The following is a 230,686-nucleotide window of genomic DNA, read 5'->3' as shown; positions in this document are numbered from 1 at the left end:
CACATAGGAATGCGCAGGTCGGCCCGGAGCCGGAGACCAGCCCGGCAAGCGCGCCCGCACCGACGCCCGCGCGCAACGTCCGCCGCAACTCCGGCTTCAGCGACAGCGCGGCTGCCTGCAAATCGTTACCCAGCAGGGGCGCGAGCTGTTTCGGGTCACCGGAGGCCAGCGCCTGCATCAACGCCTGCGGCTCACCGAGCCGGGGCGGGCTGCCGACCTCACGTAGTCGGTCCAGTTCGGTGAAGACCGCGGGCGTGGACAATCCACCCTTGGCCAGCGCCAGTACCCAGTGAAAGGTATTGCGGGACAACACCGGAAGCAGTCGCTCGCCCCGACCCGTACCGAGCGCCGTTCCGCCGTGCAGCGCGAACGGCACATCGCTGCCGAGTTCGGTTGCGACCGCGAACAATTCGTCGCGGGTCAGCCCGACATCCCAGAGTTCGTTCAGGCCCACCAGCGCCGCGGCCGCATCCGCACTGCCGCCCGCCATACCACCGGCCACCGGAATGCCCTTGTTGATGGCGATTTCCACCAGCGGGGCGCGGCCGGCCAGATGTGCGACGCGCACGGCGGCCTTCCACACCAGATTGGTGCGGTCGGTCGGCACATCGTCGGCGCCCTCGCCGCTGACCCGCACAGTCAACGAGGCGGCGGGTGCGAGTTCCAGATCATCGCCGAGCGAGAGGGCTTGGAACACCGTGGTCAGATCGTGATAGCCGTCCGCGCGCACATCACCGACGCCTAGGTGCAGATTCACCTTGGACGGCGCGCGCACGATGACGGGACTTGGCACAACTGACAACACGGTGCTCAAGCCTATCCCGTGGGTACGACAGGTGCTCAGCTCGAGATGAGACATTCACCGCCCACGCGTCGGACGGTTACCACAGCGCTGCGCCGATGGCATCGATCCGCTGTCCGGTGATCCACCGACCAGGGGACGTCCTCGCTCGTTCGATCGCGACGCCGCGCTGAAACGGCGCTGCGGCTGTTCTGGGAGCGTGGTTACGAGGCGACCTCGATCGGCGATCCGACTGCGGCGATGGGCATCCGCGCACCGAGTCCGTATGCCGCCTTCGGCGATAGGGCGACGCTGTTCAACGAGGTGATACAGGTCTTCGGCGCTACGGCAGCTTCATTCCACGCGCGCTCGGCGAGGAGCCGACCGCCGAGGGGGTAGTGCGCCGTATCCTGCGCGCGGCGGCAGCGGGGTGCCGAAATGGCCATGCAGGGTTGGCCTTCCGCCGTTCACGGCTGATACAACCGGGCCGGGAACTATCCGGACATTCGTAGCGACCAGTCAACGGAATCCCGGAACGGCAAAGGCAACTCACACTTGCGCCCAATACCCGCCGGGGGTATGTTCATTTGCGTCGGGGATACCCCCGCACCGTATGATCGAATGCGAGCGAAGGAGTCGGAAATGGCCACCAGCACTTACACCGTCACGGGGATGACCTGCGGACATTGCGTCAACTCGGTCAAGACGGAGATCGGCAAGATCGATGGCGTGACCAGCGTGGACGTCGACCTCGCCAGCGGTGCGGTCCGGGTGGACAGCACCGCACCGCTCGCCGACGCCGATATCGTCGCCGCCGTTGACGAGGCGGGATACGAGGTCGCCGTCTGATGCATGCCCGGCTGAGATTCGCCGCGGTCGGCGGCGGTCTCATCGCACTGTTCGGTGTCGCGCTCGGTATCGGCGCCCTGGCGGGCGATCCGACCGGGTCGACACTGGACCCCGGCGGGCACACCGAACGGGACACCGGGCTGTCGGATTCGCGATCGGGCTACACCCTGACCGACCTGAGCGCACCCGCGGACCCGAATCGATCCGGGGCCCTGCGTTTTCGGATCACCGGACCGGATGGCGCTCCGGTCACGCAATTCACCACCCAGCACGACAAGAAGCTGCACCTGATCGTGGCCCGCTCCGATACCACCGGATATCGGCACGTGCATCCGACCATGGACGACACGGGCATCTGGTCGATCGATTGGAATTGGACAGCGCCGGGCACCTACCGCGTCTTCGCCGATTTCGTCCCCGAGCAGGGGCACGGCAATCTGGTTCTGAGTCGCACCGTCGCGGTCGCGGGACCGGCCGAGTCGCAACCACTCCCGCCCGAATCCCGAATGGCGGCGGTGGACGGATACCAAGTGCACATGGCGGGCGATCTGAGCACCGCGGGCGGCGAACTTCGTTTCACCATTACCCGCGACGGCGCGCCGGTGACAGATCTCGAGCCGTATCTCGGCGCGTACGCACATCTAGTGGTCTTGCGCGCCAACGACCTTGCCTACCTGCACGTCCATCCGCAGGGCGAAATCGGTCGCACCCCAGCGGGTCCGGAGGTCGGCTTCCATGCCCAGACCCCGAGTGCGGGCACATTTCGGCTGTATCTAGACTTCTCCCACGGCGGCGTCGTGCATACCGCCGAGTTCACCGCGCGCGTCGAATCATCCACAGCGCCATCCACATCCGATGGTGGACACCATTCGGGTGGCGGTCACCCCTGACCGTATGCGCCGACCAGCGCGTGGCCGAGCTGGGCATTCAGCGCGATGACCTGCGCTTTCTGTTCGACACACAGAGTGTGACGACACGCATGAATTGATTGCCGCAGCACATGAATCCGGTTTCACAACCAACAAGGCAAAAGTTGGTTATCCACAATCTGTTTCGCCTCGGCGATGCCGCAGCAAGCGAACCGTATGGATAACGCGGTGCATGATCTCGCCTCATCCGCAACAGAAACCGACCAGTCCGCCCTACCAGCAGATTATTCACCGCGGCGGGGAAGGCCGAGATCCGATGACAGCCAGGCGACACCGCCCGGGACGAAGTTACGACCGCCGGCAAGATGGACCCCCGAGCCGCAAAGTAGAGATCACTGCGGCGGGTCGATATCCGATAGCAACCAGGCGAAACCACGCGGCGCCGCCCGGAGGAAGTTACGGCTGGGAAGTTACGGCTGGGAAGTTACGGCTGGAAAGTTACGGCTGGGCGGCGAGGCGGACGAAGGCCGCGGTGTCCAGAGTTTCGCCGCGGGCGGTCGGGTCGATTCCGGCGGCGACCAGGCGGCGTTCGGCCTCGGCGGGGGAACCGGCCCAATTGCCGAGGGCGGCGCGGAGGGTTTTGCGGCGCTGAGCGAAGGCGGCGTCGACGACCTCGAAGACCCGGCGGCGGTGTACGTCGTCCATCGGCCAGGGCGGTTCGGCGTAGCGCTCGATGCGGACCAGGCCGGATTCGACGCGTGGCACCGGCCAGAACACCTGGGTGCCCACCGCGCCCGCGCGACGCACGGTGCCGAAGAAGCCCGCCTTGACGCTCGGTACGCCATAGATGCGGCCGCCGGGTTCGGCGGCAAGGCGGTCCGCGACCTCAGCCTGCACCATCACCAATGAGGTTGTGATGCTGGGCAATTCGGCAAGCAGGTGCAGCAGCACCGGCACGGCGACGTTGTACGGCAGATTCGCCACCAGTGCCGACGGTGCCGCGGGCAGGTTGGCCGCACGAACCCGCAGCGCATCGGCTTGCACGACGGTCAACTGCCCGGCCAGTTCCGGTGCGCGATCCGCGACGGTCACCGGAAGATGTTTCGCCAGCACGGGATCGATCTCGACGGCGACGACCGAATCAACCACATCGAGCAGCGCCAATGTCAAGGAACCGAGCCCCGGCCCGACCTCGAGTACCGTATCCGCGCGCCCCACCCCGGCTGCCGCGACAATCCGGCGCACCGTATTGGCATCGTGCACGAAGTTTTGTCCGAGTTGCTTGGTCGGCCGCACGCCGAGCCGCTCGGCCAGCGCCCGCACCTCAGCGGGCCCGAGCAGAGCAGCACTCCCACGAGCGGAAATATCGGGTTCGGACACGCCCGACAACGTATCAACTCAACTTTCCACCCCCGCACCTCGGAGGGTGCTGTGATCAGCCGATGCCCAAGCGGCTGGTGCAGGCGGGCCAGGCACCCCAACCCTGGCGGGCGCGGGTGACTTCTGCGATGGCGATCTGTTCCTCGCGGGTGGCCAGGTCCGGACGCGGGGCGTACTTGAGACCGCCCTGGCGTTCCCAGGTGTTTTGGTCGAACTGGATGCCGCCGTAGTAACCGTTGCCGGTATTGATGGCCCAGTTCCCGGTGGATTCGCAGTGGGCCAGCGCATCCCAGATATCGCCGTCACGCACCGGCGGCACCTCGGTGCCGGGCTTGGCACCCTTGCGGACGGTCTTCGGCTGAGCCGTCACCTTCACATTGGAGGCGATCGGCCGCCGACTGACCTCCTGGCCGTTGACCATGGTGACCGCGAACGTCACGTCCTGCACGCCGGGCGCACCCTGGCTCTCCACCACGGTCCGGCTCATATTCAGGGTCGGATCCTCGATCACATTCTCCGGCGGATCCAGCGGCACCGTCTCGACCTTGTTCTCGACGCGCTGACGGGTCACCACGATCCGCATTCCATCGGTGAGCGGCGTGATCGCTGCGGGCTCGACGGTGTCCTGTTCGATCAGCGGAATGCCGGCAACGGCAAGGAAGTCACCGACGGTCGGCGCGGCCAGTCGAACATCGACCGGACTGCCGATGCCGTCGAGCAGCGATACCGAACGCGGGCTTGCTATCTGCAGCGCGGCGCCTTCGAGCGGCAACTTCTCGTTGCGCGCCGGGGAAACGAATACTTCGCGGGGCAGATGCAGTTGGTCGACCACATCGCCCGCGGTCAGACCGGTCGACCACACCTTCTCGGCCTTGCCGTCCAGCGATACCGCGACCTCGCGCGCCCGGTTGTAGGTGATGGTCGCGCCATCGGTAATCGCCGCGGCCAGCGCGGGCCGGACCAGGTCGCGGTCGTTCACATCGAACCCCGCGGCCTTCAACACTCCGCTGACGTTGCGCGACATGGTGGTCTGCGTTATCTGCTGACCATCCACGACGACCGTGACCGTCTTGCGGTTCACGATTGCCATCGCGGCACCGACGATCAGCGTCACCAGCAGCGCCGCGACCGCCGCATACAGCAGCGGCGAGCGGGACTGGTTGATCCTCGTGAATGGAGACATGGTCACAGTACGATAACGAAGGGGTCAGCGGTCGACAACCGTAGTGTTACGAGCGGCGGGTATCAATATCACAAACGAATATCGACGCCGCAGGTAAATCGCGAAACGTACCGACCGAAGTGACCTAGGACACATTTACCCGTCCAAATGTGAAACAAGATCAGGTGAAATTGCGAGCCACTCGCGATTCCACCCGATCTCGAATTCAGAGGCCGTAGACGCGGCGGGCGTTGGCTGTGGTGATTTCGGCGAGGGCCACCGGATCTTGTTCCCGCAATTCCGCTAAGGCGCGGACGGTGTAGGGAAGGCAATACGATTCGTTGGGAGCGCCACGGAATGGATGCGGCGTGAGATACGGCGCATCGGTTTCGACCAGGATCTGGTCATCGGGCACCACCTTGGCGGCCTCCCGCAATTCATGCGCGTTCTTGAAACTCACCGTGCCCGAGAAGCTGAGGACGTATCCCTGCGCCACACACGACATCGCCATATTGGTGTCGGAGGAGAAGCAATGGAAGATCACGGTTTCCGGAGCGCCCTCGTCCAGCAATACCGTCAGCAGATCGTGGTCGGCCTCGCGGTTGTGGATCATCAGCGGTTTGCGCAGCCGTTTGGCCAGGTCGATGTGCCAGCGGAAGCCTTCGACCTGATCTTCGATATCGGCGCAGCCCGCCAACTTGCCCGGCCAGTAGTAATCCAGACCGGTTTCGCCGATGGCGACCACACGCGGGTCGGCGGCCAAACGCTCGAGTTCGGCCTTGGCCGCGTCGTCGAGCGCATTTGCCCGCGTCGGATGCAGCGCCACGGCGGCGAACACCCGGCGATCCCAGTTCGCGGCCTGTACGGCCCACTGCGCCGCGGCCAAATCGTCGGCGACGGTCACCACCTGGCCGACCCCGACCGAGGCCGCGCGGTCCACGATCACCGCCGTCGACTCCGCATCGGTGGCCCCGCAGGCGTCCAGATGGGTATGCGCGTCCACCAGCGGTGCGAGCGGTTCCGGCAGCTCCGGCGCGCGACGGCGGCCATCACCTCGGGGGATATTCACGTGAGCGTCGGAATCCACGCGCATTACAGTAGATGCACCATGAGCGAAGCTGACCGCCCCGCCTTCTACATCACAACGGCCATCGCATACCCGAATGGTGCGCCACACATCGGGCATGCGTACGAGTACATCTCGGCCGACGCCCTCGCCCGCTTCAAGCGGCTCGACGGTTATGACGTCTTCTTCATGACCGGCACCGATGAGCACGGGCAGAAGATGCAGCAGACCGCGGTCGCCGAGGGTGTGCCGGTGGAGGAGCTCGCCGCGCGCAACTCGGATGTGTTCGAGGCGATGGACAAGACGCTCGACATCTCCTACGACCGCTTCATCCGCACCACCGATGACGACCATCAGGTGGCCAGCGCCGCGATCTGGGAGCAAATGCTCGCCAACGGCGATATCTACCTGGACAACTACTCGGGTTGGTACTCGGTGCGCGACGAGGCGTTCTACGCCGAGGAAGAGACGTCGCTGCTCGAGGACGGCACCCGGATATCGACCGAATCGAAGACGCCGGTCACCTGGACCGAGGAGTCGAACTACTTCTTCCGGCTGTCGAACTACCAGGATAAGCTGCTTGCGCTCTACGACGAACATCCCGAATTCATCGCGCCCGCAACGGCTCGCAACGAGATGGTGAGTTATGTGAAGGCGGGTCTGAAGGACCTGTCCATTTCGCGCACCACCTTCGACTGGGGCGTGCCGGTGCCCGGACATCCCGATCACGTGATGTACGTATGGGTGGACGCGCTCACCAACTACATCACCGGCGTCGGCTTCCCGGATACGGAATCGGTTGCGTTCCAGCGCTTCTGGCCCGCCGATGTGCACATCATCGGTAAGGACATCACCCGGTTCCACACCGTGTACTGGCCCGCTTTCCTGATGTCGGCCGGGATCGAATTGCCGAAACGCGTTTTCGTGCACGGGTTCCTGTACAACAAGGGCGAGAAGATGTCCAAGTCGGTCGGCAATGTGGTCGACCCGCTCGCGCTGGTCGACGAATACGGCGTGGACGCGGTGCGCTTCTTCCTGCTGCGCGAGATCTCCTATGGTCAGGACGGCAGCTACAGCCACGAGGCGATCGTCGGACGGATCAATACCGATCTGGCCAATGAATTCGGAAATCTGGTGCAGCGCAGCCTGAAGCTGGTCGCGCGTGACTGCGGCGGTGTGGTGCCGACGCCGGGCGAATTCACCGAGGCCGATCGCGCCCTGCTCGACCGCGCGAACGGTCTTTTGGAGCGGTGCCGCACCGAATTCGATGCCCAGCAAATGCATTTGGCGCTGGAGGCGATCTGGCTGACGCTCGGCGAGGCCAACCGCTACTTCTCCGCGGAGGCGCCGTGGGCGCTGGCCAAGACCGGCACCGAGGAGTCGCTGGCCCGTGAGGCGACCGTGCTGTACGTGACCATCGAACTGCTGCGCATCGTCGCCATCCTGGTCCAGCCGGTGATGCCCGAATCCGCTGGCAAGATCCTCGATCTGCTGGCCAGCCAGAACCGTACCTTCGCCGATATCGCGACCCCGCTGGTCTCGGGCACCTCATTGCCGGAGCCCGAAGCGGTCTACCCGCGCTACGTGGAGCCGAAGAAGTAAATCAGCGGAAGGCGATACGTAGCACGAGGCGTTCCAGGCGGCTACCGCATCTGGGACCACAAGACGCGCCGCTACTGGGGTGACTATTACGAGCTGTGCCCGGACGAGTTGCTGATAGAGCTCAATGGCGCGGCCGACTACGCGAAGATCACCGCATTACTGAAGCGCTACCGCTCGATAAAGCGGTAGCGCTTCGCTCGAGCCGGACCCTCGGGGAGGGCTACTTCCAGCGGTCGAGCAGCCGATTGATCTCCGCGGTCAGCGCCCATTGCAGCATGGGGCCGAAGGTGATGCGGCCGACGCCCTGTTCGGCGAAGACGGCCTTATCCGACTTATCGGGCAGCCCGACAGCGCTGATCGGCAGCGGCAATTCGCTGGTCAGTCGGCGCATATCGGTATCGGAGTGCCGACCCGCCGGGAACAACGAATCCGCACCCGCCGCGGCAGCAAGCCGCAGGCGCGCGATGGCGCGATCGACGCGGTCGCTCGCGTCACCGTCCTCGCGCATGAACAGGTCGGTGCGCGCATTGATCACCACGTGCACGCCCGCCGCGTCGGCGAATTGCCGCAGCCCCCGCACGAAATCGGCATGCTCCTCGGGCGTGCGCAACCGGCCACCCTCGCTGTGCACCGTGTCCTCGATATTGAGGCCGATCGCGCCCGCATCCAGCAGCCCCTCGATCAACTGGGCGGGTTCGAGCCCGTAGCCGGATTCGATATCGACGGAGACCGGAACGTCGACCGCACCGGTGATCTGCCGGACGCGAGTCAACAGTTCCGCGAATGTCATCCCTTCCTTATCGCTGCGCCCGACCGAATCGGCGACCGGATGACTGCCCAGGGTCAGCGCCGAAAACCCTGCCGCGACAGCGACATTCGCTGACCACGCATCCCACACCGTCGGAAAGACACCGGGATCGCCCGGCACGTGCAATTCGAGAAACGCCTTCGCCTTGCTTTCCAAAGAGGTCATGACCCGATCATCGTCGCACCCGTGATCGATAGCACTATGACACTCCCCATCCGGCCGCCCGAGAGTGTCGACGATGGCGAGTCGCGCTAGGAACTGTCACCGCCGTCGCGGCGTGCGGTCAGTACCGCGTCGTACAGTTCGCGGCGGGAAACGCCGGTCTCGGCGGCCACCTGAGCGCACGCGTCCTTGAGGCGAATACCTTCGGCGGTCAGTGATTCGACCTCGTCGACCAGATCGGCGGGATCGGCCGCCACGGGTTGGGCGCCTTCGAGGACGACGGTGATTTCCCCGCGCGCCCCATCGACCGCCCAGGCCGCGAGTTCTCCGAGAGTGCCGCGCACGACCTCCTCGTAGGTCTTGGTCAGTTCCCGGCAGACCGCGGCCCGCCGGTCCGGACCGAGCACCTGCACCGCATCGGCCAGGCAGTCGGCGAGCCGGTGCGGCGCCTCGAAGAACACACAGGCGCGCGACTCGGTGAGCAAGGTGCGCAACCACTCTCGACGCTGGCCAGATTTGCGCGGCGCGAATCCGTCGAAGCAGAAGCGTTCCACCGGGAGCGCGGACAGTGCCAGGGCGGTGGTCACCGCCGACGGTCCCGGCAGGCAGGTGACCGGGAGCTGACGCTGCACACAGGCCACCACCATGCGGTAGCCCGGATCGCTCACCGACGGCATGCCCGCATCGGTCACCAGCAGCACTGTGCGGCCGCTTTCGATCTCGTCGAGCAGCGCCGGAATCTTCGCGGACTCCACGTGGTCATCGAAGCGCAGGACCCGCCCGGTGATCGCCACGTCCAGGGCCTTTGCGAGGGCGCGGGTGCGCCGGGTGTCCTCGGCCGCGAGGATATCGGCGGAGCCGAGTGCCTCGCGTAGCCGCTGTGAGGCATCGCCGATCTCGCCCATCGGCGTCGCCGCGAGCACCAATCGACCCACCTGGTCCGCCACAATGCTCCCGTTCCCTCGACCGCGTAGTTCCAAGGCAGCGTATCGGGCCACTGCGGCCGACCACGCCGCAGTCTGCCACCGCCATACCATCCCCATCTCCGGCCGCACCCCGTGGATCTCGGCATCGAATGGCGGCGCCCATGGAAAAATCCGTGAATGCAGCTCAGGGTGTGATTCGCGCGGCGGCGCGCTCACCGGTGCGGGTCACGGCGGCGCGCACAGCATACGATCGGGGCGTGACCCAGGTGACCGACCAGCGCGCGACCGTAGCCGGGGCGGTGCCTTCTTGGTCGAGCCCCGCGCCCCTGCGTCCGTCGCCCGACTTCGGGCCGCTCGACAAGCTGCAGGGGTGGGTGGTCACCGCGGTACTCACCGCGATCGCGGCGTTGACGCGGTTCATCATGTTGGACTATCCGACCGACGCCTACACCCCGGTTTTCGACGAGAAGCATTACGCACCACAGGCCTGGCAGATCCTCACCGGCGGCGGTGTCGAGGACAATCCCGCCTACGGGCTGGTGGTGCATCCTCCGATCGGCAAGCAGCTGATCGCGGTGGGCGAGTGGATGTTCGGCTACAACGGCTGGGGTTGGCGATTCAGTGCGGCGCTGGCGGGCACGATCCTGGTACTGCTGGTCATCCGGATCGTGCGCCGGATGGCGCGCTCCACCATGGTCGGCGCGATCGCGGGCATTCTGCTGATCGCCGACGGACTCACCTTCGTCTCCTCGCGCATCGGCATGCTCGACATTTTCATGGGGGTGCTGGTCACCGCTGCCTTCGGCTGTCTGATCGTGGACCGCGACGAGGTCAGGGCACGAATCGCCAAGGTGGACTACGAGGGTCGGATCGATGCGAACGAATGGGGGCCGCGACTAGGAGTGCGCTGGTGGCGTTTCGGCGCGGGGGTACTGCTCGGACTCTCCTGCGGCACAAAGTGGTCCGGGATGTATTTCATCCTCGCTTTCGGGCTCATGAGCGTCTATTTCGACGTCTCCGCGCGGCGCGCCTATGGTGTGCGGCGGCCCTGGGTCGGTGCGGCGGTGCGCGATGTCGGGGCCGCGCTGTACTCGTTGGTGCTGATTCCGCTCGGCGTATATCTGGCCAGTTACTGGGCCTGGTTCGGCAGTGAGGACGGTGTCTTCCGTTATGCGGTCGGCAATCAGGTCGGTCGCGACGGTCGGTGGTCGTGGCTGCCGAATGCGCTGCGCTCGCTGTGGTACTACAGCGGCGAAACGCTGCGCTTCCACGAAGGGCTGACCAATTCGGCCGGTAACCATCACCCCTGGGAATCCAAGCCGTGGACCTGGCCGATGGGGCTGCGGCCGATGCTCTACTACTACGCCGACACCGGTGTCACCGGCTGCGGTCAGACCCAGTGTGTGAAGGCCGTGATGCTGATCGGCACCCCGGCGATCTGGTGGATCGCCTTCCCGGTGCTGGGCTGGATGCTGTGGCGCAGTGTGGTCCGTCGCGACTGGCGCTACGCGGCGGTACTCACCGGATACGGCGCCGGACTCATTCCCTGGTTCTTCACCCTCGATCGGCAGATGTACTACTTCTACGCAGTACCGCTGGCGCCGTTCCTGGTGATGGGGATCGCGCTGGTGTGCGGCGATATTCTCGGCCCGGCCCGATCGGTACGAATACCGCGAAGCCCGGCGGGCACCTACCGGCCCGCCGTGCCCAGTGAACGACGCAGCCTCGGACTACTCGCGGTCTGTATCTATCTCGGCCTGGTGATCGCCAATTTCATCTGGCTCTGGCCGATTCTGACCGCGTTGCCGATCACCCCCGGCAACTGGCACGACCACCTGTGGCTGCCCAGTTGGCGCTGATGACTAACCCTCCAGAGCCGACCTGACGTACTGCAGGGCCGCCTCATCATCGAGACCGAGCCGTCGAATGGTGGCGACGTAATCGGTCGCGGCGCGGCCCGCCAGATCCTTGGTCGGGTCCCCGGAGGATGCGATGAAAGACCCTTGCCTGCCCCGGGTTTCGACCACCCCATCGGCCTCGAGTTCTCGATACGCCCGAGCGACCGTATTCGGCGCGAGTCCGAGTTGCGCGGCCAGTGCTCGCACCGTCGGGATCTTCGTCCCGGCCGTCAACTCGCCCGATCGCACCTGCGCGATGACACCGAGCCGCAACTGCTCGTAGGGCGGAATCGACGAATCGTGGGTCACGGAAATGGTGAACATCGCACGCTCACACGTCATCTCGGGACAGCGGGCAGGACATGCATCGCGGTCCACCACGGCCGGAACCCAATTCGGAGCCCGGTATGCGCAGCACCTCGATGCCAGCATCCTCGAGCCGCGTATTGGTCATATCGTTGCGCTCGTAGGCCACGACCACGCCGGGCGCGAGCGCCAGAGTGTTGTTGCCGTCGTCCCACTGCTCGCGTTCGGCCGTGACGCCATCGAGTCCGGTATCGATGACCCGTAGTTTGCCGATGCCCATCGCGTCCGCGGCCGCGGGCAGGAACGGGTCGGGACCGCGCACACTCACCCGGGCCTGGTCGTTGCGTCCGCCGTAATCGTCCTCGCGATGAATCGTGAACGCGCACAGCGAATCCCGCACCGCCGGATACATCACGATGGCATCGGTGTCGACCATGGTGCAGACGGTGTCCAGATGCATGGTCGCGCGATTCTGGGCGATCGGGACGACCAGCACGGTGTGCGCGAGATCGTCGTCGAACAGACTGCGCGCCAACGCTTCCGCGCCCGCCGGCGAGGTGCGCTCACCAACGCCCACCGCGACCACGCCCGGCGCGAGCAACAGCACATCACCGCCCTCGATCGGCGCGGTATGCGATTCGTAGGCCCGCCGCACGCCGAGGAAGCGCGGGTGGAATGCGTAGATGAGATCGGTCAGCGATGTCTCGCGCATCCGGGCGGGCAGGGCGAGTGAGGTGATCGCCACCCTCGGGCCGACCCAGAATGACGAATCCCTGGTGAACAGCAGATTCGGCAGCGGATCGATGACGAAATCCGCACCGTGGTGCATCCGCCGCACGAGCGAGGTGTTGTCACCTTCGAAGGGCAGTTCGTCGAAGGTCATCCCGGCCATGAGGATATTGGCCAAATCCCGGGCCCGGACGCCGCGTAGGAAGGCCGCGAGTTCGTCGGCCAGCATATGTCCGAGTTTGCGCGCGTCGACCGCGCCGGAGATGCCCTGGATGCGGGCCGCGCCGCTGACCGAGAGGGTTTCGGCGAGCAGATCGGCCAGCAGTAGCACCTCGACGCCGCGTTCGCGCAGCACACCGGAGAAGATGTCGTGCTCCTGCTGGGCCCGCTCGACCCACGGAATGCCGTCGAATAGCAATTGATCGTTATTGCGCGGGGTCAGCCGCCGCAATTCGTCGCCGGGCCGGTGCAGCAGCACCGTGCGCAGGGTCCCCACCTCCGAGGTGACCGCAAGTCGACCACCCGGCTCGCCGACACCATCGAACCTATCGTCCGCACCGCCATCGTGCCCCGCCCGCACCGCGTCTGCTCCCATGATCCGACCGTAGTTCGCCGAGGGCGTAAGAGCACGCAATTGGGTGTCTTGCGATTCCGACCCCAGCACATCCTAACCTGAAGTATTGTTGAGGTGAATGGAGGAGCGTAATGTCGACAACCGATTGGCGAGCGAAGGAGCTGACCCCCGGGCAGCTGTCCGAGCGTAGCGGAGTAGCAGTCTCCGCGTTGCACTTCTACGAACGCGAGGGTCTCATTTCGAGTCGCCGCACCAGTGGAAATCAACGCAGATACGCCCGCGAAACGCTGCGCCGCGTCGCCTTCATCCGCATCTCCCAACGGGTCGGCATCCCATTGAGCGAAATCCGTGCGGCACTGGACAAACTCCCCGAGGGCCGCACCCCCACCCGGCGCGACTGGGAGACCCTGTCCACCGCGTGGCAGGCCGACCTCGACGACCGCATCACCCAGCTGACTCGCCTGCGCGACAACCTGACCGGCTGCATCGGCTGCGGCTGCCTGTCACTGGGCAGCTGCCGATTGGTCAACGAACACGACCGTCTCGGTGAACAGGGACCGGGTGCCCGCGTACTCGATGTGACGCTCAACTGCCCATCGAAGCCAGCAGCCTGCTGAATCGATCGCTGGTGCGGCGAATTACGAATTCGTAGGGGTAGGCGAATTTGCGGGCCCACCAATAGCCGAAGCGGATATCGAAGGAAGTGTAGACGAGGAACCGATTGCGCTCGATACCGCGAAGGATCTCCGCCGCAACATGTTCCGGCGATACGGCATGCTTGGTGAACGCCGCGATGAGTCGCTTTATCCTCGGGTCTTCCTTGTCGACCCCGACCAGCTCGACGCTGTGCACCAGCGGGGTGTTCACCGCACCTGGCACCACCACGTGCACCGAAATATCGTGGCTCCGCAGGTCGAATCGCAAGACCTCGGAGACGCCACGGATACCGAATTTGCCCGCGCTGTAGGCGGCATGCCATGGCAGCGCGAGGATTCCGGCGGCCGAGGAGACATTCACCAGTGCCCCACCGCGTTTCGCCCGGACCATCGGCGGCACGAAATTCTCGATCACATGAATGGGGCCCATCAAGTTGACATCCACCATCTTGCGCCAATGGCGATGCTCGAGATTCTCGACGGTGCCCCAAGTGGAGGCGCCCGCGATATTCATGACGATATCGAGGCTGCCGAATTGGGCATGCACATCGGTGGCGAAGGCGGTGACCGCACCGTAGTCGGTGATATCGAGGGCACGCGCGGCGAGTACGGTGCCGCCCGCGTCCTTGATGGCGCGAACCGTATCCTCGAGGCCCTCGGCATTGATATCGGTCAGCACCAGTTCGGCACCCCCAGCCGCAGATGCCAGGGCAGTCGCCCGGCCTATTCCGCTCGCCGCCCCGGTGACGAGCACCTTCGCATCCCGCACTGTCTTCCTGCGCCCAAAACCAAGCACACCGGATCCCATCTCGAATAGGCCGAATCGGTTGCACGCAGGGTACGCGGCAACAGGTTCATACGGTGCAAGCGAGTCGGGGAGTTCGAATCAGGAGTGCGAGTGCGCCGCAAGTGTCCCGGCCACCGCCCTGGGCCACGTGAACTACACAGCCCGGCTATGGCCTTCGACCACCGGCGATCGGAATCGCGACCACATCGGCGACCGCTGGATGAAGGCGGACCGGCGATCGGCGGCGCTGCAACGGATTCGGCGAGCAAGTGCAGGCTGAGATCCTGTGGCGCGAATTATCGCCCGAGCACCGCCAGCATCCCCGCGACTGCCCGAGGCCAAGTGAACTGCTCCGCTCGGCTGCGCGCCGCCCTGCGACGACCGGCGGTCGGCATCGCGAGCACATCGGTGACGGCCTGGGCGAAGGCGGACGGGCGATCGGCGGCGACCGCGCCGCATTCGGTCGTGACGATATCGGCGAGTGCCGAGGATCGGCTGGCGACGACCGGCGTACCTGCGGCCAAGGCCTCGAGCGCGGCGAGACCGAAGGTTTCGTGCGGACCGGGTGCCAGCGAAACATCTGCGGTGGCAAGCAGTTTGGCTACCATGGCCCGGTCGGTGATGAATCCGGTGAAGTGCACCGCAGGCAGACCACCGGTCAGTGGCGGCAGCGCACGGGCCCGACGCTCCAGGGCTTCGCGCCGCGGCCCCTCCCCTGCGACGACCAGTCTGGCCTCGATGCCCGCCTTGCGCAGCGCGCCGATGGCCTCGACACTGCGATCGACCCGCTTCTCCACCGACAATCTGCCGCAGTGCACCAGCAGCGGATGTCCGGGCACGCCGAGATCGGCACGCAAGCGATTGTCGCGGCGACGCGGGCTGAACAGCTCCAGATCCACTCCGAGCGGCACCAGTTCGACATTGGGCGCGTCGATGCGCAGGAACTCCGCGCGCGCGAATTCCGTTGTGCAGACCACGATGTCGTAGTCGTCGGCAGTGCGCCGGTTGGCGATATCGGCACATCGGCGGGCCACCGGTGCCGGCATGACCTGGCCCAGTAGTCGGTCCAGGCGCTCGTGCGAGATCATTACGCTCGCCACGTCGCGGGTGCGCGCCCAGCGTCCAAAGCCCCGCAGCGTCAGCCGATCCGAAACCTCGAGCACGTCCGGGCGCAACCCGGCCAGTACATCGGCCACCCGGCGCGGATCCGCCGCCCGATAACCGCCAGTCCACGGAATCGCCAAGGCGGGCAGGGTGATCCGTACCGCACCGGTCGGCAGGATCTCCTCGGTCCGGCGCGGTCCGGGCACGATCAGCACCACCTCGTGCCCGGCAGCCACATAGCCCTCGCCCAGATGATGCAATGCGGTGCGCAGCCCACCCGACCGCGGACCGTAGAAGTTCGCCAGTTGCACGATGCGCACATCGCCGATCGTGCAGCGAATCGGGTTCCTCCCGGAACCGATGCGCCCAACACCGCATGAACACCCGTGAAAGACCCTGCTAACGGGTACGACGGCCCAGCAGCCCAACACCCGGGAGGTCGCAAGCGACCCTCCTCGACGTCGAGACCACTCCTCGCCGAGCATTTCGATCAGCAGCTCACAGATCACGCCCACACACGCAACAACCCGTGCTCACTCTCCGGCGCTCGCACCGGCGTCAGCTCGGCTGGCACCGGAATCCAGTCGGTGTCGGCGAAACGCAACGGCCCTATCCTTGATCCGCGGCCCCATCGGCGACCAATGTCGACGTATCGCCCAACGTCTCGATCAGCGGCCACGGACCGGACCTGCCGGTCACGCGCGCGTGGTACCCCGGCCCGCCCGAGGCAGATCGAGATCCAGTGGAATGCGCCCGACCGCCAGATGCGCCTCCACCTCATCGGCGGGCATCGGCCGCGCGATCAGAAAACCTTGCGCCCGATAGCAACCCAGCCCGACCAGGGTCCGCGCGGCGACCGGCGTCTCGACGCCTTCCCCCACCACACCGAGCCCGAACGACCCGGCCAATCCGATAATAGATTTCACGATCGCGAGGTCGTCCGTGCTCGCACCGAGCCGCTGCACGAAGCCGCGGTCGATCTTCACCGCATCGACCGGAAGCGCCTTCAGATGCGAGAGCGAGCTGTATCCGGTGCCGAAATCGTCGATGGCAATCTGTACGCCCATTCGCTTGAGTCCGCGCAGCGTGACCTGCGTGCGCGCCAAATCCTGTACGACCACATGTTCGGTGATCTCCAGGCAGACCGAACTGCCATCGATCCCGAACAGCCGCAGAATATCCTCGATCCGCTCCACGAAATCCAGGCTGACCAGCTGAACCGGCGAAACATTGATCCGCATCACCACATTCGCCGCCAGCCCCCGCCTGCGCCATTCGGCGAATTGCGCGCAGGCCGACCGAATCACCCAGCGCCCCAGCTCACCCGCGAGATTGGTGGCCTCGGCAACGGTGACGAACGCACCGGGCGGCAGCAGCCCCCTGGTCGGATGCAACCAGCGCACCAGCGCCTCCAGCGCCACCACCCGGCCGGTGCGCAGATCGACCTCGGGCTGATAGTGCAGCAGCAGCGAGCCGTCGGAGACCGCGCCGCGCAGATTCAGCTCCACATCGTCCTGCAGTTCGAACTGCGCGCGCATGGCGTCGGTGAAGACCGCGACCCCATTGCCGCCGCCCGATTTCGCCGACAGCAGCGCGTGATCGGCCCGGCGCAGCACATCCGCGACCGTGGTCTCCCCCGGAATACCCACCGCGACACCGACGCTGGCGCCGCGGCTGACCGATTCCCCGCCGACGGTGACCCGCCGTCCGATGAGCTGCTGGATCCGCGTCGCTTCCAACTCGGCCGCCACCGCGTCCATGGGTTTGGCAGGCACGATGACGAATTCGTCGCCACCGAGTCGGGCGATCATGTCATTGGGATCGAGATTCTCCCGCAATCGCGAGGAGAGCGTGCGAATGAAGTTGTCCCCCGCGGTATGTCCGAGAAAATCGTTGAGCGCTTTGAGCCGGTCGAGATCGAGGAAGAAGGCGGCCACCGGTCCCGGACTGCCCTGCCTGAGCCGCTCCTCCATATGTTCGAGTAGTGCCCGCCGGTTCGCCAATCCGGTCAGATCGTCGTGCAGGGCGATATAGCGCAATCGCTCCTCGGCCACCACGCGCGCCTGCAACTGGGCGAAGAGTGCGGCGATCGCCTTGAGCACATTCAGTTCCCGAGTGCTCCAGTCGCGATCGCCCTGTTTGATGAATCCCAACACGCCGGTCGACTCGCCGCGCGACAACAACGGCACCGCGGCCATGGCGACCTGCGGTATACCCGACGAGCGCCGGATCGTCTCCTGATAATCGGCGGATTGCTGGGACGGCCGCACGATGATCGGCTCGGTGGCGTGTTCCAATTCCCGGAATACCGAGTCGGCGTGCTCGAAATGCACGATCTTCAGCGGGTCCGGATCCGGTATGTCGCCACGGTGCGGCCATTCCGCGATGAGCACGGTCGCCCGCTGCTTTCGATCGGTGTGGCGTAGGTAGCTGAAATCGACATCGAAATGCTCCACCAACCTGGCCAGCACACGTTCACTCGCCGCCACCATCGTTGTGGCGTCGACGCCCATCAACTCGGAGGCGACCTGAGTCACCAATGAGTCGAGCGTTCGCCGAGGCACCCTATCTCCGATCGCGCTAGCTGCGGTTGCCCGCGCCCGGCACTGGAAGCCGCCTACTGCGGACCGTGGCTGCTGTCGCAAAGCTCAGGCGAAGCACCAATGCCATGATCTCATGTTTAGGCACTCCCAGCAGGTCCAGGAAACGGCCCTGAAGTGAGGTAAGTGTATCCGCGAAATCCGGGGAAATCCCTTTCAGCTCGTCGGGGTGCCGCGCATATAGGAACAAAGGCGAGACCGGTTGCACCGCAAGACCGAGCCGCTGCGCCGCGATCCAGACCCGCTGCACGGCCGCGCCACCGCGCGCGTAATCGGCAAGTGATACCGACTCTGCGCCGGATCGACGCGGAAAAGTTATCGCGAGCACCGCCGAACTCGACAGCACGCGGTCGCGCGTGTACTCGCCGAGCGCGGCACCGCCGGACCATTCGCGCAACCGATCCATCACATCCGAGCGCTCGCCGATGCGGATCTTGGCCTGCTCGTCGGGGGCCAATTCCATACTCCGGATATCGATCCCGGTGCGCGAATCCTCACCGGGCCAGCGCAGTTCGCCGAACATCTCCTGATGCAGGCGCGGGGTCAGGTAGCGGATGCGATCGGATTCACCGAGCAGTGCGGCCGCGGCGGCGAGCTCATCGGGTTCGGTGATGGCGTGGACCGACGCATCGATGGCGGCCGCGGCCAGGTCGGGCAGGACGTGATCGGCCAGTGGCGCGCCCGCGCCGAGGTGTCGGTTCGTCTCGCGGGTCAGTGTGTACGGATAGTCCGCGGCCAGTGCGGAATCGGTGCCGTCGCCCAGATGCAGCACCGCGGAAAATGGGGTGGAGTTGTTCTCGATGAACTCGTGCGCGCCGAGTAGACCGTGCGCGGCGGCCGCGGTGCGCGCGTTGTACAGCGCCGCGCCGATCGATACCGCGCTGGCGCGATAGCCGATATCCAGTGCCGACGAGCGGGTTCGGACGAGATCGATGCGTAGTTCATCGCCATCGACGCGCAGGTACCACGGTTGGGTATTGCCGCCCGAGGGCGCTCGCCGCGCGGATTCGAGCATCTTCTCGACGGCGGACCCGTCCGGATCCGGCACACTGCCTTCGGCCACCGGAAATTCGTCGGACACCTTCTCGCACCCGGGCTCCGGTTCGGCCAGCTCGTCCAGACCACGTTCCAGATCGAACCGGGTCCGGCCCGAGGACAACTTCTGGCCGAGCCCGATCCGGCGCACCGCCGCCGCCACGATGGCCGCACCCAATTGGACGTCACCGCCGAGTTGCGGCCAGGTCGTCACGGTTTCGTCGATCTCGACCAGACTCGCGGCCATCCGGGCCGATAGCTCCTTCGGGTCGAGAATCCGCATGACGTGCGGCGCCTTGTCTTTCGTGGACAATCCGCGCAGATCCGCGCCCATGGTCGCGCCGAGCAGACCGTGGAACGGCGGACGGTCCGGTTCCAGGTCATAGCGCTCGACATCGAGCAGGCCGCGATCGCTGGTATCCATCACCAGCGGAATGCGCTGTCGGCGTGCGCCTTCCCGGACGGCGAATTTGATATCGAGCGAATCGCATTCCTCGACGACCAGCGACAATCCATGCAGGAATGTGTCTACGGTGTCCTCGTCGATGCCCGCGGTGGCGACCTCGACCGGTAGATACGGATCGAGTTCGGCGATCCGGCGCGCGGTCACGATGGACTTGTTCACGCCGATATCGAAGATCCCACCGGGCACCCGATTCAGATTCGACAACTCGATATCGTCGAAGTCGGCCAGGCGCAATAGGCCGCAGGTGCCCTCGAGGGCCAGTGTGTAAGCGACCGCGTGGCCGACGCTCTGCCCGACGACCCCGATCGCGAGACCGGCACAGCGTTCCTGTTCGGCGCGGGTGAGCTTGTTCTGGTTGCGGTCCAAGCGAATTGCCCGAAATGTCTTTTCACCGGGCAACCCGACGAGCGCGCGCCGCCACGGGTAATAAACCCATCGGTCCGTCTCCGGCCCCCCGAGGTCCGGCGGCGGCCGACGCACCTTGGCGAGTTCGGCGCGCAGCACATCACGCAGATCGAGAATGCGGACCTGCGGTGATTTCCGTAATTGCACGAGGATCGGGGCATCGACTGAGGCATTTTCGTCGAGAATCAGCGGGCGGTGGTCCGCGGTGAGGTCACCGTTCATACCTGCGCCAATCCTCCGATCCCTGGTCCACTCGAGGGCGCTCGACCATGCGGCGACAGCCAGGCATCGAGCGCCGCACGCTCCAGCGCTGTCAACGAACTCTGCAATTTGGTGGCTAATGACCGATATGTCCGGGTATCCCACCACATCGGGATAGTCTGATAGCGATCGTCAGGATAGGGCACAGCCGGTACCCGATCGGCGACATACCCACCACTCGAGCGGTACAGTCCGACATTTCGCGTGGCAGTGGTGATGAAACCGAACCTGGCATCGAGCAGTCGGGCGGCGTGGACGACACAGCGGGAGACCGCCGCGGCGAGCGCGGCACGGTGCTCGGCCGCTCGGGAGACCCAAACCGCCTTCACCTCGACCACACCTTCCGGTATCCGGTCGGCAACCATCGCGCGCAACTCGGCGGCACCCGGTCGGCCGGCCCAGGCGCGCAGTGCGTGCACTTCGTCGGCCACACCGTAGGGACCCTGTGCCCGCAATCCCGCGACGACGGCGCCGGACGGATCTACGGCGGTGAAGAACAACGAAGTCGAACGGCCGTCGACAACGCTGTCGTATTCCAAAGCGTGATCCACACCGTAGTGCCGGTAAACCTGCAGCGCACCGCGCAGATAACGACGCCACAGATCGGGATGAGCCTGCGGAGTAGCGACATGAAAGACATATCCGGAATGCATGTCGCGGAACCGCAAAACCTCGGCATCGCGTGTGCCCCCCGGGCCGACTGCGATTGTTTCGACAGTCATGGTGTTCCTATTCCGTTTGCTACCGCACATCTGCACGGTCATCGAGCCGGCCTGACCGACCCGCCAGACGACTCGCCGATCAGGTGAGTTTGCCTAAGGCAGTATCCGTCATCCTTGAAGAATTGACCAGATATCTGGTTAATCTTCCGAAAACTAATTGCCCGCGCCGAAATTACTGCAGGTCAGAACACTCGAACATGCCATCGAATAGATCGTGGAGACCAGTTGGTACTGACGTAGCTAACAGACGGCTAACTTAGACCAGGATGGAGATGAACAGTTCGACCGACTCCGGCCCACGCCAGATCTCGATCTCCTCCCGGTACGCACGGGTGATCTCGGCGGACGCCGTCGCATCGTCGACCTGGGCCCACACATCCTCGACCGGATCGTGGTAGTCCCCGTTCGGCTCGAACCGAGCGTAGACACCCTTGGGCACCTTGACCAGTACGTCACCGACCGGAACCGCGCCCGGAGCGGAGTACTCGAAACATACGACGGCGTTGTAGTTTCCGGCCGGATCCGGCACGTACACCGTGTACATCGGCTGGTCGGCGCCCGCGCGGTCGCGTAGCCGATCCTTGAGGAATTCGATCAGGTCGCTATTGCTGACCTTGAAACTCGGACGTACCCGCGGCACCACCAGACCGCCGTAGATGGCCTCGCGGCGCACCACGATCGCGTATGTCATCGCGCCTCGACCGCCAGGTAGAGATCGATCTTGTACGCGTGCGGATAACACTCGAAATCGCCGGTATAGGTGCGTTTGATCTGGTTGTGTTCCTCGGCGTAGGCGATCTGCGTCCACAGGTCGGTCATCACCTGCGGGAAGTTACCGACCGAGGAGAATCTGGCATAGGTGCCGCGCGGCAGCCGCGCCACCAGGTGACCGCGGGTGACCTCGCCGAAGGACACGCACTCATAGCCGACGATCTGGGTGTTGTAGGTACCGAGTTCACCGGAGTAATCGGTGTACGCGCTGGCCAGCTGGCCGCCGAGTTCCTGATGCAGCACTGCCGCCCACGCGGCCTCGAGGTCGTGGTCACGCAGTTCCCCGAGCGCACGTTTCGGGCTGCGCACCGGGAGCCCGGCAACCCACGTTTCGTCTCGCTCGACGATTTCAAACTGCATGGAAAGACTCTTTCGAGGTGAACCCGGGGGCGTTGCCCGCATCCGGACGGCCAGGAAGGCCATGCTATCAACTCGACCGCGTGGTCCGGCTCACATGTCCGGTCCGTTATGCACACCTCCCCACGGCGTTGAACTGGTCGTGCGACCTGTACGCAAACGGATGGCTATCGATACATACCTGCGGCAGCATGTGATCGTGTGCGAGACCATCGCCGAACTGGATGCCGCGGTCGCGGATTGCTTCGCCTGCCCGCGGCTGGTCGCCTGGCGGGAACGAGCGGCCAGGGAGAAGCGCGCCGCGTACCGTGACGAAACCTATTGGGGCAGGCCGGTTCCCGGCTACGGTCCGGATGACGCACGACTGCTGGTCGTCGGGCTCGCCCCAGCCGCCCACGGCGGCAATAGGACCGGGCGAATGTTCACCGGCGACCGCAGTGGGGATTTCCTCTATGCCGCCATGTACAACGTCGGGCTGACCAATCAACCGACGGCGGTGCACCGCGACGACGGGCTGCGGCTGATCGGCGCTCGAGTCACCGCGCCGGTGCACTGCGCGCCGCCCGACAATAAGCCGACACCCGACGAGCGGGATCGCTGCAGTCACTGGCTGAAGACCGAACTGGGTCTGCTCACACCGACAGTGCGAGCGGTGGTTGTACTCGGCGCGTTCGGCTGGCAGGCGCTGCTTCCGGTGCTTGCCGCATCGGGCTGGACTATGCCGCGTCCGCGTCCCAAATTCGGGCACGGCGCTCACGTCGTGCTGCCGCCGACCGTCGATGACCGAGCGCCGCTGCACCTATTCGGCTGCTACCACGTCAGCCAGCAGAACACCTTCACCGGTCGGCTCACCCCCGACATGCTGGAGGCGGTGCTGGCCGCCGCGGCGACCGCCGCGGGTCTTCCCGGCCGCCGGAGCTGAGCAGCGAGTCAGGACGGCGCGGTGATCTTGGTAATGACGGTGATGCCTTCGTGGGACGTGACGCTGACGAACTGTCGATAGGTGCGCACTGTCGCATCTAGTCGGAATTCGGTGATGACGACGTCGAAGCGGCCGTCGAGCATCGGGGTGATCATTACGCAGTGCTGGGTGCCGGGCGGAATCGATTTGATGCCCGCATCGATCAATGCGACCGAGGACACCGCCGCATCCGGTGTGGTCAGTGCGCGGGCATCCGAGGCCGAGCGAGTCATGTAATAGGCGTATTGGAAGGCCAGGATCACATCCGGTCCGGAATCGGTCGAGCCGGTTCCGTTGCCGCGCACCAACTGTTCGGTGCGCGTCGGCTCGCAGTTCGGTCCGCCACCGAGCACCGGATCGGTGATCGTGGCCGTCGACTGCCGGGTATTGCTCGCCTCGGCCGTGTACACGAGCACCAACGCCACCGCCGCCAACGTGCCGAATATTGCGGCACTGCCGACCAGCCAGGGCCGACGCGCCGGACGCCGCTTCCGGCGATGTGGGCGCGCCGGTGGGAGGACATGCGGTGCCGGTCCAGGCGGGAGCATGCCCGGCCACAGCGGATCGGTCGCGCGACTACCGCGCGTGCCGACGTGCCGGGGGATGGCAGCAGGCGGGGTGGGTGAACTCTGCGCGGCGGTATTGCCGCCGGACTCGGCCGTGTTCGACGACACCATGATCTCGCCACACCCCTTCACCGTGCCGCTGGGGCGACCCTTTCAATGCCGTTGTGCAATAACAAGATTGCATAGATGCGCCGGTAAGGCGACCGAATGGGCCGGACAGAACCGGTCAGTGGACCAGCACACTACGCTGCAACCGCCTGCGGATGCGCGCGCTTCCTGCGACTTTAGAGGTTTCCCACAACCGCCGGGCCTAAGGTTCGTAATGACGGGCATACCGTGATCAATCCGCGCCGGTATGCTCTTCCGGAAACGATGTCCAGCGGAAATACCAGCTCAGCAATGCATTTCAACGCATTCGGGGGCATAGTAGAACGCCTGCGACGATGCCGTACGACAACGATGTCCGGCCGCCGTAGTCCGTCGAACGCCTGTCCAATTCGGATAAGGCACTCGCCAGGACACCGAAAACTGCGTTATCGGAAGAGAAACCAGGAGTGACTCTCGTGCGAAACCTCTTTGCCGCCGACGGGCGATTCCCGAATATCGTCGTGACAAGTCTCGCGGCGACCACGTCGATCGCGGGTGATGTCGACGCGACGTGGAAGGGACTGCTCAACGGCGAGAGCGGAATCGACGTGTTGGAGGATCCCTTCGTCGAGGAGTACGACCTCCCCGTCCGCATCGGCGGTCAGTTGAAGGTTCGCCCCGAGACCCTGCTGACGCGGGTCGAACAGCGTCGGATGTCCTATGTCGAACAGCTCGCGACGGTCCTCGGACGCGAGGTGTGGCGCAATGCGGGCAGTCCGGAGGTGGATCCCGAACGGCTCGGTGTGGCGATCGGCACCGGACTCGGTGGCGCCGATGCGATCACCGATGCGAACACTAAGCTGAAAAATGGTGGCTATCGCAAGATTTCGCCGCTGGCCGTGCAGATGATCATGCCCAATGGTCCGTCGGCGGTCGTCGGTCTCGAATTGAAGGCGAAGGCCGGCGTGATCACGCCGGTCTCTGCGTGCTCGTCCGGGTCCGAGGCAATTGTCAACGCATGGCGGATGATTGCGATGGGCGACGCCGATATGGTCGTCACCGGCGGCGTCGAGGGATATATCGATGTCCTCCCGATCGCGGCCTTCACCATGATGCGCGCGATGAGCACCCGCAACGACGACCCGAAGGGCGCCTCGCGTCCGTTCGACTCCGACCGCGACGGTTTCGTCTTCGGCGAGGCCGGTGCGCTGATGGTCCTCGAGACCGAGGAGCACGCCAAGGCCCGCGGCGCGACTATCCACGCGCGCGTGCTCGGAGCCGGAATCACTTCCGACGGTTACCATTTGGTTGCTCCGGCGCCCGATGGTGGTGGCGCGGCACGCGCGATGACCCGGGCCATGCAGATCGCAGGTCTGACCCCGAAGGACATCACCCACATCAACGCGCACGCGACCGCGACCCCGATCGGCGACACCGCCGAGGCCAATGCGATCAACAAAGCCGTCGGTAACCACGCCTCGGTTTACGCGCCGAAATCCGCACTCGGCCATTCGATCGGCGCGGTGGGCGCGTTGGAATCGATTCTGACCGTACTCAGCATCCGCGACGGCGTCGTGCCGCCGACGCTGAACCTGGACAACCAGGATCCGGAGATCGATCTGGATGTGGTGCACGGCGAGGCGCGCAACCAGGAGATCGAGTACGCGATCAACAACTCGTTCGGTTTCGGCGGGCACAATGTCGCGCTCGCCTTCGGCCGGTACTAGCGGACGAGAATGGCGCGCGGGTAGAGCAGTTGGAAGCCGAGCTTCTGGACGTTCTGCTGTGACTTCGAACCCGGCAGGGTCGTAACCACCGCGAGGTCACAGCCCGCGGCCGCCGCGGCGGCGAGGCGCATCGAAAGCAGTGCGCCCTGCACGCCGCGGCGGCGGTATTCGGGAAGGGTTGCCGCACCGCATAATTGGGCAATGCCATCGCTGAGGCGCAAGCTCGCGCCACCGACGGGCTTACCGTCGATCATGGCGAGCGAGCCGACGAAACCATTCGTCGCGGTGAGGTCCCGCTCGGCGCGTTCGATGGCCTCGCGCGGGAATTCCTCATGGGAGGCGACGCCCTGAGTGTCCGGGGTGGCGAAGCCGTCGACGACGACATTCACCCAGGTGTCGAATTCGTCGTGCCCGACATCGCGGATCTCGACGCCCTCGGCCGGTCGCGCCTGCCGCCCCGGCTCGAGCCGCAAGCCCAGCACATTCTCGAAGCCGAACAGCACATAGCCGCGCCGCGTCAGGCGTTCGACAACGGTCGGATCGGCCAGCGTGGAGACCTCGACCTGGACCGGCGCTTCCCGCTCGGCGAAGGCTTGTTCGACCGCGTCCAGCTCGGCGTCATCGAAGGCAGCGCCGTTCATTCCGACGCCGACCACCTTGTCCAGCGGTGAACCCGGGCCCGCCCACACCGCGAGGCCGCCGCCGATGGGCCGCACCAGCACTCGCTGCTGCGGGTCCCGGCGGGCGGCCGCGCGAGCACCCTCCTCGATCAGCGTGCGTTCGGCGTGCTCGACCCGCGCGGCGAGGTCCTGTCCGGCGAATAAACCGGGGGCGGTTTCAGTTGGCATGAGGAATTACTACCTTGTCGGTAGCGCCGGATTCACCTGGTTTTAGCGCCGAGCGGGTTCGGCGCGTTCAAAGGTGGCCACTGCTCACCAGCGGCTTTCGATTCACTTGTGCTGGTTGCCGTCCTGAGCGAGGACCGAGCGGCGTGACGCGCGGCCTTCTCTACGGTCGCGCCGATGAACCGACCCTCAGATCGCCGAAATGGCCACTGCGGCCGCACGACTAGCAGACCCGCCTCATGGTGGTCCGACGAAGCGCTATCCGACCACGGGCGGTGGTGCGAATCCGACTGCAGAAGGTGGTTCCGCAGACGCTCGGCGAACTATCGTGGGCGTTATGCCTGTTACCGACGGTACCGAACCGCCAGTCATCCCCGGGGTGCGCCGGACGTTCGTGACAGCCCGCGATGTCCGGTTCCACGTCACTGAATCCGGACCGGAGGACGGTCGCCCGGTCGTGCTGCTGCACGGCTGGCCACAGCACCACTACGCCTACCGGAATCTGCTTGCCGACCCGCCCGAAGGACTGCGGATCATCGCCCCCGACCTGCCCGGATACGGCTGGTCGGGTGCACCGCCGCATCGGTGGTCGAAGGAGGAAGTGGCCTCCGATGTGTTAGCCCTCCTCGATGCGATGGGCCTGCGACGGGTGCTGCTCGTCGGCCATGACTGGGGCGGTTACATCGGCTACCGCATGGTGCTGCGTGAACCCGACCGCTTCGGCGGCTACCTGGTGCTGAATATGGCCCATCCGTGGGTACCGCCGACGACAGTCATGCGACAGATCTGGCGCCTGCTCACTTACCAGCCGCTGGTCGCCACCGTGGGCGTACCGCTGCAGCAGCGCACCCGCTTCCTCGAATGGCTGATCAGAGGGGCGATCACCGACCGCAGCACGGTCAGCCCCGAGGTGATCCGCATCTTCGCCGACCGCTTCCGCGATCCGGTCTGTGCCCGCGCCGCCACCGACACCTATCGCACCTTCTGGCTGCGCGAAATTCCGAATGCCGCACGTCATCCCGAACGCCGCCGCGCCACCATCCCGATCCGCGCCCTGTTCGGCGTAGACGACCCCGCCGTCCACCGCTCCCTGGCGGCCGCCGAAACGGCCCGCGCCGACGACTACACCTTCGAACCGGTCACCGGCTGTGGACATTTCGTCGCCGACGAACGCCCCGGACTTGTCCGCGCCCGCTTGATCGAACTTGCGGCAGACACGAAGTAGCCCTTGTCACTCCGGCTTTCGCACCCATACCGTTGGCCGCCGAGGCATTCAATGCTGAGGTATTCAATGCTGAGGTACTCAAAGCTGAGGTACTCAAAGCTGAGGTACTCAAAGCTGGGCGCGAAAGACTGAGGAGAACCTATGACCCGATTGGCAGTCGTGACCGGTGCGTCCTCCGGCATCGGAAAGGCAACCGCTGCGGCCCTGGTCGCGCGCGGCTTCCAAGTGATCGGGACGAGCCGGAATCCGGAGTCGATCGCGGCCGCCGACCGAGTGGCCGATGTCGACTATCGCGCGCTCGATCTGACCGATGCCGAGTCGATCGCCGAATTCGTCGACGGCCTCGACGGTGTCGACGTGCTGATCAACAATGCGGGCGAGAGCCAGGCCGGTCCGCTCGCCGAATTACCGACCGCGGCGGTCGAGCGGCTGTTCCAGCTCAATGTGCTCGGGCCGGTCACGCTCACCCAGGCAGTGCTCCCCGAAATGCGGAGCCGAGGTTACGGCCGGGTTGTCATGGTCGGTTCCATGCTCGCCAGCTTTCCGATGCCATACCGGTCCTCTTATGTCGCAACCAAGGCAGCGGTGCGGGGATTCGCCACGGCGGCTCGATTCGAGGAGTCACCGTTCGGCGTGTGGATCACCACCGTCGAACCCGGCCAGATCGATACCGGGCTGCGTGAGCGACGCACCAAGTACATCGACGAGAACTCCCCGCACACAGCGGATTTCACCCATTTCATGACCGCACTCGATCGACAGCAAGCCAAAGGCATTACGCCACAACGGGTTGCCGCCACCATCGTCTCCGCCGTCGAGGCCAGCCGTCCGCGGCCGTTGTACGCGGTCGGCAGCAACGCACCTGCGATGTTCGCGTTGCGCCGCCTATTGCCGCGCACGGTCATCGAGAAGGTCATCGCCAGGGCCTATGGGTTGTCCCGGTGATTTCGGCAATGACATCATTGGATGCATTCGGCCCCGCCGCTCGGACAGGTGAGCATCGGCGGTGTATGCGGCTCCGGCGACGGCGGCGGCTGATAGGCCCCATGGCAGATACGTCCCGTTCGGCTCGAACAACAGTCGATTGATCTCCGCCAATGCCGACATGGGCGGCAGGCCCGCGATCACAGCAACAGCGGCGAGGCAAATGCGTCGTCTTCAGCCAACACCCCGTGCGTGGCTGGCTATACGCCGCCGAATATCGGCCCGGCCTTGATCATTTGTGCCGCGATGCGCCCGGCTCTGCCCTCGGTAGCGCCGAAGTCACCGCGATCACGGCCAGACCGGCATCGCGAATGATGCGGTCGAGATCGTCGATGATGTCGCTTATCGCATCGCGCGTCCGATCCGCCTGCGCGGATGCGGCTGATTCCCTGTCGAATTCGATACCGATCTTGTTGAGCTGCAGCCCGGTATCGAGCAGATTTCGCACCAGATTATCCGCGATCTCAGCGAAAGCGACTGTGCTGCTGTCCAATTCGCCGCCCTCGGATTGCCGATGCGTGGTGTGGTCGAACCGCTTGTCCCACATAATAATCCCTTTTGCCGGACAGGTTCCCTGACTGCCACGGCCGCCGGTTGCCTGGAGTTCGTTCAGCGCCGGAAGTACCCCAGATCCAGCTACCGCAAACTCCGGCAGCGGCAGCGGCGGTCTCCGGTCATGAACAGGTGTTGCAGAGAGTGTGCTGAAGCTATTGCCATGAGCGCCGCGGCGGGGCAGTGTGAACATGTCGGTGGCGCCAGCGGGGCGCTGCCCTGAACACCCGAGGGAGTCGCTCGTGTACGCACGTTCTACGACTATTCAGGCGCAACCCTCCGCTATCGATGCCGGGATTGCGCATGTACGCGACGAGGTAATGCCGGCTGTGGAAGACATACCCGGCTGTGTCGGACTATCGTTGCTGGTCGATCGCCAGTCCGGCCGGTGCATCGTAACTACCTCATGGGAAACCGAAGATGCGATGACCGCCAGCGCCGACCGGGTCCGCCCCATTCGAGATCGTGCGGCCGCGGCATTCGGCGGCGGCGGCACCCAGATCGAGCAGTGGGAAATCGCCGCCCTACATCGTGACCACCGCGCAAAGCAGGGCGCCTGCGCCCGCGTTGTCTGGGTCAAGACGAACCCGGATCGTCAGGACGCGGCGATCGAGACATACAAATCCCAAGCTCTACACGGCATGGAATCCCTCGACGGGTTCTCCAGCGCGAGTCTCTTGGTCGAGCGCGCGTCCGGCCGTGGCGTCTCCTGCGTCACCTTCGACAGCGCCGACGCCATGGAACGCAATCGCGAGGACGCAACCGCCCTGCGCGAGCGAATCACCCGCCAAGCCGGTATGCAGGTCATGGACATGTGCGAGTGTGAGCTGGCCATCGCCCACCTCCGCGTACCCGAATTGGTGTAAATCGCACGGCTGTGGCTCCCGACCGGTTGACCGGTCGGGAGCCGTCGGCGTCGCGCCTGATCCACCACCGTTTCATGCGCGCATTCTGTCCGGTGCTGAAATGCCGAAGAACTCGGCAAGCATCCGGCGTCGACCACTGCGCACCTGCTCATCGGTCATTCGGCGGGCGCGTACTACAGGCATGGGATCGCCGCGAGACCCCAGCGCAGCTCGCCGCGCCAGCGGCCGCGCTCGTCGACCAGCTTCGGGCATGCCAAGCTGGCGGGATGAAGTCGGAGGCGGCGGAGATACTCGACATCCTCGATCAGGTGATGGCGATCGTGCAGGCCGGGCCACAGGATATGAGCTGGCAATCTCGGTACACGGATGCGGCGGAGCTCGTGGACGATCTCACCGACCATTCCGAACTGATTCGGCGAGGTGATATGAGCCGGTTGCCCGATCTGAGATTTCTGTTCATCGCGACCGGCCCGCTGTGTGAGATCGCGGCCAGCAGTGGGTGGTTGGAGACTTACACGGTGCTGGGAAACCAATTCGATCGATTGTATGAGCGGTCGCGGTAGCGTGATGCCGGCCGCAGTCCGGATGAACAGGCCATCCTTGCGACCGCGTCCGACAACACACTCTACTGCCGCGACCCGCGCTTTCGACCGTGCCGATCGCACGCCAGTAACGGCTGCGCCCTGTTTGCTTGTGCCGCGTCAGATAGCTTGTCAGGTATCGAGATCCGTCGGGCACGGTCATACGGCGATGCCGCGGGGTCTGTAGTGCAGCGTTTCGACTGCGCTCGGCAAGCGAGCCGGATCTGATAGCGCGGCAACCTATCTGGACGGGGCACCAGCCCAGCAAGACTTCCCGCGTTTCCGCACTGCGCCGTATTGCAGATTTCCGGTCGATCGAGAGGGCCGATCGTTGAGGGCACAGGGCGTTTTCAGGGGTGGGTCGAACCAGAGCGCTTCGCGCAGCGTGGTCGCGACGGTGTCGGTGATGAAATACTCAGGGGGCCCAACGCTTTTCGAGCCATGAGGCCTGGCTATCGTTGCCGGCGACGATCAGCCTACGGGGAGCGTGAACGTGACCGGAACTGCGCGGCTACCGGCAATCGAGGTCATGATCCCGGTAGCAGCCAAGGATCTGCCCAGCCTCGACGCCTGTATCACCGGGCTGAGGGCACACTGTCGCAATCCGATCCGATCGGTGAATATCGTCGGATCCGCGCGCCTGCATGCACAGGTACGGACCGACCATATGGTGCAGTGGATCGATGAGGAAGCGGTCTCACCGACACCGGCCGCCATCGAGGCGACCCTGCGCACAGCCGGCGGTGATCACCAGAATTCGTCCTGGTATTTCCAGCAGCTGATCAAACTGAGTTGCTTCCGCATCCTGGCGAGTACGGTCCAGCACCTGCTGGTGCTCGACGCGGACTACGCGCTCGTCGAGGATGTCGTGTTCGTCGAAAACGACGGCAGATCCTATCTGGCACTCGGCTATCCGCTGCAATGGCGCCTCGACACCCGCCAGCACGCGATCCCCGACCGCCACTCCGCGATCACCGCGGCGACCCGGCTGCTCGCCGAATGGCGGCCGGTCGACCCGTACAGCGGGATGCAGCATCACATGGTGTTCGACAGACAAATCCTCGCGGACCTGATGCGGCGAGTCGAAGACCAGCACCGGCGACCGTTCTGGGAGGCATTCCTGACGACGATTGAACACGCCAAATGGACCGGTGCTTCGGAGTATGTGCTCTACCGCCACTTCGCGGCGAAGTTCTTCCCGGAACAGATCCGGTCACGGCACCTCGACGCCATCGACATCATCCAGCCCGCCGAAAACGCTTTGTGGACATTGACCGACGCTGTCACCAGCCTCCGCCGGGCGGGAGTCAAGGCGATCGGATGCCACAGTTTTCTCAGCTACCGCAACCGAATCGCCACAATGGACTACATACCCGACCAGTTACGCAGCCAGCTGCAGACAACACCCGGGGCGCTGATGCTCGACCTCAACCAAGGCGCCCTCCACATCACCCCCGCAACCCCACCCCTGGGTCACGCCGAGCGCCTGCGTCGAACCCCAGGTCGTGGGTGAAGTGTCGTTCGCCCAGTGACGGCCGCTCTCGCCTGGCGGTTGAGTCCAGGAAGATGGTGTACGACCTAAACGCCCTTGCAGCGCAGGGTGTGTCGTAACCAGGAATTGGGTGGCCACCGCGTGATCCCCATTGGACGCCAAGCACTTGGTCCTTGGCCGGGAACGGGCACTCGGACAACCTGCCGATGGGCAAGTAGTAGTAGTTCTTAGCAAGAACAATCGGGCAATTCTCGACCAGTATTGTGCCAGCAGCCACGTCGGACGCAGTGGTTGCCCTTGAGGCGCTTGTCGCTGGTGCTACAACGGCTATTGAGGTAGGGCTGGCAGGTTGTGGCGCGTCCGGGGCCGTAGCCCGCCCAACGAACACCCCAGCACTGGTGAGAGCAACGATAAGGCCCGATATCGCCGTGATCCATGCCGGTCCGATGTCGCCGATTTTGCTTCGAGTGGCGCGGTCAGGTCTAGGCGTGTCCTGATCGGATGTAGGTTGCTGGCGGTTCGGCTGGTTCTCACCGGAGCCCCCGCCGGCGGATTCTGCTCGCTCACGCGGCAGAATCTATGGCGCTACCGGCCTCTCTGTCATGAAACATATTGCTAGACACTAGATCTGTTCGTCGAATCCTTCGGGATGACATTGCGGATGACCTGTTGGGCGGGGCCGGCGAGTGCAGGTTTTCTTTCCAGGGCTCCCAAACTTTCCCGCTCTCTACCTGGCTCATCAAGGCTTCCGGCTCCTGCGCTCTTCGCGAATCTGGCCAGTGCATCTCCGATCGGTGAAGCTTCCGTATGGCACTCCCGAAGTGGGGCACCAAATCCGGCACGACGGGGACTCAGCACGCGCAGAGACCGGACACCAGCGCCTTCTCGTTGGCCAGCTGGCCGTTGAAGCCGAATTCGACCTGATCAGGGGTGGCCGTCGATAGGCGGGCTCAGCGTGGTGCTTCGCCTGGGTGCAGCCAAGTCGCGATGTTGTGGACGTAGTTCTTGTAGATGGTCAGCCGGGAGGCGTCGGCTTTGATTTGGGTGCCGGGCGGCTCGCTGACGAATGATGGTGCGCCGCAATCGAGATCCCAGTTGTAGTCGGCGAAGTGGTGGAATGTCGATTCGGCGAGTGCACGGCCGATCGGTCGGCCCGCCGCAGTGAGTTCTCCATCCAATACGACTGCGAGGTTGAATCGGCGGCCGGACACTTTGCTTCGGCCTTGGGCGAGAACGGTGGCGTGGGGCACGCATGCTGTTACCGCGCCCTCGTGTGGGTGGGCCGGGAACCATTCGATGTGGCCGCTGGTGGAGGCGCTCGTGCGCAGGAGGGCGTGCGCCGGGTTGTCAGCGAAGATGGGCTGATAGTCGCCGTTGGCGCCGGAGTGGTAGTTGGGCCAGGAGATGGCCGGTGTGTCCTGGTCGTCGCGAATTCCGCTCGCCTCGGGGTTCTTCATGTGGAAATGGTTGACCTCGCCCAATGAGCCGAGTCCGAGGAGACTGCTGCCCAGGTCCTGATGGTCGCGTGCGGTGAGCACGCCACCGCCCTGCTCGCGGAAACGCACAATCGCCTGCGACTCGGCAACGGTGAGGCCGTCGCCGATATCCACGGCCAGCAACCATAATTGGTCGAAGTCCATGGTGTCGAGGCGGCTCAGAATCGGGTCGTTCTCGCCGCGGCTGACTCGGTTGCGCGTGATGACATCGTGGCCCGCGGCGCGTAGTTCGTCAGCCAACAGTGTGAAGCGACTGATGTCCCAGTCGTCGGTGCGCTGGGTGATCGTGGTTTGCAGCAGGATCTTCGACATCGAAAATGCCCTTCCTTACGGAGCTCACTGTGCGGCCGGGTCCTTACAAAGGACCGAGGACGCCGCCGATCTGTGACATCGGGGCCAGGGGTTGCCGCTCACATCGGATCCGAGCGGAGCGGATCGTGTCACGGTTCGCCCGCATGTCTTGTCCAAGTTGCTGACACACCTGACGACTTGCCGAGAAGAGGTTCGATATGGACAGCACTGGCCGAGCCATACAGACATTGGAGGATCTGCGCCGACATCTGCAGTGGGCGATCGAATTGGAACACGCGACCATACCGCCCTACCTATGCGCGCTGTACTCCTTGGAGCCGGGACGCAATACCGATGCGGCACAGGTGATCGGCAGCGTATTCGTGGAGGAGATGCTGCATCTGGCATTGGCCGCGAATCTGCTGAACGCCGTGGGCGGCGAGCCGAAAATCGATGCACCGGAACTGCTTCCGGCCTATCCGCACCCGCTGCCACACGGCGATCGGTCGTTGCAGATCAACCTCGTGCCGTTCGGATCCATTGCGCTGGAACAGTTTCTGGCCATCGAAAAGCCGGCTTCGGCCGACGCGCAGCCCGAATCCGATGAGTACGAAACGATCGGGCAGTTCTACGCGGCCATCGACGCCGGTATCCGAGTCCTGTGTGACACCCTCGGCGAAGACGTGGTCTTCTGCGGCGACCCGGGACGCCAGCTGAACGAGATGCACTTCAACAGCGGCGGCGGCAAGGTCATCCCCGTGCACGATCTGAAGTCCGCGCTGTCCGCGCTGGCGGAGATCATCGAGCAGGGTGAGGGCGCGGCACGGACCGAAGTGTGGGATGGCGACAAGGACGTCTTCCATCCCGAACGCGACGAAGTCGCGCACTACTACCGCTTCGTCGAACTCGCGCAGGGCCGCCGGTTTCAGCGCGGTGACACCCCACAGTCCGGGCCGACCGGCGAGGCGGTGCAGATCGATCAGGCCGGGATTCTTCCGATGCGCCCGAATCCACGCACGACCGATTACCCGCAAGGCAGTGAAATCCGCCGCGCACAAGAGGAATTCAACAACACCTACTGCCTGCTCCTGTACCTGCTGGAGGACACCTTCAACGGCAGTCCCGCCCAGATGCGAGATGCCGTCGGGGCCATGTACGCGCTGAAGTCGCAAGCCCAGGCGCTGATGAAGATGCCAAGCGGCGTCGGCTCGATGACCGCGGGACCGACCTTCGAGTACGTACCGCCCGAGCAGCGGGCGTAGAGCACCGACCGGTCTGTCACAAATCCGGCCTGCTGTCTTGTCCTAACTAACGATGTGTTCGGCCGAGTCGCGAGATAAGAGCGGGAGCGCCGGGTTTCAGACGGCTCCCCGGAGTACGCGTCAAGCAGAGCGTGACTGGTCCCACCCGCCGCCGCACATACGACGGATCAAGCGGATTCGAAAGGAAATCACCGTGAGTACAGAACCAGCCCACCAGGTCGAGAATCGGGACGCCGAGCTACTCGCCCCCCGAATCGCTGTGATCGGGAACGTCTCCGGCGCGCCGCAGATCCCGGCCGGCGCCGAGGCCATGACAATTCTCGTCACGCTCCCTCCGGGAAGCCCCGGGTCCCCGCCGCACCGGCATCCAGGCCCCGCCTACGGCTATGTCCTCAGAGGCGAGGTCATCTTCGAGCTCGAGGGCGAGCCGCAGCGAATCATCAAGGCGGGGCAGACATTCTGGGAGCCTGGTGGCGACACCATCCACTATCACGACGGCAATAACCTCACTGATGCCGAGTCGGCCTTTCTGGTGACGATGTTCTGCGCCCCGGGCCGGCCGATGCTGATTCCGGTCAGCGAGGACGAACTCGAGCAGCGCCGCGATCGGCGAGCGCCCCGCGCATAGCGCGCCCGGTCGGCCACCGTCACAAAATCGCCGACTGTCCTGTCCTTGCTACAGGGGAACCGCGTCGGCCCCGCACACAGCGTCAACGAAAGGAATGACCATGAAGATCGTCGTTATCGGTGGCACCGGGCTGATCGGCTCGAAGGTTGTCACGCGGCTGGGCGAACACGGCCACCAAGCGGTTGCGGCCGCGCCCAATACGGGAGTGAATACGCTCACCGGTGAAGGAGTCAAAGAAGTCCTGCAGGGCGCGGACGTGGTCATCGACGTCTCCAACTCGCCGTCGTTCGCCGACGACGATGTCATGAAGTTCTTCCGGACCTCCACCACCAATCTGCTCGATGCCGCGGGTGGAGCCGGGGTCGGCCACTACGTCGCCCTCTCGATCGTCGGTACCGATCGGCTGCCGGAGTCGGGGTACTTCCGGGCGAAGGTGATGCAGGAGGAACTGATCAAGGGATCCGGTCTGCCGTACTCGCTGGTGCATGCCACGCAGTTCTTCGAATTCGCCGGTGGCATAGCCGATTCCGCGACCACCGGCAGTGAGGTGCGGTTGTCGGGCGCGAGCGTGCAGCCGATGGCCGCGAACGATGTCGCGGCCGCTGTGGGGCGCGCCGCGGCGGGCGCACCGAGCAATGGGACCGTCGAAGTCGCGGGCCCGGAGGTATTCGGACTGGACCAGTGGATCCGCACGGTCCTGATCGCTCGCTCCGATCCGCGTGAGGTCGTCACCGATCCGCAGTCGCGGTATTTCGGTGCGGTGCTGAAGCTCGACAGCCTGTTGCCCGGCCGGGACGCGCAGATCGCGCAGACCCACCTGTCGGAGTGGCTGGCGCGCCAGTGATCCCGGACGAACGTCAGATCGCGACCTCGGCACTGGTGATCGGTACCGGGGGTGGCGGCCTGCGGGCGGCGATCGAACTCGCCGAGCGCGGCATCGATGTACTGATGGTCGGCAAACGCCCGAAGGCCGATGCCCACACCACACTCGCCGCCGGCGGAATCAATGCCGCGCTCTCGACGATGGACCCCGAGGACAGCTGGCAACAGCATGCGGCGGACACGATCACCGAGAGCTATTTACTGGCCCGCCCCGATACGGTGCGCATCGTCACCGAGAATGCCGCGCGCGGAATCGAGGATCTGGAGCGGTGGGGGATGCCCTTCGCCCGCGAGGCCGACGGGCGTATCTCGCAGCGGTTCTTCGGAGCCCATACCTTCCGGCGCACCGCGTTCGCGGGCGACTACACCGGCCTGGAGATCCAGCGAACGCTGGTGAACCGTGCTGCGCAGCTCGGCATCCGAATCATCGACACCTGTTATGTGACTCGAATCCTGGTGCGGGACAATGTTGTTTTCGGCGCGTACGGTTTCGATCTCGACAATGGCGCACGCTACACGTTCCGGGCCGACGCGGTGATCCTCGCCGCGGGCGGGCATACCCGGATCTGGCGGCGCACGTCCTCGCGTCGCGATGAGAACACCGGCGACTCCTTTCGGCTCGCGGTGCTGGCGGGCGGGCGAATCCGGGATCCGGAGCTGGTGCAATTCCACCCGTCCGGGCTGATCGAGCCCGAGAATGCGGCCGGCACACTGGTTTCGGAGGCCGCGCGCGGCGAGGGCGGTGTGCTCCGCAACGCCGTGGGCGAGCGTTTCATGAAGCGATACGACCCCGAGCGGATGGAGCTATCGACCCGCGACCGCGTCGCACTGGCCGCCTACACCGAGATCAAAGAGGGTCGAGGCACAGCGAACGGAGGTGTGTGGCTTGATGTTTCGCACCTGCCCCGGGAGACGATCATGCGTCGGCTGCCGCGCGTCTATCAGACGATGCTCGAGTTGCAGATGCTCGATATCACCCGGGATCCGATCGAAATCGCGCCCACCGCACACTATTCGATGGGTGGCGTCTGGGTGCGGGCGCAGGACCACGGCACGGGTGTCGAGGGTCTGTACGCGGTAGGCGAGGCGTCCAGCGGTTTGCACGGTGCCAACCGGCTCGGCGGCAATTCGCTGATCGAACTGTTCGTTTACGGCCGGATCGTCGGAGCGGCCGCGGCGGAGTACTCGACCGCGTTGTCCGCGCAGCGGCGATCGGAGGGCGCGCTCGCCGACGCCCGTCGTGAGGTCGACGAACTGCTGGCGGCGGACGGCCGGGAGAACGTGCGGGCCCTACAGCGCACGCTCCGCGACACGATGACCGAGCATGCCGGTGTGGTCCGCGACGACGCCAGGCTGCGAAAGGGTTTAGCCGAACTCGACGGGCTCGAGGAACGAATGACGGATATCGGGGTGCACCCCGATCCCGCCGGCTTCCAGGATCTGGCGCATGCCTTCGATCTGAAATCCTCGGCGCTCGCCGCCCGCGCCACCTTGGACGCGGCCCTGGAACGGCGCGAAACGCGAGGCTGCCACAATCGTTCGGACTACCCGGAACTCGATCCCGAGTTGCGCGTGAACCTCGTGTGGTCGGGGTCCGGGCGCATCGAACGGGAAATGATTCCCGACGTTCCAGCCGAAATAGCCCGCCTGATGCGTGATGTGTCGACTATCGGGAAGCTGGTCGAATGATCCCGGCGCGCAATCGAATTGCCGAAATTTTCAACCAATCAATAATGAATTCAGGGAAAGGTCCGGAGCTATGAAGGTCGCGGTTTTCGGTGGTACGGGATTGATCGGATCCAAGGTCGTGGACCTGCTGAACACGCAGGGCCACGAGGCGGTGCCGCACTCGATATCCACGGGCGTCGATGTGATCACCGGGGAGGGGGTGGACAAGGCGATGGCGGACAATGATGTGGCGATCAACCTGACGAATTCGCCGACCTTCGATGCGGCGTCCGCGGACTTCTTCCGCACGTCGATGGACAACCTGGTGGCGGCCGCGGACAAGGCCGGTGTCCGGCACTTCGTCATCCTCTCGATCGTGGGCGTGGATCAGGTCCCGGATCTGGACTACTACCGGGCGAAGGCGTTGCAGGAGCTCATCCTCGCGAACGGACCGGTCCCGTATTCGATCGTCCGGGCAACGCAATTCATGGAGTTCATCGACTCCGTGCTGACCTGGACCGCCGATGACGAGACCGTCCGCCTGCCGAGTACTCCGATTCAGCCGATCGCCGCGGCGGATGTCGCCGCGACCGTGGCGGAGGTGGCGGTCGGCGCACCGATCAACGGTGTGCTGAATGTCGGTGGACCCGACACCTATCCGCTTACCGAGCTCGGTCGAATCACCCTGTCCGCGAAGGGAGATCAGCGCACCGTGACGATCGACGAGACTGCCGGAATGTTCGCCGCCGCTCCGGGGGACGTGCTCACCACCAAGGGTGACGCGCGGATCGCGCCTACCCATTACCTCGACTGGCTCCGCTGAGTCCTTGGACAACACAACGGGCAAAGCGGTGGAAGACTTCTCCACGATCAGGCCACGGCTGTTCGGCATCGCCTACCGCATGCTGGGCAGCGTCGCCGACGCCGAGGACATCGTCCAGGACGTGTGGGTGAAGTGGCAGTCGTACGAGCAGCGCGATTCGGTCCGCGATTCCACCGCTTTCCTCGTCACCATGGTCACTCGGCTATCGATCAACGCCACGCAGACCGCGCGTGCGCGTCGCGAAACCTATATCGGCCCATGGCTTCCCGAGCCGGTGGACACCAGCACCGATCCGCTGCTCGGCGCCGAAAACGCCGAGGCATTGGAGACCGCGATGCTCATGGTACTGGAGCGGCTCACGCCGACCGAGCGGGCGGCTTTCGTGCTGCCGGAAGCCTTCGACTACCCCTATGGTCGAATCGCCGATGTGCTCGATGTCAAGGAAGCCACCGCTCGCAAACTCTTGAGCAGGGCGCGCCGGAGCATCGAGACCGAGCGCCGGGTGGCGGTCGATGAAATACATCGACGTCGTTTGCTCGCAGCATTTCTTGCCGCCGCACGGGCCGGTGACTTCGACGATCTGGAGGCGTTTTTCGCCACCGATGTCGCCAGTTACGCCGATGGCGGCGGCAAGGTGCGCAACGTCTCGCCGATCCCGGTGCTGGGGCGTACCCCGGGTGGCGAAGTACGTGGCGGCGTTCGCCTCGCGTTTCTGGGCCGGAACCGCTGTCGAGCCGATCCAAGCCAACGGTCGCCCCTCGGCGCTGATCTCCCGGGATGGCATTCCGGTTGCTTGGCTCACGATCAGCGCGTCCGGCAACGAGCGTATCGACGGTATCTACTGGGTTTTCAACCCCGAGAAGATCGCCCGAATCGCCGCGGCAGCCGCGAACCGGCCCGCGGCGGAGTGATGGTGATCGCCACGACTGCCGCGGCGACGAATGCGACCACCGCAACCGTCACCACCGGAATTCCGGCCGTGGCTACCGGTGCGATGAGCACCACCGCCGCCGCACCGAACAGCACTCGTGCGCGAATCGGAGTGCGCGCAGTGATTCCCGCATGCGCCACCCACAACAGCACCAGGAACAGCGCGGTCGGCAGCGCCACCGCGTAACCGGTGACGAGTGAGCTCGATCCGGTATCGCCGCTGCGCACAGCGACTTCCAGCCCGGCGCCGAGCGCGGCCAAGGCCGCGAAGACCGCGTAATGGGTGTAACCCCACAGGAATGACCACGTTCGCCGTTCGGTCAATCCCTCCCCGCTCGGTTCGAGTTCGTACAGCCACCACACCGCGAACAAGAGGATCAGCCCCGAAAGCGCGGTCACCACGAGCGATGGGCGGAACCCGCTGTCCAGGGCGTCGGCGATACCGGTGGATACCGCGAGCACGCTCTCGCCGAGCAGGATGATCGTGAAAAGGGCATAGCGCTCGGCGATATGGTGCGGATGCCATGCGGTGCCGTGCGCGCGCTCGGCCCATATCGGTACCGCGAGCTCCGCGGCCGCGAGCGCGAGGAACGCCAGATGCGTTGTGAATCCGTGGAATACGCCGAGTTCTGCCAGTAGCAAGCGCAGCAGCCACAGCACTTGGAGTACCGCGATGCCGGCCGCGTATCGCAGCGCGGTCCGTCGCCCCGTCGGGTCCTCCCGTGCCGCTCGGAGCCATTGCGCCGCCAAGGCACCGCGCATCACCAGGTAGCCGAGCGAGATCGCCAGGTAGTCCTCGTGCCCGAACGCGGCGGGCACGCCCGCGGCCAGCACCAGCACACCGGCCATCTGTGCCAAGGTCAGCAGGCGATAGGGGACATCGTCGGTGTCGTAGGACGAGGCGAACCAGGTGAAATTCATCCACGCCCACCAGATGGCGAAGAAGACCTGAAGGAACGGCAGCACACTCGGCAGTGGATGACCGGCGCTGACGGTGTGCGCGAGCTGCGCGACGATGGCGGCGACCGCGACCACGAATGTCAGGTCGAACAGCAACTCGAGCTGCGTCGACGCGCGATGGGGTTCGTCGACGGACCTGCCGCGCATCCGGGCATGCAGGAGCACACCGGGTCTCGCGCCGGTGGGGAATGAGGTCGGCGTCGTGGTCATGGATGGCCGCTCCTGACATGGTCCGAGGGTTTGCAAGTAGGACAAGGCAACGGGTGTCATTTGTGACGCGGCGGCGTCACGTCTGCCGCCGCGAAATCGGAGCAGGACTTCCGAATTAAAATGGTTCAAGCCAGGATGATGTCTGCACGGTTGCTGGACCAACCGGCACGGATCTACCGCAGCGGAGGCAGGCGATGATGGCGTTTCGGGGGCAGCTCGAACTGGTAGGCCGGGGAGCCGAGAGCGCGGTCCTCGATCAGATGATCGCGGCGGTCCGCACGGGTGAGAGCCGGGTGCTCGTCGTGCACGGCGCGCCCGGCGTCGGAAAGTCCGCGCTGCTGGCGTATTTGGAGGATGCGGCGACGGACCTGCGGGTACTGCGCGCGGTCGGCGTCGAGTCCGAGATGGAGTTGGCGTTTGCCACCCTGCACCAACTGTGTGTGCCGCTGCTCGATCGGCTCAATGCGCTGCCCGCACCGCAGCGCGACGCACTCGAGACCGTGTTCGGAATGCTGACGGGCACACCGCCGGACGGGTTCCTGGTCGGGCTGGCGGTACTGAGTCTGCTCTCCGACGCCTCGACGAACGCACCGGTGCTGTGTGTCGTCGACGACGCGCAATGGATGGACCGGGCCTCCGCGCAGGTGCTGGGCTTCGTAGCCCGCCGGCTGCTCGCAGAGTCGGTCGCGCTGGTCTTCGCCTCCCGCCGGCGGGGTCAGGATCTGCTCGGTCTTCCCGAGTTGGAGGTCGCCGGGCTCGGCGAGGCCGATGCGCAGGCCCTGCTGGATTCGGCGACCCACACCCGGCTCGACCGCCATATCCGCGATCGAATCGTGGCCGAGGCCAGGGGAAACCCGCTCGCGCTGCTGGAATTGCCCCGCGAGCGGACCGTCACCCAGCTCGCGGGTGGGTTCGGCCTGCTGCACACCGATACACTGCCCAACCGGATCGAACAGAGCTTTCTGGCCAGGATCGAAAGGCTACCCGAGCAGAGCCGACTGCTCCTGCTGATCGCTGCCGCCGAGCCGGTCGGTGATCCCGCCCTGGTGTGGCGGGCCGCCGAGCGTCTCGGCATCACACCGGCGGCGGCCATCGGCGAGGAGACCGAGGAGCTGCTGTCGTTCGATATCCGAGTGACCTTCCGTCACCCGCTCGTACGTTCGGCCGTGTACCGAGCCGCCCAGGACGAGGATCGCCGTGCGGTGCACCTGGCCTTGGCGGAGGTGTCCGATCCGCAACTCGACCCTGACCGTCGGGCCTGGCATCTGGCCTCCGCCGCCGCTGAACCGGATGAGTTCGTCGCCGCCGAGCTCGAGCGTTCCGCCGGCCGTGCCCAGGCGCGCGGTGGACTGGCCGCCGCGGCCGCATTCCTGCAGCGGTCCGTGGCCCTGACCATCGATCCCGCGCGGCGCGCCGAACGGGCGGTGGCCGCCGCGGATGCCAGCGTGCGCGCGGGCGACCTCGATGCCGCCCGTGGTCTCGTCGACATCGCGGAACTCGACGCACCGGATGAATTGCTGCGCGCGCGAGCTCTTCTGGTGCGTGGCCGGATCGCGCACGCGGCCGGGTTCAACAGCGAAGCTCCACCGATGCTGCTGGCGGCGGCGCGGCGGCTCGAACCCTTCGATTCGGATCTGGCGCGTGAGACCTATCTGCTGGCCTGGGGCGCGGCGGCCTGGGGCGCGGCTGATGCCGAAAGCCTCGCCGCGATCTCCGAGGCGATCAAGAAACTGCCTGCGCCGCAGGGTAATCTGCGCCCCATCGATCTGGTGCTCGACGGCTGTGCGCTACTCGTCACCGAAGGTCGCGGCACCGCGATCACCGCTTTGCGTACCGCGATGACCGCACTCGTCGACCTGCCTGTACCGGACGTACTGAAGTGGGGCTGGGCGGCCTGCGGGCTGAGCCCGGCGGTCTGGGACGAACAGGTCATGCTCGAAACCTACAGTCGCGCGGCGGAAGTGGTGCGCGCCGCGGGCATCCTGACCGAGCTCCCGATCTACCTCGCCTCGCTGGGCGCGGCGACCTCGCTGGTCGGGGACTTCGCCGCCGCGGCCGGAATCGTCACCGAGTCCGAAGGCATCGCCGCCGCCACCGGCATCCCCCTCGCCCCGTACACCACGATCATTTTGACCGCGATGCAGGGCAAAGAGGCCGAAGCGTCGGCGTTGATCGCCGCCACCATCGAAGAGGCCGGAGCGAGTGGCCAATTGACAGGGGTGACCACAGCCAACTGGGCTGCGGCCGTCCTCTACAACGGACTCGCCCGCTATGACGAGGCGCTCACCGCGGCGCATGCCAGCACTCACATCGCTCAGCTGGTCGTCTCGGTATGGGTGCTGCCCGAGCTCATCGAGGCGGCCGTGCGCACGGGAGAAGACCAGGTCGCTCACGACGCACTCGCTCGACTCGCCGAGGCGGCGCAGGCGTGCGATACCGATTGGGCGCAAGGGGTTTTGGCGCGCTGCCAAGCCCTACTGGACGACGGGGACACCGCGGACGAGCGCTATCGCGAGGCGGTCGAGCGGTTGGGCCGGACACTGTTGCGCCCCGATCTGGCGCGCGCCCATCTGCTGTACGGCGAATGGCTGCGGCGGCACTCCCGGCGCGTCGACGCGCGGGAGCAACTGCGCACCGCCTACGACATGTTCGTCTCGATCGGTATGGCGGCATTCGCCGAACGCGCCCGCCGCGAACTCCTCGCCAGTGGTGAGAAGGTCCGCAAGCGCACCGTCGAAGCCACCAGCGATGAGCTGACACCGCAGGAGCGGCAGATCGCGGTCCTCGTCGCCGAGGGACTCTCCAATCCGGAGGTGGGTGCGCGGTTGTTCCTGAGCCCGCGAACGGTCGAGTGGCATCTGCGCAAGGTCTTCACGAAGTTGTCGATCACCTCTCGCCGTCAGCTTCGGGGCGCGGTGCCGTTCGCCGAATAAGGTCCCGTACCGCCCACTTTCGGCTGTGCGTCAATCCCTGGTCCGCAGAACCAGGGGGTCTCCCCGGGGCGACCGGGGGCCTGGACGCGCGAGTCTGATCGGGTCGGCGCCACCCGCCGAATACATCCCGACCCGGGGAAATGAGGCAGTCATGTCAGATCGGCAATTGGACGGAGCGGTCGCGCTCGTGACCGGCGCGAGCAGCGGCATCGGCGAGGCGACCGCGCGTCGTCTCGTCCGTGAAGGGGCGGCCGTCGCGCTGGTCGCGCGCCGCGGTGACCGGCTGGACCGGGTCGTCGACGCACTCACGAGCCTGGGCGGTTGCGCCATCGCGGTGGCCGCCGACATCACCGAACCGGAGCTCGCCTATCAGGCGGTGGAGCAGGCGCACGATCGGCTCGGCCGCCTGGACGTGCTGGTCAACAGCGCCAGCATCATGGTGTTCGATACCGCGTTGCATACCCCGATCGAGGAGTGGGACCGGATGATCTCGCTCAACGTGTCCGCGCTGCTGCATGTTACGCACGCCGCCGTCCCCTACTTGATCGACGCGGCCGCGACATCGGCACGGCGGGTAGCGGATCTGGTGAATGTGGGCTCACCGGCGGGTCGGGTGGCCCGCCCGGCCGGCAGCGTCTACAACCTGACAAAGTTCGGCCTCAACGGGTTCACCGAATCGCTACGCCAGGAGCTGCTGCCCGAATGCGTGCGGGTCAGTGTGGTCGCGCCCGGCATTGTGGATCAAACTGGCGGCGATGGGGTCCGCGTGCAGGTGAGCGGCATCGATGCACTGCGAACCGAGGACATCGCGGACACCATCGCCTACATCGTCACACGGGAGCGGCGGGTGGCCATCAACGAGGTGCTGGTCCGGGCGGGCGGGCAGATCTGGTAGCCGGACCGCACGATGGATCAGCTGTCGAGCGCGCCGCGGAGCTCTTTGCGTGAGGTGAGATCGAGCTTGGTGAAGACCTTGCGCAGATGCCACTCCACCGTGCGGGGACTGATGAACAGCTCGGCACCGATTTCGGAGTTCGTGAGCCCTGCGCCGACCAGCCGTGCGATCTGCGCTTCCTGCGCGGTGAGAGCCGCACGGGCCTCGATGGCGGGCTGACGTACCGACTCGCCGGTGGCCAGCAGTTCGCGGCGGGCGCGTTCCGCGAAAGCGTTGGCGCCGAACCGATTCAGCATGCCATAGGCGGTCCGCAGGTGCTCCCGTGCTTCCACGCGCCGGTTCTCCCGGCGCAGCCACTCGCCGTACACCAGATGGGTGCGCGCGAGGTGGACCGCGATCCGGCTGCGTTCGAGGCGTTCGATCGCCTCGCGGTACAGCTGATCGGCGGTGTCGCCGGCGCTGACCAGCGCTCTCGATCGAGCAAGCACGCCGAGCGCCCAATCGGTGCCGCTGGCGTCCACTCGTTCCTCGAGTCTTCGCACCGCGGCCTCAGCAGTCTCGCGCGCGCCGAGGCGGACCGCCGCCTCCACCAACTCGACGACCGCGAAACCGAATCCCCCCAATTCATCGTATTCGCAAGCCTCTTCAGCGCTGGCCAGGGCAGCCTCGTATTGACCGAAACCGTTGTGCAGCACCGCGAGCAAACCGTGCCCCATACCGATCGCTCGCCCCTCGCCCCAGGTGGACGCCCAGCGACACTTCGCCTCGATCATCGTCGCGGCCTGGGCATCCTCGCCGCGCCAGGCGACGAGTAGCAGCGTGGAGAATCCGAGGGGCGAGTTGCCGGCCGCCCTGGTGATCTCGTCGGACTCCTCGATCAACGTCGCGGCCGTGTCGAACTCTCCGGCGTGTACATGCACGGCCGCGCGGTAGGTGAGCGCCAGCGGGAGGAAATTGAGCGCCCCGGTTTCCCGTGCCGTCCGGAGTGCATAGCTGCTCAGTTCGTGCCAGGTCTCGTCCTCCCATAGGTCGGCAGAGGCCGGCCAGGTCAGCCAGAGCCAGCGCATGATGTCATGGGCATTGCCACCGGCATCCTTGCGGAATGCCCGCAGCGCATGCTTCAGCGCGGCGGCACTCTCGACATAGCCTTCGGCGTACCGCGCCGCCAAGCCGTCGAGTAGCGTGTCGACCAGCCGTGGTGGGTGTGGTCCCGGTGGTGCGGCGCGGGCCGCCTCGGCCACGGTGCGAACGCGGTCGGGGCCGTTGCGGAGGCCGCCGAAAACCGCGGATCCCATCGCTTCGAGGTAGGCTTCGCGCGCCTGGTCGGGATCGCTGGATTCCAGTTGGACTGCTGCGTCGAGCAGTAGCGGCAGCGCATCGCCTCCGCGCTTGCGTGCGAACACTATCCGGCCGCGCAACCGTGCCAGGCGTCCGCGCTGGAGTTCGTTCAGCGGTCCCATCTCCGCCGCGGCAAGCAGTTCGAGCGCGGCGTCGGGGACGCCGGCGTCGAATGCGGCCTGCGCGGCCGCCATCGCTCGCACTCCGCGTCGGCTCAGGTCGGGCGTCAGCCCGGTCGCTCGGCGCAGGAATGCGGCGGCGGCCGCGACGCCGCCGCGGGCCTGTGCGCGCTCGGCTGACCGTTCCAGTTCACTGGCGACCGCCTCGTCCGGTTCGACCACCGCGCTGGCGCGATGCCAGGCCCGGCGGTCCGGGTCGGACACCGGATCGGTCGCGTCGGCCAAGGCGCGATGGACATTTCGGCGATCGTGGGGGTCCGCCGCGCGGTAGGCGGCCGAGCGGACCAGTGGATGGCGGAAGCGCACCCGCGCACCGAATTCGATGAGTCCTGCGGCCTCGGCCGCCGCCACGGCGTCCGGTCCGATGTCGAGGCGCTCGGCCACGCGCCGCAATAACGACACGTCACCCACCGGTTCGGCCGCCGCCACCAGCAGCAGTCGTTGCGCCGCCACGGGAAGCGATTCGATCCGGCGCAGGAAACTCTGCTCGATCCGGCTCGGCACCGGTTGTGCGTCCGGGCGACCGAACCCACCGGCCAGCTCCGCGGGAGTCAAGCCGCGTGGTAATTCCAACAGCGCCAACGGGTTACCGCGAGCCTCGGCGACGATCCGGTCCGCAACCCGCTCGTCGAGCCGCCCGGGGATCGCCGATTCCAGCAGTGCGCGTGCGTCACCGTCGCGCAGACCGCGGATCGTCAGCTCGGGCAAACCCGCCAGCGGATCACTGCCCGCATCGGGGGTCGGAGTCCGCACCGCGAACACCAGCGCCACCCGCTCGGCGAACAGTCGGCGCGCGACGAAGGCCAGTGTCTGCGCGGACACCTGATCGAGCCATTGAGCGTCATCGACCACGCAGATCAGCGGCTGCTCCTCGGCCACCTCCGCCAGCAGACTGAGCACCGCCAACCCGACCAGAAACCGGTCCGGCGCGCTCCCGGAACTGAGACCGAACGCGACGGCCAAGGCCTCCCGCTGCGGGGCCGGCAGCCGGTCGAGATGCTCCATCATCGGCGCGCACAGCTGGTGCAAACCGGCGAACGCCAGCTCCATCTGAGATTCGACACCTGAGGCCCGCGCGATCCGGCATTCTTCCGCATTGCCGGCCAGGTACTCCAGCAACGCGGACTTGCCGATTCCGGCCTCGCCGCGCAACACCAGGGTCCGACTCCGGCCGGAACCGGCGTCGCTCAACAACCGGTCCAGCGGCTCACACTCGGCACGCCGGCCCTGCAGCCTACGCAGAGCGTCGCTGCGCGACATCACACCACCGCCGAACTCGAGAAGCCCGACCACTGTCGGCGCGGGCGCATTCATGATGTCACCTCGTGGCCGTGGGCTCGAGATCCGTCCCCGGTGGCCTCTGCCACAGGGCAGGGATGCGAGAGACACGTGTCCCTGGCCAGTGTCCCCCGGGGATTCGCCCGGGATTGCCAAGGGCGCGACCGGGCATCGCGCCGAGAGACGGTGAATGAGCGGCTTACCTGCGCCGTTCATTCGATCGCCGAGTCAGGTGGCGGTCGAGGCAGCCACGAAAGGACGACCCCATGTGCATGCCGAGCACCGCCGATGTCATGTCCGAGCCGGACTCGCGGACCGGTCCACCTTCGCCGGAGGCAGCCCGATACGTATCGGATTTCCAGGGCCTGCGTCCGCGCCTGTTCGGAATCGCATACCGGATGCTGGGTCGTGCGACCGACGCCGAGGACGTCGTCCAGGATGTCTGGCTCCGGTGGCAGGGCACCGATCAGACCCTGGTGCGTGACCGGATCGCGTTCCTGGTAACCATCACCACGCGAGTCACGCTCAATACCGCCGGTTCGGCCCGCGCTCGCCGGGAGATTCCTGTCGACCGCTGGCTACCCGGACAGGTGGTCACTTCTGAGGACCCGGCATCGGTGGCCGAGCTGTCAGCGGACCTCGAGGATGCCGTCCTGGTCCTGCTGCGCCGATTGTCGCCCACCGAACGTGCCGTCTTCGTGCTGCGTGAAGCATTCGACTATTCGTTCCGTGACATCGCCGAGCGGCTCGACATCAGCGAGGCCAACGCACGGCAACTCGGACGGCGCGCCCGCACACACCTCGCCGGGGTACGTCATCAGCCCGTCGATCGAGCAGCCTGCGGTCAGTTGCTGAGGGCTTTCCTCGCCGCCGCTCAGGGTGGCGCTGTAGCGCACCTGGAACGACTGCTCGTCGACGATATCCGCGCGGCCGCGCAAGCCATTCCTGTTGTCCCGTCACGAAATTCGAGAGCTGCGCGGACCTTGGTATGACGACAACACAGAAAGGCATTCAGATGAAGCCCAGCCTCGAAGCGTCGGCGCAGCAGTTCGCCGCCACTGCCGCGCATCCCCCGTTCCTATATGAACTCGGCCCCGACGGTGCCCGCAAAGTACTCGACGACATCCAGGCCGCGCCGATCGAGATGCCGCCGGTTCAAGTGCAATGGGTGACCGTGCCCGCCGAGGTCGGCGATGTGCGGGTGCGCATCGTCAAACCCGCTGACGCCGTGGGGTATTTGTCGTTGTCCGGTAGGTAGGCATCCCAACGCGCCGCCGGCACGCTCACCGTGGCGCTAGCCGTCGGTGGCCTCACCGTCGCATGTACCGGCAGCACTTCCCACGCCGGGCCGGCCGAGGACGCGCCCAAACCGACGATCGTGCTGGTGCACGGCGCGTTCGCCGACGGATCGAGCTGGAACGACGTCATCGACAAGCTCCGCAGGGATCGGTATCCCGTTGTGGCGGCGGCCAATCCGCTGGACGGCCCGGCCTCCGACGCCGCCGCCCTGCGCGGGTTGATCAGCCATATCAACGGTCCTGTGACCGTGGCGTCCGCACCCGCGACACCCACGGGCGGGCTCGGTCTTGACATCAATCCGCGAGGACCAGGTGAGACCCCACTCATGGCGAGCACGGCTCGCGGTCGCGGTATTGACAGTGCGCCTACAGACGTAATCAACACCGACGACCACACACCTTGGGGCGCTTACTAGAACACGAAAACAGGTAGTGACCAGGTGATACACGGTATCCGGCCAGGGGTGGCCTTATGCCCGAAAGGTGGCAAACCCCTGATCAAAATGCTTTTTCTTGTCAATTTGTGGACCTTGGGGGAGCTTACTCGAACACGAAAAAGCAGGTAGATGCGTTGGAGCGGCTGCGCCGGAAGCTTCTCGACCCCACCGTGCCCGCACCATCGCCCGCCGATCGGCCCAAACCCCGCCGGGCCCGCCAACTCGGCACCGATCAGGTCCAGGAACTAATAGCTGGATATCGGGACGGGGAGACGGTTTATCAGTTGGGTGCCCGGTTCGGAATTGAACGGCGAACGGTCAGTGAGATCCTGCACCGTAACAATGTGCCGATGCGTCGCCGGGGATTCTGCCGAGCAGACCGACGATGCCGTCCACTTGTACGGTCTGGGCTGGTCTCTCGCTCGCGTTGGTCAATACCGGGGAGTCGACCCCACTACGGTGCTGACCAAACTCCGCCAACGCGGCATCCCCACCCGCGATGCCCACGGACGATCACGTGCATGAGATGGGCGGCATCGGCACAGCGGAACAGACGTCATTGTCGCAGGGTGGTGCTCTCGGCGGGGCACTATAAGGATGGGACCTCGACTGACCAGCTATTTTGCTGGGGAACGCTGACTGTTGATGCGGGATACATCTATCGGAAGCCAGACTGATGTCCGTTTGATCCTTAATCGCACCGGCCAATGGCTGCCCGTCGAACGATGGGCAGCCTTAAGTGTCGATTGACGTCTCGTCGATCCCGCTGGTGGTCCCCCGCGGCCACCTCACTCCACGCTGTCCACCGCGTAGCCACCATGTCGGTCGCGCGGACACGAGGGTCGGTTCGGCGATCGTCCAGTAGGGCTAGGCAGTGTTGGATCGGATTCGGCGTCGAATGATTCGCGTGTGCGAGACGACCTGCCGCCGATCGCTTCCCCACTCTGCGATAACTCGACGCAAGATTAGGACGTCGAGCGCGTCGACCCTCCTGCCGACCAGCGGATTTCGTGGGGGACGCCCATGGCGCGGGCGTAGGTGGTATGGCCGTTGTGGTCGGTGGTGCTGTTGCCTTGGTTGCCGTTGAGGGGGATGCCGCGGATGGGTGGGGTGACGGTGCCGTCGGTGGTGATGGTGGCCGTGATGGTCACCCGGCGCGAATTGGTGGCGCACACTCTCATATTTTCGGACGACCCTATACTCTCGGAAGTTCGGCAAGGTTGTCTGGGTGGGCGCCAGTTCTGGTGGCTGTTCCGATGTCAGAGCGGGAGGTTCGGCGGGGTGGATCCGGTCACGTTGATCGCGGGGGCCGTCGCTGCGGGTGCGGCTGCAGGTGGAACAGCGACTGCAAAGCAGGTGGTCGTCGATGCGTATGCGGCGTTGAAGGGACTGATCGTTCGCCGGTACGGCGCGGTCGAGGCGGAAGTGGCTGGGGTTGAGTCCGAGCCCGATGAGCCGTTGCGGCGGCAGTTGCTTGCCAAGCGGCTCGACAAGACGGGGGCGGGTGATGACGAGCAGTTGCTTGCAGCTGCACAGGAATTGCTGCGAATCATGGCCGATCAGGTTCCTGACGGAGCAGAGGCTGTGGGTATGCGGTTGACCCGGGCCAAGGTTGGGGGAGACCTTGAGATCGCCGATCTCTTAGTGACCGAGGGCAGCGGGTTCGAGGGCACCGATGTGTCGGTGGACGGCTCGGTTAGGTTTACTGGCGGTCGGGTCGGCAGGTCCGGCGCGGACCCTTCGTCCGCGCACGGGTAACCCCTGATCCGAGCGCGTCATCGACCTCCGGGGACCACTCTGCCGGTGCACCACTGGTCAGCCTCGACGGAGTCAATGCCGGCGGGCATTTGGCAGTGACCACCATCTACAACAACCGCTTCGAGTTCGGTGTCGTCCCGGATAGGGCGTTGATGTCGGGGACGTCGCTGTACCTGTCACAGGTGCGGGAATTCATCGCCCCTGTCGACGGGCTTGAGGACCGGGTCGGCGAACTCGATGTCCTCGCCGGATTCTGCCAGGGTGACAGGTCCTACCTGTGGATACGGGCCGAGCCCTGGGCGGGGAAGTCGGCGCTGCTGTCGTGGTTCGTCCTGTATCCGCCGACGGATGTAACGGTGATCAGTTTCTTCATCACCGACCGGCTCGCCGACCAGAATGACCACACCGCGTTCACCGCCGCAGTCCTCGATCAACTCGCGGTGCTACTGCCGGATCAGCGGACGACGATCGCGGCTGCGACAATCAACCGCGACGGCCTTCGTAACGAACTGCTCACCGAGGCGGCCCGCCGCGAGGCCGGGCACGGGCGGCGGCTGGTGTTGGTGGTCGACGGCTTGGACGAAGACGCAGGCAGACCGCAGATCGTGTCCCTGCTGCCGACTCGTCCGGCACCGAATCTGCGAGTTATCGTCGCCAGCCGTCACGGTCCCCGCCTTCCCATACCGCACGGTCACTTCCTGGCTGCGGCGCGGCCCTACCTGCTCACCTCCTCCCCGTTCGCCGCCGATGTCCGCGAACGGGCCGAAGCCGAACTCGACGCCCTGTTGGAGGGGCCGGCCCGGCACCGTGATCTGCTGGCTCTGATCACCGCTGCCAACGGTCTCACCAGCTCCGAACTCACAGAACTCACCGACATCGCGCCGTACGAGATCGACAGACTGCTGCGCGGGGTAGCCGGACGCAGCTTCCGTGCTTCTGCAGTACCGGGAGGAGCTGGCGGACGGGCAGACCCGGTCTATGCGCTGGCTCACGAAACCCTGCAACGCACTGCTGAGGAACGTCTCGGCCCACGACAACTGACCGCGAGCTTGGATCAGCTACACGCCTGGGCTGACCACTACCGCGAACAAGGCTGGCCGACTCACACCCCAGACTTCCTGTTCCGCCGCTACTTCCCGGTCCTCGACAGGCACAGCGACTTGTCACGGATGATCACCGCGGCTCTCGACACCGCCCGCCACGACCGGATGCGTATCCGGACCGGAGGTGACGCAACCGCGCTGGCCGAGATCCGCACCGCGCAACAACACATCTGCGACCAACAAGACCCCGACCTGCTCAGTGCCGCGCGTCTGGCCCGCCACCGCGACCGTATCCACAACCGCAACGACAACATCCCACTCGACCTGCTGACGGTGCTGGCACGCCTCGGTCAATGCGACCGCGCCGAGATCCTCGCCCGCACCATCACCGACCCGGAGCGACAGGTGAACGCGATCGCCAAAATCGCCGTAGCCGTGGCTGGCACCGACCCCGACCGCGCCGAAGGACTCGCCCATACCATCACCAACTCGGAACAAAAGGTCAACGCGATCGCCAAAATCGCCGTAGCCGTGGCCGGCACCGACCCCGACCGCGCCGAAGGACTCGCCCACACCATCACCGATCTGCAGCGACGGGCCTACGTGCTCGCCAGAATCGCCGAGGTTGTGGCTGGCACCGACCCCGACCACGCCACCCGACTCACCGACACCATCACCGACCCGGGCCAACAGGCCTACGCTCTCACCAAAATCGCCGAGGTCGTGGCGGTTACCGACTCCGACAGCGCCGATCGACTCACCGCCCGCGCCGAGGCCCTCGCCCGCACCGTCACCGACCCGCATCGGCGTGCCTACGCACTCGCCGGAATCGCTGCGGTGGTGGTCGGCACCGACCGCGCCGAAGCCCTCGCCCGTACCATCGCCGACCCGTATCGACGGGCCTATGCCCTCTCCAGAATCGCCGAGGTAGTGGCCAGCACCGACCCCGACCGCGCCGAAGCCCTCGCCTACACCATCACCGACCCGCTGCGTCAGGCCAACGCTGTCTCAAGAATCGCCGAGGTAGTGGCCAGCACCGACCCCGACCGCGCCGAAGCCCTCGCCGACACCATCACCGACCCGAAGCGACAGGCCTACGTGCTCGCCAGAATCGCCGAGGTGATGGCCAGCACCGACCCCGACCGCGCCGCTCGACTCACCGGCCGCGTCGAGGCCCTCACCCACACCATCACCGCCCCAGAGCGACAGGCATACACCCTTGCTGGAATCGCCGTAGTGATGGCCGGCACCGACCTCTCCGCTCGTCTCACCGACCGCGCCGAAGCACTCGCCGACACCATGACCGACCTGAAGCGACAGGCCTACGCTCTAGCCAGAATCGCCGAAGTGGTGGCTGGCACCGATCCTGACCGCGCCGAAGCCCTCGCTGACACCACCACCAGCCCGAGGCGACAGGCCTACGTGCTCGCCAGAATCGCTGCGGTGGTGGTCAGCACCGACCCCGACCGCGCCGCTCGACTCACCGACCGCGCCGAGGCCCTCGCCGACACCATCGCCGACCCGAGGCGACAGGCCTACGTGCTCGCCAGAATCGCCGAAGTCGTGGCTGCCACCGACCCCGACCGCGCCGAAGCCCTCGCCGACACCATCACCGACCCCGACCAACAGGCCTATGTGCTCGCCAGAATCGCTGAGGTCGTGGCTGCCACCAACCCCGACCGCGCCACCCGACTCACCGACCGCGCCGAAGCCCTCACCCACACCATCGCCGACCCAGGGCGACAGGCCAAAGCCCTCACCAGAATCGCCGAGGTCGTGGCTGCCAGCGACCCCGACCGGGCCGAAGCCCTCGCTGAGACCACCACCAGCCCGATGCGGCGGGCCTACGTGCTCGCCAGAATCGCCGAAGTCGTGGCTAGCACCGATCCCGACCGCGCCGAAGCCCTCGCCGACACCATCACCGACCCAGACCACCAGGCCGACACGATCGCCAGAATCGCCGAAGTCGTGGCTGACACCGACCCCGACCGCGCCGAAGCCCTCACCCACACCATCACCGACAAGGGCCAACAGGCCTTCGTGCTCGCCAGAATTGCCGAGGTAGTGGCCAGCACCGACCCCGACCGCGCCACCCGACTCACCGACCGCGCCGAAGCCCTCGCCCGCACCATCACCGACCCGAAGCGACAGGCCTACGCCCTAGCCAGAATCGCCGAGGTAGTGGCCAGCACCGACCCCGACCATGCCGCCCGACTTACCGACCGCGCCGAAGCCCTCGCCGACACCATCACCAACCCAAAGCAAAGGGCCTACGCCCTAGCCAGAATCGCCGAAGTCGTGGCCAGCACCGACCCCGACCGCGTCGGCCGACTCACCGACCACGCCGAAGCCCTCATCCACACCATCACCGACCCGGACCGACAGGCCGACATGATCGCCAGAATCGCGGAAGTGGTGGCCGGCACCGACCACGCCGCCCGACTCACCGACCACGCCGAAGCCCTCGCCCGCACCATTGCCGACCCGAAGCGACAGGCTCACGTGCTCGCCAAAATCGCGGCGGTGGTGGCCGGCACCGACCCCGACCGCGCCGAAGCCCTCGCCGACACCATCAACGACCCGGAGCAACAGGCCAACACCCTCGCCAAAATCGCCGAAGCCGTGGCTGCCAGCGACCCCGACCGCGCCAAGGCCCTCGCCCGCACCATCACCGACCCGAAGCGACAGGCCAACACCCTCGCGGCAATCGCCGAAGTCGTGGGTCGTGACAGCGGGCGTGCTGGAACCCTCGCCTATGAGGTTGTGGATTCCAGGGCGTTACTCGGCAGTATGGGGCGTTCGACCAGCACCATCGACTGCAAAAGTTGGAGCAGACACCTCCTAGCGGTTGCCTGGTCTGTTTCCGGATGGGAGATCCCGATATCGGCGCTGCCGGTTGTCGACATTTCTGCCCTACATTCCCTAGTGTCCGACCTGGTTGCCGAGCAGTAGCGACCGAATCCCACTCACACACTCATGGCACGGTCCTTCCGGACGAAGCAGTCGACAACCTGCTTCGCGGGAGATTCGGTTTCGGGGTCTGCCACGACAACACCCGGTTGGGGTGGCCGGTTCTGTGGGCTTGGGCTCTAGGGCTTGTCAGGGCCCGGCAAACGATGATGTGGTCGATAAGGGACCGCGCAGGTCGTGGCGCGGGCCCGTACAGCGCGTGCTTGTGTTGCGGCGCCGAGTCGGCGAAGGTGCACGGCTACACCGCCGATGCCGCTCCGGAATTTTTCAAGGTGGACGAATCCAGCGGGTGTTAAGCGACCGTCGTTTCGGTCTCCTGGGTGTCGGCTGGCTGGTTGATCCAGGCGGTGTCGGGTAGGTCGAGGATCTTCGGCGCCGCGGTGGAGCCGAAGCGGTGTGGGTGGTGTGTGCGAGCCTGGATCAGGACGGCTCGGCGGTCGGCGGCTTTGTCGGCCCGCGAGCCCGTGAACGTCGTCTGGAGCCTGCCCCAGCGCTTCTGCATACACCTATGAGTGCCGCCGGGGCGACTGCCACGTATACCGACATCTCGGCCGAGAAGGCTGTTGCGCATCGACACACCGAAAACCGCAGGTCAAACTCCGAATTCACGACTTTGACGTCACCCTGGCGTTGTGACCATCAATACTTCGCGGCTACTTGCCCTTACCAGTAGCGGTCGGATTTATCGGCGTGATCGATAAACTACGGATGGAGTTTTAGGGAGAAATCTGGTGAGCATAGTCGAAAATTTGCTGGAGTAGTATGTCGAGGAATCGTTCGGAAGTAGTAATACTTTCGGTTGATAGAAGGAATTCGCCTGCACTCGCGAATGCGCGTGTGGGCTGGTAGTGGCGAAGTGTGCCCTGCATCTCGCGGATTGCGTCATCTGTACCGTGTGCAATTCCGTGTCTAATCGAGAGTATACGCGCTATATCCGTGCCGGCACTGTCGAAGACAGCTTGCATCTTGGTGTTCGAACCGAAATAGCCGCAAATTGCGCTGACGAGGGCGGGATTATGAAGAACTATGAACCGTTTGGGGTTCGGTTGAAGCCGAATCCGTCCGGGACGGCTATTGTCAAAATTGCACTTAAGGAGCTCTTGTTCTGCGTCGACGCGGTTCGAAAAACGACCCACACGGGCTGGTGGTGCGTCCAGCCTATGCATTGTGGGTGCCGCCACCATCAGATCGATAATCGCGTTGTGTACGAACCATTCCCAAGCGCGCAAGGCAGCCAAAAAAGTGGCCTCTGCGGCAAGTTGGCACCCGCTGCAGCTTGACTGAGGGCTTCTGGGTTTGTGGCATTCTCCGAGAGCGGAATAGTATGGATCCAACCTGGGTATTAGGTCGGCAAAAGCCGATGTCGCGAGCGTCATCTCGACAGTTCTGCGGCGTCCCAGAGTCCATGGAACCGGAGTAGCCGCGGCCGGATATTGTCAGTCTGCCCGAGAGTCCCTTCGACGAAGCCCGTTGTACTCAATGGACTGTCGTCGTCCATGGCTTCTTCGTCAAGGTCCTCCGAGTCGCCTGAACCTGACTGCAGAGCATTGGACAACTCCAGAATTGCTCGCTGGACTCGCGCGATCGCGTCTCGGTCAAGAGGGGCCCGCGGAGTAGGTGGCAGCTCGGTCTGACTGACACTGGTCGGATAGGTCTGATGCGCGATGCCAATCATCCGATGGTAGATGACGGCCCAAAGTGAATAGAACAGCGGGGTCCGCTGAAATTTAGTGGTGGGTATCAACTCGCCGAAGCTACTCCGAATTGTATCAAGTACATCCTGAAATTTTGTTTCATTCTCCAGGCGGGACGGGAAATCCTCTTCATATCGCTTGTAGAATACGTCGACCGAACCCTTTTTATCCTGCATCCCTGCAATTTGCAGGATTAAAAGTTCAGAAGCGAACTCGACATCTTGCATCCGGGCAATCGCTTGAGAAGAAAATAGCTTCAGCGCAGTCCACACCGATTTATTAGATGCCGCAAGATGCTGGGCTGACTGTTTGAATTCGCCGAAATAACGCCCGTTCCTCAACTCTTGACTATTGAGAGGCACGCTGTGCATGTTAATTCGCGAAAACACCTCGTAAATCACTTCGTCGGGCGTATTTCCAGTATATTGCTCCGTCCGCAAGGAATATGAAATTATGCGGTCTTGGAACTCGCTATCCAGCTGTGAGTATTTCTGGCCTGCCCAAGGGGGTAGCGGAGTGGATGTATTTCGTGGACGAGGCATCGAAAATTTGTCATCGACGTACTCTAGAATCGCAGTGAGCCTTTGCTGGCCATCTATAATTTCACGCGCAGGTCCTGTCCGGCCCCGGTTGACAACTCTGATGTGTATAGGGGGGATGGGATATCCCATGAGGATCGTGTCAATTAGATGTGCCTTTGCGGCGCGCGACCAGACTGACCCTCGCTGAAAATCCGGACTCAACTCAAGCGAGCCACCGTCATTCCAGCCTATGAAGTCGCTGACAAGGTATGCCCCCTTTTCGATCGTGAATGTTGGCTGCGCCCAATCGTCCATGCAGGGCAGCCTACTTGGCGCCACGGACATTCACCGGACTGCCGCTCGCGCGCTTTCGAGCGCGGAGCAGACTATCTAGCCTCGATCTTTCGGCCGGCCGATGGACCGGCCTGATCGGGTTCGGATTGGTTTCCGGCGGTTGATCATTGGCTGGTGAGCAACACGGGGGCTGCCCGATCAGCGGGTGGCTGCCGGGTTCCACGGGCCCGGATGGAAGTCCTTCTATGGTTGCGGGAATGATTTGTGCTGGTCAGCCGAGTTGCGGCCGGTCCAGTGCGGTCAGGTCCAGCCGGTGCCAGCGCGACGATCGCGACCTAGATCTGATTCGCGTCGAAGCCCCTGAACGGTAGGTTGCGTAGGCCGGTGTCTTTCGCGCAGCGGATTCGGTCCTCGCAGCGGGCCCGGCGGCGATGCCGTAACTCCAGGTCAGCGATCAGGCCAATCCCGAACAGCGGCGGGGAGTGTCGAATTAACGGCTCTGGCTCACTTCCGGTTTGCGCCGTGAGGCGCTGTGATTCGAGTGGAGGTGAGAGACCACCACCTCCGGTCTGTTGTAGCAGGTCGGTGGAGCTGAGGGCAGCCTGATCCGGGTGGTGCCGGGGAGGGTGGGAGCAGCCCTGACAACGCCGGGACGTGGCCAGTACTGCCAGATGGTGCGGGTCCGGCAAGCGGGATGAAGAGGAGTACGTCAGGAACCGGCGTTGTTACGTCCCTCAATGCGACACCTGCTCGAACCTGGCGGATCTGGGCAGGATGCGGTGCGTACCAGTCGATTTCGGTCGGCTGGGAACTTCCGGGCTGGTTTACCGAAGCCGGTCGGGAGGCCACGGGGAAGGTCTACGGCGTACCCGTTGGCGATGCCGCAGGGACACAGTCGGGCTCCTCCTTCATCGAGCGAATCACAGTGAACACGGGAACCATCCGGTCCGGTTCCCCGGTGGCGGGCGATCCAGTTGCGCGGCTCGGGGATAGACGCACCGACCGTCGAACGGGCTGGGTGGGTCGGAGCCGCCGTAGTAGTCCGAGGCCGGGAAAGCCGGTCACATGGCGAAGGGCGGCAGCGGTTTTCGAGAAAGGCGGAGACTGTAATGCCGAAAGATGCGCCACCGAATGGTGACGCCACGTCGGGTGACCCTGCGGGGCCACGCCGGCGGGTATCGGAGATGCAGGCCAAGCTTCACCGTTGGGCGGCAGCCGATCCCGGCCGTCGGTTCGACGACTTGTTCAATTTCGTGCATGACCCGGCGATGCTGATGGTGGCGTTCGACCGGGTCGCGGTCAACCACGGAGCCCGAACTCCCGGCGTCGACGGGATGACCGCCGCCGATGTCGAGGAGCTCATCGGGGTTCCGAGGTTTCTGGATGATCTGCGGACGTCGTTGAAAGACGGGTCTTTTCGGCCGTTGCCGGTGCGGGAACGTAAGATTCCCAAGCCGGGTGGGTAGGGGAAGGTTCGCCGTCTCGGGATTCCGACGGTGACTGACCGGGTCGTCCAGGCCGCGCTCAAGCTGGTTCTGGAACCGATTTTCGAGGCCGATTTCGAACCGGTCTCCTACGGGTTGCGGCCCAACCGCAGGGCGCGGGACGCGATCGCCGAGATCCACTACTACGGCACCCGAGGCTTCCGCTGGGTGCTGGATGCGGATATCGAGGCGTGTTTCGACCGGATCGACCACGTTGCCTTGATGGAGCGGGTTCGATTGCGGGTCAAGGATAAACGCGTTCTGGCGCTGGTCAAGGCGTTCCTCAAGGCCGGGATCCTCACCGAACTCGGCGACCATCAGGACACCACGACCGGCACGCCTCAAGGAGGCATCCTGTCGCCGCTGTTGGCCAATATCGCGTTGAGCGTGCTCGATGAGCAGGTGATGGCGCCCTGGAAGCCGGGCGGGACGATGGCCAGTGAGAGCAAGCGGGCATATCGTCGCCGCAAAGGAGCACCGACGTGGCGGCTGGTCCGCTACGCCGAGGACTTCGTCGTCCTGATCCACGGGACCAGAGACAATGCCGAGGCGATGCGAGAACAAGTCGAGCAGGTGCTTTCACCTCTGGGACTTCGGCTTTCGCCGGAGAAGACCGTGGTGCGGCACTTGTCGGACGGGGTCGATTTCTTGGGATTCCACATCCAGTGGCGTCGCAAGCGGGGCTCGGACAAGTGGTCCGTTTATGCCTTTGTCGGTGACCGGCCGATCCGGTCGTTGAAGACGAAAGTCCGTGCCCTGACCCATCGGGGGTCGCAACAGAGTCTGGACTACGTGATCATGCGGCTCAACCAGATTCTGCGCGGCTGGTCCAACTACTTCAAGCATGCCGTGGCCAAGGCCAGGTTCACCTCGCTACAGCACTTCGTCTGGCAGCGGGTGATCCGGATGCTACAAACCCGGCATCGCTGGGGATGGAAGGACATTCGCCGCCGATTCACCACCGCCAGTGGGCGATGGCTACCTATTTCGGCGGCGGACGGGACTGTGTTGTTCGATATGGGCAACGTGACAGTGAGCCGCTACCGATGGCGCGGCCACACGATTCCCAACCGATGGACGACCCTTCAACCAGCCTGACGACAGAAACCGTGGAGAGCCCGTTGCATCGAGAGGCGCCCGGCGGGTTCGGCGAGAGGTTCGGGGAAACGGACCGGGAGCAATCCCGACACCGCGCCCCGGGCCTACTCAGCGGAAGAGGGTGACCGCGTGAGAGCACGATGCCTCCTGGCGCGTGATGTGAATGTTGCTGTGGGGCTGGTGTTCTGGGGTTCTTCGGCGCTGGTTGTCGGCGATGTTATCGATGAGGGCGTTCAGGTCGTGGTGAAAGCCAGGACAGCGCCCGGGCTGGCGTTGCGGCGCAGTGTCGGAGAAAGTCCACAGCTACCATCGCAGGACCGTCGCCGAGCTGCCCGTCGACGGCCGTATGGTGATCGTGCGGGTGCGGGTCCGGCGGCTGGTTTGTTCGACACCGCAGTGCTGCAGGACCTTCCGTGAGCAGGTTCCCGGGCTTGTCGAACGCGATCAACGGCGAACGAACCGACTGACCGGCCAGGTGCGGACGATCGTGAAAGAACTGGTCGGTCGGGCGGCGGTCTGGGTGCTGGCCGCATTGCCGGTTCGTTGTCCCGGCATACCGCGGTGGCGTGCATATCGGCAGTGCTGAGTAGTGTGCGGTAACCGCGCGCTGGGTTAGCTTCATCCGCAACGTATTGCCCCCCCTGCGAGCCCGAGGCGGTCCAACTGGCTCAACGCGGTTCAGGCGTCGCGCTTATCGACGAGCCTTTTCTGCTTGCATGATGAGCAAGCTTCGAGGCTGGACGCCGCCTGATCGAGTCACGGCCTGCGAGAAGGTGCCATGGCTGTTGTTGCGGTGCGGACCGAGGATAGTCGTATGGCAACTTCGGACAACGTCGATCCTCGATGGGGCGGGATCCGTGTATATGGCGTCCGTCGTGACCCGCCTGATGCCGAGAAGATCGCGACGGTACTTGTTGAACTGGCACGGCAGCAGATAGCCGATCCGGGGGATGACGATCCAGCGGGTATTGCCGATAAGAGTCCACGGCCGGTGCCGGCCGACAAGTCTGCACCGCATCGGGCGCGTCGTCTCGATGACGAGGAAGTCCGGAGATTGATCCAGGGCTACCTGTCCGGTGCGACGACGTATGAGTTGGGAGACCGGTTTGGTGTCGATCGTCGTACTGTCAGCGCGATTCTGCATCGGCACAATATTCCGATGCGAGGACGCGGTCTGTCTCGCGAGCAGGTGGACGAGGCGGTTGATCTGTACAGCCGAGGTTGGTCCCTCGCTCGGGCCGCCCGGCACCTCGCCGTCGATACTGTCACTGTGCTGAACAGGTTGCGCGAACGTGGCGTTCGTACTCGCGACACCCATGGACGGAGCCGGTCCTGAGATTCAGCAAGCCGACCGGGGCATGCGTCCGGTGGGGTCGGCCGAGCACTCACGGTTTCTGACCTGTTCAACACCGAGCCCGAGAGGGTACCTTGCGGGGGGGCAATGCCACTATTCTACCAAAATTGTGGAGCTAAGGGGAATCGAACCCCTGACCTTCTCGATGCGAACGAGACGCGCTACCAACTGCGCTATAGCCCCGTGCGGCTCCGGGGAACCGCGCTGTGACACTGTATCAGGCGGGGTGGGCAGACTCCGAATCGTGTGGTTGACCTGTGCGGATGGGTCAGGCGCCTGCTGCGCGGCGCATGTCGGCGGCGCTGCGGCGTAGGGCGCGGGCAGTGGCGGGGTCGAAGGTTTCCAGGTGTTCGAACATGGGTTCTTCGTCGTCCACCTCGATGAGGACGGAACGGCGGCGCAGGGCGCGGGCGGTGTCGCGGTCCATGACGCGCTGTTGGGCGCGCTGCTCTGCCTCGCGTTCCGCCTCGATGTGCTCGCCGCGGCTGCGGGCCAGGCGGGCGAGGCGGCGGCGGCGGATTTCCTCCTCCATGCGGACCTGCTTGCGTAGGTACGCCAGGTAGGTCACCAGGACGAGTGCGGAGCCGCCGCAGCCCCACCAGAACATGGGGCTCAGCGCCACCGAGAGTCCGCCGCAGGTGAGGACGGCCAGGACGAGGCCGAGGACCGCGCGCTGGCGGAAGGTGTAGCGTGCCGCGCGCGCGATGGCGTCGGCTTCCGGGTCGAAGCCGCCGCGGCCGCGCCGGGTCGGCACGAAATCCGAGTCGTCGGAGTCGGATTCGTCGAATCGAGCGGGCGCCGCTGTCCGGGCCGGAGGGATTCGGGCACCGGTCGATTCGGTGTGCTCTAAAGCCACCCGGTCATCATCGGCGGTCGCCGGTTGCTTCGCAGCCGTTCGGGCCGTTGCGATTTCGGCATTGTCGGAATCGGCGGCGTCGAGTTCTTCGGCATCGTCGTCGAATTCACCCTCCGCACCGTCGAATTCGTCGATTTCGGCATCAGATATCGCCGACTCGGCTTCAGGCGGGTTGTCCGCGGGATCGTCGTCCTCGGTGACCTGCTCGTCGGCCGGTGGGGTCATCCGGTCCTCCGCATCATCGCTGTGGGAAAGCTTTCTCTGCACTCGGGTCGGCCGGTAATCCGGATCACTGTCGTGGCCGGCGGCCGGGCCACTCTTGGTGCGCCGCTTGGAACCTCCGCGGTGCAATACGCGGGTCGCCAACGCCGCGTCGGTCGTCTGCCTGATCCTGGGGTGCCGGTCGGCGAGGATCGGGAACAGCACGAAGACCCAGAGCACTACCAGGCCGATCCACAGGATCGAATTCGGCATCTCGCCTCCGCACCTCCGTCCCCGCCGCATCGTCCGCTCGGCCTTTCGACCGGGTCGCACCGCGCCCCGTCGCGGTGCGTTCGCTCGCCGCAAAACGCCTCGGACGGACGGACGTCCGGCCGCTGTGAGGTGTATTCGGCACCGCCTCACAGGCTGGATGCCGGGGGCGCGGGGCGCACCTCCGACGTCCGTAGGTTAATTCCGTGTCGCACCAAGTTCGGTCAGGCGCGCCGTGCACATACGCCACACCTGTCACAGTTCCACCATTTGCGCCGCGCGTCGAAAACGGCCGGGCGCGTCGAAAACGGCACGGGCGTACAAGTATTTCAGGGCAGCGCGGCCCGCCCATCGCGCACAAGTCGATCGATGACGGTCCCCGCCACCTCCTCGACGGTGATGCCGACCAGCAGGTGATCACGCCAGGCCCCGTCCACATCCAGGTACCGCTTCAGCAGCCCCTCCTCGCGGAACCCCACATTGCGCAGAACCGCTTGACTGGCCAGGTTTTCCGGCCGCACGGTCGCCTCGACCCGATGTAATCCGACCGGCCCGAAGCAGTGGTCCAGCCCGAGCGCCAACGCGGCTGTCGCCACACCCTTCCCGCCCGAATCCTTGGCCACCCAATAGCCGATCCACGCCGACCGCAGTGCACCGCGCACGATATTGCCGACGGTCAACTGCCCGCTGAACGCGCCGTCGACCTCGATCACGAGCGGAATCATCGCACCGCGCCTGGCCTCGGACTTCAGACTCGACCACAGCGACGGCCAGTTCGACACGTGGTTGCGCGCCTCCCAGGCACCGCGCCCGGTCGGCTCCCACGGCTCCAGATGCGCCCTGTCGCGCAACCGGATCCGGCTCCATGCCGCCGCATCGCGCAACCGCACCGGACGCAACGTCACCTCCCCGGCCGCGACGCGCACCGGCCCCAGATGCGCGGGCCAACCGGGATGCTGCGTGGCCCGGAACACATTCATCGTCTCCACGCCTCAGCCACGCTGTGCGAGAAATGCGACCCGGACCTCGTCACCGGTTCTGATCTCGGTGTCGTCCGGGTCGATCACGATCAGACTGTTCGCCTCGGCCAGCGTGGCGAGCAGATGCGACGAACCGCCCGTGCCGCCGCCCAACGGCTGCACCAGGTAGTCGCCGGTAGCCTCATCACGCATGAGTTGCGCGCGAAGATAGCCCTTGCGTCCGGCCATGGAGGTGATCGGGGTGATCGTTCTGGCGCGAATGATCCGGCGCATGGGATGTCTGCGCCCCAAGGCGATTCGGATCAACGGTCGCACCATAACTTCGAAAACCACCAGCGCGCCAACGGGATTCGACGGCAGCAGGAAGGTCGGCACCTCATCGCGCCCGAGTCGCCCGAAACCCTGTACGGAGCCGGGATGCATAGCGACCCTAGTGATTTCGAGTTCACCGAGCCCCTCGAGTGCCTCGCGCACCTGCTCCGAAGCCCACCCGCCGATGGCCCCCGCGATCACCACGACCTCGGAGCGAACCAACTGCCCCTCCACCACATCGCGCAGCCGCCGCGCATCCGAACTCACGATGCCGACCCGGTTCACATCCGCGCCCGCATCGCGCGCGGCGGCCGCCAGCGCATAGGAATTCACGTCGTAGACCTGTCCCGGTCCAGGCGTGCGATCGATATCGATCAACTCGCCGCCCACCGAAATCACCGACAGCCGCGGGCGTGGATGCACGAGCACTTTGTCCTGACCGACCGCGGCGAGCAGACCGACTTGCGGCGCACCGATGATGGTGCCCGCACGCACCGCGACATCGCCGGGCTGCACATCGTCACCGATACGCCGGACATAGTCACCGGATCGCACCGGCTCGTACACCTTGATCCTGGCGCGGCCGCCATCGGTGAAATCCAAGGGCAGCACGGCATCGGCCAGTGTCGGCAGCGGCGCACCGGTATCGACCCGCACGGTCTGGCGCGGCTGCAATCGGATCGGCTGCTTGGAACCGGCGACCACCTCGCCGACGACAGGCAGCGTCAGATCGACCAATTCGCCGTCCTCGTCACGGATATCGGTGCCCGCGGCGGACACATCGACGCTGCGCACCGCGTAACCGTCGATGGCGGCCTGATCGAAGCCGGGCAGCGGCCGCTCGGTGACGACGTCCTCGGCACACAGCAGGCCTTGCGCCTCGGAGATCGCGACCCGGACCGGCCGGGGCGCGACCGCCGCGGCCGTCACCTTGATCTGCTGATCCTCAACCGAGCGCATCCAGCCCTTCCTGATCTCTGTCGCCGACCCGATTCCGCGACCGCGCAACCGAACCCGCGCGGCTCTGCCCGATCCGCGGTGTTCCCGGGGCTCTGCGTGGTTACGCGAGCTGCCGCCTCCGAGCCCGTCGCTCACACCGCAGATGAACCATCATTCGTACCCGACGGTCCACTATCGGCGAAACCCGACGCCCGCGCCTATCAGTCGTAGGTCGTCAGCTGCGGGTCCCAGTCCGCACTGAGCCGATGCTGCAGCCACTCCCGCAGGGCGGGGCCGTATTCCTCTCGTTCCAAAGCGAAATCGACCGCAGCACGAAGATAACCGCCCGGGTTGCCCAAATCGTGGCGCGACCCACGGTGGACCACCACATGGACCGGATGGCCCTCCGCGATGAGCAGTGCGATCGCGTCGGTGAGTTGTAGCTCCCCGCCCGTGCCAGGTTCGATCCGGCGCAGCGCATCGAAGATGGCGCGGTCCAACAGATATCGCCCCGCGGCCGCGTAGGTCGACGGTGCGTCCGCAAGCGCGGGCTTTTCCACCATTCCGTTGACCCGCAGCACATTCGGGTTCACCGCATCGGGCACCGGCGCGACATCGAAGACACCGTAGGCGCTGACCTGATCCTTGGGAACGTCGATGGCGCACAACACAGTTCCGCCGCGCTTGCGCCGGACCCGGCTCATCACATCGAGCACGCCACACGGCAGCACCAGGTCATCGGGCAGCAGTACGGCGATGGCGTCCTCGTCGTCATCGAGGACGCCCTCGGCCTGAGCGACGGCGTGGCCGAGGCCCAGCGGCTCGTCCTGGACCACCGAGGTGACATCCAGCAGCGCGGGCGCCTTGCGCACCTTCTCCAACAACTGGAACTTGCCGCGCTCGGCGAGTGTGCTCTCCAGCACCAAGTCCTCTACGAAGTGTGCGACCACGCCGTCTTTACCCGGCGAGGTCACGATGACCAGCCGCTGCGCACCGGAATCGGCGGCTTCCGTCGCAACCAGTTCGATGCCAGGAGTGTCCACCACCGGCAGCAACTCCTTGGGCACGGTCTTGGTCGCGGGCAGGAACCGCGTCCCAAGTCCGGCCGCGGGCACGACGGCCGTGCGGAAACACGACACGACTGCGCCATTCGCGGATTGTCCGGCCTTTGCTGTCATACGCCTACCCTATCCATCCGTCACCGGCCCGAAGCAGCCGTCACGCCGACTCGGGTCCCGGTGAGCTTAAGGTGATCACTGTGGAGATGCCCGGCGAGCGCGACAAACATGCCTGGCGGGCGGAAATTACTGCTCGACGGGCCGCGATGACCAGGGCAGACCAGGAAACCGAGGCGCGTGAGCTGGCCCACAGTGTCGCTGGACTCGACGTCCCCGCATGGGTGTGCGCGTACGTGCCGATGCACGACGAACCGGGATCGACGGCGATGCTGACGGCACTGCGCACGGCTGGCGCCCGGGTATTGCTGCCGGTCACGGGGCCGCCGGGCCCCTTGCAATGGGCCGAGTTCATCAGCACCGATGATCTGCGGCGCGCCAGATTCGGACTGCTGGAGCCCGCGGGTGAGGTGCTAACCGATGCGATCGCCCTGGCGGAGCTGGTCCTGGTCCCGGCGCTGGCGGTGGATCGTCGCGGCGTTCGGCTCGGCCGCGGCGCTGGGTACTACGACCGAACACTGGCCGCGGCTCGGCCGACGGCGCGGTTTATCGCGGTGGTACGCGACGACGAACTGCTCGACCGGCTCCCCGAGGAACCACACGATCTGCGCATGGGCTGGGCACTCACCCCGCATGGCGGACTGCATCGATTGGGTAGCGCTGGGGCTGCGGAATGAAATGCCGATTAGCGGTGTTGGCACTGTCGGCTGTAGAGTGCCAGATTGACGAACCCTGCGGAGGATCCAGTGCCAACTTATTCATATGCGTGCACCCAGTGTGACAACCGCTTCGACATCGTTCAGTCCTTCTCCGATGAGGCGCTGAGCGTCTGCTCGGAGTGCTCTGGCAAGCTGCGCAAGCTCTTCAACTCGGTCGGCATCGTGTTCAAGGGCAGCGGTTTCTACCGCACCGACAGCCGCGGCGGCTCCTCGACCGCCAGCGAGCCCGCGAAGTCGGACAGCGGTGCAAGCAGCTCCACGTCGAGTTCGGATTCCGGCTCGTCGAGCAGCTCCAGCACCACCAGCACGGCCGTCGCCAGCTGAGTTCCGCCTGATAGAAGCAGCCCTGCGGGAGCTATCCCCAGGGCTGTCGATATCCACAGGACAGACTTTTCTCGGGCGAGTCGCGGTACTGGTGACCATAGGCTCCCCGGCATGGCTCCCCTGGGCATCATTCCGTCGGGCACGACCCGATCGGTCGTCGATCTCGGCCGCGGCGACTCGCTTCGCTCGACTATCTGGAACAGACCGCCATGGGCGGACGCGCTACTCGCTCGACGCCTGCTCGCAGCCGCCCTCACCGCACTCGCGATCGTCCTGTTCCTGCGCGGCGATCCCGGCAGCGCACGCACCGAGGTCTTGGTCGCCGGACGCGATCTGCCGCCGGGTCATCTGCTCGAGGCGACCGATCTGCGCTCGACACCTCTCGAATCCGGCACACTGCCCGCGGGCGCGGTCGACGATGTCGCCGTTCTGGTCGGCGCGACGCTGACCGGCGGAATGCGCACCGGCGAGATATTCACCGATCTGCGCATTGTCGGACCGCGACTGGCGGCGGTCGCCGCCGGGGCGGGTGATGCCCGCATCGTGCCCATTCGACTGGCGGATACGGCAGTCGCGGAAATCCTGCGGACGGGCGACCGGGTGGATGTCATCGGGGCCGAGGAACAGAGCGGTCCCGGCACTCGGCCCGCCCGGCTACTCGCGATCAATGCCGCGGTCGTGCTGGTATCGGGTCCCGGTGATCGGCGCGGCGCGCCCGAGCGCGTGGTGTTGGTAGCGATGGACGCCGAACACGCCACCGCGGTGGCCGCCGCATCGCTGCGCACCGCCCTGACCGTGGTTTTTCATTGAGCAATGTTGCCGAGTATTTGCCATCAAGGTCAACTAGCATCGGTCGATACGGCAGCCCGAACCGCCGAGCACAACGAGTCAGCTCCCACCCGAAGAGGAGATATCGGCAATGTTGAAGGGTTTCAAGGAATTCCTACTCCGCGGAAACGTCGTCGACCTGGCGGTAGCCGTGGTGATCGGTACCGCGTTCGTCGCGATCGTCACCGCGTTCACCAATGGCATCATCAATCCGATCCTGGCCGTCTTCGGCGAACGCGATGACCTCGGCCTCGGTTTCCAGTTAGTTGCTGATAAACCGGCCACCTTCGTGCAGGTGGGTCCGATCATCACCGCGGCCATCAATTTCGTGGTCATCGCGGCGGTGCTGTACTTCGTGCTGGTGCTGCCCGCACTGCACGCGAAGAAGCGGTTCGGCACCACCCCGGACACCAAACTCAGCGATTCCGAGGTGCTGATCCAAATCCGCGACCTGCTCTCCGACAGCCAGCGCAGCGGGGGCGGACGTCACGAATTCTAATCGAATTCCCCTGCCCAACAGATAAACACCGAATTCGACTGCGCCACAATCACATACGGTAATCCCCTGCGCCACAAGGCAAACGGGCCCGTCGCACACGCGACGGGCCCGTTCAAATATTCGATCAGCCGAGGCTGAACGGCTGGCCCCACAGAGTGGTCCAGGTGATGACGTTGTCGGTCTCCACCTCGACACTGACGAAGGCCCGCGCCTGCGCGTAGCCACCACAGCCGCTGAGACCGATCGTCTCATCGGCCCAGGTGACCGAGCCGCTGCCGCCCTTGAACTTATTGCGCTTCTTGTGCGCCTCGTTGCCGAAGTCGTCGGCCTGCTCGAGATCGAGCACATAGAACGACTGCGCCTGGCCGGGACCCAGACTCAGGTTGGCGCCGCTGCTGGCGCTCACCTTCGGCTTGACGTTCTGGCTGTCGCTCCAGTCCAGACCACCGGTGACGCCGCCCTCGGCACCGCCGCCGTCGATATTCACTTGGCAGGCAACGACATAACCCGGGAAGATCGCGCCGTTCCAGCCGTCGGTCACCTCGACCTGCGCGCTACCCGACACCCACGCATTGCGATGCACCGGTGTTGCGCCCATGGACGGATTGATATCGGCCGATTCGCCGACCAGCCGGATGGTGAGAACCGTTCCGTCGGACAGCGTTTTGACTATTTGGCCGCCCGGCAACGGAACAAAGGTGTCGGCATTGGCCGCACCGGTGGACAACAGGCCCAGCGCCAGCGCGGCGGCGCCGCCGAGCCCGGCGACGCGCGCCACAAACTTACGATCGATCATAATTGATACTGCCCCTAGCGATTGAGTTCGATGAATTCGATTCGGCGAGTGGATATTCGACAGATCCCCGCGGCGTTGCCGTCAGGTCCGGACGCGGCAACATGCGTAACCACGTAGGGCCCAGGAACGCCGCAAATCGGACACCGCGGTCAGCCGATGCTGAACGGCGCTCCGTACAGGGTGACCTTGGAGTAGTTGTCGCCGATGATCTCGACCACGGTGTAGGCACGCGCCTGGGCATAACCCGCGCAGCCCTGGATCTCGATCTCCGCATCCTGATATTCGACCGAGTAGCGTCCCGGCTTCAGAATGTCCTTGTAATCGATTTGAACGAACTTGACATCGCCCGGGCCGAGATTGAGCCCGATCGACCCACCGAGCGAACCGCCCGAGAGGTTGATGCCGCCGGAAACACCGGCCGAGATCGCGTTATCGGCGATGCTGACCTGGCAGCCGACGATATAACCGGTACTCAGCTGCGAAGCACCGTGCGTCGAGGAGTTATTCGTACCCGGCGCTCCAGAAGCGCCGTTATTCGGGCCGATGCTGCCCTCGGGAGTGACGGACACATCGGCATTGGCGTTACCCGAGACCCACACGACTCGGCCCGCGCCATTGGCGGCCAAAGATGGTGAAATCAAGGCGTGTTCGGCCGTCCGGCTGACGGTTACGCCCGGGCCCAGCTTCTGGCCGTCCGGCAACGGCACAAAAACATCGGCGTTGGCAGCGCCGGTCGAAAGCAGGCCCATCCCAGCAGCGGCGGCGACAACGGCACCCGCTATGCGGACACCTCGACGCAGACCGCTGGTGCGGTTCTTGCTCATACTTCCCCTCATCGGATTCTAGCGGTCGCCCTCGGGGTACCGAGGCCGAAAACCCTTTCATGCCGACACCGCTCGCTGGAAAGACATTGGCCATCAAGCGGTTTGCCGACAATCTCGTCGGTGGACGATCTTGGGTGCGCCCAATATTAGTGGTTTGCGCCGAATTCCTGTGAGATTTCGCACATGTTACCGTTCGATCCGCTACGATCTGCGAATTTGGCTGGGCGCTAAGGGGTTTCATCACGAAAACGGGCCCGCCGCGAATGCGACGAGCCCGCTCGGGTTTTCAGGGGGTGATGCCCCTGCCGATCAGCCGAGGCTGAACGGCTGGCCCCACAGAGTGGTCCAGGTGATGACGTTGTCGGTCTCCACCTCGACGCTGACGAAGGCCCGCGCCTGCGCGTAGCCACCACAGCCGGTCAGACCGATGGTCTCATCGGCCCAGGTGACCGAGCCACTGCCGTTCTTGAACTTATTGCGCTTCTTGTGCGCCTCATTGCCGAAGTCGTCGGCCTGCTCGAGATCGAGCACGTAGAACGACTGCGACTGGCCGGGGCCGAGGGTGAGGTTTGCACCACTGGTCGCGCCGACACCACCGGTAACGGTGTCACCACTCCAGTCCGCAGTGCCCTCGACACCTCCGGTGGCACCGCCACCGGAGATGTTCACCTGGCAGCCGACGGTGTAGCCCGGGAAGATCGAGCCGCCGCCGTCACCGGATACCGAGACCTGAGCGCTACCCGAAACCCACGCATTGCGGTGCAGCGGGGTCGAGCCCATGGACGGGTTGATGTTGGCGGATTCGCCGGTCAGGCTGATGGTGACGACGGTGCCGTCGGACAGCGTCTTGGTAATCGAGCCACCCGGCAGCGGCACGAAGGTATCGGCGTTCGCGGCGCCGGTGGAGAACAGGCCAAGAGCGACAGTGGCAGCGGCGCCGACACCGGCCACCCGTGCCACGTTCTTACGGTTGATCATGCTAATAATCCCTCGAGGGTTGATTCGCTTGAGCGAGAAGAATATTCGTGGATTGACCGACGTCAGCCGATGCTGAACGGCTGCCCGTAGAGGGTGGTCTTCGAGTAGTGGTCACCGATGATCTCGACGACGGTGTAGGCACGCGCCTGGGCGTAGCCCGCGCAGCCCTGGATCTCGATCTCGGCATCCTGGTACTCGACCGAGTAGCGACCCGGCTTCAGAATGTCCTTGTAGTCGATCTGCACGAACTTGACTTCACCCGGGCCGAGGTTGAGGCCGATCGAACCGCCGAGCGAACCGCCCGAGAGGTTGATACCGCCGGACAGACCGGCCGAGATGGCGTCGCTGGCGATGCTGACCTGGCAGCCGACGATGTAGCCGGTGCTCAGCTGTGATGCGCCGTGGGTGGAGGAGTTGTTGGTACCGGGAGCACCGGAGGCGCCGTTGTTCGGGCCGACAGTGCCTTCCGGCGTAACGTTCACATCCGCGACGGCGTTGCCCGAAACCCAGACCACACGGCCGGCACCGTTGGCTGCCAACGAAGGCGAAATCAGGGCGTGCTCACCGGTTCGGGCGAGCGTCACGTCGGGGCCGTTCTTCTGGCCGTCCGGCAACGGCACGAAGGTATCGGCATTGGCAGCACCGGTCGAAAGCAGGCCCATGGCCACGGCCGCGGCAGCGCCGACGCCCGCGATCCGGGCACCGCGGCGCAGACCGTTGGTGCGGTTCTCGCTCATACTTCCCCTCATCAGGTTCTAACAGTCAACCTCGACCATCGAGGCTGGACGTTGGTCCTCTCAGGCCCAGCTCAGTTTGTGCCCCGATTGTTGCCGATGTGTAACCGGCTGTTATTTCGGCGCAACGGTCAGTGCTGGCATCGGAACCGAGCCGAGTTCCGCCGAGTCGACAAACGTACGTGCCGCACCCGGGCCCGCGAGGTCCAGCAGCGTGGGTGGCTCGTGGCGAGATTAAACCGACCAGTAACGGTCTGGCAACGTAAGTTTTCGTTAAGATCAATGTGATCTAGCTCACACCGTCTCAAATGCTCATATTGCTTGACGTGCATAAACAGGAACGAAGCGCCAGCCGAGCAACTCCAAAAGGCGGCCGCAGTCGCAACGATGCCGTCGGTAACTACGAGACAGCACCGTACTTGAAGGTCTAGCAAACCTCACCGTGAGGAATTCACGGTGGATGTAGGCGCAACCGCGAACGATGGTACGTGGCCGGACCGTAGATGGGTCAGGAGCCGTGATGGGGTGGGACCTGCGACCGGAGCCAGTCGTCCGATAACGATTCGGTCTCGTCGCCGCGCTCGTCACCGGTCGTCTCCGGAAGGACCTCACCGAAAATTTTTGCCAGACGCGCCGCATCCCTCGCCCGGCGTGTCGCCGGACGAGGGTCGTCGGAGGAGTCCGCGGCGGTAATTTATTCCGCCAATCCGGACAGCTCGCCGATCACTCGGCTGGCGAGCGGACCGAGGGTTGCCATGCCGTCGCGGACCGCGGCCCGGCTGCCCGGCAGGTTTACCACCAGTGTGCTGCCGGAGATTCCGGCCAGACCGCGCGAGAGGCCGGCATCGAGCGAACCGGCGACGCGCCCCGAGGAACGCAGCGCCTCGCTGATTCCGGGCAGTTCCCGGTCGAGCACCTGCGAGGTGGCCTCCGGGGTGACATCGCGCGGGGACATACCGGTGCCGCCGACGGAGATGACCAGGTCGACACCGCCGATCACCGCGGTGTTGAGCGCATTGCGGATCTCCACCTCATCGGCCTGCACCGATACCGAAGCGTCCACCAGGAAACCCGCCTCGGTGAGCAGCTCGGTGACCAGCGGCCCGAGCGAGTCCACACCTCCATGCGCCGTTCGATCGTCGACGACCACCACCAGAGCACGCCCCGCGACAGGAGCATCGATTTCCATGTTGGTAACCGTAGCGTCCAGATCGACGAGGTGGGCGTCGGCTCCCGGTCGTGCCGACAATCCGCCGGGCAGCACCCGCATCATCGGCCACCGTCCGCGGCCGCACCGGAGAGCGTCACGTCGACTGTCTTGGGGTTGTTACCTTGTTCATCGGTGTAGGTGACCTTCACCTTGTCTCCAGGCTGATGAGAACGGACCGCGGCGATGAGTGCGTCACCCGAGTCGATGGTGCGGCTGTCCACCTTGGTGATGATGGCATTGGCAGGAATGCCCGCCTTGGCGGCCGGACCGTCCGGCGTCGCCTCCAGCACCCGTGCCGCGGAGTCCTGCGGGCGCAGTTTGATGCCGATCTGGGCGTAGGTGGCGTGACCGGTCTTGATCAGTTCGTCGGCAACCCGGCGGGCTTGATCGACCGGGATGGCGAAGCCGAGGCCGATGGAACCGCTCTGCTGACCGGTCGCCTCGCTGCCGCCGAGGCTCGCGATGGCGGTATTGATGCCGATGAGTTTGCCGCTGGCGTCGACCAGCGCGCCACCGGAGTTGCCCGGGTTGATCGCGGCGTCGGTCTGGACCGCGTCGATGACCGGCTGCACCTGGCTGGGGGTGCCCTCACCGTTGGTCGAGACCGGACGGTTGAGTGCCGAGACGATGCCCGTGGTCACCGTGCCGGCCAGCCCGAGCGGCGAGCCGATAGCGATGACCGGCTGGCCGACCGCTAGATTCGACGAGCTACCCAGTTCGATCGGGGTCAGTCCGTCCTTGCCCTGCACCTTGATGACGGCCAGATCGGAGACCGGATCGGCGCCGACCAGTGTGGCGGGTGCGGTGGTGCCGTCGGCGAAGGCGACCTCCATTTTGGCGTTGGCGCCACCGCCGGAGGCGACATGGTTATTGGTCAGGATCAGACCGTCGGAGGACAGCACCACACCGGAGCCCTCGCCCTGTGCGCGGTTGCTGGCGACCTTGATCATCACCACACTCGGCAGCACCTTCTGTGCCACCGCCTGGGTGGAGCCGGCCGGTGCGTTGGCGACATTGCTGACATTGGGCTTCGGTGCGTCCAGCGCATTGGTCACCGTGGCGTGCCCGTTATCGGTCCGGGTGATCAGCGAGCCGACCGCGCCACCGACGCCACCGCTGACGAGTGCGAGCGCGAGCGCGCCGACGACCAGGCCGGTGCGGACCGGGCGGCGGGCGGGTTCGGGCTGCGGCTCGGCGGCGAATGCGGCGCCGGGATACGGCCCGCCGGGTGGGCGCGGCGGCGCGTAGGACGGCTGGGCGTATTCCGGGCCGGCTTCGGGCCCCGGGAACTGCTGAGTCGGGTTCTGCGACATGCGTTGCTGCCAGATCGTTGGATGTGGTGTCGGTTCCTGAGGCCCGTATCCGGACCGCGCGTAGGACTGGCCCGGCGCAACGACCGGGATCTCCTGGGTCGGATGCGGACCGGGCACGGTATCGGCGTGATCCGGCTGCGGCGTCACGCCTTCCTTGGAATCCTCGGTCATTTTTCTCCTTACGTCTCCGACCAGCTTGGCGACGACGACTGAGAGCGAACTGAGACCCCGCTTTCAGTTTTCCGAGATATCGGCGAACGGACCGGAACCGGCCTTCCCGCCTTCACTCGGCAATACCATACGGACCGAGGCGCCAACACGCATCGCGCTGCGGTATCACGGCCGGGTCTCGAAGGGCGTCAATCGGTTACGGAATCGACGGCCCCGTCGAGCATGGTCGCCGCACCTGGCAACACGATCCGGACCAAGGCGCCGCCGCGCTCGGAGGTCTCGATGGTGATCGTGCCGCCGTGCTTGGTCACCACCTGTTTGACGATCGCCAGGCCGAGCCCCGAACCAGGCATGGAACGCGATGCCGTGGTCCGATAGAAACGGTCGAACACCAGCTCGCGCTCGGCGCTCGGAATGCCGGGTCCGGCGTCGTCGACATCGAGCTCGAGCAATCCCCGACCGGTTTCCCGCATGGTGACCTTCACCTGCGCGCCCGCCGGACTCCACTTGGCGGCATTGTCGAGCACATTCAGAATCGCTCGCTCCAGGCCGGCCTCATGGCCGTATACGAACCAGGGCTGCAACTGCGCGGCGAACTCGATGGAACCGCGGCGACGCCGGGCCCGCTCCAGCGCACGCTCGGCCACCTCGCCGAGATCCACTCGTTCATAAACGGTTTCGGGTGCGTCCTCGCGAGCCAAATCGACCAGATCGCCGACCAGGGTCGACAGTTCCTCGATCTGAGCCATCACATCGGCACGCAGCTCGGCCATATCCTGCTCCGGAATCTGCGGCGCACCAGGGCGACTGGAGGCGATAAGCAATTCCATATTGGTGCGCAGCGATGTCAGCGGCGTGCGCAATTCATGTCCGGCGTCGGCGACCAATCGACGTTGCCGACCGCGCGATTCGGCGAGTGCGCGCAACATTGTGTTGAAGCTCTCTGTGAGCCTCGCGAGTTCATCGTCACCCGTCACCGGAATAGGTGTCAGATCGTCGGTGCGGGCGACCCGTTCGGTCGCCGCGGTGAGCCGTCCGATCGGGCGCAGCCCGGTGCGGCCGACCGCGGTACCCGCCGCCGCCGCCAGCACAACGCCACAACCGCCGACGACGAACAACAACCAGGCCAACCGGTCCAATACCTCGCGGGTCGGTTGCAGCCGCTGCGAGATGACCAACGTCGCACCGGAATGCGTCGGCACCGCAAGTACCCGCTGATTATTCACCGTACGTAGTGACGACGGCAACTCACCGTTCGCGACCGCGAGTTCCTGGGTGCCGACCGGTGGAATCGTTTGCTGCGGTGGCATATACGCCTTGTCTTTCGCGTATATCAGCGCAACTCCGACATCATTGGAGTACAGGCCGGCCAGCACGATCGACTGAAAACCCAAACTGTCGAAATTATTGTTGATCATGGTGTTCGCGCGCGCCTTCAGCTGAGCATCCACATCGGCATTCAGGGCGCGCGCCACCATGGCATAGGCGGCGATCGAGGTGACGGCCACCGCGATGGCGACCACCGAGGCCGCGAGCAGGGTGACCCGCCAGCGCAGGGAGACCGATCTGGTCAGGGGCATGGGCGGGCGCATATCCGGCGGTTCCGGGGGATATGCGCCGAGCGCCGCGACAACTTGTCGCTTGGGATTGGTTCTGGCCATGGGATGTCGACTCGCCTACGGGGGTGTTTCGCGCAGCACGTAGCCGACACCGCGCACGGTGTGGATGAGCCGGGCCTCGCCCTCGGCCTCGGTCTTGCGGCGCAGGTAGCCGATATAGACCTCGAGCGCATTGCCGGACGTCGGGAAGTCGTAACCCCAGACCTCTTCGAGGATGCGGCTGCGGGTCAGCACTCGGCGCGGATTCGCCATCAGCATTTCCAGCAGTGAGAACTCGGTGCGGGTGAGGCTGATCGACCGGTCGCCACGGGTCACCTCGCGGGTCACCGGATCCAGCGACAGATCGGCGAACGTCATGGTCTCGGAAACCTCGCCGGGATCGGCGGCCCGGCGGCGCAACAACGCGCGCAATCGGGCCAGCAATTCCTCGAGCGCGAATGGTTTCGGCAAATAGTCATCGGCACCGGCATCGAGTCCGGCTACCCGTTCGGAAACCGAATCCCGCGCCGTCAAAACCAGAATCGGCAGATCGTCTCCGGTGCTGCGCAAGCGTCGGCAAACTTCGAGCCCATCCATCCGGGGCATCATCACGTCGAGTACGAGGGCATCCGGTCGCTGCGTGGTTGCTTTCTCCAGCGCGTCCACACCGTCGACCGCGAGCTCTACGGAGTAGCCGTTGAAGGTCAGTGACCGGCGCAGCGATTCCCGGACGGCACGATCGTCGTCGACTACCAGAATGCGCATGCCCCCAGTTTGACCGCATCGACTGAGAGTCCACTGAGAGCGCGCTGCTCGACACGCCGTGCCCAGCATCGATGCGGCCCACTAGGGGCTGGACGAGCGACCAGCACGTTTGTGATCACGTACAGATCTCGACGGAAACCGGCAACCGTTTTGGGCACCGAAACCCGTTCTGAGTAGCCATATTCGAGTGAATTACAGAGCGACTGCCCCAGATTGCCGTTAGTCACTCTGCGCGGTATGTTCCCTGCGGTAAAAAGAAGACCTCTAGTTGGTTCTCAGCGGGTTGAATCAAAACCGAACAGCCACGCGCCATCCGGGGGCACACGTGCAAGCTCGTGAAGCGGAGGCAACGGAAGCGGATGGAAGCTGCACCGCGGTCCTGGCAATTCAGTCTGTCCAACTGGTCGGTCACTCGCAAGGTTGGCATCGTGCTGGTCCTGCCCGTGCTGCTGGCCACCGTCTTCGCCGTGCTCCGTATCAACAACGAACTGCGCACCATGTCCCAGTTGGATGCGGCGACCGAACAGGTCATCATCATTCGCCCGATCGTCAAGTTCGGAACGGCCACCGAACAACTCGCGGTCGCGGCGACCGCCTCCTGGGGTAACACCGCGGATCCGGCGACCGACGCGGCATTGACGAAATTCGATCAGGCACTCGCCGATCTCGAGGCCGGAATGCGCACGACCAAGGTGAGCACCCGGGTCACCTCCGAATTGGCCTCGGCTGTCGCCACCGGCACCACCATGCGTAATAGCCTGCGCAACGGATCGCCGATGATGGTCGGTGAGCAGGCCGATGAGATCGCGGTTCGCATCGGCAACGCCTACGCCCTCTCGCCCTCGGTCGAGGACCTCGTCATCCAGCGCTACTTCCTGCAGATCGGCGCGATCCAGAACGCTCGCCGCGTGCTCACCCAGCAGCGCATGATGGTCGGCTCCCCCGATGCCGCCCACAATCCGAGCGTGCGCGCGAAGGTGCTCACCTCCGCCGGCGCCGAGATGACCATGATCAATACCTACGGCATCATCCTGCCGGACAATGCGCCGAATATGCGGCCACTGCTGGACGCGGTCGGCATCCGCCTCGGCGCATTCAGTCAGAACGGCGGGGATCCGACATCGAATCCGGCCGTACTGGATTCACTACAGATCAGCTCGGACACCTACGAGAAGACCACCAATTCCCTGGCCGGCACCATCGATAGAGCACTGGCGCATCGGACCACCGAGGCGCAGACCGGTGCGCTGCGCGAGACCACGATCGTCATCGGCATGCTGCTGGCCGGTCTGGCGCTGGCGCTGGCCGTCGCGCGCACCCTGGTCGTCCCGGTGCGCAGGCTGCGGCGCGACGCGCTCGAGGTCGCGCATGTCAAACTGCCAGACGAGCTCGCAGTCGTGCGCAGCGGTGGCGCCACCCCAGAGATCACCCCGGTCGGCGTGCACACCACCGACGAGGTCGGCCAGCTGGCCCGCGCCGTCGACGAAATCCACGAGCAGGCGCTGAATCTCGCCGCCGATCAGGCCCGACTGCGATTGCAGATCGGGAATATGTTCGAAACCCTTTCCCGCCGTAGTCAATCCCTGGTCGAACAGCAGCTGTCGCTGATCGAGGATCTGGAACACGACGAGGACAATGCCGAACGACTACAAAGCCTGTTCCGCCTCGACCACCTCGCCACCCGCATGCGCCGCAACGGCGACAACCTGCTGGTGCTCGCCGGTACCGCACTGCGCCGCGGACAACTACATCCGGTGCCGCTATCGGACATGCTCTGGAGTGCGGTCTCCCAGGTGGAGGACTACCAGCGGGTCGAAATCGGCGCGGTGCCCGACGGCATCGTCGCCGGTGAGCCCGCGGTCGATATCGAACATCTGCTGGCCGAACTGATCGATAACGCGCTGCGCTACTCCCCGCCGACCACCCCGGTCGCGGTGATGGTGGCGCGCGCGGTCGACGGCGGCTACCTGATCGAGATCACCGACCGCGGCCTCGGCATGTCGCTGGAGGATCTGCAGCTCACCAATGACCGGCTCGCCTCCGGTGGTGAGGTCACCGTCGAAACCGCCCGCCGCATGGGCCTTTTCGTCGTCGGCCGACTCGCCAAGCGACATACCATCACGGTGAACCTGCGTCGCACCTCGACCATGGCACAGCAGCCCGGCATCACCGCAAGCGTGCACCTGCCCGGCGCACTTGTCGCGCCGCCCCTGGATGCGACCGATCCGAACCAGCGGGCCATCGAGTCGCAGACCATGGCCGCACTGCCCGCCCCCTCGCAACAGCAGCCGCCGCGCACGCTGGTGCCGGTGCCGAGCCTGCCGCAGCGTGAGCCATCCCGGTTCGGGGTCACCAGTTCCGGTCTGCCACAACGTCGTCCGACCATGCGCGTTGCCGACGCGCCTGAGGTACCAATACCCGGCGACGATCATACCGAAACCTCGGTCGACGTATTCGCGGAGAATCCGAGCGGCCGTCGCGGCGAGCACGACCGGTCCCGCAGCGCACCGTTCGGGCCGCCGACTCCGACGGATGAGCCTGCCACCGGACCGAATTCGGTCGTCGATGTGGAACCGCAGGTGCCCCTCGGCGCGGTCACCGATCTGTGGGCCGAACAACCCGACGAACCGATGAACACCGGATCGAACCCGATCGTCTCCCACGAGCCGGCCGAGCCGTACCCGACCGGCCAACAGCCGACCCTACGGCCGTCGCTGCCGACCAGAAGACCGGCCGCCGCAACCGAACCCGAGCAGACCTCGACTCGACTACAGCCGGTCTCGGCCGAAACCGCGACCAATACCTCGACCCGACTACAGCCCGTGCAGGGCGAATCGCCCACGCCGATCTATCAGCGGATGGTCTCGGAGTGGTTGGTCGAACCCGCGACGTCGCAAACCGCGCCGTCGGCATGGTCCTCCCCCGCCGATGCGGGCTGGACGGCCGCCGAACAGGCCAGTCATCCGACCGCCGAGGCCCGTACCGTCGGCGGACTGCCGATCCGCAGGCCCGGAGCGCAATTGGTGCCCGGCGGCCTCGCGCCGGTCGAGGAACCCGGCATACGCGATCCGGAGGAGATCCGGAACAACCTGACCAGGCATCTCAGTGGGGTCCGCAGCGGGCGGGCCGAAGCGCAGTACAACGACGGAGGGCTTGTATGACCAACCCGAACAGCACCACGGACGAGAACCTCAACTGGCTGGTTGCCCGCTTCACCAAGGATGTGCCCGGGGTGTCGCATGCGGTGCTGGTGACCGCGGACGGTCTGCTGCAGGCGACCAGTCCGAATCTACCCGCGGACCGCGCCGAACAGCTTTCCGCGGTGACCGCGGGTCTGGCCAGCCTGTCCACCGGAGCGGCATCGCTGTTCGACGGCGGGAAGGTGATGCAGTCGATCGTGGAGATGCAGCGCGGCTACCTGTTGGTGATGAGCGTCGGCAACGGGTCGCACCTGGCCGTGCTCGCCAACAAGTCGCACGATATCGGCCGGATCGGCTACGAAATGGCACTGCTCGTCGACCGTGTGGGCACGGTGGTCACGGCCACCGCCCGGACAGCCGTCTGATCCAACGATGTCGAGTCCATTCGGCCACGGACCGAACCGGCCGACCACCCGCGTCAGACCGTACGCCCTGACCTCCGGGCGTACCGAACCCGCGGTCGACCTACCGCTCGAAGCGGTTATCGAAACCCTGTCGTACACTGCGCATCTCGACTGGCCGGCGGGCGATCTGCGCACCGAGATCCTGCGGCTCGGCACGCACCGGCTGTCGGTCGCCGAGATCGCCGCCCACCTGGATCGACCACTCGGCATGGTCCGGGTCATGGTCGGTGACCTCGTCGTCGACGGCGCGCTGCGCGTGCATTCGACCCTGACCGACGAGGCGAGCTTCGACGAGCGCCGTTCCCTTATGGAGAGGACTTTGCGTGGACTCCGTGCCCTATAGGCAAGGCGGAAATTACGGGCAGCCCGGCAACTCCGGATCCGGCACCGCCGGACCCGCCGATGCCGATACTCGCGTCGCCTCGACCAAGATCGTGGTCGCGGGCGGCTTCGGCGCGGGTAAGACGACTTTCGTCGGCGCGGTATCGGAGATCGTCCCACTACGCACCGAGGCCATGGTGACCCGCTTCTCCGACGGTATCGATGATCTCGCCGATACCCCGGATAAGGAAACAACCACGGTCGCCATGGATTTCGGCCGCATCATCCTGCCGGGCAACCTGGTGCTGTACCTGTTCGGTACGCCCGGCCAGCGCCGCTTCTGGTTCATGTGGGACGACCTGATCCGCGGCGCCATCGGCGCGGTGGTGCTCATCGACACCCGGCGACTGGAAGATAGCTTCGCCGCGGTCGACTTCTTCGAGGCGCGCAACCTGCCGTTCCTGATCGCGGTCAACCGGTTCCCGGATGCGCCGCGCTTCCCGATCGCCGAACTGCGCGAGGCGCTTTCGGTGCGCGAGGGGGTGCCCATCGTGGATATCGACGCGCGCAATGCCATGGAGGTCCGCCAAGCGCTGGCGGCCGTCACCGAATACGCGATCGCCCAACTGAAGGCGCTCGAATTGGAAGGAACCGCCCGACATGCATGACGTCCGGTTGTTCGCTGCGGCGGACAACGGCGCTGCGGTGGACCAGTTCTCGATGGGGTACTGGGTCGCCGCACTTTCCTTCGGTGTTTCGGTGCTCGGCGCCGTGGTCGGCCTGGCATGCATACTGCACGCGGCGCGTTCGTCCCGGTTTCGGTTGGTGTGGGTGACCTCGGCCGCGGTGGCGCTCGGCGGGGTCGGGGCCTGGCTGTCGACCTCGGTCGCGCTGCTCGGCCTCGATATTTCGGGTACCGCTGCGCGCTTCGATGGCGGCAAGATGATCGCGGCCATGGTGACGTCGTTCGTGGCGGTATTCGTCGCGCTGATCGTCATCGGCCGTCGGCTGCAACTGGCCCGGCTTATTCCGGGCGGCCTGGTCATGGGGTTCGGCATCGGCCTCACCCTGTATCTGGGACTCGGGTCCATCCGCATCCAGGGTTCGGTCGATATCTCCCCGTGGCTCGCGGCGGTCGCGCTGGTGATCGCGCTGATCACCGGTGTGGGCACGTTGTGGTCATTCCAGGCGCTGCATGGCCTGCTCGCGCGAGCGGCCACGGTACTGCTGTTCGCCGCCGGTGTGGCGGGCATGTACTACGCCGGGGTCGCGGCCCTCGATCCGAACATCGATACCACCGCGAAGGCACCGGACGGACTCACCCTGTTCGAGTTCGTCTTTCCCATGTTCGTTATCGGATCGCTCGCGCTGACGGTTCCGATCAGTGCGGTGCTGATCGCACCGGACCGGCGCGAGACGGCGGCGGCGCTCGAGGCCAAGCGCCGGGCCGAGCTGCGTTCGGATCGGTCCGAGCTCCAGTCGGTGCGCTGAACCGGCTGGAGCTCGCTGGTCAGGCCTCGGGTGCGGGCATCTCTCCGACGGCCTTACTCGGATCGATGATGCCGATCGCCTCGCCCTGCGGACCGGCGATTACGGCCGAGCGTCCGGCGGGTGAATCCGCTATCGCCTGTAGCACCCGGCCACCCAATTCCGTGGTCTTCGCCACCCCCGCGTCCACGTCGTCGTGCTGGAACCACACCAGCCAGTACGAGGGCATACCGTCGGCGGGCTTACCGGACTCGTCGGCGATGCCACCGACGCCCTCGGTTCTGGTCGGCGGTGTGAACACCACGTACCCGGCGTCGCCGAAGTCGAATTCGGTGTAGCTGAAGCCGAATACGTCGCTGTAGAACTTCTTGGCCGGATGAATAGGCACCTCCACGGACCCAGTCGACCACCGGGCACCGACGGTTTTGGCGGGTTCGGCGATGCCGCCGATTTCGGCCGCCGACACCCCCTACAGTTACTGATATGCGTTTGGGGCTGGACTACGCAGCGGGCCGTCCCGGCGGCGCGGCCGTCCGAGCGGCCGGTTTCGATTTCGTCGTGCGCTACCTCTCCGAGGGCGGTCCGACCCTACCCGGCAAGCAATTGACCCCCGCCGAGGCCGATGACCTGCGGGCCAACGGCATCTCCATCGTGTCGAACTGGGAGACGACCGCGGCCAGGATGCTGGACGGCTACGGCGCCGGAATCATCGATGCCCGTGCGGGTTTGGCGCAGGTGCTGCGCTGTGGCGGGCGCTCGGACCGGCCGATTTACTTCTCCGCGGATTTCGATTCGGCGCCGCAGGACCAGATGGCGATCAATGGCTATCTCGAAGGCGCGGCCACCGTGCTCGGCGCCGCGAATGTGGGTATCTACGGCGGTTTCTGGTCGATCAGCCGGGCACTGGACGCGGGCGTCGCGGCCTGGTCGTGGCAGACCGATGCCTGGTCGGGCACCAATGTGGAGACCAGGCGCAATATCCATCAAACATTGCGGCAGGTGGTTGTCGGCGGCGTGCTCTGCGATGTAAATGAGTCCGAGACAATAGATTTCGGCCAGTGGGACTTCGTACAGGAGGAACCGGATGTGACGCCGGAACAAGAGGCAGTGCTGCGCGATATCCAGATCCAGCTGCGCGGTCCGGAGTTGTCCGGTTGGCCGCAGCTCGGCACCGATACCCAGGGCCGCCATCGCACCCTGGTCGATGGTGTGGCGGCGGCGCTGCAGCGGATCAAGGAGCTGGAGGACGAATCGGCCGATTTGCGTACGCAAGTCGGCGAATTGCGCACGGAGATCAGCGAACTCGAAGCGACCACCGCGGATCTGGTCGAGGAGGTCAAGCGGTTGGCAGGGCCGCATTGGCCGTGGCCGCTCTCACTGATCGAGGGGCCGGCCGATTTCGTGGGTGAGCAACTGGCCCGGCTGGAGTCCCTATTGTCGGACTTGCCAGGTTTGCCCGGTAACCGGGAAGTGGGGAAATCGGCTTAGATGCCGGAAGTTTGGCGATGAGCGGGTTCTCGGAGATTCGGTGAACCGGGGTTCCGAGAACCCGCCCTCCTGGATGAGGGTACCGGCGCGAGAGCACGAAATCATCACTGCGCCAGGACTTTTACGGACACGAAAAACCAACTCACAGTACGTAATTGATCAATGAGCTACCGCATCGCAATCACAGAAATAGAAAATCGCCACGTGACATGCATCACATGGATAGCTCTCCGATTGCCACGCTGTCGAGCGGTTCCGATCCGAGACCGGCATCGAGCCGTTCTGGTCGATCGACCATCGACCCTGCGCGTTCAGTCCCACCCAGCAGCGCGCGAGTTACCGTCAGCTTGCACATACCGGTTCGTACGAAGGAGTTCGCATGACCGTAAACGTGGTGCTCGACAAGGCTCGAACGCAAGACGGGCCGCTCGTGAGACGAGCTTCGTAGTGCTTACGCAGGCATCAAAGTCGCTCTAGATCAACGAGTCCGCGTTTCACCGCCTGCACCAGCCGGCGCGGCACTTTGTGTACGACCCCACCGACACTGACCGGCACCAGGGCCGGTGGGGTCGCCTTCCACTGCGAGCGGCGGCTGCGGGTATTCGACCGCGACATCCTGCGCTTGGGCACCGCCATGTCAGCCCTCCCCTCGTACGGGCCGGGACGAGGCCCGCTTGCCGTATTTGCGCTCGAACTTCTCCACCCGGCCCTGGGTATCCAGCACGCGGTGCGCGCCGGTCCAGAACGGGTGCGAATCGGAGGTGACGTCCACGACCAGCAGCGGGTAGGTATTGCCGTCCTCCCACTCGACGGTGCGGGCGCTGCTGGCGGTGGATCGGGTCAGGAACCGCTTTCCGGTGCTCGAATCCTCGAACACCACCGGGTGGTAGTCCGGATGGCTTGTGACGCTTTTTCGGCCAGTCTTCATTTCGCTTCTCCTCTCGGGCTTTTCGCCTGGCCGTCGATCGGCAGGCCGGTAGGTTCGCAGGGGTCGGCATGCCATTCGCCGAAGGGGTCCTCCCATTGCGCGACCCGCTCGGGTGCGCGTTCCACCAGGCGCAGTTCGTCGTCCTCGACCAGCGCCCAGTGCAGGGCCCGCCGAATCTCGGCCGGGTCCGCGTCGTGGGCCAGGATGACCAGGGAAATGTCGCGGTCGCCGAACTGCTCGTCCCAGCGCAGTGCGGCCATGGCCCGGCGCGTAGGGTCGGCCTGTTCCAACTCGCTCGGACTCATGGCGGCCAGCCACGATCCGGCGCCTCCTACGCGCAATCCACCGCCCGCCGATTCCAGCCACACCACCTCGTTCGGCTGGGTGGCCAGCCATATCCGGCCACGCGCGGTCACGACTCCGTCGAAGAGCACGTCGAGGGCCTCGTGCAGGCGGGCCGGATGGAATGGGCGGCTCGCGGCGAATTCGACAAGGACGACACCGCATTCGGCGCCGAGCGGCGGCTGGCCGCGCAGCAGCGGCGCGTGGGCATCGAAGACGCGGCCGCGCCGCGACTGGGCCGGGATGCGCGCGAGCAATGCCTCGATATCGGCTGAGTCGAGCAGATCGATATCGTCGATCCAGGCCACCGGCGCTTCGGGCACGAGCCGGGAAAGCACCGCGGCGAGGCGAGCCCGATCGATCGGGTCGCCGGTATCGCCGTGTGCCACAACGGCATCCGCGAATTCGACCTGACCGACCGCAACCTGGGCCACGGTCCGGTCGTCCTCGGCGGTCGCGAGTCCGCGCTCGGCAAGGGTGTCCTCGCTGGTGGCATCGGCCAACCAGATTCGCGCGTCCACACAGGTGAGGACGGCCTCGACCCGCACATCTCGACCGGCGGGGCCGTTGACGCGACCGACCACACCGGTGACGTCGATATTCTCGATCGCCTGGCATACCGCTTCCGCCTCGAAGGCCGAATCCAGTTCCAGCACAATGCGATCCACCGATTGACGGGCAGCGAGCACGCACAGCAGCGGCAGCAGATCGATGCGCAGGGTGCATGAGACGCAGCCGTGCGCCAATTCGAGCACGGTCGCGGTCTCCTGCTCGCCGATGCGCACCGTGCGATGCACGATGCCTTCACCGAGTTCACTGAGGTCGTGGCGGATGGTGACGGTGCCCGGTGTCTCGCACAGTGCGGCGGCCAACCGTGCCACACCCGCGGCGGCGGCTCCGGAGCATCCGGCGAGCACCACGACGGGCGTTCTCCGGTCGGACTGCCTCCCGGGTGGGAGTAGGTCGGGTTCCACGCGGCACCCCTTTCGGTATCCAATTCGGCATGTGCGGTGGCCTCGGTGAGTACACGTGCCGATCCGCCATATCGGAAATGATTTTCATTTGCTGTCAAGCAACGGTACATTGTCGATCGGCTGTTGTCGAAAATGATTGTCAAATACTGGAAGGAGTCCGCATGCCGGCCCACTGCCACGTCACCGGGCGCAAACCGGGATTCGGCAAGTCCGTATCGCACTCGCACAAGCGGACGAGCCGGCGCTGGAATCCCAATATCCAGCGCAAGACCTACTACCTGCCCAGCGAGGACCGGCGCATCACGCTGAACGTCTCCGCCAAGGGCATCAAGACCATCGACCGGGATGGGATCGAGGCCGTGGTGGCTCGCATCCGAGCCCGCGGCGACAAGATCTGACGGGAGCACCATGGCCTCGAAATCGACCGAGATCCGGCCGATCATCAAGCTGAAATCCACTGCGGGAACCGGATATACGTACGTCACACGGAAGAACCGGCGCAACGATCCGGACCGGATGGTGTTGCGCAAATACGATCCGGTAGTGCGCAAGCACGTCGAGTTCCGCGAGGAGCGCTGATGGCCAAGAAGTCGAAGATCGCCCGCAATGAGCAGCGCAAACAGATCGTCGCCCGCCATGCGGCGCGGCGCGCGGAGCTCGCGGAGTTGATCCGCAAGCCGAGCACCCTCGAGGAAGACCGCGCCGCGGCACAGTCCGCGCTACAGCGCCTGCCCCGCGATGCCAGTCCGGTACGATTGCGCAATCGGGACGTCGCGGACGGACGACCGCGCGGTCATCTCCGGAAGTTCGGACTTTCCCGGGTACGTGTGCGCGAGATGGCCCATCGGGGTGAACTCCCCGGTGTGCATAAATCGAGCTGGTAGACCACCACTGATCTCGAGAAGGAAACCCGTCACATGGCAGTCAAGCGAGCACCCTCTAAGAAGGTTCGCGCCGAGCAGGCCCGTCGCCCGAAGAAGAACCCGCTGATCGCGGCGGGCGTCGAGACGGTCGATTACAAGGACGTCAACCTGCTGCGCACCTTCATCTCCGACCGCGGCAAGATCCGCAGCCGCCGGGTCACCGGACTCACCCCGCAGCAGCAGCGCCAGGTCGCCGTCGCGGTGAAGAATGCCCGCGAGATGGCACTTTTGCCGTTCACAAGCCGATAGACACCGACGCGGAAGGGCCCCGAAGCTGACGCAGCCTCGGGGCCCTTCGTCGTCAACTCGTCACGGTGGGTGTTACGGGATGGTCAGCACCTGGCCGGGGTTGATGGCATCCGGGTTGCCGATACCGCTGGCGTCGGCAATCTCCTGATAGCGGTTGCCGTCGCCATAGAAGCGCTCGGCGATCGCCCACAGGGTGTCGCCCGGCTCGACCGTGTAGGTCTGTACGGCCGGCGGCGGGGGCGGAACCTCTTCGGCGACGGGCTCGGCAACCGGCTCGGCAACCGGCTGGGGCTCCGGCTCCGGGGCGGGCAGCGGGTTGTCGGTCTGGGTGTCCGAGGCCCACAGCGCGCTGCCGTCCTTGCCGTACAGCACCACATTGCGGTCGGCCTGTACGGTCAGCCGGTCCGCTTCCCGGCCATTGGTTTCGGTGGCCCAGGCGGCACCCTCGCCCTTGTAGAGCACGAAGTTGCCGTCCTCCTGCAGCACGGCCCGCTCGACACCTTGATCGTGAGTCAGGGTGGACCACACGACATTTCCATCCGGTTCCGACAACACCAGATTGCCGTCGGGCTGCAGGGTAAGGGTGTACGCACCGCCGACCAGAGTCTGGCCGAGCCCGAGTTCTTCACCAACGCGCAGCGTGTCGCCCACGTTCTTCCTTTCGAAGGTTTACTGTGCCAAGCATTTCGACTCGATGCGTGCCGCTCGGCGCGCATCGGCCCCCGAATCTACTGGGCGAGCGGGCGGTGCGGAGGTATTACGCGCAGGCTTAGCAGAATGTTCACTGTGTGGGCTTCATCGCTCTATCATCTTGTCGCACAATCCAACCGACAATTTTCTTGATTTGCTGGTACGGCTCGACTCGAGGCGTCGGCGCGTCGTTTAGGGTGGTCGGTATGTATCGGATGTCGCGAGTTCGGCCCGCCGCAGTCGCCGTCGCATTGTTCGTCGGCCTCGCCGTCACCGCATGCGGTGGCTCCGATAACGGTGGGACACAACAGAAGACGACCACCAGTGCGGCGAAGAGTACGCCGACCGAGGGTACACCCGCCGACGCGGGCCGGATGTTCGTCGCCGATCCGACGATCGTTGGCGCACATCCGATTCCGTTCACGTCCTGGTCACGGGTGGCCGATGATCGGATCGCCGTCAACTTCGAGATCGGATCCCCGGAGTGCTACGGCGTTGATGCCGGCGTGACCGAGACCGATTCAACGGTCACCGTGGAACTGCGCTCCGGTACAAGGGCCGATGCCGTCGGCCGAATGTGCACTATGATAGCGGTTTTCGGCACCCTCGAAGTGCCGCTGAAGGCACCCGTCGGAACTCGACAGGTGCTCAGCGCGGTCTAGACCGGAGCGGGCGGGAGCCGGTAGTCTCCGCCCGCTTCAGGGGTAACTCAGTGGGCGAAGTGGCGAGAGCCCGTCAGGTAGAGGGTGACGCCAGCTTCGCGGGCGAGGTCGATAGTGTCCTGGTCGCGGACCGAACCGCCGGGCTGCACGATAGCCCGGATACCGGCCTGGATGAGCTGCTGCGGACCGTCGGAGAACGGGAAGAACGCATCCGATGCGGCGACCGACCCCTTGGCCCGGTCACCGGCGCGCTGCACCGCGAGACCGACCGCATCGACCCGGTTGACCTGGCCCATGCCGACACCGACCGAGGCTCCGTCGTGGGCCAGCAGGATCGCATTGGACTTCACGGCACGGCAGGCCCGCCAAGCGAATTCGAGATCGGCGAGGGTTTCGGCATCGGCTGCCTCGCCCGCCACCAGGGTCCAGTTCTCCGGGTTGTCGCCGGGGGCGTCGAGGATATCGCGGCTCTGCAGCAGTGCGCCGCCGCTGATGGGGCGCAGCTCAGCACCGGCGCGCCGCGGCGGCTCGGCGACCAGGATGCGCACATTCTTCTTGCGCTGCAAAACCTCGACGGCGCCGTCGGCATAGGACGGTGCGACGATCACCTCGGTGAAGATCTCGGCGACCTGTTCGGCCATCTCCACGGTGATCTCACCGTTGGCCGCGATCACACCGCCGTAGGCGCTCACCGGATCGCATGCGTGTGCCTTGCGGTGGGCCTCGGCGAGATCCGAGCCGATCGCGATGCCGCAGGGGTTGGCGTGCTTGATGATCGCGACCGCGGGCGCGGCATGGTCGTAGGCGGCGCGCCAGGCGGCATCGGCATCGGTGTAGTTGTTGTACGACATTTCCTTGCCGTGCAACTGCTTTGCCTGCGCCAGGCCCCGGCTGCCGTCGTTCTGGGTGTACAGCGCGGCGGCCTGATGCGGGTTCTCGCCGTAGCGCAGCACCGAGGTGCGCTCCCAGGAGCCACCGATCCAGCTCGGGAACTGCTGTGCCGCAGTCTCATTCGGCTCGGTGGCGGGGGCGAGCACGCTCGTCATCCAACTCGCGACCGCGACGTCATAGCTTGCGGTGTGCTGAAAAGCCTTGGCCGCCAACGCGGTCCGCTCCGACAGGGTGAAGCCGCCCGCCTGCACCGCGGCGAGTACGTCATCGTAGTCGCCGCTGTCGACGACCACCGCGACCGACGGATGGTTCTTGGCGGCCGCACGCACCATGGACGGACCGCCGATATCGATCTGCTCGACGCATTCGTCATTGCTCGCGCCGCTGGCCACGGTCTGGGTGAACGGGTACAGATTCACTACCACGAGCTGGAATGCCTCGACACCGAGTTCGACCAGCTGATCGACATGTTCTGCCTTGCGGGTATCGGCGAGGATGCCCGCGTGCACCCGCGGGTGCAGAGTCTTGACCCGGCCGTCCAGGGTCTCCGGGAATCCGGTCAGATCCTCGACCTTGGTCACCGGAATGCCCGCATCGGCGATCTTGCCCGCGGTCGATCCGGTGGAGACCAATTCGACGCCAGCGGCGTTCAGCCCAGTCGCGAGCTCGATGAGCCCGGTCTTGTCGTAGACGCTGATCAGCGCCCTGTGAATCCCCTTGCGCTCAGCTGGGTCGATTTGCCGTTCGCTCCGCTCACTCACCGAAGTACCCGCTCATCTGGAATTACTGCCTTTCGTCCGTCGGAGACAATGCCTCTGGTTGCGACGGCGGCGACAACCTCCGCCAGCAACCGTCGCTCGACAACCTTGATGCGCTCGTGCAGCGTGGCCTCATCGTCATCATCGAGCACCGGTACCGCCTCCTGAGCCAGGATCGGCCCGGTATCGATGCCGGAATCGACCAGGTGCACGGTCGAACCGGTGACCTTCACCCCATAGGCGAGTGCGTCGCGAACCCCGTGCGCGCCCGGGAATGCGGGCAGCAGCGCAGGGTGGGTATTGATGATCCGGCCGCCATAGCGGGCCAGGAAGACCGGGCCGAGGATCTTCATGAATCCGGCCGAGACCACCAGGTCGGGTTCGTAGGCGGCGACCGCATCGGTCAGCGCGACATCCCAGGCGGCGCGATCGGGGAAGTCCCGCACTGCCATCCGGAAGGCCGGAATCCCCGCGACGGCCGCGTGTTCGGTGGCCTGGCAGACGCGATCGACCCCGACGGCGACGACGGTCGCCGGATACTCCGGAGCGGCGGCGGCCTCGATGAGGGCGCGCAGCAGAGAACCGGTGCCGGAGGCCAGCACGACGACGGTTGCCGGGGTCGCGCTCGGCACCCACGGGGCATTCGAAGACGGCTGGGGGGCGGCAGTCGGCGGGGTGGGTGAGCTCAGCGGTCCACTCCTGCGGTTCGGTCGAATGGCGGAGGCGGTATTACACCGCCGGGTAGAGCCTAACGACCGTCCACCCGGTCACTTTCCGGCAGGTCCGCCTCGACCACTTCGGCATCGACGATGTCGGGCACGGTATTGCTGCCCGCGGCGCCCGAGGTGGCGAGGGCGATGTGCTCCTCGACCAGTTCGCCCTCGAGTTCCACCTCGAAGTCGGGATCGACGTAGTCCTCGTATTCGTCGTCCTCGTATTCATCGTCGTAGTCGTCGTAATCGACGTAGTGATCGTCCTCGTAATGATCGTCGTAGTGGTCACTGTCGTCGTAGAACTCGTCGTAATCGTCGTTGTACGCGGGCACGGGTGCGCCGATGGGAACGACGAACCAGCGCGCGAACATCAGACCCACGTATCCGGCTACGGCCAACCACCCGAAGGTCACCGCCGCGAAGATCGGGTTGAGCCCCAGGTAGCCGAAGGTCCCGAGGTCACCGCCCGCGACCACGCCGAGTAGCACCAAACCCACGGTGGCGAGCGCAGCCGAGCTCAAAGTCGCCCACGGTGCGGCGGCACGATCGTGCGAGGTCCGTCCGATATCGAGCCCGCCGAGCACACCCACCGTGGCCGGAATCAACAGCAGCAGCGGCCACCAGCCTTCGGCCGGGCCGGTCGGCACCACCGCCATGAGCGGAACGCCCGGAATCGGGCCGCCGACAACGGAAAACACGCTGATCGACGCATCCCCGAAGTGTGCGCCGGAGCCGAGGAGCACACCGACCGTCGCGACCACCACATTCGGCAGATACGCCAGAGAGAGCAGGATCAGCCCGAGCACCCCGGCCGCATTGCCTGCGCTGTGAAAGGTGTCACCGATGCGCGACCAGTGCGCGAAGAAGGACACGATGACGACCGCGGCGGCGCAGGCCAGCAGGCGCACCACCGTCCGGCCGGCACCGAAGATGCCCGCGACCGCCCAGTCCGGCAGCCGCGCCGCGGTGAACAGCCGACGCCGGTTCCGGCTGGCGATGCCACCGGCCGCACCGACCAGGTGTACGGCGCCGACCCAGCCGAAGGCGGCGAGCGTATTCGGCGGCTGCAACGCGACCACACCGGAGGCGTCCTCAGCGACCGCCAGACAGACGGCCGTGACCAGCAGCGGTCCGGCCAGCGCCGCACCGACGAGCCAACCGAGATCCGCGCGCGAACTGTCCGGTTCGACCGCGCGAGCACAATCCCGGGCCGTCAGCCAGACCAGCAGGCCGGTGGGCAGCAGCGGTAGGAGTTCGAGTGAAGTTTTGCCGATCACCATCGGAACCTGGTGTGCCGCAAGCCAACCCGCGGCGATCGCGCCCGAAGTACCGGCCAGGTTGCTGCCCGAGGACAGCAGGGCGGCGAGCATGAGAACGACGACGGCGACGAGCGCGTAGGTCGTCGGCCGGGCGGCAACCAGGAGCAGCACGCGGGCGCGCTCAGGGGTCAGCGATAGAAATCCGGCCTCGTCGAAAACGTCCGCGGCTGTGCGCGGCGTCGATCGGTCGCTCCGCGCCGAACGTTCCGGCGCGCCGCGGGACTCGGCGGTCCGGCGAACAAGAGAGGATCTCGAGGAGCTCATGGAAATTCAGCGTGGCAGCTCCCCCGGCGCGAGCGGGTCAGGCGCGCCGACCCGGTCTGGGATGCGCCGGGAGAGCCGACGAATTACTTGTTCTCGTCCGGACGGAATGCGTGAGTGGCGTCCGAGGACGGGTCCGAACCGGTTTCACCGCCGAACGGCTGGTTCTGGCCCTGTTGGCCCTGTTGACCCTGTTGGCCCTGTTGACCCTGCTGGCCTTGTTGACCCTGCTGGCCCTGACCGAAACCCGGTGTGCCGTACTGCTGTCCGGACTGCGGGGTCCCGAAGTGCTGGGTGGCACTCTCATCCGGGCGCGGCTGCGCGGCAGGCGAGGAACCGTAGGGCGAACCCTGTTGTGCCGCACCGTATCCGGGCTGCTGCCCATAGGAGGGCGGCTGCTGTCCATAGGACGGCTGCTGCCCCTGACCGTAGGTCGGCTGGCTCGGCTGGCTCTGACCGTAGGGCTGCTGCGGCTGGTACTGACCACCCTGGCCGAATTGCCCCGGCTGGCTCTGGCCGAACTGGCCCGGCTGGCCCTGACCGTACTGCCCCGGCTGACCGAAGGCCGAGGGCTGGCCCTGGCCGAACGCACCCTGCTGGCCGTAACCACCGGAGCCGAAACCGCTCGGCGGGGCCTGCGGGGTGGCGGGCTTCGGCGCGGGCGGGGTCAGGATGCCGGCTTCGAACAGCACCGCGACGACCGCGACCGCCGTCTGCACGAGCGCCAGGAATAGCAGCACGTACGCGCCCCACTTCAGCTCGAGCTTCAAGGTGTCGGGCGTGGCGAAGGACAGGAACAGCGTGCCGAAGAAACCGGCGGCCGATGCCGCGGCCGCGGCGCCGGTCCAATTCTGCTTGGGCAGCAACGAAAGTCCGGCGAGCAGTCCGCCGAGTAGCAGGATCGCCAGCAGTCCCGCCGCGCCGAAATACTGGAAGAGGCTGAACGTGTCACCATCCACGCCCCGCTGCGGCTTTTCACCGAAGAACGGGAGGAAACCGAGCAGGAAGTTGATCACACCGAGCACGGCGACGCCGACCACCAGGAAGAACGGCAGGCCCTTTGCGGTGGACTCGGCGCCGATACCAGCCGACTGGCCGGAGCTGGAAGATGCGGGTGGCGTCGCGGGTGCGTTGTACCCGGAGCCCCCGGTCGGGTATGACATGGTCGTCGTCTCCTAGGTCGAGTCGTACGTAGTCTGAACGGCTGGATCTCCTCCTGACGCTACTGCACTCGCTGGCCCAGGTCACCCGTGACCAACTGGCCGGGCGACCGAAAAACGGCGTCTACGCTGGTCCTGTGTGGATCGGCACCGACCGATAACAATTCTGCGCTACCACCTCCGATGGGAACGCACTTCCCTCCGTGCGCCTCAGCATTCCAAAACGGACACAGGTCTGTTTCAGTGTGGTGTCGTGGCAGGGCGGGCGTGCCAAGCTGTCAGGCGATGCTCACGTACCCGCAAGCCGTTGTGATCGGCGCACTGCAAGGCATAACCGAACTGTTCCCGATTTCCAGCCTAGGTCATTCTGTTTTGGTGCCCGCATGGCTGGGTGGGTCCTGGAGCGATCTGGTCACCCAGGGCGATTCCGATTCCGGCACACCGTATCTCGCGTTCGTGGTCGGGTTGCATGTGGCGACGGCGATCGCGCTGCTGGTGTTCTACTGGCGCGACTGGGTCGAGCTCGTGGTCGGCTTCCTCACCACATTGCGTACTCGCCGGATCGAAACTTCGACACAGCGCCTGGCTTGGCTGGTGGTCCTGGCGACCGTGCCGGTCGGTGTTCTCGGTTTGCTGCTGGAACATCCGCTGCGCACCTTGTTCGCGAAACCCCTTGCGGCAGGCCTATTTCTGACATTGAACGGAATCGTGCTCGCCACCGGTGAGGTGATGCGTCGCCGCAGCCAGCCGACGCTGTCCGACTACGGCCGGCGCTTCGCCGAGGCCGAGGCGCGGGCCAAGGCCATCGAAGAGGGATATTTCGTCGCGACGGTGGAGGAGCCGACCGGCCTCGGCGACCTATCGGTCAAAGACGCGTTGATCATCGGTGTCTCGCAGGCAGGCGCACTGTTCGCGGGCATCAGCCGCTCCGGCATGACGATGGTCGGCGGCCTGCTGCGCGGTTTGGATCATGAGGACGCGGCGAAATTCGCCTTCCTACTTGCCACTCCGATCATTCTGGCCGCGGGCGTGCTAAAGCTGCCAACGCTGGCCGGGCCGCAAGGCGAGGGCATCCTCGGTCAGGTGCTGGTCGGATCGATCGTCGCGGGCGGCGCGGCGTATCTAGCGGTCCGCTTCCTGGAGCGGTACTTCAAATCGAATTCGCTGTTGCCGTTCGCGATATACAGCCTCGTTTTCGGGATCGCTTCGGTAGTCCACTTCTACTGAATACGACGAAGGCCGCCATCCAATTGGGATGGCGGCCTTCGTGTGAGTCAGCGAATCAGGCGGTGACGCTTGCCTTCTCCAGAATCTCGCGCGCCAGCGCGGCGGTCTCGGACGGCGTCTTGCCGACCTTCACACCGGCGGCCTCGAGCGCATCTTTCTTCGCCTGGGCGGTACCGGCCGAACCGGACACGATGGCGCCCGCGTGGCCCATGGTCTTACCCTCGGGCGCGGTGAAGCCCGCGACGTAGCCGACGACCGGCTTGGTGACATTGGCCTTGATGTAGGCCGCGGCCCGCTCCTCGGCGTCGCCGCCGATCTCACCGATCATCACGATCAGCTTGGTCTCCGGGTCCTTCTCGAACGCCTCGATGGCGTCGATGTGGGTGGTGCCGATGACCGGGTCGCCGCCGATGCCGATGGCGGTGGAGAAGCCGAAATCACGCAGCTCGTACATCATCTGGTAGGTCAGGGTGCCGGACTTCGACACCAGGCCGACCGGGCCCTTGCCGGTGATGTTGGCCGGGGTGATGCCGACCAGCGATTCGCCGGGGGTGATGATGCCGGGGCAGTTCGGGCCGATGATCCGGGTCTTGTTGCCCTTCTCCACGTTGTAGGCCCACGCGTAGGCGGTGTCCTGCACCGGAATGCCCTCGGTGATGACCACGAGCAGCGGGATCTCCGCGTCGATGGCCTCGATGATGGCGTCCTTGGCGAACTTCGGCGGCACGAAGGCGATGGAGACATCGGCGCCGGTCTCCTTGATGGCCTCGGCGACGCTGCCGAACACCGGCAGCTCGACCGCGTTGCCGTCCTTGTCGGTGTGCGCGACGGTGGTGCCCGCCTTGCGCGCGTTGACGCCGCCCACGACCTGGGTGCCGGCCTTGAGCATCAGCGCGGTGTGCTTGGTGCCCTCACCGCCGGTGATGCCCTGGACGATGACCTTGGAATCCTTGTTGAGGAAGATAGACATTTCCGGTTTCCTTACTTGGCCGCTGCCAGTTCGGCGGCCTTGTCGGCGCCTTCGTCCATTGTCTGCGCAAGTGTGATCAGCGGATGCGCGGCATCGACGAGAATCTTGCGACCCTCGTCCACCTTGTTGCCGTCGAGACGGACGACCAGCGGCTTGTTCGCCTCGGCGCCAAGGATTTCCAGCGCCTTCACGATGCCGTTGGCGACCGCGTCACAGGCGGTGATTCCACCGAAAACATTGACGAACACGCTCTTGACCTGGGCGTCACCCAGGATGACATCGAGGCCGGCGGCCATGACCTCGGCCGAGGCGCCACCACCGATGTCGAGGAAGTTGGCGGGCTTGACGCCGCCGTGGTTCTCACCCGCGTAGGCGACCACGTCGAGGGTGGACATGACCAGACCCGCACCGTTGCCGATGATGCCGACCTCGCCGTCGAGCTTGACGTAGTTGAGGTCGTTCTCCTTGGCCTTGAGTTCCAGCGGATCGGTCGCGTCCTTGTCCGCGAAGGCCTCGTGGTCCGCGTGGCGGAATTCGGCGTTCTCGTCCAGGGTCACCTTGCCGTCGAGCGCGAGGATCTCGTTGTCTGGGGTGCGGACCAGCGGGTTGACCTCCACCAGGGTGGCGTCCTCGCCGATGAACACCTCCCAGAGCTTCTGGATGGTCACGGCCGCGGCGTCGAGCACGTCGGCGGGCAGGTGGCCCTGCTCGGCGATCGAGCGGGCGAAAGCGAGGTCGACACCCTTGACGGCGTCGACGGGCACCTTGGCGAGGCGCTCGGGCTTGGTCGCGGCGACCTCTTCGATCTCCATGCCGCCTTCGACCGAGCACATGGCCAGGTAGGTGCGGTTGGAGCGGTCCAGCAGGAAGGAGATGTAGTACTCCTCCGCGATGTCCTTGGCTTCGGCGACAAGGATCTTCTTGGTGATGTGGCCCTTGATATCCAGGCCGATGATGTTCTGCGCGTGCGTGAACGCGTCGTCCGCGGTGGCGGCGAACTTGACTCCACCCGCCTTGCCGCGGCCACCGGCCTTCACCTGGGCCTTGATCATCACCGGCTTGCCGATTTCGGCCGCGATGGCGCGGGCGTCCTCGGCCGTGTCCGTGACGCGGCCCTCGGACGAAGGCACTCCGTGCTTAACGAAGAGCTCCTTCGCCTGATATTCGAAGAGATCCATGTACTCACCGTCTCGTCTGCGTTGTGATGACAACGTCTTTGTTGGCGGCCCGACGTCGGAAGCGGGTCGGGTCGGACTTTAACCAGTCACATGGAGGGCCAAACGGCCACATTCATCCTAAGTGGCGCAGGTCACGGGCTGTTGCCCAGGGCGGGAAAATGCCTGGCCAAGGCTACTCGCCAGTAGGTTGCTGACGGCGCGCCAGGTAGAGCCGCCGAACCGGTTGACCGAGGGCCTTCTACTACGGTTCGTCGTCGCTCAGTCTCACCCGCGTGCCCCGATCGCAGTGAGTTATTCCGGTGCGTTACCGTGATCAATCTCACATGTTTGGATTGATCGCACGTAGCGCTTGCGGACCTCGCAATCGTTTCGTTACCGTCATTGCGGTCGATGTCACAACACGGTCACGACTAGGAGGACGGCAAGCTTGACGCAGCACAGCGCTCCGCAGACGGAGAGCCGTTCCTTAACGCCTCTGATCAGGCAATTCGACACCGTGATCTCTCGCTCGATGATGTGGCACCACCGATGAACCATCGCTCGACCTTCGCAACCGAAAATCGCGCTCGCTCCGGCCATCCTTACCGGCCCGATGAGGACGAGTCGTTCGGTGAACATTCCAGTGCTGCGGTAAATCCTTTCGGGACTTCGTCGCGGCGTGCCGGTGGGCATCGGTACGCTGCGGGTGGACATGAGGACAGCTCGTTGAGTGCGAACGATTCTTGGGCACAGCCCGATTCGGCCTGGGGCCAGTCGCGGGATGCTTCGTGGGCACAGCCGCAGGCCGATTCATCGCCGCAAGTTGATTCCTGGGGACAGTCACAGGCTTGGGCGCAAGGCAATTCCTGGTCCGATGGCAGTGCATGGTCGTCCGACGATGCTTGGACTCCCGAGAGCGACGAGACCTGGAACGCCGACTCCGAGGCGTCATGGACGCCGGAGGCAGACGAGTCCTGGGACGCCGAGGAGTCCTGGGACGGCGACGGATCGTGGGATGGCAGCGACGCTTCCTGGGAGCCCGAGGATCCGGAAGGGCTGGCACGGCCCACTGTGATTCCGGGCCGCCGCGCGAACCGCGGTAATGGTGGCGCGCATCGGATGCCCGCGCCCCCCGCCTCGCTCAAGGGCCGCGCCGCGGTCGTCGCCGTTGCCGCTGGTGCGGTGGTTGCCGCCGGACAGGCCGCCTTCGCCGCGCCCGAACAGCCTTCGCAGGCCGTCGATTACGAGGCCGCCGGACAGATTCACGAAATCGCGGCGCAGTCGGTCAGTGTGGCCGATCCGAATACCTTGCCGGATTCGCCTCAGGTGCTGAATGTTTCGGCCCCGACGAATCTCGGTCAGTTCGGTGACATGCTGCAAAAGGGGCAGAAGTTCGCCGACGATATGGCGGCGCAGGAGGCCTCGAAACTCCGCCCACTGTTCACCAAATTCGCCGCGGGCAATTTCACCTCCGGGTTCGGTGCCCGCTGGGGCGTACAGCATCTCGGCGTCGATATCGCGGGCCCGATCGGCACTCCGATCTACGCCGTCGCCGACGCCACCGTGATCGAAGCGGGTCCGGCATCCGGTTTCGGCATGTGGGTGCGACTGCTGCACGACGACGGAACCGTCACCATCTACGGCCACATCGACACCGCGACGGTGTCGGCGGGTCAGCGCGTGCTGGCCGGTGATCAGATCGCCACCATCGGCAACCGCGGTTTCTCCACCGGCCCGCACTGCCATTTCGAGGTGTGGTTGAACGGGGTCGACAAGGTCGATCCGCTGCCCTGGTTGGCCACGCGGGGTATCAGCTTGGGTCCGCAGCGCGACTGAGTCCCTTCACCGCGAGTCCCTTCACCGCAAGTTGGACAGCGAGGTTCACTGCTGCTGGCTATGGCGCGGCGGCGATCGCCAGTCCGATCAAGCTCACGACCTTGACCACTTCCAAGCCCACATACCAGTAGTGAGCATGGGAGCGCGGCAACTCCGCGCCCGCGAGCACGCGGTTCGAGCGGCGAGTGAGCAGTGGACGGACCGCGAGGAGCTGGATAGCGAGGATCGCGGCGGCGACACCCAGCCAGACCCGAACAGCACCGCTTGGCGCGACCACCAGGGTCGCCACGATCAACAGCGCGGCGAGGACGGTCTCGACGATATTCAGCGCACGGAATACCAGCCGTCCGATGCCGAGGCCGAGCGGCACGGTGATCCCCGGCGCCCGGAACTTCAGCGGCGCTTCCAGGAACGAGATGGCCAGCACCATGCCGAGCCACAGCATCGGAAGCATCCACAGCAGGTATTGCGCGACGGTTTCCATGTCGCGCACGCTACCGACACCACCGGCGATAGGTCAGGGTCGAAGGCCCCTGATCAGAGCTTGACCAGGGTTCGGCTGTATTGCGGGATGAGCCGGATCTTGCCCGCGGTACCGAAGTCGATGGTGACGGTCGCCAGGGGCCCGAAGCCTTCGGCGGCTACCACGCGGCCGAGGCCGTACTTGTCATCGCTGACTCGATCGCCAACAGCCAGTACGAGATTGGCATTGTTGCGGCTGGCACCGCCGGGTGCGGGACGGCGTGGTCCGCGATCGTTGACGCCCGGCCGCTGATTCCAGCCGTCACGGGTCCAGTCGTGCTCCAGGCCGTCGTCCTCACCGCGGCGGCGGATGCCGCGGGTGAGCGGCGACCCCTTCGGCTCCAACCGCTTCCAGTCGACGAGGTGGGCCGGAATCTCTTGCAGAAATCGGGATTCCGGATTCGAGACCGGCTGCCCCCAACCGGAGCGCACCATCGCGCGGGTGACGTAGAGCCGTTGCCGCGCCCGGGTGATGCCGACGTAGGCGAGGCGGCGTTCCTCGGCCAGTTCGGTGGGATCGCCGAGTGCACGCATATGCGGGAACTGCCCGTCCTCCCAGCCGGTCACGAATACCACCGGGAATTCCAGACCCTTGGCGGTGTGCAACGTCATCATGGTGACCACACCGGAGCCCTCCTCGGGCAGCTGGTCACTATCGGCCACCAGCGAGACGCGCTCCAGGAAGGCGGCCAGTGAGCCCGGATCTGGTTCGCCCTCGGCCGCCTCCGGCACCAGCCCCTCTTCCCGGGCGGCCTCGGCATTGTTGTATGCCTCGGAGCTGAATTCCCGCGCGACGCTCACCAATTCGTTCAGGTTGTCCAGCCGGGCGCCGTCCTGCGGATCGTCGGAGCCCTCCAACTCGGCCCGGTAGCCGGTGCGGTCGAGTACCGCTTCGACCATATTGCCGAGGTCGGGGAAGTCCTGATCCGTCTGGGCACCGGCCTCCCGCACCTCTTCGAGTAGATCGAGGAATCCGGCGATAGCGCGCTGCGCTCGCGTATTGAGCAGCGCCACTTTGCCATCGGCCGCAGCGCGCAGTGCCTCGGCGAAACCGATGCCGCGCTGTTCGGCGTGCACCGCGACACAGGCCTCGGCCCGGTCGCCGATGCCGCGGCGCGGGGTGTTGAGGATGCGGCGCAGGCTCACCGTGTCATCCGGATTGTCGAGCACGCGCAGGTACGCGACGATGTCGCGCACCTCCTTGCGCTCGTAGAAGCGCACGCCGCCGACCACCTTGTAGGGCAGGCCCATGCGAATGAAGATTTCTTCCAGCGCGCGGGAGTTGTTGTTGGTGCGGTAGAAGACCGCGACATCGCTGTAGTTGGCATCGCCGGCATCCACCAGCCGGTCGATCTCCCGCGCCACGAACGAGGCCTCGTCGTGCTCGTTGTCAGCGACGTAGCCGGTGATCAGATCGCCCTCACCGGAATCGGTCCACAGCCGCTTGTCCCTGCGCTTCTCATTGCGCGATATCACCGCGTTGGCGGCGGACAGGATGTTCTGGGTGGAGCGGTAATTCTGTTCCAGCAGAATGGTTTCCGCATCCGGGAAATCGCGTTCGAATTCCTCGATATTGCGGATGGTCGCGCCACGGAAGGCGTAGATGGACTGGTCCGCATCACCGACCACGCACAGTTCGCTCGGCGCGACCGCGTCTTCGGCCTGCTCCTGCGCATGATGCCCGACCAACTCGCGGACCAGGATGTACTGGGCATGGTTGGTGTCCTGGTACTCATCGACCAGCACATGCCGGAACCGGCGGCGGTAGTACTCGGCGACCTGCGGATGGTTCTGCAGCAGCGCCACCGTTTCACCGATCAGATCGTCGAAGTCCATGGCGTTCGCCGAACGCAACCGACGCTGATATTCGGTGTACACGCGAGCGACGAGCCCGGGCAGTTCGGTTTCGTCGGTTTCGGCATCGGCGGTGGCCCGCTCCGGACCGATGAGCTCGTTCTTCAAATTCGAGATGGCGGTGGCCAGCAGCCGCGCCGAATATTTCTTGACGTCGATATCGAAGTCACGGCTGATCATGGTGAGCAACCGCCGGGAATCGTCGGCGTCGTAGATGGAGAAATTCGAATTCAGACCGGGCAGCAGCGCGGCCTGCATGCGCAGGATGCGCACGCAGCTGGAGTGGAAGGTCGAGACCCACATGTTGTTCGCACGCGGACCGACCAGCCCGCTCACCCGCTCACGCATTTCGGCGGCGGCCTTATTGGTGAAGGTGATGGCCAGGACCTGGCCCGGAGTCACCCCGCGGGCGGCGAGCAAGTAGGCGATGCGGCGGGTGAGCACAGCGGTCTTGCCCGACCCCGCGCCCGCGACGATCAGCAGCGGCGCACCGGTGTGCACGACGGCGGCGCGCTGGGGCGGGTTGAGGCCGTCGAGCAGTCGCTCGGCCTCCTCGGCGCGACGTTGCTCACGTTCGGCGCGGCGCTTTTCTTGTTCGACACGGTGCTTGTCGTCCACGACATGCCGCGAGGCATCATCTATGGCCGGGTGCGGGACCCCCGCCGCGGTAGGCACGGCAGAGTCGCCCATCTCCTCGGCGTGAACAGCGTCGACCTGCGATTTCTGGGCTGAATCCGGATGCCGAGTCCGCCCGGCCTGCGTCTTGGGAGCCACCGTGATGTCCATCGTCCATCCACGCTACCGGCGGGCACCGACAGAGATGAAGTCCCGGTCGACATCGGTGTCCATTCGGCGAACTGCAGATGAACCGCCCCGGGTCGACACGGGCGTCACAACGTGCAAGCCTTCTCAGGAGATTTACAAAATGAAGTGTTTTGCATTGCCTCGGCCCCATGGCAGACTGGCCCATATGACCTGCGCGACCGCCGCGAAGCATCCGATTCGGCTTACAGCCGGATATCGTGATCGCGGACTTTGTACCTGAGCGCGCTGCCTGGGGGGAGGATTGCAATACCTACCAGGTTTGTTCTGCACGGTGAAAGAACCGATCGGTAACGAGCTCGGCTCACCAGCCGATCCATGTTCTGACACGAGGAGATGAATGATGAGCACCCCCGCCACGACGACCGGGTCCGATTCGGCTCTGCCCCACACCGAGGCCGAGATCGACAAGCTCCGCAAGGAGATCGACCAGCTCGACGCGGAAATCCTGGCCGCCATCAAGCGCCGCACCGAGATCTCGCGGATCATCGGTCGCACGCGCATGGCCTCCGGCGGTCCCCGCCTCGTACACAGTCGTGAGATGAAGGTGCTCGAGCGCTTCAGCGAACTCGGCCAGGAGGGCCACACCCTCGCCATGCTGTTGCTGCGCCTCGGTCGCGGCCGACTCGGCCACTGACCGTCTACGGCCGCCACTAGCGGCCCAATCGAACTACGCGACGTTCGCAAGATCGCCGCCTTCCACAAGGCCGCCCCGGGTGTATTTCACCCCGGGGCGGTCGTTTCATGTCCGCGGGTCAGGTAAGGGCGATGTACTTGGTGGACAGGTACTCCTCGATGCCCTCGCTACCGCCTTCGCGGCCGAAGCCGGAGGCCTTGACGCCGCCGAAAGGTGCTGCGGGATCGGAGATTACGCCGCGGTTGATGCCGACCATGCCGGATTCGATGCCCTCGGCAATGCGCAAGGCGCGGTCGAGATCGCGGGTATAGACGTAGCTGACCAGGCCGAATTCGGTGTTGTTTGCGGCGGCGAGGCCCTCTTCCTCGGTTTCGAAGCCGACAACGGGTGCGACCGGGCCGAAGACCTCCTCACGCAGGATCCGAGCATTCGCGGGTACCTCGCTGAGGATGGTCGCGGGATAGAACCAGCCGGGGCCGCCGGGTGCCTTGCCACCGAGGCGGACCTGCGCGCCGACCGCCACCGCGTCGTCGACCAGTTCGCTGACGGTATTGAGCTGCTCCTCGTTGATCAGCGGACCGAGCGTGGTGTTCGGGTCGGTACCCGGCCCGAGGGTCACCGTATTCGACATCGCCTCGACGAGTTTGGTGGTGAACTCCGCCAGCACACCGTTCTGTACGTGGAAGCGGTTGGCCGCCGTGCACGCCTCGCCGCCATTGCGCAGTTTGGCCAGCATCGCGCCCTGTACGGCGGCGTCGATATCGGCATCGTCGAAGACCACGAACGGTGCGTTGCCGCCGAGCTCCATCGAGGTGCGCAACAGGCCGTTCGCCGACTTCTCCACAAGCTTCTTGCCGACTTCGGTGGATCCGGTGAAGGTGAGCTTGCGCAGGCGCGGATCGTCGAGCAGCGGCTGGGTGACGGCGCCGGACCGGCTGGAGGTGATCACCGAGAGCACCCCGTCCGGCAGCCCCGCATCGCTGCACAGCTTCGCCAGCGCCAACATAGTCAACGGTGTGGCCGATGCGGGCTTGACAATCATCGTGCAGCCAGCGGCCAGCGCGGGTCCGATCTTGCGGGTGCCCATGGCGAGCGGGAAGTTCCACGGCGTGATGGCCAGACACGGCCCGACCGGCTGCTTGTACACCATGATCCGCCCGGTGCCGGACGGCGCATGCAGATAGCGTCCGTGCACCCGGACCGCCTCCTCGCTGAACCAGCGGAAGAATTCGGCCCCGTAGCGCACCTCGTTGCGGCTCTCCGGCAGCGCCTTGCCCATTTCCAGGGTCATCAGCAGCGCGAATTCCTCGGCGCGCGCGGTCAGCTGTTCGAAGACTCGCCGCAGGATCTCGCCGCGTTCCCGCGACGGAGTCGCCGCCCATTCGGCCTGCACCGCGACGGCCGCGTCGAGCGCGCGCACGGCATCTTCCGGCGTGGCGTCGGCGACCTCGGTCAGCACCTGCCCGTCGGCCGGATTGTGCACCGGGAAGGTGCCGCCCCCGGTGGCATCGACGGGACCGCCGATCCACAGCTGCGTCGGCACGGATTGGAGTACTTCGCGTTCGGACACCATGTTCCCCAGCCTAAGCCGCGTGCTCGCACAGCACCCTCGACTCATCGATCCGAAATCACCGAGCTTCGAGCGGGCCGCATACGCTCGCCACCGCCCCGTTCGAGCGACCCGCGAATCATCGACACGGGTAGCCATCAGGACAACATGGGCGAAAGTATGCGGTCCTTGCCTGCGCGCCCGAACGAGTGCTTGTAACCTCGCGGACGTGAGCAGCGACATCACCGCATCGGCGGCCTGGCGGAAACTGCACGAGCACCACAGTGCCGTCGCCGGACGACATCTGCGTGAATTCTTCGCCGAGGATCCCGACCGCGGCCGCGAGCTGATCGTGCAGGTCGCAGACCTGCACATCGACTACAGCAAGCATCGCGTCAGCCGGGAAACCCTGCATCTGCTGGTCGAATTGGCGCACGAGGCGGGGGTGACCGAGCGGCGTAATGCGATGTACCACGGCGACCACATCAACACCTCGGAGGACCGCGCGGTCGAACATATCGCGCTGCGCCTGCCCGAGGGCGAGTCGGTCATCGTGGACGGCGCGGACGCGGGCGCCGAGGTGCATGAGGTGCTGCGGCGGATGGGTGAATTCACCGACACCGTGCGCTCGGGTTCCTGGCGCGGCGCGACCGGCGAGCGCATCAAGACCGTGGTGAACATCGGCATCGGCGGTTCGGACCTCGGCCCGGATATGGTGCACCGCGCGCTGCGGCACTATGCCGATGCCGGGATCGGCGCCCGATTCGTCTCGAATGTCGATCCCGCCGATCTGCTCGCGAAACTCGACGGACTCGATCCGGCCACCACGCTGTTCATCGTTGCCTCCAAGACGTTTTCGACGCTGGAGACGCTGACCAATGCCACCGCCGCCCGGCGTTGGCTGGTCGCCGCGCTCGGCGAGGACGCCGTCGCCAAGCATTTCGTGGCCGTCTCGACGAATGCCGAGCGGGTTGCCGAATTCGGCATCGACACCGCGAATATGTTCGGCTTCTGGGACTGGGTCGGCGGCCGCTATTCGGTGGATTCGGCCATCGGCCTTTCGGTCATGGCGACCATCGGCAAGGAGCGCTTCGCCGAATTCCTGGCCGGAATGCACGCCGTCGACCGACATTTCGCGACCGAGCCGCTGGACCGCAACGGTCCGGTGCTGCTCGGTTTGCTCGGCATCTGGTATTCGAACTTCTTCGGGGCGGAATCGCGTGCGGTGTTGCCGTATTCGAATGATCTGGCGCGCTTCCCGGCCTATCTACAGCAGCTGACCATGGAATCCAACGGCAAATCGGTGCGCGCCGACGGCACCCCGGTCACCACCTCGACCGGCGAAATCTTCTGGGGCGAACCGGGAACCAACGGCCAGCACGCCTTCTACCAGCTGCTACACCAGGGCACCCGGCTGATTCCGGCCGATTTCATCGGATTCGCCCGTCCCACCGATGATCTGCCCACCCGCGACGGCACCGGCAGCATGCACGACATTTTGATGAGCAATCTGTTCGCGCAGACCAAGGTGCTCGCCTTCGGCAAAACCGCCGAGGAGATCGCGGCCGAGGGCACCGATCCGAAGGTGGTGCCGCACAAGGTGATGCCGGGCAATCGGCCGAGCACGACGATTCTCGCGCCGCAGCTGACACCGTCGGTCCTCGGCCAGTTGATCGCGCTCTACGAACACCAGGTATTCGTAGAGGGCACCATTTGGGGCATCGACAGCTTCGACCAGTGGGGCGTGGAACTCGGCAAGCAGCAGGCGCTCGCGCTGGCCCCCTTGCTGACTTCTCCGGACGAGCCGCAGCCGCAAGGGGACTCCTCCACCGACGCCCTGATCGGCTGGTACCGCGACAACCGCTGAGCCGCACGTACACCGGTAGTGGCCACTGCGAGGGAGATTCGCCGGGGCTCGTGCGCGCTTAGGCGGCGTAGTAGCGGCCACCGCGCTGGCGCAGCACGAGGTCGGCTCGGAGCCTGGTATCGGCGATCAGGTCGGCATTGGGCAGATCGCTGTTGTGCACCTTGGTTTGCGCGGCCTGAGCGGTGCGACCGCCGCGAATGTGGCGGCGCAGCAGGCGTTGTTCGAGCACGTCGCGGGTCACGTCCAGATACCAGACCTCGTCGAGGAATTCGCGCACGCCCGACCAGGCACCGTCGGACAGCAGCAGATAGTTGCCCTCGGTAATGGCGATCTCCTGCCGATCGAAGACGACACCCGCCGGAGTCGGTTCCTCGATGGCGCGGTCGAAGGTCGGCCACGGCACCGGCTCGCCGAGTGGGGTATCGCGCAGGCGGCGCAGGGTTTCCAGGAAGGCGGCGACGTCGAAGGTGTGCGGTTCGCCCTTGCGCTCCAGATTCGCCGTCGCGCGCAGTACTGCGTTGGGCAGATGGAAGCCGTCCATCGGTGCGATTTCGGCGATTCGGGCACCGGCTCGGTGGTTCAGATCCTCGCGAATGGCCTTGGACAGCGTGGATTTACCCGCACCCGGCGGACCCGCGATACCGAGCACGTACCGTCGGGCGCAACCCGCCGCCCGGATCCGCAGGTGCTCGACGAGCGAGCGCAACGGCATTTCGACGGAAGTCCGTGTCATCGAAATCACAGTACTCAGCCTGAGTCGGTCCGCCGCGAATTTGGGCGCGTGGCTATGTAAGTCGGCTATCGAAGTCGGTGCCGGACTTCGGCGGAGAGGTCGGCGGCGGCGTCCCGAAGTGCCTCGATGAAGACCTGTCCGGCCGAGTCCACGCCGCGATGGACGACGGATGTCGTGCGAGCCGCGGCGGGATGGTCGATTCGGACCAGTGCGATACCTGGCGGCAGCACCGGGACCGCGATCCCGGGCACCACCGTGCTGCCCATACCGGCCGCGACCAGACCGATTTTGGCGAACCAGTCGCGGGCGACGAAGGCGATCTCCGGTTCCCAAGTGGCGTCGCGCCATGCGCCGAGCAGGGTGCCGCTCACCTCGGTGCTGCCCGCGATCCAGCGCTCACCGCGCAGTTGTGCGGGCGTGACGCTGGTGCGGTCCGCGAGTGGATGGTCCGGTGCGACCGCGATGAGCAGTGGGTCGTCCAGGAGTGGCTCGATCTCGGTGTCCGCGGGGATATTGCGCGTCTCGGTCACCACCGCCAGATCCAGTCGACCGCGCGCGACGGCGGATACCAATCGCGGACTGGTTCCTTCGCGCAGCGGTACTCGCGCGAGTCGAGACGCGGTAGCGGCAATGGACCGGGGCACCAACGCGGCCATGGCGGTCGAGAATGCGCCGACCCGGAGCGTGGCGGGCGTGCGCGCGGTGAGTTCGTCGAGTTCCTGCCGCGCGGAGCCGAGTCCGCCGAGCACCGTTTCGGCATGGCGCAGCAGGATCCGTCCAGCGTCGGTGGCCCGCACGCCGCGCGCGTGCCGCTCGAACAAGGCCCGGCCGGCCGCCTGCTCCATGAGGGCGATTTGCCGGGAGACCGCCGATTGCGTGTAGCCCAGATTCTCCGCGGCGGTCGAGAACGACCCGCTCCGTGCCGCCTCCTGGACCACCCGCAATCCGACGATCGTGAACTCACCCATGCTGTTTACTCATACCAAATATGCGAGACTCTCGCTTGTCGCATATCTCGGCCGTACCTAGCGTCGTGTGTATGAGTAAGCGAAGCGAGCGAATTATCAACACAGCTGCCAGTGCGGTCATACCGGAACCGAGCGCCCGCGAGGTGCGGGCATGAGCGCAGCGGCGAACAAGAAACTGATCGAGCACATCTTCGACCAGATGGCCCAGGGCAATACCCGAGCGATGAGTGCGGCAATGGCCGAGGACTTCCGCTGGATCTTTCCGGGGAACTGGTCCTGGTCGGGCATCTGGGAGCCGAAAACGGTTGTGTTGAACGAACTTCTGCGACCCCTGATGGCCCAGTTCACCGAGTACCGCAGCGCGGCCGACTTCGTGATCGCCGAAGACGACAGGGTCGTCGCCCAGGTTCGCGGGCACGGCATCACTGCCGGAGGTGAGCCGTACGAGCAGACATACTGTTTCATCTTCCGGATCGCGAACGGTCGACTCACCGAGGTGATCGAGCATTGCGATACCGCGCTGGTCGAGCGGGTGCTCCAGCGTGTCGGTGGCTAGTTCGGGCGGGTGCCGCGGTAGAAGGTGACGCGACCGAGGCGACGATGGCGCTGCGAGGCGACCACGGCACACTCGAAGCCGACGGCGCGCAGGAGTTGGGGGATGCCGTCGCCGAGGTGGTCCTGGGTGTGGTGGGTGTGCAGCAGCATCCGGGCCATCAGGCCGTCGTCCGGGGTCACCTCGCCGCCGATATCGACGATGTGCAGGCTGCCGCCGGGGCGCAGGACGCGCAGCGCCTCGGCCAGTGCGGCGGTTTTGATGTCGGCGTCGAGGTGGTGCAGCATCATCGACGACAGCACCCGGTCGAATTCCTCGTCCGGATAGGGCAGTTCCTGCGCGTAGGCGCGTTCGAAGCGGATTCCGTTCAGCCCATGCGCCTTTCGTTCGGCGCGGGCGAGTGCGAGCGGGTCCGGATCGGAGCCGATCACCGCTGCGGCAGGTTGGGTACGTTTGACTCTCAGCGTGAGATTGCCAGTGCCACAACCGATTTCCAATACACGATGCTCGGGTGTGAGTTCAGCCTGCGCGACCAGGGTTTCGTGGAGTTTGTACATGCCGAGCAGGCGGGTGAGTAGATCGTAGGTGGGCAGCAGTGCGTCACGGCCCGCCGCGGGCAGGTAGTCGTGCCGGTTTCCCATGGCTTTGATTACGGAATGTGGATGATCTTTGGTCATAATTCTCATGGTGCCCGCAGATCCAGACGTATAATTGGATGATTGTTTGCATAATTTGGACTATTTTCGGTGTCATGATCGAGGCTACCCGGATGGTCCGTCACCGCCATGGTGTTCCGGTGTACGACTACCGGAGCGATCAGGTCACGCCGCCGGTGTCACTGCTGCGGTTCGATCGCCATGCCGAACGCGGCCACCGCCCGCATATTCACAACTTTCCGGTGTTGCTGTATGTCCGGTCCGCCGGCGTGGTGTACGTCATCGCGGCAGGTCAGGTGATCGAGGCGGCGCCGCCGCATCGGTTCGAAAGTGCGGTCGGTGTGTTCTTCGATCCCGCGGCGCTCGGCGATGCCGGGCGGGCGCCCTGGCCCGCGTGGCGGGCGCATCCGTTGTTGTTCCCGTTCTTGCACGAGCATTCGGGTGGGGTGCTGGAGTTGGCGCTCCCGGTGGAACGAAGACCCTTGTGGGACAGCGCGATTGCCGCTATCGAAGCCGAGCTGGCACAGCGGCAGGAGGGATATCGGCAGGCGGCGTCGGCACATCTGACGCTACTGCTCATCGACCTCGCGCGGCTGGCCGCCGATGTGGTGGGTGATCTGCGGCGCAGCGGTGAGCCGTTGCTCGCCGAGGTCTTCGACGTGATAGACCAGCGGCACACCGCACCGCTGTCGCTGCGCGACGTGGCGGATGCGGTCGGCATGACGCCGGGGCATCTGACCACTGTGGTGCGCCGCCGCACCGGACGCACGGTGCAGGCGTGGATTACCGAGCGGCGAATGACCGAGGCGCGCCGTCTCTTGGCCGAGACGGACCTGCCGGTGGGCGAGATTGCCCGACGGGTCGGGATTCCGGACGCGGGCTATTTCACCCGCTTGTTCCGGCGCAACAACGACCTCTCACCGCGACAGTGGCGCGCCCAGCCCGCGTCCCTCGCGCGCTGATTGCGGGGGGCCGCAGCGGGCCGGGGCGAGCGCAGGCACCTGTAGTGGGCTGACGCGAGCGGCGGGCACGTGCAGCAGGCTGACCCGAGCGCCCGCAGCGCGCCGACCCGGCACCGGCAGCAGCCTGACCTGAGCACTCACAGCCGGCCGCCCCCGGCACTCACAGCGGGCTAACGAGGCGCGTGTAGCCCGTAGCGCGCTGCAGCACCGTCGCCGGTGCCCATACGGATGACCGGGAGCGGCCGAGGTCAGGTGAGGGCGCGGGCGATGATGTCGGTGGTGTTCACGCCGGTGGGGAGGGTGCCGAAGGCGATGCCCCAGTCGTCGCCGAGACGGGTGGCGCAGAAGGCGTCGGCAACCGCTGGATGGCCGTGGCGGACCAGTTGCGCGCCCTGTAGGACCAGGGCCATGAGTTCGACGACGCGACGGGCGCGGTATTCGATCTCGTCGAGGTCGGACAACTCCTTGCCGAGGCGGGCGATGGCATCGTCGAGGCGGGGGTCGGCGCCTGCGGCGAGGGAGACTTCGTTGAAGAAGGCCTCCACGGTTTCGGGCTGACGGCCCATGGCGCGCAAGGCATCCAGCGCCGCGACATTGCCGGAGCCTTCCCAGATGGACATGAGCGGGGCCTCGCGGTAGAGCCGGGGCATACCGGATTCCTCGGCATAACCATTGCCGCCGAAACATTCCAGGGCCTCGGCCGCATGCGCGGGGGCACGCTTGCATACCCAGTACTTGGTGACCGCCAATGCGATTCGGCGCAGAGCAGCCTCGGCGGGATCTGTGCCCGCGCGGTCGGTCGCCCCGGCCAGGCGCATCATGACCGTGGTTGCGGCATCGGATTCGATCACCAGGTCGGCGAGCACATTCCGCATCGCGGGTTGGTCGATCAGCTTGGCCCCGAACGCTTCTCGGTGCCGCGCGTGGTGGGCGGCGTAGACGGCGCCGACGCGCAGGCCGGTGGCGGAGCCGATGACGCAGTCCAGGCGGGTCATATTGACCATTTCGATGATGGTCTTGACACCCGCCCCTTCCGCGCCGACCAGCCAGCCGGTGGCGTTGTCGTATTCGATCTCCGACGAGGCGTTCGACTTGTTGCCGAGCTTGTCCTTGAGGCGTTGAATCCGGATGGGGTTGCGGGTGTCGTCCGGGAGGACGCGTGGCAGCAGGAAGCAGGACAAGCCGCCGGGTGCCTGGGCCAGGGTGAGGAACATATCCGACATGGGCGCCGAGGTGAACCACTTGTGGCCGACGATGCGGTAGCTGCCATCGGGTTGCGGTGTGGCGGTGGTGGTATTGGCGCGGACGTCGGAGCCGCCCTGCTTCTCCGTCATCGACATGCCCGCGATCAGACCCGCCTTGGTCGACGGTTCACGCAGGCCGAAATCGTAAGTGCGGGAACCGAGTAGCGGTTCGTACTTGGCCGCGAGTTCCGGATTGTGGCGCAGCGCGGGCACGACGGCATAGGTCATCGAGATCGGACACATATGCCCGGCGTCGGCAACACCCCAGGTGTAGAACTTGGCCGCGCGAGCGGCATGCGTGCCCGGCCGGTCGTCGAGCCAGGGCGAGCCGTGGAGTCCATGCGCGACAGCGACTTTCATCAGCTCATGCCAGTACGGATGGAATTCGACCTCGTCGATGCGATTGCCGTAGCGGTCATGCGTGTGCAGGACGGGCGGGTATTCGTTGGCGAGGCGGCCCCACTCTTGCGCTTCGAATCCGCCTGCGAGCGTGCCGAGTTCGCGCACTTCCGGTTCGGCCCAGCCCGCGCCTTCGCGGTGCAGCCCCTCGAGCAGGGCCGGGTTCTGCGCGACATCGAAGGGCACGATATCGGGAACCTGGTTGAAGACTTCATGCGTCGACATCGGACACTCCTGAGTCGGATTCATCGCGCACACCGAGTGCGCGTAACGCGAAACTGATGAGTTCGGGCACAACGGATTCGCTGTGCGGTGCGTCGGCCAGCGGGCCGACCAGGACCTCACCGATCGCGCCGACGAGCGCGGCCGCGCTGGTCTTGGCATCCTGCGCGGGCAGTTCACCACGCGAAACACCTTCCGCGACAGCGGATTCGAAAGCTTCGGCGAAGGCGCGACGGAAACGCAGACGCTCGGTGTCGACCACGGTATCGACGGGTTCGACGAGCAGGACGTAGGCGAGCTTCGGATTCTTCAGCGCCCGGCCCGCGAAGGTCTCCACCGCCGCGGTGACCCGCTCCACGGCAGTTCCGGCGGCGCTTGCGGAGACCACCGCTGCCACCTCGTGTGCGACCACCTTCCGGAATACCGCGCTCACCAGGTCTGCCTTGCCGCTGAAGTTCTTGTAGACCGTCCCGGTGGCCACGCCGGCCTCGGCGGCGACGGCTGCCATGGACAGTCCGGCATAGCCCGCGCGAGACAGCACCTTGGTCGCAGCCTGCACGATCAGGCCCGCCTGGGCATCGAGGCGGGCCTGCACAGCAGGGGTTCTGCGGTAGGCCATACAAGAAGTGAACCACAAATTCATTTCTTTACACAAGGGTACTTCTGACGGCGTATGGTCGTGCTCGTGACTGTGCGAATCGAACGCAATGGGCCCGTGACCACTGTGATCCTGCACCGCCCCGAGGCACGCAATGCCGTCGACGGTCCGACCGCCGCCGCCCTGGTCGACGCATTCCGCGAATTCGACACCGATCCGGATGCGGCGGTCGCTGTGCTGTGGGGCGAGGGCGGCACCTTCTGCGCCGGCGCGGACCTGAAGGCGCTCGGCACCGAGCGCTCCAATCGGGTCACCGAGGACGGTGACGGCCCGATGGGGCCAACCCGAATGCGGCTGTCCAAACCGGTGATCGCCGCAGTCTCGGGATATGCGGTCGCGGGTGGACTGGAGCTGGCTCTGTGGTGCGATATGCGAGTTGCCGAGCAGGACAGCACGTTCGGCGTGTTCTGTCGCCGCTGGGGTGTGCCGCTGATCGACGGCGGCACGATTCGGTTGCCGCGCATTGTCGGCACCGGACGTGCGATGGATATGGTGCTCACCGGTCGCGCCGTCGCCGCCACTGAGGCATTGCAGATCGGGCTGATCAATCGGGTGGCGCCGAATGGCGAATCCCGCAGCGCCGCCGAACAACTCGCCGCCGAACTGGCCGCACTGCCGCAAACCTGTCTGCGCTCGGACCGCCTGTCGCTGCTGGAGCAGGACGGTATGGACGAGGAGGCTGCGCTGCTCAATGAATACCGACACGGTCTGAAGGCTCTGGCCGACGGAGCGCTGGACGGAGCGCAACGGTTCGCCGCCGGTGCGGGCCGTCACGGTACGCGTACCTGACAATGGTGCCTGCCCGACGCTCGAGCGTCGTCGACGAGATCTTCCTGCGCACGCATCGCGGGCTGGGCACCCCGATCGCGCTCCAGGGTCTGTGGCGCACCGCCGATCGCGTCGATCCGGAGTTACTGCGGCAGGTACACGCGGCACTGCGGGTCGGACCGTTGGGGCGCAGGGTGATTCGTCCTCGGGTGCCGGGTGCACGTCGTAGTTGGCGAGCGAACATTCGGGCGCATCCGCTCGAGTTCACCGACGGCACGATCGCCGCTGCCGACCTGCTCGATTGGGCCGACGAGCAGGGCGCGGACCTCGATCCCGAATACGGTCCGGGCTGGCGGTTGTCGACCGCAGCCCTGGACGACGGCGGATCGATTGTGTCGCTGACCTGCTCACACGCGCTCGCTGACGGGAGAGCCCTTGTGCTGGCGGTCGATGATGCGCTGGGCGGCTCGGGCTCGACCACATCGCCGGTGCGGGCAATGCGTCCCCCGGATGCCTGGTCACGTATGAATTCGGTGGAATCGACGGTCAGCGAATCGTCCACGGAATCTTCTGCGCCGGAATCAAAACGCTCCGGCGAGAACGACCAGGCGACACCGCCCACACCAGAATCGAACCACCCCCACGAGAACGAACGGTTGACCGGCACCACGCACGACACGGCCAGATCTGTCCCAACAACCGGCAACACGCCGACGGATAGCGATCCGGCCACCGACGAGTCGGCTTATCCGGAGCTGCCCGACCGATCGAATGCGGGCGATTCGATGATGCTGTCGAGAGCCTCGTCGACACCCACCGCGCGGGGAGCAGACCGATCCGATGTAGGCGTGAATGCCTGGCTGGGCCGGGCAGCCCGAGATCCAGTATCGGATTGGTCCGACGCTTGGCGACAGTGGTCGATTGTTGTGCGCGGCACGTTCCGCGCGCTTCGTCACGGGATCCCCGAACGTCCCGCCCGGACGGCATCGACTCGCGAAACTGGGTTGTCGACCCGTGAACGCAGGTCGATCGCCGGACGCGCAAGTGTGGATAGCGCGTCGACCTTCGGCTTCGTACTGCACTGTCCCGCTACGGACTGGGAGTCGGCAGCTGCGGCGCAGGGCGGTACTGCCAACAGTCTCTTCATCACGCTGATCGCGAAGATGTTGTGGGCCAGTGGATTTTCCGGTGCGACGATCGATGCCAGCCTTCCGGTCGACACCCGCGACGAGCCGCGCGTCGACAATGACCTCGCGATGACCGAGATCACCATCGAGCGCGGCGATACTCCGGCCACCATTCGCGAGAAGGCGCGAATCGCCTACGAGCGGCGCATGTCCAGCCCCGGCGGGATGCCGGAGGAACTGCTGCAGGTGATTCCGGACCGCTGGGCCTACGCCTTGTCCAAGGGTGCCGGTGAACGAGACATCCTGTGCTCCAATATCGGAACACTCCCCGACTCCCTGCGCACCCTCGGCCCACACCGCTGCATCGGCGTCGCCGCCCGCGCCATCCACCCAGGCCTCACCGCGGACCGCCTCCCCCGCACCCGACTATCCGGCTATCTCTGCCGCATCGCGGACACCTACACCCTCGCCATCGTCAGCCTCGACCCCGCCCATATCGACACCCCCGAAACCCTGCACACCCTGGCACACGAAACCGCAACCGCCCTCGGCCTCCCGATCACCCGCTGGTGACCGCCGACCCCGTAGTGCCGATCGGTGCGCGCAGGTCCGCAAGCCGGGCTGGCGGTGAGGGCTCCTTACTCCAATCCGAGCCCGCTGCCGAGGCCGACCTGGTCTCCTGATGCGGCGGGCGACGGCGGGTAGTCATCCAGGGTCATCGAGTTGTAGAGGCGTGCGCTCTTGGTGGTGAGGCGGACGAAGGCGCGGCTGGGTCCCGCGGGCAGGGCGGAAATCAGGCGGGCACCTTGGACCAGTCCTGACACGCCGAGTCGGGAGGTGGGGATCAGGGTCTTCGCCGCGTTCAGCGCGACCGCATGGCTGCCGCGCACGTGCTCGGCCATCGCGCGTTCGTAGGCGGGAAAGGCGCGCTCGTGGTCGCCGCCCGCCCGCGCCAGTTCCCCGGCGAGGATGTACGCGCCGACGACGGCCAGGCTGGTGCTGCCGCCTACGGCCGGGCCGGGGCAGTAGCCCGCGTCGCCGACGAGTGTCACCCGCCCCCGCGACCAGGTGTCCATGCGGAGCTGGGTGATCGAGTCGAAGTAGAACGCCGGGGTGCGGTCGAGCTCGTCCAGCCAGCGGTCCACCTCGGCGTGCATGCCATCGAACGCCTTGCGCAGCAAGTCCTTCTGCCGGGGCACGTCACGGTGGTGGTAGTCGAGCTCGCCGCGGAACAGGAACAACGCCCGCGCGTCGCCGAGGTGCCGCGCGGCGTACATGCCGGCAGTACGGCCGACGCCGACGTGGATGCGGAGCTCGCCGTCGACACCGAAGCCGTTGGGCAGGGTCACCACCGCGAGGTAGGCCCCGGTGAAGGTGCTGAAGCGGGACTCGTCGCCGAAGACGAGGCGACGCACGTTGGAGTGCAGCCCGTCGGCGCCGACGACGAGGTCGAAGTGGCGCGGTGCGGCGTTCTCGAATCGCACCTCGCCCTCGGGTGAGATCGCGGTGATCGAGTCGCCGAAGACATACTCGACGTCCTCGCTCGCGGCGTCGTAGTAGATCTCGCTCAACTCGTCACGCATTATCTCGACGTGTCGGTCGGAGGTGGCGCCGAAGATCTTGGACAGGTCCACCCCGACGGGACGCCGTGCGCCCTCCCGGTAGAGGTTCATTCGCTTCGTGCCGGTGGCCCGCTCCTCGACGCGTGGGAGCACGCCCATCTTCTCCGAGATGTCCATCGCGGGCCGGAATAGGTCGACCGCGTGGCCGCCGGTCTTGCGTAGAGCCGGCGCGCGCTCGACAACGGTGACCGAGAAGCCGTGCCTGGTGAGCCAGTACGCCAACACCGGACCGGCGACGCTGGCACCGGAAATGAGAATCCGCATGAGCAAATCTCCTTACTTAACGATAAGTAAGCGTAGCACCGTAACTTACCTATCGTTAAGTAAGATAGGCTCGCGGCATGCCTCGTCCTTCCGACACCAAGCAGCGGATCCAAGAGGTCGCCCGCGAGCTCTTCGCGCAGCAGGGTGTGCATCGGACCGGCCTGCAGGAGATCGCCGACCGGCTGGGCATCACCAAACCGGCGCTCTACTACCACTTCTCCTCACGCGAGGAACTGGTCCGCAGTATCGTGCAGCCGATCATCGACGAGGAAGAGGCGTTCCTGGAGGGGCAGGAGGCGCTGAGCGAGGTCGAACCCCGCGCACTACTCGAGGGCTACTTCGACTTTCACTACCGCCACCGCAAAGACATCGTGCTCATGCTCGCCGAGCTGACCACCCTCGCCGACCTGGGCCTGATCGACCTGGTGCTGGCCTGGCGCGGCCGGCTGGTGAAGCTGTTGTGCGGCCCCGAACCCACACTGGAGCAGGCCACCCGGGCCGTGATCGCCTTCGGCGGCCTCCAGGACTGCACGATCCAGTTCGCCGACGTGCCGAAGGACGAACTCCGTCGGGCAGCCGTGGACGGCGCCTGCGCCACGCTGGGCATCGAGGTGCGGCCCGAAGCCTGACGATGCCCGGCCTCGAGGGTGATCCATGTCACTGGATAGTGCTGTCAGGAGTTCGGGGGCTGTCTCGTTCAGGAAGCACGCGAACCAGACAGGAGCGAACCATGAAGCACCGCATCGTCGTCCTCGGGGCCGGATACGCCGGAGCCTTCTCCGCCGGGTACCTGGCCCGCCAACTCCACCGCGACGACTTCGAGATCACCGTGGTCAACGCCGAACCCGATTTCGTCGAGCGGCTGCGCCTGCATCAGCTCGCCGCCGGACGGGATCTGCGGCACCGGCCGCTGGCGGAGGTCTTCGCGGGCACCGGCATCCGGTTGCGACTGGCGCGGGTAACCAACGTCGACGTCGAGCACCGGACTGTCACAGTCGCCGACGAGAAGGGGATCGACCGGCTCGAATACGACACCCTCCTCTACGCGCTCGGCAGCACCGCCGCCGACCACGGCGTTGCGGGCGTCGACGAGCACGCCTTCCCCGTGGCCGCGCGGCCGTCCGCGCTGCGCCTGCACGCACGCCTGGATGAGCTGGGCGAGGACGGAAACGTGCTGGTAGTCGGGGGCAACCTGACCGCGATCGAGGCCGCCACCGAGATCGCCGAATCCCGTCCAGGACTTCGGGTCAGCCTCGCCACCAGCGGCGAACTAGGCGGCTGGCTGGGCACGAAGGCCCGCCGTCACCTGCTGCGTGCCTTCGACCGGTTCGGGATCACGGTCCATGAGCACACCACCATCGAGTGCGTCGAGGAGGCGGCGGCGCTCGCCGCCGACGGCACCGCTTTCGCCTCCGACGCGACCGTGTGGGCCGCCGGTTTCGCCATCCACCCGATTGCCGCCGCCAGCGGCCTCGCGGTGGCACCCAACGGCCAGATCACGGTCGACCGTCAGATGCGGTCGGTCTCGCACCCGGATGTCTACGTTGCCGGTGACAGCGCCTTCGTCATCGGCGACAACGGTCGGCCGCTGCCGATGTCCTGCGCTTCCGCGGGGTACACCGGCACGCAGGCGACGGCCGCGATCGTCGGGGACCGGACCGGACGCAAGATCAAGGCGACCGCGCTGACATACTTCGGCAACCACATCAGCCTCGGACGCGAGGACGGGATCTTCCAGCTGGTCGACGGTGGCGGTCGGTCGAAGTCCGGGGCCCTGTGCGGACGGTCGGCGGCGCACGTCAAGGCGGCAATCGTGGCAGCCAGCGGCTGGGCCATCAGCCACCCGACCTTCGGAAGGCCGACTCACAAGTACCGCTTGGCCACCACCCGACAGCAATCGGCCGACGTGGTCGCCGCATAAAGTCGCGCTCATGGACACTGCCACCGTGGCGCGTTTCGAGGCCAGCCGGAATCGGCTGGCCTCGCTCGCCTACCGTCTGCTCGGCTCGGCCGCCGACGCCGAGGACACGGTGCAGGACGCGTTCCTGCGGTGGCAGGCCGCCGACCGGGAGTACGTCGAGGTGCCCGAGGCATGGCTGACCAAGATCGTCACCAACCTGGCGCTCGACCGGCTCCGTTCGGCGAAGGTGCGGCGCGAACGCGCGGTCGGCGCCTGGATGCCCGAACCGCTCCTCGACGGCGACCCGATGCTCGGCCCGGCCGATACCGTCGAGCAGCGCGAATCGGTGACCCTGGCGGTGCTGACGCTCATGGAGCGTCTGTCACCGGTGGAACGGGCTGTTTACGTGCTGCGCGAGGCCTTTGCGTACAGCCACGCCGAGATAGCCGAGATTCTCGGCATCACCGAGTCCGGGAGTCAGCAACACGCCCACCGAGCCCGGCGTCGAATCGCCGCCGCCGGCAACGGCACTGACATCGACCATGCCTCCGCGCGTCGAATTGTCGAGGCATTCGTCGATGCCGCCTCCTCGGGCCGGACCGAACGGCTGGTCGCGCTGCTGACCGACGATGCGACCGGTATTTCCGACAGCGCCGGGCTGGGGCTGGCCGGGAAGCTGATCCGGTACGCGACCCCGGAACGGATCGCCAGCGCCGTGCGGGCCGGTTTCAAACCGTCTGCGGCCAAGCGGCGACTCGCCGGTGGCTCGCCCTCGATCCATGCCGTCGTGGTCAACGGCTGCCCGGCCATGCTCGCCACGCTCGACGACCGGGTCGCGGGCGTCGTGGTCCTGGAGATCCGTGACGACAAGATCGCAGGTGTGCGCGGCATCGCCGCCCCGGACCGTCTCGGTCGCCTCACCGCGGAATGGCAGCGGCGCGAGCATGCTGCACCACTGATCGAATCGTGGTAACTGGCCGTCCGACAGTCGATCTCGGTTCGACTGTCAATTCTCGTCGAACTATTCGGCGAGCACCACGGCTTGGCCGTGGGTGGCGGTGAGCAGGGTGACGTGGTCCTCGCGCCAGTTCGCGGAGGTGACCAATCGAGGCCAGGGCTGTGTGGCGTTTGCCTCGGTTGTCGAGTCCGTACATCTGCCGGTCGAGCCATATGCCGAGTACGGGCGTCGGCATGCCGAATCGACTGAGTGCGTGCCGATTTCAGTGGACAGGTTGGGTCAACGGACGGGGACCGAGGCCATATCGGTTCGATCGAGTACTTCCTGTGGTACCTCGATGCCCGGCTCTAGATCGTCCGAGGGGATCGGGGCGTCCCAGACCTGACGCAAGGGCAGCACGCCTGCCCAGACGCCGCCGGTTTCGATATCGGCGGCGTCGTCCTTGGGGCCACCGGTTCGGACCTTCACCGATGCCTCGGTCAGGTCGAGGGCGAGGACCATGGTGGCGGCCATTTCCTTTTTGTTCGGCTGCCGTACGCGATCCCACGCACCTGGTGCGGAGTGTTCGACGATGACCCGCAGCGCGCGCATGCGCTCATCGGGGTCGGTGAGTTCGACGGCGCGGCCGCGCACCACTGCCGAGCGGAAGTTGGCGGAGAAGTGCATGGCCGAGCGGGCGTAGACGATGCCATCGACCAGGGTGACGGCGATGGAGATATCGCCGGTCAGCGCCGCACGCAGGTTTCCGGCACCGGTCGAGCCGTGCAGGTACAGCGTGTCGCCGTCGCGGCCGTAGACGGTCGGGAGCACCACCGGACTGCCGTCGAGCAGCACGCCGAGGTGGCACACGAGTCCGGCGTCGAGGACCGCATCCAATTCGGCTCGGTCGGTCCGGCCACGCTCCTTGGAACGTGTCAGGGTGGTACGTGAGGTAGGCGAAAGCGGCGGCCGAGAGTTCGTCATACCTCTAGCCTGGAGGCAAAAGTGGCATTCTGAAATAGCCAATTCATGGAAATTCGAAGAGTCCAATTCGGGAGGTGCGCGATGCTGGATGAACTTCCGCTCGTCCTCGACCGCGATGCTGAGCAGCCATTATCGGTTCAGGTCGCGGAAGGCCTGCGCGCCGCGGCGAGCAACGGACTCCTTCGTGCCGACGATCGACTCCCCTCGTCGCGAGCGCTGGCCCAGCGCCTCGGCGTGAGTCGCACGGTGGTCGCCGCGGCCTACGACCAACTGCACGCCGAGGGCTGGATCGCGGGCCGCCGCGGCTCGGGCACCTACCTGACGACCTCCCCTGCCGAACCGCCCGCACGACCGAGTACACACAGCACCGCCGAGCACGCGCCGGATCTGCTCGATCTCGGCCCCGGCGCGCCCTGCATCGAGGCCCTCGACCAGGCAGCCTGGCGACGTGCCTGGCGCGCGGCCGCAGACGAACCGCCCATCATCCGCAAGGACCGCGGCGGCGAACCGGAATACCGCGCGGCAGTCGCCGAACACCTGCTGCGCCACCGCGGGCTCGGTGCGGGCAGCAAGTCCGTGGTGCTCGCTACGGCCGGAACCAGTTCGGCCGTTGGCGAACTCGCGGCCGCCTTGCTCCGCCCCGGCGACGCCATTGCCATGGAAGACCCGGGCTACCAGCGGGCCGCAGGCGCGTTCGTAGCGGCCGGTGTCCGGGTACTACCGGTGCCGATCGATGCCGACGGCCTGCGCGTCGACCGACTGCCGCACGGCATCAAGGCGGTGTATTGCACTCCTGCACATCAATTTCCACTCGGCACCCGTATGCAAGCGGCACGTCGCGTGCAACTCGTCGAATTCGCCAGGCGCGCGGGCTTACTCATCATCGAGGACGACTACGACGGCGAATTACGCTACGACACTGCCCCTTTGCCGCTGCTGGCCGCGATGGCTCCGGACGTCGTCATCCATCTCGGCACAACGAGCAAGATCCTCTCGCCGACGTTGGGCATCGGCTGGCTCGTAGCGGCCCCGGATATCACCGAAGCCGTTGTCGCGCACCGTGAACGAACCGGCACCAGCCCGAGTCCGGCGGGCCAGCGCGTACTCGCCGAATTCGCCCGCCACGGCGATCTCGCCCGCCACCTGCGCCGACTACGCCGCGCGGTCCCCCCACGTCGAGCCCTGGTCGTGGACGAGCTGCGCCGCCGTGGACTCGAAGTACTCGGCGACGACGCGGGTTCACACGTGGTGGTGCCACTGGATTCAGGCGAAGCCGAACAGCTTGCCGTGGCAGCGGGCCGAACGCGCGGTGTGGCGATGGATGGACTGTCCCGTCATCACCTTGTGGCACAACAACATCCACTCGCAGCAGCAGTTGGTCCGCACACCTTCGGCATCGCGCTGGGCTACACAGCACTGAACTGGGCTGAGCTGCGTACCGCGATTCCGATTGCCGGAGACTGCCTTACACAGCCCTAGCACCTTGCCCCGCGGGGGCATACCCGGCCATCCGGTCTGCCCGTCCTCGGCACGAACCCCAGCAGTCACCGCCGGGTGTCTCCACCCCGAACCCGGGACCGTTCACCGTACGAGCCGTCCGCCGCAGGGTTGCGCGACGGCCTGATTGCGTTCGCGACCGTGCGAGCCGAGTCGACGGCCGCACTCGAGCAGGCACGGCGCGAAGCCGCCGAACGCCTGGCCGCACTGGACGACGCCCGCGGCCAAGCCCTGCGCCCTGCTGGCGCCGCGCACCGATTCGCGCGCCGCGCACCGTATCTCCCGCGAACTCGTGCGTGGCGTGCGAAAAGGTGCGCGGCGCCGAGACGATCGCCGCCATGGACGGCGCGGTGCTGGTGTACGGCGCGGAGGGTTGGCCCCGCGCACCGATTCGCGCGCCGCGCACGGTATCTCCCGCGAACTCGTGCGTGGCGCGCGAAAAGGTGCGCGGCGCCGAGACGATCGCCGCCACCGACGGCGCGGTGCTGGTGTACGGCGCGGAGGGTTGGGACCATGCCAGCTGGGCGATCTGCGCGTGGTTACGTTTCCCCATGGTCGTCGGGCCATCCGTCTGCGGCGACCGCGAGAACCTTGCCGTCTGATGTGTGGAGTTTCGGTGCGCTGTCCGTCGGGGCCAGTTCGAGCTTTCGCGGCGTGTCATTGTGGAATACCGCGAGGAGATCCCTAACCGAGGGCGCTATCTCGCCACGCCACGGTCGAAGTTCGAACACGGCGATCACATCCCCGACCGCGAGGCCGGACCGTTCGCCATGTTCAGCAGGACGGCCCAGTACTCCTCGCGGACCGCGTCCCACAAATCGCCGTGCTGGGGCAGCAACTCCCGGGCGTCGACCAGATCGGGATCCGCGTCGAAGATGATTGTTCCGGGCTGCACACCCGGCAGCGGCGTTCGCGACGGCATGCGATACGCGGTGAACGCCTCGCCGGTGAGCTGAACACGCAGTATGCGGGCAGCACGGTTGACCAGTTGCCACACCGCAACCTTCCCCGCCGGTATCTGCGTGGTACGCAACAGATTCGGGTTCATCGCCACCTCACACCCGATGTCGCTGCGCCACTGGGCCGTTCGGGAGGAGCCCACATCAGGAGGGCTTCGAGGTAGCGCTCGAGCACCTCGGTCGGCACATCGCAGTAGACCGTGGGCTGTGGCCCTTGAAACTTGGCTCGCTTCGGAAGATCTCGGCTCGGCATGTACCGACCTCCGTGCATCGATGGTTGTTTGGGTGCGCCCGGCTCTGAAACCCCTGACGGGGGAACGCGATTCGTCTCGCGGGGCACCCGATTAGCACACCACCAACCCGGCGTAATGACATTGTCATTACGACAATCCCGCGAAACTTGGGTCAAACCCCACGACAGATGCCATTCTGGCTGGCGATTACTGCCATTTCGAGAGTGCCGAGGAGCTGACGTGACCACAGATCCACCCCGAGCCTCACTTCCACGCCGCCAGTTGGGGCGCTTCATCCGCAGGCAACGCGAGGAGAACACCTCGCTTACGCAGGCGGAAGTGGCGAGTCAGATGCAGTGGAGCCACAGCAAGTATTCACGCCTCGAACGCGGCGAACCCGGCAAGGTTCTGGACCGCGATCTGACCGCACTCGGCGAGGTCCTAGAAATCACCGAGGACAAAGTCGCCGCGATGATCGATCTGGCGCATCAGGTCGCCGAGAAGACTTGGTACAACACCTTCAATGACTTGATCCGCCAGAACCTTGACGTGTACATGCGGCTGGAAACAGACGCACACGCGATGGAGATCTTTCGGCCCGACCTGGTGCCAGGCCTGTTTCAGACGGCTGACTATGCCCGTGCACTCAATCGGATCTACTTCCCCAAGGACTCCGAAGAGGAGCAGGATCGTCGAATCGAGCTGAAGTTGCAGCGCCAGAAGATCATTACGCGCAAGAAGTCCCCGGTCAGTGTCGACTTGGTACTGCATGAGTCGGCGGTGCACTCGATGGTCGGCAACGAAGCGGTCATGGCGGCCCAGCTACGGCATCTCGCCGATCTCAGCACCAGGCCGAACATCTCGATCCGCATACTTCCGTTCAAGGCAGGATTCCCACTCGGGATGGCGGTAGGTCCGTTCGTAATTTTGGACTTCAAGCCGGATGTAAAGGGCGTAGCCGATCCGACTGTGATTTATGTCGAGAACTTCACCGGTGATGCGTACCTTGAAGGAGAGTCGGACGTCGACAAGTACCGTAAGGCGTTCGCGATGATCCAGCACGCTGCGCTGGACGTGGTGGCCAGCAGGGCCCTGCTGCGGCAGGTGGCAAGAAGGGATTCGTGAAAGTGGACATCAACCGCCTGGCGGGGGCTAAGTGGTTCAAGAGCACCCGCAGTGCCGGGAACTCGGAGTGCGTCGAGGTCGCATTCCTCGATGAAGGCACGGTCGGGCTTCGGGATTCGAAGAACCCAGCTGGCCCCGTACTTGTCTTCACACCCGGTGAATGGGACGCCTTCACAGCAGGCGTCTCCGACGGCGAGTTCGACCCCGCGTAGTCCCGCGAGAACTAGAGCATCAGGCCCGGTCCGCAGCATTCGGATCGGGCCTTTTTCGTGCCCGCAGAACCCGTCGCTCGCGAGCCGATCGGGGATATGTACCTTGAGAAGGAAGTGGACCTAACGGCGTACCGTGAGGCATCTGCAACGATCCAGCACGCCGCGTTGGACGCTGTGGCAAGTAGAAGTATGTTGCGGCAGCTAGCGAAGGAGTTTTCGGGTGATCGTTTATTTGTCCGATGCGCGCTGGTTCAAGAGCACTCGTAGCGCGGGAGGCCAAGAGTGCGTCGAGGTCGCATTCCTCGACGGCGGCCAGGTCGGTGTCCGCGACTCCAAGAATCCGACCGGCCCGGCGCTAGTCTTCAGCCCTTCCGAGTGGGATGCGTTCACCGCTGGCGTGCACGATGGCGAATTCAACCGGTGAGTGCCGACCTGTCTGGAGCGCTCTGGTTCAAGAGCACCTATAGCGCGGGAGGAAGCGACTGCGTCGAAGTCGCGCATCTCGACGGCGGGTTGGTCGGAGTCCGCGACTCCAAGAACCCCGCTGGCCCCGCACTCGTCTTCACCCCCGGCGAATGGGATGCCTTCACCGCAGGCGTTTCCGACGGCGAGTTCGACCGCGCATAGTCGCGCGAGAACTAGAGCATCAGGCCCGGTCCGCAGCATTCGGATCGGGCCTTTTTCGTGCCCGCAGAACCAGCCGTTCCGGAGCCGATCGGGCCCGGGTCGATTCCCGAAGGACCGTGACCGCGCCGACGCGGTCGTAGCATGGTCCCCATGACCGAACAGGACATCCTGGCGCGTATCAAGAATCTGGTCGATCGTGAGCACGAGTTGCGGTCCAAGGCGACGGCCGGTGCTGTCGATCCGGTAAAGGAGCGGCAGCAACTCGCCGAACTCGAGGTAATGCTCGATCAAGCCTGGGATCTGCTGCGCCAGCGCCGGGCGCGCATCGACGCCGGTGCCACGCCCGAGGAGGCGCAGGAGAACCCGGCCCGTCAGGTCGAGGGTTATCTGCAGTGACCGCGGATTCCGCCGCCGAATACGACGTCATCGTGATCGGTGGTGGGCCGGCGGGCGAGAACGCCGCCGCCTACGCCATCGCGGACAGCGAGCGCACGGCCGTGATCGTAGAGCGGGAACTGATCGGCGGTGAATGTTCGTATTGGGCGTGCATGCCGAGCAAGGCGCTGCTGCGACCGGCCCATGTGCTCTCCGGGGCCAAGGCCATGGCCGGAATCACCGCGAGCGGGCTCGATGTCGACGCGGTGTTGAAGCGGCGCGATGCCTTCACGCACAAGCACGACGACAGCTCGCAGGTCGACTGGGCCACCGATAATCGCATCGAGGTGGTCCGCGGAACGGGACGGCTCGCGGGCGAGCGACTGGTCGAGGTCGACGGCCGCCGGCTGCGCGCCCGCCACGCGGTGGTGCTGGCCACCGGCACCAAGGCCGCGGTTCCCGATGTGCCCGGATTGCGCGATGCGCTGCCATGGATTTCCCGAGATGTGACCAATCTGCACGAGGTTCCGCGCCGCGTGGTGATCATCGGCGGCGGTGTGGTCGCGTGTGAGGCGGCCACCTGGCTCGCCGCGCTGGGCGCGAGTGAGATCACGATGCTGGTTCGCGGCAATGCGTTGCTGGGCAATGCCGAACCGTTCGCGGGGGAACGTGTGGCCGCGGCGCTGTCCGATGCCGGTGTGCGGGTTCGATTCGGCACCCAACCCACACGGGTGACGCGCGCCGACGCGAAGGACTCCGGCGAGGGCTGGATTCACGGCGGTGTGGTGACCGTCGAGATCGGCGATAGCGAGATCGAGGCCGACGAGATCGTGGTCGCTGCCGGACGCGGACCGGCGACGGCGGAACTCGGTGTGGGCTCGGTCGGGCTCGCGGACGGCTATGTCGAGGTGGACGACCGATTGACGGTGCGCGGTGTCGACGGTGACTGGCTGTATGCGGTCGGCGATGTGAATCACCGTGCCGCGCTTACGCATATGGGTAAATACCAGGCCAGAGTGTGTGGTGATGTCATTGCCGCGCGGGCCGAGGGGCGTCCGCTTGCGGATGGGCGATATGCGGCGACCGCCGATCACGGGCAGGTGCCGCAGGTGGTATTCACCGCACCGGAAGTCGCGTCCGTCGGACAGACCGAGGCGGCGGCGCGTAAAGCGGGCTATGCGGTCGAAACCGTGGAACTCGATATCGCGGTCGCCGGATCGTCGCTGGCACGTGACGATTACGCGGGACGCGCGAAAATCGTCATCGATACCGCGACCGACACGCTGCTCGGGGCCACTTTCGTCGGACCGGAGGTGGGCGAGCTGATCCACGCGGCGACCGTTGCCGTGGTCGGCAAGGTCCCGTTGGCGACGCTGTGGCATGCAGTGCCGGCCTATCCGACGGTGAGCGAGCTCTGGTTGCGTCTGTTGGAGGCCCGCCGCTCGTAGTTACCATCGGAAAGATGTCCGAAATCACGACCGCCGACGGAGTTGTCCGCGGTTACCGCGGCCGTCATGTACTGCGCTGGCGCTCCCTGCCCTATGCCGCGCCACCGGTCGGCGACCTGCGATTTCGAGCGCCGCAGCCGGTGGCGCCGTGGGCTGGTGTGCGCGAGGCCACCGCATTCGGGTTCGCCGCGATGCAGCATCGCTCCGGTGCCAGGATCGGTCCGCGCCGGTATCAACCGACCAGCGAAGACGCCCTGACACTCAATGTCGTCGCACCGATCGAACCATCCTCGACACCCCGGCCGGTGCTGGTCTTCATCCACGGCGGCGGATATCTGATCGGCACCTCGGCGCTCGGTCTGTATTCCGGTGCCCGACTGGCGGTCGGCGGCGATGTGATCGTGGTGTCGCTGAACTACCGGCTCGGCGCCTTCGGCTACGTCGATTTCGGTGAATTCAGCACGCCCGAACGACCTTTCGACAGCAACCTGGGCCTGCGCGATCAGGTCGCGGCGCTGGAGTGGGTGCAGCGCAATATCGCCGCATTCGGCGGAGATCCCGGCAATGTCACCATTTTCGGCGAATCCGCCGGTGCTCATGCGGTGCTCGCGCTGCTGGCCACGCCCGCGGCCAAGGGACTGTTCCATCGCGGCATCGCACAGAGTCCGCCCGCCGATTGGGGTATGAGTGCCGAGGACGGTCGCGCGTTCGCCCGGCGATGTATAGACGCCCTCGGCGCTACACCCGATACCGCCGCGAAGACGCTGATCACGGTCGGTGCCAACGACATTCGGCGCGCGGTCGACAAGACCAGCGATAAAGTGCTGCGGGAGCGCCCGGGACTGTTCCCGATCGCGCCCGTCGTGGACGGCGAATATCTGCGGCAGTCCCCGATCGATGCGATTACCAGCGGTGCCGCACACCAGGTTCCGCTCATCATCGGCACCAACCGCGACGAGGGCACATTGTTCGCGAAGTTCGCCGATGAACTGCCGACCACCCCGGATCGCCTACATGCCCTGCTCACCCGAGACGGCGGCGCGGAACTCGAATCCCAGGTCATCGCGGCCTATCCCGGCTATCCGGATGCGAAGGTCGCCGTTCGTGCCGGTGGTGATTACGTGTTCTGGCGGCCATCGGTCACCGTCGCGGCGGGGCACAGTCGCTACGCACCCACCTATTCCTACCGTTACGACTTCGCCCCGCGCGCACTGCGTCTCGCGGGGGTCGGCGCGACCCATGCCACGGAGCTGATCCCGGTCTTCGGTGCGGCCAATTCGCCGATCGGCCGGACCTTCACCGCGGCGGGCGGGCGCCGTGGGATGCTGTCGGTCACCCGGCAGTTCCAGGACAATTGGCTCGCATTCGCGCGAACCGGGAGACCACTCCCCTCGTGGCCCGCCTATAGCGAGGACCGGCGCACCACGCTGATCATCGACGAGATCACCCGGTTGGAGAACGATCCGGACCAGGCCAAACGTATTGCCTGGCAGGGAATCCGGGTCCCGACTTTGATCTGACCTACTTCAGCAGGCGTGACATGCGGCGGTCGGCGAGTACCTTCCCGCCGGTCTGGCAGGTCGGGCAGTACTGGAACGAGCGCTCGGCGTAGGAGACCTCGCGGACGGTGTCGCCACAGACCGGGCACGGCAGTCCGGTGCGGGCGTGTACCCGCATGCCGGAACGTTTTTCGCCCTTCAGGCGAGCGGCGTCCTGGCCGACAGAGCGCTGTACCGCATCGGCCAGCACCGAGCGCATGGCGTCGTACAGCACCGAAATGGTCTCAGCCGACATGGTTTTGGTATTGGCGAAGGGTGAGATCCTGGCGGTGTGCAGGATCTCGTCGGAGTAGGCATTCCCGATTCCGGCCAGCAGCGACTGGTCGACGATCGCGGTCTTGACGCGCTGTGATGCGCCGTGCAGGATCTCGGCGAATTGCTCCTCGGTCACCTCGAGTGCATCCGGACCGAGGCGCCCGATGCCGGGCACGAGTTTCGGATCGTCGACGATGTACGCCGCGAGCCGTTTCTTGGTGCCCGCCTCGGTCAGGTCGAATGCGGGCGTCATGCCTTCGGGGGTGAAGAAGTGCACCCGCAGCGCGAGCGGGCTCTTGCCGCCCGGTTTGGGTGGTGTCTGGCTGGGCTCATCGATCCACCGCAACCACCCGCCGCGCGACAGATGGGTGATCAACCAGAGCCCGTCGCACTCCATCCCCAGAAATTTCCCCCACCGCCCCGCCCCGGTCACATCTCGACCGGACAGCGCCGTAACCGGCGGATCGAACGTCTTGACCGCACTCAAGGCCGCCACATCGACACGCCCCACCACGGCGCCGACCGCGTGCTCCCGCAGGAACTGCGCCAACGCCTCCACTTCCGGTAGCTCAGGCACGACCCTCAGGCTACCCGGCCCCACTGACATCGGCGCAGTTCAGGATCAAGATCAGGTGGATATGGCGGCGCGGGCGTCTGGGGCGATGCCACGCCATCTGATCTTGATCGCCGGGCACTCGACGCCGGGCGGCGAGCAGTCCGGCACGCCTGGGCCGGCACACCCGGGGCGACGCGCGTGGGCCGACGCGCGACAGCAGGCGGTCCGCAGCAGGGCAGCTCGCCCGGGCAGGAGTGGAGGCGCTTATGCCGCGTCCAGATAGCTTGTGAGGTATCGAGATCCGTTGAGCGCAGTCACATGGCGGTGCCGCGGGTCGCATCGTGCGGCGTTTCGACTGCGCTCGGCGAGCTGGCCGGACCTGACAGCGCGGCAACCTATCTGGGCGAGGCGGGCTAGGCGGCGGGGGCGAAGTCGGTGCGGTGGTTTTCGGCCCAGGTACGGAAGGAGCGGGGCTGGGGGATGCCGCGCTACTGAATGCCCTGCAACAAGACGGCCGCGCGACCTTGGCCCAACTCGCCACGGCCACCGGCTGGTCGCAAGCCACCGTCACCCGACGGCTCGCGGAACTACGAGCAGCAGAAGCGATCTTCTTCGATGTCGAACTCGACGACGCTCGCTTCGGCGCGACCACCCAAGCGCTGCTGTGGATGTCGGTGGCACCAGCACAGCTCGACCACGTCGCGACCGCGCTCGCCGAGCACGACGAACTGGCTTTCGCCGCCACCACCACCGGCCCGACAAACCTTGTCGCCCAAGCCATGTGCTCGGATCCCACGGCCCTGCACCGCTACCTCACCCAGCGCCTCGGCGCTTTCGAGGCTATCCATACATTGGAAACCACACCCGTCCTCGCCACCGTGAAGGCGGTCGCGCTTCAGGAGCCCGGACGCAGAAGATAAACGTCCATAATCCAACCCTTTTCGGCGCGCAGTCGAGTGCGCCGCTCGACGATCTCCTGCTCGACCGCACGCAGCGGCCCCTCGATCAACGTCTCATCGGGCATTCCCAGATAAGCGCCCCACCAGATGTGCACGTCGTCGCCGGGCACCGCCGAGAACGAACAGTCACCATCCAGCATCACCAAGGTCGAACCGCTGAGCCCATCCTCGCGCAACCGACGCCCGGTGGTGATGTGCACCGGCTCGCCGATGCGATGCAGCACCATCCGATGCCGAGCGGCCAAGGCCTGCACACTGGTGACGCCCGGGATCACCTCGTAATCGAAGCTCTGGGCAGCACGAGCCAGCACCCGTTCGATCATCCGCAGCGTGCTGTCGTAGAGCGACGGATCACCCCAGACGAGAATGCCGCCGACCCCGTCGACCTGCGCGAACGCATCCTCCAGCAGCGCCGAACGGCGATCGTGCCAGTCCTCGACAACGCCCCGGTAATCGGCGGGATCCCGGTCGCGCGGCGGATCGGCGATCTCCACGATGCGGTACGGGTGATCGAGGTGTTCGGTGAGAATCGACGTGCGCACATCGACCAGTTCCTGCTTCTCGGCACCCTTGCCGATCACGAAAAACACCTCGACCTGCCGCATTGCCTTGATCGCCTGGACCGTCACCTGGTCCGGATCCCCGGCACCGATGCCGATCACGTAGAGCTTGCGCATGGCTCGAGCTTGCCAGGCACGACATGGGTAAGCTCGCCAGGCGTGGCCAACAATGCTGATACCCAGTACGAAGACCTGCTGCGACTGGTCCTGGAGTCCGGTACCGCGAAGGCGGATCGCACCGGCACCGGCACCCGCAGCATCTTCGGCCATCAGCTGCGCTACGACCTCGGCGCGGGCTTTCCGCTGATCACCACCAAAAAGGTGCACCTGAAGTCGATCGTCTACGAATTGCTATGGTTCCTGCGCGGCGATTCGAATGTCGCCTGGCTGCACGAACACGGTGTCACCATCTGGGACGAATGGGCGGATCGGCACGGCGAACTCGGACCGGTCTACGGCGTGCAGTGGCGATCATGGCCCACCCCCAACGGCACCCATATCGACCAGATCGCCGAAGTACTGCACACCCTGCGCACCAATCCGGATTCCCGACGCATCATCGTCTCGGCCTGGAATGTGGCCGACCTCGACAAGATGGCGCTGGCACCGTGCCACGCGTTCTTCCAGTTCTATGTGGCCGACGGCAAGCTGTCGTGCCAGCTATACCAGCGCAGTGCGGATCTGTTCCTCGGCGTGCCGTTCAATATCGCCAGTTATGCCCTGCTCACGCACATGATCGCGCAGCAGACCGAGTTGGAACCCGGTGATTTCATCTGGACCGGCGGCGACTGCCATATCTACGACAACCATGTCGCGCAGGTCACCGAGCAGTTGAGCAGGCAGCCCTACCCGTTCCCGATGCTGAACCTGCGGCCCGCGCCGACGCTGTTCGATTACGCCTACGAAGATGTGGAAGTGGTTGGCTATCAACACCATCCAGCGATCAAGGCGCGGGTTGCGGTATGAACGCGGCATCGCGTAGTGATTCGTTGCGGCGTGCTGGTCGGGCGACGGGCGGCCATGTGCGCACCATCGGTCTGATCTGGGCACAGACTCCCGATGGAGTCATCGGCTTCGAGAACACCATCCCCTGGCGCGTGCCCGAGGATATGGCGAATTTCAAGGCCGTCACCATGGGTCATCCGGTCATCATGGGCCGTCGCACCTGGGATTCTCTGCCGCCCAGATTCCGCCCGCTCGATGGCCGCCGCAATATCGTGGTCACCCGGCAGCCCGACTGGTCGGGTGCGGGTGCCGAACGCGCCGCATCGCTGTCGGACGCACTCGCCGCGACCGCACCGCAGGACGTCTGGATCATCGGTGGTGGCGAAATCTACCGAGCTGCCATGGAATTCGCGACCGACCTGCTGGTCACCGAGGTGGACACCGCCGTCGACGGCGATGCCTACGCACCCGCCATCGGCTCCGAATGGCACGCCGAGGACACCGGGCCGTGGGACGAGTCGAAGTCGGGCCTGCGCTTCCGGATTCGTCGCTACATCCGTAAGTAAGCCAGCCAGTCGGCAAACCTTCAGCATCAGGCATTCGGGATCGCGCAACCTCCTTCGAGCACCGACCAGCGGCGAACACGCCGCATACCGTCGCGGCGACCAAACCGGACACAAGTCGCCCGCCGGTCGGGCATACTCCTGGATATCAGCCCGTGTCACCAGCCCTGATCTGGCTGATTGCATCTGCGGAAGGTGGTCCATGGACAAAAAATCGCTGACTGCGGTCGCGCGCCAACAGCTCAAGTTGGCCAGCACCGCCACGAGCGGGCGCAGTTCGCAAACCATCTACGGCGGTCATGCCAATGCGCTGCGACAGACCGTGGTCGGTCTGTCGGCGGGCCAGAGCCTGGCCGAACACGACAATGCGGGAGAGTCCACTCTGCTGGTACTCAGCGGCACACTGACCTTGATCAGCGGTGCCAACGAATGGAAGGGATCGGCCGGAGACCTGCTGGTCATCCCCAAGGCGCGGCACAGCGTCAAGGCCGTCGACGACGTCGCATTCCTGCTGACAGTTGCCAAGTCGTAGCCGATGTAACGCACCGCTCGGCCGGTTTGTCGCTGCCGCCCTTTAGGGTGGAGCGCATGGGTGAGCCGCAGCCGATCCTCGAACCGCTCACGCCGGCCGCGATCTTCCTCGTCGCCACGATCGACGAGGGTGGCGAGGCGGCGGTGCGTGACCTGCTCGCCGATCTCTCCGGAATACGTCGTTCGGTCGGTTTTCGGCTGCCCGGCGCCGGGCTCACCTGCGTCGCATCAATCGGCTCCGAGGCGTGGGATCGCCTTTTCACGGGCCCACGACCCGCCGAACTGCATGTGCTGCCCGAATTCGTCGGCACGCACCACAGCGCGCCGACCACGCCGGGCGATCTGCTGTTCCACATCAAATCCGAATTCCAGGACGCCTGCTTCGAATTGGCGATGACGATCAACGACCGGCTCGCCGGCGCGGTCACCATCGTCGATCAGACCGTCGGATTCCGGTATTTCGAGCAGCGCGATCTGCTCGGCTTCGTGGACGGCACGGAGAACCCGGAGGGCTCCACGGCCTTCAGCGCGGCGTTCGTCGGCGATGCGGATCCGGAGTTCACCGGCGGCAGTTATGTCATCGTGCAGAAGTATCTGCACACCATGGCGCAGTGGCGGGCGCTCTCGGTCGAGGAGCAGGAGCGGGTGATCGGGCGCACCAAACTCGACGATTTCGAGCTCTCCGATGCGGATAAGCCCGCGAATTCGCATGTCGCGGTGAACACCGTCACCGATGACGAAGGCAACGAACGAAAGATCCTGCGCGCCAATATGCCCTTCGGCAGCATCAAGGACGGCGAATTCGGCACCTATTACGTCGCCTACGCGGCCACGCCGAGCGTCACCGAAACCATGCTGTCCCGGATGTTCATCGGGACGGAGGAGGCCGCCTATGACCGGATCCTGGACTTCTCCATCGCGGTGACCGGCACGCTGTTCTTCGCACCGCCACTCGACTTCTTCGACGACCTCCCCGACGCACCGGGGGTGGCGGCGACAGCGCTCGAGGAATCTTTATCGCCGAATAGTGTTGGCAGTAACGGTTCTCTGGGTATCGGCACGTTGAAAAGGAGCATGCAATCATGAACAACCTCCATCGCGAACTCGCGCCGATCACCGCCGAGGCATGGACCGCCATCGAGCAAGAGGCGACGCGCACCTTCAAGCGTCATATCGCCGGTCGCCGGGTGGTCGATCTGTCCGGACCGCACGGCACCGACTACTCCGCGGTCGGCCTCGGCCGCACCACCGTCATCACCGCACCGGATGAGGGTGTGCAGGCCCGGCAACGGGTGGTCGCGCCGCTGGTCGAGTTGCGGGTGCCGTTCACGTTGTCGCGCGAGGAACTCGACGATGTCGAGCGCGGCGCGCAGGACACCGATCTGGATGCGGTCAAGGAAGCCGCGCGCAAGATCGCCTTCGCCGAGGACCGGGCCATCTTCGAGGGCTATCAGGCCGCGAATATCACCGGCATTCGGGCGAGTTCGTCCAATTCCCCGATCACACTGCCCAGCGACCCACGGCTGGTGCCGGAGTCCGTCGCGCAGGCACTGAGCGCGCTGCGGCTGGCGGGCGTCGACGGCCCGTATTCCGTGCTGTTGAGCGCGGACCTGTACACGGCGGTCAGCGAGACCTCCGATCACGGCCACCCGATCCGCACCCATATCGAACGCCTCATCCCGGAAGGCGAGATCATCTGGGCCCCGGCCATCGACGGCGCGTTCGTACTGACCACGCGCGGCGGCGACTTCGATCTGCAGCTCGGCCAAGATCTGTCCATCGGCTACCTGACCCACGATGCGCAATCGGTGCAGCTGTATTTCCAGCAGAGTCTGCAGTTCCTCGTCTACACCGGCGAGGCGGCAGTCGCGCTGGCGTCCTGATAGTCGACCCGCCCGCATCGGGAAGCCGGCAGTAAACCGACCGACTAGGTTGGGGTGCGGTATGCAGGAGGTCGAGATGACGATGGTGCGTGCGGGTGTGGTGCCGACCCGGCGAGCAATGCTGTACGGGATGGTCGGAATCGCGGTCACCGTGCTGGTCTGCGGTGCGATCGTGGAGGGATTCGGGGTCAACCGGATCTTCACCGGGCTGCTGGCCGGTGCGGTGGCCGGAATCGCATTGCTTGTCGCGCTGTTCGGACGCGATGTCGTCGTACTCACCGACGGGGCGATCTACCAGCGCACCCCGTGGCGGGAATCCAGTATCGACTGGGAGCGGGTGGTGGCCGGACGGTTCGCACTCGACGAGCGGGCCCGCTGGTCACTCGCACTGGATCTGATCGGTGGCGACGAGCGGCACGGCGAACTCGTGCTGCTGTCCATCCCGCCGGTGCGGCGGCCGGTCGCCGGGGCGTACGACATGCGCAAACGCGAGCAGGTCAACGAGATTCGGGCCATGTTGCGGCGCAAGCGCGTGCCGGTCACGGTGCTGCCGGAAATTGCCGGTGCGCTGCAACAACATTGGCAGATCGCGCCGCCCACCCGCTGATAGCCGGGGCGCGCGATGACCGAGACAGGGTGCGCTCAGGTCGTATACCTTGGCAGATGTGTCGATGATGAAGGGCGCCAATGTCGCGGTGCCGATGTCTTCAGTCCGCGTCGAGCTGGGGTGGCAGTCAGGTCCAGGGGTTCCGGATGCGGATGCCTCCGCGCTGCTGCTCGTCTCCGGGAAAGTGCGGGCGGATAACGACTTCGTCTTCTATAACCAGCCGAATCATCCGTCCGGTGCGGTCCGGCACGAAGGGAAGCGGCCGGGACCGACGGTTATCGACACGTTGTCGGTGAATCTGGCGCAAGTCGAAGCGCAGGTCGACACGATTGTTATTGCGGCATCCGCGGACGGTGGCACATTCGGGCAATTCCATGGGCTGTATGTGCGGGTGCTCGATGCGGTGAGTGGCGCGGAGGCGGCGCGGTTCGACAGCACGGGGGCCAGTACCGAGACCGCATTCGTGCTCGGGGAGTTGTATCGACGGCAGGGGGCGTGGAAGTTCCGGGCGGTCGGTCAAGGGTATGCGACCGGGTTGGCCGGGCTGGCTACCGATTTCGGGATTTCGGTTGATGATCCGGGGCCGGGGCACACGCCCGCAGCGCAGCCGCAGCAGAACGCGCAACCGGCTTACCCACCGCCGCCCGCGCAGCCGTATACGCCACAGCAGTTCGGCGCACCGCCGCCACAGCAGCACACGCCGCCGCCCACGCCACCACAGTTCGGGGCACCGCCCGCACCGCAGCAGCACACGCCGCAGTTCGGGGCACCGCCCGAGCCGCAGCAGTTCGGCGCACCGTCCGCACCGCAGCAACAGACGCCACCGCAGTTCGGGGCACCTCCGCCGTATCCGCCTGCGGCACCGCCCGGATATCCGCCGAATCCGGCGCAGCCGTATCCGCCGAGCCCGACGTCGCAGAACCCTTATCCACCGGACCGAACGCCGCAGCCCTATGCGCCGCCGAATCAACCACCGCAGCCCTATGCGCCGCCGACCGGGTCCAGCCAATTCGCCGCAGCTGCTGCGGCTCCCGGCGCGCCGGTCAACCTCAGCAAGGTTTCGCTGACGAAGGAAGCGCCCACGGTTTCGCTGACCAAGCACGGCGCCACCTCGGGAACCATGCGGGTCAACCTGAATTGGACCACCGCGCAGACCGGGGGCGGTGGCCTGTTCGGCCGCAAGCGCGCCAATGCGCTCGATCTCGATCTGTGCTGCTTCTTCGAACTGGCCGACGGGCGGATCGGATCCGTTCGCGCCCTGGACCGTTCGTTCGGCGCGCTGGATCGCCCGCCGTTCATCCGGCTCGACCAAGATGACCGCACCGGTAGCAGCACAACCGGTGAGAATCTCGATATCAATCTCGACTACACCGCGCAGTTCCGCCGGATTCTGGTCTTCGCCTCGATCTACGAGGGTGCGAACAACTTCCAGGGCGTGCAGTCCACCGCCACGCTGTATCCGGTGAACTCGCCGCCGATCGAAATGATCATCAGCGGCTGCCAGGACAATTCGCGCGACGTGATCCTCGCGCATATCGAGAATGTCAACGGCGAGTTCATCGTTCGTCGCGACGGCACCTTCGTCCGGCCGCCCTCAGGGCATCCCGGTGGCGGAATCCGCGAAATCGCACGCATGTACAACTGGGGCTTCGAGTTCAAAGCCACACGCGGCAAAGGCTAGATGCTTGATTTCAAGGGGTGGGTGATCCGCGGAGCCGGCCACCCGCACCAGATCTGCTGCGTCGAGGATCGACTCCACCGCATCATCGGCGACCGGCCCTGGTCACCCACTGCACTACCCGCGGGCAGGCGGCCTCAGGTCGGATGGACGGTCCGGGTGGCAATGGCGTGCAGCTTGTCGGGATTGGCGACATTGTGGATCGCGGTGATCCGGCCAGTGGCGTCGACATCGAGGGTAACGGTGGCGATGACGCGCCCACCGCCGCTGAACACGACGCCGAGCCCGCCGTTGATCTCGACCATCTCTGCGGTCATGTCGGCTGGCTCGACACCCTGGTAGGTGCGCGTGCCCATGGACGCGAACCAGGATGCGACCGTGTCCGCGCCGCTGACGGGGAGCAGCGCCTGGCGCACCTTGCCGCCGCCGTCGGTCCACAACGTCACGTCCGGCGCGAGCAACTGCATCAAGGTGTTGATGTCACCGCCCATCGCGGCGGCGAAGAACCGCTCACTGACCTCGCGTTGGCGGTCGCGGTCGGCCTGGAACCGCGGCCGCCGCGCCTGCACATGGCTCCGGGCTCGCTGCGCGGCCTGGCGCACCGTTGCTTCGGAACGCTCTACGGCGTCGGCGATTTCGACATAGCTGAACCCGAACGCCTCCTTCAAGACGAATACGGCCCGTTCGAGCGGGGTCAACGTCTCCAGCACCACCAGCAGGGCCATCGAAACCGATTCGGCGGCGGTCGCGTCGTCGACGGTACCGGTGAGGATCGGTTCGGGAAGCCAAGGGCCGACGTAGGTCTCGCGGCGGCTGGTGGCCGACCGCAGCCGATCCATCGCCAGGTTCGACACGATTCGTACCAGGTAGGCCTTCGGGTCGCTCACCTGGGAACGATCGGCAGCGGACCATTTGATCCAGGCGTCCTGCACCGCATCCTCGGCGTCGGCTGCGGTGCCGAGGATGCGGTACGCGACGGAGAACAGCAGGTTGCGATGCTCGGTGAACACCGCAACCGTGGCGGATGCGGCGGTCACCGGGTGTACCGCCCGCCCTGCGGCCACACCGCACCGGAAGTGGGGAACTCGAGAATCCGACCGAAGGTCGGCCAGGGCGCTGCACTCACCGTCTCCTTGTACCAGACGGCGCGCCGGCCGGTCAGCCGCAGCCTGCGGGGGCTGTTGTCCGGCTTGGTGAACTGGACCACCGCGTCGTGGCGGCCCAGGCTCACCGGGGTGTGGTAGTAGCCGAACCGGAACGGTTTGGGCTGCTTGCCTTTCAGCTCCCGCACGATCGATACCGCCGCGTGCACGCCGGTCGGCATACCGCTCTGGCAGGTGCCGTGCATCACGCCGTAGCCCTGTCCGATCGCGGCCGCGTCGCCGATGGCGTAGACGTTCGGATGCGACACCGACCGCAGCGCGGCGTCGGTGACGATCCGGCCGTGCTCGTCGACGGCCAGCCCCGCCGCAGCCGCCATCGGGGAAACCCGCACTCCGCTCGTCCACAGCACGGCGTCGACCGCAATGCTCTCTCCGCCGACGAGTTCCACGGTGTCCGGCAACACCTTGACGATCTCCACACCGCAGCGCACCTGTACCCCCAGTCGCGCCAGAGCGTCGTTCACATAGGCCTTGGCCTGCGCGCCCAGCGTCGATCCTGGCTCGTGGCGACCCAGCAATACAACGTCCAGGTCCGGGTATCGCTCGGCGAGCTCGGCGGCGGTCTCGACGCCGGTCAACCCGCTGCCGCAGACCGCCACGGTCCCGGCGCCGAGCCCGGCCAGTCGCTGCGCCAGCAACTCGGCGTCGTGCACGCTGTTCAGTGTGTAGGCGTTGTCGTCGACGCCAGGTACCGCGGTCGTGTCGGCGACCCCGCCCAACCCGTAGACCAGCGTGTCGTATTCGAGCACCCGCTCGTCGTCGATGCGGACGGTGCGTGCGGCCGCGTCGATGCCGGTGACCCAGCCACCTACGAACTCCACGCCGGTGCCCTCGAGCAATGCCGGAATATCGAACTCGGCCAGGTTCTGTCCGGACGCCGTCTGGTGCAACCGCAGCCGCTCGGTGAAGCGTGCGGTCGCATTGACGAGGACGATCTGCACATCGTCGCGTCGCTTGGTGCGTGCCGCCAAGCTCGTGGCCGCCGACATGCCCGCGTAGCCCGCGCCCAGAATCACCATCTTGTGCATTTGCCTATCCCTTCTCGCAATCACTGTCGACCACAAGACGAGACAGCCCCGGCGCACCGTAAAGCGAGGTGATGCAGGTCACAATCAACACTTGGCACCTGCCATGGCCGGCCGCCCATCAACCCCGCCGTTCCAGCAGGGCACGGGTCCGCGGCGTGCGGGCCACCGCAACGCTGTATCCGGTGGATTCTCCGCCGATCGAGATGAGTGTCGACGGTTGCACTAGTGATTCGCGGCGCATGGTGCTGGCGCTCATCGAGAACATCAATGGTGAGCTGGTGGTGCGCCGTATTCCTGCCGTCGTCCGACCGATCCGTCGATCTTCCTCAACCAGGGCGTCGATCTGGCGTACGGCTGGGGTGCAGAATGGGTGGCCGTCGACGAAAAGTCCTGACGCGCAGGCGATTCAGAATGTCAGACGCTGGAGGAGGGCGGTCGCGTCGGTGTGCAGGCCGTCCAGATCACCGCGCCAGCCGAGCATACGCATAATCGCGTCCGGAATGGCGCGTTCGGCGTGGGCGGGTGCGCTGCCCTCATCCGAGCGGATATTGATCACCGTCTCTACGAGCCGGAACGGCAGGCCCTCCGCCCCCGGCACCCCCGCATCGGCAGCGACCATCGCGGCCAAAATTTCGTAGTGCCCGCGTAATTCGTCGCGGCGTAATCGGAAGGCGGCGAAGCGTTCGGTGCGCAGTTCCGGAAGTAGATACAGCGCACCGAGATTCCGCCGCGATGCGCACAGCTGGCGCACGTCGAACCAGGCCAGCGCGTATAGCCGGATGTGTGCCGGCTCCGGCACCTCGCGGAGGCGTTCGGCGAGATCCAAGGGGCCTGCGATGGTTTCGGCGAGCAGAGCGTCGAGGATGTCGTCCTTGGACGCGAAGTGGTGGTAGAGCGACGCCTGGCGGATACCGACCGCATCCGCTACCGCACGCGTCGAGGTATTGGCATAGCCATTGGTGGTGAACAGTTCTCCGGCGGCGTCGAGGATCTCGGCGCGTGGCGTCCGACCGCGCCGGGGGCGCTGGTCGAGTCGGGGACGGCCGGGACCGAGATTTGCCACGACGTCATTCTGACACCGCGTTCGATGCGGTCGACCGCCGCCACAGCGATCGACCGGTCTGATGTTCGCAGCACGATTGCACACGTGTGAGGTTTCTGTCATTCGATAGAAATCCAGGCAACGCAGAAGTTACCGGCGATCGCGGAAGCGATACACCAGGGACACCGAAAGCGCGATCGCGAACGCAAAACTGTCATGCGATAGGTATTGGCCGCTCGCGAAGGAAACCCCATGGCCACCAAAGTCGATTCTCCCGCCCCCGTCCTCCCACAGCCCGACAGCCAGGACAATGCCGACCTGGCCGGCTTCGGCTATCAGCCGGTGCTGCACCGCAAACTCGGCCGCTATGCCTCATTCGCGGCCGGATTCTCCTTCGTCTCCATCCTCACCACGATCTTCCAGTTCTTCGGTTTCGGCTATTCGTTCGGTGCGGCCGCGTTCTTCTGGACCTGGCCGATCGTGTTCGTCGGACAGTTCCTGGTCGCGCTGAATTTCGCCGAACTGGCCGCGCGCTACCCGATTTCGGGCTGTATCTACCAGTGGTCGCGTCGGCTCGGCGGCGAGGTCATCGGCTGGTTCGCCGGGTGGATGATGGTCATCGCGCAGATTGTGACTGCCGCCGCGGCGGCGATCGCGCTGCAGGTAGTGCTGCCATCGATCTGGAGCGGATTCCAGATCGTCGGCGAGGACACCGCGCTCACCTCGACCTCCGGCGCCACCAATGCGGTACTGCTCGGCAGCATCCTGCTGGTGCTCACCACGGTGATCAATGTGATCGGTATCGACCTGATGGCGCGCATCAATTCGATCGGCGTCACCGTGGAGATCATCGGCGTGCTGGCCATCATCGCGCTGTTCTTCACCCACACCGAGCGCGGGCCGGGCGTGGTGCTGCAAACCGATCAGGCCGCGCCCGGATCGTATTGGGCCGCGTTCCTCGTCTCCGGCCTGATGGCGGCCTATGTAATGGTCGGATTCGATTCCGCCGGAGAGCTTTCCGAGGAAACGAAGAATCCGCGCCGGGTCGCGCCGCGCACCATTCTGACCGCGCTGGCTGTCTCCGCACTCGGCGGTGGACTGCTGCTGCTCGGTGCGCTGATGGCGGCACCGAGTCTGGACGACGGTTCATTGGGCACCGAGGGCCTGGCCTATGTGCTCACCTCGAAGCTGGACAGCCCGGCGGGTAAGGTGCTGCTCGGGTGTGTCGCGGTGGCGATTACAGTGTGCACCTTGGCAATTCAGACGGCTGGCTCGCGACTGATGTTCTCGATGGCGCGCGACGGCAAGCTGCCCTTCGCCCGTCGGCTGGCCGTGGTGCATCCACGCTTCGGCACACCGGTGCTGCCCGCGGTGATCATCGGCGTACTCGGTATCGGTCTGCTGGTGCTCAATCTCGGCAATGCGGCGATCTTCGCGACCTTGGCCAGTGTCTGCATCGTGACGCTCTATCTGGCATATCTGCTGGTCACCGTACCGCTGCTGATACGGCGGATCAGGGGCTGGGACAGCGGTGACGCCGGGTTGTTCAGCTTGGGGCGCTTCGGAATCCCGATCAACGCGCTAGCCGTCGTCTGGGGCATCGCGATGGCGGTGAACCTGGCCTGGCCGCGTGCCGAGGTCTATACGCCGAATGGTGGCAGCTGGTGGATGCTTTGGGCCGCACCGCTTTTCGTGGTGATCGTGGTCGCCGTCGGTGTTGTCGTGCATCGAATCGTCAATGCGAAGCCGAGCACTGAAAGCCTCGAACCCGCGGTCCAACCCGCCTGATGAGGTGTGCGGTGGTGGTCTCGACACCACCACCGCACACCGACCCGCCGAGTGGCGCACCTGCTGACCGCGCGCCCCACCACCGGCCAACACTCGCAACGCACCGCATCTGACACCGGTTCGAGCACGTGGACATCCCCGCCGACAAACCATGAACGACGACAGCTGTCGATCAGCAAGCGAAGCGTCCAGAACAGTGTGGAAGCCAGTCCTTCGAGACCCACCACAGGCGACCACCGATCAGGCACACCCCCGCCACCCTCGGCATCCAAAGCACCGGCACCCAGACACCTACGATCTTAGGAACCACCGATGACCAGCACCGCCTCCGCTCTCGGGGCTCGCGCGCACGCGAGATCCCAAGCAGCCACCGCGACCATCGCCGGACCGGAGTTACCCGATGACGTCGCGGCGGCGAGAATAACCTTCGCTCAACGCATTCCGGCCGGTGGTTACGCGAATGTCGTACTCGGTCGCGGGACCAGACTGCGTTTGCGCGATCCCGCCGGAGCCGCATGCCCGCACGTGTTGTTGCTGCGTGCCGACGCACCGTGGGAGCGGCTCAATGTGGCCGATACCGTGAAAGTGCCGTGGCAGGCATATCTGGGTATCGGACATCCACTGCTGTCGGATCAGGGCCGGGTGCTGGCCACCATTGTCGCCGACACGTCCGGCCAGCACGACGCCCTGTGCGGCCCGACGCCCGAAGGCCGTGCACTGCTGCGACTCGCGGGCGCAAAACAGGGTCTCGAGGCACGGGATATTGCGCCGACCGTGTCCTTCTTCCGCGGCGTCCGCGTCGAATCCGATGGTGCGCTGAGCGCCACCGGCAGCGCCGCGGCGGGTTCCTCGGTCGACCTGCTCATCCATCTGCCGGTGATCCTGCTCGTCACTGACACCACACACCCGCTCGATGATCGGCCCGCATCAGATCTCGACATCGTCGCCTGGGCCGCACCGGACGAGCTTGCCGTGCAGCACAATTCCGACCCGGAATATCTGCGAGCCGTCGAAAACACCGAACAGGCCTGGACGGCCGCGACTGTGGAGGTAGGGGCATGATCTCGGCACCGACCCGCACCATTGTGCTCGACGAAACCGTGCCGGCATGCGCGCCGTGGTCGACCGTGGTCGGCGCGGGCGAACAACTCGAAATCATCGACCTGCACGGCAATCAGGCGGTGGACTGTCTGCTGTATTCGGCTGCCGACCACACCGACCGCTACAGCGCGCAGGCCACCATTACCGCACAACGCAATATCTTCCTCGGCACCGGAAGCGTGCTGCGCACTGATACCGGCACCGCGCTCATGACCGTGCTAGCCGACGAGGTCGGCAACCATGACACCATCGCGGGCGCCTGCTCCCAGGAGTCCAATACGCTGCGCTACGGCCATCACACCCGCCACCAGCACGCCTGTGTGGAGAACTTCCTCACCGAGGCGCTGAAATGGGGCCTGGGCAAACGTGATCTGGTGTCGAATATCAACTGGTTCATGAATGTCCCGGTCGAGGCCGACGGCACCCTCGGCATTGTCGACGGATTATCTGCTCCGGGAAAGAAAGTCACGTTGCGCGCCGAGGTCGACACGTTGGTGCTGGTGTCGAATTGCCCGCAGATCAATAACCCCTGCAACGGATTCGATCCGACTCCCGTTCGGATGGTGGTGACCCGATGACCGTTGCCGACCTAGCGGTTGAACATGGCGAAGTCGTGGGCCCCGGCGTGGGTGTGATAAACGCGGCCGACACTGCGCGTGCCGCATGTCCAGAGCAGGCAGCGCAGGTGATTCGGCCGGGAATGCTTACCACGGTGCAGGATTGGCCGGGCCGTATCGGATATTGGCACGTCGGAGTTCCGCCTTCGGGCCCGATGGACGATCTGTCGTTCCGGCTCGGCAACCGCGTGCTCGGCAATCCCGAGGGCGCTGCGGGCCTCGAATGCACACTCGACGGTCCCGCGCTGAAATTTTCCGCGCCGACATGGGTGTGCGTCACCGGCGCACCGACCGATGTCACCGTGAACGGGATCGGTGTCCAGCAGTGGCGAACGGTGCTGGTTCCGGCGGACGCAACGCTGGACATCGGTTCGGTGCGTGGACCGGGCATGCGCTGCTACGTGCTGATCGCGGGGGGTATTCAGCTGCCCAAATATCTGGGCAGCGCAGCCACATTCACGCTCGGCAGATTCGGCGGCAGCGCGGGGAATGCGTTGCGTGCCGGTGAAATGCTCCCGCTCGGCGCACATCGGGGCCGAGTGGCGGCCGCGGTGCCGATGGAGGAGCAGCCGGTCCTGACGCGGCGGTGGGAATTGGCTGTCACCGAAGGCCCGCACGGCGCGCCGGAGTTCTTCACCCGCAAAGACTTCGACACGATTATCGGCACCGACTACGCAGTGCATTTCAATTCCGATCGCACCGGAGTGCGACTGATCGGCCCGAAACCCGAATGGGCCAGAACCGATGGCGGCGAGGCGGGACTACACCCCTCCAATATCCACGATACTCCGTATTCGGTTGGAGCACTGGACTTTACCGGCGATACACCCATCCTACTCGGCCCCGACGGCCCCAGCCTCGGTGGCTTCGTCTGCCCGGTGACGGTGGTCGCGGCCGACCGGTGGAAGCTCGGCCAACTCGCCCCCGGCGACATCGTGCGCTTCGTCCCGATCCGCAGCGACCGCGCCGCCTCCGTTCGCGAACTCGGCACAGCCAGACGCGCCGCCTGGCCCACCGTGCTCTCCCCCGGCGGCGACGGCGATGACGGTGTACTGCGTCGCGCCGATGTCGACGACGAGACCGGGGTGACCTACCGCCGTCAGGGAGATGACGGCGTCCTCGTCGAATACGGCGCCATGACGCTGGATCTCGGTCTGCGCGCCCGTGTACACGCGTTGCATCAGCATCTACTCGGGGCCGGTGTGCGCGGCGTGACGGAACTGACGCCCGGTGTCCGTTCGCTGCAGGTCCGAGTCGATCCGACGGTGATGCCGGTCCCCGTCCTGCTCGATCTGCTGACCGAAGCCGAACAGCACATCCCCGCCGCCGATCAGCTCGTAGTGCCGAGCCGCACCGTGCACCTGCCGCTGTCCTGGGACGATCCAGCCACGCGGGAGGCGATCACCCGCTATATGCACGGGGTGCGCGCGGACGCACCCTGGTGCCCGTGGAATATCGAATTCATCCGGCGCATGAACGGTTTGGCTTCGGTACAGGAGGTCTACGAGACCGTCTTCGGGGCCGAATACCTGGTCCTCGGTCTCGGCGACGTCTACCTCGGCGCACCGGTCGCGACCCCGACCGATCCACGCCACCGGCTGGTCACCACGAAGTACAACCCGGCCCGCACCTGGACCCCCGAAAATGCCGTCGGTATCGGCGGCGCGTACCTGTGCATCTACGGAATGGAAGGTCCCGGCGGTTACCAATTCGTCGGCCGCACAACCCAAGTCTGGAATCACCGCCACCCCGGTGATGCGAGCGACGAATCGCCTTGGCTGCTGCGCTATTTCGACCGGATCCGCTGGCATCCGGTCGAAGCCGATGAACTCCTGGACCTGCGCGCCGATTTCGCGGCGGGCAAGGTACAGGTGCAGGTCGAGGACGGCGCGTTCGCACTCGCCGACTATCGGAAGTTCCTGTCCGACAATGCCGAATCCATCGACCGCTTCCGCGCGATACAGGCCGAAGCCTTTGCCGCCGAACGCGACTCCTGGCTGCAGGCGGGTGAACTCACCGCCTGATCGCGCATTACCAGCCGAACAGCTCCGCCATATCGATGGACTCGTCATCCCAGAGGTCCTCGATATGGCGTCGTTCCACCTCGGGCAAATCCGGCGACCAGCCGCAGCGTCGCCAGAACTCTTCCCGATATTGCTGAGTAATCCGTCTCGGCTCGCTCATGGCGCTCACCTCTGCATTGCCACCGTCCTGCTGCCTTTGATTGTGAGCCTGCTCCGGCCGCGACATGCCGGAACAGGCCCAGGTTTTCAGCGCAGGTCGCGGAAGAACTCGCGGATGTCGTTCAGCAGCAGCACGGGCTCCTCCAGGGCCGCGAAATGTCCGCCGCGATCCACATCGACCCAGCGGGTCATTGTGTGCTGGGTCTCGCAATAGCGCCGAATTCCGACGTCCTGAGCGAAAACGATTGCCGCAGTGGGCACTCCGGAATTCGATTTGCTCGTACCCCAGCCGGCGCGCTGCGCGTAGCCGACGAATGCGGCCGAACCCGCAGTGCCGTTGAGCCAGTACAGCATCACATTGGTCAGCAGCCGGTCGCGGTCGATGATCTTGTCCGGGTCCACGTTTCGCGGATAGGTCCATTCCCGGAATTTGTCCATGATCCAGGAGAGCTGACCGATCGGCGAATCGACCAGTCCGTAGGCCACGGTCTGCGGTCGGGTGGATTGAATCGCGATATAGCCGATCTCCTCCCGCAGGAATGCCTGGATGCGGTCGATCCGGTCGCGCTCGAGATCGGTCAAGCTGGCCAACTCGTCCTGGGAAAGCTGATGGGTCGCAATCGGATCCGGGCCGCCATTGGTGTGGACGCCAATCACATTTTTCGGCGCGCTCCGGGCCACCTCCGGACTCACCGCAGCGCCGATATCGCCGCCCTGTGTGCCATAGCGCTCGTAGCCGAGTCGGCGCATGAGTTCGGCCCAGGTGTCGCCGATCTTCGCGCTGGTCCAGCCCACTTCGCTGACGGGTCCGGAGAAGCCGAATCCGGGCAGCGATGGAATGACCAGATGGAAGGCATCGCGGGGATCGCCGCCGTGGGCACGCGGGTCGGTGAGCGGTCCGATCACGTCGAGGAATTCGACGACCGAACCTGGCCAGCCGTGTGTCATCAGCAGGGGCAGGGCATCGGACTCGGGTGAGCGGACGTGCAGGAAGTGGATGCGCTGTCCGTCGATTTCGGTGGTGAATTGCGGATAGGCGTTGAGCTGGGCCTCGGCGGCGCGCCAGTCGTAGCCGGTGCGCCAGTAGTCGACCAGTTCGCGCAGCCAGGTAGTCGGCACGCCGGTATCCCAGCCGTCGCCGGGCAGCGGTGCGGGCCAGCGCGCATTGTCGAGACGATTGCGCAGGTCATCGAGCTGCTGCTGCGGGATTTCGATGCGGAACGGAGTAATCTCTGTGCTCATGAAAACCACGCTATGACCCGCTTAGGACAGACTCTGCCCTAGCTTTGGGGCAGACTTTTCGTCATGTTGGAAACCTCCGCGCGCCTGCTGCGATTGCTGTCGCTACTGCAGACGCCTCGGGACTGGACCGGTACCGAACTCGCCGAACGCCTCGAGGTCGATGTGCGCACAGTGCGCCGCGATATCGACAAGTTGCGCAACCTCGGCTATCCGGTCGACGCAACCGCCGGTGTCGCGGGGTACCGCCTCGGGGCGGGTGCGAAACTGCCGCCGCTGCTGCTCGACGATGATGAGGCGGTGGCCGTTGCCGTCGGGCTGCGAACCGCGGCGGGTGGCACCATCGCGGGCATCGAGGACAGTTCGTTGCGCGCGCTCACCAAACTGGAGCAGGTGCTGCCGTCGAGGCTGCGGCATAGGGTCAGTCTGCTCCAATCGGTCACTGTCACAGTGCCTTCCGCCGGCCCGACCGTCGATCCCGATGTGCTGACCGCGGTCGCCGGTGCCATCCGCGACAATCACCGCCTGCGCTTCGACTACCGAACACACGGCGGGACAACATCATTGCGTACCGTCGAACCGCATCGTTTGGCGCACACCGGTCGGCACTGGTATCTCATCGCCTGGGATATCGAACGCGCGGACTGGCGCACCTATCGCGTCGACCGCCTACAACCCCGCGTTCCCACCGGCCCCCGCTTCACCCCGCGCGAGCCACCCGAGACCGACCTGGCGCACTACATAACCAGCGGCACAACAACTTCCCCCTATCGCTATGCCGCCCGCGTGACACTGTATGTGCCGGCCAAGGTCGCAGCCGAACGCATTGCCCCGACCGTCGGCGTCATCGAGGCCATCGACGATCGAAGCTGCCTCCTACGCACGGGTTCCAACTCCCTGGACGAACTCGCCGTCTACATAGCGACTTTCGGCTTCGCCTGCCGAATCCACGAACCTCCCGAGCTGATCGCCCACGTACGCGAACTCACCAATCGTCTCGCCGCGGCGATCGACTAGCGATCACACCGGAACGGCGGCGACGGCCTCGATCTCGACAACCGCGCCTGGCACGGCGAGCGCGGCCACCTTGGCGACGGTGATGGCGGGCGGATTCGGCCGTCGACGCCACACCTCGCCGAATGCCGCGAATCCGTCCTGCAGCGGCTGGCCGTCGACGATCAGGATCGTCCACTTCACGACTTGTTCGATGCTGCGCCCGCGGCTTCGAGGCATGTCACCAGATTCGCCAATGCCTGCCGGGCTTCCGCGAGGTCCGGGCCCGCCAACCGGCCGTTCGCATCGATACCGTTCTGTCCGCCCACGTAGATGGTGTCCGTGGCCGCCGAAACCCGCACCACCTGGGTAAACGCCGGATTGTTCGGCAAGGTCTCGGGGTTTATATGCGTCGTGGTCGTCATGTCGCGCAACATAACAACCGAGGCCGACATTTAGTCGGCCTCGCGCGCAGTGGCCTCCGGGTTCACCTGATCACGGATGGCGCGCAGGCTGGTAACGAAGGCATCGAGTTGGTCGGGCGGCAGCAGACCGGTGAACCAGCGCTCGATGACCTCGAGGTAGTCGGGGAGTACGCGCGCCAAGCGGGTCGCACCGGCGGCGGTGAGCACGGCGTAGGAACTGCGGCGGTCCACCGAGTCGAGTTCGCGGCGCGCGAGGCCGTTGCGCTGCAGGCGGTCGACCAGTCGGGTGACGCCGCTGGTGGACAGGTTGGTCTGGGCGGCGAGGTCGGTCATCCGCAGGCGACGGTCCGGTGAGCGGCTCAAGCGCATGAGTGCGTTGACATCGAGGCCGGACAGACCGTGTTTCTTCCAGGTCGGTTCCAACTTGCGGGTCAGGCCGTCGTACGCCTCGTAGAGCAGGCCCATGGTGGTGAGCCTGGGGTCGTCGAAGAGTTCTGCGTCCACGGTGGCGAGCTTAGCCGAGATAGTTGCGATGGGGATAGTTGACATGCGGAACATATGCGCTAGATTGTTGTCATCGCAATATTCCTCACCGCAACTAAATGGAGATTCCGATGACTACCTCTTCGCGCTGGGTCGCTGGCTTCCGTTCTACGCTGGTCGACCCCGCCGAGCGGATTCGTTTGGCCGAGCCGCGCGGCTTCGCCGATGAGACAGTGCGTCAGGTGCTGCACCTGGTCGGGGCCGGCGAGCAGCTGCGGGTGCGGCTGACGAACCGCTATGGTTCGACACCGGTGACCATCGGTGCGGCACGGATCGCGGTGCGCAAGTCCGGGGCCGAGATCGTCGCGGAGAGCGATACCGAGCTGCGCTTCGACGGCGAGGCTTCAGTTTCCATTCCAGCTGGAGCCGATATCGTCAGTGACCCAGTCGATTTCGCGACGACTGCCGGTACCGATCTGGTGCTGAGTATCTACTTGCCGAAAGAGACCGGCCTGGCACCCTTTTCGCACCTGCCGATGGAATCCGGTTTCGTGGCCGCCGGCGATCAGGTCACCGCACTCGCGCTATCCGGAGCCGTGGAGACGACCTCACGCTTCTATGTGACCGGTGTCGACGTGCTCACCCCGACAGATGGGCCGATCATCGTCGCGTTCGGCGACTCCTGGTTCGAAGGCGTCGGGTCCACACCCGGCGCGAACCATCGTTCCGTCGACGTCCTCAACGAACGTCTCACCAGCGGTTGGGTTCTCAATCAGGGCATCGGCGGGACCCGTTTGCTGACCGACCAGATCGGCGAACATGGTCTGGCCCGTTTCGACCGCGACGTGCTCGGGGTTCCCGGAGTCACCCATGTTGTCCTGAACTTCGGTATCAACGATCTGATCCTCGACAACCGCACGTCATCGGCCGATGCACTCATCGCCGGTTTCCGGCAATTGGCCGGGCGCGCGCATGCGGCCGGACTCGCGGTGTACGCCAACACCATCGGCCCCTTCGCCGGTGTCATCTATCCGGACCTCAATGTCGAAGAGGGCCGAGTAGTACGCCGCGCGGTCAACGAATGGCTGCGCACCACCCGCGTTTTCGATGCCGTGTTCGACGTCGCCGCCGCCGTCGAAGACCCGAATGACCCCGACTTCATCCACCCCGACCTGGACAGCGGCGACGGCCTGCACCTGAACGACGCAGGTCACCACATCATGGGAACAACCATATCCATCCCCGGCCTCACCAACTAGCGCCGCCCAATGACGCCGCGCACATTTTCTCGCGCCGCGCACGAATTCGCCGGGCGAAAACGTGCGCGGCGCGCGAATCGATGCGCGGCAACAGCTCTGGCGGTAGTCACCGGGGCTCAGGGGGACAGACCGCGGAGGACGATTTCGATGCCGAGGTGGAATTCGGTGTTGGGGTCGATATTTTGGGCGTCGGTGGCGGTTTGGACGAGGAGTGGATAGTCGCTTGGGGGGAGGCGGGTCATGGCGTCGGTGCCTGCGCCGGAGAGTGGGCCGTAGTGCTCGTTCTGGAGGTGGCCGAGTAGGAAGGCGATGAGAGTGCGTTGGGCCAGGACTCGGCCGGTGCCGGTGAAGCCCGCATCGGTGAGGATGGTCAGCATCGCCTCGATCCAGCGCAGGCTGTTGGGGGCGGACTGGCGGTGGCGCACAACCAGCGGGACTGTTGCCGGATGGGCGGATACCGTCGTGCGCATGCGGTCGAGTAGGGCCGCGACGCGGTCGCGCCAGTCCGGGGCGGTCGGTGGCGCGAGGTCGATATCGGCCAGGAGATGGTCTACGACCAGCAGCTCGAGTTCGTCGCGGTCGGCGACATAGCGGTAGAGGCCCATGGTGGCGATGCGGAGTTCCTTCGCGACCGCGCGCATGGTGAGGCCGGACAGGCCATCGCGGTCGAGCACCGCGACGGCGGCGGCCGCGATGGCGGGGCTGGTCAGCGAGCGAGGGCGGGGCACGGGTTGACAGCGTACAAGGTACGCGCATACTGGCTGTAGGCGTACCTTGTACACCTACGAGAAGGAGTCCCCATGCCATTGCCGCGCACCGTGACCGACCGGACGCTGCTCACCATTGCCGACGCCGAGATTCCGGTCCCCGATCCGGATTGCCTGATACACCTGCAGTTTCGACGTTTCGCGGGCTGTCCGGTGTGCAATCTGCACCTGCGCTCGTTCGCCGTACGGCACGCCGAAATCTTGGCCGCAAACATCCGTGAGGTCGTCGTATTCCATTCCAGCGCAGCCGAATTGCGCACCTATGCGGGCGATCTGCCATTCGACCTGGTCGCCGATCCCGAGCGAATCCTGTACCGCGAGTTCGGCATCGAATCGGCACCGCGCGCCCTGCTCGACCCGCGCGCCTGGCCGACCATCGTCCGCGCCGCGACCCAGGCGACGGTAGCCGTACTGCGCAAGCAAAAGCCCGCTCCCCCGGGCAAACCCGAGGGTGGACGCCTCGGTCTGCCCGGCGACTTCCTCATAGCCTCCGATGGCCGCATCCTGGCAAGCAAACTCGGCAAGCACGCCGACGATCAGTGGTCGGTCGACGAACTTCTAGCCCTGGTCCCCGCCGACGCGTCGATGAACCTGCCGAAGGAATCCTAATCATGATGACCGTCGAATTGTTCGTCTCCGAGGAAACGATGAGCGTCGAACGGCAGCAACAGCTGGCCGACCGGGTGCTACACGAGCTGACCACCGGCGAATCCGCGCCGGACTCGGTGCTCGATATGGCACGCGAATTGACGCATGTAGTAGTGCACAAGCCGCAGGTCTGGGCTACCGGCGGCCCGGACATCACGGTCGAACCGCGCTATGTCGTGCGGATCACGGTTCCCGGATCATGGAGCAACAACCGCGAATTCGGCGACCACATCATCCCGATAGTCACCCGTGCGATCGCCGATACCGAAGCGGATCCGGACCGGCTCCTGCGTCGTCCGCATTGCATCGTGCAGATCGTCGGCGTCCGCGAACACGCGATCGGTGCGCTGGGCCGCTCCATGACCGCCACCGACATCACCCGGCTGATGACACAGGACTTCCGGGACTCCGGCGTGCGACCCGAAGCACCGAAGGGTTACACGATCGATCCGGTCTGCGGCATGACTATCGAATGGGCCACCGCCCAGATCACCCTGACCCACGACGGCACCGACTACGCCTTCTGTGCCCCGGTCTGCCGCAAGGTCTTCGCCGAGGAACATGCCATCGCCGAACGATAAAGGCGGCTCAGGGCATCAGTGACGCCGGATCCACGGTGAATTCGAAGGGACTGCGCAGGGTGACGGACTCCCCAGCCGCCACCCGGTGCGTCCGTTCGTAGGTGCCCTCCGGCCCGAGGGCATGTGCGAACAGGACCGGCAACTTTTCGTCAGTGAGCTGGCCTTTGAACGGGTTGATCTCGACGCGCCAGTAGTTTGGAATTTCGGCTGCGGCATAGAGCACGGGCTTGACCATGCGATCCTGCATAGTCGTCGATTTGGAGACAACTTCGACGACCAGCTTCACCTGTTCGGCGGCGACCCCGCGGTCGTCCCAGTCGATCGCGCCAGCCGCCACCATGAGGTCGGGAATGGGCTCGTCGTCGCCGATCAGCACTCCCACGCCTTCCAGCACTACGTATCCGGGAGGCGGTGGGTCGTCGAGAGCGCGCACCAGCCATTTGATCAGCCACTGATGCCGCGGCTTAGGAGCAGCGTTCACGACGAGCTGGCCATTCAGCACCTCGTACCGTAATCCGTCTTCGGGAATGTGATCGAGGTCCGCGGCCGTCCAATGGTCGGACCGAGGAGCGGGCATTGCCAATGGAACCACCTCCAACCTCATCGAACGGGAGCGAACGACGTCCGCTCGGTCCCGTACGAGTCTAGCCCGCCAAAGCGGCGAGGTTCCGTCCGGTGATTCCGGCGCCCCTTCTGATCTCGCGGCGGCGCTTCCCGCTGTTCATGATCCGACCCAGCATCAACCCTTGATGCATATCCAGGTGTAGGTGCGTGGCCTTGCGGCGGTCACAAGTCCGCGGGTCGCATCATCCGTGGGGGAAAATAGCCATGGCAGCCCGCGTGGAGCTGAGCCGCATCCGACTCGGCAGTTCCTCCCCCGCCGCGACCGAACGCACCGTGCGCCTGACGCTTTGGACTATCCCGACGCTATGCACGTGCAAAAGCCCCGTACCTTCGACTGTTCGAGGTTCGGGGCCCTTGCCTTCGTGTACCGCGCAGAGCGGTCCCGGTTACTCGACGATCACGATCCGCACGTCCTCGTCCGCCGCCTCGGTCGACTCGCCCACGGCGACGAACCAGTGGGTGACCTCTCCGTCGGCCAGGTCTTCCGCGATCTCGTCCGCGCCGGGCAGCACTGACAGTGCACCGGATATTGCTGCGGTCAGGAACTCGAGGAGTGCGGCTCGGCCGGAGATGGCGGTGGTGAAGGTTGTCGATTCGTAGTCGATGTCGTATTCCGAGCGGACCTGTTCGGCCTGTTCGAGTGCCTCGGTTTGGCTGAAGGCGCGGGGGGTGCCGTCGGCCGTGAGGACTACGAAGGCCGGGTGTTCCTCGGCGAGCGGGCGGACCCGATCGGCGTAGGAGACCGGGTGCGATGGGGCGGCGGCCAGTTCAGCTCGGACCGTCGGATCGCTCGGGACCAGCCAGTTGATCGAGCCGTCGGTTGGTTCCACGGTGATACCGAAAACAGCTCCGGCGGTGGCCATTTCGGCGGCAGTCAGGTCACCGGCGAACAGGCAGGCGGCACCGGCCTTCTGGATGGCCCAGACCGCGACCACCGCATCGACCGAACGCGGCAGCGCCAGGGCCACCACATCGCCCGGTCCGGCACCGTGTGCGATGAGCACCCGGGCCAGCTGCGAGGAACGGCGATCCAGGACGTGGTAGGCGATTTCGTCGCCGTCCGCCAGCAGCGCCGGCGCCTCGGGATCCGCCTCGACCACCTCGGCGAGCACCTTCGACACCGTGCGCGCACCGACCCGGCCCACCGGTTCCGGTGCGGGAGCCGTTGCCGCGATACCGGATTCGACGAGCAGGCGGGCCCGCTCATCGGTATCGAGGATATCGATATCACCGACCAGCCCGGCCGGATCGCCGATCAGCGCGTCCAGCACCCGAATCAGCCTGGTGGACAAGGTTTCCACCTCATCGGCGCTGAACCGGCTGATGAGGTACTCGAGGGTGAATTCGAGAGTGGACTCCGCGGTCACCTGCAGGGTGAGTGGATAGTGCGTCGCACTCTCCACACCGACATCGGTCACCGCCATGCCGTCGATCGAACTCGCCGCGGCGATCGCCTCCCGATCGATCGGGTACGACTCGAACACCAACAGCGTGTCGAAGTGCGAGGCGATTCCGGCGGCCCGCTGGATATCGGACAGGCCGACGTAGTGGTGATCGAGCAGCTCGGCCTGGTCACGCTGCAACCGCTTCAGCTGATCGTCGATCGTCGCGCGGTCATCGATGCGCACCCGCACCGGGAGCGTATTGATGAACAGACCGACCATCGACTCCACGCCGGTCAGCTCGGCGGGCCGACCAGACACCGTGGCGCCGAACACCACATCGGCGCGCCCGGTGAGCCTGCCGACCAGGATGCCCCAGGCCGCCTGCACCAGGGTGTTGACCGTGATGCCGAGTTCGGCGCAGTGCTTGGTCAGCTGACGGGTGCGGTCGGCGTCGATCTGGGTGATCAGCTTGGCGGTCTCGTAGGTCTCGACCGTCCGTGCGGGCGCGGCCAATTCGGTCGGTTCGGTCGCACCGTCGAAGGCATCGGCCCAGACCCGCAACGACGCGTCCTGATCGCGGGTGGCGAGCCAGTCCAGGAAGTCACGGTAGGAGGAGACCTGCGGCAGTGCCGACTGGTCGCCGCGCGTCGCGTAGAGCACCAGCAGATCCCGCATCAGCAGCGGCATCGACCAACCGTCGAGCAGCACGTGGTGCGTGGTGATCGCCAGCGACCATTCCTCGGCGGCGGTACGCAACAGCGTGTAGCGCACCAGCGGCGGGGTGGTCATATCGAAGCGCTCGGCGTGGTCGGCCTCGACCCGGCGACGCAGTTCCTCGGCCCGCCCCGCCTCCGGCAGTTCGGTGAGATCCACCACGCGCCAAGGCACTTCGACCCGATCGAGCACGACCTGCCGCACCTGTCCGGTGGAGTCGGTGACGAATGCGGTGCGCAGATTCGGGTACCGATCCAGGATCCCCTGCGCGGCCGCGTTCAGCCGTGCCACATCCACCGTTCCGGCCAGCTGCACCACCGCCTGGATGGTGTAGACATCCACGCTGGCCGTGGTCATCAGCGCGTGGAAGAGCAGGCCGGACTGCAGCGGCGAGACCGGCCAGACATCGTCGAGGCCCGGGTAGGTCTGTTCCCACAGTTCGATATCGGCCTGACCGACCTGCACCAGCGGCAGATCCGACGGCGTATGGCCACCGGCATTCGGCCGCTGCGCGTGCTCGGCCAGCGCGGTGAGCGCGGCAACCCACAGCTCCGCCAACTCCTGCACCTGCTCCGGGGACAGCAGCCCGACCGGGAACTCGAAGGTGGCAAGTAGCCGCGGACCATCGTCCTCATCGCCGACTGTCACGGCGACATCGAGCGCTCCGGTCGCGGGCATGGTGGCATCCCGCTCGGCCTTGATCGCCGCTTCCTGGTACCGGAAGCCGACCTGACCCGCCAGCGGCAGTTGTTCACCCACCCCGTCGGCTCCGCCGACTGCCGTCGCCCTAAGCAGCAGACCGTAGCCGACGCCCTGATCCGGCACCGCGAGCAGCTGTTCCTTCACCGACTTGATGAGCGCACCCGCGGCGTCGCCGCCGTCGAACGCCTCGGCCAGATCGATCCCGCCCAGCCCGAGCCGGGCCGGGTAGACGGAGGTGAAAGCGCCCACGGTGCGCGACAATTCGGCACCGCGGACCGCCGCACGACCGTCACCGTCGAGCCGGATCAGCACATCCGATCCTTGCTCTTCGCCACGCCAGCGCACCAGCGCCATGGCCAACGCCGACAGCAGCCCGTCCGGCACGCGACCGTGGAACCGCGCAGGCACCGTGGTGAGCAGTACCTCGGAGATATCCGCCGGCACCTCGATGCGCACCCGTCGCGTGGTGGCGACGGTATCCAGCGCCGGATCGAAGGCCCGCGCGCCGAGCAGCGGCTCGGGCGTGGCCGAAACCTCCTGCCAGAATGGCAGTTCGGCGGCGCGGCCATTCGCTTGCTCGGTCAGGCCGTAGGCCCAACGCCGCAGCGAGGTACCGACCTCCGGCAGGGCGACCTGGTCGTCGGCGATCAGGTCGAGCAGATCGCCGGTCAGGATGTCGAGGGACTTCGGATCGGCAGCGAAGCCGTGGACCACGATCAGCATGAAGTTGCCGCCGTCGAGACGGTCGGCGGTGCAGCGCACGAACTGCGCCATCACGCCGTTGGCTGGATCGAGGCGATCCGCGGCGGCCGCGCGTTCGTTGTCGGCGCGCCGCATGAGCTCGTCATAGCCGTAGTCGTCGTCGAGGTCGGTATCGAAGGCGACCTCGTGCACAAGGGCATCGATATCGATCCCACCGCGCTCGAGCGCTTCGAATTCCCAGACCTCCTCGACCCGGCGCAAACGAGTGCGCAACGCATCGTGCCGGTCGACCAGTGCGGCGATCGCCGCACGCAGCCGATCCCCGTCGAGTTCGCTCGGCAGCGCCACCGCCGTCTCGTAGGAGAAGCGCTGGTAGGCCGTGCCGTTCGCCAGCACCGCGGCGATGCTCGGCGGCAGCGGGATCTCACCTATGCCACCACCGGGCAGCTCGGCCATGGTCGCCTGCCGCAGATCCGCGGCCGAGGTCGCGATGGCGGCGAGTCCGGCGACGCTGCGCTGTTCGAAGACGTCGCGCACGGAGAACACCACACCGAGCGTCTTCGCCCGCGATACCAGCTGGATCGACAGGATGCTGTTACCGCCGAGTGCGAAGAAGTCGTCGTCGGCACCGATCCGTTCGATGCCGAGTACATCGGCGAACACACCGGCCACGATCTGCTCCACCGGGGTGACCGGCGCGCGGAATGCGGCCTGTTCGAAGGTGGGCTGCGGCAGGGCCTTTCGATCGAGCTTGCCATTCGCATTGAGCGGCAGAGCTTCCAGCTCGAGGAAGGCGCTCGGCACCATGTACGAGGGCAGCTCCGCAGCCAACGCCGACTGGACCGCACTCTTATCGAGTTCGCCGGTGGTCGGGACCACATAGGCGACCAGGCGGTCACCGAGTGCCGGATCGGTATGCGCGAGCACCGCGGCCGAGCTGATCGAGGTCTGTCGCAGCAGCGCCGCCTCGATCTCGCCGAGTTCGATGCGGAAACCACGGATCTTGACCTGGAAGTCGGTGCGACCGCGATACTCCAGCTCACCGGCGGCATTCCAGGCCACCAGGTCACCGGTGCGGTACATCCGAGCACCGGATTCGAACGGGTCGGCCACGAACCGCTCCGCGGTCAGATCGACACGCCCGAAGTAGCCGCGCGCCAATTGCGCACCGGCCAAATACAACTCACCCGAAACACCCACCGGCACCGTACGCAACCGCGAATCCAGCACGTACACCTGGCTGTTCCACTCCGGGGCACCGATCGACACCGAGACGGTATCGGCATCGGTCACCTCGTGGTTGGTGATCGAGACCGCGGCCTCGGTCGGGCCGTAGAGGTTGAACAGGGTGGCCCCGTTCGACTCCCGGAACCGCTGCGCCGTCGCGGCGGGCAGCGCCTCACCGATGGCGAGCACCCGGCGCAACGAATCGGGCAGCTGTCCGTCCGATTCGATCAGCAGGGCATCCAACATCGACGGCACCACATGCAAAGTGGTGACGGCGGTATCGCGCATCAGCGTATTGAGGTAGGTCGGATCGCGATGTCCGTCGGCCGACGCGATGATCAGTCGGCCACCCGAAACCGCCGCCGACCAGAACTCCCACACCGACAAGTCGAAGGTGGCCGCGGTCTTGAGCAGCACCGCGTCATCGGCACCGAGACCGAATTCGCTCGTCTTCCACAGCAACTGGTTAACGATCGCCGCATGCGGCACCGCGACACCCTTGGGGCGACCGGTCGAACCCGAGGTGAAGATCACGTACGCCGTATTCGCCGCGCGCAGTGGCGCGATCCGTTCCGCGTCGGCGATCGGCGCGTCCTGGAGGTCCGCGAGTGCGTCCATCCGAACGACGTCGGTCACCGAGGTCTGGAAATCGGTGTCGGCGTTGGTCACCACGCACAGTGGCCGAGCGGTCTCGAGAATGTAGTCGGTCCGCTCACCGGTCTGATCCGGATCCAGCGGCACATACGCGCCACCGGCCTGGGTCACCGCGTACATCGCGACCACCAGGTCCACCGAGCGGCGCAGTGCGAGCGCCACCCGTGCCTCCGGTCCGACACCCAGCGAAAGCAGGTGCCGGGCAAGTCCGTTCACCCGAGAGCCCAGCTCCCCGTAGCTGATGGCGATGCCGTCGTCACCGACCAGCGCCACCGCATCCGGCGTGGCCGCCACGGTTCGATCCAGCAGCGAGGCCAGCGTCGCGGACGAATCCACCTGCTGCGCTGTCGCATTCCAGCCGGAGACCAGTTCGCGGCGCTCGTCCGCGGCCATGATCTCGAGATCGCCGACAGCCGCGCGCGGCGCCGCGATGATCTCGGCGAGAACGCGTGCGAAGCGATCGGCGAAGCCACGAACGGTATCCGGGTCGAACAGGTCGTTGGCGTAGGTGAAGTACCCACCGATACCCGACGGCGTGCCGTCCTCGTCGTAGCTGTCCGCGACGATCAGGTGCAGATCGAACTGCGAGAGCTGGGTGTCGATATCGAATCCGGCGACCGTGAGTCCGGGCAGTTCCAGCGTGGTCCGCGCCAGGTTCTGGAACGACAGACCCACCTGGAACAGCGGATGGCGCGCCTGCGACCGCACCGGGTTCAGCACCTCGACCAACCGCTCGAACGGCACGTCCGCATGGGCGAACGCCTGGATATCCGTTTCGCGCTGACGCCCGAGCAGCTCGGTGAACGGCTCGCCGCGATCCAGTTGGGTACGGAACACCAAGGTGTTGACGAACATGCCGATCAGATCGTCGAGCACGGCCTCACCGCGGCCCGCCATCGGTGTACCGATCGCGATGTCATCGGTGCCCGACAGCCGCGAGAGCAGTACCGCGAACGCCGTGTGCACGACCATGAACAGCGTCGCACCCTCGGCCCGGGCCAAAGCGACGAGCTCACGATGCGTTTGGGCGTCGATGCTCAGCTCCACCTTGCCGCCCGTGAAGGACTGCACGGCGGGCCGCGGGCGATCCGAGGGCAGATCCAGCTGATCCGGCACATCCGCCAATGCCGACTGCCAGTAGGCGATCTGCTTGGCCGCCAACGACTCCGGATCGTCCTCGCTGCCGAGCAGCTCGCGCTGCCAGATGGAGTAGTCCGCGTACTGCACCGGCAGCGGCGTCCACGTGGGTGACTCGCCGACCGAGCGGGCCGCGTACGCCGTCATCAGATCCCGGGTCAGCGGGCCCATCGACGAACCGTCACCTGCGATGTGGTGCACCACGAGCACGAGCACGTACTCGTTCGGGGCGGGAGCGGAGCCTGCGGAGCGACCCGAGGACACAGGAGCGGAGCCTGCGGAGCGACCCGAGGACACAGGAGCGGAGCCTGCGGAGCGACCCGAGGACACAGCGGTCGGTGCGTCGGTCACCTGGAACAGCTCCACCCGCACCGGCACCTCGGCGGTGACGTCGAACGGCGCCGCCATCACCGCGATCACCGTGGATTCCAGCTCCGCGGCCACGAGCGGCCGCAGCTCCAGCGCCGGAACAGCCTGCGCCACCGGCAGAATCACCTGTGCCGGGGCTCCCGCGGTCTCCGGGTACACCGTCCGCAGAATCTCGTGCCTGCCGACCAGATCCGCCATGGCCGCACGCAGCGCGTCGACATCCAGCGCACCGGTCAACCGGACCGCGATGGGCAGGTTGTAGGCCGCCGACTCGGTGTCGAAGCGGTTCAGGAACCACATCCGCTGCTGTGCCAGCGACAACGGCACCGGATCCGGCCGCGGACCGGCGACCAGTGGCCGCCGCTCGCCAACACCGGACAGCTGCTCCAGCTTCACCGCCAGGGCCGCCACGGTCGGCGCCTCGAACAGCGCACGCACCGGCACTCGGCCGCCGATCGCGGCACTCAGGCGACCGACCACCTGGGTGGCCACCAGCGAGTTGCCGCCGAGGGCGAAGAAGTCGTCGTCGACACCCACGCGCTCGATACCGAGCACATCGCCGAAGACGCCCGCCACGATCTCCTCCACCGGCGTTGCCGGGGCACGGAATTCGCGAGTGGTGAACGTCGGTTCGGGCAGCGCCTTGCGGTCGAGCTTGCCGCTGGAGTTCAGTGGGAAGGCGTCGAGCACCACGATGGCCGCCGGAACCATATAGCCCGGAAGCACATCCGATACCTCGGCCAGCAGCACCCGCTGGTCGATCGACTGCCCCGGCGCGGGAACCACGTACGCGACCAACTGGTCGCCCAGTGCCGACGCCGCCACCAGTGCCACCGCCTGGCTCACCGCGGCATGGGCCAGCAGCGCCGTCTCGATCTCGCCGAGCTCGATCCGCTGGCCGCGGAACTTCACCTGGAAGTCGGTGCGCCCCAGGTATTCCAGGCGATGACCCGCGCCCGCGACTTCGCGCCAGACAACCAGGTCACCGGTGCGGTACATCCGCGCACCGGTCGTGAACGGGTTGGCCACGAAGCGATCCGAGGTCAGATCCGGGCGCGCGACGTAACCGCGGGCCAGCTGATCACCGGCCAGATACAGCTCACCGGCCACACCGGCGGGCACCGGCCGCAACCGCGAATCCAGCACGAACACCTGGGTGTTCCACTGCGGCAGACCGATCGGCACGGTGCGCGCATCCGTCTCACGCGCGGGCCAGTAGGTCACCGACACCGCGGCCTCCGTCGGCCCGTACAGGTTGTGCAGCACCGCATCCGAAACGGACCGCCACGCCGTCACCGTTTCCGGCGGCAGCGCCTCACCGATCACGAACACGTCCCGCAGCGTCGGCAGCGAGCCCGCTGCCAACTGTGCGGCGAACACCGTCAGCATGGACGGCACGAAGTCGGTGACCGTAACCCCTTGCGCGGCAATCGCATCCGCCACGTAGGCCGGGTCGCGATGGCCGTCGTGGGTGGCGACCACCAGCTGCGCGCCGGCGCGCAGCGGCATGAAGTAGCCCCACAGCGACACGTCGAACGTGGTCGCGGTCTTCTGCAGGTACACGTCATCGGGGCCGAGCGGGTACTCCGCGAGCATCCACTCGATCTGATTGTTGATCGCCCCGTGCGACACCGCGACGCCCTTCGGACGACCGGTCGAACCCGAGGTGAAGATGACGTAAGCCGGGTTGTCCCGGGTGACCGGGCGCAGCAGCTCACCGGGTTCGATCGGTGCGGAGGAGAACCCGTCCAGCTCCAGCGAATCCAGCTCGAGCACCGGGATATCCGCGGGAACCGGCACCGCGTCGGCCGCGGTGGTGACCACGCACGCGGGCTGGGCGGTATCCAGGATGTGCGCGATCCGCTCCGCCGGATGATCCGGATCCAGCGGCACATACGCGCCACCGGCCGCGACGATCGCGTACATGCCGACGACCAGATCCAACGACCGCCGAACGGCAAGGCCGACCAGCGACTCGGCACCCACACCCCGCGAAATCAACAGGCGGGCAAGGCTATTCACCCGGTCGTCGAATTCCCGATAAGTCAGCTCGGCGCCTTCGAACACCACCGCGACGGCATCCGGATGCGCCGCTGCGGCGCGCCGGTACCCGTCGAGCAACAGCTCGGGCTGCACCGGATGCGCGGTGGCGTTCCAGCCACCCAGCATCCGTTCCCGCTCCACCGCGGTGAGCAGCTCCAGGTCACCGACTGCCGCGCGCGGCGCGGTGATGATCTCGCCGAGCAGCCTGGTGAACCGGTCCGCGAACCCTTCGACCGTGCTCCGGTCGAACAGGTCGGTGGCGTAGGTGAATACGCCGGCGATGCCGGCAGGAGCTCCGGACTCGTCGTACAGGTCGGAAAGGATCAGGTGCAGGTCGAACTGAGAGATGTGGGTATCGAACTCCACGCCCGAGACCGTGAGATCCGGCAATTCCAAGGAGGTCTGGGCCAGGTTCTGGAACGACAAACCCACCTGGAACAGCGGATGCCGCGCCTGCGACCGTGCCGGGTTCAGCACCTCGACCAACCGCTCGAACGGCACATCGGCATTGGCGAACGCCTGGATATCCGTTTCGCGCTGCCGCCTGAGCAGATCCGCGAACGGCTCGGCCGAATTCAGCCGGGTACGGAACACCAACGTGTTGATGAACGTGCCGATCAGATCGTTCAGCGCCGCCTCACCCCGACCCGCCATCGGCGTACCGATCGCGATGTCGTCGGTGCCGGACAGTCGAGACAACAGCACGGCCAGTGCCGTGTGCACGATCATGAACAGCGTCGCACCCTCGGCCTGCGCCACGCCGCTGAGACCACGATGGGTATCGGCGTCGATGCGCACCTCGACGGTGCCACCCGCGAAGGACTGCACCGCGGGCCGCGGACGATCCGCGGGCAGATCCAGCTGCTCCGGCAGATCCGCCAGCGCGCCGCGCCAGTAGGCGACCTGCTTGGACATCAGCGAATCCGGATCGTCCTCGCTGCCGAGCAGTTCACGCTGCCAGATGCTGTAATCCGCGTATTGGACCTCCAGCGGCGCCCAGTTGGGTGCGACACCGGCCGAGCGCGCCGCGTACGCCGTCATCAGATCGCGCGTCAGCGGTCCCATCGAGGAACCGTCACCGGCGATATGGTGCACGACCATCGCGATCACGTACTCCGGAGCCGAACTTTCGGTGTCGATCTCGAACAACCGCACCCGGACCGGCACCTCGGCGGTGACGTCGAATGGCGCCGAAATCAGCTCGACTACGGCGGATTCGACCTGATCCGGGGTGACCGTCCGGATGTCCAGCTCCGGAATCGCCTGTCCTACCGGCAGAATCAGCTGTACCGCACCCGACTCGGTCTCGGGGTAGATGGTGCGCAGGACCTCGTGCCTGCGCACCAGATCCGCGATGGCGGCGCGCAGTGCGGCCACATCGAGCGCGCCGGTCAGCCGCACCGCGATCGGAACGTTGTACGCGGCGGACTGGGTGTCGAAGCGGTTGAGGAACCACATCCGCTGCTGCGCCAGCGACAGCGGAATATGTTCCGGCCGTGGACCGGCGACCAGCGCGTGCCGTCCGCGCCCGTCGGCCTGCTGTTCCACCCGGATGGCGAGTGCGCCGACGGTCGGCGCCTCGAACAGCAGTCGCACCGGGACGCGGGTGTTCAGCGCCGCGCCGAGGCGGGCCGCGACCTGGGTCGCGAGCAGCGAATTACCGCCCCACGCGAAGAAGTCGTCATCCAGGCCCAGCCGCTGTGCCTGCTCGCCGGATCCGAGGTGCAGCACCTCGGCGAAGGTGTTGGCGACGATCTCCTCGATCGGGGTGACCGGCGCGCGGAACACCGCCTTCTCGAAGGTGGGCTCCGGCAACGCCTTTCGATCGAGCTTGCCGTTGGCGTTCAACGGCAGTGCATCGAGGGTGAGGAAGACCGACGGCACCATGTAGGACGGCAGCTCGGCGGCCAGCGCCGATTGCAGGCGCACGTTGTCGATCTCATCGGATTCGGGCACCACGTAAGCGACCAGCCGGTCACCCAGATTCGGGTCGGTGTGCGCGAGCACCGCCGTGGCCGAAACCTCGGGCTGACGCAGCAGCGCCGCCTCGATCTCACCGAGCTCGATCCGGAAACCGCGGATCTTCACCTGGAAGTCGGTGCGGCCGCGATACTCCAGCCCGCCCTCGCTGTTCCAGGCCACCAGGTCACCGGTGCGGTACATGCGCTCGCCGGTGCCGAACGGGTTGGCCACGAAACGATCCGCGGTCAGGTCAACGCGCCCGAAGTAACCACGCGCCAACTGCGCACCGGCCAGGTACAGCTCACCGGAGACACCGACCGGAACCGGACGCATCCGCGAATCCAGCACGTACACCTGGCTGTTCCACTCCGGACCACCGATCGGCACCGAAACCGTGTCGGCATCGGTGACGGTGTGCGCGGTGATCGATACCGCGGCCTCGGTGGGGCCGTACAGGTTGAACAGCTCGGCCGCGTTGTCCCGCCGGAATCGCTGCGCGGTCGTCGCGGGCAGCGCCTCACCGATCGCCAGCACCCGCCGCAGCGACTGCGGCAGACGGCGAGCGGATTCGGTGAGCAGCGCGTCCAGCATCGACGGCACCACGTGCAGCGTTGTGACGCCGGTGGAGCGCATCAGCTCGTTGAGGTATGCGGGATCGCGGTGACCATCGGCATCGGCGATGACCAACCGGCCACCGCAGACCGCGGCCGACCAGAACTCCCAGACCGACAGGTCGAAGGTGGCCGCGGTCTTGAGCAGCACTGCGTCATCGGCACCGAGGCCGAATTCGGCTGTCTTCCACAGCAACTGGTTCACGATCGCCGCATGCGGCACCGCGACACCCTTCGGCTGGCCGGTCGAACCCGACGTGAAGATCACGTACGCCGTATTCGCCGCCGCCAGCGGCCGCAGCCGGTCACCGTCGGAAATCGGACCGTCCGCGACGCCGGATAGATCCAGCTCGTCGATCGACACCACTTCGGCCACGGTGCTGCCGAAATCATCGCGACCGGTGCTCAGCACGCAGACCGGTGCCGCGGTGCGCAGGATGTAGTCGGTGCGCTCGGTGGGCTGATCGGGATCGATCGGCACATACGCCGCACCCGATTTCGCCACCGCGTACATCGCGATCACGAGATCCACCGAACGCCGAATGGCCAGCGCCACTCGATCCTCCGAGCCGACACCGAGCGTAATCAAGTGGCGCGCCAGGCGGTTGGCCTTGGCGTCCAACTCGGCGTAGGTGAGCGTCGTGTCCTCGGCTACCAGCGCCACCGCATCCGGGCTCGCCGCAACCGTGGCGTCCAGCAGCGACGCCAGCGTGGTCGAGGCGTCGATGTCGAGTGAGTGCGCGGTGTCGTTCCAGGCGCGCAGAATTCGCGTGTTCTCTGTGGGCGAGAGCAGATCGATCTCGCCGACCCGCACGTCGGCGTCGGCCAGTACGGCATCGAGCACCAATACGAAGCGGTCGGCGAAGCCCTGCACGGTCGCCTCGTCGAACAGGTCGGTCGCGTAACCGAATTCGGCGACGATCTGGGCGGGCGTACCGTCCTCGGCGTAGCGGTCATACAGCGTGACGTGCAGATCGGTCTTGGCCAGCTGCGAATCGAAGTTCACCGCGCTCACCGACAGGCCGGGCAGCGTGAAGGTGGTCTCGGCCAGGTTCTGGAACGAAAGTCCGATCTGGAACAGCGGATTGCGCGCCGTCGAACGCTCCGGGTTGAGCACCTCGACCAGCCGCTCGAACGGCACATCGGCGTTGGCGAATGCCTCCAGGTCCCGCTCGCGCACGTCGGCGAGCAGGTCGGCGAAGGTATCACCGGGCTCGATGATCGTCCGGAACACCAAGGTGTTGACGAACATACCGATCAGATCGTCGAGTTCGCGTTCACCGCGACCCGCGATCGGGGTGCCGACCGCGATGTCGTCGGTACCCGACAGGCGCGAAAGCAATACGGCCAGCGCCGCGTGCACAACCATGAACAGTGAGGCGTGATTTGCCCGCGCCAGCTCGTGCAGCTTGGCGTGCTTGTCCGGTTCGATCTCGAAGCGAATCGCCTTGCCCTGGAACGACTGCGCGCGCGGGCGCGGCCGGTCGGCGGGCAGTTCCAGCTGATCGGGCATACCCGCGAGCGCGGATTGCCAGTAGGCGACCTGCTGTGCCGCAAGCGATTCCGGATCCTCCTCGGAGCCGAGCACCGCACGCTGCCACAGCGCGTAGTCGGCGTACTGCACCGGCAGCGGCTGCCACTGCGGGATCTCACCCTGGGCCCGTGCCACATACGCTGCCATGACATCGCGAGCCAGCGGACCCATCGACGAACCGTCGGCCGCGACATGGTGCACCGTGAACGCCAGCACGTGCTCCTGTTCGGCGAGCCGGAACAGCCCGACCTTCAGCGGCACCTGCACGGTGACATCGAAGGTGGTGAGCGCGAATTCGATCACCGCGGCGACCAGGTCCGATTCCGAGATATCGGTGACGGTCAGCTCCGGCACGGCCTGATCGGCGGGCAGGATCACCTGGTGCGGGCCACTGGCCGAACTCGGGTAGGTGGTCCGCAGCACCTCGTGCCTGGCGAACACATCGCCGAGCGCCAGCTCCAGCGCCGCCACATCCAGCGCACCGGACAACCGCACGGCGAGCGGGATATTGTCCACGGCCGAGGTGGTGGTATCGAACTGGTTGAGGAACCAGTACCGCTGCTGCGCGGGTGAGAGCGGCACTCGGGCCGGGCGCTCCCCCGCGACCAGTCGCGGCCGGCTGCGGCCGGATCCGGCATTGTGTTCGGCCTTGGCCGCCAGCGCCGCGACGGTCGACGCCTCGAACAGATCGCGGACCGCGAGCTGGGTATCCAGTGCCGCGCCGATGCGCGCGGTCACCTGGGTGGCCAGCAGCGAGTTGCCGCCGAGTTCGAAGAAGTCGTCGTCCAAACCGACGCGCGCGACACCGAGCACGTCGCTGAACACGCCCGCCACAATCTCCTCGATCGGAGTCGACGGTGCGCGGAACACCTTCGCCTCGAATACCGGTGCGGGCAGTGCCTTGCGATCCAGCTTGCCGGAAGCATTGAGCGGGAACGCATCCAGTACGACGAAGGCCGTCGGCACCATGTACGCGGGCAGCTCGCCCGCGAGTTCGGCGCGCACCTGGTCGATGTCGATCGCACGATCCGCCGCCGCGATCACATACCCGACCAACTGATCGCCGAGGCGGTCGTCGGAGCGGACCACAACGGCGGCCTGCGCGATCGGTTCCAGCGCGGTGAGCGCCGACTCGATCTCGCCAAGTTCGATGCGCAGACCGCGCAGCTTCACCTGGAAGTCGGTGCGGCCCAGGTACTCCAGCTCACCGTTGGCCGTCCAGGTGACGAGGTCACCGGTGCGGTACATGCGCTCGCCGGTGCCGAACGGGTTGGCCACGAAGCGATCCGCGGTCAGATCCGGACGGGCCACATAGCCGCGCGCCAACTGGGTGCCCGCGAGGTACAGCTCACCCGCGACGCCGACCGGAACCGGGTGCAGCCGCGAATCCAGCACGTACACCTGGGTGTTGAATACCGGCGCACCGATCGGGACCGAGACCGTATCGGCATCGGTCACCTCGTGATAGGTGACGTCGACGGCGGCCTCGGTCGGGCCGTACAGGTTGTGCAGCCAGACACCGGTCAGCTCGCGCAACCGCTGTGCGGTCACCGCCGGCAGCGCCTCACCGGAGGCGAATACATTGCGCAGGTCGAAGCATTCGCCCGCCCGATCGTCGGCCACGAAGACCGACAGCATGGACGGCACGAAGTGCACCGTGGTGACCTGCTCCTGCGCGATGGTCTGGACCAGGTAGGCCGGATCGCGATGGCCGTCCGGCTTCGCGATGACCAGGCGCGCGCCGACCTGCAGCGGCCACCAGAATTCCCATACCGACACATCGAAGGTCGCCGGCGTCTTCTGCAGCACCACATCGCCGCGATCCAGCCCGTATTCGGCCTGCATCCAGACCAGACGGTTGACGATCGCGGCATGGCTGACCGCCACACCCTTCGGACGACCGGTCGAACCCGAGGTGAAGATCACGTACGCGGTATTCGAAGGCCGCAGCGGCGCAAGGCGTTCGGCATCGATCAGCGGTTCGTCGGAGTATGCCGAGAGATCCAGCGCCTCGATCTCGAGCGTCGGCGTCGAGCCCGCGTCGAACTCGTCGGCGGCGGTGGTCAGCACGCAGACCGGCTGCGCGGTGTCGAGCACATACCGGGTGCGGTCGACTGGATGATCGGGATCCAGCGGCACATACGCGCCGCCTGCCACGCTCACCGCGTACATGCCGATCACCAGCTCGAAGGATCGGCGCATGCCGAGCGCGACCATCGAATCGGGTCCGACACCCAGCGAAACCAGGTACCGGGCAAGGCGATTCACCCGCGCGGTGAATTCGCCGTAGGAGATGGTGGTCCCATCGAAGCTCAGCGCGATCGACTTCGGGCTCCGCGCCGCCTGCTCCTCGAACATCGAGACCAGGGTGGCCTGGGCATCGACGACATAGGCCGTCTCGTTCCACTTTTCGAGCACCTTGGCGCGTTCAGTGGCATCGAGCAGATCGACATCACCGACCGCGACGGCCGGATCCGCGACCACCGCATGCAGCAGGCGGACGAGGCGCTGGGCGACACCGGCGATCGTCTTCGCGTCGAACATATCGGTGGCGTAGGCGAATTCGGCGGTCATGCCATCCGCATTCCCGGCCGCGTCGAGCCGGTCGGCGAGGTTCAGGTGCAAATCGAACTTCGCGGTCACCACGTCGAGCGGCACACCGGCCACTTCGAGACCGGGCAGCGCGAACGATGCCTCACCGGTGTTCTGGAACGACAGCATCACCTGGAACAGCGGATGCCGCGCCTGCGAACGGGCCGGGTTGAGGATGTCGACCAGGCGCTCGAACGGCAGGTCGGCGTGGCCGAAGGCAGCCAGATCGGCTTCCCGTGCCCGCGCGACCAAGTCGGCGAAGGACGCACCGGAATCGATCGGCGTGCGCAGCACGAGCGTATTGACGAACATGCCGATCGCATCGTCGAGCACGGCCTCGCCGCGCCCCGCGACCGCAGTGCCGATGGCGATATCGTCGCTGCCGGACAGGCGCGCGAGCAGTGCCGCGAAGGCCGCGTGCACCACCATGAACAAGCTCGCGCCGTTCGCGCGGGCCAGTGCGTTGAGCTCGGTCAGCAACTGCGCGTCGATGCCGAATTCGTAGACATCGCCGCGGTTGGACGCTACGGCCGGACGCGAACGATCCGAGGGCAGATCCAGCTGATCGGGCAGTCCGGCCAGATTCCGCGACCAGTACGCGACCTGCTGGGCGATCAGCGATTCCGGATCGTCCTCGGAGCCGAGGGTGTCGCGCTGCCAGAGCGCGAAGTCGGCGTACTGCACCGGCAGCGGCGCCCAGGCGGGCGATTCGCCACGGCTGCGGGCCGCGTAGGCGACCATCACATCGCGGGCCAGCGGACGCGCCGACCAGCCGTCACCGGAGATGTGGTGCACCACGAAGACCAGCACGTGGGTTTCAGTCGACGAGCCGTCTGTACTTTCTGGTCGCTGCGCAGGCTCCGCTCCCGCATTTCCTGGTCGCTGCGCAGGCTCCGCTCCCGCATTTTCTGGTCGCTGCGCAGGCTCCGCTCCCGCTGGCGCCTCGAGCCGGAACAGCTTGGCGCGCACCGGAACCGCGGCAGTGACGTCGAAGCCGGTCAGCACCGACTCGCTGATGCGATCACGAATATCGGCCTCCGACACCACGACCGGCGTCAGGTCGAGGTGGACCTGACCGGTGGGCAGCACGACCTGTACACCCTGACCGTTGGCGGTCTCCGGGTAGACGGTGCGCAGCACCTCGTGCCGGTCCATCACATCGGCGACGGCCATGCGCAGCGCATCGGTGTCGAGTGCGCCGGTGAGCCGCACCGCCAGCGGGATGTTGTTGACGGCGGTCTGGTTGTCGAAGCGGTTGAGGAACCACATCCGCTGCTGAGCCAGCGAGAGCGGAATCTGTTCCGGCCGTGGTCCGGCCGTCAGTTCCCGACGTCCGCCGGTGCCCTGCTGACCCTCCATCCGCGCGGCGAGCGCGGCCACATTCGGCGCCTCGAACAGCAGCCGCACCGGAATGCGGGTGTCGAGTGCGGCGCCGAGGCGGGCCACCACCTGGGTGGCGATCAGCGAGTTGCCGCCGAGGTCGAAGAAGTCGTCGTCGAGACCGACCGGACGCGCGCCGTCCGCGGTCGACAGACCGAGTACCTCGGCGAAGGTGTCGGCCACGATCTCTTCGATCGGGGTCGACGGTGCGCGGAATTCCTTGGCCTCGAAGGCGGGTTCGGGCAGTGCACGGCGGTCGAGCTTGCCGTTGGGGTTCAGCGGCATGGCGTCGAGCACCATGAGCGCCGCCGGAACCATGTAGGACGGCAGTTGCGCGGTCAGGTGCCTGCGCAGCGCGTCGATGTCGACGGCGGCGCCGTTCGCGGGTACCACGTAGCCGACCAGCTGATCGCCGGTCCTGGCATCCGAACGCACCAGCGCGACCGCCTGCGCCACCGAATCGTGTGCGGTGAGCGCGGTTTCGATCTCGCCGAGCTCGATACGCAGACCGCGCAGCTTCACCTGGAAGTCGGTGCGGCCGAGGTATTCGATCGCACCGTCGGCATTGCGGGTGACCAGGTCGCCGGTGCGGTACATGCGAGCGCCCGGTGCGCCGAACGGGTTGGCCACGAAGCGGTCCGCGGTGAGATCCGTGCGGCCGAAGTAGCCGCGCGCCAGCTGCGCACCGGCCAGATACAACTCACCCGCGACACCCGGCGCTACCGGGTGCAGGCGCGAATCCAGGACGTACGCCTGCGAATTCCACACCGGCAGGCCGATCGGCACCGCGCCTTCGACCTTCTCGGCCACCGGGCCGTGGGTCGCGTGCACGGTGAATTCGGTCGGGCCGTACAGGTTGTAGAGCTCGGCCGAGCTGACCCGGCGAATGGCAGTCGCGGCATCGGCGGTGAATGCCTCACCGGCGATGAGGAGTGCGCGCAGCGATGCCAGGGCCGCACTGCCGACGGCCGCGTCGACACTGCTCGCGAAGACGCTCAGCATCGAGGGCACGAACGAGGTCATGGTGACCCGTTCGGCCGCGATCACGTCGGCCAGGTACTGCGGATCACGATGGCCGTCCGGGCCGGCCACCACGATTCGGCCACCGGTGCTCAACGGGCCGAACAGTTCCCACACCGACACGTCGAAGGTGGCAGGGGTCTTGAACAGCACGACGTCATCGGCACTGATGCCGTATTCACCGGTGATCCAACGGATCTGGTTGACGACGGCAGCGTGCGGCACGGCCACACCCTTCGGCCGACCGGTCGAACCCGAGGTGAAGATGACGTACGCCGGGTTGCTCGGCCGCAACGGCGCATTCCGCTCCGCATCGGTGACCGGCTGGTCCGAGTACTCGGACAGATCCAGGTCATCGATGACGAGTGTGGGCAGGCCGGTGCCGTCGAAGTCGTCACGCGAGGTGGTCAGTACACACACCGGCGCGGCGGAATCGAGCACGTAGCCGATTCGTTCCGCGGGCTGATCGAGGTCGAGCGGCACATAACCACCACCGGCCTCCTGCACGGCGTACGCCGCGACCACGAGGTCGACGGAACGCCGAAGACCGAGGGCCACCAGGCTCTCCGGGCCGACCCCATCCGCGATGAGGCGACGCGCCAACCGGTGCACACGAGCACCGAATTCGGCATACGTGAGCGAATCACCCGTCGCCGGATCCGCGATCGCGACCGCATCCGGCGTCGCAGCGGCCTGCCTGGCGAATTCGTCGACCAGCGTGCCGACCGTACCGAGGTCGCGCTCGGTGTCGTTCCAACCACGCAGTGCCAGTTCGGCTTCGGATGCATCGAGCAGATCGATATCGCCGATGGCCCGATCCGGTTCGGCCGCGACGGCTTGCAGCAGCCGGTTGAACCGCTGCCCGAACGCCGCCATGGTGTTCGCGTCGAAAAGGTCGGTGGCGTAGATCAATTCGGCCGCGATACCCGACGGAGCGACCGTGGTGGCACCGGCACCGTTCGAGGTGCTGATCGGGGTCGTGGTCTGCTCCGAAAGCACCAGCTGCAGATCGAATTTGGCCACATCGATCGGCAGCTCGACACCGCTGACCGTGAGTCCGGGCAGTTCCAGGCTGTTCTGGCCGGTGTTCTGGAACGACAGCATCACCTGGAACAGCGGATGGCGCGCCTGCGAGCGGACCGGGTTCAGGATCTCCACCAACCGCTCGAACGGCAGGTCGGCATGTCCGAACGCGCCGATATCGATGGCGCGCACGGTGCGCAGCAACTCGGTGAAGGTGGCCTCGCCGTCGATCGGTGTCCGCAGCACCAGGGTGTTGACGAACATGCCGATCAGATCATCGAGCGCGCGCTCACCACGTCCGGCGATCGGCGTACCGATGGCGATGTCTTCCTCACCGGACATCCGCGACAGCAGCACGGCCAGCGCGGTGTGCGCGACCATGAACAGTGTCGTACCCCTGGTGCGCGCGAGTTCGGTGAGCTTGCCATGGGTTTCGGCATCGATCTCGAACACGTGCGTGGCACCGCGGCCCGATGCCACCGCCGGACGCGGCCGGTCGGCGGGCAGGTCGAGCTGTTCGGGCAGCCCGCGCAGAGTCCTGGACCAGAACTCGATCTGCGCCGAGATCACCGATTCCGGATCGGATTCGGCGCCGAGCACCGCGCGCTGCCACAGCGCGAAGTCGGCGTACTGCACCTCGAGCGGACGCCACGAGGGCTCGCCGCCCTCGACGCGGGCGGCGTAGGCCGTCATCACGTCGCGGGTGAGCGGGCCCATAGAGAAGCCGTCGGCCGAAATGTGGTGCACCACCAGGGCGAGCACATGTTCGGTCGGGCTGATCTCGAACAGCTTGGCCCGGAACGGGACTTCGACGGTGACATCGAAGCCGGTCAGGATGACCTCCGCAACGCGCTGCGGCAGTTCGGCCTCGGTCACATCGATCGGCGTCAGATCCGGGATCACCCGGGCGGTGGAGACGGTCTGCTGGTAGGCGGTGCCGTCGTATTCCGGGTAGTAGGTGCGCAGCGATTCGTGGCGGGCCAGCACATCGGCCACCGCGATCTGCAGTGCCTGCCGGTCGAGCAGACCCGACAGCCGCACCGCGGCCGGGATATTGTCCACGGCCGATTCCGGATCGAAGCGGTTGAGGAACCACATGCGCTGCTGGGCCAGCGACAGCGGCACCCGCTCGGGGCGCTGCTGCGGCACCAGGGCCGTGCGCCCACCGGCACCGGCCCGGGACTCCGCGCGGGCCGCGAGCGCGGCCACCGTGGAGGCCTCGAACAGTTCACGGACACCGAGATCGGTATCCAATGCGGCCGAGAGCCGGGCGGCGACCTGGGTGGCGCTCAGCGAGTTGCCGCCGAGTGCGAAGAAGTCGTCGTCGAGGCCGACGCGTTCCAGGCCGAGCACATCGGCGTAGGTGGCCGCGATGATCTCCTCGACCGGCGTGGTCGGCGCGCGGAATACCGCGGCCTCGAACACCGGTGCGGGCAGTGCCTTGCGATCCAGCTTGCCGGAGGCGTTGAGCGGGAAGGCGTCGAGCACGATGACCACCGACGGGACCATGTACGCGGGCAACTGCCGTGCCAGGTCCTCGCGCACCGTCTCGATATCGAGCCGCAGGTTCGGCGTCGCGATGACATACGCGACGAGCTGGTCGCCGGTGTGCTGATCACTGCGCACCACGACGACGGCCTGGGCGATCTCGTCCAGCGCGGTGAGCGCCTGCTCGATCTCGCCGAGTTCGATGCGCAGACCGCGCAGCTTCACCTGGAAGTCGGTGCGGCCCAGGTAGTCCAGCTCGCCGTCGGCCGTCCAGGCCACCAGGTCGCCGGTGCGGTACATGCGCGCGCCGTCGGCGGCGAACGGGTTCGCGACGAACCGATCACTGGTCAGGTCCGGGCGCGCGACATAGCCGCGGGCCAACTGGGTGCCCGCCAGATACAGCTCACCCGCGACACCGACCGGAACCGGCCGCAGTCGCGAATCCAGCACGTAGACCTGGGTATTGAAGACCGGCGCACCGATCGGCACGGTGTCGGTATCGGTCGCGACCACCTCGTGGAAGGTGACGTCGACGGCAGCCTCGGTCGGACCGTACAGGTTGTGCAGCGCCGCACCGGTGAGCTCGCGCAGGCGATGCGCGGGCTTGGGCGGCAGCGCCTCACCGGAGGCGAAAACCAGTCGCAGCGAATCACACCGTGCCGCGGCCGCATCGGCCACGAAGACCGACAGCATGGACGGCACGAAGTGGGTCACGGTGACCCGCTCCGCGGTAACGATCTCGGCGAGGTAGGCCGGATCGCGGTGCCCGTCCGGCTTCGCGATGACCAGCCGCGCACCGATATGCAACGGCCAGAAGAACTCCCACACCGAAACGTCGAAGGTGGCGGGCGTCTTCTGCAGGACGGCATCGGTGCTGGTCAGCCCGTAGGCCGACTGCATCCACACCAGACGGTTCACGATCGCGGCATGGCTGACCGCCACACCCTTCGGACGTCCGGTCGAACCCGAGGTGAAGATCACGTACGCGGTATTCGACGGGCGCAGCGGCGCACGCCGTTCCGCCTCGGTCACCGGCTCGTCCGACAACCCGAACAGGTCGAGCAGATCTATGCGCACCTGGGCGGTATCGATCTTCAGATCGTCACCGGAAGTCAGCACGCAGACCGGATCGGCGGTGGCGAGAATGTATTCCGTGCGCTCGGCCGGATGATCCGGATCCAGCGGCACATACGCGCCACCGGCCACGGCCACCGCGTACATGCCGACCACCAGATCGATCGAGCGCCGCATACCGAGGGCCACATACGATTCCGGGCCGACACCGCGTTCGATGAGCCAGCGCGCCAAGCCGTAGACCCGGGCGCCGAACTCGGCATAGGTCAGACTTGTCCCCTCGAACGTCAGCGCGGTCGCGTCCGGAGTCGCGGCGAGCTGGGCCTCGAACATCGAGACCAGCGTGGCCCCGTGAGCGGAGCCTGCGGAGCGAGCCGACAGCACAGCGTCCACCTCGTGTGCGGTGTCGTTCCAACCCGACACCACGAGTTCGCGCTCGGCGGTATCGAGCAGTTCGATATCGCCCACCGCTGCAGCGGGTTCGGTGGTGATCGCGGTGAGCACCCGCACCAGGCGATCGGCGATGCGACGCACTGTCTGCTCATCGAAAAGGTCGCGCAGGTAGCCCGCGCGAACCCGCAGCTGGGAGTCCAGCTGCGCGATCAGGGTCAGCGGATAATGCGTGGCGTCGGCGGCCTGCATATCGACCACAGCCATGCCGTCGATATCGGCGGCCTGCGCCCGTATGCCCTCGGCATCCACCGGGTAGGACTCGAAGACCACCAGCGTGTCGAACAGACCGCCGATTCCGGCGGCGGACTGGATATCGGCCAAGCCGACGTAGTGGTGATCGAGCAGATCCGCCTGCTCGCCCTGGGTCCGGGTGAGCAACTGCTCCACCGATTCCGACGGATCGAAGCGCACCCGCACCGGAACGGTATTGATGAACAGACCGACCATCGATTCGACGCCGGACAGCTGTGCCGGACGGCCGGACACCGTGGTGCCGAACAGCACATCATCACGGCTGGTCATCCGGCCGATCAGAATGCCCCAGGCGACCTGCAGCACGGTATTCGGCGTAACGCCGAGCGAAGCGGCGAGTGCGGTGAGTCGCGCGGTCGCCTGCTCGTCCATCTCGAAGAAGTATTCGCCGGACAGCGCGGTGATCTCGCGGCTCGCGTCCGGACGCGACAGCAGCGTCGGTTCGCTGACACCGCGCAGCGCGGTGGTCCACGCGGCCACCGAGGCCGCATGATCCTGCTGCCCGGTCCATTCCAGGAAGTGCCGGTAGGAGCGCACCGCGGGCAGCACATTGGCATCGGCGTGCGCCGCGTAGAGCACCAGCAGATCCCGCATGAGCAGCGGCATGGACCAGCCGTCGAGCAGGATGTGGTGGTTGGAGACCACGAACTGCCAACTGTCGGTATCCGATGGGGCAGCCGCGGGTCCCTCCGTGGTTACGCGGGCTGCCGCTCCCGCCCGGGCGGTTTGGATCAGCGTGAAGCGGATCAGCGGCGGCTCGGTCAGATCGAAGCGCTGCATGCGGTCGGCGGCGATGAGATCGGCGGCGTCACCGGATTCGGTCCGGTCGTGCTCGGCCCAGGCGACGCGGACGCTGTCGAGGACGACCTGCACCGGGTTGCCGTCGTTATCGGTGACGAATGCGGTGCGCAGGTTCTCGTAGCGATCCACCAGAGCCTGTGCGGCCGAACGCAATCGGATCGGATCCACCCGGCCGGTGAGCGTCAGTACGGCCTGCGCGGTGTAGACGTCCACCGAGGTGGCGGCCAGGCGCGCGTGGAACAGCAGACCGGCCTGCAGTGCGGACAGCGGCCAGATATCGGCCAGTGCCGGGTAGCGCTGCTCCCAGTTGTCGATATCGCGCTGTGTCAGTTCCCGCCCCGCGCCGCCCCGCGCCGAGCGCACCAGGGTGAAGTCGGACGGGGTGTGCCCGCCCGCGCCATTCGAATTGGCGTGCCGGGCAACCGCTTCCAGTGCGGTGGTCCACAGTTCGCCGAATTCGCGGACCTGCGCGGCATCGAGCAGGGTGCTCGGGTAGCCGATATTGGCGGTCAGCTTGTCGCCGACCACGATGGCATTGATATCCAGCGGCGCCATCGCGGGCATATCCGCGTCGTAGGCGCCACCGAGCGCACCGAGTTCGGCGGCCGGGATCCAGCCGAAGCCGCGCAGCGCCTCGGGCACATCGCCCTCGGAGACGCGGCCCAGGTAGTTGAAGCTCACCTGGCCCGGCTGTTCGACGGGCAGTTCCGAGGCGGTTGCCTCGTTCATGTAGCGCAGCAGGCCGTAGCCGATGCCCTTGTCCGGCACCGCGAGCAACTGCTCCTTGACCGCCTTGACGGCCTTGCCGAGCGCCGGACCACCGGCCAGCGCGGCATCGATATCGATGCCGGACAGATCGAAGCGGACCGGGAAGATCGCGGTGAACCAGCCGACGGTGCGCGAGAGATCCGCGCCGGGCACGATGCCCTCTTCGCGGCCGTGGCCCTCCAGGCGGATCAGCAACGCATCGTCGGTGCGGGCGGTGCTGCGACCCGCGCGCCACTTCGCGGTCGCCAGAGCGAGCGCGGTGAGCAGACCGTCGTTGACGCCGCCGTGGAACAGCGCGGGCACGGTGGTCAGCAGCGCCTTGGTGACCTCGGCGGACACCTCGACCTGCAGTTTTTCGATGGCACCCGAGGTATCCACGGTCGGATCCAGCGCACGCTCGGTCAGCAGCGGATCCGCCGTAGCGACCACCGAACGCCAGTAGTCGAGTTCGGCCACCCGCCCCGCGCTTTCGGCCTCGCGACGCAGCGCGTCCGCCCAGGCGCGCATCGAGGTCGCGGGCGCGACGAGCTGCGGCTCCTGACCCGCGGTGAGTTGACCCCACGCGGCGACGAAGTCCGGCACCAGGATGCGCCAGGAAACACCGTCCACCACGAGGTGATGGGCGGCCACGATGAGGCGGCCGCCGCGGCTGCCGTCCGAGGGGTCCAGCCAGACGAACCGAATCACCACGCCCGCAGCCGGATCGAGTCGATCCAGCGCGGTATCCAATGCGGCGGAAGCGATTTCGAACAGTCCGGCATCGTCGATATTCGCATCGAATTCGGTGTGATCGATCAGCGCGTCCACATCGATGGTGCCCGGCTCGGCGGTCTCGAGGATCCAGTCGTCATCCTCGCGGTACAGCCGCGCCCGCAGCATGTCGTGGCGGTCGACCACGGCGGCAGCGGTTTTCGCGATGCCAGCGCGATCGATACCGACCGGCAATTCGAGTGCCATGGTCTGGTTGAACCGGCCGAACGAACCCTGCCGCTGCGCCATGAACCGGACCACCGGAGTCAGCGGCATGGTGCCGATGCCGCCACCGGGCAGCTCGGCCAGCGCCTCGACGGCGGTTTCGGTGCTGTCGGCGGTCTCGGCGACCGCGGCGAGTCCGGCCACGGTGCGCTGCTCGAAGACATTCCGCGGGGTGAAGACCACACCGCGCGCCTTGGCCCGCGAAACCAGCTGGATGGACACGATGCTGTCGCCGCCGAGTGCGAAGAACGAATCGTCGACACCGACACGCTCGACACCGAGCACCTCGGCGAAGACCTCCGCAATGGTGTGCTCGATCGGCGTACGCGGTGCGCGGAAGACCACCTCGGTCGCGAAGACCGGCTCCGGCAGCGCCTTACGGTCCAGCTTGCCGACCGGGGTCAGCGGAATATGGTCGATCACCATCACCGAGGACGGCACCATGTACGCGGGCAGGCGTTCCTCGACGTGCGCGGTCAGCTCGGCGACATCGATCGAATGACCCGGTACCGCAACCACATACGACACGAGCGAGGTCGCGCCCGCGGCACCCTTGTGGCCGACGGTGACCGCGAAATCGACGCTCTGGTGCGAGGCCAGCGCCGCGTCGATCTCACCGAGTTCGATGCGGAAGCCGCGCACCTTGACCTGGAAGTCGGAGCGGCCCACATATTCGACCTCACCGGTGCGCGTCCAGCGGACCACGTCACCGGTTCGGTACATGCGCGCACCCGCGACATACGGGTTGGCCACGAAGCGTTCGGCGCTCAGCCCGGCGCGGGCGTGATAACCGCGCGCCAACTGGATGCCCGACAGATACAGCTCACCCGCGACACCCACCGGCACCGGCCGGAGCTGGGCGTCCAGGATCAACGACTGCATGCCGCGGATCGGCGCACCGATCACCACCGTGTCACCGGCCACCAGCGGCTCGCTGATATTGGTCATGATGGTGGTCTCGGTCGGACCGTAACCATTGTGGAAGCTGCGGATGGACCCGTTCTCCAGCGGCACCGCCCATTTCGCGACCAGATCCGCCGGAACCGCCTCGCCACCGGCGACCAGTACGCGCAGCGAGTCCAGGCCGGTCGGATCGAAGGTGGCCAGCGCGGCGGGTGTGATGAACGCGTGGGTGACCCGCTCGGTGCGGATCAGCTCGGACAGTTCCTCACCGCCGTACACGCCGGGCGGGGTCACCACCAGCGCGCCGCCCGCGCCGACCGCGAGCAGCAGCTCCAGGATCGAGGCGTCGAAGCTCGGCGAGGCGAAATGCAGTGCGCGCGAACCGGAATCGAGGTCGTAGCGCACGATCTGCTCGACGCTGAAGTTCGCGAGTCCGGCATGGGTGACCACCACGCCCTTGGGCACACCGGTGGAGCCCGAGGTGTAGATGACGTAGGCCGGATGCGCCGGCCGCAGCGGGCGGACCCGGTCGGCGTCGGTGACCGGACCGCCGTCGAATCCGTCCAGGTCGAGCTCGTCGAGCACCAGCCAGCGCACCGAATCCGGCAGGCCATCGCGAACCGCCGCGACCGTCAGGCCGACCGGGGAACCGGAATCCGTGACCATGTGGGCGATGCGCTCGGCCGGGTAGTTCGGGTCGACGGGCACGAATGCCGCACCCGCCTTCGACACCGCCCAGGCTGCGAAGACCGAATCCGCGGACCGCGGCACGCCGACGGCGACCAGATCCTCGGTACCGATGCCCTCGGCAATGAGCAAGCGCGCCAACCGGTTCGACCGCTCATCGAGGTCGCCATAGGACACACGTGTCCCCTGGAACACCACCGCGGTCGCCTTCGGATCCATCGCGGCGGCCTCGGCCAGCAGCTCGGGCAGGGTGCGCGCGGGCACCGCGGGCGCACCGGTGCGGGCGATCAGCTCGGCCCGCTCCTGCGCGTCGAGCACATCGATGACACCGACCGGGGCGGTCGGGTCGGCGGCGATGGCCTCCAGCACTCGCCGCCAACGCTGCGTGATCAGCTCGGCGCTCGACACGTCGAACAGCTCGGTGGCGTAGGTGAGCGCCAAAGTCATTCCGCCGGAACCGGTTTCCGACAGCGTGAACTGCAGGTCGAAGCGGGCCACATTCTCTTCGAGGTCCAGTGCGGACACCGAAAGACCCGGTAATTCGAGTGCGGTGCGCTCCAGGTTCTGGAATGCGAGCATCACCTGGAACAGCGGGTTGCGCGCCTGCGAACGTTCCGGCGCGAGCAGTTCCACCAGCCGTTCGAACGGCACGTCGGCATTGCCGAAGGCATCCAGGTCGGTCGAGCGCACCCGGTCCAACAGCGCCGTGAACGGCTCCGACTGATCGATGCCGGCGCGCAGCACGAGGGTGTTGACGAACATGCCGACGAGGTCGTCGAGTGCTTGCTCACCGCGTCCCGCGATCGGCGAGCCGACGGCGATATCGTCGGTGCCCGACAGCCGGGCCAGCAGCACGGAGAGCGCGCTGTGCATGACCATGAACAGCGAGGCACCGCGTCGGCGAGCGATATCTTCCAGCGCCGCGATGAGTTCGGCGGGCAGTTCGGTTTGCAGGGTCGCACCGCGATGCGAGGCGATCGCGGGGCGCGGCCGGTCGGTGGGCAACGGCAGTTCGTCCGGGACGCCGTCGAGTGCGCGCTGCCAGTGCGCCACCTGACGCGCCATCAGCGAATTCGGATCGTCCTCGCTGCCGAGGACCTCGCGCTGCCAGATGGCGAAGTCCGCGTACTGCACCGGCAGCGGCGCCCAGCCGGGCGCGGCGTCCTGGGCGCGCGCGGTGTAGGCGAGCATCACGTCGCGGGTCAGCGGGCCGATGGAGAAGCCGTCGGCCGCGATGTGGTGCACCACGACGACGAACACATGCTCATCGGCACCGGCGGAGAAGAGCCTGGTCCGCAGGGGAGCCTGTTCGGACACATCGAATCCGGCGGTCACGAATTCGGTCACCACCGCGGTCAGCTCGGCCGGATCGACCGAAACCGGTTGCAGGTCGAGCGCGATCGCGTCGGCGGGCACGATCACCTGGACCGGGGTGCCGCCGTGCTCCGGATAGCGGGTGCGCAGCGATTCGTGCCTGCGCACCACATCGGCCACCGCCAGTCGCAGCGCCTCGATATCGAGCGCACCGGTCAACCGGATGGCGACCGGGAGGTTGTAGGCCGCGGATGTGGTGTCGTACTTGTTCAGGAACCACATGCGCTGCTGTGCGAACGACAGCGGCACGAGTTCGTCGGCCTTGCGCGGGCGGGCGACCAGCCGGGCGCGCGCGGCGCCATCGGCATGCGATTCCACCCGGGCCGCGAGCGCTTCCACGGTGGAGGCCTCGAACAGCGCACGCACCGGGACGGTGGTGCCGAGCGCCGCGCCGATCCGGGCGACCACCCTGGTCGCGATCAGCGAGTTGCCGCCGAGATCGAAGAAGTCGTCGTCGACACCGACCCTCGGCAGGTCGAGCACATCGGCGAAGACCGCGGCGACGGTTTCCTGGACCGGTGTCACCGGGGCACGGAAGGCCTTGGCCTGCACCGCGGGCGCGGGCAACGCGCGACGGTCCAGCTTGCCGTTGACGGTCAACGGAATCCACTCGAGCCGCACCAGTGCCGCGGGCACCATATAGGACGGAAGTCGTTGCGCCGCACCACTGCGCACCACATCGAGGTCCGGGATCACCTCGGGTTCGGCGACCACATAGGCCACGATCCGCTGATCGCCCGGCTGATCCTCGCGCACGATGACCGCGGCCTGGGCAATGCCCGGCTGGGCCAGAATGGCGGATTCGATCTCGCCGAGTTCGATGCGGAAGCCGCGCACCTTGACCTGATCGTCGGCGCGGCCGAGATATTCGAGTTCGCCGAAGCGGTTCCAGCGCGCGAGGTCGCCGGAGCGGTACAGGCGCGTGCCCGCGGCCTCCGCGTCGGCGAGCGGGTTCGCGACGAAGCGGGTGGTGGTCAGGTCCGAGCGGCCGAGGTAGCCACGGGCCAACTGCGGTCCCGCGACATACATTTCGCCCGCGACGCCGACCGGAACCGGCCGCAGCCGGTTATCGAGGACGTACACGCGCAGACCCGCGATGGCACGACCGACCACACTGCCGGAGGCGGCCGCGATGGTCGCGGCGTCCAGCGCACGGTAGGACACGTGCACCGTGGTCTCGGTGATGCCGTACATGTTGACCAGCAGCGGAGCGGCAGGCGCGGAGCCTGCGGAGCGCCCACCGGCACCGTCGCCGTGTCGGGCAACCCAATCCGAAAGCCTGCGCAGTTCGAGGGCTTCACCACCGAACACCACGTAGCGCAAGGCCAGCGGGTTGGCATCCGGTGCGGCATTGCGATCCGCCTCGGCCAATTGGTAGAACGCGGACGGCGTCTGGTTGAGCACCGTGACCTGTTCCACCCGCAGCAGTTCCAGGAACTGTTCGGGCGAGCGCGAGGTGTAGTAGTCGACGACCACCAGGGTGCCGCCGAACAGCAGCGGACCCCACAGCTCCCACACCGAGAAGTCGAAGGCGTAGGAGTGGAACAGCGTCCACACATCGCCGGGGCCGAAGCCGAAGTCGCGATCGGTATTGGCGAACAGCCGCACCACATTCCGGTGCGCGACCGCCACACCCTTCGGGCGTCCGGTCGAGCCGGAGGTGTAGATCACGTACGCGACATTGTCCGGCGTCAGCGCCGCGAGCCGGTCGGCGTCGGTGATCGGGGCGTCGTCGGCGTCCTCGACATTGCCGGTCTCCACCGCGAACCCGTCGAGCACCACGGTCGGCAGCTCGGCGGGCACCGTCACCTGGACCGTGGAATCGAGGACCACGCTGGTCGGACGCGAATCCGCGAGTACGTAGGCGATGCGGTCGGCCGGGTAGGTCGGATCGACCGGCACGTAGCCCGCACCGGTCTTCACCACCGCGAGCAGCGCAACCACGAGATCCAGCGAGCGCGGCAGGATCACCGCGACCAGCGACTCGGGGCCGGCGCCGTCGGCGATCAGCCTGCGCGCCAACACATTCGCGCGCCGATCCAGCTCCGCGTAGGTCAGCGATTCGATGCCGAATTTGGCCGCCGTATTGTCCGGATGCGCGGCCACCGCCTGCTCGAACAGGTCGACCAGGGTGGTACCGGGTGCGTTGAATCGCGCCGCGCTGTGTCGTCTTGCGGCGCTCCCGGCGCCCTCCGTGCGCGCCAGACTGTCGAATCCGGACGACACCCAGCGCTGCGACACATTGAGCCGCTCGGCCTCACCGAGCAGATCGATATCGCCGATGACGATCTCGGGATCCTCGACCACACTCTGCAGAATCCGGACAAGGCGATCGGCGAAGGACGCCACCGTCTCCGGATCGAACAGCTCGGTGGCGTAATTCCACGACAGGCCCAGCGCACCGTCGGCGGTCTCGCCGACGGTCAGCTGCACATCGAATTTGGCTGTGCCGGGATCGAATTCGACCACCGAGAGCTCGACACCGGGCAGCGCGACGGTGCCCATATCCGCGGCCGAGGCGGCCTCGAAGGTCAGTGCCACCTGGAACAGCGGGTGATGCGCCTGCGACCGGGCCGGGCTGATCACGTCGACCAGCCGCTCGAACGGCACATCGGCATTGGCGAAGGCCGCCAGATCGGTGCGGCGCACCTGCGCGAGCAGATCACTGAACTTGGCGCTCGGCTCGACCTCATTGCGCAGCACCAGCGTATTGACGAACATGCCGACCAGATCGTCGAGCGCGCGTTCACCGCGGCCCGCGATCGGGGTGCCGATGGCGATATCGGTGCTGTTGGACAGCCGGGCCGCCCAAGCCGCAAGTGCCGCGTGCATGACCATGAACAGCGTGACGCCACGGGCGCGGGCGAGTTCGGCCAGTGCGGCGTGCAATTCGGCATCGATCGAGAAGCCATGGGTGCCACCGGCATTGGAGGCGATTTCGGGCCGCGAGCGGTCGGCGGGAAGTTCGATCTGATCGGGCAGATCGGCCAGCTGCTCGGTCCAGTACGCGAGCTGCTGTGCCGCGACGGATTCCGGATCGTCCTCGCTGCCGAGCACCGCGCGCTGCCACAGCGCGTAGTCGGCGTACTGGACATCCAGCGGCGCCCAGGTGGGCACCTCACCGCGGCTGCGCTCGGTGTAGGCCAGCACCACGTCGCGCAGCAGCGGCCGCAGCGAGAAACCGTCACCACTGATGTGGTGCATGACGAGCACCGCGACGTGGGTGTGCTCATCAATGCTGAGCAGGTTGGCCCGGAACGGCACCTCACTGGTCACATCGAAGTGCACACTCGCCAGCTCGACGATGCGCGCGGGCACCGCGCCGGGGGCGATCGCCTCGGCGGCCAGCTCGAAGCGCACCTCATCGGTGTGCAGAACGTGCTGGTAACCGGTGCCTTCGACCTCCGGGTAGATGGTGCGCAGCGCCTCGTGCCTGGCCAACACATCGCCGATGGCGGCATTCAGCGCGGCGATATCGACCTCGCCGGTGAGCCGCACGGCAACCGGAATGTTGTTGACGGCGGTGCGGTTGTCGAAGCGGTTGAGGAACCACATCCGCTGCTGGGCCAGCGATAGCGGGACCAGCTCGGGGCGCGGCTGCGGAGTCAGCGGTGCCCGACCACCTTCACCGGCGGCCGATTCCACCAGCGCGGCCAGTGCCGCGACATTCGGGGCCTCGAACAGCGCGCGCACCGGGATCTGAGTATCCAGTGCCGCACCTAGGCGTGCCGCCACCTGGGTGGCGATCAGCGAGTTGCCGCCGAGTTCGAAGAAGTCGTCGTCCAGGCCGACGCCGTGTCCGACGCCCTGCAGACCGAGTACTTCCGCGAAGGTGCCCGCGACGATCTCCTCCACCGGGGTGGTGGGCGCGCGGAATACCTTGGCCGCGAACGTCGGTGCGGGCAGCGCCTTGCGATCCAGCTTGCCGGAGGCATTGAGCGGGAACTCGTCGAGCACCACGTAGGCCGCAGGCACCATGTAGGCGGGCAACTGCACACCGAGGGTGTTCTTGACGGTCTCGATATCGACGGCCCGGTCCGGATTCGCGACCAGGTAGGCGACCAGCTGATCGCCGGTCCGCTCATCGGAGTGCACCAGCACGACCGCCTGCGCCACCGCGTCCTGTGCGGTGAGCGCCGATTCGATCTCGCCGAGTTCGATACGCAGACCGCGCAGCTTCACCTGGAAGTCGGTGCGGCCCAGGTACTCCAGTTCACCGCGCGGTGTCCACATGACGAGGTCACCGGTGCGGTACATGCGCGCCGCGTCACCGAACGGGTTCGCGATGAAACGCTCGGTGGTCAGGTCCGGGCGGCCGACATAGCCGTGCGCCAACTGCGCACCCGCCAGATACAGCTCACCCGGGACGCCCGCCGGCACCGGACGCAACCGCGAATCCAGCACGTAGACCTGGGTGTTGAACACCGGGGCGCCGATCGGCACCGAGCTGATATCGGCATCGGTCACCTCGTGGAAGGTGACGTCGACCGCGGCCTCGGTCGGGCCGTACAGGTTGTGCAGTCGCGCGCCGGTCAGCTGGCGCAGGCGCTGCGCGGCCACGGCGGGCAGCGCCTCACCGGAGGCGAAAACATTACGCAGACTGGTGCATTCGGCCGCGCGGTCCTCGGCGACGAATACCGAGAGCATGGACGGCACGAAGTGCACCGTGGTGACTTGCTCGTCGACGATCAGGTGCGCCATATAGGCCGGATCGCGGTGGCCGTCCGGCTTGGCGACGACCAGGCGGGCGCCGACCTGCAACGGCCAGAAGAACTCCCACACCGACACGTCGAAGGTCGCCGGAGTCTTCTGCAGCACAACATCTTCGGCGGACAGACCGTATTCGGCGTGCATCCACACCAGGCGGTTGACGATCGCGGCGTGCGAGACCGCGACACCCTTCGGCCGACCGGTCGAACCCGAGGTGAAGATCACGTACGCGGTATTGCCCGGACGCAGCGGACGATGCCGATCCGCGTCGGTCAGTGGTTCATCCGAGAACTCCGACAGGTCGAGTTCATCGATGCGGACCTGGCGTGACACCGTGGTCTCCAGATCGGTGCCCGCGGTTAGCACGCAGACCGGTCGCGCGGTCTCCAGGATGTAATCGATGCGCTCGGCCGGATGATCCGGATCCAGCGGCACGTAGGCACCACCGGCGGCATTGATCGCGTACATGCCGACGACCAACTCGATCGAGCGCCGCATACCAAGAGCCACATAGGATTCCGGGCCGACGCCGTTCTGCTTCAGCCAGCGCGCCAGCCGGTGCACCCGGGCTGCGAACTCGGCATAGGACAGAGTCGTCCCCTCGTAGCTGACCGCGTACGCGTTCGGCGTGCGCAGTACCTGCGCCTCGAACAGCGAAACCAGCGTCGCGGCCGCATCGCCGACCGGTGAGGTGAGCGCCGCGTCCACCGGGAATTCGGTCTCGTTCCACCGGCCGAGCACCTGGGCCCGCTCGGTGTCGTCGAGCAGGTCGATATCGCCGACCACGATCGCCGGTGCGGCGGTGATACCGCGCAGCACCCGGACGAACCGCTCGGCGAACACCTCCGCGAACCGATCGTCGAAAAGATCTGTGGCATAGACGAGTTCGGCGGCCATCTCCGATTCCGCACCCTCGCTCAGCGTGAGCTGCAGGTCGACCTTGGCCGTCGGCGGATCGATGCCGAGCTCGGAAACCGCGAGCCCGGGCAGCTCCAGCGAGGTGCGCCCGAGGTTCTGGAACGACAGCATCACCTGGAACAGCGGATGCCGCGCCTGCGAGCGGGCCGGGTTGAGCACCTCGACCAACCGCTCGAACGGCACATCGGCGTGCGCGAAAGCCTGCAGATCGCGTTCGCGCACCTGGGCGAGCAGATCGGTGAACGCTTCGGTCGGATCGACCTGGGTGCGCAGCACCAAGGTGTTGACGAACATGCCGACCAGGTCGTCGAGAACCTGCTCACCACGACCGGCAACCGGGATGCCGATGGCGATGTCATCCGAACCGCTGAGCCGCGCGAGCAGGGTCGCGAATGCGCTGTGCACCACCATGAACAGCGTGGTGTTGTGCTCGTGCGCGAGGCGGTTCAGTGCCTCCACGAGCGCACCGGGCAGCTGGAATCGGTGCGTGCGCGCCTGATACGAAGCGACGACCGGCCGTGGCTTGGGCGAAAGACGCAGTTCCTCGGGCAGTCCGGCCAGGGTTTCCCGCCAGTAGCCGAGCTGTTCGGAGATCAGTGAGGTCGGATCGTCCTCGGAGCCGAGCGTTTCGCGTTGCCACAGTGCGTAATCCACGTACTGCACCGCCAGCGGCGGCCAGACCGGCGCGGATTCCGAACTGCGCGCGATATAGGCCGACATCAGATCGCGGACCAGCGGACGCATCGAGAAGCCGTCGGCCGCGATGTGATGCACCACGACTGCGAGCACATGGTGCTGCGTGTTGTCGCGCCATTTCTTACTGCTCAGCGGCGCACGCTCGACCTGGTAGAGCCGAATTCGCAGCACGGATTCGGTGGTGATATCGAAACCGCGACCGATGAATTCGTAAAGGGCACTGCCCAATTCGCTTTCGGCGACCGGGATGATCTCCAGCTCCGGAATCGCCTGCGCGGCCGCAAGCACCTGCTGGTAGGCCACGCCCTCATGGGACGGGTAGATCGTGCGCAGCGATTCGTGCCGGGTGATCACATCGGCAATGGCGCCGCGCAGCGCGGGCAGATCCAGATGCCCCTGCAGGCGCACCGCCGCCGGAATATTGTCGGCGGCCGAATCGGCGTCGAAGCGGTTGAGGAACCACATCCGCTGCTGCGCGAGCGACAGCGGCGGGTACTCCGGCCGCGGGCGCACGGTCAGCGCCTGGCGGGCACCGGCCCCGGCACTGGCCTCCATGCGCGCGGCGAGTGCGGCGACGGTCGGCGCCTCGAACAGCAGTCGCACCGGCACCTGGGTATCCAGTGCCGCGCCCAGCCGCGCCACCACCTGGGTGGCGACCAGCGAATTGCCGCCCAGATCGAAGAAGTTGTCGTCGATGCCGATGCGCTCATGGCTGAGCACATCGCTGAAGATGTCGACGACGATCTCTTCGATCGGGGTCGACGGTGCGCGGAATTCCTTGGCCTCGAAGACGGGTTCGGGCAGCGCGCGGCGATCCAGCTTGCCGTTGGGATTCAACGGCATGGCGTCGAGCACCACGATCGCGGCGGGGACCATGTACGACGGCAGCTGCTCGCTCAGGTGCGCGCGCAGCTCGTCGAGATCGACCGTGCCGCCATTGGCGGGCACCACATACGCCACCAACTGATCACCGGTCCGCGCGTCCGTGCGAACCAGCGCGACCGCCTGTGCCACCGAATCGTGTGCGGTGAGCGCGGTTTCGATCTCGCCGAGCTCGATACGCAGACCGCGCAGCTTCACCTGGAAGTCGGTGCGGCCGAGGTACACGATCGCACCGTCGGCATTGCGGGTGACCAGGTCGCCGGTGCGGTACATGCGAGCGCCCGGTGCGCCGAACGGGTTGGCCACGAAGCGATCCGCGGTCAGATCGGTACGCCCGAAGTAGCCGCGCGCCAGCTGCGCACCGGCCAGATACAACTCACCCGCGACACCTGGTGCGACCGGATGCAGTCGGGCATCGAGCACATACGCCTGGGCATTCCACACCGGCAGACCGATCGGCACCGCGCCGATCAGCCCCTGCGCCACCGGGCCGTGCGTCGCGTGCACCGCGAATTCGGTCGGGCCGTAGAGGTTGTAGAGCTCGGCGGAGCTGACCTTGCGAATCGCGGCGACGGTGTCACCGGTGAAGGCCTCACCCGCGACCAGCAATGCGCGCAACGATTCCAGTGCCGCACCACCGGCAGCGTCCACACTGCCCGCGAAGACGGTCAGCATCGAGGGCACGAAGGAAGTCATCGTAACCCGTTCGGCCGCAATGACTTCCGCGAGGTACTGCGGGTCGCGGTGCCCGTCCGGGCTCGCGACGACAATCCGGCCACCGGTACTCAACGGGCCGAACAGTTCCCACACCGACACGTCGAACGTGGCGGGGGTCTTGAACAACACGACGTCATCGGCACCGATGCCGTATTCACCAGTGATCCAACGGATCTGGTTGACGACAGCCGCGTGCGGTACCGCCACACCCTTCGGGCGACCGGTCGAACCGGACGTGAAGATCACATACGCGGTGTTCTCCGCCCGCAGCGGCGCGATCCGCTCCGCATCGGTGACCGGCGCATCCGAGTACTCGGACAGATCCAGGTCATCGATGGAAAGCGTTGGCAGCCCACCGCTTTCGAAGTTGTCCCGCGAGTTCGTCAGCACGCAGACCGGTGCCGCCGACTCGAGTACATAACTGATCCGCTCGGTGGGCTGATCCAGGTCCAACGGCACATAGCCGCCGCCCGCCTCCTGCACCGCATACGCCGCGACCACGAGGTCGACCGAACGCCGCAGGCCGAGGGCGACAAGCTTTTCCGGGCCGACACCGGCCTCGATCAACCGCCGCGCCAACCGGTGCACGCGGGCACCGAATTCGGCATACGTCAGCGTCGCGGAGCCACTCGATGAGGGGTGCAGGTCGGTCGACGGGTCCAGCGAATCACCCGTCGCAGGATCCACGATCGCGACCGCATCCGGCGTGGCCGCGGCCTGCGCGGCGAACTCGCCCACCAGGGTGAGCCCGCCACTTCGGCGAACGCCGGAACGACGCGGGGCACGGCCGGGCTGACGACGCGGCAGCAAATCGTGACTGGTGTCGTTCCAACCGACTACCGCCAGCGCGGTTTCCTGATCGTCGAGCAGTTGGATGTCGCCGACCGGCACGGTCGGATCGGCGATGATGGCCGCCAGGATCCGATCCAGGCGACGCGCGAAGGCGGCCACCGTGTCCTCGTCGAAAAGATCGAGGGCATAAGAGATTTCGGCCGACATACCGGCGGCCTCGCCCGATTCCTGGGTCTCCTGCAGGGTGAGCTGCAGATCGAATTTGGCCAGTCGCGCGTCGTAATCGATGCCGTTGACCGACAGTCCGGGCAGTTCGAGGTTTGCCTGCTTGACGTTCTGGAACGCCAGCATCACCTGGAACAGCGGGTTGCGCGCCTGCGAGCGGGCCGGGTTGAGAATTTCGACCAGACGCTCGAACGGCAGATCCGCATGGGCGAATGCCTGCAGGTCCGTTTCCCTGGCCAGGGCGAGCAGATCGGCGAAACTCGCCGAGCCCGCGACATCGGTGCGCAATACGAGCGTATTGACGAACATGCCGATCAGGTCGTCCAGCGCGGCCTCACCACGACCGGCGGCCGGGGTGCCGATGGCGATATCGCCGGTACCGCTGGCCCGTGCCAGCAGCACCGCGAGCGCACTGTGCATGACCATGAACAGCGACGAGTTGTGCTTGCGACCCAGATCGATGAGCGCACGCTGGGTCTCGGCGGAGATCACGAACGCGTAGGTACCGCCACGGTAGGAGGCGATCGCCGGACGCGGGCGATCCGACGGCAGCACCAGTTCGTCGGGCAGATCGGCGAGTTGTTCGGTCCAGTACCGGATCTGGCTGGAGATCAGCGAATTCGGATCATCCTCGGAGCCGAGCACCTCGCGCTGCCACAGCGCGTAGTCCGCGTACTGCACCGGCAGCGCGGACCAGGCGGGCGACTCCCACGAGGTGCGCGCCGCGTACGCCACCATGACGTCACGCGCCAGCGGCCCCATCGACCAGCCGTCGGCCGAAATGTGGTGCACCACCATACCGAGTACGAACTCGGACTCGCTGATCTCGAAAAGCCTTGCATGCAAAGGCACTTCGTCGGTGACATCGAATGCCATGGAGGCCAGGTCGATCAGATGCTCGACCAGAGTCTCCTCGGTGACCCGGTACGGGGTCAGATCGGGCACGATCTGCGCCGCGTCGAGCACGACCTGAACGGGACCGCTCTTGGTCTCCGGGAAGACGGTGCGCAGCGATTCGTGCCGGTCGATCACGTCGATGACCGCGACCTGCAGTGCGGCGACATCGAGATCACCGGAGAGCCGGATGGCGACCGGAATGTTGTTGACCGCCGATGCGGTATCGAAGCGGTTGAGGAACCACATGCGCTGCTGCGCGAGCGAGAGCGGCACTGCCTCCGGACGTTCCCGGGCGACCAGCGCACTGCGGGCACCCGCACCGGCATGCGATTCCACCCGAGCCGCCAGCGCGGCCACCGTGGACGCCTCGAACACCATCCGCACCGGCACCCGGGTATCGAGTGCGGTGCCGATGCGCGAGGCGACCTGGGTGGCGATCAGCGAGTTGCCGCCGAGGTCGAAGAAGTCGTCGTCCACGCCGACCCGGGGCAGGTCGAGCACCTCACCGAAGATCTGGGCGACGATCTCCTCGATCGGCGTGCTCGGCGCACGGAAGGTGTGCACCTCGAAGACCGGCTTGGGCAGCGCGCGCCGATCGAGCTTGCCGTTCGCATTGAGCGGCATCGCCTCGAGCGTCACGAACGCCGCGGGCACCATATAAGTGGGCACCATGGCGGACAGATGCGTACGCAGCGCGACATCGAATCCGGCCTCCGGCTCGGCCTCGGTCGGCACTACATAGGCGACCAACTGGTCGCCGAGCCTGCTGTCGGAACGGACCAGCGCGACCGCCTGCGCAACCGAAGGATGCGCGCGCAAGGCGGCTTCGATCTCGCCGAGCTCGATCCGGACACCGCGCAGTTTCACCTGGAAGTCGGTGCGACCGCTGTAGACGATCTGCCCCGCCGCATCGCGGGTCACCAGGTCACCGGTGCGGTACATGCGAGAACCGCTGGGGCCGAACGGGTTTGCGACGAAACGGTCGGCCGTCATATCCGCACGGGTGAGATAGCCGCGCGCCAGCTGGGGACCCGACAGGTACAGCTCACCCGCGACACCCGGCGGCACCGGATGCAGCCGCGCGTCCAGCACGTAGGCCTGGGTGTTCCAGACCGGTGCACCGATCGGCACCGCACCGCGCACAACCTCGCCGACAACCGCGTGGGTGGCATTGACGGTGAATTCCGTTGGGCCGTAAAGGTTGATCAGGGTGATATCGGGACGACCGAGCTTTCGGAACGCCTCCACCGCCTCACCGGTGAAGGCCTCACCGCCGACCAGCAGCATGCGCACCGAGCTCAGTGCCGCCGGATCGACGGTGCCGGCGAATACGGTCAGCAATGACGGCACGAACGAGGTGATGGTGACCTGTTCGGCAGCGATGACCTCAGTCAGATATTGGGTGTCGCGGTAGCCGTCGTGGGTGGCGATGACGGTCCGGCCACCGGTCAGCAAGGGAGCCAACGGCTCCCACACCGACGCGTCGAAGGTCGCCGGAGTCTTGTACAGCGCCACGTCGTCCGCGCCGATACCGAATTCGCTGATGAGCCAGCGCATCTGGTGCACCAGCGCGGCATGCGATACGCCGACGCCCTTCGGGCGACCGGTGGAGCCCGAGGTGAAGATAGCGTACGCCAAATGCTCTGGGCACAATGGTGATACGCGCTCGGCATCGGTCACCGGAGCATCGGAGATCCCGGAAAGATCGAGCTCGTCGATAACGAGGGACTCGAAGCCCTCCGGCGTGAATCGATCCCGCGACGTGGTCAGCACATAGGCCGGGGCCGCGGTATCGAGCACATGGGCGATGCGTTCGACAGGCTGATCGAGATCGAGCGGCACATAGGTGCCACCGGCCTCGAGCACCGCATGGATCGCGATCATCAGTTCGAGCGAGCGCCGCAGACCGAGCGCGACCGGGACATCCGGACCGACACCGGCCTGGATCAACCAGCGCGCGAGCGCGTGCACCCGAGACCCGAAGTCCGAATACGTCAGCGTCGCGGAACGACCCGATGGGAGGTGGTCGGGCGACGGGTGGGCCAACGATGTACCGACGGCGGGGGTGAAGCCGTCGACGGAGCGGTCGACCACGGCGATCGCATCCGGTGTCGCGGCCACCTGGCGGGTGAACAGATCGCTGACCGTCCCGGCCGCCTCGATCGCACGCGGCTCGCCGTGCCAGCCGTCGCGGGCCAGCTCGATCTCGCGTTCGTCGAGCAGATCGATATCGCCGACGATCGCCGCCGGATCCACGGTGACACCGCGCAGAATCCGCACCAGTCGATCAGCGAACGAGGACACCGTCGCGTGGTCGAACAGGTCGGTGGCGTAGGAGACGGCAACCGAAACGCCCGCGGGCTCGCCCTGATTGCCGCGATGTTCGGTCAGCGTCCAGAGCAGATCGAATTTGGCGATATTGACTTCGACCTCGGCGGCCGACACCGACAGTCCCGGCAGTTCCAGCGTGCCGTGCGACATCTCCTGGAACGACAGCATCACCTGGAACAGCGGATGCCGCGCCTGCGACCGAGTCGGGTTGACCACCTCGACGAGACGTTCGAACGGAACGTCGCTGTATGCGAACGCCGCGAGGTCGATTTCCCTGGTGCGCGCAAGGAATTCGGTGAAGGACCGACCCGGATCGACGTCCGAGCGCAGCACGAGCGTGTTGGCGAACATGCCGATCAGGTCGTCGAGGGCCTGTTCGCCACGTCCGGCGATGGGGGTGCCGATGGCGATATCGGTGGTGCCGGACAGTCGGGCCAGCAGCACCGCGAGCGCGGCGTGCAGCACCATGAACGGGGTCGTGCCCTCGGCACGGGCCAATCCGTTCAGCCGGGTGTGCAGTTCGGCATCGATATCGAAATTGAACTGTGCGCCGCGGAAGCTCTGCACCGGCGGACGCTGCCGATCGGTGGGCAGGTCCAGCTGATCCGGCAGCCCGGCCAGCGCGTCACGCCAGTAGGCGATCTCGCGGGCGGCCATGGAGTCGGGATCGCTTTCGGCGCCGAGCAATTCGCGCTGCCACAGGGTGTAGTCGCGGTACTGCACCGGCAGGGGTGCCCAAGCCGGCGCTTCCCCGGCTGCGCGGGCTAGATACGCGGTCGTGACATCGCGCGCGAGCGGGCCGAACGAGACGCCGTCCGCAGCGATGTGATGCACGACGAATGCGAGCGCGTAGTCGGCGGTGTCATCGGAGGACGCACCGGTGATCTGATACAGGCGCACCCGGATGGGCAGTTCGGTCGAGACATCGAAGCCGGCGGAGGCGAATTCGGTCAGCACGTCGAGGAGTTCAGCCGCCTCGATTGGCTGCACGGTGATACTGAGGTCGACCTCTTCGATCGGCAGCACCTGCTGATAGGCACCGTCGCCCGAGTTGGGGAAAATGGTGCGCAGCGATTCCTGACGGGTCAGCACATCGGTGAGCGCGGCCCGCATCGCGTCGAGATCGACGCGACCGCCGAGCCGCACCACGAACGGCAGGTTGTAGGTCGGCAGCGTGGAGTCGAATTGGTTGATGAACCACATCCGCTGCTGTGCCAGCGACAGCGGCACCTGCTCGGGCAGCTGCTGGGCTACCAGGGCCGGACGTGGCCGCTCGGTGGGCGGCGCCGATTCGGCGCGTGCGGCCAGACCGGCCACGGTCGGGGTCTCGAACAGTGCGCGCACCCCGATGCGGGTGCCGAATGCTGCGCCGATCCGCGTCACCACCTGGGTGGCGACCAGCGAGTTGCCGCCCAGATCGAAGAAGTTGTCGTCGATGCCGATACGTTCCTGGCTGAGCACGTCGGCGAAGATGGCCGCCACGATCTGCTCGGCCGGGGTGCGCGGCGCGCGGAAGACGGCCGCGTCCGCACTGAATACCGGCTCCGGCAGAGCCTTGCGATCCAGCTTGCCAGAGGTGTTGAGCGGGAACGCGTCCAGCACCATGATCGCCGCGGGCACCATGTAGCTCGGCAGCTTTTCCGCGACGAACCGGGTGAGCTCGATCGGTTCGATCGACTGCCCCGGCGCGGGTACGACATAGGCGACCAGCTGCTGACCGGTCGCGGTATCGACCACAAGCACCGCGGCCTGGCTGACGGCAGGGTGGGCGAGCAGATCGGTTTCGATCTCACCGAGCTCGATGCGCTGACCGCGGAATTTGACCTGGAAGTCGGTGCGGCCGATGTATTCCAGGGTGCCCGCGACATTCCAGCGCACCAGGTCACCGGTGCGGTACATGCGCTCGCCATCGGTACCGAACGGGTTGGCGACGAACCGATCCGAGGTCAGATCCGGGCGACCGCGGTAACCGCGCGCCAGCTGACGTCCACCCAGATACAGCTCACCCGGTGCACCGACCGCTGCCGGGCGCAGCCGCGAATCCAGCACGTAGACCTGGACATTCCACTCCGGAATACCGATCGGCACCGTGACCGTGTCGGCGGCAGTGGCCTCCCAGTAGGTGACCGAAACCGCGGCCTCGGTGGGGCCGTAGAGGTTGTGCAGACCGGCGGGAGCGGAGCCTGCGGAGCGACCGGAGAAATCAGTGGTGATCTCCCTGAATTTCGCGGCGGTTTCCGGCGGCAGCGCCTCACCGATCACGAAAACCGCACGCAGCGTGGCACATTGGGCGGCGGTAGCATGGGCGACGAAGACCGTCAGCATGGACGGCACGAAGTCGGTGACGGTGACCCCGTGCCGCTCGATCATCTCGGCGACATACAGCGGATCGCGGTGCCCGTCCGGGGTCGCGACAACAAGTTTCGCGCCGACCAGCAGCGGCAGGAAGTAACCCCACAGCGATACGTCGAAGGTGGTCGCGGTCTTCTGCAGGTACACATCGTCGGCGCTCAGGCGGTACTCGTCCAGCATCCACAGCTGCTGGTTGACGATCGCATGATGGGTTACCGCAACACCTTTCGGGCGGCCGGTCGAACCCGAGGTGTAGATCACATATGCGGTGTTGTCCGGACGCAGCGGTGCGAGCCGCTGCGAATCCGTCACTGGCGCAGCGTCGTACGCCGATACGTCGAGGGTGTCGATTTCCACCCGGCGCACCGATTCCGGCAGCTCGAGTTCGTCACTGGAGACCGTCAGCACACAGACCGGTGCCGCGGACTCGAGGATGTAGGCGGTGCGCTCGGCCGGATGATCCGGATCGATCGGCACATACGCGCCGCCGGCCTTGAGTACCGCGTGCATGCCGACGACGAGATCGAGCGAACGTCGCATACCAAGTGCGACAAGCGATTCCGGGCCGACACCGTCGTCGATCAGGAAGCGTGCCAGCCGGTTGACCCGCGCGGCGAATTCCGCATAGGTCAGCGTGGCGTCCTCGAAATCGAGGGCAACGTTGTCCGGGGTCAACTGAATCTGCGCATCCAGCAGAGCTGCCAGGGTGGTTTCCGGGACGTCCTGCTCGGAGTCGTTCCACTCCGCGACGGTCAGCTCCCGCTCCGCCGCCGTGGTCAGCTCGAGGCCCCATACCGGCGCATCCGCCTCTGCCCGCAGGAAGCGGTCGAAGAATTCGAGGAAGCGTTCGTGCTGACGCCGCGTCTCCGCCTCGGAGTACAGGTTCGGGTTCGTCTCGAAGTCGATGCGCGCGCGCGAACCGCCCTCGGACTGATAGAAGTTGACGCCGAGATCCTCGATGCTGCCGGTGGACAGCACCACCATGGTGCCGACCATGGAGCCCATGCTGATCTTGTCCTGGAACAGCATGATGTTGATCCAAGGACCGAAGAACTCCCTGGTCACCACTCCCTCACCGGCCGCATCGCGGCGGATGTCCTCATGCCGGTAGCGCTGGTGGCGCAGTGCGCCGGTCACCTCGACCTGGACCTGCTTGAGCACGTCGGCCACGGTGGTCTCGTGCCCGATCCGCAGCCGCAGCGGCACGATATTGGACGAGACGCCGCCGGAGCGGCGCATCACGGCGGTGGTCCGCGCGGTCACCGGCAGGCTCAGGATCACGTCCTCGGAACTGGTCCACTGCGCCAGATATCCGGCGAACGCGGCGAGCAGCAACCCGGCTGGCGACGAATCATGGCGCGCCACAGCCGCTTCCAGCACCGCGTTCCGCTCGTCCGAGAGCAGCACACTGCTGAGCGTGTTGATCGGCGCCGGCCCCGCGGACCGGCCCGCAAGGCTGGTGCCGTCCTCCACACCGGCGACCCGCTCGGCCCAGTACTTCTTGTCCGACTGGAACCGGGAGCTGTCCCGGTAGGTCATCTCCTGCTCGAGGAGCGTGCGCAGGTGCGCGGCATTGGCCGGTGCGGGCTCGGTGCCGTTCAACAGGGCGGTATACCACTCGGCCACCCTGGAAAGGTTGGTCACCGCGCCGAAGCCGTCCAGCACGATGTGGTGCGCGCGCAGGTACAGGTACCAGTGGTGATCGCCCACCTGCAGGCCCGCGAAGCGCAGCAGCCGATCCTCGAGCAGGTTCAGCGGGGCGCTGTACTCGGCGCGCATCCACGCCATGGCGGCGGCCTCGGGATCGGCCTCGCCGCGGAAGTCGACGTAGTAGACCTTGTCCCGGTCCGGAATCGTGTAGTCGATCCACTGATACGGCTGGCCGTCGATCTCGGTGATGCAGAGCATGCCGGAGCCGCGCTCCTGCCCGGAGCTGATCAGCGCCTCGCGCAGGACCTTAAGGTCGAGGTCGCCGTACAGGTCGACATACTGCGCGATGTTGATCGGCACCTGCGGGTCGACGTGCTGGGCGTACCAGATGCCCAGCTGCGCCGGGGACAGCGGAAACGGCTCACTCGACTCCCTCGAAGCAGCGTGCGCCCGTTCGCCACCAGTTTCGCCGTTTCCGCCGAAATCCCGCCGGTCCAACCGTAACCTCGCTTCCGGAACACCACACGAGCGCTCCCCGATGAACACCGGGACGTGGACGCGCACCTATGCCAGCGTGGCGTCTGTGTTCCCGCGTTCAGTTCTCATCAATCAAGCAAAAAATGTTCATTGGCACTATCTGCCCGCCAGGCCGACCTTGTTACATGGGCGCGACCATGCCCGCCACCCACCGACCGGCTCCGCCGGGAAGTTCAATGCAGATCACCGAAACAATCTACCGTCGTCCTCGCCGCCCGACCAATCAGCTCCCATAGCTGGAAAACATCACCCCAGGCAGCGGGATCATCGCAAGTTTGCTGGGAACCTGTCACCGATCTCACACTGCTTGCGAAGGTCGGTGACGATCGCGGGCGGGGTCATAGAGATGGGACTGGGCGCAGGACAGATTCGGAGTGAGGGCGCGGCCCACGAGGATGACGGCGGCTTGGCGCAGCCCCGCGGATTCGACCTGGTCGGCGATATCGGTGAGAGTTCCGCGCAAGACCAATTGATCGGGTTGGCTGGCTCGATAGACCACGGCGGTCGGGCAATCGGCGCCGTAGTCCGCAATCAGCTCGGCGGCCAGGGGGCGGATCCGGGTAATGGCCAGATGCAGCACCAGCGTGGCCTGGGTCCGGGCGAAGTTCGTGAGTGCCTCGGTTTCGGGCATGACGGTCGAGCGGGCCCGGGTGCGGGTGAGTACCACCGACTGGACCACTTCGGGGACGGTCAACTCGGTGCCGAGCATGGCGGCCGCGGCGGCATAGGCGGGGACGCCGGGGGTGATGTCCCATGGCACGTCCGCCGCGTCGAGGCGGCGGGTTTGTTCGGTGAGGGCCGAATATATGGAGGGGTCGCCGGAGCAGAGGCGGGCGACGTCCTTACCGCAGCGGTGCGCGCGCACCAGATGCTCGGTGATCTGGTCGATGTCCAGGTGTTGGGTGTCGATCAGTTCGGTATCGGGGGCGCAGTGCGCGAGCACCTCGGGGTCCAGATAGGTGCCCGCGTAGAGGCAGACCGGGGCGGTGCGCAGCAGCTCTACCGCGCGAACGGTCAGCAGGTCCGCGGCGCCCGGCCCGGCCCCGATGAAGTGCACGGTCATGCGGGAGAGTCTAGGGCTAGGCCGTCGCGTCGAAGTGGGCGATCACCTTGTCCGGGTGCACCCGGACCACTAGTTCGCCCGGGACGCCGTTGCGCTTGCCGAATTCTTCGGCGCGATCCGCGCCCATATAGCGGCCGGCGATCTCGGTGGCGGTGCGCAGCAGTTCGTCGGGATCCTCGGACAGTGTCACGGTGCCTTGGATCTGAATGGAGGAATACGGCTCTTGCTCGAGGTCGACCACCACCGCGATGCGTGGATCGCGGGCGAAGGCCCTGCCCTTGGCCGTGGCCTTGCCGGTATTGAAGACCAGTTCGTCCCCCTCGAGGACGAACCACACCGGGGTGACCACCGGCCGTCCGTCGGCGGCCACGAATGCCACCTTTCCGGTTCGATTGGCATGGGTCAGAAAGTCGCGCACTTTGGGATCCGAAAGTGAGGCCATGCCCCAACCCTAGAACCCCCACAGCACCGGACAGATGATCACGTGGAAACTGTGGCCGCAAACCGCCTCCGGCGCTGCCGCCGCCAGTTCCACCTGATCTTGATCGCTCGCTAGATGGCGCCTTGTTCGCGGGCGCGGGCGACCGCGGAGGTCCGGGAGCGCACGCCGAGTTTGGCGTAGATGTGGACGAGGTGGGATTTGACGGTGGTTTCGCTGAGGAACAGATCCTTGGCGATCTCTCGGTTCGAGCTGCCGTTGGCGACCAGGCGCAGCACCTCGATTTCGCGCGGGCTCAGGGTGGTATCGGCGCGGCGCACGCGGATCATCAGTTTGGAGGCCACCGCAGGCGACAGCACACTCTCCCCCGCGGCCGCTGACCGCACCGCCGCGAGCAGTTGCACCGGCGGGGTGTCCTTGAGGATGTAGCCGCAGGCCCCCGCCTCGATGGCGCTGAGAATATCGGCGTCGGTGTCATAGTTGGTGACGACCAGGACATTGGGCGGCTTTTCGAGCGCACGTAGTTCGGCGGTCGCGTCGACGCCGGAGCGGCCGGGTCCGAAGCTGAGATCCATGAGCACCAGATCGACCGGGGTGGTCGCGCAGAACGCGACGGCGGCCTCCGCAGTCTGCGTGTCACCGAGGACGGTGATGTCGGGATGGCTCTCGAGTAGTGCGCGCAGGCCCGCGCGCACGATGGCGTGGTCGTCGGCCAGGAGGAGGCGGATCACGTGGGGTGCTCCTGGTCCGTCGCATTTGGTATGCCCGCTGCGGGCGGGCCGGTGTCACTCGGCGGCGACGCGGATTCGGCCGCAGTCTGTATCACTGCGGGCGTGCTGGGCCCGCTCGGCGCAAGCCCGGATTCCGCCGCAGTCCGGACCGCTGCGGGCGGGACGGATTCACTCGGCGCGGACGCGGATTCAGCCTGAACCGCCGCGGACAAGTCGGGGTCGCTCGGCACGGGCGCGGATTTCGCGGGACTCGATACCGGCGCCGACAGGTCTGTAACCGAGCGGTATTCCGCTGATACGGGCTCCAGCGGAAACGAGACGGTGACCGCGGTGTGGCCGGGTTCCGACTCGACCGCCATTGTGCCGCCCTGCTGTTCGACGCGACTGCGCATGGCGGCCAGACCGAAGGTCCCCGTCGGTGCGCGGTCGAGCACCGATTGATCGATGCCCATGCCATCATCGACCACGTCGAGGTACACATCGGTGTCGGCATAGGTCAGGGTCAATCGCATCCGGCTCGCGTCCGCGTGGCGCACCACATTCGAGACCGCCCCCTGCGCGATCCGAACCAGTGCCGCCTCGACGGGCATCGGCAGCCGCTCCGGCGTGCCCTCGACGACCATCTGGGCAAGCAGTCCGGGAGTCTCGGCGCGTTGACAGATGCGCTCGAGCGCCTGCGCGAGACTCTGCCCCTCCAGCGCGGCGGGGGTCAATTCCGCTATCAGCCTTCGGGTTTCGGCTAGGTTCTCCGCCGCGGTCTCGCGGGCGAGGCGAATCTGTTGCAGCGCAGGATGCTCCGGTGCCGACTGCTCCGCGGCGTGCAGCAGTAGTTGGATGCTGCTCAACCCCTGCGCGACGGTGTCGTGGATCTCCTGCGCCAGCCGCTCACGCTCGGCCAACTTGCCCGCCGTGCGCTCCTGTTCCACGAGAGTTGCTCGGGTACTGAGCAATTCGTCGATCAGGCGCTGACGTTCGGCGGATTCACCGAACAGCGCCTCGTAGCCGAGCCCGATCCCCACCGCCACGGCCGCGCCGATAATCGGCCCGATCGCACCCGCCACCGACCAGCCGCGGTGCACCCCGAAACCGATCACCGCCACCACGGTGGCCGCACCGACCGCGAGCAGACTCCACGGCCGTGGTAGCAGGTGCAGGTAGAGGAAGAACACACCGAATGCGAGGTATCCGGCATCGGGTGCGAGCACCACAAGTGCGAGCCACAGCACCGTCAGCGCCGCCAACCAAATGCGGATCCCCGCCGGGTGGCGGCCGACCAGCGCACCGGCGAAGTACACGGCCGAGAACGCCGCGGTCAGCGTGAGGACGCCGAGCGGATGTCCGGCACCCGGCAGCAGTGCACGCGCCGCGACCACCACGGCCAGCGTCGTCACCAGCACATGCAGCCCCAACCGCAGCGCGGTGAAGACGGGGGTGAGCGGCGACGAATGCACGTTGTCAGCTTATGTGCGGCTATCCGGGCGGCATCCATCGAAAGGCGTAAAACACCGAACAACCTTCGATCGGGCCGCATACCTCCGCATGCGCGATGGCGGTGACCTCGGAGCGCGGCAGGGTGGTGGCATGTTCGTCGCACTCCGGGATCTGCGGGCCGCACGCGGCCGTTTTCTGCTCATCACGCTGGTCGTCACCCTGGTGGCGCTGCTGGTGAGTTTCCTCAGCGGTCTCACCACCGGACTCGCGCACCAGAACATCTCGGCCATCGAGGCGATCCATGCCGATGCCATTGTCTTCGCCGATAACGGCGCGGATCCCTCCTTCGACACCTCCGCACTGACCGAGCAACAGGTCGAGGCGTGGCAGGCGGCCGCGGGTTCCGTTGACCCGATCGGCATCAGCCGGGCGCAGGGCGCGGTATCGGGTCAGGGTGCAAGGAAACCCGCCCAGGTCGCGCTGTTCGGGACCACCGCAACCGCATTCGGCAACCGCGTCGCAACCGATTCCGGCACTGTCGTGCTCAGCTCCGGCGCGGCCGAGGACCTCGATGCCATCACCGGTGACACCGTCACGTTCGGCGCGGGCACCTTCCGCGTGGCCGCGGTCCAGGGCGACGATTGGTACAGCCACACCCCCGTCGCCTGGATGACACTCGCCGACTGGCAATCGGCGAGTCCCCGCGGCGGCGCCGCCACGGTGCTCGCGGTATCCGGCATCCCGAATACCGCCTCCGCCAACGCATCTGCGCATACGACCTCGACCAGTGTCTCCGAATCGCTGTCGGCGTTGGGTTCCTACAAAGCCGAAAACGGTTCGCTGACACTGATGACGGTGCTGCTGTTCGCCATCTCGGCGCTGGTGATCGGCGCATTCTTCACCGTGTGGACGGTGCAGCGCATGCCCGATATCGCGACCCTGAAGGCACTCGGCGCGACATCCGGATCGTTGGTCCGCGACGCCCTCGCCCAAGCGGCGATCGTACTGATCGCCGGTGTCGCGGTCGGACTCGGAATCACGGTCACCGCAGCAACATTCATGGGCGAGGGACTGCCATTCGTACTCAGCCCTTCGACAACCCTGTTCCCCGCGGCGGTCCTGATTTTCCTCGGCCTGGTCGGCGCGGCCATCGCCCTGCGCTTCCTGTTCACCATCGACCCGCTGACCGCACTCGGTGCGACCCGCTGACCTCCGGAGACCCGCATGACCACCGCGACCATGACGAAAACCGCTCTCACCGTCAACGAAACAACCCTCACCTACCCGGACGGCGCAGGCCGCCTCACCGCACTGAACAACGTGAACCTGCATGTCACCGGCGGCACCATCGCCGCGATCACCGGCCCCTCCGGCTCCGGGAAATCCAGCCTCCTCGCGGTAGTCTCCACCCTGATCCGCCCCGACTCTGGCGAGGTGACCCTCGAAACACGTTACGGCACCGTGGATTTCGCCACATTGACGCGCCGCAAGGCCGCCGCCCTACGCCGCTCGTCCATCGGCATCGTCTTCCAACACCCCAACCTCATCCCCGCGCTGACCGCCGTCGAACAACTACAGGCCATGTCCCACCTCGGCCAGCATTTTTTCACCTCTCCCATCCGACGCCGCGGAACCCGCACCAAGGCAATGGAATTACTCGACGCCGTAGGCCTGGCCGACCAACACTCCAAACGCCCCGCGCAACTCTCCGGCGGCCAACGCCAACGCGTCAACATAGCTCGTGCCCTGATGAACGACCCGGCCCTCCTGGTCATCGACGAACCAACCAGCGCCCTCGACACCGAACGCGGCACCGCCATAATCGACCTGATCCTTACCGTGTCCCGCACCCACGAAGCCGCCACCCTCCTGGTAACCCACGACCACACCCACCTACATCAGATGAACGCTGTCTACCGCATGGTCGACGGCACCCTCTCCCTCGACCGGGCCAACGGCCACGCCGCCTGAAACCTGCACGTCCGCCGGGATTTTCCGCGCGAGCCCGCCCCTGCCGGACCGCACGGATACCCGACCCTTGACGACATCACGAAGGCTGTCAACCGATTACGCCGATAAGCCGAGCAGCACATTCCGCTGATCCCGCACCCGAACCTGTATCGCCTCGACGACCGCCGCCACCTCGGGCCTGCGCAATGTCTCGGTGCGAGTGACGAGCCAATAGGTGAGGCGAATGGAGACTTCCTTTCGAAGCACTCGGATCAAGTCGTCGTGGCGATCGGCCATAAAGCATGGCAGCAAACCGAGGCCCGCAGCTGCGCGGGTTGCTTCGACGTGCACGAAAACATTTGTGGAAGTGACGGATTCACGCATGGCGGGTCGGAAGCTGGAAGCCAGGTCCAACTCGTCCACCTGCAACATGGAATCGATGAAGTAGACCAACGAGTGGCGCGCGAGATCTCCTATGGCCGTCGGTGTTCCGTGTTCACGGAGATAGTCGCGGGAACCATAGAGACCGAGACAGTAATCGGCCAACCGAATAGCCCTTGCGCGGTGCACTTGCGGCTCACCCACCACAACTTCGATATCCAGACCGGACCGCTGCTGGGAGGCACGCCGAGTCGCCGCCACGATCTCGACCGAGATCTTCGGATGCCGCCGCTGCACCTCCGCGGCGGCCGGTGCCGCCATATAGGCACTGAACCCGTCGGTCGCCGAAATCCGAACCACACCCTCCAGCACCCGCATGCCGTCGGCATCGGTAGCCAGGGACTTGACCGCCGATTCCACTGCCTCGGCCGCCGCCAACGCCTCGCGCCCGAGATCGGTCAACTCCCAACCGCCGGTCACCCGGGTCAGTACCCGCCCACCCAGCGTCTGCTCCAGTGCGGCAATGCGGCGCGAGATGGTGGTGTGGTTGATCCCCAGCTCCTCGGCCGCCGACACGAAGCGCCCGGAGCGCCCCACGGCGAGCAGAACCAGCAGATCATCCGCGCTGGGGCGGCTGGCACCCGGTGCGGCCGAACTCATATCTGCATTCTTGCAGATGCGCACTGCACAACTGGTTATTGCGGCCGAAGATATGTGCACGAATACTCGTGCTGACCACGAAATGTGGGGGCCGTCACATCTGCTTGCCAGATGTGGCCCCGGTCATGAAGGAGATGTTCGATGAGTGTGCGCGATGCGATGCGGCCGACGGGAAACGATCCCGGCGGGGTACCGGCCGGGCTGAGGCGGGTGGTGGCCGCGTCCATGGCGGGCACCGTCGTCGAGTGGTACGAGTTCTTCCTCTACGGCACGGCCGCGACGCTCGTCTTCAGCAAGGTGTTCTTCGCCAAGGACACCAGCGATCTCGACGCGATCCTCGCCGCCTTCATCACCTACGCCGTCGGTTTCGCCGCACGCCCCTTGGGCGGTGTCGTCTTCGGACATTTCGGTGACAAATACGGCCGCAAGAAGCTGCTGCAGTTCAGTCTGGTGCTCGTCGGAAGCGCGACCTTCCTCATGGGCTGTCTACCGACCTTCGCCCAAATCGGTTACTGGGCACCGACATTGCTCGTCGTCCTGCGATTCATTCAGGGCTTCGCGGTCGGCGGCGAATGGGGTGGCGCGGTACTGCTCGTGGCCGAACACAGTCCGAACTCCAGGCGCGGCTTCTGGGCTAGCTGGCCGCAGGCCGGGGTGCCGGTGGGCAATATGTTGGCGACGGTCGCACTACTGGCGCTGACCTCGACGCTGTCCGACGCCGCCTTCCTCAGCTGGGGCTGGCGTGTGGCGTTCTGGCTGTCCGCGGTGGTCGTGCTGGTCGGCTACTACATTCGCACCAAGGTCACCGACGCACCCATTTTCGTTGCGGCACAGCAGGAAATCGAACAGATCAAGGCCAATTCGCTCAGTGTCGTCGAGGTGCTGCGGCGCTACCCGCGCGGTGTGTTCACCGCCATGGGGCTGCGATTCGGCGAGAATATCCTCTACTACCTGGTGGTCACGTTCACCATCACCTATCTCAAGGTGCACGTGCACGTCGATACCAAGGTCATCCTCTGGTGGCTGCTGGCCGCACATGCCGTGCACTTGGTCATGATTCCGTTGGCGGGCAGCCTTTCCGATCGCTTCGGCCGACGGCCGGTGTACCTGGTCGGCGCGCTCACCGCGGGCACCTGGGGCTTCTTCGCCTTCCCCATGATGGACAGCGGCCATAACGCGATCATCATGTCCGCGATCATTATCGGCCTGGTATTCCACGCCTTCATGTATGCGGGCCAGCCCGCGATCATGGCCGAGATGTTCCCCACCCGGATGCGGTATTCCGGTGTCTCCCTCGGTTATCAGGTCACCTCGATCGTAGCTGGATCGCTCGCCCCGATCATCGCCGTGCGCCTGCTCAATACCTATGGGTCGGCGGTACCGATCGCCCTGTATTTGGCTGCGGCCGCGGCGATTACCGCGATCGCCGTCCTGTTCGCCCGCGAAACGAAGGGCATAACACTGGAGAGCATCGACACCGCCGACGCGGAAAACCTTGCCGCGCAATCGGCACCTATCCCGGCCGAAACCGTCGTGCGGAAGCCGAGCGCCAGCGAGGCGCAGGCATGAGTGATCTGACCGGACGTTCCGCCCTGATCACCGGCGGCGCCAGCGGCATCGGCGCCGCCTGCGCCAGAGAACTCGCCGCGCGCGGCGCCATCGTCACCATCGCCGATATCGATGACGTGGCCGCGAAGGCACTCGCGAGCGATATCGATGGAAAAGCCTGGGCCATAGATCTTCTCGACGTCGCGGCACTGGAAAATCTCACCCTGGACGTGGACATCCTGGTGAACAACGCCGGTGTACAGAGCATCAACCCGATCGAGGACTTCCCGCCGGAGCGATTCCGGAACCTGATGACGCTCATGGTCGAAGCGCCGTTCCTGCTCATCCGCGCGGCACTGCCGCGGATGTACCAGCGAGGTTTCGGCCGGATCATCAATCTGTCCTCGGTACATGGATTGCGCGCGTCCGAATACAAGGTCGCGTACGTGACGGCCAAGCATGCTCTGGAGGGCCTGTCCAAGGTGACGGCGCTCGAGGGCGGCCGTCACGGCGTCACGAGCAATTGCGTCAATCCCGGATATGTTCGAACGCCGTTGGTGGACAAGCAGATTGCCGATCAAGCCAAGGCACATGGCATCGACGAGCAGCAGGTGCTGGAGCGGGTGCTGCTCACCGAGAGTGCGATCAAGCGGCTGGTCGAGCCGCAAGAGGTTGCGTCACTGGTGGGTTGGCTCGTCTCACCCAACGCGGGCATGGTCACCGGCGCGTCCTACACCATGGACGGCGGGTGGACCGCCCGGTGATTCCGGCGGGCCTAGCCCAATGCGGACAGCGCCATCTGTCGCAGGACCGGCCGGGCCCGGGTGGCGGTGGCATTGGTCGCGCTGTGCGGCGTGGAGTTCATCAAGCCGAAGCCCGCATGGGCCTGCACCCGCGCGGTCTCCTCCGGCAGTTCCGGATGCAACTCCCGCAGCACCGTCACCCAGATCTCGACATACTGACGCTGGGTGCGCCGCAGTTCTCGTCTGGGCCCGACCGGCACGTTCTCGAGGTCGCGGTCCTGGATCCGGATGAGTTCGGGCTCGCCGAGCGCGAAGTCCAGATGGAAATCGACAAGCCCGTCCAGCGCCTCCCGCGCCGACCCGGTCCGCGCCACCACCGCCTTCCCACCCGCGAGCAGCCGCTGACTGACCCCGATAAGCAGTTCGACCAGCAGCGCCTCCTTATTCGGGAAGTGCCGGTAGACCGCCGGGCCGCTGATCCCGACGGCCGCGCCGAGGTCGTCCAGGCGCATGCCGAGGAACCCACGATCGGCGATGAGCCGGGCACCCGCATCGAGCAACTGCTCCCTGCGCTGCATCTTCAGTTTTTCCCTGCGGGTGAGCGTGCCGGGGTCGGTGCTGGTCACACGCCCTCCTTTCAGCACACCTGGACATCTCGGTTAATCAATATTAACCTGAATTCCAGTTATCGGCGACTAACTGGATGGCAGGACGGCGTGATGACGGTGACCGAACAGGTCGGGGTCGACAACCGCACGGCACATGGGGCGCTACTGGAGGATCTACGCGCCCGGCTGGCCGCTGCGGCGCTCGGCGGGCCCGCGAAGGCGCGCGAGCGACATGTGGCCCGCGGCAAGCTGCTGCCCCGGCAGCGGGTGGATCAGCTGCTCGATCCGGGCAGCCCGTTCCTCGAGCTCTCGCCGCTGGCCGCGACCGGCATGTACGACGACGAATGCCCCGGCTCCGGGATCATCACCGGCATCGGGCGGATTTCCGGGCGGGAATGTGTGATCGTGGCCAATGACGCCACGGTCAAGGGCGGCACCTACTACCCGATGACGGTGAAGAAGCATCTGCGCGCCCAAGAGGTCGCATTGCAGAACCAGTTGCCCTGTGTGTATCTCGTCGACTCAGGCGGTGCGTTCCTGCCGCGCCAGGACGAAGTGTTCCCGGACCGGGAGCATTTCGGGCGCATCTTCTACAACCAGGCGACCATGAGCGCCAAGGGAATTCCACAGATCGCCGCGGTACTCGGTTCCTGCACCGCCGGGGGTGCGTACGTGCCCGCGATGAGCGACGAGGCGGTGATCGTGCGCAATCAGGGCACGATTTTCCTCGGCGGACCGCCGCTGGTGAAGGCCGCGACCGGGGAAGTGGTTACCGCCGAGGAACTGGGCGGTGGCGAATTGCATTCGCGCACTTCGGGAGTCACCGATCATCTGGCCGAGGACGATCAGGACGCGCTGCGCATTGTGCGCCGCATTGTGGCCACGCTCGGCCCGCGCCCGGCCAGCCCCTGGGAGGTGACGCCGACTGTCGCGACCGCGAAGCCGGAGTCAGAACTGTATGACGTTGTCCCGGTCGATCCGCGCACGCCGTACGACGTTCGCGAGGTCATCCATCGGCTGGTCGACGGTGGCGACGGATTCCACGAATTCAAGGCCGAATACGGCAAGACGCTCGTCACTGGATTCGCCCGCATCCATGGCCATCCGGTCGGCATCATCGCCAATAACGGCGTGCTGTTCAGCGAATCCGCCATGAAGGGCGCGCATTTCATCGAACTGTGCGATAAGCGCAAGATTCCGCTGCTGTTTCTGCAGAACATCACCGGTTTCATGGTCGGGCGCGATTACGAAGCGGGCGGTATCGCCAAGCACGGCGCCAAGATGGTCACCGCGGTCGCGTGTGCGCGGGTGCCGAAACTCACGGTGGTGATCGGCGGATCCTATGGCGCGGGCAACTATTCGATGTGCGGGCGCGCGTATTCACCGCGTTTCCTGTGGATGTGGCCCAACGCGCGGATTTCGGTAATGGGTGGTGAGCAGGCCGCCTCGGTGCTGTCGACGGTGCGCGGGGATCAACTCGACAGCAGCGGACAGCCGTGGTCGGCCGCGGACGAGGAGGCATTCAAGGCGCCGATTCGGGAACAGTACGAACATCAGGGCAATCCGTACTACTCGACCGCGCGGCTCTGGGACGACGGCGTCATCGACCCGGCCGACACCAGAACCGTACTCGGACTTGCCCTTTCGGTGTGTGCGCAGGCACCGCTCGAACCCGTTTCCTACGGCGTCTTCCGGATGTGATCGCGATGATGAACAAATCCCATCCCGTCGATTTCGACATCGTGCTCGTCGCCAACCGCGGCGAGATCGCGGTGCGGGTCATCCGCACCTTGCGCGCCATGGGCATTCGCTCGGTCGCGGTCTACAGCGACGCGGACGCGCAGGCCAGGCACGTGCGCGAGGCGGATATCGCAGTGCGCCTGGGTCCGGCTCCGGCCCGGGAAAGTTATCTCGATATCAAGAAGGTGGTCGCCGCGGCGGTGCGCACCGGCGCCAAGGCCGTGCATCCGGGCTACGGATTCCTTTCCGAGAATGCCGCCTTCGCGTCCGCGCTGGCCGAGGCGGGCATTGTGTTCCTCGGGCCGCCCGCCAAGGCGATCGAGATCATGGGCGACAAGATCGCGGCGAAGAACACCGTCGCCGCGTTCGATGTGCCCGTGGTCCCCGGTATCGCCCGTCCTGGCCTCAGCGATGCCGAATTGATCGACGCCGCAACCGATATCGGCTATCCGGTACTGGTCAAGCCATCCGCCGGTGGTGGCGGTAAGGGTATGCGACTGGTCGAGGAGCCGTCGGCATTGCCCGCCGCGCTGGCCAGCGCACGACGCGAAGCAGCCGCGGCATTCGGTGACGACACCCTGTTCCTGGAGCGATTCGTCACCCGGCCACGCCATATCGAGGTGCAGATCCTTGCTGACCAATTCGGCCACGTGATCCACCTCGGTGAACGCGAATGCAGCCTGCAGCGGCGGCACCAGAAGGTCATCGAAGAGGCGCCGTCGCCACTGCTGGATGCCGCGACCAGGGCACGCATCGGCGCGGCAGCCTGCAATACCGCACGCAGCGTCGACTATGTCGGTGCGGGCACGGTCGAATTCATCGTCTCCGCCGATCGGCCGGACGAGTTCTTCTTCATGGAGATGAATACCCGTCTGCAGGTGGAACATCCGGTCACCGAGCTGGTCACCGGGATCGATCTGGTGGAGTGCCAGGTACGCGTCGCGGCCGGGCAGAAGCTCGCGGTGGACCAGGATGAGCTGCGGCTGGTCGGACATGCGATCGAGGCGCGCGTTTATGCCGAGGATCCCGGTCGCGGCTTCCTGCCCACCGGCGGCACGGTGCTCGACTTGTCCGAGCCCGAAGGCGCTGGTGTGCGGGTGGATTCGGGCCTACGCATCGGCACCGTCGTCGGCAGCGATTACGATCCGATGTTGTCGAAGGTCATCGTGCACGCCGCCGATCGCCATACCGCGCTCGCGAAACTCGATCGAGCACTGAGCGATACCGTTCTGCTCGGGGTCACCAGCAATATCGAGTTCCTGCGCTTCCTACTGGCCGACCAGGATGTGGCCGCGGGGAAGCTCGATACCGGTCTGCTGGATCGTCGTGTCGGCGACTTCCGGCCCGCCACCGTCGGGGACGAGGAGTTCATGGCTGGCGCCGCCTATCACTGGCTGCGGCGCTGGCCTGCGGCGGCGAGCGATCCGTGGGATATCCCGTCCGGGTGGCGCATCGGCACGCCCGCGCCGACCACCATCAGGCTCGCCAGCGGTGACCGCACCGAGCACGTCTACCTGACCGGCTCGCCCGACGCGGCCGACGTGCACCTCAACAGCGGCGAACCAGTTTCGCTCACTGCTGATTTCACCGACGGCAGGCTGGTCCTGACGCTGGACGGTGTGCGCCGGGATTACCGCGTCGCGGAGCACGACGGACAGCTCTGGGTGGCCGGCCCCTCCGGTGTCGCGGTATTGCGCGAGGTTGCCGAGGTGAATGTCCGCGGTGGCGCCGAACATGTCGGCGACGCCGAAATCCGCAGTCCCATGCCGGGTTCGGTGATCGCGGTACCGGTCGCCAACGGCGCCACCGTCGCCGTGGGGACCCCGGTCGTCGTGGTCGAGGCCATGAAGATGGAGCACACGCTCACCGCGCCGGTCGCGGGCACCGTTGAAGTCCTGGTCGAACCGGGGGTTCAGGTCCGCCTCGACCAGCCGCTGGTGCGCATCGCCGCGGCCTCCACCGAACCCGAACGCTGAGCGAGAAGGAATTTCCGCATGAGTGACTTTCTGTCCACCGGCACACTGCCCGAGGACTATCGCGACCTAGCACTGACGGTGCGCGATTTCGCCAAGTCGGTAGTCGCGCCCGTAGCCGCCGAACACGATGCGAACCATACGTTTCCGTACCAGGTCGTCGCGGGTATGGCCGATATGGGCCTGTTCGGCCTGCCGTTCCCTGAGGAGTACGGCGGTATGGGCGGCGACTATTTCGCGCTGTGCCTGGCGCTCGAGGAACTCGGCAAGGTCGATCAGAGTGTCGCGATCACGCTCGAGGCCGGTGTCTCGCTGGGCGCCATGCCCATCTATCGCTTCGGCAACGATAAGCAGAAGCAGGAATGGCTGCCGCAGCTGACGAGTGGCCGCAATCTGGCCGCCTTCGGACTCACCGAACCCGGTGCAGGCAGCGATGCGGGTGGCACCAGGACCACCGCGGTCGCCGATAGCGGCGAATGGGTCATCAATGGCAGCAAGCAGTTCATCACCAACTCCGGCACCGATATCACCAAACTGGTGACGGTGACCGCGGTGACCGGACAGTCGGGCGGCAAGAAGGAGATCTCGACCATCCTCGTGCCCACCGACACCCCCGGCTTCGTGGCCGAACCGGCCTACAACAAGGTCGGCTGGAATGCCTCGGATACGCATCCGTTGAGCTTCACCGACGTGCGGGTGCCGGAGGAGAATCTGCTCGGCGAGCGCGGTCGCGGCTACGCCAACTTCCTGCGCATTCTCGACGAGGGCCGCATTGCCATCGCGGCGCTGTCGGTCGGCGCGGCCCAGGGCTGCGTGGACGAGAGCGTGCGCTATGCCAAGGAGCGCGAGTCCTTCGGTCAGGCCATCGGCCGCAACCAGGCCATCGCCTTCAAAATCGCCCGCATGGAGGCGCGCGCCCACGCCGCGCGCACCGCCTATTACGACGCCGCCGCACTCATGCTGGCGGGCAAACCGTTCAAGAAGGAAGCCTCCATCGCGAAGCTGGTGGCCAGCGAGGCGGCCATGGACAACGCCCGCGATGCCACCCAGATCTTCGGCGGCTACGGCTTCATGAACGAATACGCTGTGGCCAGGCACTATCGCGACAGCAAGATCCTGGAGATCGGCGAGGGCACAACGGAGGTACAGCTGATGCTGATCGGACGGGAGCTGGGCCTGTGACGGAGACGGACGCCCCACGCCGGGTGGTGCAGCGCGGCCTGTGGTTCGAGGAGTTCGAGATCGGTGTGGTGTACGAGCATCGACCGGGCCGGACCATCACCGAGGCCGATAACGTTCTGTTCACCACGCTGACCATGAACACCCAGGCACTACACCTGGACGCGGCCTTCAGCGATCAGCTGCCGCCGTTCCACCAGCGCCTGGTGAATTCGATGTTCACCCTCTCCACCCTGATCGGCCTCTCGGTCGCGCAGCTGACCCAGGGCACGATCGTCGCCAATCTGGGCTTCTCCGAAGTCGCCTTCCCGAAGCCGCTGTTCCACGGCGACACCATGTATGCCGAGACGGTGGTCACCGATAAGCGCGAATCCAAGAGCCGTCCGGGCGAGGGCATCCTCACCTTCGCGCACACCGCTCGCAACCAGCATGGCGATATCGTGGCGACTGCGGTACGCAAGACATTGGTGCGCAAGGAGCCCGCATGAGTTGGCAAATCCCCGGACCGGCCTGGCTGTTCTGCCCGGCCGACCGCCCCGAACGCTACGAAAAAGCCGCCGCGGCGGCCGATGTGGTGATCCTCGATCTCGAGGACGGGGTCGCGGCCGGGGATAAAGCCGCCGCACGCAAGGCACTCGTCGGGACCGAGCTGGACCCCGAGACCACCGTGGTGCGGATCAATGCCGTCGGCACCGATGAACACGAATCGGATCTCGCGGCATTGGCGCGGACCCAGTATCGACGGATCATGCTGCCGAAAGCCGAATCCGCCGAACAACTCGACTCACTCTCCGACTACGAGGTGATCGCGCTGGTCGAATCGCCGCTCGGCGCCATGGCTGTCGGACAAGCGGTATCGGCGCGCAATGCGATCGGGGCCATGTGGGGTGCGGAGGATCTGGTCGCCGGGCTCGGCGGCAACTCCAGTCGGCATGCCGATGGCAGTTATCGCGATGTGGCACGCCATGTTCGGTCGACGACGCTGCTCGCGGCCAAGGCGTACGGCAAGTTCGCGCTGGACTCGGTGTATCTGAACATCCGCGATCTCGACGGGCTGCGCGCCGAAGCGGTGGACGCGGTCGCGAGCGGCTTCGACGCCAAGGTGGCGATCCATCCGAGCCAGGTGCCGGTCATCCGGGCGGCCTACGCCCCGTCCGATGACGAAATCGACTGGGCTCGAAGGGTACTCGACGAAGTCCCGAACCATCGGGGCGTTTTCGCATTCGAGGGCCGTATGGTCGATGCCCCGGTGCTGCGCCATGCCGAGCAGATCGTGCGGCGCGCGAACCACACCTGATTTTTCGAAACTCAGCCAGGAGGTAATGCGGTGCAACCACAATGGATGCCGACCGAATCTGATATCGCGGAGGCGAGCATCACCGACTTCGCCGGGTTCGTGGCTGCCCGCACCGGACATTCCGCGCCGGATTACCGGTCGCTGTGGCAGTGGTCGGTCGACGATCTGCCCGGCTTCTGGGGTGCACTGTGGGATTACTTCGAGCTCGGTCCGATCGCGGGCGAGGTGCTGGAAAGTACCGAAATGCCTGGCGCGCAGTGGTTTCCGGGCACTCGGCTGAATTATGTCGATCAGGTCGTACGACAATTTCGCACCGATCGGCCCGCCATCATCGCAGTGACCGAGGATGCTCCGGCGCGGGAGGTGTCCTGGAGCGAATTAATCGACAGCACAGCCGCATTCGCGCGCACACTGCGCTCGCTCGGCGTGCGGCCGGGTGATCGGGTGGCCGGATACCTACCGAATATTCCGGAGGCGGTGATCGCCTTTCTGGCCACCGCGAGCATCGGTGCGGTGTGGAGCGCCTGCGGTCAGGACTATTCGCCCAAGGCGGCGCTGGACCGGCTCGGCCAGCTCGAACCAACCGTGCTGATCACCGCCGACGGCTACCGGTTCGGCGGTAAAACGCATGACAAGCGCGACGATATCGCGGCCTTGCGGGCGGGACTCGACACCGTGCAGACCACGGTCGCCGTCTCCCAGCTGGGCCTGCCGGTTCCGGACGCACTGGCCTGGACCGAGGCGGCCGCCAATACCGAGGCCGTTGTCATCGAAACCGAGACGGTCGATTTCGACCATCCGCTGTGGATCGTGTTTTCCTCCGGCACCACCGGACTGCCCAAAGGCATCGTGCACGGGCATGGTGGAGTCGTACTGGAGCATCTCAAAGCCGTTGCGCTGCAAGCGGATATCGGACCCAACGACACTTTCTTCTGGTACACCAGCCCGAGCTGGATGATGTGGAACTTCCAGGTCGCCGGACTGCTGGTCGGTGCGACCATTGTCTGCTACGACGGCAGCCCCACCTACCCGACCCCGGATGCACTGTGGCACATCGCATCCCAGGTCGGCGCGACCGTACTCGGCACCAGTCCGGGCTACGTGCTCGCCTGCATCAAGGCGGGTTCGGTGCCGCGCACCGACCACGACCTCACCGCGCTGCGGCAGGTCGGCATCACCGGTTCGTCACTGCCACCCGCATCGGCGATGTGGTTGAGCGACAATGTCGGTGACCACGTGCAGGTTGCCTCGATCAGCGGCGGCACCGATGTGGTCTCCGCCTTCATCGGCGGCGCGCGGACCGTACCGACCTGGCCGGGCGAGCTTTCCGCGCCCTACCTGGGTGTCGCGCTGGAGGCCTTCAACGCCGACGGCAAGTCGGTTCGTGACGAGGTCGGCGAACTCGTCATCACCAAGCCGATGCCGTCCATGCCGGTACGCTTCTGGAACGATCCGGACGGAATCCGTTACCACGACGCGTATTTCGACATGTTCCCCGGCATCTGGCGACACGGCGACTGGATCACCATCACCGAACGGGGCAGCATCGTGGTGCACGGCCGCTCCGATTCCACCCTCAACCGCCACGGCATCCGCATGGGTAGCGCCGATATCTACCAATCCGTCGAGCGCCTCCCCGAAATCACCGAGGCCCTCGTCATCGGCGCCGAACAACCCGACGGCGGCTACTGGATGCCCCTATTCGTCACCCTCACCCCGGGCACCGCCCTCACCGAAGACCTGAAAACCCGCATCAACACCACCATCCGCACCGAGGTCTCCCCCCGCCACGTCCCGGACGAAATCATCGTCGCCCCCGGCATTCCGCACACCCGCACCGGTAAGAAACTCGAGGTCCCCATCAAAAAGCTCTTCCAAGGCGCGGACCCGACGCGCGTCGTTGAACGCAGCGCGGTCGACAATCCGGACCTGCTCGACTGGTACGCCGCCGTCCGCCCGGCCCGGAACTGAACCGGCAAACTGACCGTGGCTGCGCTGTCGAATATCCGACCCGGATACGGCTGGGGAGAGGGCTATCCAGACCGGGTTTCGATAGCCTTCCGAATGAGTGTCCGCGCCGCTTCACCCGTTGCGGATTGCCTAGCGAGAATATCGAACGCCCGACCATAGAGAGAAATCTCCCGTGGCTGGGTAATGGTGATGCCTGCCGTATGGCCTTCAACCTTTACCATTCGGTTGTCGAACATAAAGAAGTTATCCACCACAACCAAGCCTTCGGCAGTGTTTGGAACAATTCCCAGAGTCACTCGAGGCATACCGATTACCGAATATAAACGGTCGAGCTGGCCAATCATCACCTGATCGTTCCCGAAGGTGGTATATAGCGACTGTTCAGCCATCAGTATATGGAATCGTTTACCCTTTTGATAAAGGACACGTTGCCGCTCCATTCGCTTTGAAACGGCTTCGTCCAAATCGTCGGGAATCTGATAGAACGCTATGACGTTTCTCATGATCGCTGTTGCGTAATCGGCCGTTTGGAGTAGGCCCGACACTACGGCTGACTCCCAGTTCCGAATGAACGTAGCTTGTGATTCGACCTTCATCGTCTGCTGCTGCCGACGCTTCATGCCTGTACCGAGCAGTTGACGCCACTCACCATATGCACTGTCGATGTTATGCAGCGTGGCCAGGAGGTCTTCGAGCTGATCACTGGCGTCACAGTGACGGCAGTAAGCGCGGACGACGATATCTGACACATGCAGTCGCGCGTACTCGTACTTGCTGACCTTCGACTCGTGCCAGCCCTCGAGGCGGGCGAGCTCCCGGCCGGACATTCCGGCGCGTCGCCGAATTTCCCGTAGACGTTTACCGAGAGCTTCCCGCGCTTCCTGAACTGAGCTGGTCACTGGATAGAAATCACCCGCGCATACTCGTCGTACGGCGTCGCCGAATTCCAGAGTCGATCCCGGACACCCCGACAGTACGAGACAATCGCCGGATCGTCGGTTACCGCCGACCCGCCAACCGCGCGGCCGTCCATATCGGAAAGGTTGAATGCCACAGTTTGGTAGTCGACCAACCACCAATCATCTTTTGGTACTTCCCCGGCAAGATGACGGGGAAGATAACGAATCTCCTCGCCAGCTTCCACGTTGAACGCTGCCATCGTGAGCGACCAGCGCTGGTAGTCGCTGTGCGGAACAGTGACTACGCGAACCCGTTTGAACGATACCCCGCGTGTCACAAGTTCCTGAACGAAATTAGACCAGCCCTCGTACCATTTCCGATAATCGAATGGCTCATTGGTCAAGAACTTTTGGAAAGGCTCGTCTTCCGATGGCACTCCGTACGAGTCCCGGACCTCCAAATGGAATGCTTCGTGTCTGGATTCCGTCAGAATTTCACGAGTCGGCCGGAATTCCAAAATAGATCCTTTCTGCCTTCGGAACCTCGATAGCTGTTTCGTAGTCTTCCATGGTCATCTGATCCAGCGTCTCCTGGTCGGTGACCAGTCGGCCGGACAGAGTGAAGGTGCCGCGTCCGGTATCCCTCATCGGTGCCCCGATGTATGTGCGAGGTTCAGCGAACCCGACCAAAAGGTGCGGGATCTCCACAGTTTCCGCCTGATCGGTCCGCCATCCGAGGACGACGTACGAGCCTTCGTCGGTGGCGAACAGCGTCGGACAGCCGTCATGATTCGATCCACCCTTGCCGAGGTAACGCAAGCGCATGGCCGCAACTCCTGTCTATAAGTGTGCTGCTCTTTGCAGCACATTCGACCATGTTCCCTTCTCCCATGACAGCATGCACCCAAATCGCACAGACATTGGCAAGTATTGGCACAATTCTGGTGTCCGCCGGTCAGTCGTTCGTAGCGTCGGAGTCGGCCCCGTGACATGTGACGCCAGCCGGTCACGGGGTGCCTACCAGGATGCGGCCGAGCGGAGGAGAGCACCCGTGTTGAACAAACGACGGTCACAGCCTGATTGTGTTCTGCCGCAGCGAAACCCGTTCGTCGGCCTACCACGGCCCGAGCGTCAAGGCTGGTGGCAACCGCCTCCCGCCGAAGTGATCGAACTGTTCGTCGTTGCGGTCAATCAGTGGAGTTACCAGACCGACCCTGATGAATCGTCCCGGTGCCGGGGTTCGGAGTCCCCGGCACCGGGCGCACCAACAGGGAGGCGTGATGCGTCGAGTTGAGTTGCGGACCGCGCAAACCGAGGACGGTCACAAGGTCGCGGTGTGGCAGTTGGTAGCGCGTATGCCGCGTGTCCTGCGTGTGCAGTTTCCTACTGAGCATTTCACCGCTTACCGAGTGCCGTCTAAGACACCGCTCTACGGAGCGCAACCCGGAACGATCATGTTCGACGGGTATCCGGATTTGGCCGATGCCCGGGAGATGCTTCCAGAGCACGAAGACCTGTGGAACATCCTGCGCGATGACTACTGGGCCGTGCTGCTCAGTACAAGGGATCTTCCAAATCCATTGGGGGCGTGAAAATGCCGTCCGATCTCGTTCCGTCTCGTTCCGTCTCGTTCACGGGAGATAGCTCCTTCGGTACGGGCGTTGTTCGCGCAGTTCCATGAAGAGACTATTCAGAAGCTCGCCATTGCTCCGATCGATAGCGACCCGATCTACCAGGCTGCGGACGGCTCGCTGAGCGGGGTTGAGGACGGCTGGATATCGGACCCGGACACCGACCTAGACAAAGCCGATGCAATCACGATCCAGCCGACCAGCGTTATCGATAGAGAAGTTTGCGCGATAGGGGAAAGTCCTTGCAGTACAACATTTCTCGACTAAGCGTCATCGCCGCATTGCTCGGTGCGACGCTGATTTCCGGCGACGTCGCGAGCGCCGATCCGAGCCAACCATGGGTCACAGAGGCGAAGAAGACCATATGTGACAACGGCTTCAGCCCTTGGACCACACCGACGGTTTTGCCGCCCAAGATCGAAGGCTACGGCTGGGCAAAATGCGATCTCCCTGCCGATGGCGATCCTGGTCTTACGCATAACTACTACCTGAGCTTGCAGCGCCGCAATTCGTCTGGTGGCTGGGATTCCGTGGGTGAGCACATCCGAACCAGCCTTGTACCGTGGACCCGCCAGACCTACACGGCCAGCGCGCCTTGTTCGGCCGGATACTGGCGGATCGTCTCGTCGGTGAGCGGTACCATCCAGGGCAAACAATACGGGCCAATCGAAACCGTCTCCGATTCACGGGTCGTCACAGCGGCCGAATGCGGATAGAAGGGGATGACATGGATCTGCCGAATGGACGCCGTTACGCCGAGTACATCGGCCCAGTCAGCACGCGCGAGCGGGTAGCCGGTTTGGTGCGTGCGCTGTCGCTGGAATTGCCGCGTCGGCGGAAGCTACATCCGCAGGACGCGGGCGGCGGGTACCAAGGCGTTCGCCGAGAGTTCGGCCGCTGGGTCGTGCGACCGATGACCGGCCCGGGTTCTCGCCGTTGGGTCAGCAAGCCGCACTACGCCACCCGCGCTATTCCCGGGAACGACCGCGAAGCGGCAACCGACTGGATGCTCGCGACTCTCGGACTCTGACAAGTCCGACATAGACCACAGCCCCCGGTTGCTTTCGAGCAATCAGGGGCATTGTCGTTCAGCGCTGCCTTAAAAGCTACGGACAGCAACCGCATCGCCTACCTCCATGACGGTCTCCCCGTATTAGCCCGTCGTCCTACTGCCGAGAACTGAACCGGCGGACGATCGCAACGCCCGGTCGTGGACGCGTTGTCGCAAACCTAGCGGCCGAAGAGGATGACCCGCATGAGGTGCGCAACTCGCTGCTGCGAGCACAGCGGGTTTTCCGGTCCGAGCCACTGCCCGAGGTCGACCACCAGTGCCAGTGCGGCGTGCACCAGCACACGCGCCTCGGCCGCGGATAGCTCCGGCCGGACTCCGATGAGCAGCTTGGCCCACTCTTCTACGTTGAGCCGCTGGATATTTCGCAGTACGGTGCGAACCTCCGGCGGCACATTGCTGATCTCCGCGTAGTACACGAAGGTCAGCTCGCGCTCGGCGAACGAGCCCTGCACGTACAGCTCGATCAGAGTGCTCAGTGCCTGTTCCGGGGTATCCGATGCGGCGATGGCAGGTCCGATGGCCGCCGAAACCCGGTCCGCCGCACGGCGAAACGCGGCTGCGAGCAGATCGCCCTTGCTGCGGTAGAAGCGGTACACCGCTGACGAGGCGGGCATGCCCGCGGCATTGGCGATATCCTCCACGCTCACATTGGGATACCCGTGCTCATGAAAGAGCTCGATGGCCCGCACCAACAACAGCTCGTGTTTGAAGGTGAACGGAACCTCCTTCGCGCCAAGGGATTCGGTGTCGTCGCCGGGTGTGGGCAGATCACAAGCGGTCACCGCATGACAGGCCGAGCGCAGCAGTGCCGCCAGCGCGCGCACCGGCACTGCGACATGGTGATCGGAGATGCTGCCGATCACGCTCATCGCGGCGGCCGAGAGCACCGCCCGATCACGGTCGGGCAGTTCGGGTCGGGTCTCGGCCAGCAGTTCGCGGGCCACTGCATCGGTGGTGATCAGGTGATCGATGAGGGTCTGGCGATCGGGATCCTCCAGATACCGGTTCTGCCAGCGCAGCAGTGCGGCGCTGCGGCGATTCGCGATGGAGGCCGTGATCAGGGCATCGAGGATGTGGTCGAGGCGTTCGGCGGCCGGCCGGTCACGCAGTTGTTCGGGCAGGCGCACGGCCTCGGTGCTCAGCCCGGCCAGCCGCAGCGCCTCCTCGCGGAACAGGGCGTATTTGCTCGGATAGTGCCGATACAGTGCGGTAGAGCTGATATCGAGGCGCGAGGCTATATCCTCCATGCTCACGCCGTGGTAGCCGAATGCGCCGAAGGCCTCGGCAGAGGCGGCGGCGATCTGCGCCCGTCGGTTGCGCGGGCGGCGGCGCACCTCCCGCGATTGCGCGGCGCGGCCTGCGGTCGCGTCCTCCGGCGCGCGACGATCCTCGGCATCCATCCCGCGATGTTAGCCCAACCGGACGCTTGCTCGGCGTCTCTTCCCAGTGCTGAAATCGTATTGAATAAAGGATCACAAAAATATGCTCTTACATGGCGTCACTCCGCGATACCTGTGTAGAATACTCACTAACATACTCGGCAAAAGCGGCGGGCAGCATATCGAGCTGACGCGGGGCGCGGACTACGAGCGGGCCGGGCGGCCGAACAGAACCATCTGCATGAGCAATCGAACCCGGGCCGGGGAAGCGATTGGTTCGGCACTGAAGTTGCGCCCCAAATCGACCACCAACGCGAAGGCGGCGTGGATCAGGAAGCGGGCCTCGGCGGGTGAAAGCTCCGGTCGGACATCACGCAGCAGCCGCGCCCACTCTTCGACGCTGAGCCGCTGGATATTCCGCAGCACCGTGCGCTCATCGCTCGGAACATGCTGGAACTCTGTGTAATACACGAAGGTCAACGCGCGCTCGGAGAACGAGCCCTCGATGTACTGTTCGATCAATGTGGTCAGTGCCTCTTCGGCGTCGGCCGCCGCCGCTACCGCCGGGCCGATCGCACCGGAAACCCGGTCGGCGGCGCGTCGGAACGCGGCCGCGAGCAGATCACTCTTGCCGCGATAGAACCGATACACCGCCGAAGCGGCGGAAAGTCCTGCAGCAGTGGCGATTTCCTCGACGCTGACATTCGGGTAGCCGCGATCATGGAAAAGTTCGACGGCCTTGCGCAGCAACAGCTCATGTTTGAACGAATCCGGAATCTCCGCTGCCACCGGCAGTTCGGCATCGGCTTCCAGCGCTGGCAGCTCGGCGGGCACAATCGACCAGCAGGCCGAATTCAGCAGTCGGGCAAGGGATTTAGCGGGCAGACTGGCATGGTGATCGGCGATGCTGGTGATCACGCTGAGCAGGGCGGCGCGCAGCACCCGCAGCTCGTCCTCGGCGAGCTCCGGTCGCAATGCGGCCAATTGCACACCGATCGCGCCGACGACGGCGAGCTGCTGGTCGGTGAGGACCGTCAGATCCTCCGGCTCGAGATAGCGACCCTCCCACCGCACCAGGGTGACCGTCGGCCGATTCTCGATCGTGACCGCGATCAGGGCGTCGAGGACCTGACGCAGCCGTCGCTCCGACGTCCAGCGTTCACCCACCCCGCCGACTCCGTCGGCTGCCATCCCCCGGCCCGCCGCCTCCGGCAGCTCGACCGACTCCGTCATGGCCCGGCCCACCCGCAGTAACTCCTCCCGGAACAGCGCGTACTTGCTCGGATAGTGCCGATACAGCGCCGCCGAACTGATCCCGAGCCCGGACGCGATGTCCTCCATGCTCACACCGTGATAGCCCAGCGCGCCGAACGCGGCCGCCGACGCCGCCGCGATCTGGGCCCGCCGATTCTTCGGCCTACGCCGAATCTCCCGCGGTGCCGAGTCGCCGCTGACCGCCTTGCGCGCCGTACGGCGATTGTCGACACTCATGCCGCCATGGTATCGACAACCTCGACCGCCCCGGCTGTCCAGGTCGGTCTGATTTGCCCAGGTGGGGCGCGCAGTCGCCGGATCGACCAGGTACTGAACGATCGGTATGGTTTCGGCGTCGGGCCTCCCGCCATACCCGGGTTAGGAGCGTGGCGGCGTGGCAAGGGGTGAGTTCACCTTGTTGACCAGCCAGCGCCCGTCCACCTTTTCCAGGCGCATTACCATGGACAGTTGACCGGGGGCCGGCTTGCCCTGGGTGCCCATGCTGGTGATGGTTTGGCCGATTACCACGATCGCCTCGGCGGAATTCGTGTCGCCGGATTTGATTGCGCACTGGACGTCGTTGACCTTCGAGATCACCTCGCCCTGGGTGAGCACATCACGCAATTCTTTGCTGGTGCTGTCGAATTGCTTCTTCCAGTCACCGGTGGCGCCGTCGAGCACTGCGGCGAAGTATTTGTCGAGATTCTTGGCGTCGTAGTCGGCGAGTACAGGGGCGTATTGGCAGGCAGCGAGGCGGGCGTCCTCGTGGGCGGTGACAATGGCCCTGTTGTCCTTGTTCTGGAGGTAGTAGAACACCGTGGAGGCTACTGCGGCGACGAGCAGTAGTGCGGCGGCAGCGCGGTAGCCGATCGCGGTGCGATTGTTGGGCGTGCGGAGAAATCCGAACCGTTTGGCTGCAGGCACTTTCGAACCCACATCTGGCGTGGCGTCAACATTCGACGCCGCATCCGCGTCGATATCCTTGCCGAGCGAGACGGTAGCCTCCGGCACCTCGGCCTGCGCATTCTCGATTTCGTTATCGGCTGTATCGATGGTTGGCTCGCTCATAGCTTCTCGTTCCTATCTGCCAGGTGCGGGTCGGGAGAGTTCATTGCCGGTGACGCCGGGTGGCGGACCGGAACCGTTGTCCGGCACATTCGGGCGCGGCGCATTCGCCGAACCGCGTACCTGCAGTGCGGGATTGGTGGTGACGCAGTAGTTGTAGAGCCGCACCCTGGTATCGACGGTCTTGTCGGTCGGCACCACGGGGATCGTGTCGTAATCACAGGTCGGCCGCGGCCACGGATCGACCATTGTGTTGAAGGCGTTGTCGTGCGCCGGAATTCCGATGGCCTGCGAACCCTCGCGCAATGCCGGGAACAGCGCTTCGATGGCCGGTTGACGCAGCTTGGCCGCCTTGGTGATGGCGACGAAGTTGGTGATCAGATTGGTCATCGGGTCCTGCGTGTCGTGCACGATGCCGCCGAGGGTGGCCAATTGGTCCGGCCCGAGTTCGAGGAATTCGCGCACTTCCTGATCGGCCACGGTCAGCTGCTGGAACAGTGCGCTCGAGCCGGTGGTGAGCGTGGTCAGATCCGGTTGGGCGTGGGTGGTGGTTTCGGCGATCACCTGAAGGTTCTGGATCAGCCGCTGGGTCTGCGGCAGCAGATCGGTCAGGCCCGACATTGCCCGGCTGATTCCGGCGACCATATTGCGCAACCGATCCGGACCACCGGCCAGCGCCTTGTCGAGTTCATCGATGATCACATTGAGTCGCGTCGGATTCATTCCGCCGATCAGCCCACTCATATTCGTGAGCACCGCTTGCACCGTCACCGGTGTGCTCGTCGCCGACCGGTCGACGATCGAACCGTCGGACAGATACGGACCGCTATCGGAGTCGGGTCGGAAGTCGAGGTACTGCTCGCCGGCCGCCGAGAGTCTGCCGACAGCGACGCTGCCGCCCACCGGAATCCGTGCGGTGTCGTTGATTTCGGCGATGGCGGCCACACCGTCACCGGATACCCGAACGTCGACTACCTTGCCGACCCGACTGCCTCGGAAAGTGACGTCATTGTTCGCCGCGAGTCCACCGGAACCCTTCAGCTCGACCCGGACCCGGTAGGTGCTCGGCAGCGGGTTGATCCGCAGTACGGCCGCACCGAGATAGGACATGCCGAGAATCAGCACGACGATCAGCCCGATATTGGCCACCGCGATCCGATGCCGAACCAGCCAGTGCCACAGTGGAATATTCATCGTGCACCGCCCTGCAACCGACCGATGACCTTCTGGATCACCTCGGCCAGACTGCCGACAAACGCCGGTACATCGCCGATTTTCGGCCAGCGGCTGCCCTTCGGGTCGGTGAGGGCACCGATATCGAGATAGGAGACCGTGGCGGCGACCGCAAGCACCGGTCCGTCGTAGCTGGCCATGACATCGGGATAGATGGCGTGCAGACCGTCGAGCGTGCCCGCCAGATTGTCGCCCATCTGGGTGAAGCCGGACATCAGCCGCTGGATGCTGTCGAACAGGCTCAGGAACTCCGGGCCGGTGGTGTCGGTGAAATCACCGAGCGCGGACATGGTGACCGAGACCTTGGCGACGAGTTCGGCGATACTTCTGTTGTTTTCGGCGACCAATCCGATCAGCGGCGGAAAGGTATCCGCAGCGGCACCCAATTCCACCTTGCGCCTGGCTAATTCGCCGGTGAGCACATTCAGCCCGGACAGCACGCTGTCGACATCGGCGGTGCGTGCGTTGAGTGCCGCGAGTACATCGGTCATTTCGGTGATCAGATGTGCGAGCTGCGGTGCCCGACCAGCGAACATCGAATTCATCTCGGTGGTTATCCGAGCAACCTGATTGAGTCCACCGCCGTTGAGCAGCATGGAGATCGACATCATCAACTGTTCGACCGACGCACCGGTGCCGGTGTGGTCGGGTGCGATGGTGTCGCCGGGACGCAGCATCTCGGCGCTTTCCTGCTCGGCGGGCAGGGTCATGGCGACGAACATGTCACCGAGCGGGGTGGCCTGGCGCAGTTCGGCGGTGGTGCCGCGGGGCAACTGAATATCCTGCCGGATCCGCAATTCCACATCGGCGAGAAAGTTCGTGGTGCTGATCTTGGCGACCATGCCGATTTCGGTGCCGCCGATCTTCACGTGTGCATTCGCGGGCAGGTTGAGTGCGTCCTCGAAGACGGCGTGCAGCTCATAACCCGGCCCACCGATCCCCGGCTTGGGCAGCGGCACATTATCGACCGTCACGGCACATCCCGCAGCGGCGAGAACAACAATCGCCGCGGCGAAAACCGCACGTGCCGGCCTCATTTGGTGATTCCGAGCAACGCGGCGGTCAACCCGAAGTCAGGGCCGAAGTCCTGGATCTTCCCGGTGCGGCAGCCGTCGAGGCGTAGCTGGATGCGCTCACAGAACAACGAAAGCGCTTCACCGTCCAGCACCGCCTTGTCCAGCAGACCGTGCAGGCGCAGCGCCCTGTTCTCACGGCTCACGGCGTTCGAGAAGTTCTGGAAGAACAGCGGCGTCACATCGGTGATTTCGGTGAGCCCGCGGGCATTGGCCCGCATCTGGGCGGTCAATGTCGTGAATCGGGTGAGCGCACCGAGCAGTTGTTCGCGGTTCTGGCCGACCACGGTCGAGGTATTGGTGACGAAGTCGTTGAGCTGAGTGATCACCGCCTGCAAACCCGGCGCCTGCTTCCCCATAAGTTGCACGAGTTCGGTGAGCCGACCGCTGAAATCCCGCACCGTCTGGTCGTTCTGGGCAATTATCTCGGTGATCTCATTGAGTTTGACGATGGTATTGGAGATCTGGTCGCCATTGGCGAGGGTGACCTCGAATGCCGACGACAGATCGTCCAACGTTTCGCGCAGCTTGTCGCCATTGCCATTGAGCAGCGGGAACAGCACCCGGCTGGCCATCGGTCCGGTTTCGTTGTCGCCCTTCAAGGCCGCGCCGAGTTGATCGAAGGTTTCCAGGATGCGGTCGAGTTCGACCGGGGTGCGGGTCCGGGCGAGCGGAATGTGCTGGCCGTCGGTCAGCACCGGACCATTGCCTTCATAGGCTGGGGCGAGTTCCACATGCCGATTGGTGATCAGCTGCGGTGAGATCAGCGCCGCCATGGCGTCGGCCGGAATGCGCACGCCCTTATCGATGGACATGGTGACTTCGACATAGCTGCCCTTGGGGATCACGGTATCGACCCGGCCGACCGGAACACCGAGCACCGCAACGTCATTGCCCGGGTACAGGCCGGCGACATTCTCGAAATCGGCACTGATCTGCAGGTGTTCGCCGAGGTACTGATCGGGCAGTGCGGTGAGGCTGTCGGGCAGCAGCGAACAACCGGTCGCCACCATCACTGCCAGGCCGAGCACCGCCGATTTCAGCAAAGTACCCATCTTCATCAATTGCACCCCTGTACGGCTTGGGCGAAGCAGAGCCAGTTGTCCGGGAATACCCATGGCGCCCACACATCGCCGTAGGGGCCATTGCCGAGGGCATTGTTGAACTGCCGCAATGCGACCGGCATGATCTCGTAGAGCGAATCGAGGTTGTCCCGGTTCTTTTCCAGCCCCTCGGACATGGTGTTCAGATTGTGGATGAGCGGACCGAGTTGATCCTGGTTCTCCAGGCCCATCTCCTGCAGCAGCCGCGACAGGCTCGCGACATTGTCGAGCAATTGCTCGAGCAGATTCTGCCGCAGTGCGACAGCATTGCCGATGGCCTCGCCTCGGGTGAGCAGCAGCAGCACGCTATTGCGGTTGTCGGAGGCCAGCTGGGCCACTTGATCCATGCTCTTCAGCAGGGTGTCCACCTCGTCGCGGCGATCATTGATCACCTTGGCCAGCGCGCCGATGCAGTTCAGCGCCTCGACGGTGAGCTGCGGGGAGTCACCCATCTGCTGGCTGAGCACATCCAGTGACTGCCGCAGCTTCGCCGGATCCAGGCGTTCGATACGCTCGAAGGACGATTTGTAGTTCGGATCCCGGATGACCTTGCCGAGGTTGTAGGGCACCGAAGTCTGCTTCAGCGGAATTCGATTGTCCGGCAGTCCTTTTCCATTTCCGGGCAGCAACTCGATGTGCAGCTTGCCGAGAATTGTCGTCATCTTGATGGCGGCCGAGGCATCCGGGCCGAGTCGAAGATCCTTGCGCACCTTCAGATCCACGACGACCTTCGCACCGTCGAGTCGTACGGCACCAACGGAGCCGACCTCGATGCCGGAGACATCCACCGATGCTCCCGATCGCAGACCCGCTGCCTGCGCGAATTCCGCGTGAATTGTCTTTTCGCCCAAATGCGCCTGCGATAACGCACTCGAGCCGACCAGCAGCACAACGACCGAACCGGCCGCGAGCAGTCCCAGCCACAACAGGCGATTGCGCACCGGGCGCATCAATGCCGTCATCGGCAGACCTCCGAATGAGAATTGCCGCCCACCTGTGAGAACAGCCCGGGTGGCAGCAGCACGCCCCATAGCGAGACGTCCAGCGAGCAGATATAGGCATTGGCATACGCGCCGTAACTGGTGAATCGGGCGAGACCATTGAGGACGGTCGGCAGCTCGACCGCCGCCTGATCCAAGGACGCGCCGTTGAGGATCAGCAGCGCGACACCGCTGGACGCATCGTTCTGCGCCCGAGCCAGATTCGGTTTCACCTGATTGATCAGAGCCGCCAGCGAATCGGTGGATCTCGCCACCGTATCGACCGACGACTTCAGCGATTCACCCTGTGCGTAGAGCGATTCCACCAGCGAACGCGCCTGCGTGATAAGGGTTTCCAATTCGCCGCTGCGATGAGCCAGGCCCGCGATCACACTGCTGAGATTGCCGATGACATCGCCGAGAATCCTGTCGCGCTGACCGAAGGTGCCGGCGAGTTCGGCGGCTTGGGTGATCAGGGCACTCAGCGAGGCATTGTTGCCTTGCAAGGCCTGGATCAGGGTCTCCGACAGCGAATTGACCTGATCCGGTTGCAGCACACTGAACAGTGGTTCGAAACCCGACAGCAGCGATGACACATCGAACGACGGTTCGGTGCGCTCCAAGGGAATCGCGGATCCGGCAGTCAGCCACGCGCCCTCGTCCTTGCCGGGAACCAGGGCGATATAGCGCTGGCCGATCAGATTATGATAGCGCACAAGGGCTTTCGTCGTCGTGGTCAGTCGCTGATTGTGCTGGATTCGGAAGTCCACGCGCGCCTTGTAGTCGCCGTCGAAATCTATGGCGTCGACGCGCCCGACCCTTACACCCGCCATCCGGATGTCATCGCCGATACGAAGGCCCAGCACATCGGTGAAGGTGGCCGAGTACGAATCGGTATCGCCGGTTACCGAACGTTGCAGCGTCGACCAGATCGTGTAGGTCAACAGCACCGCGACCACGGCGAACAGACTGAATCCGACCAGTGCCTTCCCTGACTTCATGTACTCACCGCCCTTCGTTCGGTGCGGTGTCGTAGACGGTCACCGAACCACCGGCCAGTACCGGAGCCAAAAGCAGGTACTGCGCCGTGGTCGGCCGACCGCCGACGATCGCGGCGGCGGCATCGAGTCCGCGCAGATCCGAATGCGGCTGGGTAGATTGATCCGTCGCAGCGGCTGGCGCGGTGATGCCCGGAACGCTCGGCAGCCCCGGAACGCTCGGCAGTCCCGGAACGCTCGGCAGCCCCGGAACGCTCGGCAGTCCCGGAACGCTCGGTAACCCCTGCGCCGGAGCCGCAGGCGCTGGCGCTGGCCCCGCGGCTGCCAACCGCTGCGGCATCAGCTGCGGCGGAAACTCCTGCGGTGGTGCGACATCCGGCACCGTACCGCCCCCGCACCGCGGACCGGCCATTGTGCCGTAATGCGGACAGTCCTTGGCCGTGTACTGCTGGAACGGAGTGAAGCTGACATCCATCTTCCACACCATCTGTCGGCTCGGTCCGAATCCGAAGGTCGTGCGCACTCGCTGCAGCGCGGCATTGAAGTTGGCGGCGGTATCCGGGATGGCCTGCGGATCCCTGGCCAGACCGCCGAACAGGCCGTCCAACCCGACGACCAAGTCCTTCCCGGCGTCCGGATTCCGCGCGAATAGTGAATTGACCGAGTCGACCGCGCCGCTGGCATTGGTCAGCAGTGCGACCAGATTGTCGCGCCGCTCGGTGAGCGTGCGTGCGGTGGTCACCGAATCCGACAGCACACCGACCAGCTCTGGCGCCGAAACGCTCAGCGCCGTCACGGCCCGGCCGAGGTTGCCGAGCAGATCGCCGATACCGGGAATCGCGTGCACCTGGGTGAGCCAGGTATCGAGGCGTTCGATGGTGGAACCCGGCACCCGTGCGGCGGGATCGAGGGCATCGGCGAGTGTTGCGAGCACGCGGCCCAGCTTCTCCGGCTGAATATGGTCGAGCACATCGCGCAGCACACTGAGCGTGGTCTGCAACTGCGTAGTGCCTTCGCTGGTGTCCTCGGGAATTCGGGCGCCCGCGCGCAGGGTTTCGGTGGCGTGCCCGTTGTCGACGAGTTCGATGGCGGTGACGCCGAAGATATTGTCGGGGATCACCCGCGCCGTGACATTCGCCGGAATCAGGCCAGCCACAGCCGGTTTCAGATCTAGTGCGGCATCCTGACGTTTACCCTTGGCGACTACATCGACCCCGGCAACCGTACCGACGACCATGCCGCGGAACTTCACATCGGCATGAGTCGGCAGCCCATCACCGGTGCTGGTGAGCACGGCGACGACCGAGACCTTGTCCTGAAAATAGCCGGTATAGCGCAGTCCGAGCAGGTACAGCAGTAATGCGGCCGCCATGGTCATGGCGATTCCGGCGAGCGTGAGTTGACGTGCGGTGGGTCCACGTCCACTTGGATCGAGCAGCATCGCCACCTACCCCGAAATCCGGAATCCGGGGTCGATACCCCAGATCGCAAGGGTCAGAAACAGATTCACGAACACCATGACGACGATCACCATCTTGATCGCGCGGCCGGCCGCGTGGCCGACGCCTTCCGGACCACCGGTGGCGATATAGCCGTAGTAGCACTGGATGAAAGTCGAAATGAGTACGAAAACCACGACTTTGACGATCGAGAACAAGACATCGATACCGTTGAGGAACTGGAAGAAGTAGTGGTCGTAGGTGCCAGCGGAGGTGCCGCCGAGGAATAGCACGGCCAGCTTCGTCATCAGGTACGCGACGGCGAGGCCGACGCTGTAGAGCGGGACGATGGTCAGCGTTGCGGCAATCATCCGCGTGGTGACCAGATATGGAAGTGGCCGGATGGCAATGGATTCCAGCGCGTCGATCTCCTCTGCTATCCGCATCGCCCCCAGCTGCGCGGTGAATCGGCAGCCCGCCTGGATGGCGAAGGCCAACGTCGCAAGGATCGGGCCGATTTCGCGCGTCGTCGCGAAACCGGAGATCGCGCCGGTCAGCGGATTCATAGTCAGCAGATTCAGCGCGGTGTAGGACTCCATGCCGACAGTGATCCCGCCGAATCCGCACAGGATGATGACCACACCGACCGTGCCGCCGCCGACAATGAGCGAACCATTGCCCCAGCCCACATCGGCGGTCAGCCGCAGCACTTCCTTGCGATAGTGCCTGAGCACGAACGGAATTGCCGCCACCGCCTGGCCGAAGGTGATCGCCTGGTGGCCGAGTCTCCGGTTGGCCTGCAGCGGCACGCCGGCCACCGCTCCCACCGCGCGAAACGGCTGCAGCGCGGGCGGGGTGTATCGGGTGCCCATCTCAGATCACCTTCGCCGGGAAGAGCGTGTTGTAGATCTGGGTGATGATGATGTTCGTCGCGAACAGCATCAGCGCCGAATTGACCACCGCCGCGTTCACAGAGTTGGCGACCCCACCCGGACCACCCTTGGTGTGCAGTCCGATATCGCAGGCGATGATCGCGGTGAGCGCACCGAAGATGGCGGCCTTGACCAGGGCGATTACCAGGTCGTTCGCCACCGCGAAGGAGGCGAAGGTACTGATGAACGAACCCGCCGTACCGCCCTGGGCGTACACGTTGAACATATAGCCGGTGGCGAAGCCGACGAAGACCACGAATCCGCACAGCAGGATGCT

182 protein-coding genes, 1 tRNA gene and 4 pseudogenes (2 of these 187 only partly in view) are annotated in these 230,686 nt (G+C 65.8%); 94 read left to right on the top strand and 93 right to left on the bottom strand.

Annotated features, from left to right (window positions below; translation table 11 throughout):
• Nucleotides 1-805 carry the 5' portion of a 4-(cytidine 5'-diphospho)-2-C-methyl-D-erythritol kinase gene (locus tag AB0J47_RS06180; protein WP_364341099.1) on the bottom strand. It extends 131 nt beyond the left edge of the window, so only the first 805 of its 936 coding nucleotides appear in the window; the start codon lies at nt 803-805; its stop codon lies off the left edge, out of view.
• 177 nt (nt 806-982) lie between these two features.
• Between AB0J47_RS06180 and AB0J47_RS06175 the strand changes: the two genes are divergently transcribed.
• The 3 genes from AB0J47_RS06175 (at nt 983) to AB0J47_RS06165 (ending at nt 2,520) form a co-directional block, all read left to right on the top strand.
• Nucleotides 983-1,180 (top strand): TetR family transcriptional regulator, encoded by a 198-nt coding sequence (locus tag AB0J47_RS06175; protein WP_364341370.1) that lies wholly within the window; start codon nt 983-985, stop codon nt 1,178-1,180.
• Between the two features lie 243 nt (nt 1,181-1,423).
• A complete protein-coding gene (locus tag AB0J47_RS06170) occupies nt 1,424-1,630 on the top strand; it encodes a copper ion binding protein (RefSeq protein WP_364341097.1) in 207 nt (68 codons plus the stop codon).
• Entirely contained in the window at nt 1,630-2,520 is an 891-nt protein-coding gene (locus tag AB0J47_RS06165) for a hypothetical protein (RefSeq protein ID WP_364341095.1), read from the top strand. The genes AB0J47_RS06170 and AB0J47_RS06165 overlap by 1 nt, the downstream gene beginning before the upstream one ends.
• A gap of 477 nt (nt 2,521-2,997) precedes the next feature.
• Here the strand turns inward: AB0J47_RS06165 and rsmA are convergent, their stop codons facing one another.
• The 3 genes from rsmA to AB0J47_RS06150 all read right to left on the bottom strand — a co-directional run bounded on the left by rsmA (nt 2,998) and on the right by AB0J47_RS06150 (nt 6,104).
• Nucleotides 2,998-3,879 carry a 16S rRNA (adenine(1518)-N(6)/adenine(1519)-N(6))-dimethyltransferase RsmA gene (rsmA, locus tag AB0J47_RS06160; RefSeq protein WP_364341093.1) on the bottom strand — a complete coding sequence of 294 codons (882 nt, stop codon included), beginning with the start codon at nt 3,877-3,879 and terminating at the stop codon, nt 2,998-3,000.
• Between the two features lie 55 nt (nt 3,880-3,934).
• A complete protein-coding gene (locus AB0J47_RS06155; protein WP_364341091.1) occupies nt 3,935-5,062 on the bottom strand; it encodes a transglycosylase family protein in 1,128 nt (375 codons plus the stop codon).
• 205 nt (nt 5,063-5,267) lie between these two features.
• Nucleotides 5,268-6,104, bottom strand: coding sequence for a TatD family hydrolase (locus AB0J47_RS06150; protein ID WP_364341368.1), 837 nt, complete (start codon nt 6,102-6,104; stop codon nt 5,268-5,270).
• On the opposite strand from AB0J47_RS06150, the gene metG reads away from it, so the two are divergent.
• Nucleotides 6,033-7,709, top strand: coding sequence for a methionine--tRNA ligase (gene metG / locus AB0J47_RS06145; RefSeq protein WP_364341366.1), 1,677 nt, complete (start codon nt 6,033-6,035; stop codon nt 7,707-7,709). The genes AB0J47_RS06150 and metG overlap by 72 nt on opposite strands.
• A 220-nt stretch (nt 7,710-7,929) precedes the next feature.
• On the opposite strand, the gene AB0J47_RS06140 is transcribed toward metG, so the two are convergent.
• Both AB0J47_RS06140 and rsmI read right to left on the bottom strand, forming a co-directional pair.
• Entirely contained in the window at nt 7,930-8,682 is a 753-nt protein-coding gene (locus tag AB0J47_RS06140; protein WP_364341089.1) for an isocitrate lyase/phosphoenolpyruvate mutase family protein, read from the bottom strand.
• Nucleotides 8,683-8,768: 86 nt separating this feature from the next.
• Nucleotides 8,769-9,626: a 16S rRNA (cytidine(1402)-2'-O)-methyltransferase gene (gene rsmI, locus AB0J47_RS06135; protein ID WP_364341087.1), complete on the bottom strand. Its 858-nt coding sequence runs from the start codon at nt 9,624-9,626 to the stop codon at nt 8,769-8,771.
• Between the two features lie 236 nt (nt 9,627-9,862).
• Between rsmI and AB0J47_RS06130 the strand changes: the two genes are divergently transcribed.
• On the top strand, nt 9,863-11,464 hold the full coding sequence (locus tag AB0J47_RS06130) for a phospholipid carrier-dependent glycosyltransferase (RefSeq protein WP_364341085.1): 1,602 nt from the start codon (nt 9,863-9,865) through the stop codon (nt 11,462-11,464).
• A 3-nt stretch (nt 11,465-11,467) separates the two neighbouring features.
• Here the strand turns inward: AB0J47_RS06130 and AB0J47_RS06125 are convergent, their stop codons facing one another.
• Together AB0J47_RS06125 and arcA are read right to left on the bottom strand one after the other, a co-directional pair.
• The gene (locus AB0J47_RS06125; protein WP_364341083.1) at nt 11,468-11,827 is read right to left on the bottom strand and encodes a GntR family transcriptional regulator; all 360 of its coding nucleotides are present in this window, start codon (nt 11,825-11,827) and stop codon (nt 11,468-11,470) included.
• A 7-nt stretch (nt 11,828-11,834) separates the two neighbouring features.
• Complete coding sequence (gene arcA / locus AB0J47_RS06120; RefSeq protein WP_364341081.1) at nt 11,835-13,133, bottom strand: arginine deiminase; 1,299 nt, start codon at nt 13,131-13,133, stop codon at nt 11,835-11,837.
• Nucleotides 13,134-13,243: 110 nt separating this feature from the next.
• Here arcA and soxR point away from each other — a divergent pair, with 110 nt between their 5' ends.
• Nucleotides 13,244-13,729, top strand: coding sequence for a redox-sensitive transcriptional activator SoxR (soxR, locus tag AB0J47_RS06115; RefSeq protein WP_040695381.1), 486 nt, complete (start codon nt 13,244-13,246; stop codon nt 13,727-13,729).
• On the opposite strand, the gene AB0J47_RS06110 is transcribed toward soxR, so the two are convergent.
• From AB0J47_RS06110 to AB0J47_RS06080, 7 genes are all read right to left on the bottom strand, one after another.
• Nucleotides 13,698-14,576 carry an SDR family oxidoreductase gene (locus tag AB0J47_RS06110; protein ID WP_364341079.1) on the bottom strand — a complete coding sequence of 293 codons (879 nt, stop codon included), beginning with the start codon at nt 14,574-14,576 and terminating at the stop codon, nt 13,698-13,700. The two genes, soxR and AB0J47_RS06110, sit on opposite strands and share 32 nt — an antisense overlap.
• Before the next feature lie 275 nt (nt 14,577-14,851).
• A complete protein-coding gene (locus tag AB0J47_RS06105; protein ID WP_364341077.1) occupies nt 14,852-15,979 on the bottom strand; it encodes a glycosyltransferase in 1,128 nt (375 codons plus the stop codon).
• A 375-nt stretch (nt 15,980-16,354) separates the two neighbouring features.
• Nucleotides 16,355-18,172 (bottom strand): EAL domain-containing protein, encoded by a 1,818-nt coding sequence (locus AB0J47_RS06100; protein ID WP_364341364.1) that lies wholly within the window; start codon nt 18,170-18,172, stop codon nt 16,355-16,357.
• Between the two features lie 67 nt (nt 18,173-18,239).
• Entirely contained in the window at nt 18,240-20,387 is a 2,148-nt protein-coding gene (locus AB0J47_RS06095) for an Rv1355c family protein (protein WP_364341075.1), read from the bottom strand.
• Entirely contained in the window at nt 20,384-21,148 is a 765-nt protein-coding gene (locus tag AB0J47_RS06090) for a hypothetical protein (RefSeq protein WP_364341073.1), read from the bottom strand. The genes AB0J47_RS06095 and AB0J47_RS06090 overlap by 4 nt, the downstream gene beginning before the upstream one ends.
• A 256-nt stretch (nt 21,149-21,404) precedes the next feature.
• Nucleotides 21,405-21,839 (bottom strand): effector binding domain-containing protein, encoded by a 435-nt coding sequence (locus AB0J47_RS06085; RefSeq protein WP_364341071.1) that lies wholly within the window; start codon nt 21,837-21,839, stop codon nt 21,405-21,407.
• On the bottom strand, nt 21,836-22,279 hold the full coding sequence (locus AB0J47_RS06080; RefSeq protein ID WP_040695392.1) for a GyrI-like domain-containing protein: 444 nt from the start codon (nt 22,277-22,279) through the stop codon (nt 21,836-21,838). Before AB0J47_RS06080 ends, AB0J47_RS06085 begins: the two co-directional genes overlap by 4 nt.
• A gap of 160 nt (nt 22,280-22,439) precedes the next feature.
• On the opposite strand from AB0J47_RS06080, the gene AB0J47_RS06075 reads away from it, so the two are divergent.
• The gene (locus tag AB0J47_RS06075) at nt 22,440-23,198 is read left to right on the top strand and encodes a uracil-DNA glycosylase (RefSeq protein ID WP_364341069.1); all 759 of its coding nucleotides are present in this window, start codon (nt 22,440-22,442) and stop codon (nt 23,196-23,198) included.
• A gap of 8 nt (nt 23,199-23,206) precedes the next feature.
• On the opposite strand, the gene AB0J47_RS06070 is transcribed toward AB0J47_RS06075, so the two are convergent.
• Nucleotides 23,207-23,914 (bottom strand): hypothetical protein, encoded by a 708-nt coding sequence (locus AB0J47_RS06070; RefSeq protein WP_364341067.1) that lies wholly within the window; start codon nt 23,912-23,914, stop codon nt 23,207-23,209.
• 452 nt (nt 23,915-24,366) lie between these two features.
• On the opposite strand from AB0J47_RS06070, the gene AB0J47_RS06065 reads away from it, so the two are divergent.
• Nucleotides 24,367-25,617 carry a KasA/KasB family beta-ketoacyl-ACP synthase gene (locus AB0J47_RS06065; RefSeq protein WP_364341065.1) on the top strand — a complete coding sequence of 417 codons (1,251 nt, stop codon included), beginning with the start codon at nt 24,367-24,369 and terminating at the stop codon, nt 25,615-25,617.
• On the opposite strand, the gene AB0J47_RS06060 is transcribed toward AB0J47_RS06065, so the two are convergent.
• The gene (locus AB0J47_RS06060; RefSeq protein ID WP_364341063.1) at nt 25,614-26,465 is read right to left on the bottom strand and encodes a GNAT family N-acetyltransferase; all 852 of its coding nucleotides are present in this window, start codon (nt 26,463-26,465) and stop codon (nt 25,614-25,616) included. The genes AB0J47_RS06065 and AB0J47_RS06060 overlap by 4 nt on opposite strands.
• 334 nt (nt 26,466-26,799) lie before the next feature.
• Here AB0J47_RS06060 and AB0J47_RS06055 point away from each other — a divergent pair, with 334 nt between their 5' ends.
• Nucleotides 26,800-27,687 (top strand): alpha/beta hydrolase, encoded by an 888-nt coding sequence (locus AB0J47_RS06055; RefSeq protein WP_364341061.1) that lies wholly within the window; start codon nt 26,800-26,802, stop codon nt 27,685-27,687.
• A 141-nt stretch (nt 27,688-27,828) separates the two neighbouring features.
• Nucleotides 27,829-28,632 carry an SDR family oxidoreductase gene (locus AB0J47_RS06050; protein ID WP_364341059.1) on the top strand — a complete coding sequence of 268 codons (804 nt, stop codon included), beginning with the start codon at nt 27,829-27,831 and terminating at the stop codon, nt 28,630-28,632.
• A 271-nt stretch (nt 28,633-28,903) separates the two neighbouring features.
• Here AB0J47_RS06050 and AB0J47_RS06045 read toward each other — a convergent pair whose 3' ends face one another.
• Nucleotides 28,904-29,416 carry a hypothetical protein gene (locus tag AB0J47_RS06045; RefSeq protein WP_364341057.1) on the bottom strand — a complete coding sequence of 171 codons (513 nt, stop codon included), beginning with the start codon at nt 29,414-29,416 and terminating at the stop codon, nt 28,904-28,906.
• Nucleotides 29,417-29,465: 49 nt separating this feature from the next.
• Between AB0J47_RS06045 and AB0J47_RS06040 the strand changes: the two genes are divergently transcribed.
• The 3 genes from AB0J47_RS06040 (at nt 29,466) to AB0J47_RS06030 (ending at nt 32,183) form a co-directional block, all read left to right on the top strand.
• Nucleotides 29,466-30,089, top strand: coding sequence for an antibiotic biosynthesis monooxygenase (locus tag AB0J47_RS06040; RefSeq protein ID WP_364341055.1), 624 nt, complete (start codon nt 29,466-29,468; stop codon nt 30,087-30,089).
• A 266-nt stretch (nt 30,090-30,355) separates the two neighbouring features.
• Nucleotides 30,356-30,652 carry a hypothetical protein gene (locus AB0J47_RS06035; protein ID WP_364341053.1) on the top strand — a complete coding sequence of 99 codons (297 nt, stop codon included), beginning with the start codon at nt 30,356-30,358 and terminating at the stop codon, nt 30,650-30,652.
• 511 nt (nt 30,653-31,163) lie between these two features.
• Nucleotides 31,164-32,183 (top strand): DUF6492 family protein, encoded by a 1,020-nt coding sequence (locus tag AB0J47_RS06030; protein ID WP_364341051.1) that lies wholly within the window; start codon nt 31,164-31,166, stop codon nt 32,181-32,183.
• Nucleotides 32,184-33,112: 929 nt separating this feature from the next.
• On the opposite strand, the gene AB0J47_RS06025 is transcribed toward AB0J47_RS06030, so the two are convergent.
• On the bottom strand, nt 33,113-33,970 hold the full coding sequence (locus AB0J47_RS06025) for a hypothetical protein (protein WP_364341049.1): 858 nt from the start codon (nt 33,968-33,970) through the stop codon (nt 33,113-33,115).
• Nucleotides 33,971-34,167: 197 nt separating this feature from the next.
• On the opposite strand from AB0J47_RS06025, the gene AB0J47_RS06020 reads away from it, so the two are divergent.
• From AB0J47_RS06020 to AB0J47_RS05995, 6 genes and pseudogenes are all read left to right on the top strand, one after another.
• Nucleotides 34,168-35,211 (top strand): ferritin-like protein, encoded by a 1,044-nt coding sequence (locus AB0J47_RS06020; RefSeq protein WP_364341047.1) that lies wholly within the window; start codon nt 34,168-34,170, stop codon nt 35,209-35,211.
• A 253-nt stretch (nt 35,212-35,464) separates the two neighbouring features.
• A complete protein-coding gene (locus tag AB0J47_RS06015) occupies nt 35,465-35,839 on the top strand; it encodes a cupin domain-containing protein (protein ID WP_364341362.1) in 375 nt (124 codons plus the stop codon).
• Nucleotides 35,840-35,939: 100 nt separating this feature from the next.
• Nucleotides 35,940-36,683 carry an SDR family oxidoreductase gene (locus AB0J47_RS06010; protein WP_364341045.1) on the top strand — a complete coding sequence of 248 codons (744 nt, stop codon included), beginning with the start codon at nt 35,940-35,942 and terminating at the stop codon, nt 36,681-36,683.
• Complete coding sequence (locus tag AB0J47_RS06005; RefSeq protein WP_364341043.1) at nt 36,665-38,410, top strand: FAD-dependent oxidoreductase; 1,746 nt, start codon at nt 36,665-36,667, stop codon at nt 38,408-38,410. Before AB0J47_RS06010 ends, AB0J47_RS06005 begins: the two co-directional genes overlap by 19 nt.
• Before the next feature lie 70 nt (nt 38,411-38,480).
• Complete coding sequence (locus tag AB0J47_RS06000; RefSeq protein WP_364341041.1) at nt 38,481-39,212, top strand: NAD(P)H-binding protein; 732 nt, start codon at nt 38,481-38,483, stop codon at nt 39,210-39,212.
• 79 nt (nt 39,213-39,291) lie between these two features.
• Nucleotides 39,292-39,642, top strand: a pseudogene (locus AB0J47_RS05995) (sigma factor); the annotation flags it as partial.
• A gap of 419 nt (nt 39,643-40,061) precedes the next feature.
• Here the strand turns inward: AB0J47_RS05995 and AB0J47_RS05990 are convergent.
• A complete protein-coding gene (locus tag AB0J47_RS05990; protein WP_364341039.1) occupies nt 40,062-41,312 on the bottom strand; it encodes a low temperature requirement protein A in 1,251 nt (416 codons plus the stop codon).
• A gap of 194 nt (nt 41,313-41,506) precedes the next feature.
• Between AB0J47_RS05990 and AB0J47_RS05985 the strand changes: the two genes are divergently transcribed.
• Both AB0J47_RS05985 and AB0J47_RS05980 read left to right on the top strand, forming a co-directional pair.
• Nucleotides 41,507-44,245 (top strand): AAA family ATPase, encoded by a 2,739-nt coding sequence (locus AB0J47_RS05985; protein WP_364341037.1) that lies wholly within the window; start codon nt 41,507-41,509, stop codon nt 44,243-44,245.
• Between the two features lie 151 nt (nt 44,246-44,396).
• Nucleotides 44,397-45,140: an SDR family NAD(P)-dependent oxidoreductase gene (locus tag AB0J47_RS05980; RefSeq protein ID WP_364341035.1), complete on the top strand. Its 744-nt coding sequence runs from the start codon at nt 44,397-44,399 to the stop codon at nt 45,138-45,140.
• 17 nt (nt 45,141-45,157) lie between these two features.
• Here AB0J47_RS05980 and AB0J47_RS05975 read toward each other — a convergent pair whose 3' ends face one another.
• Nucleotides 45,158-47,917 carry an AAA family ATPase gene (locus AB0J47_RS05975; RefSeq protein ID WP_364341360.1) on the bottom strand — a complete coding sequence of 920 codons (2,760 nt, stop codon included), beginning with the start codon at nt 47,915-47,917 and terminating at the stop codon, nt 45,158-45,160.
• A 284-nt stretch (nt 47,918-48,201) separates the two neighbouring features.
• On the opposite strand from AB0J47_RS05975, the gene AB0J47_RS05970 reads away from it, so the two are divergent.
• Genes AB0J47_RS05970 through AB0J47_RS05960 form a run of 3 tightly spaced genes read left to right on the top strand, consistent with a single transcriptional unit; the run spans nt 48,202 to nt 49,649 of the window.
• Complete coding sequence (locus tag AB0J47_RS05970; protein WP_364341033.1) at nt 48,202-48,927, top strand: sigma-70 family RNA polymerase sigma factor; 726 nt, start codon at nt 48,202-48,204, stop codon at nt 48,925-48,927.
• Complete coding sequence (locus AB0J47_RS05965; protein ID WP_364341031.1) at nt 48,924-49,193, top strand: hypothetical protein; 270 nt, start codon at nt 48,924-48,926, stop codon at nt 49,191-49,193. The genes AB0J47_RS05970 and AB0J47_RS05965 overlap by 4 nt, the downstream gene beginning before the upstream one ends.
• A 30-nt stretch (nt 49,194-49,223) precedes the next feature.
• Nucleotides 49,224-49,649: a hypothetical protein gene (locus AB0J47_RS05960; RefSeq protein WP_364341029.1), complete on the top strand. Its 426-nt coding sequence runs from the start codon at nt 49,224-49,226 to the stop codon at nt 49,647-49,649.
• A 986-nt stretch (nt 49,650-50,635) separates the two neighbouring features.
• Here AB0J47_RS05960 and AB0J47_RS05955 read toward each other — a convergent pair.
• A complete protein-coding gene (locus AB0J47_RS05955; protein WP_364341027.1) occupies nt 50,636-50,845 on the bottom strand; it encodes a hypothetical protein in 210 nt (69 codons plus the stop codon).
• Nucleotides 50,846-50,951: 106 nt separating this feature from the next.
• Here AB0J47_RS05955 and AB0J47_RS05950 point away from each other — a divergent pair, with 106 nt between their 5' ends.
• On the top strand, nt 50,952-51,428 hold the full coding sequence (locus AB0J47_RS05950; protein ID WP_364341025.1) for a hypothetical protein: 477 nt from the start codon (nt 50,952-50,954) through the stop codon (nt 51,426-51,428).
• A gap of 95 nt (nt 51,429-51,523) precedes the next feature.
• Nucleotides 51,524-55,423, top strand: a complete 3,900-nt coding sequence (locus AB0J47_RS05945; protein WP_364341023.1) for a hypothetical protein — start codon at nt 51,524-51,526, stop codon at nt 55,421-55,423.
• A gap of 310 nt (nt 55,424-55,733) precedes the next feature.
• Here AB0J47_RS05945 and AB0J47_RS05940 read toward each other — a convergent pair whose 3' ends face one another.
• The gene (locus AB0J47_RS05940) at nt 55,734-55,943 is read right to left on the bottom strand and encodes a hypothetical protein (RefSeq protein ID WP_364341021.1); all 210 of its coding nucleotides are present in this window, start codon (nt 55,941-55,943) and stop codon (nt 55,734-55,736) included.
• Between the two features lie 870 nt (nt 55,944-56,813).
• Nucleotides 56,814-57,971: a DUF262 domain-containing protein gene (locus tag AB0J47_RS05935; RefSeq protein WP_364341019.1), complete on the bottom strand. Its 1,158-nt coding sequence runs from the start codon at nt 57,969-57,971 to the stop codon at nt 56,814-56,816.
• 1,163 nt (nt 57,972-59,134) lie between these two features.
• Here AB0J47_RS05935 and AB0J47_RS05930 point away from each other — a divergent pair.
• The 3 genes and pseudogenes from AB0J47_RS05930 to AB0J47_RS05920 form a co-directional block, all read left to right on the top strand.
• The gene (locus tag AB0J47_RS05930) at nt 59,135-59,416 is read left to right on the top strand and encodes a hypothetical protein (RefSeq protein WP_364341017.1); all 282 of its coding nucleotides are present in this window, start codon (nt 59,135-59,137) and stop codon (nt 59,414-59,416) included.
• 30 nt (nt 59,417-59,446) lie between these two features.
• Nucleotides 59,447-60,532 carry a reverse transcriptase domain-containing protein gene (locus AB0J47_RS05925; protein ID WP_364341015.1) on the top strand — a complete coding sequence of 362 codons (1,086 nt, stop codon included), beginning with the start codon at nt 59,447-59,449 and terminating at the stop codon, nt 60,530-60,532.
• A gap of 180 nt (nt 60,533-60,712) precedes the next feature.
• Nucleotides 60,713-61,046, top strand: a pseudogene (locus tag AB0J47_RS05920) (transposase family protein); the annotation flags it as partial.
• A gap of 177 nt (nt 61,047-61,223) precedes the next feature.
• On the opposite strand, the gene AB0J47_RS05915 reads toward AB0J47_RS05920, so the two are convergent.
• From AB0J47_RS05915 to AB0J47_RS05890, 6 genes are all read right to left on the bottom strand, one after another.
• Nucleotides 61,224-61,850 carry a hypothetical protein gene (locus AB0J47_RS05915; protein ID WP_364341013.1) on the bottom strand — a complete coding sequence of 209 codons (627 nt, stop codon included), beginning with the start codon at nt 61,848-61,850 and terminating at the stop codon, nt 61,224-61,226.
• 146 nt (nt 61,851-61,996) lie between these two features.
• Nucleotides 61,997-62,069 (bottom strand) — tRNA-Ala (locus AB0J47_RS05910).
• An 85-nt stretch (nt 62,070-62,154) separates the two neighbouring features.
• Nucleotides 62,155-63,216, bottom strand: coding sequence for a gephyrin-like molybdotransferase receptor GlpR (gene glpR / locus AB0J47_RS05905; protein ID WP_364341011.1), 1,062 nt, complete (start codon nt 63,214-63,216; stop codon nt 62,155-62,157).
• 326 nt (nt 63,217-63,542) lie between these two features.
• Entirely contained in the window at nt 63,543-64,193 is a 651-nt protein-coding gene (locus tag AB0J47_RS05900; RefSeq protein ID WP_364341010.1) for a GNAT family protein, read from the bottom strand.
• Nucleotides 64,194-64,205: 12 nt separating this feature from the next.
• Entirely contained in the window at nt 64,206-65,465 is a 1,260-nt protein-coding gene (gene glp / locus AB0J47_RS05895) for a gephyrin-like molybdotransferase Glp (protein ID WP_364341008.1), read from the bottom strand.
• 200 nt (nt 65,466-65,665) lie between these two features.
• The gene (locus tag AB0J47_RS05890) at nt 65,666-66,622 is read right to left on the bottom strand and encodes a UTP--glucose-1-phosphate uridylyltransferase (RefSeq protein ID WP_364341006.1); all 957 of its coding nucleotides are present in this window, start codon (nt 66,620-66,622) and stop codon (nt 65,666-65,668) included.
• Nucleotides 66,623-66,708: 86 nt separating this feature from the next.
• On the opposite strand from AB0J47_RS05890, the gene AB0J47_RS05885 reads away from it, so the two are divergent.
• From AB0J47_RS05885 to mscL, 4 genes are all read left to right on the top strand, one after another.
• Nucleotides 66,709-67,296, top strand: coding sequence for a 5-formyltetrahydrofolate cyclo-ligase (locus AB0J47_RS05885; protein ID WP_364341358.1), 588 nt, complete (start codon nt 66,709-66,711; stop codon nt 67,294-67,296).
• 69 nt (nt 67,297-67,365) lie between these two features.
• Nucleotides 67,366-67,662, top strand: coding sequence for an FmdB family zinc ribbon protein (locus AB0J47_RS05880; RefSeq protein WP_364341004.1), 297 nt, complete (start codon nt 67,366-67,368; stop codon nt 67,660-67,662).
• 111 nt (nt 67,663-67,773) lie between these two features.
• Nucleotides 67,774-68,472, top strand: a complete 699-nt coding sequence (locus AB0J47_RS05875; RefSeq protein WP_364341002.1) for an SAF domain-containing protein — start codon at nt 67,774-67,776, stop codon at nt 68,470-68,472.
• A 109-nt stretch (nt 68,473-68,581) separates the two neighbouring features.
• Nucleotides 68,582-68,989 (top strand): large conductance mechanosensitive channel protein MscL, encoded by a 408-nt coding sequence (mscL, locus tag AB0J47_RS05870; protein ID WP_364341000.1) that lies wholly within the window; start codon nt 68,582-68,584, stop codon nt 68,987-68,989.
• 124 nt (nt 68,990-69,113) lie between these two features.
• Here mscL and AB0J47_RS05865 read toward each other — a convergent pair whose 3' ends face one another.
• The 9 genes from AB0J47_RS05865 to AB0J47_RS05825 all read right to left on the bottom strand — a co-directional run bounded on the left by AB0J47_RS05865 (nt 69,114) and on the right by AB0J47_RS05825 (nt 77,378).
• Nucleotides 69,114-69,785 (bottom strand): MspA family porin, encoded by a 672-nt coding sequence (locus AB0J47_RS05865; protein ID WP_364340998.1) that lies wholly within the window; start codon nt 69,783-69,785, stop codon nt 69,114-69,116.
• 149 nt (nt 69,786-69,934) lie between these two features.
• A complete protein-coding gene (locus AB0J47_RS05860; protein ID WP_364340996.1) occupies nt 69,935-70,609 on the bottom strand; it encodes an MspA family porin in 675 nt (224 codons plus the stop codon).
• A 309-nt stretch (nt 70,610-70,918) separates the two neighbouring features.
• On the bottom strand, nt 70,919-71,587 hold the full coding sequence (locus tag AB0J47_RS05855; RefSeq protein ID WP_364340994.1) for an MspA family porin: 669 nt from the start codon (nt 71,585-71,587) through the stop codon (nt 70,919-70,921).
• Nucleotides 71,588-71,649: 62 nt separating this feature from the next.
• A complete protein-coding gene (locus AB0J47_RS05850) occupies nt 71,650-72,324 on the bottom strand; it encodes an MspA family porin (RefSeq protein WP_364340992.1) in 675 nt (224 codons plus the stop codon).
• 505 nt (nt 72,325-72,829) lie between these two features.
• The gene (locus AB0J47_RS05845; protein ID WP_083898204.1) at nt 72,830-73,015 is read right to left on the bottom strand and encodes a hypothetical protein; all 186 of its coding nucleotides are present in this window, start codon (nt 73,013-73,015) and stop codon (nt 72,830-72,832) included.
• Nucleotides 73,016-73,510 (bottom strand): MogA/MoaB family molybdenum cofactor biosynthesis protein, encoded by a 495-nt coding sequence (locus AB0J47_RS05840; RefSeq protein WP_157187336.1) that lies wholly within the window; start codon nt 73,508-73,510, stop codon nt 73,016-73,018. It abuts the gene before it with no gap.
• Nucleotides 73,511-73,590: 80 nt separating this feature from the next.
• A complete protein-coding gene (locus AB0J47_RS05835; protein WP_364340989.1) occupies nt 73,591-75,015 on the bottom strand; it encodes a trypsin-like peptidase domain-containing protein in 1,425 nt (474 codons plus the stop codon).
• A 188-nt stretch (nt 75,016-75,203) separates the two neighbouring features.
• Nucleotides 75,204-76,676: a HAMP domain-containing sensor histidine kinase gene (locus AB0J47_RS05830; RefSeq protein ID WP_364340987.1), complete on the bottom strand. Its 1,473-nt coding sequence runs from the start codon at nt 76,674-76,676 to the stop codon at nt 75,204-75,206.
• A gap of 15 nt (nt 76,677-76,691) precedes the next feature.
• Nucleotides 76,692-77,378, bottom strand: a complete 687-nt coding sequence (locus tag AB0J47_RS05825; RefSeq protein ID WP_364340985.1) for a response regulator transcription factor — start codon at nt 77,376-77,378, stop codon at nt 76,692-76,694.
• Between the two features lie 359 nt (nt 77,379-77,737).
• Here AB0J47_RS05825 and AB0J47_RS05820 point away from each other — a divergent pair, with 359 nt between their 5' ends.
• The 5 genes from AB0J47_RS05820 (at nt 77,738) to AB0J47_RS05800 (ending at nt 82,794) form a co-directional block, all read left to right on the top strand.
• A complete protein-coding gene (locus AB0J47_RS05820; protein ID WP_364340983.1) occupies nt 77,738-80,539 on the top strand; it encodes an ATP-binding protein in 2,802 nt (933 codons plus the stop codon).
• Nucleotides 80,536-80,943: a roadblock/LC7 domain-containing protein gene (locus tag AB0J47_RS05815; protein ID WP_364340981.1), complete on the top strand. Its 408-nt coding sequence runs from the start codon at nt 80,536-80,538 to the stop codon at nt 80,941-80,943. The genes AB0J47_RS05820 and AB0J47_RS05815 overlap by 4 nt, the downstream gene beginning before the upstream one ends.
• Nucleotides 80,944-80,950: 7 nt before the next feature.
• The gene (locus tag AB0J47_RS05810; protein WP_040695427.1) at nt 80,951-81,325 is read left to right on the top strand and encodes a DUF742 domain-containing protein; all 375 of its coding nucleotides are present in this window, start codon (nt 80,951-80,953) and stop codon (nt 81,323-81,325) included.
• 88 nt (nt 81,326-81,413) lie between these two features.
• A complete protein-coding gene (locus AB0J47_RS05805; protein ID WP_364341355.1) occupies nt 81,414-81,971 on the top strand; it encodes an ATP/GTP-binding protein in 558 nt (185 codons plus the stop codon).
• Nucleotides 81,964-82,794, top strand: a complete 831-nt coding sequence (locus AB0J47_RS05800; protein ID WP_364340978.1) for a hypothetical protein — start codon at nt 81,964-81,966, stop codon at nt 82,792-82,794. The genes AB0J47_RS05805 and AB0J47_RS05800 overlap by 8 nt, the downstream gene beginning before the upstream one ends.
• 19 nt (nt 82,795-82,813) lie before the next feature.
• Here the strand turns inward: AB0J47_RS05800 and AB0J47_RS05795 are convergent, their stop codons facing one another.
• Entirely contained in the window at nt 82,814-83,185 is a 372-nt protein-coding gene (locus tag AB0J47_RS05795) for a VOC family protein (protein WP_364340976.1), read from the bottom strand.
• A gap of 89 nt (nt 83,186-83,274) precedes the next feature.
• Here AB0J47_RS05795 and AB0J47_RS05790 point away from each other — a divergent pair, with 89 nt between their 5' ends.
• Nucleotides 83,275-84,279, top strand: coding sequence for a glycoside hydrolase domain-containing protein (locus AB0J47_RS05790; protein WP_364340974.1), 1,005 nt, complete (start codon nt 83,275-83,277; stop codon nt 84,277-84,279).
• Nucleotides 84,280-84,741: 462 nt separating this feature from the next.
• Here the strand turns inward: AB0J47_RS05790 and rpmF are convergent, their stop codons facing one another.
• The 3 genes from rpmF to AB0J47_RS05775 are packed head-to-tail and all read right to left on the bottom strand — an operon-like array spanning nt 84,742 to nt 86,523.
• Nucleotides 84,742-84,915 (bottom strand): 50S ribosomal protein L32, encoded by a 174-nt coding sequence (gene rpmF, locus AB0J47_RS05785; RefSeq protein WP_364340972.1) that lies wholly within the window; start codon nt 84,913-84,915, stop codon nt 84,742-84,744.
• A gap of 1 nt (nt 84,916) precedes the next feature.
• Entirely contained in the window at nt 84,917-85,207 is a 291-nt protein-coding gene (locus tag AB0J47_RS05780) for a type B 50S ribosomal protein L31 (RefSeq protein ID WP_364340970.1), read from the bottom strand.
• On the bottom strand, nt 85,204-86,523 hold the full coding sequence (locus AB0J47_RS05775) for a GTP-binding protein (RefSeq protein WP_364340968.1): 1,320 nt from the start codon (nt 86,521-86,523) through the stop codon (nt 85,204-85,206). Before AB0J47_RS05775 ends, AB0J47_RS05780 begins: the two co-directional genes overlap by 4 nt.
• Before the next feature lie 161 nt (nt 86,524-86,684).
• On the opposite strand from AB0J47_RS05775, the gene rpmB reads away from it, so the two are divergent.
• The 4 genes from rpmB to rpsR are packed head-to-tail and all read left to right on the top strand — an operon-like array spanning nt 86,685 to nt 87,695.
• Nucleotides 86,685-86,921, top strand: a complete 237-nt coding sequence (rpmB, locus tag AB0J47_RS05770; RefSeq protein WP_364340966.1) for a 50S ribosomal protein L28 — start codon at nt 86,685-86,687, stop codon at nt 86,919-86,921.
• A gap of 10 nt (nt 86,922-86,931) precedes the next feature.
• Entirely contained in the window at nt 86,932-87,102 is a 171-nt protein-coding gene (gene rpmG / locus AB0J47_RS05765) for a 50S ribosomal protein L33 (protein ID WP_364340964.1), read from the top strand.
• On the top strand, nt 87,102-87,407 hold the full coding sequence (rpsN, locus tag AB0J47_RS05760) for a 30S ribosomal protein S14 (RefSeq protein WP_364340962.1): 306 nt from the start codon (nt 87,102-87,104) through the stop codon (nt 87,405-87,407). Before rpmG ends, rpsN begins: the two co-directional genes overlap by 1 nt.
• Nucleotides 87,408-87,440: 33 nt before the next feature.
• Nucleotides 87,441-87,695 carry a 30S ribosomal protein S18 gene (gene rpsR, locus AB0J47_RS05755; protein ID WP_040695439.1) on the top strand — a complete coding sequence of 85 codons (255 nt, stop codon included), beginning with the start codon at nt 87,441-87,443 and terminating at the stop codon, nt 87,693-87,695.
• Nucleotides 87,696-87,767: 72 nt separating this feature from the next.
• Here rpsR and AB0J47_RS05750 read toward each other — a convergent pair whose 3' ends face one another.
• Nucleotides 87,768-88,346 (bottom strand): LysM peptidoglycan-binding domain-containing protein, encoded by a 579-nt coding sequence (locus AB0J47_RS05750; protein ID WP_364340959.1) that lies wholly within the window; start codon nt 88,344-88,346, stop codon nt 87,768-87,770.
• A 245-nt stretch (nt 88,347-88,591) separates the two neighbouring features.
• Between AB0J47_RS05750 and AB0J47_RS05745 the strand changes: the two genes are divergently transcribed.
• Entirely contained in the window at nt 88,592-89,047 is a 456-nt protein-coding gene (locus AB0J47_RS05745) for a hypothetical protein (RefSeq protein ID WP_364340957.1), read from the top strand.
• A gap of 47 nt (nt 89,048-89,094) precedes the next feature.
• Here AB0J47_RS05745 and purH read toward each other — a convergent pair whose 3' ends face one another.
• The 4 genes from purH to AB0J47_RS05725 all read right to left on the bottom strand — a co-directional run bounded on the left by purH (nt 89,095) and on the right by AB0J47_RS05725 (nt 94,152).
• On the bottom strand, nt 89,095-90,699 hold the full coding sequence (gene purH, locus AB0J47_RS05740; protein WP_364340955.1) for a bifunctional phosphoribosylaminoimidazolecarboxamide formyltransferase/IMP cyclohydrolase: 1,605 nt from the start codon (nt 90,697-90,699) through the stop codon (nt 89,095-89,097).
• Nucleotides 90,696-91,328 (bottom strand): phosphoribosylglycinamide formyltransferase, encoded by a 633-nt coding sequence (gene purN / locus AB0J47_RS05735; protein WP_364340953.1) that lies wholly within the window; start codon nt 91,326-91,328, stop codon nt 90,696-90,698. The genes purH and purN overlap by 4 nt, the downstream gene beginning before the upstream one ends.
• A gap of 116 nt (nt 91,329-91,444) precedes the next feature.
• On the bottom strand, nt 91,445-92,992 hold the full coding sequence (locus AB0J47_RS05730) for a DUF6350 family protein (protein WP_364340951.1): 1,548 nt from the start codon (nt 92,990-92,992) through the stop codon (nt 91,445-91,447).
• 83 nt (nt 92,993-93,075) lie between these two features.
• The gene (locus AB0J47_RS05725) at nt 93,076-94,152 is read right to left on the bottom strand and encodes a DUF5336 domain-containing protein (RefSeq protein ID WP_364340949.1); all 1,077 of its coding nucleotides are present in this window, start codon (nt 94,150-94,152) and stop codon (nt 93,076-93,078) included.
• 282 nt (nt 94,153-94,434) lie between these two features.
• Here AB0J47_RS05725 and AB0J47_RS05720 point away from each other — a divergent pair, with 282 nt between their 5' ends.
• The gene (locus AB0J47_RS05720; RefSeq protein WP_364340947.1) at nt 94,435-95,376 is read left to right on the top strand and encodes an undecaprenyl-diphosphate phosphatase; all 942 of its coding nucleotides are present in this window, start codon (nt 94,435-94,437) and stop codon (nt 95,374-95,376) included.
• 55 nt (nt 95,377-95,431) lie between these two features.
• Here AB0J47_RS05720 and sucD read toward each other — a convergent pair whose 3' ends face one another.
• The gene (gene sucD / locus AB0J47_RS05715; RefSeq protein WP_364340945.1) at nt 95,432-96,346 is read right to left on the bottom strand and encodes a succinate--CoA ligase subunit alpha; all 915 of its coding nucleotides are present in this window, start codon (nt 96,344-96,346) and stop codon (nt 95,432-95,434) included.
• Nucleotides 96,347-96,357: 11 nt separating this feature from the next.
• Entirely contained in the window at nt 96,358-97,524 is a 1,167-nt protein-coding gene (gene sucC, locus AB0J47_RS05710; protein WP_364340943.1) for an ADP-forming succinate--CoA ligase subunit beta, read from the bottom strand.
• A 705-nt stretch (nt 97,525-98,229) separates the two neighbouring features.
• Here sucC and AB0J47_RS05705 point away from each other — a divergent pair.
• Entirely contained in the window at nt 98,230-99,339 is a 1,110-nt protein-coding gene (locus AB0J47_RS05705; RefSeq protein WP_364340941.1) for a M23 family metallopeptidase, read from the top strand.
• 58 nt (nt 99,340-99,397) lie between these two features.
• On the opposite strand, the gene AB0J47_RS05700 is transcribed toward AB0J47_RS05705, so the two are convergent.
• Together AB0J47_RS05700 and pcrA are read right to left on the bottom strand one after the other, a co-directional pair.
• Nucleotides 99,398-99,823 (bottom strand): hypothetical protein, encoded by a 426-nt coding sequence (locus AB0J47_RS05700; RefSeq protein ID WP_364340939.1) that lies wholly within the window; start codon nt 99,821-99,823, stop codon nt 99,398-99,400.
• Nucleotides 99,824-99,876: 53 nt separating this feature from the next.
• Nucleotides 99,877-102,501, bottom strand: a complete 2,625-nt coding sequence (gene pcrA / locus AB0J47_RS05695) for a DNA helicase PcrA (protein ID WP_364340937.1) — start codon at nt 102,499-102,501, stop codon at nt 99,877-99,879.
• 379 nt (nt 102,502-102,880) lie between these two features.
• Here pcrA and AB0J47_RS05690 point away from each other — a divergent pair, with 379 nt between their 5' ends.
• Nucleotides 102,881-103,174, top strand: a complete 294-nt coding sequence (locus AB0J47_RS05690; protein ID WP_327093861.1) for a chorismate mutase — start codon at nt 102,881-102,883, stop codon at nt 103,172-103,174.
• Between the two features lie 118 nt (nt 103,175-103,292).
• On the opposite strand, the gene AB0J47_RS05685 is transcribed toward AB0J47_RS05690, so the two are convergent.
• Nucleotides 103,293-104,747 carry an NAD-dependent succinate-semialdehyde dehydrogenase gene (locus tag AB0J47_RS05685; protein ID WP_364340934.1) on the bottom strand — a complete coding sequence of 485 codons (1,455 nt, stop codon included), beginning with the start codon at nt 104,745-104,747 and terminating at the stop codon, nt 103,293-103,295.
• 205 nt (nt 104,748-104,952) lie between these two features.
• On the opposite strand from AB0J47_RS05685, the gene pgi reads away from it, so the two are divergent.
• Nucleotides 104,953-106,590, top strand: coding sequence for a glucose-6-phosphate isomerase (gene pgi / locus AB0J47_RS05680; RefSeq protein WP_364340932.1), 1,638 nt, complete (start codon nt 104,953-104,955; stop codon nt 106,588-106,590).
• Between the two features lie 58 nt (nt 106,591-106,648).
• Here the strand turns inward: pgi and AB0J47_RS05675 are convergent, their stop codons facing one another.
• Nucleotides 106,649-107,323 carry a nucleoside/nucleotide kinase family protein gene (locus tag AB0J47_RS05675; RefSeq protein ID WP_364340930.1) on the bottom strand — a complete coding sequence of 225 codons (675 nt, stop codon included), beginning with the start codon at nt 107,321-107,323 and terminating at the stop codon, nt 106,649-106,651.
• 65 nt (nt 107,324-107,388) lie between these two features.
• Nucleotides 107,389-108,291, bottom strand: coding sequence for a LysR family transcriptional regulator (locus tag AB0J47_RS05670; RefSeq protein ID WP_364340928.1), 903 nt, complete (start codon nt 108,289-108,291; stop codon nt 107,389-107,391).
• A gap of 151 nt (nt 108,292-108,442) precedes the next feature.
• Here AB0J47_RS05670 and AB0J47_RS05665 point away from each other — a divergent pair, with 151 nt between their 5' ends.
• The gene (locus AB0J47_RS05665) at nt 108,443-108,847 is read left to right on the top strand and encodes a nuclear transport factor 2 family protein (RefSeq protein WP_364340926.1); all 405 of its coding nucleotides are present in this window, start codon (nt 108,443-108,445) and stop codon (nt 108,845-108,847) included.
• On the opposite strand, the gene AB0J47_RS05660 is transcribed toward AB0J47_RS05665, so the two are convergent.
• Entirely contained in the window at nt 108,844-109,521 is a 678-nt protein-coding gene (locus AB0J47_RS05660; protein ID WP_364340924.1) for a class I SAM-dependent methyltransferase, read from the bottom strand. The genes AB0J47_RS05665 and AB0J47_RS05660 overlap by 4 nt on opposite strands.
• 74 nt (nt 109,522-109,595) lie before the next feature.
• Here AB0J47_RS05660 and AB0J47_RS05655 point away from each other — a divergent pair, with 74 nt between their 5' ends.
• Complete coding sequence (locus tag AB0J47_RS05655; RefSeq protein ID WP_364340921.1) at nt 109,596-110,462, top strand: helix-turn-helix transcriptional regulator; 867 nt, start codon at nt 109,596-109,598, stop codon at nt 110,460-110,462.
• A 248-nt stretch (nt 110,463-110,710) separates the two neighbouring features.
• Here the strand turns inward: AB0J47_RS05655 and AB0J47_RS05650 are convergent, their stop codons facing one another.
• Both AB0J47_RS05650 and AB0J47_RS05645 read right to left on the bottom strand, forming a co-directional pair.
• Nucleotides 110,711-112,330 (bottom strand): acyl-CoA dehydrogenase family protein, encoded by a 1,620-nt coding sequence (locus tag AB0J47_RS05650; protein ID WP_364340919.1) that lies wholly within the window; start codon nt 112,328-112,330, stop codon nt 110,711-110,713.
• Nucleotides 112,317-112,946 carry a TetR/AcrR family transcriptional regulator gene (locus AB0J47_RS05645; RefSeq protein WP_364340917.1) on the bottom strand — a complete coding sequence of 210 codons (630 nt, stop codon included), beginning with the start codon at nt 112,944-112,946 and terminating at the stop codon, nt 112,317-112,319. Before AB0J47_RS05645 ends, AB0J47_RS05650 begins: the two co-directional genes overlap by 14 nt.
• A 66-nt stretch (nt 112,947-113,012) precedes the next feature.
• Between AB0J47_RS05645 and AB0J47_RS05640 the strand changes: the two genes are divergently transcribed.
• Both AB0J47_RS05640 and AB0J47_RS05635 read left to right on the top strand, forming a co-directional pair.
• Nucleotides 113,013-113,774: a crotonase/enoyl-CoA hydratase family protein gene (locus tag AB0J47_RS05640; RefSeq protein ID WP_364340915.1), complete on the top strand. Its 762-nt coding sequence runs from the start codon at nt 113,013-113,015 to the stop codon at nt 113,772-113,774.
• 2 nt (nt 113,775-113,776) lie between these two features.
• A complete protein-coding gene (locus AB0J47_RS05635; protein ID WP_364340913.1) occupies nt 113,777-115,453 on the top strand; it encodes a hypothetical protein in 1,677 nt (558 codons plus the stop codon).
• Nucleotides 115,454-115,518: 65 nt separating this feature from the next.
• Here the strand turns inward: AB0J47_RS05635 and AB0J47_RS05630 are convergent, their stop codons facing one another.
• Nucleotides 115,519-116,766: an FAD-dependent monooxygenase gene (locus tag AB0J47_RS05630; RefSeq protein ID WP_364340911.1), complete on the bottom strand. Its 1,248-nt coding sequence runs from the start codon at nt 116,764-116,766 to the stop codon at nt 115,519-115,521.
• Nucleotides 116,767-116,843: 77 nt separating this feature from the next.
• Here AB0J47_RS05630 and AB0J47_RS05625 point away from each other — a divergent pair, with 77 nt between their 5' ends.
• The 3 genes from AB0J47_RS05625 (at nt 116,844) to AB0J47_RS05615 (ending at nt 119,639) form a co-directional block, all read left to right on the top strand.
• Nucleotides 116,844-117,395: a TetR/AcrR family transcriptional regulator gene (locus AB0J47_RS05625; RefSeq protein ID WP_364340909.1), complete on the top strand. Its 552-nt coding sequence runs from the start codon at nt 116,844-116,846 to the stop codon at nt 117,393-117,395.
• Nucleotides 117,396-117,496: 101 nt separating this feature from the next.
• Complete coding sequence (locus AB0J47_RS05620; RefSeq protein WP_364340907.1) at nt 117,497-118,687, top strand: FAD-dependent oxidoreductase; 1,191 nt, start codon at nt 117,497-117,499, stop codon at nt 118,685-118,687.
• Between the two features lie 10 nt (nt 118,688-118,697).
• On the top strand, nt 118,698-119,639 hold the full coding sequence (locus tag AB0J47_RS05615) for a sigma-70 family RNA polymerase sigma factor (RefSeq protein WP_364340905.1): 942 nt from the start codon (nt 118,698-118,700) through the stop codon (nt 119,637-119,639).
• A gap of 264 nt (nt 119,640-119,903) precedes the next feature.
• On the opposite strand, the gene AB0J47_RS05610 is transcribed toward AB0J47_RS05615, so the two are convergent.
• Nucleotides 119,904-120,587: a pyridoxamine 5'-phosphate oxidase family protein gene (locus AB0J47_RS05610; protein ID WP_364340903.1), complete on the bottom strand. Its 684-nt coding sequence runs from the start codon at nt 120,585-120,587 to the stop codon at nt 119,904-119,906.
• Between the two features lie 81 nt (nt 120,588-120,668).
• On the opposite strand from AB0J47_RS05610, the gene AB0J47_RS05605 reads away from it, so the two are divergent.
• Both AB0J47_RS05605 and AB0J47_RS05600 read left to right on the top strand, forming a co-directional pair.
• On the top strand, nt 120,669-122,066 hold the full coding sequence (locus tag AB0J47_RS05605; RefSeq protein WP_364340901.1) for a PLP-dependent aminotransferase family protein: 1,398 nt from the start codon (nt 120,669-120,671) through the stop codon (nt 122,064-122,066).
• 314 nt (nt 122,067-122,380) lie between these two features.
• On the top strand, nt 122,381-122,686 hold the full coding sequence (locus tag AB0J47_RS05600) for a hypothetical protein (RefSeq protein ID WP_364340899.1): 306 nt from the start codon (nt 122,381-122,383) through the stop codon (nt 122,684-122,686).
• 134 nt (nt 122,687-122,820) lie between these two features.
• Here AB0J47_RS05600 and AB0J47_RS05595 read toward each other — a convergent pair whose 3' ends face one another.
• Entirely contained in the window at nt 122,821-123,132 is a 312-nt protein-coding gene (locus tag AB0J47_RS05595; protein ID WP_364340897.1) for a hypothetical protein, read from the bottom strand.
• A gap of 426 nt (nt 123,133-123,558) precedes the next feature.
• On the opposite strand from AB0J47_RS05595, the gene AB0J47_RS05590 reads away from it, so the two are divergent.
• The 7 genes from AB0J47_RS05590 (at nt 123,559) to AB0J47_RS05560 (ending at nt 128,583) form a co-directional block, all read left to right on the top strand.
• Nucleotides 123,559-124,401, top strand: coding sequence for a helix-turn-helix transcriptional regulator (locus AB0J47_RS05590; protein WP_364340895.1), 843 nt, complete (start codon nt 123,559-123,561; stop codon nt 124,399-124,401).
• Nucleotides 124,398-124,613 carry a DUF397 domain-containing protein gene (locus AB0J47_RS05585; protein WP_364340893.1) on the top strand — a complete coding sequence of 72 codons (216 nt, stop codon included), beginning with the start codon at nt 124,398-124,400 and terminating at the stop codon, nt 124,611-124,613. Before AB0J47_RS05590 ends, AB0J47_RS05585 begins: the two co-directional genes overlap by 4 nt.
• Nucleotides 124,614-124,833: 220 nt before the next feature.
• Nucleotides 124,834-125,037 carry a DUF397 domain-containing protein gene (locus AB0J47_RS05580; RefSeq protein ID WP_364340891.1) on the top strand — a complete coding sequence of 68 codons (204 nt, stop codon included), beginning with the start codon at nt 124,834-124,836 and terminating at the stop codon, nt 125,035-125,037.
• On the top strand, nt 125,034-125,240 hold the full coding sequence (locus AB0J47_RS05575; RefSeq protein ID WP_364340889.1) for a DUF397 domain-containing protein: 207 nt from the start codon (nt 125,034-125,036) through the stop codon (nt 125,238-125,240). Before AB0J47_RS05580 ends, AB0J47_RS05575 begins: the two co-directional genes overlap by 4 nt.
• Nucleotides 125,241-125,390: 150 nt before the next feature.
• Nucleotides 125,391-125,636, top strand: a complete 246-nt coding sequence (locus tag AB0J47_RS05570; protein ID WP_364340887.1) for a DUF2630 family protein — start codon at nt 125,391-125,393, stop codon at nt 125,634-125,636.
• Nucleotides 125,633-127,063 (top strand): NAD(P)/FAD-dependent oxidoreductase, encoded by a 1,431-nt coding sequence (locus AB0J47_RS05565; protein WP_364340885.1) that lies wholly within the window; start codon nt 125,633-125,635, stop codon nt 127,061-127,063. The genes AB0J47_RS05570 and AB0J47_RS05565 overlap by 4 nt, the downstream gene beginning before the upstream one ends.
• A 14-nt stretch (nt 127,064-127,077) precedes the next feature.
• On the top strand, nt 127,078-128,583 hold the full coding sequence (locus tag AB0J47_RS05560) for a carboxylesterase/lipase family protein (RefSeq protein WP_364340883.1): 1,506 nt from the start codon (nt 127,078-127,080) through the stop codon (nt 128,581-128,583).
• A 1-nt stretch (nt 128,584) separates the two neighbouring features.
• On the opposite strand, the gene AB0J47_RS05555 is transcribed toward AB0J47_RS05560, so the two are convergent.
• Complete coding sequence (locus AB0J47_RS05555) at nt 128,585-129,454, bottom strand: DNA-formamidopyrimidine glycosylase family protein (RefSeq protein ID WP_364340881.1); 870 nt, start codon at nt 129,452-129,454, stop codon at nt 128,585-128,587.
• A gap of 419 nt (nt 129,455-129,873) precedes the next feature.
• Between AB0J47_RS05555 and AB0J47_RS05550 the strand changes: the two genes are divergently transcribed.
• Nucleotides 129,874-130,353, top strand: a complete 480-nt coding sequence (locus tag AB0J47_RS05550) for an Lrp/AsnC family transcriptional regulator (protein ID WP_364340879.1) — start codon at nt 129,874-129,876, stop codon at nt 130,351-130,353.
• Here the strand turns inward: AB0J47_RS05550 and cobF are convergent.
• Complete coding sequence (gene cobF / locus AB0J47_RS05545) at nt 130,329-131,069, bottom strand: precorrin-6A synthase (deacetylating) (RefSeq protein WP_364340877.1); 741 nt, start codon at nt 131,067-131,069, stop codon at nt 130,329-130,331. The genes AB0J47_RS05550 and cobF overlap by 25 nt on opposite strands.
• A gap of 42 nt (nt 131,070-131,111) precedes the next feature.
• On the opposite strand from cobF, the gene AB0J47_RS05540 reads away from it, so the two are divergent.
• From AB0J47_RS05540 to AB0J47_RS05510, 7 genes are all read left to right on the top strand, one after another.
• Entirely contained in the window at nt 131,112-131,918 is an 807-nt protein-coding gene (locus AB0J47_RS05540) for a thymidylate synthase (protein ID WP_364340875.1), read from the top strand.
• A 56-nt stretch (nt 131,919-131,974) separates the two neighbouring features.
• The gene (locus tag AB0J47_RS05535) at nt 131,975-132,463 is read left to right on the top strand and encodes a dihydrofolate reductase (RefSeq protein ID WP_364341353.1); all 489 of its coding nucleotides are present in this window, start codon (nt 131,975-131,977) and stop codon (nt 132,461-132,463) included.
• Nucleotides 132,464-132,662: 199 nt separating this feature from the next.
• A complete protein-coding gene (locus tag AB0J47_RS05530; protein ID WP_364340873.1) occupies nt 132,663-132,992 on the top strand; it encodes a cupin domain-containing protein in 330 nt (109 codons plus the stop codon).
• A 56-nt stretch (nt 132,993-133,048) separates the two neighbouring features.
• Nucleotides 133,049-134,077 (top strand): Dyp-type peroxidase, encoded by a 1,029-nt coding sequence (locus AB0J47_RS05525; protein WP_364340871.1) that lies wholly within the window; start codon nt 133,049-133,051, stop codon nt 134,075-134,077.
• Nucleotides 134,074-134,874 carry a family 1 encapsulin nanocompartment shell protein gene (locus tag AB0J47_RS05520; protein ID WP_364340869.1) on the top strand — a complete coding sequence of 267 codons (801 nt, stop codon included), beginning with the start codon at nt 134,074-134,076 and terminating at the stop codon, nt 134,872-134,874. The genes AB0J47_RS05525 and AB0J47_RS05520 overlap by 4 nt, the downstream gene beginning before the upstream one ends.
• Before the next feature lie 76 nt (nt 134,875-134,950).
• Complete coding sequence (locus AB0J47_RS05515; RefSeq protein ID WP_364340867.1) at nt 134,951-135,481, top strand: hypothetical protein; 531 nt, start codon at nt 134,951-134,953, stop codon at nt 135,479-135,481.
• Between the two features lie 64 nt (nt 135,482-135,545).
• Entirely contained in the window at nt 135,546-137,162 is a 1,617-nt protein-coding gene (locus tag AB0J47_RS05510) for a TerD family protein (protein ID WP_364341351.1), read from the top strand.
• Between the two features lie 134 nt (nt 137,163-137,296).
• Here the strand turns inward: AB0J47_RS05510 and AB0J47_RS05505 are convergent, their stop codons facing one another.
• From AB0J47_RS05505 to AB0J47_RS05495, 3 genes are all read right to left on the bottom strand, one after another.
• Nucleotides 137,297-138,196, bottom strand: a complete 900-nt coding sequence (locus tag AB0J47_RS05505; RefSeq protein WP_364340865.1) for an RNA polymerase sigma-70 factor — start codon at nt 138,194-138,196, stop codon at nt 137,297-137,299.
• Nucleotides 138,193-139,350 carry an FAD-dependent oxidoreductase gene (locus AB0J47_RS05500; protein ID WP_364340863.1) on the bottom strand — a complete coding sequence of 386 codons (1,158 nt, stop codon included), beginning with the start codon at nt 139,348-139,350 and terminating at the stop codon, nt 138,193-138,195. Before AB0J47_RS05500 ends, AB0J47_RS05505 begins: the two co-directional genes overlap by 4 nt.
• Nucleotides 139,351-139,756: 406 nt before the next feature.
• The gene (locus tag AB0J47_RS05495; RefSeq protein WP_364340861.1) at nt 139,757-140,413 is read right to left on the bottom strand and encodes a helix-turn-helix domain-containing protein; all 657 of its coding nucleotides are present in this window, start codon (nt 140,411-140,413) and stop codon (nt 139,757-139,759) included.
• 231 nt (nt 140,414-140,644) lie between these two features.
• Between AB0J47_RS05495 and AB0J47_RS05490 the strand changes: the two genes are divergently transcribed.
• From AB0J47_RS05490 to AB0J47_RS05475, 4 genes are all read left to right on the top strand, one after another.
• Nucleotides 140,645-142,180 carry an amino acid permease gene (locus AB0J47_RS05490; RefSeq protein WP_364340859.1) on the top strand — a complete coding sequence of 512 codons (1,536 nt, stop codon included), beginning with the start codon at nt 140,645-140,647 and terminating at the stop codon, nt 142,178-142,180.
• Between the two features lie 312 nt (nt 142,181-142,492).
• Complete coding sequence (locus AB0J47_RS05485) at nt 142,493-143,242, top strand: DUF1989 domain-containing protein (RefSeq protein WP_364340857.1); 750 nt, start codon at nt 142,493-142,495, stop codon at nt 143,240-143,242.
• Nucleotides 143,239-143,859, top strand: a complete 621-nt coding sequence (locus AB0J47_RS05480; RefSeq protein ID WP_364340855.1) for an urea amidolyase associated protein UAAP2 — start codon at nt 143,239-143,241, stop codon at nt 143,857-143,859. Before AB0J47_RS05485 ends, AB0J47_RS05480 begins: the two co-directional genes overlap by 4 nt.
• Before the next feature lie 47 nt (nt 143,860-143,906).
• Complete coding sequence (locus AB0J47_RS05475; RefSeq protein ID WP_364341349.1) at nt 143,907-145,922, top strand: 5-oxoprolinase/urea amidolyase family protein; 2,016 nt, start codon at nt 143,907-143,909, stop codon at nt 145,920-145,922.
• A 7-nt stretch (nt 145,923-145,929) separates the two neighbouring features.
• Here AB0J47_RS05475 and AB0J47_RS05470 read toward each other — a convergent pair whose 3' ends face one another.
• Nucleotides 145,930-146,082 (bottom strand): hypothetical protein, encoded by a 153-nt coding sequence (locus AB0J47_RS05470; protein ID WP_364340853.1) that lies wholly within the window; start codon nt 146,080-146,082, stop codon nt 145,930-145,932.
• 86 nt (nt 146,083-146,168) lie between these two features.
• Nucleotides 146,169-147,323 (bottom strand): epoxide hydrolase family protein, encoded by a 1,155-nt coding sequence (locus AB0J47_RS05465; RefSeq protein ID WP_364340851.1) that lies wholly within the window; start codon nt 147,321-147,323, stop codon nt 146,169-146,171.
• A gap of 63 nt (nt 147,324-147,386) precedes the next feature.
• On the opposite strand from AB0J47_RS05465, the gene AB0J47_RS05460 reads away from it, so the two are divergent.
• Complete coding sequence (locus AB0J47_RS05460) at nt 147,387-148,337, top strand: YafY family protein (RefSeq protein WP_364340849.1); 951 nt, start codon at nt 147,387-147,389, stop codon at nt 148,335-148,337.
• Nucleotides 148,338-148,340: 3 nt separating this feature from the next.
• Here AB0J47_RS05460 and AB0J47_RS05455 read toward each other — a convergent pair.
• Nucleotides 148,341-148,738, bottom strand: a pseudogene (locus tag AB0J47_RS05455) (RidA family protein).
• Nucleotides 148,739-148,768: 30 nt separating this feature from the next.
• Nucleotides 148,769-149,242 carry a MarR family transcriptional regulator gene (locus AB0J47_RS05450; RefSeq protein ID WP_364340847.1) on the bottom strand — a complete coding sequence of 158 codons (474 nt, stop codon included), beginning with the start codon at nt 149,240-149,242 and terminating at the stop codon, nt 148,769-148,771.
• A 110-nt stretch (nt 149,243-149,352) separates the two neighbouring features.
• Between AB0J47_RS05450 and AB0J47_RS05445 the strand changes: the two genes are divergently transcribed.
• Nucleotides 149,353-150,480 (top strand): GDSL-type esterase/lipase family protein, encoded by a 1,128-nt coding sequence (locus AB0J47_RS05445; protein ID WP_364340844.1) that lies wholly within the window; start codon nt 149,353-149,355, stop codon nt 150,478-150,480.
• A 116-nt stretch (nt 150,481-150,596) separates the two neighbouring features.
• Here AB0J47_RS05445 and AB0J47_RS05440 read toward each other — a convergent pair whose 3' ends face one another.
• The gene (locus AB0J47_RS05440; protein ID WP_364340842.1) at nt 150,597-151,208 is read right to left on the bottom strand and encodes a TetR/AcrR family transcriptional regulator C-terminal domain-containing protein; all 612 of its coding nucleotides are present in this window, start codon (nt 151,206-151,208) and stop codon (nt 150,597-150,599) included.
• A gap of 72 nt (nt 151,209-151,280) precedes the next feature.
• Here AB0J47_RS05440 and AB0J47_RS05435 point away from each other — a divergent pair, with 72 nt between their 5' ends.
• A complete protein-coding gene (locus tag AB0J47_RS05435; RefSeq protein WP_364340840.1) occupies nt 151,281-151,856 on the top strand; it encodes a peroxiredoxin-like family protein in 576 nt (191 codons plus the stop codon).
• Nucleotides 151,857-151,858: 2 nt separating this feature from the next.
• Nucleotides 151,859-152,476 (top strand): ATPase, encoded by a 618-nt coding sequence (locus AB0J47_RS05430; RefSeq protein ID WP_364340838.1) that lies wholly within the window; start codon nt 151,859-151,861, stop codon nt 152,474-152,476.
• A gap of 7 nt (nt 152,477-152,483) precedes the next feature.
• Here the strand turns inward: AB0J47_RS05430 and AB0J47_RS05425 are convergent, their stop codons facing one another.
• From AB0J47_RS05425 to AB0J47_RS05400, 6 genes and pseudogenes are all read right to left on the bottom strand, one after another.
• On the bottom strand, nt 152,484-153,053 hold the full coding sequence (locus tag AB0J47_RS05425; protein ID WP_364340836.1) for a Uma2 family endonuclease: 570 nt from the start codon (nt 153,051-153,053) through the stop codon (nt 152,484-152,486).
• A 433-nt stretch (nt 153,054-153,486) separates the two neighbouring features.
• Nucleotides 153,487-197,598, bottom strand: coding sequence for a non-ribosomal peptide synthase/polyketide synthase (locus AB0J47_RS05420; protein WP_364341347.1), 44,112 nt, complete (start codon nt 197,596-197,598; stop codon nt 153,487-153,489).
• Nucleotides 197,599-197,935: 337 nt separating this feature from the next.
• A complete protein-coding gene (cobM, locus tag AB0J47_RS05415; protein ID WP_364340834.1) occupies nt 197,936-198,700 on the bottom strand; it encodes a precorrin-4 C(11)-methyltransferase in 765 nt (254 codons plus the stop codon).
• A 16-nt stretch (nt 198,701-198,716) separates the two neighbouring features.
• A complete protein-coding gene (locus tag AB0J47_RS05410; RefSeq protein WP_364340832.1) occupies nt 198,717-199,142 on the bottom strand; it encodes a PPOX class F420-dependent oxidoreductase in 426 nt (141 codons plus the stop codon).
• Nucleotides 199,143-199,252: 110 nt separating this feature from the next.
• Nucleotides 199,253-199,870 carry a response regulator transcription factor gene (locus AB0J47_RS05405; RefSeq protein WP_364340830.1) on the bottom strand — a complete coding sequence of 206 codons (618 nt, stop codon included), beginning with the start codon at nt 199,868-199,870 and terminating at the stop codon, nt 199,253-199,255.
• A 302-nt stretch (nt 199,871-200,172) separates the two neighbouring features.
• Nucleotides 200,173-201,321: pseudogene (locus tag AB0J47_RS05400) on the bottom strand (sensor histidine kinase); the annotation flags it as partial.
• Between the two features lie 130 nt (nt 201,322-201,451).
• Here AB0J47_RS05400 and AB0J47_RS05395 point away from each other — a divergent pair.
• Nucleotides 201,452-202,510, top strand: a complete 1,059-nt coding sequence (locus AB0J47_RS05395) for an ABC transporter permease (protein ID WP_364340828.1) — start codon at nt 201,452-201,454, stop codon at nt 202,508-202,510.
• Nucleotides 202,511-202,540: 30 nt separating this feature from the next.
• The gene (locus AB0J47_RS05390) at nt 202,541-203,272 is read left to right on the top strand and encodes an ABC transporter ATP-binding protein (RefSeq protein WP_364341345.1); all 732 of its coding nucleotides are present in this window, start codon (nt 202,541-202,543) and stop codon (nt 203,270-203,272) included.
• Nucleotides 203,273-203,368: 96 nt separating this feature from the next.
• Here the strand turns inward: AB0J47_RS05390 and AB0J47_RS05385 are convergent, their stop codons facing one another.
• Nucleotides 203,369-204,292, bottom strand: coding sequence for a LysR family transcriptional regulator (locus AB0J47_RS05385; RefSeq protein WP_364340826.1), 924 nt, complete (start codon nt 204,290-204,292; stop codon nt 203,369-203,371).
• Between the two features lie 141 nt (nt 204,293-204,433).
• On the opposite strand from AB0J47_RS05385, the gene AB0J47_RS05380 reads away from it, so the two are divergent.
• Together AB0J47_RS05380 and AB0J47_RS05375 are read left to right on the top strand one after the other, a co-directional pair.
• Entirely contained in the window at nt 204,434-205,861 is a 1,428-nt protein-coding gene (locus AB0J47_RS05380; RefSeq protein ID WP_364340824.1) for an MFS transporter, read from the top strand.
• The gene (locus AB0J47_RS05375) at nt 205,858-206,604 is read left to right on the top strand and encodes a 3-hydroxybutyrate dehydrogenase (RefSeq protein WP_364340822.1); all 747 of its coding nucleotides are present in this window, start codon (nt 205,858-205,860) and stop codon (nt 206,602-206,604) included. The genes AB0J47_RS05380 and AB0J47_RS05375 overlap by 4 nt, the downstream gene beginning before the upstream one ends.
• An 11-nt stretch (nt 206,605-206,615) precedes the next feature.
• Here the strand turns inward: AB0J47_RS05375 and AB0J47_RS05370 are convergent, their stop codons facing one another.
• Nucleotides 206,616-207,161: a TetR/AcrR family transcriptional regulator gene (locus AB0J47_RS05370; RefSeq protein WP_364341343.1), complete on the bottom strand. Its 546-nt coding sequence runs from the start codon at nt 207,159-207,161 to the stop codon at nt 206,616-206,618.
• A 141-nt stretch (nt 207,162-207,302) separates the two neighbouring features.
• Here AB0J47_RS05370 and AB0J47_RS05365 point away from each other — a divergent pair, with 141 nt between their 5' ends.
• Genes AB0J47_RS05365 through AB0J47_RS05340 form a run of 6 tightly spaced genes read left to right on the top strand, consistent with a single transcriptional unit; the run spans nt 207,303 to nt 215,351 of the window.
• The gene (locus AB0J47_RS05365) at nt 207,303-208,892 is read left to right on the top strand and encodes a carboxyl transferase domain-containing protein (protein ID WP_364340820.1); all 1,590 of its coding nucleotides are present in this window, start codon (nt 207,303-207,305) and stop codon (nt 208,890-208,892) included.
• A 5-nt stretch (nt 208,893-208,897) separates the two neighbouring features.
• A complete protein-coding gene (locus AB0J47_RS05360) occupies nt 208,898-210,907 on the top strand; it encodes a biotin carboxylase N-terminal domain-containing protein (protein ID WP_364340818.1) in 2,010 nt (669 codons plus the stop codon).
• Between the two features lie 18 nt (nt 210,908-210,925).
• Nucleotides 210,926-212,086 carry an acyl-CoA dehydrogenase family protein gene (locus AB0J47_RS05355; RefSeq protein WP_364340816.1) on the top strand — a complete coding sequence of 387 codons (1,161 nt, stop codon included), beginning with the start codon at nt 210,926-210,928 and terminating at the stop codon, nt 212,084-212,086.
• Nucleotides 212,083-212,571, top strand: a complete 489-nt coding sequence (locus AB0J47_RS05350) for a MaoC family dehydratase (RefSeq protein WP_364340814.1) — start codon at nt 212,083-212,085, stop codon at nt 212,569-212,571. The genes AB0J47_RS05355 and AB0J47_RS05350 overlap by 4 nt, the downstream gene beginning before the upstream one ends.
• Nucleotides 212,568-213,380 carry a CoA ester lyase gene (locus tag AB0J47_RS05345; RefSeq protein WP_364340812.1) on the top strand — a complete coding sequence of 271 codons (813 nt, stop codon included), beginning with the start codon at nt 212,568-212,570 and terminating at the stop codon, nt 213,378-213,380. Before AB0J47_RS05350 ends, AB0J47_RS05345 begins: the two co-directional genes overlap by 4 nt.
• Before the next feature lie 45 nt (nt 213,381-213,425).
• Nucleotides 213,426-215,351: an acetoacetate--CoA ligase gene (locus tag AB0J47_RS05340; RefSeq protein WP_364340810.1), complete on the top strand. Its 1,926-nt coding sequence runs from the start codon at nt 213,426-213,428 to the stop codon at nt 215,349-215,351.
• A gap of 62 nt (nt 215,352-215,413) precedes the next feature.
• Here the strand turns inward: AB0J47_RS05340 and AB0J47_RS05335 are convergent, their stop codons facing one another.
• Genes AB0J47_RS05335 through AB0J47_RS05325 form a run of 3 tightly spaced genes read right to left on the bottom strand, consistent with a single transcriptional unit; the run spans nt 215,414 to nt 217,075 of the window.
• Nucleotides 215,414-216,250, bottom strand: a complete 837-nt coding sequence (locus AB0J47_RS05335; protein ID WP_364340808.1) for a helix-turn-helix transcriptional regulator — start codon at nt 216,248-216,250, stop codon at nt 215,414-215,416.
• Nucleotides 216,247-216,768 (bottom strand): DUF6879 family protein, encoded by a 522-nt coding sequence (locus tag AB0J47_RS05330; protein ID WP_364340806.1) that lies wholly within the window; start codon nt 216,766-216,768, stop codon nt 216,247-216,249. Before AB0J47_RS05330 ends, AB0J47_RS05335 begins: the two co-directional genes overlap by 4 nt.
• Nucleotides 216,746-217,075: a hypothetical protein gene (locus AB0J47_RS05325; protein WP_364340804.1), complete on the bottom strand. Its 330-nt coding sequence runs from the start codon at nt 217,073-217,075 to the stop codon at nt 216,746-216,748. Before AB0J47_RS05325 ends, AB0J47_RS05330 begins: the two co-directional genes overlap by 23 nt.
• Before the next feature lie 455 nt (nt 217,076-217,530).
• Between AB0J47_RS05325 and AB0J47_RS05320 the strand changes: the two genes are divergently transcribed.
• The 4 genes from AB0J47_RS05320 (at nt 217,531) to AB0J47_RS05305 (ending at nt 218,911) form a co-directional block, all read left to right on the top strand.
• Nucleotides 217,531-217,842 (top strand): hypothetical protein, encoded by a 312-nt coding sequence (locus AB0J47_RS05320; RefSeq protein WP_364340802.1) that lies wholly within the window; start codon nt 217,531-217,533, stop codon nt 217,840-217,842.
• Nucleotides 217,843-217,911: 69 nt separating this feature from the next.
• Nucleotides 217,912-218,148 (top strand): hypothetical protein, encoded by a 237-nt coding sequence (locus AB0J47_RS05315; protein WP_364340800.1) that lies wholly within the window; start codon nt 217,912-217,914, stop codon nt 218,146-218,148.
• Nucleotides 218,124-218,597: a hypothetical protein gene (locus AB0J47_RS05310; RefSeq protein WP_364340798.1), complete on the top strand. Its 474-nt coding sequence runs from the start codon at nt 218,124-218,126 to the stop codon at nt 218,595-218,597. Before AB0J47_RS05315 ends, AB0J47_RS05310 begins: the two co-directional genes overlap by 25 nt.
• Nucleotides 218,598-218,608: 11 nt before the next feature.
• Entirely contained in the window at nt 218,609-218,911 is a 303-nt protein-coding gene (locus tag AB0J47_RS05305) for a hypothetical protein (protein ID WP_364340796.1), read from the top strand.
• A gap of 200 nt (nt 218,912-219,111) precedes the next feature.
• On the opposite strand, the gene AB0J47_RS05300 is transcribed toward AB0J47_RS05305, so the two are convergent.
• The 11 genes from AB0J47_RS05300 to AB0J47_RS05250 form a co-directional block, all read right to left on the bottom strand.
• Nucleotides 219,112-220,353, bottom strand: coding sequence for a TetR/AcrR family transcriptional regulator (locus AB0J47_RS05300; protein ID WP_364340794.1), 1,242 nt, complete (start codon nt 220,351-220,353; stop codon nt 219,112-219,114).
• Nucleotides 220,354-220,536: 183 nt separating this feature from the next.
• Nucleotides 220,537-221,823, bottom strand: coding sequence for a helix-turn-helix domain-containing protein (locus tag AB0J47_RS05295; protein ID WP_364340792.1), 1,287 nt, complete (start codon nt 221,821-221,823; stop codon nt 220,537-220,539).
• A 141-nt stretch (nt 221,824-221,964) separates the two neighbouring features.
• Nucleotides 221,965-222,654, bottom strand: coding sequence for a hypothetical protein (locus AB0J47_RS05290; protein WP_364340790.1), 690 nt, complete (start codon nt 222,652-222,654; stop codon nt 221,965-221,967).
• Between the two features lie 12 nt (nt 222,655-222,666).
• A complete protein-coding gene (locus tag AB0J47_RS05285; protein ID WP_364340788.1) occupies nt 222,667-223,845 on the bottom strand; it encodes an MCE family protein in 1,179 nt (392 codons plus the stop codon).
• A complete protein-coding gene (locus AB0J47_RS05280; protein WP_364340786.1) occupies nt 223,842-224,921 on the bottom strand; it encodes an MCE family protein in 1,080 nt (359 codons plus the stop codon). The genes AB0J47_RS05285 and AB0J47_RS05280 overlap by 4 nt, the downstream gene beginning before the upstream one ends.
• Nucleotides 224,918-226,018: an MCE family protein gene (locus tag AB0J47_RS05275; RefSeq protein ID WP_364340784.1), complete on the bottom strand. Its 1,101-nt coding sequence runs from the start codon at nt 226,016-226,018 to the stop codon at nt 224,918-224,920. Before AB0J47_RS05275 ends, AB0J47_RS05280 begins: the two co-directional genes overlap by 4 nt.
• The gene (locus tag AB0J47_RS05270; protein WP_364340782.1) at nt 226,018-227,022 is read right to left on the bottom strand and encodes an MCE family protein; all 1,005 of its coding nucleotides are present in this window, start codon (nt 227,020-227,022) and stop codon (nt 226,018-226,020) included. Before AB0J47_RS05270 ends, AB0J47_RS05275 begins: the two co-directional genes overlap by 1 nt.
• Nucleotides 227,019-228,041, bottom strand: coding sequence for an MlaD family protein (locus AB0J47_RS05265; protein WP_364340781.1), 1,023 nt, complete (start codon nt 228,039-228,041; stop codon nt 227,019-227,021). Before AB0J47_RS05265 ends, AB0J47_RS05270 begins: the two co-directional genes overlap by 4 nt.
• A gap of 4 nt (nt 228,042-228,045) precedes the next feature.
• Complete coding sequence (locus AB0J47_RS05260) at nt 228,046-229,479, bottom strand: MCE family protein (protein WP_364340779.1); 1,434 nt, start codon at nt 229,477-229,479, stop codon at nt 228,046-228,048.
• A 6-nt stretch (nt 229,480-229,485) separates the two neighbouring features.
• Nucleotides 229,486-230,349, bottom strand: coding sequence for an ABC transporter permease (locus AB0J47_RS05255; RefSeq protein WP_364340777.1), 864 nt, complete (start codon nt 230,347-230,349; stop codon nt 229,486-229,488).
• A gap of 1 nt (nt 230,350) precedes the next feature.
• Nucleotides 230,351-230,686: the end of an ABC transporter permease gene (locus AB0J47_RS05250; RefSeq protein ID WP_364340774.1), read on the bottom strand. It continues 525 nt past the right edge of the window; 336 of the gene's 861 nt are visible here — the last part of the coding sequence; its start codon lies beyond the right edge, outside the window — the gene reads right to left on this strand; its stop codon occupies nt 230,351-230,353.

Origin of the sequence: Nocardia sp. NPDC049737, assembly GCF_040674755.1 — a bacterium.
GTDB lineage: Bacteria > Actinomycetota > Actinomycetes > Mycobacteriales > Mycobacteriaceae > Nocardia.
The sequence above is the reverse complement of the archived record's forward strand: the minus strand, read 5'-3'. Positions and strand labels throughout refer to the sequence as shown.

Bases quoted from the DNA above. Each gene is read 5' to 3' on its own strand.
- AB0J47_RS05830 (WP_364340987.1), bottom strand. From the start codon at position 76,676: ATGGCCAGAACCAATCCCAAGCGACAAGTTGTCGCGGCGCTCGGCGCA.
- AB0J47_RS05610 (WP_364340903.1), bottom strand. From the start codon at position 120,587: ATGACGAACTCTCGGCCGCCGCTTTCGCCTACCTCACGTACCACCCTG.
- AB0J47_RS05345 (WP_364340812.1), top strand. From the start codon at position 212,568: ATGAGTTGGCAAATCCCCGGACCGGCCTGGCTGTTCTGCCCGGCCGAC.
- AB0J47_RS05890 (WP_364341006.1), bottom strand. From the start codon at position 66,622: ATGACAGCAAAGGCCGGACAATCCGCGAATGGCGCAGTCGTGTCGTGT.
- AB0J47_RS05875 (WP_364341002.1), top strand. From the start codon at position 67,774: ATGGCTCCCCTGGGCATCATTCCGTCGGGCACGACCCGATCGGTCGTC.
- AB0J47_RS06100 (WP_364341364.1), bottom strand. From the start codon at position 18,172: ATGGGCGTCGACGCCACAACGATGGTGGCGGCGAGTGAACGTGTGCTG.
- AB0J47_RS05780 (WP_364340970.1), bottom strand. From the start codon at position 85,207: ATGAAGACTGGCCGAAAAAGCGTCACAAGCCATCCGGACTACCACCCG.
- AB0J47_RS05395 (WP_364340828.1), top strand. From the start codon at position 201,452: ATGTTCGTCGCACTCCGGGATCTGCGGGCCGCACGCGGCCGTTTTCTG.
- AB0J47_RS05820 (WP_364340983.1), top strand. From the start codon at position 77,738: ATGGAAGCTGCACCGCGGTCCTGGCAATTCAGTCTGTCCAACTGGTCG.
- AB0J47_RS05690 (WP_327093861.1), top strand. From the start codon at position 102,881: ATGAGCACCCCCGCCACGACGACCGGGTCCGATTCGGCTCTGCCCCAC.
- AB0J47_RS05605 (WP_364340901.1), top strand. From the start codon at position 120,669: ATGCTGGATGAACTTCCGCTCGTCCTCGACCGCGATGCTGAGCAGCCA.
- AB0J47_RS06070 (WP_364341067.1), bottom strand. From the start codon at position 23,914: ATGGTGTCGTCGAACACGGCCGAGTCCGGCGGCAATACCGCCGCGCAG.
- AB0J47_RS06045 (WP_364341057.1), bottom strand. From the start codon at position 29,416: ATGTTCACACTGCCCCGCCGCGGCGCTCATGGCAATAGCTTCAGCACA.
- AB0J47_RS05825 (WP_364340985.1), bottom strand. From the start codon at position 77,378: ATGCGCATTCTGGTAGTCGACGACGATCGTGCCGTCCGGGAATCGCTG.
- AB0J47_RS06000 (WP_364341041.1), top strand. From the start codon at position 38,481: ATGAAGGTCGCGGTTTTCGGTGGTACGGGATTGATCGGATCCAAGGTC.
- AB0J47_RS05650 (WP_364340919.1), bottom strand. From the start codon at position 112,330: ATGTCGACGCATGAAGTCTTCAACCAGGTTCCCGATATCGTGCCCTTC.
- AB0J47_RS05355 (WP_364340816.1), top strand. From the start codon at position 210,926: ATGAGTGACTTTCTGTCCACCGGCACACTGCCCGAGGACTATCGCGAC.
- AB0J47_RS06170 (WP_364341097.1), top strand. From the start codon at position 1,424: ATGGCCACCAGCACTTACACCGTCACGGGGATGACCTGCGGACATTGC.
- AB0J47_RS05635 (WP_364340913.1), top strand. From the start codon at position 113,777: ATGGTGCCTGCCCGACGCTCGAGCGTCGTCGACGAGATCTTCCTGCGC.
- AB0J47_RS05410 (WP_364340832.1), bottom strand. From the start codon at position 199,142: ATGGCCTCACTTTCGGATCCCAAAGTGCGCGACTTTCTGACCCATGCC.
- AB0J47_RS06010 (WP_364341045.1), top strand. From the start codon at position 35,940: ATGAAGATCGTCGTTATCGGTGGCACCGGGCTGATCGGCTCGAAGGTT.
- arcA (WP_364341081.1), bottom strand. From the start codon at position 13,133: ATGGGAGCAGACGCGGTGCGGGCGGGGCACGATGGCGGTGCGGACGAT.
- soxR (WP_040695381.1), top strand. From the start codon at position 13,244: ATGTCGACAACCGATTGGCGAGCGAAGGAGCTGACCCCCGGGCAGCTG.
- AB0J47_RS05685 (WP_364340934.1), bottom strand. From the start codon at position 104,747: ATGGTGTCCGAACGCGAAGTACTCCAATCCGTGCCGACGCAGCTGTGG.
- AB0J47_RS06055 (WP_364341061.1), top strand. From the start codon at position 26,800: ATGCCTGTTACCGACGGTACCGAACCGCCAGTCATCCCCGGGGTGCGC.
- AB0J47_RS05430 (WP_364340838.1), top strand. From the start codon at position 151,859: ATGATGACCGTCGAATTGTTCGTCTCCGAGGAAACGATGAGCGTCGAA.
- AB0J47_RS05290 (WP_364340790.1), bottom strand. From the start codon at position 222,654: ATGAGCGAGCCAACCATCGATACAGCCGATAACGAAATCGAGAATGCG.
- AB0J47_RS06080 (WP_040695392.1), bottom strand. From the start codon at position 22,279: ATGCAGTTTGAAATCGTCGAGCGAGACGAAACGTGGGTTGCCGGGCTC.
- AB0J47_RS05965 (WP_364341031.1), top strand. From the start codon at position 48,924: ATGACGACAACACAGAAAGGCATTCAGATGAAGCCCAGCCTCGAAGCG.
- AB0J47_RS06050 (WP_364341059.1), top strand. From the start codon at position 27,829: ATGACCCGATTGGCAGTCGTGACCGGTGCGTCCTCCGGCATCGGAAAG.
- AB0J47_RS05885 (WP_364341358.1), top strand. From the start codon at position 66,709: ATGCCCGGCGAGCGCGACAAACATGCCTGGCGGGCGGAAATTACTGCT.
- AB0J47_RS05375 (WP_364340822.1), top strand. From the start codon at position 205,858: ATGAGTGATCTGACCGGACGTTCCGCCCTGATCACCGGCGGCGCCAGC.
- AB0J47_RS06095 (WP_364341075.1), bottom strand. From the start codon at position 20,387: ATGAACGGTGACCTCACCGCGGACCACCGCCCGCTGATTCTCGACGAA.
- AB0J47_RS05630 (WP_364340911.1), bottom strand. From the start codon at position 116,766: ATGCGGATTCTCATTTCCGGTGCCAGCGTCGCCGGTCCGGTGTTGGCG.
- AB0J47_RS05560 (WP_364340883.1), top strand. From the start codon at position 127,078: ATGTCCGAAATCACGACCGCCGACGGAGTTGTCCGCGGTTACCGCGGC.
- AB0J47_RS05285 (WP_364340788.1), bottom strand. From the start codon at position 223,845: ATGAATATTCCACTGTGGCACTGGCTGGTTCGGCATCGGATCGCGGTG.
- AB0J47_RS05525 (WP_364340871.1), top strand. From the start codon at position 133,049: ATGGGTGAGCCGCAGCCGATCCTCGAACCGCTCACGCCGGCCGCGATC.
- pcrA (WP_364340937.1), bottom strand. From the start codon at position 102,501: ATGGACATCACGGTGGCTCCCAAGACGCAGGCCGGGCGGACTCGGCAT.
- AB0J47_RS05700 (WP_364340939.1), bottom strand. From the start codon at position 99,823: ATGGAAACCGTCGCGCAATACCTGCTGTGGATGCTTCCGATGCTGTGG.
- AB0J47_RS05720 (WP_364340947.1), top strand. From the start codon at position 94,435: ATGCTCACGTACCCGCAAGCCGTTGTGATCGGCGCACTGCAAGGCATA.
- AB0J47_RS05300 (WP_364340794.1), bottom strand. From the start codon at position 220,353: ATGGATGCCGAGGATCGTCGCGCGCCGGAGGACGCGACCGCAGGCCGC.
- AB0J47_RS05970 (WP_364341033.1), top strand. From the start codon at position 48,202: ATGTGCATGCCGAGCACCGCCGATGTCATGTCCGAGCCGGACTCGCGG.
- AB0J47_RS06140 (WP_364341089.1), bottom strand. From the start codon at position 8,682: ATGACCTCTTTGGAAAGCAAGGCGAAGGCGTTTCTCGAATTGCACGTG.
- AB0J47_RS06035 (WP_364341053.1), top strand. From the start codon at position 30,356: ATGAAGTCGGAGGCGGCGGAGATACTCGACATCCTCGATCAGGTGATG.
- AB0J47_RS05665 (WP_364340926.1), top strand. From the start codon at position 108,443: ATGAGCGCAGCGGCGAACAAGAAACTGATCGAGCACATCTTCGACCAG.
- AB0J47_RS05425 (WP_364340836.1), bottom strand. From the start codon at position 153,053: ATGCCCGCTCCTCGGTCCGACCATTGGACGGCCGCGGACCTCGATCAC.
- AB0J47_RS05265 (WP_364340781.1), bottom strand. From the start codon at position 228,041: ATGAAGTCAGGGAAGGCACTGGTCGGATTCAGTCTGTTCGCCGTGGTC.
- AB0J47_RS05510 (WP_364341351.1), top strand. From the start codon at position 135,546: ATGATGAAGGGCGCCAATGTCGCGGTGCCGATGTCTTCAGTCCGCGTC.
- AB0J47_RS05340 (WP_364340810.1), top strand. From the start codon at position 213,426: ATGCCGACCGAATCTGATATCGCGGAGGCGAGCATCACCGACTTCGCC.
- AB0J47_RS06085 (WP_364341071.1), bottom strand. From the start codon at position 21,839: ATGACATACGCGATCGTGGTGCGCCGCGAGGCCATCTACGGCGGTCTG.
- rpmB (WP_364340966.1), top strand. From the start codon at position 86,685: ATGCCGGCCCACTGCCACGTCACCGGGCGCAAACCGGGATTCGGCAAG.
- AB0J47_RS05370 (WP_364341343.1), bottom strand. From the start codon at position 207,161: ATGCAGCGCAGGGAGCAGTTGCTCGATGCGGGTGCCCGGCTCATCGCC.
- AB0J47_RS05660 (WP_364340924.1), bottom strand. From the start codon at position 109,521: ATGACCAAAGATCATCCACATTCCGTAATCAAAGCCATGGGAAACCGG.
- AB0J47_RS05975 (WP_364341360.1), bottom strand. From the start codon at position 47,917: ATGTCGCGCAGCGACGCTCTGCGTAGGCTGCAGGGCCGGCGTGCCGAG.
- AB0J47_RS05860 (WP_364340996.1), bottom strand. From the start codon at position 70,609: ATGAGCAAGAACCGCACCAGCGGTCTGCGTCGAGGTGTCCGCATAGCG.
- AB0J47_RS05645 (WP_364340917.1), bottom strand. From the start codon at position 112,946: ATGGCCTACCGCAGAACCCCTGCTGTGCAGGCCCGCCTCGATGCCCAG.
- AB0J47_RS05255 (WP_364340777.1), bottom strand. From the start codon at position 230,349: ATGGGCACCCGATACACCCCGCCCGCGCTGCAGCCGTTTCGCGCGGTG.
- AB0J47_RS06155 (WP_364341091.1), bottom strand. From the start codon at position 5,062: ATGTCTCCATTCACGAGGATCAACCAGTCCCGCTCGCCGCTGCTGTAT.
- AB0J47_RS05325 (WP_364340804.1), bottom strand. From the start codon at position 217,075: ATGCGCTTGCGTTACCTCGGCAAGGGTGGATCGAATCATGACGGCTGT.
- AB0J47_RS05800 (WP_364340978.1), top strand. From the start codon at position 81,964: ATGCATGACGTCCGGTTGTTCGCTGCGGCGGACAACGGCGCTGCGGTG.
- AB0J47_RS05465 (WP_364340851.1), bottom strand. From the start codon at position 147,323: ATGAGCACAGAGATTACTCCGTTCCGCATCGAAATCCCGCAGCAGCAG.
- AB0J47_RS06020 (WP_364341047.1), top strand. From the start codon at position 34,168: ATGGACAGCACTGGCCGAGCCATACAGACATTGGAGGATCTGCGCCGA.
- AB0J47_RS05810 (WP_040695427.1), top strand. From the start codon at position 80,951: ATGTCGAGTCCATTCGGCCACGGACCGAACCGGCCGACCACCCGCGTC.
- AB0J47_RS05675 (WP_364340930.1), bottom strand. From the start codon at position 107,323: ATGACACGGACTTCCGTCGAAATGCCGTTGCGCTCGCTCGTCGAGCAC.
- AB0J47_RS05915 (WP_364341013.1), bottom strand. From the start codon at position 61,850: ATGGGTGTCGCGAGTACGAACGCCACGTTCGCGCAACCTGTTCAGCAC.
- glp (WP_364341008.1), bottom strand. From the start codon at position 65,465: ATGCGCTCGGTTGAGGATCAGCAGATCAAGGTGACGGCCGCGGCGGTC.
- AB0J47_RS06165 (WP_364341095.1), top strand. From the start codon at position 1,630: ATGCATGCCCGGCTGAGATTCGCCGCGGTCGGCGGCGGTCTCATCGCA.
- AB0J47_RS05490 (WP_364340859.1), top strand. From the start codon at position 140,645: ATGGCCACCAAAGTCGATTCTCCCGCCCCCGTCCTCCCACAGCCCGAC.
- cobM (WP_364340834.1), bottom strand. From the start codon at position 198,700: ATGACCGTGCACTTCATCGGGGCCGGGCCGGGCGCCGCGGACCTGCTG.
- metG (WP_364341366.1), top strand. From the start codon at position 6,033: ATGCGCGTCCACCAGCGGTGCGAGCGGTTCCGGCAGCTCCGGCGCGCG.
- AB0J47_RS05500 (WP_364340863.1), bottom strand. From the start codon at position 139,350: ATGCACAAGATGGTGATTCTGGGCGCGGGCTACGCGGGCATGTCGGCG.
- AB0J47_RS05940 (WP_364341021.1), bottom strand. From the start codon at position 55,943: ATGCAGAAGCGCTGGGGCAGGCTCCAGACGACGTTCACGGGCTCGCGG.
- AB0J47_RS05865 (WP_364340998.1), bottom strand. From the start codon at position 69,785: ATGATCGATCGTAAGTTTGTGGCGCGCGTCGCCGGGCTCGGCGGCGCC.
- AB0J47_RS05360 (WP_364340818.1), top strand. From the start codon at position 208,898: ATGATGAACAAATCCCATCCCGTCGATTTCGACATCGTGCTCGTCGCC.
- AB0J47_RS05295 (WP_364340792.1), bottom strand. From the start codon at position 221,823: ATGAGTGTCGACAATCGCCGTACGGCGCGCAAGGCGGTCAGCGGCGAC.
- AB0J47_RS06090 (WP_364341073.1), bottom strand. From the start codon at position 21,148: ATGACTGTCGAAACAATCGCAGTCGGCCCGGGGGGCACACGCGATGCC.
- AB0J47_RS06075 (WP_364341069.1), top strand. From the start codon at position 22,440: ATGGCTATCGATACATACCTGCGGCAGCATGTGATCGTGTGCGAGACC.
- AB0J47_RS05460 (WP_364340849.1), top strand. From the start codon at position 147,387: ATGTTGGAAACCTCCGCGCGCCTGCTGCGATTGCTGTCGCTACTGCAG.
- glpR (WP_364341011.1), bottom strand. From the start codon at position 63,216: ATGCCGAATTCGATCCTGTGGATCGGCCTGGTAGTGCTCTGGGTCTTC.
- AB0J47_RS06060 (WP_364341063.1), bottom strand. From the start codon at position 26,465: ATGCCAACTGAAACCGCCCCCGGTTTATTCGCCGGACAGGACCTCGCC.
- rpmG (WP_364340964.1), top strand. From the start codon at position 86,932: ATGGCCTCGAAATCGACCGAGATCCGGCCGATCATCAAGCTGAAATCC.
- AB0J47_RS05985 (WP_364341037.1), top strand. From the start codon at position 41,507: ATGATGGCGTTTCGGGGGCAGCTCGAACTGGTAGGCCGGGGAGCCGAG.
- AB0J47_RS05900 (WP_364341010.1), bottom strand. From the start codon at position 64,193: ATGAATGTGTTCCGGGCCACGCAGCATCCCGGTTGGCCCGCGCATCTG.
- mscL (WP_364341000.1), top strand. From the start codon at position 68,582: ATGTTGAAGGGTTTCAAGGAATTCCTACTCCGCGGAAACGTCGTCGAC.
- AB0J47_RS05275 (WP_364340784.1), bottom strand. From the start codon at position 226,018: ATGAAGATGGGTACTTTGCTGAAATCGGCGGTGCTCGGCCTGGCAGTG.
- rpmF (WP_364340972.1), bottom strand. From the start codon at position 84,915: ATGGCGGTGCCCAAGCGCAGGATGTCGCGGTCGAATACCCGCAGCCGC.
- AB0J47_RS06125 (WP_364341083.1), bottom strand. From the start codon at position 11,827: ATGTTCACCATTTCCGTGACCCACGATTCGTCGATTCCGCCCTACGAG.
- AB0J47_RS05840 (WP_157187336.1), bottom strand. From the start codon at position 73,510: ATGGAAATCGATGCTCCTGTCGCGGGGCGTGCTCTGGTGGTGGTCGTC.
- AB0J47_RS05595 (WP_364340897.1), bottom strand. From the start codon at position 123,132: ATGAACCCGAATCTGTTGCGTACCACGCAGATACCGGCGGGGAAGGTT.
- AB0J47_RS06025 (WP_364341049.1), bottom strand. From the start codon at position 33,970: ATGTCGAAGATCCTGCTGCAAACCACGATCACCCAGCGCACCGACGAC.
- AB0J47_RS05850 (WP_364340992.1), bottom strand. From the start codon at position 72,324: ATGAGCGAGAACCGCACCAACGGTCTGCGCCGCGGTGCCCGGATCGCG.
- sucD (WP_364340945.1), bottom strand. From the start codon at position 96,346: ATGTCTATCTTCCTCAACAAGGATTCCAAGGTCATCGTCCAGGGCATC.
- rpsR (WP_040695439.1), top strand. From the start codon at position 87,441: ATGGCAGTCAAGCGAGCACCCTCTAAGAAGGTTCGCGCCGAGCAGGCC.
- AB0J47_RS05615 (WP_364340905.1), top strand. From the start codon at position 118,698: ATGGACACTGCCACCGTGGCGCGTTTCGAGGCCAGCCGGAATCGGCTG.
- AB0J47_RS05390 (WP_364341345.1), top strand. From the start codon at position 202,541: ATGACGAAAACCGCTCTCACCGTCAACGAAACAACCCTCACCTACCCG.
- AB0J47_RS05815 (WP_364340981.1), top strand. From the start codon at position 80,536: ATGACCAACCCGAACAGCACCACGGACGAGAACCTCAACTGGCTGGTT.
- AB0J47_RS05935 (WP_364341019.1), bottom strand. From the start codon at position 57,971: ATGGACGATTGGGCGCAGCCAACATTCACGATCGAAAAGGGGGCATAC.
- cobF (WP_364340877.1), bottom strand. From the start codon at position 131,069: ATGCGCAAGCTCTACGTGATCGGCATCGGTGCCGGGGATCCGGACCAG.
- AB0J47_RS05385 (WP_364340826.1), bottom strand. From the start codon at position 204,292: ATGAGTTCGGCCGCACCGGGTGCCAGCCGCCCCAGCGCGGATGATCTG.
- AB0J47_RS05655 (WP_364340921.1), top strand. From the start codon at position 109,596: ATGATCGAGGCTACCCGGATGGTCCGTCACCGCCATGGTGTTCCGGTG.
- AB0J47_RS05835 (WP_364340989.1), bottom strand. From the start codon at position 75,015: ATGACCGAGGATTCCAAGGAAGGCGTGACGCCGCAGCCGGATCACGCC.
- AB0J47_RS05515 (WP_364340867.1), top strand. From the start codon at position 134,951: ATGACGATGGTGCGTGCGGGTGTGGTGCCGACCCGGCGAGCAATGCTG.
- AB0J47_RS05445 (WP_364340844.1), top strand. From the start codon at position 149,353: ATGACTACCTCTTCGCGCTGGGTCGCTGGCTTCCGTTCTACGCTGGTC.
- AB0J47_RS05470 (WP_364340853.1), bottom strand. From the start codon at position 146,082: ATGAGCGAGCCGAGACGGATTACTCAGCAATATCGGGAAGAGTTCTGG.
- AB0J47_RS05305 (WP_364340796.1), top strand. From the start codon at position 218,609: ATGGATCTGCCGAATGGACGCCGTTACGCCGAGTACATCGGCCCAGTC.
- AB0J47_RS05855 (WP_364340994.1), bottom strand. From the start codon at position 71,587: ATGATCAACCGTAAGAACGTGGCACGGGTGGCCGGTGTCGGCGCCGCT.
- AB0J47_RS05270 (WP_364340782.1), bottom strand. From the start codon at position 227,022: ATGACGGCATTGATGCGCCCGGTGCGCAATCGCCTGTTGTGGCTGGGA.
- AB0J47_RS05530 (WP_364340873.1), top strand. From the start codon at position 132,663: ATGGACAAAAAATCGCTGACTGCGGTCGCGCGCCAACAGCTCAAGTTG.
- AB0J47_RS05520 (WP_364340869.1), top strand. From the start codon at position 134,074: ATGAACAACCTCCATCGCGAACTCGCGCCGATCACCGCCGAGGCATGG.
- AB0J47_RS05280 (WP_364340786.1), bottom strand. From the start codon at position 224,921: ATGAGGCCGGCACGTGCGGTTTTCGCCGCGGCGATTGTTGTTCTCGCC.
- AB0J47_RS05930 (WP_364341017.1), top strand. From the start codon at position 59,135: ATGCAGGCCAAGCTTCACCGTTGGGCGGCAGCCGATCCCGGCCGTCGG.
- AB0J47_RS05380 (WP_364340824.1), top strand. From the start codon at position 204,434: ATGAGTGTGCGCGATGCGATGCGGCCGACGGGAAACGATCCCGGCGGG.
- AB0J47_RS05320 (WP_364340802.1), top strand. From the start codon at position 217,531: ATGCGTCGAGTTGAGTTGCGGACCGCGCAAACCGAGGACGGTCACAAG.
- AB0J47_RS05730 (WP_364340951.1), bottom strand. From the start codon at position 92,992: ATGAGCTCCTCGAGATCCTCTCTTGTTCGCCGGACCGCCGAGTCCCGC.
- AB0J47_RS05620 (WP_364340907.1), top strand. From the start codon at position 117,497: ATGAAGCACCGCATCGTCGTCCTCGGGGCCGGATACGCCGGAGCCTTC.
- AB0J47_RS05625 (WP_364340909.1), top strand. From the start codon at position 116,844: ATGCCTCGTCCTTCCGACACCAAGCAGCGGATCCAAGAGGTCGCCCGC.
- AB0J47_RS05980 (WP_364341035.1), top strand. From the start codon at position 44,397: ATGTCAGATCGGCAATTGGACGGAGCGGTCGCGCTCGTGACCGGCGCG.
- AB0J47_RS05790 (WP_364340974.1), top strand. From the start codon at position 83,275: ATGCGTTTGGGGCTGGACTACGCAGCGGGCCGTCCCGGCGGCGCGGCC.
- AB0J47_RS05745 (WP_364340957.1), top strand. From the start codon at position 88,592: ATGTATCGGATGTCGCGAGTTCGGCCCGCCGCAGTCGCCGTCGCATTG.
- rpsN (WP_364340962.1), top strand. From the start codon at position 87,102: ATGGCCAAGAAGTCGAAGATCGCCCGCAATGAGCAGCGCAAACAGATC.
- AB0J47_RS06110 (WP_364341079.1), bottom strand. From the start codon at position 14,576: ATGGGATCCGGTGTGCTTGGTTTTGGGCGCAGGAAGACAGTGCGGGAT.
- AB0J47_RS05990 (WP_364341039.1), bottom strand. From the start codon at position 41,312: ATGACCACGACGCCGACCTCATTCCCCACCGGCGCGAGACCCGGTGTG.
- AB0J47_RS05365 (WP_364340820.1), top strand. From the start codon at position 207,303: ATGACGGTGACCGAACAGGTCGGGGTCGACAACCGCACGGCACATGGG.
- AB0J47_RS05670 (WP_364340928.1), bottom strand. From the start codon at position 108,291: ATGGGTGAGTTCACGATCGTCGGATTGCGGGTGGTCCAGGAGGCGGCA.
- AB0J47_RS05480 (WP_364340855.1), top strand. From the start codon at position 143,239: ATGATCTCGGCACCGACCCGCACCATTGTGCTCGACGAAACCGTGCCG.
- AB0J47_RS05260 (WP_364340779.1), bottom strand. From the start codon at position 229,479: ATGCTGCTCGATCCAAGTGGACGTGGACCCACCGCACGTCAACTCACG.
- AB0J47_RS05570 (WP_364340887.1), top strand. From the start codon at position 125,391: ATGACCGAACAGGACATCCTGGCGCGTATCAAGAATCTGGTCGATCGT.
- AB0J47_RS05485 (WP_364340857.1), top strand. From the start codon at position 142,493: ATGACCAGCACCGCCTCCGCTCTCGGGGCTCGCGCGCACGCGAGATCC.
- sucC (WP_364340943.1), bottom strand. From the start codon at position 97,524: ATGGATCTCTTCGAATATCAGGCGAAGGAGCTCTTCGTTAAGCACGGA.
- AB0J47_RS05725 (WP_364340949.1), bottom strand. From the start codon at position 94,152: ATGTCATACCCGACCGGGGGCTCCGGGTACAACGCACCCGCGACGCCA.
- AB0J47_RS05435 (WP_364340840.1), top strand. From the start codon at position 151,281: ATGCCATTGCCGCGCACCGTGACCGACCGGACGCTGCTCACCATTGCC.